Source organism: Bradyrhizobium sp. USDA 4504 (genome assembly GCF_054063995.1).
The window spans coordinates 8,744,563-8,972,543 of the sequence record NZ_JBSSGV010000001.1 but is presented as its reverse complement, the minus strand read 5'-3'; the positions used below and the strand labels follow the sequence as shown (position 1 = coordinate 8,972,543).

The following is a 227,981-nucleotide window of genomic DNA, read 5'->3' as shown; positions in this document are numbered from 1 at the left end:
GGGCCGAACAGTCTCTTCGCCTCGAGCGGGATGATCGGCGTCGTATCCGTCGACAGCGGAAAGGTAGCGGCTTCCGGTGGCGCCCGCACCTCGGGAACTCGAACGCGGCGTAGGCTGTGAATGCTGATCGAAAAATGCCCCCCATCGGCGTCGTCGGGCCCCTTCAGGCCATTGATTTCATTGAATTGAAACGATGGGATCCCCACGCCGATCATGGTTGAGACCCCACGCCGCAACACAGTCCTCGGCCGAAACTGGCCGAGGTTCATAGTAGACCGTGCTGCGGGCGAGGTTCAGGACCTTCTCGGTTTGCCGCGTCCCAAGATCGCCTACAATCTTTCGGACTATACCAAGCAGGGTATCGCGGCTGCGTTCCTGCTGAAGAACGTGATCTTCAGGAAACTGGGTGCTGAGGACTTCACCAAGACTCTTCCCGGTCGTCGGTCGTGTCCCACATAGTGGTGTATGTAGTCGTCCGTGAAGATCGGCTAAGCAATTGAGCTAGAATCGCATTTGTCGTTGCGGACTGTTTTGCGATTGCAGGATTTTGAAGCTTCGGGCATCGGAACCTTGCAATTTCATTTTCAGGATTCCGTCGAATCGCCAGTCATGATTCCGTCGGCGCATCGGAGGTGGCGATGCGACCGAAGAAGCACAGGACGACGGGATCGGGCGATCTGTTCCGGGCCAGGCTGGACCAAATCATCAATATGAAGCACGAGCTGGTTCAACTCGCCGGCAAGGTCGATTGGGACTGGATCGACGGCGAGATCGCGCCGCTCTATAGCGAGAACGGTCGGCCGGGCATCGCGACCCGCTTCATGATCGGGCTGCTGTTGCTCAAGCACATTTACGGCCTGTCCGATGAGGGGCTGTGCGAGCGCTGGGTCCACGACCCGTATTTCCAATACTTCTCCGGCGAAGAGTTCTTTCAGCACGCGTTCCCGCACGAGCGCTCGGACCTGAGCCACTGGCGCAAGCGGCTCGGCGACAAGCTGGAACTGTTGCTGGCCGAGAGTTTGCGGGTGGCGCACGAGACCGGCGCGTTACGCAGCCAAGACCTCAAGCGGGTCACGGTCGATACCACCGTGCAGCCGAAGGCCATCACCTTCCCGACCGATGCCAAGCTGCTGCACGCGGCGATCAAGGGGCTCAACCGCCTGGCGAGGAAGCACGGGGTCAAGCTGCGACAATCCTATCTTCGCATTGCCAAGACCGCGGCAATGATGGCTTCCCGCTACGCCCATGCCAAGCAATTCAAGCGGCATCAGCGGCAGTTGCGCATCCTGCGTAGCCGACTGGGCCGGATCATCCGCGACATCCGCCGCAAGATCGAAGGGCAGGAAGCGCTCGAGAACGCGTTCGCACTGCCGCTCAGCCGGGCCACGCAGATCCGTTCGCAGCAGCAGCGCCAGCGCGGCTGGAAGCTGTATTCCTTCCATGCTCCGGAGGTGGAGTGCATCGGCAAGGGTAAGGCCAGCGCTCCTTACGAGTTCGGGGTGAAGGCCTCCATCGTCACCAACAACCGCCGTGCTCCTGGGGGCCTGTTCGTGCTGCACGCCAAGGCGCTGCCCGATAACCCCTACGACGGTCACACCTTGCGGGACGCCATCGACCGCACCGAGACACTCACCGGCTGTGCGATCGAGCGCGCCTATGTCGACAAGGGATACCGCGGCCACGACGCGCAAGATCCCCGTCGCGTCTTCATCTCCGGCCAGAAGCGCGGCGTCTTCGGTGTCATCAAGCGCGAGCTGCGCCGCCGCTCCGCCATCGAGCCCATCATCGGACACCTGAAGGCCGAAGGTCACCTCGGCCGCTGCTACCTCAAGGGCCGCCAGGAGACGCCGCCAACGTCGTCCTCTCAGCCATGGGCCACAACTTCCGCCGCATCCTCGCCTGGCTCAGGAAGCTCTTGCGCTTCATCCTGATCGCTCTTTGGCCCGCCTTCGCAACCCCAGTCGCCCTCGACCCCGCTTGTTAACGGACGACTATGTAGCTGGTTAGCAAAGCCGCTCGCGACGCGCGCTCCCCAATAGCGCCGTAGCGAGCGAGCGGCTTTGCGGGTGGTCACCGATGATTCGTCGGTAAGGTTTGGGTTGCGACACCAACCTGATTCGAGGAACCACCGATGACCGACGACATGATGAACCTGCGTGCACTCGTGGAGAAGACCCCTGATGCCGATCTTTTGCGCGATATGATCGGCTTTGCCGCCCACCGGCTGATGGAGCTCGAGGTCGAGGGACTGACGGGGGCAGCCTACGGGGAGAAGAGCCAGGAGCGGCTGGCCCAACGCAATGGCTACCGCGACCGGACCTGGGAGACCCGCGCCGGCACGGTCGAGCTGCGCATCCCCAAGCTTCGCAAAGGATCCTACTTCCCGGGCTTCCTCGAACCGCGGCGGATGGCGGAGAAGGCCCTCACGGCAGTGGTGCAGGAGGCCTATGTGCAGGGCGTCTCCACCCGCTCGGTCGACGACCTGGTGCAGGCCATGGGCATGAGCGGCATCTCAAAGAGCCAAGTGTCGCGGCTGTGTACCGAGATCGACGACAAGGTGAAGGCCTTTCTAAACCGGCCGATCGAGGGCGACTGGCCCTACCTGTGGATCGACGCCACCTATGTGAAGGTGCGCCAGAACGGGCGCATCGTATCGGTCGCGGTGATCATCGCGGTCGGGGTCAACAGCGACGGCCAGCGCGAGGTTCTCGGCATGGACATCGGTCCGTCCGAGGCCGAGACGTTCTGGACCGCATTCCTGCGCAAGCTCGCCCGGCGCGGCCTGCGCGGCGTCAAGCTGGTCGTCTCCGACGCCCATGAGGGGATCAAGGCCACTGTCGGAAAGGTTCTCAACGCCAGCTGGCAGCGCTGCCGCGTGCACTTCATGCGCAACGCGCTGGCGCACGCCGGCAAGAGCGGGCGACGCGTCGTCTCCGCCTTCATTGCCACCGCTTTTGCCCAGGACGATGCTGAGGCGGCGCGGGCGCAGTGGCGGCGCATTGCCGACCAACTGCGTCCCAAATTGCCGAAACTCGCGGTCTTCCTGGATGAGGCCGAGACCGACGTGCTGGCCTATATGAGCTTCCCTGCTGCGCATCGGGCCAAGCTGCACTCGACCAATCCGCTCGAGCGCGTCAATGGCGAGATCAAGCAGCGAACCGAAGTGGTCGGCATCTTCCCAAATGAGGACGCCATCACACGCTTGGTCGGCGCAATCCTGCTCGAGCAGAACGACGAGTAGGCCGTCCAGCGCGGTCGCTACATGACGCTGGAAACCATCACGCCTTTGGGCGATGATCCCGCCGTCAGCTTCCCGGCAATCGCCAGCTGACCGATCCGGCCCCTGCCGGCGAACGCGGTCCAACCGCAATCAGCTACACCACGCCCCGGGGCACGATCCGGTGCGCGGCGGCGATCAAGGTGAGACTCCGCTCTCATCCTGATTGGGTTCTTCCGCACATTTGGTGCATCGAGAGCAACGGAAGGTCGGTCGATTTCAGGCGGCCAGAAGCACGCGTCGACGCAGTAACGGGTAACTTGCGCGACCATACATCTGTCGTTTGATGGCTTTGATCCTGCTGATCTGGCCTTCGACAGGACTGGTTGTCCAGGACGTGGTTATTGCTGCGCGGACGGCGTCGACGTCGCGCGCATGCCGTTGGCGAAGCTCTTGAGCTCGCTGTTGGCTGCTTGCGCGATCCACTCATCGAGCTCGGCGATGTCGCCGCCGCCGAGAAGGGACACAAATCGCTTCGCCAGCTCGGCTGCCGTGGCGAGTTCCGGCGCTTGCGCAAACAGGTGTCCGAGAAACAGCTTGGCTTCAGCATCGATCTGATCCAGATTCTGGCTCAAATACCAAGCACAGCGACGACGTGTAGGAGCTTTCCAGGTCGGGGGCGGTTGTGCTGCTCCTTCAAGGGCTTCACGTTCACGCCTGTTCGCGGCCCATCGCGCTATCGTCACCCGACTTCCGATATAACCCTGCTGCTGAAGCTCCCGCCAAAGCTGTGACCCACCCGGCTGCCTGAGGCTCATCGCGCTTCAAGCCATGCCTCGAAGGGCGCGAGAAGATGCGAGGGTCTATGAGGACGCGAATGCTCTGGCTCGCCGCCGGCGGCGAGCCAGCGCTGGACAGTGCGCCTGTCGATACCGAGCAGTTTGCCGATGCCGGATGTCGGACAACCTTGCGCGCGGAGGCGACAAATTTCATCCCAACGTTCGCGTCGCGCAGCTCGTCTATCCGCTCGTAATTGTGCAAGGCCCGGCGCTGGCGCGGACACGCCGGTGATCGGAGTTTTTGCGGCGGCCATGATTTGCACCGCTGCGGCTAGAGCGGTTTCCAGTTGAGGTGAATCGGAACAGTCAAAGGGGATTCCCACGGGCACGCAAATCAGATTCGGTGTTGCCCGCGACAACATGCGGGGCATGCGATGGCGAAGGGATACTCCAAGGACCTCAGGGTGCGTGCGGTTGAGCTTGTTGAGTCCGGCGAAAGCGCACGTGAGGCTGCGCGCATTCTCAATCTCGGCGCTTCGACTACGATCCGATGGATGGATCGTTGGAGGAAGACCGGAAACGTTGAGGCCAAGCCCGGCACCGGGCACAGCCGCTCGCCGTTGGAGCAGCACAAGCAGTGGCTGATCGAGCTGATCGCCGCGGAGCCGGACCTGACGCTCGAGGAGATCCGCGCGCGTCTGCGCTCTCAGAGAAAGCAAAAGGCCGGCATCGGTTCGATCTGGCGTTTCTTCGACCGTCACAGCATCACCTTCAAAAAAAACACTGCACGCCGCCGAGCAGGATCGACCTGACGTCGCTGCCGAGCGTGCCGCGCTGAAAGCCGAGCAGCCCAAGCTGCGTGCACCGCGCCTCATCTTTATCGACGAGACTGCGGTCACGACGAAGATGGTCCGGCACTATGGGCGCTCTCCTCGCGGTGAGCGCCTCGTCTCTGGCGTGCCCCATGGTCACTGGAAGACGCTGACGCTTGTCGCCGCGCTGCGCATCGATGGCCTCACGGCGCCCTATGTCATCGACGGTGCAATGGATGGGCCCTCGTTCCTGGCTTATGTCGAGCAAGTCCTGGCGCCGACCTTGCGCAAGGGCGACATCGTCTTCATGGACAACTTGCGCACTCACAAGATCGCCGGTGTCCGCGAGGCGATCGAGGCTGTCGGCGCCCGCGTGCGTTATCTGCCGGCCTACTCGCCCGACCTCAATCCAATCGAACAGGCCTTCTCCCGGTTGAAAGCTGCGCTGCGCAAAGGCGCCACCCGCACGGTCCAAGCCCTGCTCAAACTCATCGGCAAACTCGTCAAGTCGTTTGCGCCGCAGATGTGTGCCAACTACTTTAGGCATGCTGGATACACCAGATGATCCACATCATGTGGAAAATGCTCTAGATTGTGACGATGGCGACCGACCGCATGACGCAAGGCGTCCCCTAAGCTATTAAGTAAGTGCCATCGGTCCGCGACCTGAACTGCGTTGGGCGCACCACAGCGTGCGCCGTCAGCATAAAGACCCGCACGATCGCGGGCCGAAATCTTGATCCCCGGCCAGCTCTTCAGCCAGCGAGCAACACTGTCGGCGTTGCGATCCGGAAGCAGATCAAGCACGCAATTGCGCTCCAGATCGCAGATAATCGTTCCATATCCTTGGCCACGACGCCAAGCCCAATCGTCGATGCCGACGACAGTCGGAGCAGCAAAATCCGGTAAAGGGGGCCGAGTGAACCATCCGCAGCAAGGTATCGCCGCTAACCGGCATGGCGAGTTTGTGCGACAGGCGCGAGCCGGGCTCTCCGCCCACAGCAAAGCCGATCGCCAATTGGCTCTCGCCGAGACGGATTGTTCGTCTCGCTCTCGGCCGTACTGTCGTCGGTAGTCGCTCGGTAAATATTCGGCGCAGGCATCCGGGGTTCGCGCATCGAAACCGTCGCGCCTGAAGACGGATTTCGACCACCTGACCCTGCCATGGCAGATCGGCTAACAGTCGCGTGTAGTGGCTGTGGACCTGACGAGTTTGGTAGCTGCAACAGGGACAGAGCACGACCGCTGCCTTCGGTCGAGTCACGAGTACCACCCTGTCAGTTTGGGGAAGTATCTGGACAATCAAAAGCTCGGGGGAAATCAGCGAGCGGAAGGCTTGGAGCAAGGCGAATCACGGCGTCGACTGCGATTCCAACCTTATCCCCTTATTCGCACTGTCCGTGAATCCCACACCCTGCACCAAATGTGCGGAAGAACCCCTGATTGTCGCGCTATAATCCGGGTAGATCTGGCGAAGAATGTCTTCCAGCTCCACGGCGCATCAACAACTGGGCATCTCAAGTTTCGAAAGAAGCTGTCTCGGCCACAGTTCAGGAAGTTCATGGCGGAGCACTTAACGGCAATGGTGGTGATGGAAGCTTGCGGCAGCGCTCACTATTGGGCACGAGAGATGGTTAAGCTCGGCCATGAAGTTAGACTGATCGCGCCGCAATACGTGAAGCCTTTCGTGAAGCGCCAAAAAAACGACGCGGCTGATGCCGAAGCAATAGTAATCGCTGCACAGCGCCCAGAGATGCGCTTCGTCGAGCCGAAATCGGAAGAGCAGCAGGCCAGAGCAATGTTGTTTCGGAGTCGGCAGCGGCTTGTTCGTCAGCATACTGATTGAGTCAACGCATTACGTGCTGCTGTTTACGAATTTGGTCATACCGTCCCATAAGGCATCGAACAACTTAAACGCATTGCCGCAATCCTCAAGGAGCCGAACGTCGATCTGCCGGAACTAGTTCGGGAGGAATGCTGGAGTCTCATTGATCAAATTACCCAGAAGACGGAATGCCAAGACAGAGCAACTCAAGAAGTTGGCGGCGCGGACTCGAGCGGCGCGCCGGCTGCAAACAATGCCAGGAGTCGGTCCGCTGACCGCGCTGGCGATCGAGGCTTTCGCGCCCGACATGACAACTTTCAAATGTGGTCGAGACTTCGCAGCTTGGCTCGGCTTAGTCCCGCGGCAACATTCCTCCGGAGGAAAGGAAAGGCTTGGGCGCGTTTCGAGAGAGGGACAGGCGGACATTCGCCAATTACTTATCGTGGGGGCTATGTCGCGAGCGAACTGGCTGGGGCGCAAGTCGATCCCCAAAGGCTCATGGCTTGCGCAGATTCTCGTCAGGAAGCCACGCATGCTGGTGGCGATCGCCCTGGCGAACAAGAGTCGCCAGTTCCACCCCCGGCTCGCCCCGGATGCGCGCCCCGTTCACCTCGATCTCGACCACTCCACAGACCTTGGCCGGCGGCGTGGCAATCTCCACGGGCTTCGTCTGTACCGGCGAAATACACTCGGACTTGCCAACCCTCCCGCCATCGCTCTCGGCGCCAATTTGGATAGGCACGAAATTCTGGGCTTTGCCGGCCAGCGCCGCCGCTACCTGGCGTCGCCACACCGTGAGCAGTCCGCGAGAAACGCCATCGCGCCGCGCCACCTCGGAGATGTTCGCCCCCTCCTCAAAGCTCTCTGCCGCGATCCGGGCCTTCTTCTCGCTCGTCCGTCCGTCGCCGCCGGCGATCCCCAGTGATCACTCAACGCGGCGATAAGAGTCACCTTCCTGCCTGGCATGCGCATTCCAGGGATGGTGATCAGGTGTTCTAGGCGATGGTGATCACGGATTCCAGTGATCGTGATCAGGTTCGGAGACGAACACGGCTGACGGGTTTATGCGTGCTGGAAATGGCCTCCTGGTCAAGGCTGGCGGGCTGGCTTGGAGATCGTTCCGACGGTCCATGGGAGGGGCCGTGCGCGGCGCGGAGTGCCCCCACGAGCGACGGAGCGACGCGCACGGGAGGGGCTTGTGGACCGGCGGAGCGATCGTGCGCGAGGTACTCACGGCTTTTTCTTTTCGCCAGCCTGACGCCGCAGACTGTCGCCTTTGAGCTCGAGGCGGTGCGCATAGTGAATGATGCGGTCCAATATCGCATCGCCCAGGGTGGGATCGGCAATGACGTCGTGCCATTGCGACCCGGGGACCTGACTTGTGATCAACAAGGATCCCTTGTCGTAGCGATCGTCGACGATCTCAAGCAGATCACGGCGCTGGTCGGCGGTGAGCGGTTCGGGTCCCCAGTCGTCATATGTGGACGGCCTCTGATGGCAAGCACAATTTGGCACTTCGAACGACTTGGACGGCTGCGATCGTATGTCCGGCCTTTAGCGTGGATCATATCTCCGCGGGCCCTGATGAAGTCCGACAACCAAGGGGTCACATCAAGGATGCGAGCTTTGGAGCTCACACGACTGGTCGGGGTTTTCCTGGTTTTCGGTGGCGACCGTTGTCTTTCGTCATGCCTTTCTTGCACTTACCAAGCTTAGAACTCTTTGATTTGGACGCGGCTGGCGAAACTGACGCTCAGGATTTCGCGAACATCTCGGTGCGAAAGCATTCTCCGGTTCTCATCATTGCCCAGATGATCCGAGCCAGCTTGTTGGCAAGGGCAACGGTCACAAGCCGCGCCGGCTTTTTCGCCAACAGCCCGACAATCCAGTCGCGCAAGCCGCCGCGGCTTTTTCCACAACGTTTAGAAGCGATGTTGCTCCGAGAACCAGTAGCTTCCTTATATATCGATTACCCGCCTTGGTGATGCTTCCGAGAGTCGGTTTACCCCCACTCGAAATTTGCCGTGGCGTCAGCCCCAGCCAGGCAGCAAAATCCCGCCCCGAATTGAATACGCTTGGGTCCGGTACACTGGCTGCAATTACCGAGACAACAAGCTTGCCAATGCCGGGAATTTCGCCGAGCGAACGGCTCGTCTCGCTTCGCGCGTGGGCCTTGGCGATCTCCCTCTCTAGATCATCGAGCGCGCTTCCGAGCGCATCAATTTGCTGACCGAGAACCTTTGCAGCCATGACAGCGGCGTCCGAAAGAGTCGTGTCGCCTTCTGCAAGGCCTAAAAGCTCGTTGACGCGGCCGGTGCCCTTGGCGACGACAAGTCCGAATTCGGCTAGGTGGCCGCGTAGAGCGTTTACGCTCATCGTTCGCTGTTTGACGAGCAGCTCGCGCGCCTTGTGCAGCATCAGGGTCGCTTGCTGATCAGCGCTCTTGACCGGCACAAAACGCATTGCAGGTCGCGAGACTGCTTCAGAGGTGGCCTCCGCATCCACGGCATCGTTCTTACCTCGCTTGACATAGGGCTTTGTGTAGGCTGGCGGCATCAGTGACACATCATGCCCCATGGCCTTCAATTCGCGCGCCCAATAGTGCGCTGAGCCGCAAGCTTCCATGCCAACGCGGCAGGGCTCGATCTTCGAGAAAAACTCGCGCATTGTCCGGCGCGTCAGCTTGCGCTTTACGGCTGGTGCATCCTCGCTAGATAGCGCGTGAACCTGAAAATAGTTTTTGGCGAGATCAACGCCTATTCTGATAAATTTCATAGCGGACGGTCTCCCTTCTTTGTGGCGCTCTGGCGACCACGCCTTGGCACTATGATGCCGTTGAGGTGAGGCCGTCCACACCATCAAGGATGAGGAGATTGACGCGCTCGAGCGCGGTGATCAGGCGCGCCAGACGGCCTTCGCCGCGCGCCTGGGCGAGATCGGCGAACAGGCGGGATGCCCGCTTGTAGAGCACGGAGAAGCCGTTGCGGCAGGCCTTGTTGCCGAGCGCACACGCAAGCCAGGACTTGCCGGTGCCGGTTGGGCCGACGATGACCAGATGGTTGGCATCACGGATCCATTGGCAGGTGGCGAGGGTTTGGAAGAGCGAACAAGGCCGCGGGCGGTGCGATAGTCGACGTTCTCGATGGCGGCGGCTTGACGGAGTTTAGCACTGGTCAAGCGGCGCGTGAGGCGGCGGTTGTCACGGGCGGTGACCTCGCGATCGACGAGGAGGCCGAGCCAATCGGCGTGCGGCATTCCGGCCGCCTCGGGATTGTTCTGCAGTTCGGCGAGGGTATCGGCCATGGCGGCGAGGCCGAGGGCGCGCAAGCGATCGACGGTGGGGTGAATGAGCATGCTGGTCTCTCCTGATCAATTGTAGTAACTGCGGCCACGAATGTTGGCGTGGAAGAGGATGGGCGCCTCCTCGGCGGGCGGAGCGGTTCTGTCGGTGCCGTTCTTGCGGATGGCAGCGACCGATTTGTACGAACGGGCGTTGAGCAGAAGGGCACGGGCACAGGCGGCGTCGACGCGCTCCTGGCCATAGCGCTTGACCAGTCCGAGAATGCCGATGGCTGAGCGGAAGCCCTGTTCCGGATGCGGCCGCGACCGCAGGATGACATCAATGAGAGTGTCGTCGTCGGGACCGACCTTAGCGGCTTCCGAACGAATGCGCTCATGGGTCCAGTCCCGATAGCGGCGATGCGAGCTCGGCATATGCTCGGAAATCGTGGTCGGGCGATGCGGCAAGGTGCTGCGCAGATGCGAGGCCACGCGCTTGCCACGGAGGAAGACCTCGACGGTTTTTTGGGTGATGCGAACCTCGAGCTCCCGATGCACGAGGTTGTGAGGAACGCTGTAGTAATGCTTGGTGATCTCGACGTGATAATCGAGGTTGACCCGGCAGCGCTTCCACTCGGCATACTGGTACGGTTCATCCGGCAAGGCAGTAAGCGCCGGACGATCAAGCTCCTCGAACAGCTCGCGCCGACTTCGCCCCCAGCTCCGGAGAGGTCGACGGTTCAGTTCGATAAGGAGGCTATGGATTGTCTCGTTAAGGGCGGCGAGCGAGAAGAAGCGGCGGTTGCGCAGACGCGCCAGAATCCATCGCCCGACGATTTGGACCCCGACCTCGACCTTGGCTCTGTCGCGCGGCCGATATGGCCGCGCCGGAACGATGGCGGTGCGGTAATGGCGGGCGAGATCGGCATAGGTCCGGTTGACCATCGGCTCGTGAAAGCAGGCCCTGATGATGCCAGCCTTGAGATTGTCGCTCACCGTCTGTCGCGCCACGCCGCCGAAATAGGCAAAGGCCACGAACGTGGGAGGCGATCCAGTCCGGCAGGCTCTGGCTGAGGCTGGCCTCGGCGTAGGTGTAGTTCGAGGCGCCGAGCACGGCGACGAAGATCTGCGTGCTGCGCACCTCGCCGGTGAGCCCGTCAACCACCTCCATGGTGTGTCCGGAATAGTCGACGAACAGCTTCTCGCCAGCGACATGGACCTGGCGCAGGGTCGGCTTGAGGCGGCCGGCCCATTCCTTGTAACGCTCGCAGAACCACGAATAGCTGAAGCTGTCGGCACTTGCGTCGCAATACTCCTCCCACAACAGCATCAGCGCAACGTTCGGGCGCCGCAGCTCGCGATGCACGAGTGCCCAATCCGGCTGCGGACGCTCGTCGCTGGGCCGATCGGATGGTGGCGGATACAGGCGGTTCTCGAGCCGGACATCGTCATCCAGCTCCGGAGGCAACGGCCAGGCCAGGCCGGCGCGGCGGGTTCGGTTGAGGTACTTGCTGACCGTGCCCGGGGCCAAGCCAAGGCTGCGGGCAATGGCGCGTTGCGACATGCCGACGCTGTAATGCAGGCGTAGAACTTCACGAATGTGGCGCATGGACAGTCTCTCGGTCGGCATCTCGATCCTCTGCGGTTTAGGCAAAAGACCAAGCTACCCGGGTTACAGACTGTCAGCGGTATGCGCCTCCTGGTTGCCCCGATCATGATCGCTGGAAATAGCGATCACGATCGGCTGGAAATGGTGATCACGATGCTCTGGAATCTTTAGGGTTGAGCTGGGTCGCGCTTGAGGATGCGCGACCCAGGCACGAGCGCGACGCAGCTCAAGCCGGGTTGAACGAAGCCGCGGGCCGGGAGGTCAAGCGGTTATGGGGATTGAGGGCGCCGCAGACGTGCGCGATCCGCGATCAGTTGGGGATGGGTAAATGGACAGATTGGTGCGCAGCCGAGTCGGCTCGGCCGGCTCGGTGTGCAATAAGAGCGGAATCGTGCTTGCAACGGCAATTGCAGCATGGCTGGGCGAGCACCGACCCGCTGTCGGCCAGAGCGGTGGTAGCAGTGATATCGGCGAAAACTATCGTGCGCGATTGGGTTCATGAGGTGTCCGGCGTCCGATTACCCCGACGAGGTCCGGGAAGGATCTCGATAACGACCATGCGGCTTCCGCAACAGGGACATGGCGGTCGTTCGGATGTGTCTGCGACTGCGCACGCAGGCTGCTGCTCGGGCGCCTGATCAGCAATCGAAGGTGGCGTTGCCGCAAGCAAGCGACGGATCAGCATGAGCTTGGCACGGCGATGCCCGTTAGCGAGAAATCCATAGTGGCGGATGCGCTGGAAACCATCGGGCAGGACGTGCAACAAGAACCGGCGTATGAACTCGTCGGCCGCGAGCGTCATCGACTTCATCCGTGCTCCGTCGCGATAGTCGCGCCAAGAGAAGGTGGCGCCGTCATTATCGACTGCGAGAAGCCGGTGATTGGAGATGGCAACGCGGTGCGTGTAGCGAGCCAAATAGGCGAGAACCTGCTTGGGGCCGGCGAAAGGTCGCTTGGCGTAGACCAGCCATTTGATGCGGCGCAGCGACGTAAGGACTGTATCGAACGCTGAATGATCGCTGAGGTGCTTCAGATTGCCGAAGAAACGCAGCTTGTCGGCACGATAAGCAGCCCTCAGCTTCTCCAGGAACAGCCGGCGGTAGAGACGCGACAGCACGCGCACCGGCAGAAAGAAGCCCGGTCGGCAGGCGATCCAGCGATCGCCGTGCGCCGACAGCCCGCCGCCCGGCACGATGCAGTGGACGTGCGGGTGATGGGTCAGCGTCTGGCCCCAGGTGTGCAGCACCATGATCGCACCGATCTCAGCGCCGAGGTACCGCTTGTCGGCCGCAATCGTCTTCAAAGTCTCAGCCGCTGCCTCGAACAGCATCGCGTAGACGGTCGCCTTGTTGTGATAGGCGATCGCCGCCACCGGCGCCGGCAGCGTGAACACCACATGGAAGTACTCGACCGGCAACAGGTCGGCAGCGCGGGCGCTGAGCCACTCGCGGGCTGCCGTACTCTGGCACTTCGGGCAATGACGGTCGCGGCAGCTATTGTAGGAGATCCGCTGGTGCCGGCAGTCGACACAGCACTCGACGTGACCACCGAGCGCGGCAGTCCGGCACGCTTCGATGGCGCCCATCACGCGCAGCTGGGATCGGCTGAGGTGCCCGGCGTGGGCGACGCGGAACGCGTGGCCGTGCTGGCGGAAGATGTCCGCCACCTCGAACGCCGGACGTGCGCCGGGCACCTACTCGGGCCGAGATCTCAATCGCGCGTCGAGATCGTCGAGCGGACTTCTGGCCCGTGCGATCAGATTGGTTGCGACTTGCGTGTAGCGCTCCGTCGATGACAGTCGCGCATGGCCAAGAAGGACTTGGATGAGCCGGATATCAGTCCCGCGCTCGTAAAGGTGAGTAGCAAAGCTGTGCCGCAGAACATGTGCCGTCACCCGCTTATCGAGGCCGGCATGTTGCCGAGCTCTGCGGCAAGCCTCTTGCAGCGTGGCGACGCTCACCGGATCGTCCGGATTGCGCCCCGGAAACAGCCAATGGCGCGGTTTGGCCAGACACCAGTAGGATCGCAGGATGCTGAGCAGCCGCGGCGACAGCATCACGTAACGATCCTTGCCGCCCTTGCCGGCGGTGATCAGGATCAGCATGCGCTTGCTGTCGATCGCGCTGGGCTTCAGGCGGCTGACCTCGCCGACCCGTAGCCCGGCAGCGTAGGCCGTCACCAGCGCAACGCGGTCGCGCAGGGCCGGTACAGCCTCCAGGAAACGGGCGACTTCCTCCGCACTCAGCACCAGCGGTGCTTGATCGGCTCGCGGGCCGAAATAATGTTCTCAATCGCCTCCTTGCGCCCGAGCGTCACCGCATAGAAAAAGCGCAACGCGCACGTCACTTGGTTGATGTGAGTCCACGACCGCTTCAACCCGATCAGGTGCAGTTGGTACGCGCGCACCTGCTCAAGGCCGAGCTTGTCAGGTGATCGGCCGAAGTGTCGGCTAAAGTTCGCAACCGCGTACACATAGGATTGCTGCGTCGACGGTGATAAGTTGCGCAGCGTCATATCCTCGATCATGCGGCGGCGCAGCGGGCTCGAACTCATCGTGGCCATGAGGCACTCCTGGATTAAGAGGAACGGACTTGCGGCCCAATCCTCTCAAACAGATGCCTCTCAGATAAATGGCCTCGCCCTCCCGCGCAGCGGGTTCGTTCAATGGGTGATCACGATGGCCTGGAATCGGTGATCACGATCCGCTGGAACACGCACCTGGCATCAAGCATGGCATTTGCCATCGCGCCACCTCCACCGATCAGCTCTTGCCAGCCGGTATCGCAGACAAGCTTCGTCACTGCGAGGTGAGGCCCTCATGCCGGTTACCATTAAAAGGGTTCATTCCGCGCTCCGATTGAGCCATCTGAACGGCTCTCGGGACTTCCCCCCTCTTATGTTAACAGGTCGATTTTGCGACAAGCTGACGAGACCCAGGTAGCCTGTCCCGCGTTCAGCAGGAGCACCTCTGCCGCGGCGAGAATGGCCTGCTTGGCTCGGCGCGAGCGACGACCTTCTTGGCGACCGCGTTGGTGGCCGAACTAGAATCCCTTTTGCCGCTTGATGAATCCGTTTCATCAGGGTCACGAAGCCATGCGGATTTAAAAGGTGCGATCGCTGCGACAATCAACCTGGTGAGCGGCGAGATCACGGTGCCGCGCTCATGATATTGGACGGTATCCGCTCCGCGCTTGCCTCGCCGCAAAGATGGGCATGCAGCGCGACCAAGCATTGATCCGCGCTCCTGTTATTACGCTTTCCCGGGACGATGGTGAGATCGGCAAGTTGATAGAACGGTTCGCGATCGCGGATCAATTGCGTGATCTTGTCCTCCCGGTCCTCGGTCTGCAACAGCGGGCGGGTGATGTCACGAGCAAGGCGCTTCCTGATCTCACCCGCGTCGGTATTGAGCCAGATCGAGACCCCTTTCTTGGCGACGCGGTGCCGCGTCTCCTCACGCATGAACGCGCCGCCACCAGTGGCGAGCACCGTGGGTCCCCGCTCGAGACACTCCGCGATCAAACTCGCCTCGAAGTCTCTGAAGTACTGCTCCCCTTTGGTCGCAAAAATCTCCGTGATCGACATGCGAGTCATCGCCTCAATCTTTTTGTCGGTGTCGATGAAAGGCAGCCCTAGTCTTCGCGCAAGATGTGGGCCGATAGTGGATTTGCCGGAGCTGGGCATGCCGACGAGCACGATCGGCCGGCCGTCGAGGGCAGCGACAACTTCCTTTGCAGTCGGTGATCGCTCGGGCGTCGCGGTCTGTTGGGCAGATCGCAACCCGAGGGTTGCGCCGACGCCAGCTGTCCGCGCCCCTTCGATCGAAAAGTGGGGAATGTTTCTGACACCCTCCGGTATCGCAACTTCTTTGCAGACCTCGCGCACGCGCTGGGTGAGCTGCTCCATCTTACGGGGATCCGGTGCATCGCCTCTGCGCCGTCGCTGGAGTTCCTTGTACGTGTCGTGATTGGCAATTTTGGCCTTGTAGCTGCCCGGCGTATGGAACTCCGCCTCGAATCGGTAGCCATCCGGCGTGGCGAGCACAGTCTTCATGCCGACAAACGTCGGAGCGCTCATCCTGAACCAGTTGGTTGTGCTGATTTCGGCGTAGCCTTGCTCCTCAAACGCCAGAATGCCTTTCGTGAAGGCACGTGCAAAATCCTTGTCGGGCACTTCGAAGACATGGCGCACGGCGCTGCTGATCAGCAGTGAGGCGCCTTCGGGGGCATCATTCACCTCCATGAGTTGGTCTCTGAGGGAGCTTTCCGATCTTAACCGACGGTCGAGATGGGGCATCTTCACATCGATGCCCAACAGCTCAAGGTCCTTGGCAACCTGACGTGCTGCTACAGTGATCTCCTTCTCTTCGGCTGCGGCGCGCGCGACCTCGATTTGGGCGCGCTCTGAAGCCTGCTCGCGAGTTAGCGTCAACGTGATGGCAGAAGCCTCGGCAGGCTGTCGGCCAAAGCCAGGCAGAATCCCTTTCTCCGCAGCAAGATGAATAGAGGCCTCCATGATTGAAGCTGCCAATGTGGGATTGTCCTTCAGATCCTCCAGGGTCGTGTCGACATTGAACCGTCCGTGGTTGAGGGTCGCCGCCATGCTCTTGACATAGGGCACGGACTTCAGGCCTGGCGTCTGCTGCAGGAGCCCCTGGAGCCATTCGCTTTTCTTCATGAAGAGCTGGACACTCGTGTCGGACTTGAAGGCGTCCGTTCCGACCTTGATCCCGAGGCTCAGAAGATTGCTCGCGCTTTGCACGAGGTCATCGGCAATGTAGCCATCCGGCCGCGGAGTGATGCGCGGAGGATAGTGGTCGAGCAAGGACTGGATGCGGTCGCGTGGGTGAGCGGCTGCCGGATAAGTCTCCGCCAGGCTTGGGAAAAGCTCCGCAAGCGCTGGGCTCACAGTCAGTTTAGTGTCGCTCACGCTTTCGGATATTTCGGGCAGCATCTGCTCAGCTGTGCTCGCTGCCCACGCCTCGAGGTCGTTGACGAGCAACTCGGCAATTTCGTGGGCGACTGCATGGTCTGCAAGCTTGATCTCGGGCCTCGCTCTATCGAGCATGTGCTCGACATCCTGGGCGCTCACCTGCTCCTTGGTCAGCAATTGACGGATGTCGCGCTGAAGTTCGTGATGAAACCCCTCGTAAGTTCCAAAAACCGCGCGCTCAGCAAACCAACGCCGTGCTTGATGGGATTGCGCCAGAAAGCTCCGCTGCAGGCCGCTATAAATTTCCAACGCGTTCCGCGTCGCCGCGAGGATCTGGCTGGCACGACTGAATTGGTAATTGTTGCCCTCGATCGCCGGGGTATACGACTTCGGCGGCTTGAGCGAGCGAACTCCGCGAGCTTGTTCCTTCTCATCGAACTGGCGAACATGCTCATACAGCTGCGGCCGATCGCCGATGATAACGACGGTATCCCCGTCGAAGTCGCCGTCGAGCTTTTTCTGCTCGCCGGTCGGGACTGCAACCAACGACCCCGGAGCGAACACTTCGGTCGCCTGCAGGATACCCACACAGTCGACCGGCGTGTCTACGTTTGCACGGTCTTTGCGCTCGGTCCAGCTCGAATGGCACTTGACGTCTTCGGCCGACATCACCAGCCCGCGGTCCGCGTAGTTGGCCGGCCACATCCCATCCGGCACCACGATCAGAATGCCTTTGGCAAAGAAGCTCGGGTCGTGGGCCGCCAGCTCCTCCTGCGACTTCTGGGCGACACTGAAACTGTATTGCATGGCCACGCATCTATCGAGGAATGCCGCAGTCGGATCCCCGTCAGCTGCCGACCTGACTCGCTCGGCGGCGAGTGGGCGCAGGTTAGGCTTGTCATAGGGAGATCGCCCGATCAGCACGCCCCCCGTTCCCGTTAACGTCTCACTCTTGCACTTCGGCACATGGAGGTAATCATCACTGGACGGGACGGCAACGCCACCGGGAGCATCGATGTGGCCTGCCGTCACCATGCGAAACAGCTGCTCGCCTATCAGGCTTTCCCCTCCTCTGCTGTCCAGCCAGCTCTTGGCCTTTTCGCGAGCCTCGTCGGCCACCTGCTCACTGCGCGGATAATGTTGCAACGCCGAGGCAGGAACGGACGATCTCCTTCCCTCACCATAGGCCGGCATTCGATCGGGGCCTTCCTGGGGGCCGGCCCGGCGAATAGCGAGCATACGTTCGGCGAGCGAGGCCTTGATAAAGCCACAGCCATCATGCGGTCGCAAAGCAATCGGGCCTTCCGGTCCAGTCAATTTGAACGGATGCTCCTCGTTGGTAGGGCGGTCTGGCGTCAGCAACAGCTTGAAGGCGCCCTCCAGCGCGTAATCGTGAGGGCCCAGATCCTTGATTGCGGGTGGCGCCGCAAACCCCCTGCGCTGAGTGTACCAATAGGCTTCCTTGAACGGGGCCCAGGCCCGCAACAGCTTCTCGAATGACGTCCCCGGCGCGGTTTCGGCATAGGGAATGGCGAGCAGCTTTCCCCCCGAAGACGGTGCTGCCGGTCCGCCTGGAGCATGGGCGGCGATTTCGAGCACGGTCGGTCTTGGTGCTTTCAACTTGCTGCCGCCGAACAGGTCCATGCGGTACGGCACCCCCTTGTAGGTGAGCGTGCGCGCCAGCATGAGGGCGCTCGGCTTTGCCGGCAGCTGGACGGCGACCACCTCGATCGCGCCTGAGGTCAGCCGATGAAAAACCGAGTATCGTGTCTCGGACTCTGTGGCCAGTGGCCGTCCTTGCATGTCCACCACCGGCAACCGCATCAGACCCGCTTCGCCCTGTGGGGGCCTCGGCTCGTGATCCATGGCTCGCAATACCTCGTGGACATCGAATGTGGACGCAGGATATTTGTCCCGGATCGTTGCCGCGTTTTGCTCGACGAATGTGTCGAGCGCATCGACCGGGCTCTCCGCCTCGATCTGTGCGATCAGGTTCCAGCTCATGTTGGAAAGATCGCCCTGGATGAGGTCGCGCGTGCCGGCCAGGATCTCTTTGGTACCGTGCCGCAGCTCTTGCTGCCTCTTCCGCAAATCGGCCTTCTTGCCCTCGATAACCGGTCGCTTGAACATGTTCGCCAGGACTGCACGAGCCTTGAGCATCTGATAGATCGAGAGGGCAGGATTGCGACTCGCGCGCGGCCCACGGATGCGCTCTGCCGCGCTTGTATTGAAGTGCGCCTCGATCTTTTGCTCCACGACCGGCTGGAGATCGTTCAGCAAGTGGAGAGCCACTCTGCGGTGCCAGCGCAGGTGCGGGCTGCGCGCCAGCGGCACCAGCGCGGCACAGAGATTGCCCATGGTTTCGAGGTTATTCTCAGCGGCAAAACCAGGGGCACGATGCAATTCGTTGAGCCGATCCAACCCGGTCGAGGCGAGCGAGCCAAGATCTTCGAATAGTCGAGCCTTCGCCAAGGCCTTGAAAATGGTGGCGATAGTCAGAACGTCGCCTTGCTCCAGCCGATCATTGTCATAGTGCAGGTGATGGGCCAGCTGATGCAAGCGATCCTTCAGCAGAGCGGTCTCTATGATCTCTCCCGCGTCTTCCCCTCTCGTGATACCTCGCCCCAGGGCATTGGCGATCATGTTGAACTCGGGCGTCGTGAAGGCACCGAAGCGTTGACCGCCCCGGCCTAGTCCGCGCGCGATGTCCACTACCGCCCGGTGACACGCCGGGTCGTCCGGCCACTTGCTGAAGCCATTCATCAGATATGCCATCTGCTGCGGCGTGAAATCGGAGAGCGCGCGGCGACCGACCTCACCCGCGATCACGGCTGCGGAATGGCAAATGTCCTCGTCTTCCGGCCACTTGCTGAAACCGTTCACCAGGTTCGCCAGCTCCTGCTCATTAAAACGAGCGAGCCGGCGGCCGTCGTCACAGACCTCACGGGCGATTGCGAGGACGGCCCGGCCGGCATCGTCCTGGCCCGGCCACTTGCTGAAACCGTTCACCAGGTTCGCCAGCTGCTGCTCATGAAAACGAGCGAGCTGGCGGCCGTCGTCACAGACCTCACGGGCGATTGCGAGGACGGCCCGGCCGGCATCGTCCTGGCCCGGCCACTTGCTGAAACCGTTCACCAGGTTCGCCAGCTGCTGCTCATGAAAACGAGCGAGCTGGCGGCCGTCGTCACAGACCTCACGGGCGATTGCGAGGACGGCCCGGCCGGCATCGTCCTGGCCCGGCCACTTGCTGAAACCGTTCACCAGGTTCGCCAGCTGCTGCTCATGAAAACGAGCGAGCCGGCGACCGTCGTCACAGACCTCACGGGCGATTGCGAGGACGGCCCGGCCGGCATCGTCCTGGCCCGGCCACTTGCTGAAACCGTTCACCAGGTTCGCCAGCTCCTGCTCATTAAAACGAGCGAGCCGGCGGCCGTCGTCACAGACCTCACGGGCGATTGCGAGGACGGCCCGGCCGGCATCGTCCTGGCCCGGCCACTTGCTGAAACCGTTCACCAGGTTCGCCAGGTCCTGCTCATTAAAACGAGCGAGCTGGCGACCGTCGTCACAGACCTCACGGGCGATTGCGAGGACGGCCCGGCCGGCATCGTCCTGGCCCGGCCACTTGCTGAAACCGTTCACCAGGTTCGCCAGCTCCTGCTCATTAAAACGAGCGAGCTGGCGGCCGTCGTCACAGACCTCACGGGCGATTGCGAGGACGGCCCGGCCGGCATCGTCCTGGCCCGGCCACTTGCTGAAACCGTTCACCAGGTACGCCAGCTCCTGCTCATTAAAACGAGCGAGCTGGCGACCGTCGTCACAGACCTCACGGGCGATTGCGAGGACGGCCCGGCCGGCATCGTCCTGGCCCGGCCACTTGCTGAAACCGTTCACCAGGTTCGCCAGCTGCTGCTCATGAAAACGAGCGAGCTGGCGACCGTCGTCACAGACCTCACGGGCGACTGCGAGGACGGCCAGGCCGGCATCGTCCTGGCCCGGCCACTTGCTGAAACCGTTCACCAGGTTCGCCAGCTGCTGCTCATTAAAACGAGCGAGCTGGCGGCCGTCGTCACAGACCTCACCGGGCGATTGCGAGGACGGCCCGGCCGGCATCGTCCTGGCCCGGCCACTTGCTGAAACCGTTCACCAGGTTCGCCAGCTGCTGCTCATGAAAACGAGCGAGCTGGCGGCCGTCGTCACAGACCTCACGGGCGATTGCGAGGACGGCCCGGCCGGCATCGTCCTGGCCCGGCCACTTGCTCAAACCGTTCACCAGGTTCGCCAGCTCCTGCTCATGAAAACGAGCGAGCCGGCGGCCGTCGTCACAGACCTCACGGGCGATTGCGAGGACGGCCCGGCCGGCATCGTCCTGGCCCGGCCACTTGCTGAAACCGTTCACCAGGTTCGCCAGGTCCTGCTCATTAAAACGAGCGAGCTGGCGACCGTCGTCACAGACCTCACGGGCGATTGCGAGGACGGCCCGGCCGGCATCGTCCTGGCCCGGCCACTTGCTGAAACCGTTCACCAGGTTCGCCAGGTCCTGCTCATGAAAACGAGCGAGCTGGCGGACGCCGTCACAGACCTCGCGGGCGATTGCGAGGACGGCTTTGCGGATATCCTCCTGATCCGGCAACTTGCTGATGCCGTTCAGCAGCAGTGACAGATTTTGACTGTTCAGCTTCTGAAGTAGTCGGCCTTCTTGGTCGAGACAAAACTGGGCGATTCTGATCACCCCATTGCGGCATTCCGCCGCCCGGAGGTTCCGACCAAACGATAATGCGAAGAGCGAAAGCGCATTAGGGTCGACTTTCGTTATTAACGCATCTTCCAGCTGCGACAGCCGAGCTGCCAAGGCCCTGCAAGCTTCCACACCTGCACGACCACCGGCTTCTCGGCTCACCACGTTGCATGTTGTGGCGTACCCCCATGATCGCCCGGCGCGGATGTTTTCCTCCAGGCGCGAAACGAATTCAGTCTTGAAATCAACGGCGGCCTTTTCCAGAAACCTTTCATGGTCCTCCCGGTCCGCCTTTCGCAGCCTCTTGTCATGCTGCACCACTGCAGTTGAGAACGCACGGATGTCGCGAACGTGATCAAGGTCCCTCAGAGCTGCATTAAGTTCATCCGCACGTCTATAAGGACGCGCCAAGCTTGCAGCCCGGACGCTCTCGGCGCCTATATCTTCGATACGCTGCATTTTTGGTCCAGCACCCAGGTCAGGCACGGATTGCCTATGTCGAGAGAGCGCATCTGTCTGCGAGCTGGTAGCGGCTTGATCGCCTCGCCAGTGGTCGCCGCTTGAACGCCAGCTTGCTCCCCCAGGTACTCCGTCAAGATAGGATCCATACGGTCGTTCGGAGCTCGCACCTTGGACCCTCTGCGCGGCGACATCGTCAATGCGCTGCCTTCCTGGTCCGCCACTTCGGTCAGAGATGGATTGGCCATGCGGCGCCAGCCCGCCGGCGCGATCGGCGCGCCGACGGTCGCCATCCGAAGACGACGGGGCAACTTCCAGATTGGCTGCGCCACGATAAGTTCGATGGGCTCGCTCCGAGCTTCCAGGCTGAATTGGCTGCGCAGCGACACCGCCGATGCGCGAGCTTCCTGGCCTGTCACCCCGCTCGGAGGCGGATGGTGTATCTGGCGGGAGCCCACCTCTCTGCGAGCGCTCAGCCGTTCGGTCGGCACGCCACTGATTGCCATCAGAGTGCGCCAGGCGTGTTTCCTGATTTGCTGCGCCATTATAGGTACGATCGCTTCGTTCCGCACCTTCACGCTCGATTGGCTGCGCAGGCGCGTCGGCGACGCGCCATCTTCCTGGTCTGCTACCTCGCTCAGACACGGACGGCGTATCCGGCGGGCGTCTACCCACGTGCGAGCTTTGAGCCTCTCTATCGTCGCGCCAGAACTCTTCGCCACGCGGATGCGAGGCGCCCGCGTTTCGACCTGGTCTCCCACTGTAAATTCCATAAGGTCGCTGCGGGCCTGGGCCTAGGACACTCTGCGTGGGCACATCGTGGACGTGTCCCACTTCTGGTCCGTCTCCGCCGTGCGATGGGAGAGAGCGTCCTAGCGAGCCTTCCGCCTCTGGATCGTCGCGACGCACTTCCTTATCAGATCGCGACGAGCCGGATCCCGGCAAGGAGCCGAAACGACGACGGCTCCCACCGATTACGCCATGCAGCGCAGCCCCAAAGAGTCGATGTGCGCTGGCGGGAGGAGCGGCAAATCGGCCTGCACCGCTGGCGCGCTGCGCGCTGCGCGAGTATGAAGCATCTGAATCCTGAGGCTCAGAGCGCGTCTGCTCCACAACGGAACTGAATGATCGGCCCTCTTCGCCGGGGGCACAAGCCGATCTAGCGCTAGAACCGTCAGCGCCTTGACCTTCATCGGCACCAAATTCCGAAATGGGCGATGTGCCGCGCTCGTCAATGCGCCTCATAATCCTTCTCCAATGTAGCAGAAACTGTGCAGGCTGCCCTCACGAGCGCGATAGCCACGTGCCGGCTCGACCACTTGTCCTCGTCTTGGCTGACAGAGCTGGCTGAATGGGCGCCGGATTAGCAACGGCTGAGCGCATGATTTCGTCAATTGGATGACCCTTAGTGTCCGACCGAAAAATAAGTTGAGTGATATCAGCGAGTTCTGATTCCATTGGTGTTGCGAAGCATCAAAGGGATCGAGAATGTGGACTGATATCACCCGGGCACAGTTTGCCCGAGAGGAGCTGCGTTTGCCAAGCGGCTGGACGGATGCGGAATGGGGCGTGCTGGAGAGGTTGCTTCCTGTGCGGGCCAAGCGCGGGCGGCGCCCGAAATGGAGCTATCGTGACATCGTCGAGGCGGTGCTCTATCTGTTGCGCGGCGGGTTGCCGTGGCGCATGCTGCCGCCCACTCTGTTCCCACCAATGACCACGGTGCAGTACTATTTCTACCAATGGCGCGACAGCGGATTGTGGCAATCGATCAACCACGCACTCCTGATGTTGGCGCGCGAGGCGATCGGCCGGGAAAGCAGAACATAGTACAATAGGTACAACTTGACGCGAGGTCCGATTCAAGCCCCTCCGATCTGTATCGCGCGGATGTGTTGAGGCTGTTGAGCGATCGCACTAGGCGGCCGAGCAAGTGAGCCCTCATCGACCAACGTCCGCGTCAGTGATGGCGAAAGGTCGAAAAGATGGATGGATGTCAATCGGCCCTTTAGCTGCGGGCTGTTTTCAAGCTGCCATTCTTTCTCTCCCGTGGCACGCTGGTGGCGATTGCTCCCTCGGAGCCGGGTCGGGGTTGCGGAGACGGAGTGATCGCGGTTCGGCGAGACGATCGCCTAGCGTGACTGGATAATCGATGCGTCCTACTATGGCCCAATACTCGTCAATGCTCCGCTGTACACAAACGTTAGCGGCTGATCAATTGAGGTATTGGTCACAACAGGCCGGAACGTCAAGGCGCGGCCATCGTGTTGGTCTGCAATCTTGCCTCGCCCAACCGTCCGACAAACTCCACTTGCGCTCGGTTACCGAGATCGCGACGTGCACCACGAAGCGCGGACACTTTGAACAGCCATGCGGCTTTATCATCGTCGACGCTCGAGGCATCGACAGCGAACGTCATTTTGACAACACTTTCTTGCCCGCCTTGAACGCTTCCTGATCTTTCGGGTCGGCAAGCTCAAACCAAGAGCCGGGTGCATACGTGGCGATAAGCGTTGCAAAGAACGATTGTGCCTCCCAATCTTGCCCTTCGCGCTTCTCCAAAATGATGACTCCGTCACGGGTAAAAGAACTAGGTCCGGGAACATTGCAGTCGACCGAAAGTTCGACCCGCCACAGCCCGCCCTTCGTGGCTTGCTGCTCATCTATTTATTGTCGGCGAGTAATGCACTCCAATCGGCTCGCCGATAGTGCAGCGGCCACGCCGCAGGAGATCGCCCAATTTGCCCTGCGCGGTGGTTACGAAGTTGAAGTTGGCGGGATTATGCAGAAAGCGACGGTTCACGCCACTTTCGTCGTTTGTGACTTCGTCCGCAATGAGCGAGAGCGCGAACGCCTGCCAGCCTAGTTCCATCGGCTTTGCATAAGGTGCCACAATTTTCGTTGCGCCATCGGGCGCCACCTCCCACGTGACCGTGTACTCTTCCTTTGCTTGATGGGCCCGATGTTTAGCCCACGAAAAGATAACTCGCTCGCCCGAGTGGGTCTTTTGACCAACCTCCCATCCCCGGGGGATGAAGTGTGCTACCTTCGAGACCTTGGAAAAGATTTGCTCCGCTCTCTCACCATCCTGCGCTCGCCAGGTTGATTTGACCTTGTCGATAAGCGGATTGTCGCTCGTACGAACACCATCGCTCTTACCGGCCAGCCCACCCGGCAAAATGAACCATACGCCAAGGCCGACACAGAGGCCAAGACCGCTGGCGCTGCTGCTGCGAACGGATCTGCGTGGCCCGGCTGAGCGGCAGTGCGAACGCGTTCTCGAGCGCTTCCTGCCCTTCGATCTTGCGGCGGATGTCGCGGATGATCCGGCCCAGTCGGCTACGCAGGATGCGCAACTGCCGCTGATGCCGCTTGAATTGCTTGGCATGGGCGTAGCGGGAAGCCATCATTGCCGCGGTCTTGGCAATGCGAAGATAGGATTGTCGCAGCTTGACCCCGTGCTTCCTCGCCAGGCGGTTGAGCCCCTTGATCGCCGCGTGCAGCAGCTTGGCATCGGTCGGGAAGGTGATGGCCTTCGGCTGCACGGTGGTATCGACCGTGACCCGCTTGAGGTCTTGGCTGCGTAACGCGCCGGTCTCGTGCGCCACCCGCAAACTCTCGGCCAGCAACAGTTCCAGCTTGTCGCCGAGCCGCTTGCGCCAGTGGCTCAGGTCCGAGCGCTCGTGCGGGAACGCTGCTGAAAGAACTCTTCGCCGGTGAAGTACTGGAAATACGGGTCGTGGACCCAGCGCTCGCACAGCCCCTCATCGGACAGGCCGTAAATGTGCTTGAGCAACAGCAGCCCGATCATGAAGCGGGTCGCGATGCCCGGCCGACCGTTCTCGCTATAGAGCGGCGCGATCTCGCCGTCGATCCAGTCCCTATCGACCTTGCCGGCGAGTTGAACCAGCTCGTGCTTCATATTGATGATTTGGTCCAGCCTGGCCCGGAACAGATCGCCCGATCCCGTCGTCCTGTGCTTCTTCGGTCGCATCGCCACCTCCGATGCGCCGACGGAATCATGACTGGCGATTCGACGGAATCCTGAAAATGAAATTGCAAGGTTCCGATGCCCGAAGCTTCAAAATCCTGCAATCGCAAAACAGTCCGCAACGACAAATGCGATTCTAGAGCGGTTTCCAGTTGAGGTGAATCGGAACAGTCAAAGGGGATTCCCACGGGCACGCAAATTAGATTCGGTGTTGCCCGCGACAACATGCGGGGCATGCGATGGCGAAGGGATACTCCAAGGACCTCAGGGTGCGTGCGGTTGAGCTTGTTGAGTCCGGCGAAAGCGCACGTGAGGCTGCGCGCATTCTCAATCTCGGCGCTTCGACTACGATCCGATGGATGGATCGTTGGAGGAAGACCGGAAACGTTGAGGCCAAGCCCGGCACCGGGCACAGCCGCTCGCCGTTGGAGCAGCACAAGCAGTGGCTGATCGAGCTGATCGCCGCGGAGCCGGACCTGACGCTCGAGGAGATCCGCGCGCGTCTGCGCTCTCAGAGAAAGCAAAAGGCCGGCATCGGTTCGATCTGGCGTTTCTTCGACCGTCACAGCATCACCTTCAAAAAAACACTGCACGCCGCCGAGCAGGATCGACCTGACGTCGCTGCCGAGCGTGCCGCGCTGAAAGCCGAGCAGCCCAAGCTGCGTGCACCGCGCCTCATCTTTATCGACGAGACTGCGGTCACGACGAAGATGGTCCGGCACTATGGGCGCTCTCCTCGCGGTGAGCGCCTCGTCTCTGGCGTGCCCCATGGTCACTGGAAGACGCTGACGCTTGTCGCCGCGCTGCGCATCGATGGCCTCACGGCGCCCTATGTCATCGACGGTGCAATGGATGGGCCCTCGTTCCTGGCTTATGTCGAGCAAGTCCTGGCGCCGACCTTGCGCAAGGGCGACATCGTCTTCATGGACAACTTGCGCACTCACAAGATCGCCGGTGTCCGCGAGGCGATCGAGGCTGTCGGCGCCCGCGTGCGTTATCTGCCGGCCTACTCGCCCGACCTCAATCCAATCGAACAGGCCTTCTCCCGGTTGAAAGCTGCGCTGCGCAAAGGCGCCACCCGCACGGTCCAAGCCCTGCTCAAACTCATCGGCAAACTCGTCAAGTCGTTTGCGCCGCAGATGTGTGCCAACTACTTTAGGCATGCTGGATACACCAGATGATCCACATCATGTGAAAAATGCTCTAGCTCAATTGCTTAGCCGATCTTCACGGACGACTAACTTACCGCAGGCCGATGGACGTGTTTCAAACGATCCAATATCTTTGAGCCTTCGCTGAACGATTTCGACCAAGATTGCTCCGCAAAATCCAGGTGGCACTTCAGTAGCTCAGACGGGGTTTTCGAGTCGGCAAGAGCTCTCAGAAAAGCAGCCTGGTCGTGCAGTGAGCTGGCTGCGGTTGTCTGAACAGCAATTCCGCGTCGATAAGTGGAGCTTGTGCCAGAGTTAGGCTGCCGCGCGGAACGGCAGCGGGTTGAAGTAAGCTTGATCCGGGGTGCCGCCGTCAAGGCTCGAGTGGGGACGCCGGCCATTGTAAAAGACGAGGTATCGGCCGATCGAGGCGCCGGCGTCGGACACGGTATCGTAGGCGCGCAGATAGACCTCTTCGTATTTGATGCTGCGCCATAGCCGCTCGACGAACACGTTGTCGCGCCATGCGCCCCGGCCGTCCATGGCGATGCGATGACTGGCGAGCACGCCGGTGAACGCGGCGCCCGTGAACTGCGAGCCCTGGTCGGTGTTGAAGATGTCCGGCTTGCCGTGGCGAGCGAGAGCGTCCTCCAGCGTCTCGACGCAGAATGCGGGTTCCATCGTGATCGAGACGCGCCACGACAGCACCCGGCGGCTGAACCAGTCGAGCGCCACCGCGAGATAGAGGAAGCCGCGCGCCATCGGGAGTGAAGTAAGAAGCGCGAGCGCGCTTCTCCTCCCCGGTAGGGTCGAGGACTGGCGCGCCAACAGGTCTCTCGACCGTGCCACGTTTCCAGCCCCCTCCACGTCGCACGCAGCATGCGGATTTCCCGCACTGCGCGCCCCCATTTGCTTCGCTCCAAGGCTTATGGGACCTATCATGCTGGGATTGCTTTCGTTCCGTCGCGCCGCACCCGATAGCTGTTGAACAGCCTCAGAGTGTCGTGCAACCACGGCCTACTCCACTGGTCCCAGCCGAAGCCCTGTAGTTTCCGGGCGTGCGCCAGATGGCGCCTGACCTTCTTCTCTACCCAATCTTTGATGTAGCCGAAGCACTCACTGGAGTGCCCAACTGCGAAGTAGTTCACCCACCCCCGGAGCATTGGATTGATCAGGCTTATCACCCTCCCAATCGGTTGCGACCGGTGTCGGCGGAACACCTCCTTGACCGCCCGCAGCAGCGCCGTCCACTTTTTGAGCTTGGGCGTGTAATGCGGCCGCATTGCTCCGCGTAGACTGCGGAGATAGCGGAAGTCGAACCCCAGAAAGCCGAAGCTCTCACCTCGTTCCAAGTCGACAACGCGGCTCTTTTCATCATTGATCTCAACCCGCAGCTTGGCGAACTCTTCCCGTAACCGCTTAGTTACCGCTCCAATTAGCCAGTCATGTCGCTTGTAGGCATCAATCAAGACCACCAGATCGTCAGCGAATCTCGCATATTCGACGTAGGTGTACTTGCCACTGCGTGTGACTTCCCTTGCTCTTTCCAGCATCTTATCTACCTCATTGAGATAGAGATTACTGAGCAACGGCGAGATCACACCGCCCTGCGGAACGCCCTTCTTGCCAGAGGCCTTCAGCATAATCTTCAGGAGATGCATGATATCCGCGTCATCGATCCGTTGCGCCACCTTCTCTAACAGCCGATCGTGCCGGACATTGTCGAAGTAAGCTTTCAGATCAAAGTCGAGAACTCGCGTCTTCCGTTGGACTACTGCTTCAGCCACTCGCTTGATCGCATCATGTGCTGCCCGCTTGGGACGATATCCAAACGACCCCGGTTGGAAATCCGCCTCGAAGACAGGTTCGAGTATGAGCTTGAGCGCACCTTGCACCACTCTGTCGCGGATTGCAGGAATCGAGAGGATGCGGACTTTACCCCATCTTTCGGTATTTCCTGCCGTCGCGCGGGGAGTGGCTTATAGGTACGCCCGGTCAGTTCGTCCCTTAGCTGCAAGCAGCGACTCCACATCTCGCGCCTCGATGGCTTCGAACGTCACCTCGTCTATTCCCGGTGCGCCGTCGTTTTCTTTCGCCATCTCATACGCCGCGCGCAGAGTCTCCATCTTGCACACGTGGACGTATAGACCCCAGAAACGCCAGGACGGTTCAGCCTTCGCCTTGACGTATAGCCTCCGCCTCAGGTCCTGCAAATCGATGGACGCCTTTGTCATCTCGTCCTTGCCTTCCTTACGTTGGAGACGTCACAAATGGCAGGGCCCCTTTGCTCCACGGACATTACTCCGCTTCCTCGCTACTCCGAACCCAGCCGCCACCCTCTCGCCTTCGGCCGATTTCCCGGTGTCGCCGGTTATACGGCCTACCTTGCTCCGTCGATTTCTCGCCGGGACGAGGAGGGTTTCTCCAGTTGCTCAGCATGTCCTTGTCACCGTGCCGTCGCTTCCACCCCGCCGAGATAAACAGCCGTATCGGTCAGTGTTCGGCTGTTCATGCTGCCTTCGCCCTACGGTTGCGAGCTCGGCCCTCGGATTTACTCACTTTCGAGGCCACAACGCGTTCACTGTTGTTACAGCCCGGTGACTCGTGGATCTCCCTCAAGGAGACCTTGTCGATAGGCTTCAGAAGTTCTGTTTCCATCTCCTCTGCTATCCAAACTACGGGCTCTGACTTCTACCCCGGCAGGACTTCTCCTGCTGAACACGCCAGCTTTACCTGGACACACAACCGTACGTGCACCTTTCAGCGCATACGGCTCTCTGTTCAAAGCTTGGCCGATGGCCATAGCAACATCATGTCGCGAGCTTGTGCTGCATTTCACTGATTATCAAAGGTCTTCACTCAGCAGCGGGCTAGGCTCCAATAACAGCCCGTAGGCGAGCTTGCAGTGCCAGCCTACTGACACTGAGGTTGTTAAGATTCTGCACCCCTCGCTGCCCTGCAACCAACCCACTAACGAGAGCTCGCGTACCGTCCACGACAAAGACGCCGCAATCATAGCCGTTCTGCTGTTGGGCGATGCCAGCTTGCACTACGTTGTCTAGAAGACCCAGTCTACCGGCCAGATGGGTGGCAGACGTCTCGTTGAATCCTCTGCGGGAGTCGTAGTGATAGGCAATAGGCGAGCTCCGGTCACGGCGATCAAGGAACAGCAGCGACCAATGATTCCCTTGGCTATAAGGATCCGAAGGATCGGCATCGCTTACGGGCAGGAACACGAAGTCGGCTGTATCATTACCCTTGTCATCATAGACAATGCGCTGAAATGCCCGTTCAACGACGGTATCGTCGGAAGAGCGCAGCAAATTATGGACCAAAGTGGGAGACACCAACCGCGTCCGAGTGGCGATATCCAGGGCGGGGAAATCCTGAGGGTCCCTGTGCAACTCCTGCTCCTGAAGCTGGTAATCCCTCAGGATATGCTCGTCGCCCAGCCATTGCTCGTCCCCCAGCACCAGCTCGCGAGGCAAGGCTGCCGCATTCAGCGCTACGATCTGATCATCGGCGGATGTGCTCGGAAACGCCGGCACAGAATTAGCATCGTCGCCCAATTCTGACAGCGTGAACGTAGTCAGATCAACCAACGGTTCAAGTCCGCCGTAGAGATCGGACGGAGCCCTGCAGATTGACGGTGAGGCAGATTCTTGCATCTGCCGCCGCGAGAACTCCTCCCTTAACCATACCATAGCTTCATCGTCCGAAAAGGCAGGCACCGGCGGTGAAAGCCCATGCGGCAGACTAGGCTGTCGACTGTCATCGTGATGATCCAGTGCTGATCCGGCAAATAGCGACCGTAAGTAAGACGTCGGGACGAGGCCGCCCGGTAGCTCGAAGGAATTGAGATGAACCGTTCCCTCAATCGGGCCCATGTCCCGAGTCGGCGAGAGATTGCTCCCGGTTGCCGCGGCCTTGCGGTTGGGGTGCCAGTTCAGGGGATGGTCGGACTCTCCGGAATCTCTTGCTTGGGGAGGGCTCATGATTGAGCCGCGAGACGGCGATGGGGCGGTTTCGTCCATCGCTCGCCAAAGCAGATCCTGATCGTAATATTCCGCGGGAAAGACCACCGGCGAACTGAGACCTCCCTGCGGTCCACTGTGCTGCGCGGCCGCGTCCCATTGCCATGCGACCACGCGGCCGAGGGGGGCCTGCATCAGCACGCCCTCCCCCGAATTGCCGTTTTCGATCAGCATTTCCTGAATTGCGACTGCTTGCGCCCTATCCAGATTCCTTGGCCTCTTCGCTGGTCTCAGTTCGGCTGTGCCGTGCTCATCATCGATGAGAACCCCTTCACTTTGCAGGACGTCACTCTGAGGCGCACTCATCAGCTCCTGCGGAGCCCCTAGGGGGTCGCGGTGCCGGCTCGGGTCAGCCAAGAACGCTGCGAGATGATCCAGCGCATTATTGTCGCGCACATTTGACCCGAGAGCCGACGAAGGGCCGGATTGATCATCCCGCAATTCGCGAGTCTCTTCCGGAAGCTGTTGATCCGGTCGCAGAAGCGCAGAATCGTCAGCCATAACCGGCCACTCGTCGCCCTCAACGTCCAACAGCTGCCAAAGCTCTTCGGGATCAACGTCCATTACTGCAAACTCGGCGCCCCTCACCGGCGCTCTGCCGAGAGCCGCCTGCCCCGAAGCACCTTCCCCTGAGGGTTCAGCACCCTTCGTCTGACGATACTCTCCAAGGGCTTTCAGCCCACCGTCCAAGGCCATCTTCCACTTTTCGTCGCGAAACATTCTGTCAGCGCAGATACGTAGGGCCGCGTTACTGAGTGCGGAAAGCGTGTCACCGTAGAGATCTAACTCTCGAGAGAATTTGCGAAGCGCCCAATCATAAAGTCGGGCGGTCGTCGAACTCAACCTGTCGCTCTCAAGAGCGTGGCTTATGGCTCCCTTAATGAGCACTTCGTCACCATCGGCAGGAGGAAGCGATGGGCGCCCGCCAACAGATGAAGCGCCCGGAGCCCTCGGGGCACGATGGTCCCTAAGAGCCCCCACCGCGGCCCGCATAAATTTATTGCTCTTGAAGAGTTTTTTTACATGGGCAAGCAAGTCTGCATCACTACTACTGTCCAGAGATAGGCCGCGCTCCCCGAGATCATTTGCCAACCTGGTAAGATTGCGCGCGTACCCGTTAGCCACCTCGCCTTTCAGCTTCCGACTTGCAATAACGCCCTGAGCCACCTCTCTGATAAGCCCTTGGTCGCGCTCAGACACATGGGGACAGACGGCGGATGCTTTTTGGCGCTTGCGCACGGGAGCTGGATGGGGGACGTGCCCCGTCGACCGCCAGGTCCGGAGATGGTCTAGGGCCAACATCAGATCATTATTATTTCCGCTGTATTGGAAGAGATCGCCATCAGTGGTCAGTGAATTGTTGTCTAGCCGAGCAATAACGCCCGTCTTGTTATTTGCGCACAGCCAGCGGCCAAAGCTAAGAAGAGGACCTACGATTCTCTGGACAAATGATTCAGCGAGCTTGCCCTGGGTGAGCGCCTGGCTAAATTCTACAATAACAACAGCATCCTTGGAATAAAGAGGCTGCTTCCTTTTCTTGCCCGCTATTGAAACCTGAGTTACCTGAGGCGCCCGCGGGGCAGCCTCAGCAGGCATTGCTCCACCAGCTTCAAGTGAGCTTGCGACCTCGCTCGGCTGCTGCTCAAAGGCAACGCCTTGCGAATTGATTGGGGACCTCGGCCTGTTCGTTTGCCTCAACTCAGCTGTGCCATGTCTATTGATGAGACCCTTCTCGCTTGGCGGAAGCTTGCTCCGGGCGAGCGCACCCATCGACGGGTCCGGGGACTGCTGACTGTCGCTAGACACACTGGGAGGGAGAGGCCGGTCGGGTATCGCGGTGTCAGCCTGGCGTGCCTCGTGCAGTTGCTGCTCAAAGGCGCTTTGCCCGGTTTGGCCCGCTTGCTGCTCCTGCAACAAGTCGTGCTGCACCTGCAACGAAGCTGTTGCGCTGCTTTCATAGTTCGGGCGGTCCACGTTACCTTCGCATCCACAGAATCATCTAAGCAGGTTTCTTAGTCAGTTAAGTTTTCAGAAAGCTGACGAGTCAGAGACTCCGCAAAATTGAGCATTGAGCTGCTGCCGGTTTGATGGACACCGACTTAAGCCTAATCCCACCTTGCGCTCGAACTCAACCAGGCTGAGATAGCCGATGGTCGAGTGGGAGCTATGACGGAAACTGGGTGATGACGACCTGAGAAAGGCGGCGTATCGAGGCGGGTGATGAAGCCTGCCAGCAACCTCCAAAGGAGCGATACGCCGTGAACGAGACTACCAATGTATTTCCTCTGCGTCAGCCCGATCAGATCGCTGATCCACTGACGGATATTCTGCGTGCCGGAGCTCGCGAACTGATCGCCCCGGGCTGTCGAGATTGAGTTCACTACATTCCTGGAAACGACGAAGCATCTGGCGCTGCCGGATGGTCGGGCGCGCGTGGTGCGGCATGGATATGGGCCGGCGCGCGAAATTGCCACGGCATCGGCCCTGTCGTGATCGCCCGTCCGAAGGCCCGCGACCGTGCAGCAAGCGGGCCAGGCGACAGGATCCGGTTTCATTCGACGATCCTGCCGCTCTGGGCCCGCCGGGCGAAGAGCTTGGACGCGTTGATCCCCGTGCTCTATTTGCGGGGAATCTCGACCAGCGACTTCCAGGAGGCGCTTTCGGCCTTGCTCGGCAAGGACGCGCCGAACTTGTCGCCGCCGGTCATCGCTGGCCTGAAGAAGGACTGGCAGGCCGAATACGAACGTTGGCAAAAGCGCGACCTGTCGGCGCGGCGGTACGTCTATATCTGGGCGGATGGCGTCTATCTGCAGGCTCGCATGGAGGACCATGCCGAATGCATCCTGGTGTTGATAGGCGCCACGCCTGAAGGAAAGAAGGAACTCATCGGCTTCCAGGTCGGGGTACGCGAGAGCGCACAAAGTTGGCGAGAATTGCTGCCCGATCTGCGCAAGCGCGGCTTGCAGATCGGGCCTCAGCTTGCTGTCGGCGACGGCGCTCTCGGCTTCTGGCGGGCGCTCGATGAAATCTTCCCCGGCACGCAACATCAGCGATGTTGGCTGCACAAGGTGAACAACGTGCTCGACAAGGTCGCCAAGTCCGTGCAGCCGGCAATAAAGAGTGATCTGCGTGACATCTACCTGGCGCCGAACCGGGCGGCCGCTGAAACAGCGATTGATATCTTTGTCGAGAAGTACGGCGTCAAATACAAGCCCGCCGTTGAATGCCTGATCAAGGATCGCTCGGCCATGTTGGCGTTTTATGACTTCCCTGCCGAGCACTGGTCGCATCTGCGCACGTCGAATCCAATCGAGAGCGTCTTTGCGACGGTCAGGCACCGGACTGTGCGAACGAAGGGAGCGTTATCGCCACACACAGCAAAGTTGATGGTCTTCAAGCTCGTCGGCGCCGCATCTAAAACTTGGCGACGGTTGAAGGGCACAAATCAGTTGCCGAAGGTGATATCCGTGGTAAAGTTTGCGGACCGAATCGAATTCATTCCGACCGCTGAAGTCCGCGCCGCCTGATCGGACCGCGTCACCCAAAATCCGTCATAGCTCGATTGGTGGTCTCAAAATAGCTGTAGGCGCGTAAAACAGCCCGCAAATACTTGTGCGCGGCGAACCGCCCGTTGTTCTCTGACGCCTTTTCCGCTGCTTTCCTCACTTTGCGAATCTGGGCAACGACCTTCTGGGCGGACAGTCCCGACGACGCTACTGACGATTTCATGAGCACCTCCTAGATTGGCGATGCTCAAAATTAGTATCGCAAGCGATGCTTCAGGCGATGTTCGAGGCGAAAATATAAAACTTCGAGAGATTTTTCGAGCTCGGGTTTCCGAGATTTGTTGAACGAATTTGTCAGCGAGAGTGCCCGCGGAGGCGGGCATACAGTCTAGTGACTATATGCCCGCTGAGGCGATTGGGCGACGGCAGAAACGACGGCCGTCTCGGGCGCAAAAAGCACGTTACTCAAGAGCAACTGCCGTTCCAGGCCGAGCTGGATCTTACCTACGTCCGCGCGATGAAAAGCTGAACGCGGAATCCAAGCCTGCTGGTTATGGCTAGGATTGCTTATGCTCCTCTGTTCTGCGACCAGCTTCTCGCTGACGAGGGTCAGTGAAAAATTAGTTTGGCGATGGCGGGCTTGTACATGTTCTCCGAGAGAACGCTCATTGGTCAGGCGCTACAAGCAACGGCTGCTTGAGGCTGGTCAGCCGCAACATCGCCAAGGCCAATTCAGGATCGGCACGCAACAAGGATTCGATGCGGGTCGTGTCGAACTCAAGCGCTTCCGTTGGCTCGACGGCCACTGCGGTGGAAAAGCGAGGCAGGCCATCAAAAGCCGACCCTTCTCCACATAGCGCACCTTGCGGTGGCCGCAGTTGCGGCCAGCATACGGCTCGCACGGTGGCGGCTTGATACGAGCCGCTTCCTCCGCTGGGAATGATGCGATCGCTAACATCCCTGTCATCGGCTGCCGGCTTACTGACGGCCTATTTCTGGCATTCGGCGTGGTTTCGTTGGCGCGGGGATTCCGCACATGTATGCTGATGCCGTTCGCGTAGTCTGGGCCGCGGCAGAGAAAAGCACCGCGCGGCTAAAGCCAGACAACCGCCACTCAGGATATCGGCCAGGATCCCATCGCGACATTTGCTGCGTTGTAAAAAGGATGATCGCTCTCGGGGCGAGCCAGACGTCTACGAAGATTTATGAACATGCGTGTTACATCGCGCTCCTCTGTCTGACCCAGCCTCCGCACCCAAGTGAACGTGAGATTGCAGTTGCTGCAAATCAGAGCGCCAACGAGGAAGTTTTCGCAAACTAAGTGTTTGGCAAAGCGGCGGAAATCTTTATCGACGGTCAACCACGCGCTCAATCAGCTTAAGTTTCCTTTAGCTTCTCGCTGTAGCAAAGGCGGCCTCAGAGCTTCACGCCGTGATCATTGAGCACCTTGTCTCTTAGAGCGCCCTTGATCTCGCGGGCGATTTCCTTGCGAATCTCAGCACCCAATTCTCGCTTGGCATCCTCGACGAGATCAGATGCACTCCCGGCCAAGCCTTTGTCGGCGAGTTGTTGCTCCAGCCGGTTGTCGAACTCTTCCCCCATTGCATCAATGAGCTGGCCCTGCATCATGGCATATTCTTCAGGAGCGATTCGCCGCACCAGGCCGTCCCAAGGTTGCCAGTCCGTCGCCAAATAGCCGGCGAATTCCGCCGCCTCCTTGGTCAGGACGGAGGTCTCCGCACTGTCAACGTCGGCATCGGTGACGCTGGAGACTTCAAAATAGCGCATAGCGGGCGCGACGTGTTGCAGTCCTAGCCGGTCGCGCAGCTTGTTCTGATAAGCAAGATAGACCTCAACGGCGTCGATGTCTTCCACGTTGTAGGCGGACTGAAGCGAGTGAGTCTTTTCGCGCGCAATCCGCTCAAGCGCGTCCAGACGGAACATGATGCGCCCAAGATCGACGAGATCGGGAAGTCGGGCCGTATCGTCGTAGGCCCCGTTCTCGACGTCTGCGATGAGCCGCGCGGTTTGCATGCCGTTCCAAGTCAAAGTTCTCCGATCCTCGCAGCTTTGGTTGGCGTCGAGAGCCAGTTGAAAGTACTGCGCGCGCAATTGCGGGTTGGTGGCCGCCAAGCGCAGAGCGTCAGCGACCGACTGCTGGAATTGTTCATTGCCAGAATTGACCGAGTCGAACAGCTTTTCGAGAAAAAACGCGTATTCTTGGGCGCCCGGCTCTTCTGCAAAGCTCTGCCAAGTGGCCAGTACCTCTCGATCGCCCTGCTTCGGATCGCTCCTGAGCCAGGCTGCGACTGTTTCAGCGAGATCATCGGCCTGTCCATCGTCTGTCCCGGACAAATCACTTTCGTCATCGCGCGAAAGGTAGACGGTCGGACCGGTATACCCTTCGGCGCGGAGGGTTGTGTCCAGGTTCGTCAGCACCTGCTCGGGCAGGGGATTTTCACCCAGCTCTATCCTGGCACCTGCGCCCAACTGCGTCAGCAGGTCCTCAGGCAGACTCGCCAACTGGTTTTCGCTGACGTCGAGAAACCGGAGCATGGCAGGGAGAGATTCCGGCAAACCCGTCAAGCGGTTTTGGCAGACGTCGAGAAACTGGAGCGTAGCAGGCAGATCCTCCGGCAGACCCGTCAATCGATTGTGGCTGGCATAGAGAAACTGGAGCGAAGCAGGGAGAGTCTCAGGCAGGCTCGGTAACTGATTGTGGCTGACGTCGAGGAACTGGAGCGCTGTAGGCAGGACCTCGGGCAGGCTCCTCAGTCGATTTGACCTTGCATCAAGCCCTCTGAGCTCGGCCGGAAGAGCCGACAGACTAGTCAGCTGATTGCCCCTGATGTCGAGACGCTGGAGCGAAGCAGGCAGACCATCGGGCAGACTGGTCAGCCGATTGAAGGGGACCTCGAGCACGACGATTTCGGTCGGAAGTCGAGGCAGACTGGTAAGAGACAATGATTCGAGATCCAGTCTCGCGACCTCATCCCGAGCATTCACTCGCCTTAGCGCCTCTTCCCGATCCTCCAGCGGACCCACGTGCTGTTCAGCAGCCCAATTCTCAAGCGTCTGGTCTATTTCTCCGTTCGCATGAGCTGAATCCGCCGGGCTTTCTGCATAGCCTGACACAACTCCGTCCCACTGCGCCGATGCCTCATTTTCCCGGTCGGTTTGGCCGGAAGACGCGGAAAGGCTGGCACTACCCCGCTGTATCTGTCGCTCCTGAAAAGAATCCATCCCCACCCCCTTGCGAGACCGAGCATACTCAGTCCATGACGACAGGTAGGAGGGCTTAAGACATCTAGCTTTCCATAAGCTGACAGGTCCGATCGGCAAAAACTGCAACCACGCGTCGGAAACGACACTGCTGTCGTGACCTGAAACTGGGTGTGGATCCTGGCTGAGGATACGATCCATTCGTACCCGTGCGTTCTTGCAATCAGCAGCAAGCGCTGCGATCTTCCAAAACGTGCGACGTCTCTCCCCAAGTAACAAGCAGTCGGCACCGACTCATCTGAAGAGGTTGATCCGCTCAGCCGTTGGTGTGACCTACTTTGGCAACAAAGGTTGAGCGAACTGGCCAACCTGGAGCAACGCTCGTCAGCTGATCGACAGGTAAGCCTGCTAAGCTCAGAAAGCTTCCACGATGACGGTCTTCAGGACTTATCTGGTCACGAAGTGGCAGCAAGCCTGGCAATAGGATCGATCCAATTGCCTCGGAGGGCCTCGTGTGAGGCTTACCGGCTTGGCCAGGAGTCGGTAGCCCCGGAGCGTCTGCGTTCGCTCGAACGATCGCTGCGCTGCGCAACGGCCTGCTTCGCTGTCTTGAGAAGCGCCGGGCGTACTCTTTGATTTCAACAGCGAAGAAAGTTGATGAACACAGGACAGGCACAGCGAAGTGCAAACTCCTCCCTCGACACTTTTGAAGATGGGGAGCAGGAAAGCTACCTCGGCGGCTTCAACCGAGCCTTGGCAGATTGGGTCGAAGCCTTGACAGGATATCGGACCCCCGCCTCTTCGCGTGCGCGCATCCTGGAAAACTGGGCCGCCGAAGAGGGCCAGGGCGAAGCCGAGAATCGGCGACAGGGGCGCTCACGAATTAGGGCTGCGGAGAACATTGGATCGCATTTGGTAGATCTGTCATCCCTCTCCCTGACCGCTTTGCCCGACGCCCTGCCGCCCCGGCTGAGGGAACTGCGCGCCATGCACAACGAGCTGGGCAGCCTGTCCGCTCGGCTGCCCCCGGGTCTCAACGAACTTCTTGTTAGCCATAACCAGTTGACCAGTTTGCCGGACGTGCTCCCGGCGAGCCTCTATCGCCTGGAAGCGAACGATAACAGGTTGACCAGTCTGCCGGCAGATCTCCCGCCGGGGCTCGGGATCCTAAGCGCAAACAATAACCGACTCGTCAGCCTGCCCGACGCGCTCCCGACCGGCCTGACCTCGCTCGCGGTTAGCGGCAATCAGCTGACCGAGCTTCCCGTCCTCCCATCGGGGCTTATCGAAATCGATGTCAGCAGCAATCAGTTGACCAGCCTCCCTGAACCCCTTCCCGGCTGGCTTCAATCGCTCAATCTGAGCGGCAACCGGCTGACCGGCCTGCCTGAGAATCTCCTATCGAGTTTAAACTACCCGAATTTGGAGCTTGCGTTTGCCGACAACCCGCTCCCGGACGAGGTCCGCGCTCACCTGGCGGCACCGCATCTTGAACAACGGTCTCTGCACGAGGCTGCGGCGCACTGGCTCGGGAACGACCTCGCAGCGCTTGCCGAATGGCAGCACTTTGCGGATGAGCCGGGCGCTCAGAACTACGCCCGCTTCCTGGAGAGGCTAAGAGGGACCGTAAACCAGGGCAGCGACGAGTTTCGGCAGGCAGTGGCTGACGATCTGCGGCAGGCGGCGGCCGATCCGAGACTGCGCGAGCAGTTTTTCACACAGGCTTCCGAGGCCAACGCGAGCTGCGAGGATCGTATTACCCTGCACTGGAACGGCATGCGGACCGCGCGCCTCAATACTGAGGTCGAGAATGGGTCGTATGATGATCGGCTTAGCGAGCTGATCCAGCGCGCCCGCGTTGCTTTTCGCCTCGAGGCGCTGGACGGGATCGCGCGCGACAGGGTTAAATCGCTCCTCAGCGTCGACCCGAACGTAGACGATGTCGAAGTCTACCTTGCCTATCAATACCTCCTGCGCGAGCCGCTGGAGCTCAGTCACGTCGCCCCTGAGATGCGTTTCCTGTCGGTCTCTCACGTGACCCCGGATGATGCGGCGCGGGCGCTGGACCTGGTTCGGGAGCAGGAAGCGAACCAATTCACCGACTACATGGCAACCCGCTGGCAACCCTGGGAGACGGTGCTGAGGCGCATCGCTCCGGACGAATATGAAGCAATGCAAGATCGGCTCGTCGAAGCCATGGGTGAGGAGTTTCAAAGCCGCCTGGATCAGCGCTTGGCCGAGCACGGTCTGCTAGGCGACCCAGATGCCGAGCGGGTGCTCGGAGCTCAAATCCGAAACCAAATCGCTGGCGAGATCAAAGGCGAAGTCATGCACCGGCTGCTCGCAGACCGCGGGATCGAACAATAAGACTTCTCAGAGCCGCCGCGCAGATATCTCTCTGCAGCGCTGATCGGTTGTGTCAACTGACATCATCTTCGAACTGCCGCTGACCATCACCGATCGAGATTGGTCAGCGGATCAAATAACGCACGCCGACGAGCAACGTCGGGCTCGCTCACGAGTGATGAGCAAGGATCGAGCCGGCACAAATGGGGATCGAATATAGCGCGACAACCAGGATGAGAGAAGTCTCACCCTGATCGCCGCCGCGCAATCGAAGGCGCGCAGTGGCAGCATAAGAGACTTGAAGTGCTCGCAAGCGTTGGAAGGTCGAGCTATATGGACTGCCGGACGTGGCGCGATGTGGCCAGACCCGAGGACGCTAGATTGCTCAGGCCTGAGCACGGTAGAACTGAGCTAGGGACCATACGTAGCAGGCGAGCCTGCCCGCCATGACTGGCTAGCCGCACTTGCGTCAACCCAAGGACCTGGATTGCCGATGTTCTCGCAGCGAGGGCTGGGCGAGGCTGTCTCAATAGCGCGATTGGTGAATTGCTTTAGGCGCTAACCTGCCGGCCGATGCGCCGTGGCGGGAAATCCCGCCGGGAGATGTTCGAAGAGATCGAGCGCGCGCCATTGGCGCCACTCACGACGAAATCCTTATTCGAATATGCCGAACACCCGCTTATCGTGTCAAAGTCGACAAGACCTTTTACTTGGCGCCGCGCCGGCTGATCAGTCGTCAGGTGGACATCCGGCCTGCCATCGCGCGGTCGACATCTTGCAGAATCACCACGTCGCCAGCCAGGCGCGGCGAGCGCAGTCGCCATGTTACGTTGAACGAGCACACCCCAATCCCATCGGCCTCACGTCAATATGACGCCGGCCAGCTTGATCAAGATGGCAGCGCGGAATGCGTCTGCCTCGCCATGCGGGTCGAGCGGTTGATGCGCGAGCGCCCGTATTCCGAACAGTATTTTTATTTCGCCACGGGCATTATCGCTCTGGCGCGACGCTACGAGCGCAATCGGCTGGAAGCAGCCTACGAGAGCGCGCTCAATGCGATTCAACTGCGCCTCCGTGAGCGCCGTCGTCAAGGCAGGGCTCGGCCGCGCGAGCCCGCAACGCGCCCGTCGAAGCCATGCCTTTGCCGCGCCAGCATCCGTGGCGGACTAATGTCAATGAAGGAAGTGATGACCGTGATGCTGAGCCACCCGCCCCTCGACCAGATGCGACTCGGCCCTGGCCGGAACGGTGGCGGCCTACTGACCTTCCGCATCGATCAGGGGCTGGCTGCACCCGTCATAGGCGTCTGCCTACAGGATGGCGTTATCGAGCCAGATGTGCCCGAGGATATTCAGCCGAGCGCTCGTGGGAACATTGATGCCGCCGGGCCGGTGCGCCACCAAACGACAGATCGTCCGGACATGGACCCAGCACCGGCGCGGATCGAGATCGGGCGCGCCGCGCTCAAGGAACAACGAAAAGCCCCAGCACCTTCTGGGGGCCGTGGAAGCCGGGATGCTGGGGCCATCGTAGCCTCATCCAAGAGCAGCATGGATAGGCAACCGCACTGTGCATCGCCAATTCGATTCGTCAAACCCGCCCAGGATACTTGTCTTCCTGGGGGCGAATCATGCAAAAGCGCCCTAAAATCCCGCCGAAGTTTGCCCACCAGTTCGCAAGGATATGACAGGTCTTTGCCGCCGTTCGTGATCACATTCGAACGGATCGCCGTCGGCACCGGACACATTTGTCCCTCCAACTAAAGCACACCGTGCCATGGGGCTGCTTGTCACCCGAGCGCTGGTCTTCGCACTCGGTCGAATCGCTTCGTAGTGGGGGCTTGCTCGTGCGGCATCGAAAACGGATTGCCTGCGATTGTGTAGATAGAGCGCGTGTCTCTTCCCGCGCCTCGATTCTCCCAGGAGTTGGTGCCCGCGGGCCCAAGGTGCGGTTCATTCGAACACTAGGATTCGGATGCGAAGAAGACCGATGCCGTCACCACAAGCGGCACTCTGCCGAGACGCCTTGACTGGTCTCGTGTCGAGTCACCTGCGTATCCCGTGCTCCGTCTCGGTAAAAGGATAGCCTGGGTACCCGCTAAAAGCGGCACCTAACAAGGATTTGCAGAACGCAGGTGTGAGCTTGCCGCGGTGAATCACGACGTCATCGTGGCCTGTTGCAGCTCGAGCGTTCTGCCAGAGGCGATTGTAGCCGCGCTGTTCGTTGGATTTCACGTGGCAAGCGGCGAACTCGGCGTGATCCAATGTCGCCAACTGCCATGCATGGACCGGCCGCTTCGTATGGATGTGCACCCACATCGGATGTGGCACCGCACCATTGACCAGTGGCGCAGGCTGCAGCTTGATCTCGAACAACTTTCCTGGCTCGCTCTTCAACGCGCGCGGTGGCTCCAAGGGAGCCACCTCTTCGGCCGCCTGCAACCGTTCGAGGTACTTCTGCGAGGGGAACGCGTAGGTCTTCATGCAATCGATCTCGATCGAGGCCTTTCGTGCCTTCAAAGCATGTATCTGCCCCTGAACCTCCGACAACATCGCCTTGAGGCGGACTATTTTGTCGTGCACTTCCGGCACTTGCACAGGCGTGAGTAGGCCGCGTCGGCGAGGTTCGTCGAGCGCGGCTACACACGCCTCTATCTCCGCAGATTGGCTCTGCAGCCGCTCGACCACGGTGTCCACGACGTGGTCGGCATCTTCCGGCTTCATGTGGCGCGCTTGCGAAATGGCTCTTTGCTGACTGCCCAGATCGAATTGCAAGAGTTCGTCCAACCGCTCGAGCAGGCGTGTCAGTGCCTCCTTCGATGGCGGAGCCTGCCATATCGCCAAGTGTCCACTCGCCGACGATGACGTCCTCGCATGCGCCTCCTCCGCACTCGCGAGTTTCTTCGTGCCCAGATCCGAGAGCACAATAACCTTGGCGGCTCGCGCCGTGTCGGCGTCGGGCATAGCCGGCTGCGGCTCGGGCCGCCGCCCGGCTGCCGAACTCCCCGCACCTCCGGCCTGCCTGCGCTTTCCCTTCCCTTTCCTGCGCGCTGGACTGTCTTCGGCCGCCGGGGCCCTGCCGGCGGCGTCGGCCGGTATCGCAAGGCCAGCCTCCGTTGGCGGTGCAATGATGACTGGTGTCTTCGGCTGCACTGCCAGAAGGCGCATAACCTCATGGGCAGTGACCCACGCTCCTTCCACGATCTGATCCAACAGTTCCAACGGAAGCTCGGGACTTGCTCCCTTATTCCTTAGCTCGGCAACCATGTTCGGCAATGCCGACGCAAATTCCGATAGGCGCTCCATGACGCCTTCCAGAACAGCGCAGTGCGCTGCATCGAGGGCTTGCCCTTTGCTGTTCAGAACAGCGTCGCCCGTTGAGAGGAATGCCGGAATGACATCCTCCATGAAGGTTCCGAGTAGACGTGCCCGACCGTTCTCACCCAAGAGGATTTGCCTGACGGCCGGGTCGAGCGTGCTCGCCTGCGACTCAATCATGACCCGCGCGAGAGCGACCTGCGACTGCAGATGCACGCACTTCGTATACAGTGCCCAGCCGGTGTGCAGCCGTAGTGTCGCCTGCTCGGCCTGTCGTATTTGGGCCGTTGCACTTGGCAAGTTGGCAGTGGCTCCGCAGACGGACTGCATCCGTTCGGAGCGCAATGCCTTTTTTCCCCACCACTCCGTGCAGGCCAAATAGTGTTTCGCCGCACTAGAAGCCGCTCGGATCAGGTGGTCCGGCGGAGCATTGGATTGGCGCATCCGCTCGAGTATCTTTCCTGCATTCTTCCTACTCTGCTCCAAGGCGTAGATAGTCGGCGCGGCCAGCGCGTTGCATTGGTTCCCCGCATCCAGCGTCTGGTCACGAACTCGGCGAGCCTGATCGTCGGAAAGAATGCCGCGCGCCACATCTGGGGGCAGGCTCGCGTAGTAGTCCAGAACTGCTGCGCCCGCTTTGACAACCTGATCGATCAGCTCTTGCGCCTCAGACGAGCTCTGAGCGCCCATGGCAGCACTGTGGCAAGCATCAAGTTCCTCAAGCAGGCCGTCCATATTTCGTTTCGCTGCGTTGATCCCCTCACCGCTTGAGGAAATGGGGACTGCCACACCCGAACCTGAGGGCAGGCTCGCGAGCGTCGCCATTCTATCTTCAGGCGCTAAGCGCATCCGCTCCACGACGGAGTCGAAAACCCGGTTGCCTTCCGCAGGGACAAACGCAGGGACAAAATTGGGCGCCGAAGGCGTACTACTGGATCCCGACGTGCTGTTGGCTCCTGTCGCCCCAACATACGGTTCGCCAGGTCGGCCAATGCCCGTCATGTCCATCTCCCATACGGTCAACAATGCGCAGCCTCCCTGGATAGACCGCCTGGCTGACGGTTGGCTGACGAAGGATGCTCTGCGGATGCACAAAGAACCCCCCGGCCGCCCGAGTTCCAATTTCATGGAAGCTGTTGTGGCGCTGGAGGCAGCAATAGGGATGACCCATGAGGCGCGGGAGGCTCGGTTGTAACGCGTGTCCGCATTCGGCGCTGCCTCGCCGTGACCAATAGAAATGCGCGCTGCCAGGCTGCGCGTGATGGCAGTGACGCCGATCCCTCAAGGACTCGGCGATGGCGGCGGCTTGTCTAGGGCATAGCCCTGCCAGTGCCTTTGCCGAATACCGAAGGCTGTCTAGCATGCCGAACCGTGGAACGGACTGGAGGACTGCGGCAAAGTAAGTACCGGAAGGATGTCGATTTTCAGACTTCTGGCAGCAGCGAACCTCTTGCTAACCGGGAAAGAGATGCCGTTGTTCGACCGAAGAGTTTACGGATCCAACGAGAAGAGTTTACCGACCCAACGATACGTAGATGTGGCTCGATGTGGAACGGTGCGTCATAACAACCTCTTCTTCTCGTGTTCGAATTGACGTTGTGCAAGTCTTTTTCAGGATAGAACCGCCGAGATGCTACCCATCTAGGCGTACTTGGAATATGCTCATAAAAATAACGCGGCGAGCGTGCCAAGCACGCCGAGCGCCAATCCGATCAGCGAACCTACCGTCGGCACGTCTCGAAACAGCAGAAGCGTGAGAATCGGTTCCACCACTAAAATTGCTCCCACCGATGTCGCGATGATGACCCAGATATTCTCAAGATACATGTAACCCAGTGCATATCCGAAGACGAGAAGGATGCCGCCGAACGCTATCAGCAGGAACATCGGCAGGAGAGTTGTCAAATCGCCGCCGTCCTTTCCGAACTGCTTTGAGGCAACCAACTCTGCAATGATCGAAAGCGCTTCTCCAAAGAAAATCGCGCCCACCGCTACAATCTTCAATGTTGAGCTCATCGCTTGACACATCGAAATTGCTGTCAAAGGTTGTTTCCAATCTGGGATCGGTCTCTGGCCTGCCTCAGACAGCAGGAAAACCCGACGCCCTCGAGCACCTCCATTCGTCGCTTGTCGCAGGCGCTCAACGTTTGCCGCAAGCCGCCCGGCTCCCGAGACGCCTCGCGCGGATCACCGCTTTCGGTCCTGCGCGGCGGAGAGTGGTCAAACAGGGAGACGAGACCGCGCAGCTGAGCGGCTGCTAGCCGGAGCATCACGACCTAAGCTGCAATCTGCGCAGGAAGAGCGGAATACCCGTGGACAAAGTTGGACGCAATTCGCTCGGGTTCGCCGACAACCTTGATCTCCAGCCGCGCCTTCAAGATTTCTTCCCAGAGGATTTTCAACTGCAGCTCTGCAAGATGTCGCCCAACGCAGCGATGGATCCCGAATCCGAACGAAAGATGTTGCCGCACGTTCTTGCGGTCGATGACGAAGCTATCGGCATTCTCGATGACCCCTTCGTCCCGGTTACCGGAAATATACCACATGACGACCTTGTCGCCCTTCCTGATATGTTTCCCACCTACGATGATATCGGCCGTGGCGTTGCGGCGCATATGTGCGATGGGCGTTTGATACCGAATAATCTCGGACACGGCGCTTGAGACCAGCTTGGGATTATCGCGTAGCTTTTGTAGCTCGGAGGGATGCTGGTTCATGAACAGAAGACCGCCGGTAATCGAATTGCGCGTTGTATCATTCCCACCCACGATCAGAAGAATTAGATTGCCAAGAAATTCGCTCGGCTCCATGTGTCGAGTTGCAGGCGAGTGCGCCATCATTGAAATCAGGTCGAGACGCGGCTCGGCATTGATGCGCTCGTTCCAAAGCCGCGCGAAACACGCCAAGCACTCAGACAAGATCGCACTTCGCTTGTCCCAGCTATCGATGGGCTGGCCGATTTTCGGAATTGCAACAGCCACATCCGACCAATAGGTCAAGAGCCGCCGATCCTCAAATGGAAAGTCGAATAGCGTAGCAAGCATCTGCGTCGTCAACTCGATGGAGACCCGATCCACCCAATTGAAGTCATCATTACGTGGCAAGCCGTCCAGAATCGTTCTGACGCGACGGCGGATCAAGCTTTCGAGCTTCGTCAGGTTTTCCGGCGCGACGATCGGACTTACAGTATCACGCTGCTCGCGATGCTTAGGAGGACCCATCTTGATGAAACTTTGCGTCCAGTGCTTATCAGGCACGTCGGCGATGGTAACACCCCGCTCCGACGAGAATATCTTGTGATTGGTATCTACCTCTACGATATCGCGGTATTTCGTTAGCGACCAATATGGACCATAGAAGCTTTCTTGGCAGTAGTGGACGGGATCTTCCGTTCGCAGCCGCTCGAAGTAATCCCATATGCTATCGTCTTGAAAGCGCTTGGCTTCGCTCACATCCAGCTTGCTCAGCGGAACATTGGAGGCGTCGTCGTCGGCTCGAAAGTCCGCCAATTGCGTTTTCATGATCGTCTCCGCAGATTTTGCTCTCTCAAGAGATGAGGGATCCACAGATCGCGATCGATAGTTTCGAGCTGCCGTGGCGTGCCGGTTGCGAGCGGGTCGCTGCTCCAGCAGAGTATCGCAAAAACCGGACAGTCACCCCTACCATTTCCGGCAGGTAAGTATCGTATTGACTTCCTAACTCCGTCCGCTCCAGTGGGGCGATGAGAACCATCCGCGCTACGTAAGCGGTGCCTAATGCTCCAGCTAGTGGCTGCTCAAGCTATCAAACAGGACGCAATGCGACCGCAGCTCCCCCCTTCTTTAAGAGGCCAAAATGCGAAGTCTTCAGCTCCTAACGGCCGCACTCAATTACTTGCTTGGCGCTGGATCGTGCGGTGACCACCGCCCGCGCTGATCCTGCCCACGAAAACGGTTACCGCCCGGGAACAGCTAGTTTGTTCATCGGTATGCAACAAGGCTGCTTCATCCATCATCCTGACCAGCAACTTGCATTTGGGCGGGACGGGGAGCTCTCGCGGACGACTGCCGTCGAGGGCTGCGATGATTGATCGTCCGCGCCATCACGTTCACATCGTCGGGGCCATTCGGGAGGGCTATCGCTCCGCCTGACATAAAAAAGAGGCCCGCGCCGCCCGTCAAGAGGAAATACGAAGTCCCGATGGGGCGGGCGGGCCAGATGCTCGTTCCGCTTCGCCAGGATTGCGTAAGCGTCCCCACCGAGGTTACCGAGTCCAGCAACTATGATGCCAATGACGGCCAACGGTACCAAGTGGCGGTCGTGGCGGAGAGGAGGAGTTGACGCGCCAGATCAGCCCCACCTTGGTTGAGCATTATCGAACTCAGCGCGTTGTTAGCGTTGAGGCAGGATCTTGATCTAGGTCGTTTCGCCAAACGACCTATCCTGGATTTGCAATCCGTGAGAAGCAAGGCAAGCCGCTGCGCACCAAATGCTGCGCTCTTTCTCCAATTCTCCGGCACCTGAAAGGACCAGACAGAATGATGGCATATCCCATGGTGTTACAAAGCTTACGCGCCGTCAATCCTGGTCGCAGGGTGTTGGAGATAACCACGACCGCAGGATGCATCGTCAGATGTTCATATTGCTCCCAGGACAAGTTCGCCGATCGTCAAAGACCTGTGTCTCTAGCGAAGCATCTTGGCCTGCACGATTTCGAGCGATGTTTGACACGCGTGCCCACGGCTACCGACATCAGTTTTGCCGGCTACTCGGAGCCTTGGCTGCATCCGTCGTGCACCAGCATGGTTGAGCATGCTTACACACGCGGCCATGACATCCGAATTTTCACGACACTTGTCGGGATGAACGGGAGTGACGTCCGGCGCTTGCAAATGCTCCAATTTAGGGCTTTCGTCGTCCATGTTCCTGATGACGGCAGTTATATGAACAGACGCCTCGTTGGAAAGTCCTATCTCAACGTCATGGGCCAACTTCTCGAGGCGGACATTCCCTCAATTCGATTCGTCGTGCTGGGCACAATCCATCCCGCTCTCGCCGACATCATTCCCGCTAAAAAGCTTGAGCGCTTGCGGCCACTGAGCAGCACGCGAGGACGTCTCGATCCGGATATCATCAAACCACGACGGCCGGTCATCGGAGCCTTGACATGTCTTGGCAAACAACAATATCGCAATATCCTTCTTCCAAACGGCGATGTTACTTTGTGCTGCATGGATTTCGAGCGGCGTCATGTCTTGGGCAATCTTTTGCGCGACGAGTACGAACATCTCTTTGAAGGAACAATCTTTCGCGAAGTCGTCGATCGCATGAACGGAATGGCTGGTTTTCTGCTCTGCAGGAGGTGCGAGTTTGCCAATTCGCAGACGTCAGGACGGCGTATGGACGCCGACCAACAAGCTTGACGGCAGGGCCACGCGGCTGCGGATGTCAAGAATTCACGTAGATCGCTACATGCCGGAAATGGCCATACCGACGAGGAAACTCGCCTTGATCGGATATACAACTGCCACTAGGTGGATCAGAGACGCGCTCCAGCGAGGTGAACCAGTTGGGAGCCTGCTCTGTAGAGGGCCTCACGGGCGGCACGAAACCGCCGATGTTCAACAGGCGCCGCTGGAAGTGGTAGATCCTTTTCTGCAAGGTGGCCGAGGACGTAGGACGCCAACACACGGCCGAAGACGGTGCCGGGTGCAATCCCGCGTCCGTTATAGCCGTCGAAGGAGACGAGGTTACGGTCGAGCTTGTGAAAGCGCGGCAGGTGGTCGAAGTCATGCCGATCATCCCGAACCAACCGGTTTCGAACTCAAGCTCATCGAGCTGCGGAAACAACCTGCGAAGCGATCTGATCGCCCAGGCTCGGTGAACCAAGGCACCGATATCCTGTAAAGCGCCAACGCTGCCGAACACCAGACGGCCCGACCGATCGAAGCGAAACGAGGAAAGGACCGCGCTGGTGTCCCATGCTCCCTGCCGTTCGGGCAGATTGAGGTCCTGAGACGATCTGACAACGGCCGCGTGGCCAAATTGAAGTAAGGAAGACGGACCTGCGACCGAGGTCTGTTTCCGTAAGCGTCGGTGGCGACGACCACCCACTCAGCACGTACGGATCCCATTGCCGTGCCGACCTCCAGCACAAACCCATGTCGCTGACTGTGAGAATCTCAGTCCGAGTGAATATCCTCGCGCCCGCTGCAAGCGCAAGGCGCGCCAAACCCCGCGCATAGGCCAGCGGCTGTATTGTACCGGCGCGCTTGTCTAGCATCGCGCCAGTATAGTTGCCTCCGCCAATCTTTCTGCGGGTCTCCTCCGCGTTAAGCACGACGACCGGAGCACCGCGCTTTTGCCACTGCTCGGCACGTATCTGGATTTCCTGCAAGCCCCTATGGCCGACCGCGCAATGCAGGGTCCCCGCGCGCTCAACTTCGCAGTCGACCACATCTCTCTAGATCAGTTCAAAAACCTCTTGCGGTGCTCCACCTAGCAATTCGATGAGCCGTTCGCCAAACGGAAGGGCCAAGCGTACCCGAGAGTCGTGTCGGGCATGACCCCCATGCCCGCATTGACGAGCCCAACGTTGCGCCCAGAACCACCGAACCCAATTTCGTATGCCTCCAGCACGACGGCGCGCGCGCCAGCCTTCGCGAGGTGAATGGCTGCAGAGAGACCGGTGTATCCACCGCCGATCACGGCGACATCAGCTCTCGCATCGCCTACAAGAGGACCCGTATTCGGCGGCGCGGGTGCCGTCAGTTCCCACAAGCCGTGCGATTTGGGATTGCCGTGCATCCGACGAACTCGTTCTGTCCATCATCATGAATGATCTCGACCTACACATCGTGGCTGGCGGCAATAGAAATCAACTCCAACATTGTGCACTTGCTCTTCTAGGAGGCAAGTGCGTTGGCCAATTGCCGTGCTCCTCCCCTCTTTGTCGCCAACTTTATCTTGAGGGCACGACCACGCAGCAGCACCTCGGAGAAGGCATTTGCAGACTCCCATTGATTCCTACATTTGGCGAGCCCACGTCAGGTTTTGGAAAGCTGAGGGTACTAGCGAGAGAACACGAGGGCGACACCAGCAGACGAGAGCATGGACCGATTCAACAATATCAACCCAGCCGATACCGGACCCGCTGCGTCCGAAGCAACGGTGGAGCAACCGCAACGGCAGCAAGCCGAATTTGAGCAGCACTTGGGAGAAGCGGGTCAGGCTGGCCCTATATATCCACACCGAGAGCTTTATAATGTCTCTGACGAAGACGATCGCCTGATCCAGGCAGCGTCCAGCGCTGCTCTCGAGCGAGGGCCACCGCCGGGTTCTACCACCGTGAGCATTTATGATCGCCGACTTCGCAAATTGGCCGAGTTGCTGAAGCAGTCAGGTAAATCGATTGCTGAGCTCAATGACGATACGTTGCTCGCTTACGCCAAGAAGCTGCTGCCAACGGACAAAATCATCGCTCCAGCATTGTTTATGGTCAGCCGCTACCGCGATCCTGACGCCATCGCTACCGCAACACATTACCGTCCTTCCAAGGAAGATGAACGGCTCATCAGGGAGGCCGCTGAGGCAGGCTTCGGTCGAGCAATCGACGCGAAAACGGCCGGAAATTATGCTAGCAGTCTCCGGAAGCTAGCGGCAGCACTGCGCCCCCTGTCAATGGCTAAGATCAGCGACGAAGCGCTGCTCGGTCATGCCAACGCATTGTTTCGGGGTGACGATATACTTGTCTGCGCCTTGAACGGGCTCCGCAATTATCGCGCGATCATCGGGCCGAACAATTTGGGAGGACAGGCAGCCAGCTCGCGCCTGCCGACACAGCCAGCCGCCCATTCACCGCTGCAGGTTCTCGAGGGTCAACCCTTTGGGAACGCTGCGGATCGGAGCGCATTGGCGGCTGACGGTTTCAATGCTCCGCAGGATTGGCATGAAATGGGTTTAGCCACTTATTCTCCCATCCAAAGTGTAGCCCAGGACATGCTTTTCGATGCCGCGGAGCGGAGCGGGGAGCTTACGCCTTCCAGCTTCGATGCATCGCTGCTTTGGCAGGGAACGCGCGATGCCGCTTCCTCGCCCGTGCAAAGTTTCGCTCAGGAAGAGCTTTTCGATGCCGCAGCTCGCGAGAGCCTGCTGCCAGCCATGCCCTACGATGCATCGGCGTCTTGGCCGACAATGAGCTCCGCCGGCCACTCTAACCCGCAAAGTGTCGACGAGAATGAGCTTTTCCATGCCGTGAATCGAGAGGACGCGCCGGCAGGCACAACTTTCGATGCCCCTGAACTGTGGCCGCCGCCAAGTTCAGTCGTCGCCTCGCCCATGCAAAGCTTCGCCCAGGAAGATCTTTTCGATGCCGCGGATCGGGAGGGCTCCATGACCGCGGACCGTCTTGTTGTACCGGAGTTTTGGCGGGAAGTAGGCTCGCCTGACCACCCACCGATGCAAAGTGTCCGTGGGAAGGAGTTTTCCGATGTCCTCCCCTCACAGCCGAGCTCGCGGCCGCAGAATCCTGCCTCTGAAGAGTACCTTGCAGGGATGATGGACCAAGGCGGCGCTGCCCTCGCCACGAGGTCTCCCCCAGGCAGCGAAAGCTTTGATACTTCCTGGGCCGTTCCAGACAACTTCTCCCACGGCAATCAGTCCGCGCCGGATATGATGCTCACCAAACTTGGCCACTGGGGTCTGTTGCCCGACGCGGCAGAGCGGGTAAAGACCTACGACATTGCCGGTGAGCGCTATACGGCCGTGTTAGGACCGGGAGGGCGCAATGATGTTCAGCTTATCCATCTTCGGTCTCCCGCTGCCGGTGACACCTTCGACGTTTCATTCGCAGTGCCCAAGGACTTTTCCCATGGCACCCAGCTGGCGCCCGACATGATGCTATCTACGCTGGGCAAGTGGGACTTCTTGCCTAATGCGGAACATCCGATCATGAACTATGAGATTAGCGGCGAGCGCTACACGGCTGTGTTGGGACCGAAAGGACCTGACGACGTTCAACTCATTCATCACCCCAAGTTCGCTTTACCGGGTGACACTGCGCTTTTGGCACCGACCGGTGTCGCGCATACGTACGGCGCCCTTTTACCCGGGTTCGATCCGCCCGCGTCGCTCGAATTGCGAAAGGCGGCGGCAAACCCTCCAACGCCGTCTGCGGCGCAGGCGTCGGGCCATCAGCCGCTACGGCAAGTGCCTGAAATCGGAGAGTTGTTCCCCCGCGATTGGAGGCACGGCCCCCAAGAGGCTTCGCCTGCCGTAATCGACACGCTCCAAAATCTGGGTCTTCTGCCGAGCGAGTATGTCCCAATGACACGATTTTTAATCCACGGTCAGCCCTACACGGCCGAAAGCCTACCCAGAGGCCGCGTTCTTCTCTTTCATCGGCCACAATTTGGCTGAACGAGGTGCTCGACGCCTCGGACAGCTGCTCAAGCTGAACGATTTCAATCGCCTTGTGCATCGCATTCGGCAGCTAACTTTCACGGTTCTGACGCTAGGTTGAATGTCTTTGCAGGAACAGCTTGGCGGTTGCTCGCATTAAAGGTCTCGATTGGAGGCCGGGTCCACATCTGTCGAACCTGAAATGCGCCCCCCGGCGCTATAACATTTATGAGGAGCTCGATCTCGAACAACACGTCTCCCTGTCGCAGTACCTCCACGGCAAGGAGAGATCGAGATCTCCTGCTTGCCGGTGACCCCGCAACGCGCAATTTTTCGAGATCGAGCACAGCGAAGAACGGGCGCTGCGCATAGACCTAACATGTCGATTCCCGGGTTTAGGGTAGAGGACCGGCAGATAACGATTGTTAAACGACTCACAGGCAATTGGCCTGCGGCATGCAGGTATAACGGGTCAGATGCGTCCGGGTGTTGAGCCGACGTTGACCCATGTCGACGAAATCAGTTGGTTAGTTAATTGGCCATGGACAGCCAAAGAGATTTTAGCCCCCAGTCGCTAGTGATCCGGGACAGATACCATCGACGATCGCTTTGGCCTATACCGCTGCGGAATTTTAATCGAAAAGCAATGACAGCTTGTCATGTCCGATCACTTGGGCCTCCGAGCGGTCGAATCTTGAACGGGCCGCCGTCGAAGCCAATTTTCGTCCTGCTGCGCCTGTCGTGTTCGTTTGACGACGTTCTATGCCAGAAGTCGGACATCGAGCCGGGAAGCTCAGCGCATATCACGTAGTCTCCGCGTCTTCAGCAAAGGTGCCGGATGATATCTCATTGGCACGCCGATTGCTGAGGAGATGGCAGATGCGTGCCACTCGGCTGGGCCGCCAGCAGGAGTTCGCGGGCTTGATCGGCCGTGAGCCTGGCCACGAAGGTGACGGCTCCTGATTCGAGAGGACCAGACAGATCATGCGCTGCGGTCACCTGCAGAAGTGCAATCTCGCACTGCGATTCTCAATGGTGCAATGATTGCGCCCTCAAGACGAATCCGCCGCATTGCGATGCGCCAGTGTATCCACTCTTCGTCAATGGCGCGCAGTAGCATCCGTATAGGCACCAAGGAGAATTTATGAACGCTTCTCCAGAGATGATCCCGTCAGAAGCCGACGTCGAGCCTGTCAGCAGGGATAACCTCTCCTCGTTGCTCGCCGAGATCCGAAGCCGTCGAAACACGTTCGCGGTCGCGCAACAAATTCCAGGCGACATAATCGATGGCTTTAAACGAGTTGGCGTCTATCGAGCTATGGTCGCCAAGCGTTTCGGCGGCGAGGAGCAAACGCCGGCCGCGTTTTGTCAGCTGATCGAGCGCATTTCCGAGGCAGATGGCTCGGCCGGTTGGGTCGCCAGCTTCGGTGATGGGGCTTGCAATCTCGCTGCTCTTCCGGATGAAACGCTCGCCAAAGTCTACGCGAATGGACCCGATGTGGTGTACGCGGCTGCGCTTTTTCCGCTACAGTCCGCCAGACGCAGTGCCGGCGGATTTGTCGTGAACGGCGTGTGGCCATTTGCCAGCGGCTCGCCCGGGGCGGCTTTGATTGGCGTCGGCATCAGGGTGGAAGACGACCCTATCGGCGATCTTCCGCGTGTAGCCGTAGTGCCGGCCGAAAAGGTAACTATCCGCCCCAATTGGGACGTCATTGGGCTGCAGGGAACCGGCAGCCATGACTTAGTTATCGAAGATGTCGTCGTGCCGGAGGAATGGACCCTGATCCGCGGCGGCTCGCCGACAATCGACCGGCCAATCTACCGTTATCCATCAGTGACGTTCGCCGCCCAGGCGCATGCGATCGTTGGCGTCGGTATTGCGCGCTCCGCACTGAACGAGGTGATCGCTATGAGCAGGAACCGCGCCTCGATCACCGGAGCGCCTGTGATGGGAGAGCGGGGCTACATCCAACTGGAAGCGGCCAGAGCCGAGGCTATGCTGCGTTCCGCGCGGTCCTTCTTCTATGATGCTACCGAGGAGCTGTGGAACGAGGCGCTCAACGGCGCGGTAAATCCGAATACGGCGACGCTGATGCGGCTCGCCGCGACTAACGCCGCGCTCCAAAGCGCCGAGGTCTGTAAGATCGCGAGCCGTCTCGCCGGCACTGACTCGCTGTACACGACGAGCAATCTGGCGCGCGCGATGTGCGACAGCTTCGTGGTTGCTCAGCATGCGGCTTTGAACGAGGGGACATTTCAGCGTGCGGGCCAACTCCTGCTCGGAGGTGCAGTGCAGCCAGGTTTTCCTTGACGTGGTTCATCCGGGAGCATTTTCGCACGAATAGCTGCGAAGAAAAGGCCACGAGCCATCAAACGGCCAACGCCGGAACAGCGTTTCTCCGCTCGCTCCGATCTCGCTATCTTCAGGACCGGGACCCCGCTGTCGTGGCGGGTATTCGCTCGGTATCTTGAGCGACTACAACAAGCTCGAGCAACTCGATGAGCGTTGCGGAAAAGACGGCCAGAAACAATCTGGCCGTCTCTCATGATCGATATTATTCGTGTCGTGGCTTGCGAAGATGCCTGCACGGTTAAAGGATCGAGGTCTCCAAGCGCATCCCCGTCCCTGTGTTCTTTCGTTTACCAGATGAACTTTGCGCCATCCGGCAGTTCACAGATGAATTCGCCCTGGTTCACGAGTTCGGTGGTCCCGACGACAAGCTTTGAGGCCCGCACCGTGAGCTTACCTTCGCGGCTGAGGCTATGACGAATGTATTCGGTCACCGCATGTCCGGAGCTGTCCACCGTTTGGTGCGCATTGGCGAAGCTGATGCCGTTCTGCGGGGTCACCCTGAATGCATTGATGACCAGGCCGGCCTGTGTCGCCGAAGCTGGCTTGCCACCCTCCGCGGCAGCACAGCGGCTCATGTCCAGGATGAGCTTCACGTTCTTGCCGGCCTGCAGGGCATTGAGCACCTCAGTGTATTTCGGCGAGGGCTCATCGGCTCTCGCCATCGTGCTCACACTCATGGCCGAAAGCAAAGACAGCAGGATCGCCAGCCCTTTGCCAATAGACTTCATATGCTTTTCTCCCTCGATAAGTACCACAGATCACACGTGGCAAGATGCCGTGCTCGCAAACTGTTTGGTGGAAACCAGACATCAAGCGCACGCGCGCCTGCGAGAAAAACAACCTGTCGCAACCAGGCGCAAGTGGTTGAGGCGGCTATCCCTACCTCACAACCTCGTAGGTCAGGTTTGTTAAAGTGCGACATCGCTGGAACGATTTGATCAAGTAGCAGCCGCTCGGAAACCACAAACGGCAAGCGGTCACGCTGATCCAATGGAGACGAACGATCGCGACGATGCGGTTCCACGCGCGTAACGGACGATTTCCAACGAGCATTTGGACCAGCCACATCTGCCGGCTTGTCCACGTTGATACCTGGGGCTCCCTGCCACTCAGACGACAGACAACAAGGAAGCGAATCTGGCGTCGCGAATGAAAAAGCTCTTCAAGGCCCAATTTCGACCTCGTCACAAATGGCAAACCGCACAAAGCAGCGCTGATTTGTGATCCGTCGATTAGCGTCGCTTCCACCTGGCTCAGCGCTCGCCTCACTGAACTGAATTTAGCCGGTGACCGTCAAACCGACACTGGCTCACCGCCTGGTCCGTCAGCTTCTCGAAAGCTGCACCTGCAACAGTCTACACTAATAGCCGGCACTCGAGGGGAGAGAGAAATGAATATTGATCCACGGAATGCTGCAGACGCTCCCTTTGAGCTTCAGGACGTGCTGCGGCAGCCACATCGGACGGGCCGGCAGCCAGACGAGCTAAGCGCACAAACCAGCACACCGGCACACAGCTCAGACGATCAGGCAAGCTTTGAGCAGCAGCTAGATGATTTGGATCCAGATGAATTGAACTCGGTCTACCCTGCCTCCTTGGCGGCAAATAATACGACTGCTACGTCCTCGACCGCGCCGAGCGAGAGCCCCCCGGAAACCGGCCCCTATCCAGCCACATCATTTGTCAGCGCGCGCGCTCAACTTGCCGCGACGCTGACAGGCGCCACGCTTGAAGCGCTCAGAAACGAGATCGACCTCGCCACGCATCAATCAGCACGTTGGTCGCCGGCGACCGCAGTTCCCGTCGATCGGAACCTCGTATTCGACGACGTAGCAGGGTCGTCATATGTCACACTGCGGCGCTTTCAGACTCAGGACAACGATTGCAAGCCGCGCACGGAAGAAAACACGAGAGCAATCTCGCATATCCGTAACACGGCTCGGGATCATTCTTCTGTTGGAGATCCTCTGGAGCGATATACTATGGACCGGGCGCGTCAGGCCGGATGGCATATGCGCGGCAAGACAGCAGCATCTCCTTTTGTGTCGCTGGTTGAGGATCCCTCAAAACTGGTTGTTTCGCGCGACCACTGGGCGAGAGCGATCGCCAACAATGCGAACACGCTGCACACCTACACCGTCCCGAAGTCCGCGGTCTGGACGCCCGACGACGTGCTGAGCAGTATCGGGCTTGGAATGAACGTTGAGGACCAGGACAACATCGATGCGGACGTGGATCTGATGTGCTCGCTGGGCAGAACACCAACCCGAGAGACCGAACGATTGTTTCTAGGCGGCAACCTCGACGATTACCGGACGGACAGCGAGGCAAATCCGTACAAGCGCGATGGCGCTGATTAATGCATTTGCTGAGCTCCGCGCTGCAGCGGTGTGCTTATGTTCAATCACAAAGGCACTCCGCTTAAGGACGAGTTGGAGAACGCTGACAGGCTTTACGAACAATAACTTGGGCAGCCCGCGCATCGAGCTATCAAGCGGTTCAATCGGCCCCGTCCTGCTGCGAGCGAACTCGACGCCTGGAGCCCATTCAACTCGCTCTTACAACTAATTCTCTGGCGGTACTCACGGCTGACATCGATCCAACTCGCCGGGATCACATTTCTCACTGAGCTCGCGGCGTGAGCCGGTGAAAGCCGCGCCTCTACCCAGTGGCTGGCTTGGCGTGACGCAGGAGGCGCGTTCAGCCGGAATATCGGTGGACGCGACCGCATGGCCAGCGCGCTAAAAGCTGCATCACCTATGGAAGGCAAGCGGCGGCGAGCGCCGCGCCTATCCGCCGCTTGAATGCGTTCCATCAAAACAATTGATTTTTCCGATCCCGCCCGAAGCCCCCATAGTCGGCCGCAGTTTTGGAGCAGCATTCAGGAACGTGGTGTGACAGTCGACCCTCTCTTCAATCCTTTGCCAGTCAATTCGATTTGGCAACCGCGCGTCTGCACCCGCGACGTTAAGCGCTATGCGTCAGATCAGTCCACCTCGGCCGGCCATAGTCCGCCTGCCAATCGCCACGTTTGAGGCAACCAGGGCAATCTCATGCTCGCGCGCGCTATGGCTTGCCCTAACGCGCAGCGGGAACAACTAGCTCACGCTATCGCAACAGCTGAAGCTGCACCTCGCAGAATTTGGAGAGGCGAAATGCTCACAACCTTCGAGAACACAAGAGCGACAGCGACCCACGAGGCTATGACAGTGTTCAAACTGTGTCGCGACCGAGTCAAGACGCGCACAAGATGGAGGGTACTCGTAATTAAAGACACTTGATCCTCACCTGACGTCAGATTGTAGGATTTCCGACAGCTTCGCGACACCGAACCCGCGCGCGAAAACTTCCTGACAGGTAGCAAGAATTGCGAATGTCTTTCAAACTTTACGACGCTCCGCTCCGCCCCATCACGTGGGTCGATCACTGCTGTGGACGACGTGTTCTCCGTAACGTCTATGTGCAGGACAGAGAAGCCGGCGCCACCCCTGTTGCGGCCCGAGCAGCATTTAGCGGCCGAGTAGAACTCGGATTCCATTTGCCTTGGCCTGACCGCGCACCACGCAGCCTCAAATTTCCGCTTGGATTACTTTGCAGTCGATCATCGCAAGTGAAGCGATGCAACTGGCATAGCAATATCAGCCAGATGGGCCATCGCCCAGAAATGCGGCAGTCCCCTCCGTCTCTCGTTCGCTACTTTCGAGGGGATCGCCCATCGGACCCGACCGAGAGTTGGGAGCGTCGGCGTCCTGCGCGTCTATCACCGGCTTGGGAAAGGCTTTTTCAGTAGCCCGGAGGCGCATCATCGTTCATTCGTCGCGCAACGCAGCTCTGGAGACATCGCCCGGACGCGTAGCGTGAAACTGTCTTCACGCGGAACAGCTTGCCTTGTCGCGACACCATGGTTCGACAGCACAGCAAGTACTGACCGCGGGACTGGGGAAAAGTGGGGAGTTCCCAATGCCGATTTCACTAGACTATTCAACCACGACTCCATCCGCTCGCTCCTGCGCTTGGGTGTCGATGTCGATTGCGAGGTCCAGCGCTATAAAGATCGAAGGCTGCTGTGCAGTAGGTGCAAACACGGACGCGATTGACGCGCAGATGCGTCAAACTGCTGCGACGGCTTTCGCCCTCGTGAATGATTTCGAAAGTCTTCCCGGTCCAAGGGGTCTGCTCGGCATCGACGACGGCGCATGCAGCCCCTGGCGGTCCATCGCGCTTTCCAACCCGGTGACAAGGAATTCACCGGGATTGATAGCCCGTCACCATGCTCTGCTTCCTCGCCGCCGGACATTGCCGCTCATGTCGAAGCGGGCGCCGGTCAGCTTCATCGAACCTCTTGGTCAACCGTGACGCGCCTAAAGTCTTGGCGCGGATGGACGAGAGGCGATGAAATGCGAATTCTCCTGGTTGATCATCATGCGGACTTTGCCCGTGCTGTGAAGGACGCACTTCCCGATTGCGGGTTTGCCGTTGACGTGACACGCACACTGGACGAGGCGTCGGCCGCGCTGGATTGCGCGAACTACCACATTCTTTTGCTCGAATTGGTTTTGCCCGATGGAGACGGCTTGGACTGGCTGAAGCAGCTCCGGCGCGAGGGTTATTCAATGCCGGCCATCATGATGAGCAGCCTCAACGACCTCGGGCGGCGGATTGCGATCTTTAACGCGGGTGCGGACGACTTCCTCCCCAAACCCGTGTCGACCGAAGAACTCATCGCGCGCATGCGAGCCATTCTGCGGCGGTCAACGCAAATGACGGCGCCGGTCGTGACATTCGGCAATCTGCATTTCGATCCGATCGCGAGGCAAGTCGCGGTCGGCGGTCGGATACTGAGGATTGCCCGCCGCGAAGTGTGCATTCTCGAACATTTGCTCAACCGTGCCGGTCGTACCGTGCCACGCGCATCTCTGGAGGATAGCCTTTATGCGTTCGACGACGAGGTCTCGACCAATGCGCTGGAAGTCGGCATCTATCGCTTGCGTACGCATTTGAGCCAGTCGGGTGCGACGCTCAGGATCAAGACGGCGCGCGGCGTCGGTTACACCCTTGAACTCATTGGCGCAGCGTCGGCTGCTTAGCCGATTCAACTTGAAAGCAATAACCCCTTGAATTTCGATAACAATGCTGCGCGCGCTGATGAGCCGTCGATGGTAGCTGGGGCGACGCGCTCTGCCGTTTTGCATCGCCTCTGCTACGTCCTGTGCGGACTTGCTCTGCTATTTCCGCTTGCTGCGGCAGCCCAAGCCAAGCGGGATGGCAAAGCAGAACCGCCGCATAGCGCGCCCGGCAGCACCTCCGGCACGCTGAACCTGATTTCCTCACAGGGCAAGACGATCCATCTGACCGCTGCGGCGGCGAGCATCTTTGTTGCCGACCCGACGATTGCGGATTATCAGGCGCCGTCAAATACGACAATCTTCGTGTTTGGCAAGAAATCAGGACGCACCAGCCTGTTCGCCCTCAATGAGAACGGAGAAGCTCTCGCCGAGCTGCGCGTTGTCGTCACACAGCCGATCGAGGATCTGCGCGCCGCGCTGAAAGCTGAGGTCGGCGACTATCCGATCCAGGTTAGCTATACCCCGCGCGGAGCGATCTTAAGCGGTACCGCGCCCAATGCCGAGGTCGTCGAGATAGCCAAGAAGGTCACCGAGCAGTTTCTCGGGGCGGGTGCGCTCGTCGTCAACAAGATCCAGGTGGCCGGCTCGCTGCAGGTGAATCTCAGCGTACGGGTCGCAGAAGTGTCCCGCAGTGCCGTCAAGGATCTCAATATCCACTTCACGGCCTCCAGCCCAAACGGCGCTTTCCTTATCAGCGGCAAGGATGGCGGATCCGCCGCGGCGAACGGCGGCGGCACGATCGGTATCGGATTCAGCGCGGGCAATACCAATCTGAGCGCTGTTCTCGACGCGCTCGCCAGCGAGCACCTCGCCTCGATCCTGGCTGAGCCGAATCTGACGGCGATGTCCGGCGAGTCTGCGAGTTTCCTGGCCGGCGGCGAATTCCCCATTCCTGTGATGCAGGATAATCGGCAGGTGTCGGTCCAATTCCGCCAGTTCGGCGTGAGCCTCGAATTCGTCCCGACAGTGCTCAACAATAATCAGATCAATGTCCGTGTGAAGCCCGAAGTCAGCGAACTGTCGAGCGAAGGCCAAGTCAAGATCAATGGCATGGAAGTCCCTGCGCTTTCGACGCGACGAGCTAGCACCGTGGTCGAACTCGCCAGCGGTCAGAGCTTTGCCATCGGCGGACTGATCAGGCGCAACTTCAACAACGACATTGGCGAGTTTCCCTGGCTCGGCGACGTGCCGATCCTTGGCGCGCTGTTTCGCTCCTCATCGTTTCAAAAGCGCGAGACCGAGCTGGTTATTATTGTCACGCCTTACATCGTCCGGCCCGGATCGAACCCGACCCGGATGAGTGCACCGACCGACCGCATAGCACCGCCCTCAGACACGGGCCGCATCTTGACGAACACGCTGGCGCGGCCGCCAAAAGACCGCGATGCGCCCCGCACGAGCGCACCAGGATTGACCGGCAGCGCTGGATTTATCATCGAATGAGGATCGTCAAATGACGTTGCGACATTTGTGCCATTTGATCGTTGTTGCGGCAACATTGAGCGGATGCGCAAACAGTGCTTCGATCCGTCCCGGGCCGGCTGAACAGGCGATCCAAGTGGAGCAGAAGAACAGTGTTTTGTTCCTACAGAGCCTTCGTGGCTCCGAAAGGCACCGGCTGCGGAGTTTCATTGCGAGTGCAAGTGGCGGCCGGCGGGACGCACTCCATGTCGATGTCACCGGCACGCCCCGGCTCATTGCACAGGTGGCCCACGAGGCCCGTGCCATGGGCGTTGCCCCCTATAATATTCGCCTGTCCGCCTCACCTCTCGATCTGCCCTCCCGTTTCGGGGTAAGGATCGAGGCGATCACATTTGAAGCCCAGCCTCCTGTCTGTCCGTCGCTTTCCATCGTCGGGCCTGCGGTCAACGATAATTCGTTCGACCCGACGCTTGGCTGCTCGACCAGAAGCAATCTGGCAGTCATGGTCAACGATCCGCTCGACTTACTGGACAATCGCTCGGTCATGACGAGTAATGGCGATCGCGCCGCCATTCCGGTTGCCAGCTATGGCACGTTTGGCCCGGGCAACAAGAGCAACGGAGAAGGTGGACAGAGCAATGGGGCCGCGTCGGAAGCTCCCGCGGCGGCAACGAGGGACGTACAGCCTCCTCGGTGATGGGCGTTGCATCGCCGCCGCCTGATCAAAATGATCTAGCGATTTCCCGTGCCGATTGAATCGCAGGTCGGATTTTTGTTCTGGCGCGCTTTCTTCCGCGAACCGGTACACAACTTCGCTCGAAAGCCGTCTAGTCTAGAGACTTTTCCGTTCCGATTGAATCGGAACGGAGCTGTAGATTCTTGTTTGACGCATTTCCTTCGCGCGAACCGGCGTCCACCTCGCTGGAAACCGCTCTAGACCAGCCCGGCAGCGTAAAGGGCTTTTGCGACCGACTCGAAATATTGCGACGGAACCGGGTTGCCGAGTCTTGCTTTGCCGAGCAGCTGATGTGTCAGGACGTCGTCATCCACTATCTTGAGGCGCAGCGCGCGCGCCTCGCCTAGCAACTTGGAAGCAGCTTCGCCCTCACCCCGACAGACCAGAACCGGCACGCCGGTTTCGCCGCGAACATAGCGCAGCCCAATCAAGGCTGCGGACCCCCTTAGTATCAAGTTGGCGCGATTGACGCCAAGCGGAGCCTCGTTCGCCGACACTTGGCGCAGACGCCTGCGTTCACTCTTCACCTGCGGATTGCCTTGCTGCTCCTTGTTCTCGCGCTTAGCCTCGGTTTCGGTCATGCGCAGCTCCTGCATGAACAACCAGCGCTGGATCAGAAGGTCGGCCAACCCGCCGACGAGGAACGCCCCGGCAGCAATCCCGGCCAGCAGCTTGACCTCTGTGAAGACTATTCCGAGGCAGCCCATGCCACAGACCGGCAAATACACCAGTGCCTTCCAGCTTGCGGTCACGGTAAGGAAAAAGCACGTCCCGAGGAGCACCACCTTAACCAGCGTCTTGCCAAGCTCGACGGCCGAACGTTTGGATGCAAGCCGCGTCAAGCCTTTGATCGGATCCAGTTTCTCAAGCTTCGGTTTGAGCGGCTCCAACGCAAACATGAAACCGCCATTGGCCACGACATTGGCCAGAAGGGCTGCTGCGACGGCAGCCGCGAGCAAAGGCCCGACCGTTGCCATCGAAAGTTCCAGCAACCCGTTGAGCGCCTGCGGAACCGCGCTCGTGAAGGGCTGCTCCTGCAGTTTGTCGATCAGCTGGACCGTTTCATGCCACTTGTCTTCGATCGCACCCGCTCTCCACCACAGACAGGAAAAGCCGGCGCACGCGCTGACCCCGCTCACCAGATCGGAGCTGCGCGCGCTCTGCCCTTTCTTGCGCGCATCGCGCAGCTTCTTGGGGGTCGGGGGAAGCTTCTTCTCCTCGCTCGTGCCGCTCATTTCAAGAGCTTCTTGAAGGACTCGAGCACGTTGTTCGGCGTGAGGATTTCAGCTCCTGCGTATTCGAGGAGGTAGACGGTATAGCTGACCATGATGACACCGAAGGCAACATTCTTGATCGTGGGCGAAAGATCGTTCAGCTTGAGTTGCGATGCAAAGCGGCCGAGCATCATGACCGACACGTCGATCAGCAGCAGCAGGGCCAGCACCGGCCCGGCGACCAATAGCGTCGTCAGCATGATATGATCGAGAAGAGCGAGGCATTCCATTGCTCCCAGTGCCGTCACCGCAGGCAGGAACTGATGCACGGGCCAGATCAGATAGCTGCCATAAAGGCTGCTCACCATGGTCTGCAGGCCGCCGACCAGAACGAAGATCGTGACCGCAGTGACGCCGAGAAAAAGCCCGGTCCCCGACGCTTGGCTGTGCGTCGCAGGATCTTCTGCTGCGACCTGGCTGGAGATTCCTCGTTGCGTATCGATGATGTCGCCGACTGCCTGGATGCTCCATAGGGGAATGCTGAGCAGGATACCGAGCAGAAGGCCGACGAACACCTCCTTCAAACCGAGCATGGTTACGCTGACCATACGCGTGTTCGGATCTAGCGCCTCCAGTCCCAGCTTGATCTGCGCCAGACACGGTAGCCCGATCGCGATCGTCAGACTTCCGCGGATCAGGCCACTGATGCGCGGCCGGGTGAAGACGGGAAGCACAAGCATGATGCCCAAGGCGCGGGCCGCGCTCAGGCCGGTTGCTGCGATAAGTTCGATTCCGCCCTCGACGAGGGCATGCGCATCTGTGGGTGACAGGCCGGCCATCCAAGCCCTGCTAGTATCTTGCGGTGAGTGCAGGAAACTCGCTGAAAATGCGTTCGGCCTGCTCGATGAGCGGAGCGCTGAGGACCGGAGAGAACCCGGCGAGTACGGCGACGACGACGAGAAGCTTCACCGTCAGGGGTAAGGTTTGATCTTGGAGCTGGGTTGCCGCCTGGATGAGGCCGATGATCAATCCCGAGATCAGGGCTGCCAGGAGCGGCGGCAGAACCCAGATCATGAAAAGCACGAGCGATTCGCTCAGGTACTTGAGGATGCTGGCTTCGTTCATTATCAACCTCCCGGCGTCGTGTAGCTCAAAACCAGCCCGTGCATGAGACGTGACCAGCCATCAATGGTAACGAACAAAAAGAGCTTGAAGGGAACAGATATCACTGTCGGCGACACCATCGACATGCCCATGGCCATCAAAATCGTCGTGACGATCAGGTCGATGGTGATAAAGGGAAGATAAAGAAGAAAGCCGATTTCGAAGCCGCGCTTGAGCTCCGAGATCAAGAACGACGGCACAAGAATCACAAAATCATCAGCCGTGGCGCTGCCGCGCATCTCCTCCGACCAGACATGTTCGGTCGATGACAGGAAAAACCGGCGCTGCTCTTCATTGGTGAACTTCTTCAAATGCGCGCGCAGCGGCTCCTGCCCCTCCTTGGCGGCTGTTACCCAGTCATCAAATGTTTGGTAGCGGAGTTGCGGATCCGTCAGGCGGTTGTAGGTCTGCTCAAACACCGGCGCGCTGATGAAGACGGTCAGGATCAGTGCCGCCCCATACAGGACGATATTGGGCGGTATCGATTGAGTCCCGAGCGCGTTGCGCACCAGGAAAAGCACAACGGAGACCTTTATGAAGGCGGTCGTCGTCACGACGGCGAAGGCGAGCAGGCCAAGACCGACCGTGATCGCCAGAAGCGCGAGGATGCTGGGTTGAATCTCAGTCATTGACCGCCAACCTGCCACGTAATCTGACGGCAAGTTCGTCGCCGACCCGCACGATATCGCCACGGCCGATGCGCTGCCCGTTGGCAAGGATATCAACTGGGCCGTCAAGCGACCGGCCGAGTTCGAACACATGGCCTTCGTTGATGCTCCGCAAGGTTCCAATCGGCATCGGCCAGCGGCCGCATTCGAATACGAGTGTGATCTCGAGGCTGTCGATATCGGCCTCGGAGGGAGGCTGCTGGGCTTGGGATTGTGTCGTCATGTGTCCACTTTTCGAGGGGTGAGATTGCGAGCGGAATGGTCCCCGCAGGACCAGTCGGTCGCCGGCAACCTCCGCAGGGGCCCACAAAGTGCCGGCAGTGAGGATGATCTGGCCACGAGCAAGGTAAATTGCGTCCGGCAGCAGCGCATCGCCTTGCTGGGCTTGACGAACAAGGCCGATTGTAATGCGGAGCGAGCCAACCTCGCCTGCAACGATCACAGGGAGTTCAGGGCGAAGCTTAGGCGTCTGTCGCGGCAATCGGCCAAGCAATTCACCTAGGACGCCGAAAGCTGGCGGAACCAGACCGTCAAGAGACGAGAATAGGAGCAGGCGAACCTTGCTCGTGAGCGGCCCATAGGCGACATCGAACTCAAGGAATGGACCTGATTTCGCCGCTTCATCGGTGCGGAGAAGCTGCAAATGCCGCTGCGTCAGCTGCTCCAGAGAAGAGAGCAACGGGTCTAGCGCGAGTTCAAGGACCAGCGAACGCGTTGGCTCGGAAGGTAAGGTCAGGCCATTCTGCACCGTCGCAATCAGCGCTTCGGCAAACGACCTGGGCAAGGACAGGACGAGCGTTTCGCCGCCTGCGTCAAAGACGCAGTCAAGCATCGATGTCTCAGGTGGCTCGACCTGCCAGACAAGCCTGACCATGCGCAGCGATAGCGGCTTATCGCCGAAACGGCTTTGCAGAGGTCCGCGGAAAGCTGCGATCTCATTGAGCCAAGAGACCACAGCACGAGATAGGGTCAGCTGTGGCCTGAATGGTACGGGCCCACCCAGCCTCTGTGTCGCAGGCGGCGCCTGCCCATCGCAGCACACCGGCAAAGGAGAATTGGCCATCAGCTCGGCTCGCCTCCCGCTTGGACGGGGGCGCCTCTGCGGTAGCGAAGCAACACCTCATCATCGGCTTCGATTTCCGCCGCGGCTTCAACATGAGCATTGGTGATGCGCTCAACATTACGCTCGATCTCTTGCCATTTGTGGCACGCAGCGGAACGTTTGGCCCATAGCGTCCGCGCCTCACGGACCGCCGCCTCGGCCTGATCCTGAGCGGTGTGCGCCTTGTCAAGAAGTAGCTGCGCCGCCGCGATATCCTCTGTGAGCCGCCCAATGATAAGATGATGGCGGCGCTCGAGCTCGCTGACGGATATCGCATCGGCCGATAACATCTCCCGATAAAGCTCGGCTTCGACCCTTGCGCGGTGTCTTTCGGTATTGGCAAGCTGCTCGGAAGCCTGTTCGACGGCTTCACCTGCGATGCGGCGCTTGGCTTCCATGTCGGACAGTTCACGAAGGGCGCTTCGCTCCCTCATGTCCTTCACCGCCCGCAATTTCGACGCATGAGCGGTGTTCAGGCGGTCAAACGTGACATCCATGCGATCGTCTCCTCAAATTTGCACGCCTCGTCCTGGCCTTGACGCAGGAACGTCCGCAACTCCTCAATCGAGGCGATCGCCCGGTCGGTCAGCGGATCAGCGCCTTGCTTATATTCGCCGACCTTGATCAAAAACTCGGCCTCGGCGTAGCGCGAGAGCTGATCACGAAAGAAGGATGCCGCCTTGCGATGCGGCACAGACACGACCGCATCCATGACGCGGCTTCGGCTCGACAGCACGTCGATGGCCGGAAAATGCTCCCGCGAAGCCAGCGCACGCGAAAGAATGATGTGTCCGTCGAGAATGCCGCGCGATTCTTCGGCGATTGGATCGCCCGTGCCGTCACCTTCGACTAGCACGGTATAAAAGGCCGTGATGGAGCCCTGCTCGCCCATGCCGGCCCGCTCCAACAGACCCGGCAGCAGAGCAAAGACGGAGGGCGGAAATCCGCGCCGGGTCGGAGGCTCTCCCGCGGCAAGGCCGATCTCGCGCATCGCACGACTAAAGCGCGTCAAGGAATCCATCATCAGAACGACGCGCAGCCCCTGATCACGAAAGTATTCGGCCAGCGCCGTCGCCATATGGGCGCATTGTGCCCGCTCCATCGCCGAACGGTCGGAGGTTTCCACGACGACGACCGAACGGCGGAGTGCCTCGCCAAGATGACGTTCGATGAATTCACGTACCTCTCTGCCACGTTCGCCGATCAGCGCGACAATCGTGACGTCGGCGGCTGCGCCTTTGACGATTTGCGACATCAGCGTCGACTTGCCGCAACCGGCGTCCCCATAGATTCCGATCCGCTGGCCTTCACCACATGTCAGAAGCCCATCCAGGACACGAACGCCGAGTGGGAAAGGCTGCTCGATACCTCGCCGTTTCATGGGGTTGGGCGCCTTGCCGCGCAGCGGGCGCACTTCGCCAGCCTTTATTGGCCCCTTACCATCGAGTGGACGACCGAAACTGTCGATCACGCGGCCGAGCAAATCGGGGCCGACCGGAACTTCCTGCATTCGCCCAGTCGTGACGACCTCGGCACGGTTGGACAAGCCGACCATGTCACCGATCGGTGTGAGCAACACCCCGTCCGGCAACAAGCCGATCACCTCCGCCTCGAGCGACCACCCGCTGCGGGGGTCCTGCAGCAGGCATAGCTCCCCAACCCGGGCTTCCGGCAAGACGGCATGGAGCAGCGTACCGATAGCCTTCGTGATCCGGCCGCGGACGGCACGCGTGTCGATATGCTTGGCGGAAGATCTCAAGGAAGACAGTGCGGCGTGGACAGCCTCTTCTTCAGCCGCAGCACCATGGGTCGATCGTTGCGCGGTCACGGTCCACCTTCCTGCGACGGCAAGCCAAACCCCACACGAAGCGCACGGAGCTGCGCGGCAAGTCCGAGATCGACATTGCCAAACTCGCTCCACAAGACACATTGGTCCGCCGTGAGCGCCGGATCCGGCTCGATCCTGACCTTGGGCCGGCCCTCCTGTCCGTTGTAGGCTGCGAATTCATTGGCAAGCAGATCGGCTTTCAGGGGGGACACGTGAAGGCAGACTTCCGTGTTCTTGTACTTTTGCTCAATCGCGTGACGAACGCTGCGCACCAGCATCTCGCCCGGATCAAAGGCGCCGAGCAAATCTCGCACGATCTCGATGACCAGCTCGGGCAATTCTTGTTCTAGAACGGCCTTTCGCTGCGCGAGTTCGCAAGCAGCCTGCGCAATCAGGCGTGCGATTTCCTCTGCGCCCGTTTTTACCCCCTCCGCATGGCCGCGCGCCCGTTCCCGCTCAAAAGCTTTGCGTCCCCAGCCGCGAACACGCTGCAGATGCCGCTCAGCAGTGGCCCGCGCGTGCACGGCGTCATGCCAGATCTCGAGCTCGGCTGCCGGGATCAGGGGCCCAAGCGGACGGATCTGTGGGGCCACAGGCAATGCTGGGAAGTCGACTGTCATACCGTGGCAGCCTCCGTCCCCAAATGGGCCACAACCAAGGAAAGCAGCGGGCCTGAAGCACGATGGTGCTCAGCCGCCGGATTGTCCGCGGCCGTCCCACGAGGCAAGCGTAGAAGCACGCGGATACGCTCAATCGCTGGAGCCCGGTCGAGCCAGGCGCCCAGACAGGCATGTCCATCGCGTTCAATCTGTCGCGACAGGTGTTCCGGATCGGCAATGAGTGCTGTTGCAACCGCACTGGGTAAATGCCGGATGGCGAAGGCATGCGCTTCGGCACCGATCATCTCGACCAAGATCGAAAGATCGCGCTTTGAAACCAGCTTCAGGACGGAATGAGCATGCCAGATACCGCCGGCGAGCAGCGCAGCCCGACGCGGATCATGCCCGAGCAGAAGGTCGTCGTTCCAGCCAGCTCCGCTCACATCCACGTCGCTGCCGAGCAGCAGCTCGGCCAGCCTTGGCTGCAACCTGGAACTCTGCTGCAGTCGGAGTAATGTGGCGGGCGACAGCAGCGGATCGAGACACGCGGCAAAACGGCTCGGATGGATCGAGGCAATAAGCTCGCGCAGCCGTTCTGAAGCCAGCGTGATCGAACGATTGGGTTCGGTGGGTGATATCGATGACGACATGAGCGTCCTGGTTATGTCGCATCGGAGGTGATCTTTTTGCCAGCAGCCTGGACAGCGGTCACATTCGAACGCCTGCCGAACATGGTAAGTTTGCGCGATGATTGACCGAACTGACGAAGACGCGCGCCAAGCAACAGATAAGATGCAATGACGAATGCGGCGCTTGCGCCCCCGACCCCAAGCGCAAGCCACGGCGTTGAAGCCGGCCTTGTTGATTGAGACGAAGCGGCTGCCGACTGCGCCGGCTGCTCAAGCGGCGCTCGCTCAACCGGCACAAAGACCACAGCCACCTTGTCGTAAGACAGCCCTTCGATGCTGTTGGCGACGAGCATCTTGATCTGAGGCAACAGCGCCGAGAGCTTGGCGTTCGAACCATGTCGGATGAAAACCGACGCCGACGATGGGGTGGCGTCTTGCCGCAGAAGATCGTTCTTCGGCAGAACCACGTGCACCCGCGCCGAAAGGACGCCATCGATGTCGCTAATGGTGCGCGACAATTCTTCGCTGAGGGCATAAACGTAACGGGCGCGCTCCTCGATCGGGGAGGCAACGAGGCCCGATCCCTTGAATACCTCGCCGAGATTCTTGAAAGATTGACGCGGCAGCCCCTCAACATTGAGCAGGTCAATCGAATATGCAAGCTGCCTTTCCTCGACCTGGATCGTGCTGGTTCCATCCTTGGCGACAACGCGAACAGCATCGACACCCTTGCCAAGGAGAAGCGCAAGCATCTCATTGGCCTCACGCTCCTGAATCTTGCTGTAGAGATCAGCCTTGCAGCCGATCAACGGAACAAGAAGCGGCAGAGCAAGGCAAATGCGAAGCCGCCGCCACCATTGACGGCGGCCGCAACCCCCACTGTGCATCACACCAGGCATCAGCTCCACTCAGCCCGCCGATAGCAGCTTGTTCAACGAGGAGCTCACGGCGCTGGTGCTCTTGGAGACGAGGGAAACCTGAACGACGTCCCGGTAGACATCCCGTAGATTTACCATCATCGAATCGAAATCCGCAGCCACCGGTTTAACCGCCGCATGCGCGCTGATGTCGACCGGCGGCAACAGCGGCCGCGCGGCGGGGCCGGCTTGTACGGCACTCGCAGCAGAAGACGCGCCACCGACCGCGGGAGCAACGGCATGGCTGTGGTACATGGTGGAAAGAGTTTGAAGAACGCGATCGCCCGGCGGCACCGCCAGCGTGTTCGTGCGCTGCACCTCCAGTACCGGCGAAACGACTGCAGCTCTGCCCGCGACTGGTGAGGCAGGCCCCTGACTTGAGACCGCTTGCGCAAGAGACTGCTCAAAGTGCGCCTGCTCGACGGGAGCTGCCGGCGAACAGGCATTGGAAAGGCAGTCGGCTGAATTGGGAGAGATCGGCGTTGCGCCTAACATCATATAAGGAGTCATTGTGCTCGCTGGTGAGACCAAGCGTTCTCGACGGATGAACAGATCAAAATCTGTAGATTGGTGAGCTGACGAAAACCTGACGAAGATGGAGGTTATTACGCCATCTAATGATCACGTTTGGCTTCCAAGCTGGAACGAAATTCCAGGTTTAATTCTCAGGTGGAAGGCCTTCGGGAATGCTCGTTCGATCCACGATGGCGCAAAGTTTGAAGAGCAGTCTCTATGCCGGAGCTCTCATTTGTCTTGCAATGGTGAGCGCGTTTGGCGCGCCCCTGTCGCTGCCTTCGACTCCTTATAGCTATACGGTTCTCGATCAGGACCTTGCTGCCGCGCTGCAGGAGTTCGGCAACAATCTCAATATCAGGGTCAATGTCAGCACTGAAGTGAAGGGCCGGATTCGCGGGCGAATGCCGGACCTGCCGCCGCGCGACTTCCTCGAGCGTCTGACCAACCTGTACAATCTTCAATGGTACTACGACGGCCTCGTGCTTTACATATCCGCAGCCCACGAGGCGCAGAGCCGGCTGATTGTGTTGAACCCGATCAGCTTCGATGCGTTCAAGACCGCGCTCGAGGCGCTCAACATCTCCGATGAGCGCTATATCGTGAAGCCGGCGCCGGGGGATGGTCTTGTCCTGGCTTCGGGTCCGCCACGCTTCATCGCGCTGGTGGACCAGACGCTGAAGGGTCTTGTGGCGGAGGAGCAGGCGCGGCGCAATCCCGCCATCGCCGAAAGGCCGCCGCGGGATTCCGTTTTGATGTTGTTTCGTGGTTCCTCCAGCGTGGTTATTCGAGATGGGCGCCCGGAAGGGCATTATGCGTCCGACGCGCCGCGTCAGGACGGCACCGTGCGTGGAGCTGACACAGGCCAGAAATGACCTAATTGATGCGAGGCAGCTTGAGCCGAAGTCGATCCAATCTGCATCGGCTCAAGTCCTTCTGATCGTCAGCTTTTCGAAAGCTAATGCTCCCATGGGCGTGCGGACGCTGGACGGCGGGGCCTCCTACCGACCGCAACGGATGTGGGCAACCAGCCACCCTTGACGCGAGCGGAAGCTGGCAAGCGCCATCTTTGACGGAAGCTCGGGGCCTCAAATATCGATGAGAGCCTTCGAACCGGCTGCGTCAGAGCCGCTGGGCATGTCTCGCTCGATCCGCTCCATCATCGAAAAGGAGTAACAGGATGGATTTCAATGCAATCGGTCCAGCGAATACGAGGCCAGAGCCCGACTTACCAGAACCGTCTATGGACGCGACCGGCTTTGAGCAGCGGCTCAGTGGCGCGCAAGCTGGTGCTCTGCCACAGCACGCAGCCCCGCCGGTCCTGCAGGGAGGCGCCTATTCGCCATATTTGGACGCAGGTCATCCTTATTCACCGTACTTGGATGCTGGTCACCCCTATTCTCCGTACCTGGATTTAGCGCATCCCTGGCCGGACTTGGATCGGGAAAATGATCCGTTTACGCCAAGCGCGGAGCACGTCGCGCCAGAACCGGAAAGCCCGCAATATCTCCCCCAGCAGACGATCGCTCAGGCGATCGAGGCACATCCTGGTGTCGATCAGGATCTGATATGGCAGAATGTGGCCGGCCCTTCACACGCTGGGCCATCGTACGCTGGACCACTGCTGGAGGGACCGTCCCATGCCGGGCCATCGCACGCCGGTCCCACCCACGCTCGGCCATTGCAAGCGGGCCCCTCTCAGGCTGGTCCGTCCGAAACTGCACCACCAGAACTTTCCGAGTTCCGGATGCTGAACGGACGTCTCGCCAAGGATTACTGGGTTTTCACTGGCCAAACGGCCACAGCCGCTCAGATCGATATGCTTGAGCGCAGCGGAGTGAAGCCGAGCAAGGACCACCCCACAAAGGTTTTTACCTTTCTCGGCGTGCCTCACACAGCCGAATGGAGAGAAGAGGGCTTCATTCGTCTTACACCGTCGCTGGACCAAACCCTTTGGCCTGAAGAGCCGGCTGAGAATAGATCTTTGGACTCCGACTCTGAGGAAGATCCGCGTATCCGCCAGGGACGGGCCGTACCTTGGCTGGGCCACGTCCTGGAAGCGGATAGATTAAAAATTGCGACGGCAGCAGCAGTTGGTACGGGCCCGCAGCCGGCAAATATTGCCATTCTCCTGGTTTAAGCCCACTTGATCAGTACAGAATCGGTCAGTCAGAATAGCTGCACGCTCGAGATGAACGATCGCAGCCGTCCTCCTGTCGTTTTAGTCTCTCCGTCCCGCTGTGCCGACGTCACGAAGTCGGCAGCCTTGATCATCAACGCGATCGTCACATGCACAATCGCCCTTGATGATTAGCTCCAGCATGACTACGTCCGGCCGAAAGCTGCCCACACCCCGTCTTCGCCATCCCAGCTGCCGCGGCTCGCCGCCTTGGAGTATTCCGTGGCGCGCTGCTCGAAGAAATTGGCGTGCTCGACACCGTTGAGAATCTCCACGAGCCATGGCAGCGGATGTGCCTTGAGCCGGATGAACCCGCCCTCCTTAGCCTCGAAGAAGCCGAATACCGGGGCAATCCGCAGCTGGGTCAGTCGCCAGTCGGCGACGTAGCGGACGTAGGCATGGATCTGCTCGGGATTCATACCCTCGATCTCGCCGAGGCCAAAGGCGAGGTCGACGAAGTTCTCCTCCAGCTTCACCATGGTCTTGGCGACGTCGATGATATCGTCACGGACGGAGCGCGTCACCGCGCCAGTTTCGCGGTGCCATTCGTGAAACAGCTTTATGATGCCCTCACAATGCAGGCTCTCGTCGCGCACTGACCAGCTTACGATCTGTCCCATACCGTTCATCTTGTTGTGGCGCGGAAAGTTGAGCAGCATCGCGAAGCTCGCGAACAACGCCATGCCTTCGGTGAAGGCGCCGAACATCGCCAACGTCCGGGCGACATCGGCCACGGTGCCGACGCCGAACTCGTGCATGTAGTCGGCCTTCGCGCGCATCTCGGCATAGCCGCGGAATGCCTCGAACTCGGTTTTGGGCATACCGAGCGTTTTGAGCAGTAGCGCATAGGCATCGATGTGGACCGTCTCCATGTTGGTGAAAGCTGCAATCATCATCTGGACGGTGAGCGGCTGGAAAATCGGGATGTAGCGCTTAAGATAGTTGTCGCCGACCTCGATGTCCGATTGAGTGAAGAAACGGAAGATCTGGGTGAGCAGCGCACGTTCGTTGTCGGTGACGCGGTCCGACGCCCAGTCCTTGAGGTCTGCGCCGAGCGGCACCTCCTCCCCCATCCAATGGGTCTGCTGCTGGCGCTTCCAGAACTCGTAAGCCCAGGCGTAGCGATCAACGTCGTAGCTGCCGGTCGAGTCGAGGAGGCCGACGCGCTGCTTGCCGATCAGCGTACGCGGATCGACGGACGAGAGATCGATCACTGACATGCGAGGCACTCCTCATAGTCGGTGCGCTGCTGCGATGGTTGCGGGGGCGCAGCCTTGTCGCCATCGGCGATGGCGCCGGCGAACGCCGCGCGCGAAATAGATTTTGAACGGCAGTAGTAGAGGCTCTTCACCCCCCGCTTCCATGCCGTCCAGTGCAGCATGTGAAGATCCCATTTATCGACGTCAGCCGGCAGATAGAGGTTGACCGACTGGCTCTGGCAGACGAACGCGGCGCGGTCGGCGGCAAGTTCGACGATCCAGCGCTGGTCGATCTCGAAGGCGGTGCGAAAGACCGCTTTCTCGATTTCCGAGAGGATGTCGAGATGGGCGACCGAACCCTCGTGGGCGATGATGGACTGCCAGATCGCCGAAGTATTGGCGCCCTTGGCGGCCAGCAGCTTGGCGAGATGCCGATTACGCACCGAGATGGCGCCGGACAAGGTCTTATGGGTGTAGATGTTGGCCGGGATCGGTTCTACACAAGCGCTGGTGCCGCCGCAGATAATGCTTATCGAGGCGGTCGGCGCGATCGCGATCTTATGGCTGAAGCGGGCCATCACGCCTCGTTCCAGGGCATCCGGGCACGGCCCCCGCTCGCGCGCGAGCGTCACGGATGCCGCATCAGCATCGCGACGGATTTTCCGGAACATGTTCAGATTGAACGACTTGGCCACGACGCTTTCAATCGGAATGCTCTTGGCCTGCAGGAACGAGTGGAAGCCCATGACGCCAAGGCCGACGGAACGCTCACGCAAGGCGGCGTAGCGGGCACGCTTCATGACGCCCGGCGCCACCGTGATGAAGTGGGTCAGCACGTTGTCGAGGAAGCGCATGACGTCCTCGATGAAGCCAGGCTCCTCGTTCCACTGGTCCCAGGTCTCGAGGTTGAGCGACGACAGGCAGCACACGGCGGTACGCTCCTCGTCGCGATGATCGATGCCGGTCGGCAGGGTAATTTCGCTGCACAGGTTGGACGTTGAGACCTTGAGGCCGAGCTCGCGCTGGTGCTTGGGGAGCGCGCGGTTCACTGTATCGATGAACAAGAGATAAGGCTCCCCCGTCTGCAGCCGGTTCTCCAGGATGCGTTGCCACAGCTGGCGGGCGTCGATTTCGCGGATAACCTCCTTGGTCTTCGGACTGCGCAGAGCGAACGCAGTGCCGGCGCCTACGGCACGCATGAACTCATCGGTTACGTTGATGCCGTGATGCAGGTTGAGACTCTTGCGGTTGAAGTCGCCGGACGCCTTGCGGATCTCGAGGAACTCCTCGATCTCGGGATGGTGGATATCGAGATAGACCGCAGCCGAGCCGCGCCGTAACGAGCCCTGGCTGATCGCCAACGTCAGGCCGTCCATGACGTGGATGAACGGGATGATGCCTGAGGTAACGCCGCCCTTCACCTGCTCGCCGATCGAGCGAACATTGCCCCAGTAGGTGCCGATGCCGCCACCGTTAGAGGCAAGCCATACGTTCTCGTTCCAGGTGCCCACGATGCCTTCGAGCGAGTCCGACACCGAGTTAAGGAAGCAGGAAATCGGCAGGCCGCGCGTCGTGCCGCCGTTGGAGAGCACCGGTGTGGCTGGCATGAACCACAGCCGAGACATCGCATCGTAGAGACGTTGGGCATGCGCAACATCATCCGCGAAGGCGCAAGACACCCGCGCGAACATGTCCTGGATCATTTCGCCGGCGAGCAGATAACGGTCGCTCAGCGTCAGCTTGCCGAACGGCGTCAACAGGTCGTCGCGCGTCCGATCGAGCTTGAGATCGGCCGGCTTTGGCGATGGCGCAAGGGGGTACGGCAGCGGGGCCGGCGACGGCGGCGGCACAAGACACAACTCAGGCGCGCTGGGCTCTGCCTGCAATGGCTGCGACCTCACGCGCGCCGGCTCCTCAATGAGATGACCATGCTGATCGAAATCGTAAGACGGCGACATCGGCAACCCCGCGATGTTAGGCGGGGGGACTGCGCGGATGACTTGCGAGGAAACCGGTCAAACGTCTCCGGCTGCAAGCGACCCAACGGGGCACCCCGCCCGAGGACTTTCGTTCAGTCGCGGCAGGTCTCCTGGCTCGCGGGTCGCCGCGGCTGTCGGCCTTCCCGGCGCTGTGCTGCGCCAGTGACCATGATGACAACCGCTCGCCGCTTACAGTTGCGGGGGCAGCCCCGGAGTAGCCGTTCGGCGCACCGGGTTCCCTCTTAGCTTCCGACCTACAAAATGTTGGGGCCAGAAGACCGTGACTGGCTAGACATAGGCACTACTCGCCGGGATTGGTCAACTGGGGAGATCCAGATTGAAACGCAAAAACATACCGAAGCTCGGACGACTTTGTCGCCGCTGTCGGCTTCTGCTGCAGGTGATTGGATATGCCGTTGGGCTGCATTACCGGTTTCCGTCAAGCCTGCGCAAAGGTCGAGGGAATTCCTGGCTCGCACGTCGCATTGATGGAATCTAAGAAACGGCGCGTCAGTAGAGGAGCAATTCGGCCAGACGCTTGATTTGATTCGCAGCGCTCCTGCTCGCCGCGACCAATGGCATCTGGACGAATTCGTTATCCACTCGCGGGCGAACAACATCGGCTCTGGCGCGCCGTCGACCGGAATGGCCTTGCATCCAGCCCCGAACCGAATCGCGCTGCACAGTGGTCCCACGCCTGTCACGGCTCCAGCGCGACCTGCAAGCCCTCCTTACTTTCAACATGAACGTAACGGGGTCCGATCGGCCGTCCCCTGCCGCTGGCGACAGTGACAATGTCTTCCAAAGGCATGGCGCGCGCATCCGCCTCGGGGCGAGACAAGATCAGATCGGCGTGAAACAGCCCTTCCGATTCGAGGCCGGTGGCATCCACGCCAAGGGCCGCCAAGCTGGCCAAACAGCTCTCAAATTCTTCAGCATCGCGAAAGCGACGCTGGATAAACGTTGCGCCGGCAAGACGTTCTGTCACAAGACCACGGTTTGCGAACGTCGCGGCGAGCGATTCAAATGGGAACATTCGTAGCACGAAGGAGATGATCCATGGTTGCTTCTCTGCCGCATCGAGAATCTCGCCGAACGTCTTCTCGGTAACGTAGCCGATGCATCCGGTCGACATGATAACATCCACGGAGCGGAGAATGCGCGCGCTGTCCATCGATAGCGCCTCCTTTTCAAGGTCAGCGACAATGCCCTGCTCTAAAAGGCCAACATTCTTCGCATAGCTGACCGCCGCTGCCGACACATCGAGGCCGATAAAGCGTGCCAACCCGACATCAGGCCAGGCTGCATAGAAACTGCGATCGAGACTCACCAATGTCTCAGAGCTGATCGCTCTCATCTCACGCCGGGCGTAGCGGTGACGCAAGCCCGCGAAGGTCAGCGGAAAGCGATGCACCGCTGCATTGATACCGTACGAACAACCAACATCGAGCACGACGGGCTTGAGGCCGGTGGCCGAAGCTTTCGCTGCCAGTATTTGGCGCACAACCGGCTCAGCCACGTCCGGTATCATATAATCCAGGTCTCCGAGGACCGAGAAATATGCCCTCGGATCATCCGAAGCATAAATATCGTGGAATGCAGCTTTAGACCGATTGATGCGCGAGAAATCTATCCGCAACGCAATGTCTCCTCTCATTTGCAAGCAGCTCGACGGCTGTTGCCTTCGTACCCGCCTGCACTTTGGTTATATAGGGTGTAGGCCCTTACATCCGCCGATGCGGTAGCAGAAGTGGCAAGTGAACAAGCGCATCACCCCCCTCTGCGCGTCGCGGCGCGAGCGATCCTGCTGTTGTGCGAAGAAACCATCAGCCCGCTCAGCCCACCGATAGAAGCTTATTCAGAGATAAGCTGACGGCGCCGGCGCCCTTGGAGATGAGCGAAACCTGAATGACGCGATCGCCAACATCCCACAGGTTCGTCAAGGCCGAATCGAAATGATCCCTACCTTCCGGTTTACCTGCCGGATGCCAGGCGGTAGGCCCACGAAGCTGCACCTTGCTTCGAAGCTGCCTGCGCAAGACTATCATGAAACTGGTCCCGCACCGATAAACAGCCGCTGGAGAACCATTCAGCCGGGTTGAGAGAGGTCGAGGCAACGGCAGGCAACATGAGAAGAACCGTTTTGTCACGTGATGAGATTGGCACCTTCGTGAGCGCGAATGGGCCAGCACCCTAGAAACGCAAGCTGACCGAAAGCTGACGAGCCTTCGTCACCTGATGATCATCGAGCGCGAAACCAGTGCCCCATCTTGTGATGCTCCGGAGATCTTGCGAGATCGTTAGACCAAATCAACGAATGCTGCGGATCGGCAGACGGGAGGCCGTTAACTTGCACCAGGCCAAGTCAACGCAACCATACAAAGCTGACACCGGCATTGAAAATCCGTCCGGCCTTACTGGCAAGGCCATGTCATCAATCGTGTCGAAATCGTCTGAGCGCCGTCAGCTTCTCGAAAGCTTGTCCGTCCTAGCATACGGCGTGAAGACGGCGGTGTCCCCATGGATGGTCGCGGAACTGAGCGCTGGAGGCGCACCGAGCAACAGGATGCAAGTGGTAGGACCTGTTGAACTCTGCCGCTCAACACTCCTTGTTCGTCGCGATCTCGGGCCGCAACTAGGTGACCGTCTTGTGGTGCACCCTTAAATCGGAGAACGTATAATGTCAGTCGACCTATCGCCAACCGCCAATTCAACTGTGGCTTTACCCGGAATGCCCGCCCCGCCCTCTTCGGCGCAGGACTTTTCCAGCTTTCAGGCGATGTTGGTCAGCCTCGCGTCGAAGGACGCGACTAGCGATCATTCCGCACCGCAGGAGCCGGTGCCGACAGACGCAGCCCAGCAACTGACAGAGGAACTCACGCGGGAGACGCGGAGTATTCTTCCACCAGAGATTAGGGCGGCACTGGATGCATATCAGGATGACCCACAGCCGTCCTGTGCTGCGAGCAGCCCAATCATTGCGGAGGCACCCGTACAAAGCTCAAGGATCACCTGGAACGGTGGCACGCTGACTAATGCGGAACTGCAGATTGTCTCTGTCCTGAACCGCCACAAGGACAAATGTCCGCTTGATTGGAAGTCCCTGGGAGATTTGGCCAACGATCCCTCGACACCGCCGGATCTAAAGGCGGCGATCGAAGCGCTGCAACAGGACCCGGAGCTCTTTTATGCGATCGGTTCGCAAGGCGACGGCCGCTGTGGCGGCAAGATCAAGGTGGGCGATCTCTGCGGCTTTTCCGATCACCACCCCCAAGTTGCCGCGTTCCAAGAGCAGCGGGCGCGGACCTACGAGCAGAACTACATACCATCCGACGGGACCGGAAATGGTGAGCCATCGGTCATGACCCTGACCGATGCCATGCGCGAGCTCTACCGCTATTCCGATAACCTGCCCAAGAACTTGAGCCTTGCGGATTTCAGACACATCGTGGACGGCAACGCCGACATTGGCAAATGCCCCCCACAGGTCCTCGCGGCGGCTCAATATTTTCTCGACCACCCGGATCAATGGAAGCAGTTATACGGCGGCTCGATCGATAAGGTCCACAAAGAGGACTTTTTGCAGGTCGCTTCATCATCGATGAGTCTCAGCCGACCCGAGCTGAGCACACTAGACACGATTAACAACAACCAGGACGCTTTCTTTGGAAATGGCGTTCTGACCCGGGAAAAGCTCGCGAGTATGGTGGACGACAAGAATCTTTCTCCCGAGGTACGAAAAGCGGCCTCCCAGCTGCTCTCGGATCCTGTGCTGTTTGGGTTGATGAACAACGCGATTACCGGCTACAAAACCCACCACAAGTTTTTCGACTTCGGCGGCGGCCACACGGTTGATTCCGGAAACATCAGCGGAAATGATTTCAAGCAGTTCTTCAATAACATGTCTGGTGCGAACCGCGCTGCTCCGCAGTTGAAGACGCATGCCGCTCAAACGCCTGCCGAACAGGAGGCTACCGCGGACATGATGGATGGCGTGGCAGACCAGCCCGACATCAAGTCTCCCAAGAAGAACGGTGGCGCCCTCATGCATGCACTTGATGACGTGCTGAAGGTCGGCTCGAAGCTGCTCGACTGGACAGCGACGGCCGTTGGTGTACTCGGCTTTATTCCAGGGCTGGGTGAGCTGGCCGATCTTGCTTCAATGGTGATGGAGGCCGAGGCGCAAGCTGCAAATCTTCTGCACACCGCGATCACCGGTGGCAACATAAAACAGGCGCTGGCGGAAGCCGGGCTCAGTCTCGCGGCGCAGGCCGTGGGCTGCATCGCCGGCCCCGAGGTCAAGATAGCGATACGGGAAGGCTTGGTGAAGCAGGCAATTCAAGAAGCGGCGACGGCCGGCATCAACCTGCCGGTGTCGATGGCTCAGTCCTACGCGGAGAACTATCTGGATAACCTCAAGGCACGGATTGAATCCGAGCGCACGCAAGCTGCAGGTGCCTACGCCTAGTCGTAGCGGCGCTATCGACACAGGGTGAAGCTGGAACGAAAGGCTAGCTTGCGAGGCCACCGCGCGCACAGTCGTCCGCGCGGTGCAGCTTCCGCAAGCTCCGCCGACATTCGATGCTTACACCGACGAGCGTATTTGGCGATAGCTAAACCGGCGCATTTGTCGGCTGTACTCGAGCGCCCGCCCGACATTCTCACATCGCGTATGCCAACGCGAAGATCTCGCCGTACTGATGGATCTCGCCGTACTGATGGCGCCACCCGTCGCGAGCTGTCAACTTTACGCCGCCAACAGCCGGGCGGAGCTGCAAACCTCACCAGTTTACGCCGTCGGATCGAGACCACATGAGTGATTCGTGAGGCTCAAGGTCCTTGTCTCCGACGCCTCCCGATCGTGTCCGATAAAGTGGACCGATTTTTATGGGTTTGCCACGAGCGGAACTGGAGGATCGCGCTTCGTTTCTGACGCGTATAAGCACCTTTAACCTGCCGCCCTGGAGCGGGGATGGAGACAAGTCGCTGAGTCGCTCGAGGCAAATAAATTGCCGAACGAGTTGCGAGTATTCCTCCCCTCAGATTGGGCTACATCAATGATCAAGCCCATTTTATCCGTCCTGGCGCTTACATTCCGCTCACCAAAGCTGCGCTTGAATGATCAGCGGGCTGCCTGATCAAGTGCCACATCAGCGAGGTTCTTGTACCAACTCTCTGATCTGCAGCTTTCGCCGGCCTAGTGCCGACATATGAGGCCACCTGAGCAGAAGCAGCGTCAATGAGCTCACTGTATTTTCTGCGGCTCGTCAGCTTGTCGAAAGCTAACGCTTGCATAGTAAACATGATGGAGACTCCTTCCACCGCACGAACGAAGTTTGAAGTAGGAGACACCCGATGCGTATTTCCAGCACAAGCGGCGCTGGGCACCTTGATACCGACCTCCATGCGGCTGGCGGTGCCAAAAAGGGATCCCGGAGCCCTGGTGAGCACGATGATCATGGTCGATCGACTGGTGCAGGAGCTCCCGTAGATGGCGGCACGTCTAGTCCAGACGCTGGCTCGCAAGCCGCCGCTATGCAGCAAGCGTTCAACGTCGCTCTCGGCTCCGTCGTTTTCCAACTTGCAAGTAGTGCAATGGGCAAGTTCGACGATACCATGGCCGAGACAGAGGAGGATTCCTGACCTCGCATGTTGCGGTGTCAGGAAAATGAGAGCCGCAAGTCGCGGCAATGTTCGAACAAACAGGAGAGACAATATGGCTGATAAGGTTGGTGCGTCCCATTCCTCGACTGCAGGTGGCGCAGCTGGTACTGCTGCTGCAGCCGCGGGTTCCACCGCAGCTGAAGTTGCCGGAGAAGCGGCATTCAACAGGCAACTCGCCGCACTGACTGCCACCAGCACGAAGGCTGCTGAAAGGGATGTGGAACTTCGCGTCGTCACGACAGAGCTCTCGACCGTCAAGAAGGTGGCCGACGAGCGGGTGCAGTAACGGATGAAGCGGGACGCCGTTATGTCCTTCCCGCTTTTGCGGGCCGCATAATCTGTGAAGTCGCAACAGACCGTACGGCTTGCCGTACGGTCTCGTTCTTCATTCAGGAGGCGACCGTGAATGAACCAGCTTCCCCGCTTTTCGAAGTGTTGTCGGGGTCTTATTCCGGGCTGACCGGCAAGGCGGGGGGCGGCTCGTGCTTGATTGGCAGCAGCCTCGATGCTGATTTGGTCTTCGTCGAGCAAGGCCTCGAACCGCACCATCTTCGCGTCAGCTGGCATGTCAGCTCGATCGAGATCGAGGCCCTTGCCGCAGACGTCGCGATCGAGGGCCGCGACTCTATTTCGCCAAATGAGATCGTTGTTCTCCCTCTTCCTGCCGTCATCCGTATGGGCGCGATGTCCATTCGCTTGTCGATCGATGGCTCTCAACAAGCCGGCTCTACCGGTCGCCGGCATGTACCGATTACCGTGCTCGCCTTGGTCCTTATCAGCTCTGCCGCAGTTGGCACTGTCTCAACGGGCCTTCTCCAGTCCGACGGCGCCGCAGTACCGAGCACTTCGTCCTCCGCCGCGGACATTGGCCCCAAAGTCGCGCTCGCCGCCCCTGATGCTCCGGCCGCCGACGCAGCTGCTCGACGGCTGCAAGGGCAAGTTGATGCAGCGGGCCTGCTCGGTATCAAAGTCGGTTCTGGGCCGGGCGTTGTGACGGCCGATGGCACCATTACGCCTGCCTCGCTCGCTAAATGGCGGGAAGTCCAGCAGCGATTCGATGTCGACAGCAATGGTGGTTATACGCTCGTCAGCGCGGTCGCCATCAAGGATGAGAAGACGCCCCCCGCGATTGCCGTCCAGGCGGTTTGGCGCGGAAACGACCCTTACCTGGTCATTTCTGGTCAAAAGTATTTCGTGGGCGCGATCTTGAGCAATGGATGGACCGTAAAGGAGATCGAGGACGGACGTGTGCTGCTGACACGCAATGGCCAGCTTGCTGCTCTATCTTATTAAAGTTTTAGCCCTCGGGCAACGAAGGAACGTTTCATGACTAGGCTGCCGCAGCGGTCCGTAGAGCTTGGCACCGCCTTTCAGGGAATCAACAACGAGCATCATGCACCTGCCGTCGCCCCGGCCACACCTCAGGCCAGTGGCATCGGCATCGACAAGGTCCATGGAAAAGGCGGTAACGCTCACACGTCAGTTGTCCAGGACCGCGCGGCGCAGGAGCGGTTGGCTGCCAATACGATCGATAACGCGCTCGAACTCAAGTCAATCGATCCAATCTCGCGGATCAATCCCACCGATGCCACCGAGCACGCAGATAAGATCGGAAGGAATTCGGAACTTGCATGGCTGAACGGCCCCAATCTCGCGGATAGCCTGCTCTCCTTCGTCACGCCCCGCCTGCGTCATTCGCATGTTGTGCGTCCAGAGCAACACGGCCTTCTCCTCGAGCGCCTGGCCGATGCGCTGTCAGCCGCGCCAGAGGGCTCGGTGGCACGCGAAGGGGCCGCGCTTCTGCGGCTGGAACTACGGCGGTTAATCCTGCTCCGGCAGAATCACAACGGCTTGATCCAAGGTTAGCAATGCCAGATCCGCGCGGAGTGCAACACTTCACACCTACCCAGTCCTCAAATGTTTTCAAAACCGATGGGGTGGTGCCGATCTCTGGGCCCGAGCGCGATTTGCTCTGCGCGCTTTCCTATGTCCACCTTGCGTGCGGGCAGAGCGCACACAGCCTGGCTCTTTTACGGCCCGTGGTTCACGAACATTCTCAAGACGTCGAGCTGCTTCGTATCCTCGCCTATGCTCTCATCTCAGAGCGCCTCGGCGAGGAAGCGCTATCGGTATTGGACAGGCTGGACGTGCTTGATGATCAGCCATCGTCGCGCCCGCCATTGCTCCTGCTACGCAGCCATGCTCTGCGTCAGGCTGGCCGCATAGTCGAGGCGCAGGCCACCTTCAAGCGCTATGTTTCATTGCGGGGCAGCACGGCTCCGGTCAAACGATAAGGCTTTGCATGGCCAGGAACCTACGAAATCTCGTCGCCCGCGCACCGTCTCACCCGGATTTGATGGTCGCGTTGATGCTGCTTCTGGCGATCGGAATGATGATCATGCCGATGCCAATCGTGGTGCTCGATATGCTGATCGGCTTCAATCTCGGCTTTGCCATATTGCTGCTGATGGTCGCCCTCTATCTCAATACGCCGCTCGACTTTTCGTCGCTGCCGGGCGTCATCCTTATCTCCACAGTCTTTCGTCTAGCACTTACCGTTGCAACGACGCGGCTGATACTCGCCGAAGGCGATGCCGGCAGCATCATCCATACGTTTGGCGATTTCGTCATATCGGGCAACATCGCCGTCGGAATTGTCATATTCCTCATCGTGACCATGGTACAGTTCATGGTTCTCGCTAAGGGGGCCGAACGCGTCGCAGAGGTATCGGCGCGCTTCACGCTCGACGCCCTGCCCGGCAAGCAGATGGCTATCGACGCGGAGCTGCGCAACGGCCACATCGATCAGCACGAAGCCCGCAGCCGGCGCAGCGCGCTGGAGCGAGAAAGCCAACTTCACGGCGCCATGGACGGCGCTATGAAATTTGTGAAGGGCGACGCTATCGCCGGCCTCATCGTCATCTGCATCAACATGCTGGGCGGCATCACGATCGGTTCGCTTTCTAAGGGCATGTCCCTTGAGGAGGCGATGCATCAATACACCATCCTGACTATAGGCGATGCACTCATTTCGCAGATTCCGGCCCTGCTACTCTCAATTACAGCGGCGACCATCGTCACTCGCGTCAACGGTCCCTCTAGGCTTAATCTTGGCGCCGATATCGTCAACCAGCTTACTGCCAGCACACAAGCGCTACGGCTGGCCGCCTGCGTCCTCGTTGTGATGGGGCTTGTTCCGGGCTTCCCTTTGCCACCCTTCGTCATTTTGGCCGCACTCTTCTGTGCGGCGAGCTTTCTCAAGGTTGGTATGCAGGATGGCAAAGCGGACATCAAGACAGGCGCCAGTTCGACCGGTGCGGCTCCCACTTCCGCACAGGGTCAGAAGCAACCCGTGCCTGCGGAAGCACTTCCGATCACGCTCTTGCTGGCGCCGAACCTGACACAAGCGATCGACAAAGCAGACCTTGAGCAGGGCATCGCACGGGTTTCGGCACTGGTCTCATCTGATCTTGGCATCACGATTCCGCGCATTCCAACCCAAGTCGACCAGCAGTTGGCGGATTCGCAATTCAGGGTGGATGTCGAGGGAGTGCCCGTCGAAGCGGACAGCCTTAAGCCGACACAACTCTTGCTCAACGACGACGCGGTAAACATTGAATTGAGCGGAATCCCCTTTCGGCAGGACCCAGACACGAACCGGATCTGGATCGAACAAGCTCATGCTCCTGCTCTCAAAGCAGCCGGAATAGGGCATCACCGTGCAAGCGATGTGATCGCCTTGCGGGTCCAGTCGACGTTGAGGCGCTATGCTCAACGCCTGGTGGGCATTCAAGAAACCCGTCAGCTGCTCGGACGGATGGAGCAAGAATATGCTGATCTCGTGAAGGAGGTGCTGCGCACGACGCCGATCCCCCGCATCGCGGACGTTCTGCGCCGCTTGCTGGACGAGGGCATCCCGATCCGCAACACTCGCCTAGTCCTGGAGGCGCTCGCAGAATGGAGCGAACGGGAGCAGAATGCCGTGCTGCTGACCGAATATGTCCGCTCCGGTCTGAAGCGCCAGATTTGTCATCGCTATGCCAACGCCCATCGTGTTGTCGCTGCCTTTATCGTCGAGCGCGAAACCGAGGATATCGTGCGTGGTGCCGTGCGCGAAACCGCTGTCGGCCCCTATCTTGTTTTGGAAGATCGGCAAAGCGAGATGCTGCTTTCACAATTCCATCAGATCCATGCGAGCCTCGCGCGGAGTCAGAGCCAGCCAGTCATTCTTGGCTCGATGGATATCCGGCGCTTCGTCCGCGGCTTCCTCACCCGTAACGGAATCGATCTGCCCGTTCTCTCGTATCAGGATCTTGCCGCGGACTTCACGGTCCAGCCGATTGGCTCCGTCAAACTTTCCGCTGGCAAGGACAGGACCCCCATAGGAGAGCATCGCGATCCTCTCCGTGCGGCCGGCTGACGAGTACAGCTGTGGGCGTGAGATAACTTATGAAGTCGTATGAAATCGACATTCTGCGGTGCCGGCGTAGCTTTCGTCCGCACGCGAGCTCAGCCTTTCTCCCAGTTCTCGCCGTTTCGCTGCTCGCAGGCTGCGCTAACCTGGACCACCCGGGTCTTTCATCGCAGCAGACGCCTACAGCAGAGTTGGTCGGCGTTGCGAAGATCAATCCCGCCATGCGAGAGCGAATCGCTCACGCCCTCGTTCGAGACGCTGGCGAGCGGCATTTGTGCGATGCGCTGAAGCAAAGACCAGACAACGCCGATGCCGCGATTCCTCTGACGCGGGAACTGCTGGCTCGTAAATGCCCGGGCGAGGCGATTGAGGTGCTTGATACCGTCTTGTTGGCGTCACCCGGCGACCTGCGCGCACTGAACGCCAAAGCCGTCGTCCTCGATCACCAAAGCCGCCACCAGGAGGCCCAGGCGCTATACCGCCAAGCTCTCGCGGCCGACCCGGCAAATCCGATGTTGCGCAACAATCTCGCGCTATCGCTCGCACTTGACAGCAAGACAGAGCCAGAGAGCGTCAGCCCCCAATCGCAGACCGACGGCCGACAGGCGTTGGCCCGATCGAGATAGTCCAGCGAGCAAGAGCGGACCATGAATGCTTGATGCCTGCCCCCACCGCCTGCTTACGGTGAACCGACTATTCGCCGCGCCGCGCGAGGACGGCCTTCATGGAAAGTGATGTCTTTGGTGGAATGGCAATCATGCCCCATAATCGCATCAGTGACCCATCATGCAACAGTGCTCAAGTGTTTCCGAGGCCGATGAAAATGAGACAGCGCGCTGAAGGGCGATTCTTGTGCACGAAGACAGCCATGTCATTGTCTCGGATCAAGGGATTGCATCGGCGAGACTTGCCAGCAAGTTGGAACTCGCCGCGCGTCCTCCTCCTTCGCGTGCACGGTCGTGAGACGATCTGCAATCAAGCGTGCGCAACGAATCCATTTGCATCTCTTCGTTCGGTCTTGAAATGGCATAGCCGAATGGTGCGCGGGACTTCGCGCACCCCAGGAACGGCTGTTGCGATGTTGCGAAACAATCTCGTGCTGTCGCTTGCGCTAGAAGGGAAGACGGAGACCGACGCTCGCCCACAACCGCAGAGCGACGGCAGGCACGCCGTGGCCCGATCACGATGGCGCGGCCAGCGCTTGATGCCTGTGCGGCGGCTTGTCGACACTAGGCTGACTGTAAGCCGCCGCTAAGACTCAGGAAGAGACAATATGTGGTCGATAGGTACACGAATCGCCAGGCACACCATAGCGGTTCAGCCGTCACCCTATCTTCCAGGTGTTTACGAGGCCGCTACCTTGCGATGGCCGGGAACCAGTCAAGCCTGCAGTCCGACATTAGTGAGAGCTTTCGCGGTTTCAATTGAATAGATAAAATCCTCCGTGACCCGCTGCTTGGCGCCTTTCACCCAGGCCTGAAGAACGCCGATCTGGTCGGGCGCCGAAGTCGTGGAGGAGACTTCCTTGAAGAACTCCGTCAATTGTGTCGATTCGGTTTGAAGGCGCTCCTGCCAGTGCCAATAGGCCTCTGAGTACTTTTTCAAAAGCTCGTTTTGCGTTCCGATGACTCGCTTGGTGAAGTCCTGAAACGCGCCGGCTGCAATGCCGATGTCATTGTTTATTCCATTCTCTTTCGTCATCATCATCTCCTTTGTCGTTGTATATGGACGACGACGCCTGAGCAGAACCCCCGCCTGTCATTCGTGGTCACCAATTGGCACGTCTGTGCTCTCGCCTACAATTGCGGGGCCAATCTGGTCCCTTTGCTCGACGAGCAAACGACGTGCCATAAAAGATCCCTGAGAGGCTGCCGTCCACGAACAGGAAAGACACGTGCTTGATATAGCGCTCCGGACGCCCTGCTACTGCGGCGTCGCCGTCGAGACATGAAAGTATCAAATCGGACACGGCAGAGCGACAGCAGTGGAGGGCGAATGGCAGCTCTCGTGCCGAACAGCGATGACGATCGACGGGGAGCAATTGCTCATCGTTCCGATGTTCGGATCTATTCAACCGCTGACCAGCATCCTAGCACAATACGCTGCTTGGGCGCGTGCCCCATTGCTCGAAGCTGCGCGACAGAAAACTGGTAGCGATTCAAGATATAGCGCGCCCGAGCAGCCGGCCGATGGTGGCCTAGCGATGCTATGCGTATTGATCAATGCGAACGGTTCAGTGGGCTTCGCGGAGACGGCGTTCGAGCCAATCAGCGGTCATCATGAGCGTATCGGCTTGCTTCGCACTGCGATGAGCTTGTACTGGCTGTTTAAAGGGGACACTGGTACGCCGGGAAGTGTATGCCCGGAATAGCCCCTACCAAAACTAGGAGGCGACGACGTGCCTGTATGTAGCTAATATGGTTCTTGGGTTCGGGAGGTCAAGCAGACGACTTGTCCGCCAGAGCGCTCGCGACGAGGGGACTCGGATGATCACGCCGGTTCGACGGAACTGGAATCCAAAAGAATTGTTCAACGCTCTTACGCCTGCGATGTTCACCGCCGAACCATCGGCCATACGCGCACGCTGGGATAAATTGTGGCCTGATCTGTATACGGAGTATGACGCCCGATATCTGAAACAAGAACTAGCCGACCGAAACCTCATCGCTACCGATGAAGCTGCGGCATTTCTCGACGCCTGGGCGATCGATGAAGAGCGCCACACCGATGGCTTCATCCGCATCATTGAACTTGTCGCTCATGGAGCCGAGAGGGATCTTCGAGAGAGATTGGACGCTCGACCGCATGATTTTGGTCCGATCACTGAGCACCTAACGGACGAATTCTCCCTCATGGTTATGATCGCATTTGACGAGATGTGCACTTGCCGCGCCTACGCAGCAGAAAAGCCGTTTTATGACGGCCTTGGGAACACTAAATTTCATCATTGGCTGCGGGAGATCATTGCCGACGAGGCGGTTCACTCGATGAACGCTGTTAACGTCATCCGCGCGCGCTATCGCGACCGCATTGGGCAAGTCGGCCCAATTCTCGATAACCTAATCCGCGCGAGCGCAAATCTACGCTATTCTGGCACCTTCGTCCTGGACTACTTCGGCACAGTGTACTCCAAGGAGCTCATCGCAAATTCTCGGCTCGCAACCATGAGAAATATTGCCAAGCCATTTGCGGTGTAGAGCGAGATTCTACCAGCGAGCCCTCGCGAACGTTTATTCGGCATCATCGCAGCTCAATCCGTCCTTCCCTGTAAGTTGCTAATTGGCGCCAACCGTTGTGGGCTTTCGTGCGCAACGTCGTGCCCACGACATGCCGGCGCTTGATGTTTGGCCAGAACAACCGGGCCGGGTTTGTTTTGCGTCCGGTTGGCGCGTCGTTCGGCCTTGCGCGGGCCATCGGGCAATTGGCCCGGCCTTTGCTCTATTGCTTGCCAAACAGTGTGCAGCTTCCCGCTTTGTCGGTCTGTCCGCCACAGCACGTGAATCTCTATTGAATGGAAGGCGATGCCATGTAGAACGGGCGTTCGGTCACCACCACGGCGGGAGGTATCACCACTGACGCGATCGGTTCGATGACGCGCACCGCCCTGGCGATCGAACACAGAACAGATGATAGCACGGATGGTAACCTATACTTTCCCGAGGAGGAGAGCGTCTTCGCCCAGAACACGGTCACGTCAGATCGACCGGCTAGCTTTGTGCTTCATAACGGCCTGCAGGTGGTGGTGATTCCGGATCATCGGATACCCGTTGTGACTCAGATGATCTGGTATAAGGTCGAGGCCGCCGATGAGCCGCCGGGCAAATCGGGGCTGGCGCATTTCCTCGAACACCTAATGTTCAAGGGCACCTCCAAACATCCGGCGGATGAGTTTTCCCAGACCGTGTTGCGCGTCGGCGGCAACCAAAAATGCGTTCACCGGAACCGACTATACCAGCTATTTCCAGCATGTGCCGCGCGAGCACCTCGGCAAAGATAATGGAACTTGAAGCTGACCGCATGACTGGTCTCATGCTAAAAGATGAGAACGTGCTGTCCGAGCGCAACGTCGTGCTTGAGGAATTCAATATGCGGGTCGCAAACGATCCGGGTGCGCGGCTCGCCGAGCAGATGATGGCGGCGCTTTACCTCAACCATCCCTACGGCCGTCCTGTGATCGGTTGGCGGCAGGAGATCGAAAAGCTCCAGCGCGAGGATGCGCTCGCGTTCTATAAGCGTTTCTACGCACCGAACAACGCCATCCCGATCATCGCGGGCGACGTCGAAGCCACTGAGATCCACGCGATGGTGGAGAAGAATTTTGGCGACATCCCCCCGTAGCCGTCGATCCCCGCTCAACGCCTGCGACCGCAGGAGCCGACCCCGGCCGCGCTGCGCGCCGTGACGCTGGCCGATCCCCGCGTCGAGCAGCCAGCCTTGCACCGCTGCTATCTCGTACCGTCGGCTCGCACCGCGGCCGCCGGGGAGAGCGCAGCGCTCGAGGTGCTGGTGAAACTGATGGGCAGTGGCGTCAACTCATATCTCTATCGCGCGCTGGTAATCGATAAGCAGCTCGCGGTCAGTACATCGGCGGGCTACCACGCTACCGCATTCGACCCCTCGCAATTCGGGATTTCCGTCACACCAAAACCTGGCGTCGAGTTCGCCCGGATTGAGCGCGCCGCCGACGAGGTGATCGCCGACATTGCGCATCATCCGGCGACTCCCGAAGATCTCGAGCGGGTCAAGACCTGGCTGATTGCGCAAGCAATCTACGCCCAAGACAATCACGAAATGGTCGCGAGCTGGTATGGCCGCGGCCTGACGACGGGACGGAGCATCGACGATATCCGAGGCTGGCCGGACGGCATCCGCGCCGTCGGCGCCCAGCAGGTGCAGGAGGCCGCGCGCAAATGGCTCGACAAGAGACGCTCGGTGACCGGTTATCTCATCAAAGAGTCAGCGCCACAGCACGGGGAGAAGCTGCAGTGACCTATTCTTGCACACGACGTGAGGTTCTCCTCGGCGGCGCGTCGCTCTCAATCGCGATGCTCACCTCGCCACCTTCGCTTGCCGCCATCACGACCACGATCCAGCGTTTGGTCTCGTCTTGCGGTATAGAAGTCTGGTTCGTCCGAGATTCCACCGTCCCGTTGATCGCGATGGAATTCGCTTTCGGGGGCGGCGCGACTCAAGATCCCACCGACAAACCCGGGGTTGGCCACATGGTTGCTGGCCTGCTCAACGAAGGTTCCGGCGATCTCAACTTCAAGGCCTTTCATGAGCGACTCGACCGCCGCGCCATCGAGCTAAGCTTTGGATCGACCCAAGATCACTTCTGCGGTGGCTTGCGCACCCTCGAGGACAACGGGGACGAGGCCTTCGACCTTCTAAGGATGGCGCTAACCTCGCCCCGCTTCGACCCCGCCGATGTCGAACGAATCCGCGCCGGCGTACTTGCGCGCCTTCGGCATTACTCGACCGATCCATCATCACTCGCCGGTCGCAAGCTCCTAGAGGTCGCCTTCAACGATCATCCTTATGCCCGCCCAACCGCAGGCTCGGTCGAAAGCGTGCCGAAGATCGAAGTCGCGGATCTCAAGAGCCATGTCCGACGCGTGATCGCAAGAGACACGCTCAAGATCGCGGTGGTCGGCAACGTCGATCCAGAGGTACTCTGCAAGCTTCTCGACAAGACCTTTGGCGGCTTGCCGGCCAAGGCGGACTCGACGCCGGTACCCGACGTGGTCGTGGCAAAGCCGCCGCAGCGCGCATTCATTCCGTTCGATGTGCCGCAGACAGTCATGGCTTTCGGCGGTCCGGCGTTCGCCGCGGCGAGCCCGATTTCATGGCCGCCTATGTCGTCAACCACATCCTCGGCGGTGCAGGTCTGAGGTCGCGGCTGTTCCGCGAAGTCCGCGAGAAGCGCGAGCTAGCCTATTTCGTACGTGAGCACCTGGTCTGGAGGACTCATTCGGCCATGTTCGTCGGCAAATGCGCGACCCGAGCCGATCGCGCCGGCGAGACGGTCGAACAGATCGAGAAGCAAGCCCGCCACATCGCCGAGGTAGGGCCGACCCAGCAGGAACTCGATGACGCAAAGTGTTACCTGAAGGGCTCGCAAATGCTGGCGCTCAACTCATCATCAAAACTTGCGCGCACGCTGCTGCAGCATCAGCTTGACAAGCTACCGATCAACTATTTCGAAAAGCACAACGCCGTCGTCGACGCAGCGACTGTGGGGCCAGGGCCTGCTCACCATTATCGTCGGCCGCGCCCGCCTTGGCGAAGCCCAGTCGTCCCCTGTCCCATCGGTCGCGACGCCGCCGCCACACACCGAGCAGCTAAGCGCCACGCCATCACCCACCTTACCGAAAAAACCCAATTAGCTTGTAGGTAACCCGGCTCGTAGCCACGAGGCTCACTCTCCATTTATTCTCCTTCCGGTCGAGAACTGGCACTTGGCAACCGCGGGGGATCGGGCTCAACTCTCGGACTCACGGCTGAGCAGCACAAATGAGCGCTCACCGATTGCCTTGTTACCAATCTTTCACTTCTCGCTCAAGCAGCGATCCCCGGCACCCGGAAGTCCTCACAGCGCTAGAAATCGCATCTTTTGGAGGCTCCGGGACGAAGACGCAGGAGCTATGAAGTCGACGCTTCCTGTTTCCCCTCCTTACTCGATCTGCCGCGATAAGTATCCGCCTTTAGGCGTCTTACAGTTGTGCTCAGCTGGTGTTACCGTCGAGGAATAGCGTTATGTACCGTGGCGCCAGCGGATCGACACCTGCCCTACAGCGCAACCTCTAGAGGGTAAACTAAAGGGTCGGTGGCCCCATGGAGGACGTGGAGGCGAGTGTGAAGAAGCTTCATGCCGAAGCCGGATATGCGGTAGCAAAAAGTGCGACTGACGAGAAGAAGCGCGATCTGTACGAGCATCTCGGCGCCCGTTTTGCAGCTTGCCGACCAAATCGAAGAGGCCATGGCCAAACGGTCAGAGTGATCGGTCGATAAACGGTGCTGTCGGTATTAATAAGGGCCGATCCGGTCAGCGCAATTTCGACATCAGATGCACAGATCAGCCGGTGCAGGTCGTAGAGTGTACGCCGTGAAAGCCTCCTCACGTCGGGCGTGCGCGAGGCGGGCGCCCCTTAAGCCACTCAAGCAGCTTCACACTCTTGCGCCAGCGCTCCACGGCGACCGGATCACGATGGACAATCGTCAGATAGGCGCGCGCGGTCTGATCAGGAGCATATCGCCTTTGCTCCCAGATCTCGCAGTCTGGCCAATCTTACAGAGCAGCGCGGGGCAAATTCCTCCTGCGTTAGTCCGACCTTCTTCCGAATTGCCTTCACATCCATCGTTGTGCGGCATGCTCTAGGGCCAACGCAACCCAAGTTCGCGACGCTCTTCACACATACGACGCGTCAGGTCGCCGAGATCAAGCGCGGTGTAGCGAATCCGAGCGCTGAAAGACTGCCAAAAATCGCACGCGCATTCGGCTCCAGCTCGAATTCGTGCCAATTACGCCAACCACGTCCGCATTGCCAAGCTGAGCGCGCGGCCCGGAGCCTCGGCTCTGTTGACCTATTTGACGTCGGGAAGCGATGTCCGACCGACGTTCTCCAGGTGCTTTGGAGGCGAGCCTGATGGCAGTCTTCCATTGGCGATCCTCACTTTACGCGCAGGCGTCACGTGGGCCGCTGTGACCCCAACAAGCATCTCGGACGCGGCCGCACGCAGCGGTCGGCCGCCGCCTTCTTCACGGGAGCAACTTCGGCTCGCTGGGTGCTAAAGTGGCTACGCTTCCACTCCAGCGCTCAAACCTGCCGCGTGTCTTTCAATAGACCGATGGCTCGATACTTTCATTGTCATCCTCGAACTGACTAGCCACGTCACCTGCCGAAGACGACAGTAATGATTGTCAAGTTAAATGTTTGATGATCGACCAGGTCATCACAGCCTGCGACCCGACGGGCCGAACGCGTCTACGCAGCCGCGCCGCACTGCCTCGATCCTGCTTCCACCAAGTCTACAATCTGATGTTACGTGAGCTTCAAGTCATGTCATGCTGGTCAAAGAGCTGGAACTGTGCAGTTGATGGTGATCGCGATGGCCATCACCTGCGCAGAGGCGACTCTTCGACTAATTGCTCTTTCAGCTCCTCACAAACCTCACGTGAAGCACGATCACGGGTGATTAGCTGCTGTTCTCGACTGCATCGCCGCTGCAATCAAAAACGCTCTGATGGCTTGACGTTGGTAAACTTCATCAGTTGCGCCGCTCTCGGATCGAAGAATCTATTGCCCCTTCTTTCTGCCATGTTCACACCCAAAACAGAGACTCGCCGTTTGCGCACTTCGCGCGGCGATAGCGAGTGTCTCAGGAGAATTCCATGGTGAAGCCAGTTGTGATTGTGGTGGGCGCAGACAAAGGAGGAGTTGGCAAGACGACCGTGTCACGGACGCTCCTTGACTACTTCAATGTCAATAACGTGCAAACACGCGCATTCGACACGGAATCGCCGCGGGGAACGCTGAAGCGCTTCTATCCCGCAATCACCGAGATCGTCGATATGACGACGACTGCGGACCAGATGAAGATCTTCGATACCCTAAATTCAGGACTGTCCGTCACTGTCATCGACGCTCGGGCCGGCTTGCTATCCACAGCGTTGGCCTCCTTGCGCGACATCGGCTTTTTGGATTCGGCCCGGTCCGGCCAGATCACCTTCGCCGTATTCCATATCCTGGGATCATCCATCGCTTCGCTGGACGAGATCGCCGAGACCGCAACTTTCATGGGCGGCGCAAAGTACTATCTGGTCAAGAACTTCATCAACGACACTCAGTTCTTCCAGTGGGACCAATCGACCTATAGTTCCTATTTTCATCGTATCAAGCATGCGACCGAATTGACCATACCGAAGCTCAACGAGATGGCCTATGAGCAGGTCGAAGTCGCTTCTGTCCCTTTCGTAGACTTCGTCGCCAATAAGGGGCGGAACGATGAGCCGGCGAACAACTCCTTCGTGCTGCGCGGCTATGTACGGCACTGGTTGGCAAATGTCTGGAGCGAATTTGATCGCATCAACCTGACGGAATTGGCCGGCGCCAAGTCAGCAGTCCGGAGTGCCGAGAAGTAATCGCATTATCGACGAGCGACGGGTTGAGCCCAAGCACGAAGCGAGATTGATCTGCTGGCTATGTTAGCGACACCCATCTACATCATCTGCTCTCCTAGCCCGCAGGTCGGCAAAACCCTCGTCGCTCGCCTTGTGAGCGAGTACTTGCTGCTGAAAAATGGCACGGCGCTCTCCTTCGATGTCAATCTGAAGGAGCCGTCATTGCTCGATTACCTTCCTAACATCACGGAGACCGCAGATGTGATCGATACTTATGGCAAGATGCAGCTGATGGACCCGCTGATCATTCACGATCGGGTAGCCAAGGTGATCGACCTCGGCTTCCACGCCTTCGACGAGTTTTTCAAGATGTGCGAGGAGATCGGCTTTATGAAAGAGACTGCGCGCTGCCATGTCGTGCCTATCATCCTCTTCGTTGCGGGCGCTGACCGCATCTCCTTTCGTGGCTATGAAATGCTGCGGCGGCAGATTCCTCCGGCGTCGCTGGTCACCGTCCACAATGAATTCGTGCTGTGCGGAGGATTACCTGAAGCGATGGACACAGAGCGGGTGCTTCGAATTCCCGCGCTGCCCCTGTTTCTAAAGAGATATATAGACCGACTTAGCTTTTCTTTTACCGGATATCTGCGCAACGAAAAGGACTGGTCCTCCGAGCTGCATCAGTGGATCCGACGAAATTACACCATGTTTCGCGATTTGGAATCGAGCGTGATGCTGCGGGGGCCTTATCGATCTCGGGCGACGAATATCGAGAGCCTGCGGCGCGCCAGGGTAACTTGAAGTTCCCGCTCGCCATCTATGTCGATAGGGTGCGTGATCGAATGCAATTGCGATAAGGATTCCATCTCGATTATGCGGTCGTCCGTGAAGATCCGGTGCAGCGCCCGGCTCAAGCGATGTTGTGACCCGGGACGGTTTCGACGAGGGCGCGGATGACGCGCAAAAGCTCTGCCAGCCATCGGAGGAGCAGTCCGAAGTTGTCGCCGGCGGCGGCAAGGACGACGTTGATGCGGTCGTCGAGGGCGACCTTTGAGATGGTTGCGCTCCGTGCGATGTTCGCCCTTGACGTAGCTGATAACGGGCTCGATAGCCGCGCGACGCTTCATCTCGCAACGAATGGAAGCGGTGACGCGGCGGACCTGGCCCGAGATCCAGACCCTGAGCCGATGCGGGTGCTTGTGACCATGATGCCACTTTGTCGCGTGGATGCGGCGAGTCTCCACGCCGGTGAGCTTCTCCATGTCGGCAATGACAAGGCCGAGCGTGCGCCCGTCGAAGAGATTGCCATGCAATGCCTTGGCAAGGAGGAGGAACTGTCTGCCCTTCGGAGACGTCAAACGGTGGCGATACTAACCCTGCAGCCGACTCGTAAGGAGCGCGGGCTTTGCCCTTGCCGTTGCGCTCTACCTCCGGCGCATGTAACGCATAGATCTTTGGACCGCGCTGATGCTGATCCTGGCTGCGCACCCCGCTGCACTAAGCCGAAGCAGTGGGCCCAAGCGAGCTTACAGCATTGTATCATCACCAATCTTGCAGATGAGCGTGAGTATAGCAGTCGATCATGATGGCTGCGCGCTTAGCGAGGCGTAGATAGCTCTGGCGCAACAGCACACAAATGTGCTTGGCGCCGCCCGCACGCATCGTCGCGCGCTCTTGGCTGCTTGAGAACTCCGGACAACCTGTCTAATCCTGATCGCTCATACGGCACCAATATGCGGAAGACCCTGATTGCCTGGCTCCGCCTACCTAGATTGCCCCGCCGTAGTGACACCCGCCGATAGGAAGAATCGAACTGGCAGGCCCTGGAATTGAATGCGGCTTCACAGTTGGAGGCCGCGCTCAGTAAGCACCTGGCGCATTAGCCCGCCCTTGATCTCGCTGGCGATCTCATTTGAGATGTCGGGTCCGAGCAACCGCTCGGCGTCCTCGTCGCCGATCAGTTGAAGTTCGGCTTGCAGCGATTCGACCTTCTTGCGGGCAATCCCCTCCAGCGCGTCCAGGCGGAACATGACCCGGCCCAGATCGATCAGATCGGCAAGGCGACCGTCATTATCATAGACGCCATTCTTGACGTCCTCGATCATGCGTGCGTTTTGCATCGCGTTCCAGGTCAACGTGACCCGATCTTCGCACGTTTCACTGGCGTCAAGGGCCAGGTCGAAATACTGCTCGCGCAAGTTGCTGTTCTCCGCGGCCTGCCGCAGATCATTAATCACCGTCCTCCGCCGGAACTCCTGATCGCTAGAGCTCACTGTTCTCGACAGCCGGTCGAGGAACCGCGCGTATTCCGGGACTCCCCGTTCTTGTTCGAAGCACTGCCAGGCGGCCATTACCGATGGCTCGGCCTCGAGCCAGTCCGCGACAACCTCTTGCAGAGACCGCGGCTGGACTTCCACAGCTCCTTCGGCGATCGAGAAAAAGACCTGCGGACCCGCATAACCTGCGGCATGTATCGCTGTCGCCAGGCCGGCCTGCACCCAATCGGGGAGCGGGTTATTCTCCAGATCAACACTCGAGTCATGACTTAGCTGTGTCAGGCAGGGTCTCGGGTACGCTGGTTAGCTGGTTGTTGCTGGCGCCGAGCCATAGCAGTTCAGGAGGCACCGTTTCGGGCAGACTGGTCAGCTCGTTATGGCTAGCGCTGACGCTGGAGCCCGGCTGGAAGCTCGGGCAGACTGCTCAGGCGGTTGCCGCTAGCGTCCAGTTCCTCAAGCGTCGCCGGAAGGCGATCAGGCAGACTGGCCAGCTGATTGTTATCGACGTTCAGGCGCCGCAACCCGGGCGGTAACTGTGCCGGCAGGTTGGTCAGCCCGTTGCTGATGACATATAGCCGTCGCAGGCCAGCAGGCAGCTCAGGTAGGTTGGTCAAGCGATTATTGCTGGCATAGAGCCGCCGGAGACCAGCCGGAAGGTCCGCGGGAAGGCTGTTCAGTTGATTGTCATCGACGTTCAGGCGACGCAGCCCGGCCAGGATCGGTCCAGACAAGGAGGTCAGGGACAGCGATGACAGATCCAGGGCCTCATTGAGGTCGCCCGTCTGCCGCCAATCCATCGTTCGACTTACCGCCTGTTGACGATTCTCATGTTGCCCCTGCCCGTCTTCGGCAGCCCAGTCCGCCAAGGTCTCATGCTGCCGGCTGGATGCCTCATTGGCGAATGCCAGCGCATCCGTCAGGGCTTCGCGCCACTGCATCGTGGCCAGAGACCCCGGCTCGGACGTTTCCGAATCGGAAGTTTCGGAAGGAGAGCCTGAGCCAAGTTGTTCTGTATTCATCGACGCCGTTTCTTCCTGTCCAAATGAAGCGAATGCGTGCGGAGCCGCACCTTTAAGCTGTCAGGCCTTACCATGGTTGGCGTGCTCATCGGCTGATGACAAAGCCGGCGATCAAAGCGCGGTCACGACCCGCGATCGGCACAAACGTCCAGCCGGTCTTTTCGGCCGGGCGACTATGTCTTCCTGGATGACGAACTCCCACCTATTCCGACATCGGGCGGCGAGGACCGATCCTCGCCAGATCGACTCACGTTTCCGCAGGCTTCGGCCAACGAAAGCTGACCACTGGCTCTTGCCGGAAGGCCTTTTCGGTTGAACAATTGAACAGCTGCATCTGCAGATGCGATGGAATTCCTTAGACCTCGACCTCAATGTAGTAGATCCGCGCCGCGACCGACAAACTCGAGCACCGAATGCGCCTCGTTGATCTCACGTGAGACGCGCTTCAATATCCGGATTGCCACCTCTTCCGTCGCGATCAGCCCCGCTCTCTCGCAGGCCAAGCCGAAATGATGCATCACCTGTTCATAGGAAGGCGCGACACGATTCTGCAACAAGCTGATCGTCAATGATGAGAGCATCTGCTCGACGATATCCTTCTCAGCCTGGACCAAGAACTACATCCTCCTGATTTTTTTTCGGTTCTGTGAACTGTAGACGCCGCCGACGGCATCACGAGAGCATCTCTGCGTAGATTGTCGTATTGCGACGTCGCCGCATCATGCGCGTTGAACACGGCTAGGAAGAGATTTCTTTGGTCGATTGCCTCTTTTGGTTGGCCCACTTCTCCCCCGTACGAGGCTGGGTCGCTTCACTTTGTATGAGTTGCAGCTCCCCGATGATCTTCGCTATCGCCTCATGGCCCGTAGCGCCTTGCGGCCATCTGCTGAAGTCATCCAACAGACTCTCCGATTCCGGCTTGGTAAAGTCAAAGAACCGAACACCGCGGCCAAGGACCTCATTAACGATCGCAATCGTGGCTTGCCGAGCCGCGCTCTTCTGCGGCCATCTGTTGAAACCGATCACCAGGCCCCTGAGGTCCTGGGTGGTAAAGTCTGAGAGCCCCGTCCTCCGCCCGGCGCGGCGAAGGACTTCGCCCGCGAGTACAACGGTCACTTGACCACAGGGCAGCTCCTCCGGCCAATTGCTGAAGCCGTTCACTAAGTTCGCTAGTCCCTGTTGTGAAAACTCGCAGAGCTGAGTGGCACGGCGCAGAACCTCACGAGCGAGTGCGACTACTGCGCGGCAAAACGCCGGCTCTTCCGGCCACTTGCTAAAACCGTTCACCAGGTTCGCCAGCCCCTGCTGAGTAAGATCGGGGAGTTGGGCTGCACGCCAAAGTACCTCACCAGCGATCGCGACTGTCGCCTTACGACATGTCGCATCGTCAGGCCACTTGCAAAACCCGTTCACCAGGTTCGCCAGTCCCTGTTGACTATAATGAGGAAGCTGGTCAGCACGGCGCAGCAGCTCACTTGCAATCGCGACTGTGGCCTGACGAGAGACTGCCTCATCCGGCCATTTACTGAAGCCATTCACCAAATTTGCTAGATCTTGCTCGCTAAGCTCAGGAAATTGGGTGACCCGTCCAAGGACTTCGCCTGCGATCGCAATCGTGACTTGACCACAGGCCAGCTCTTCCGGCCACTTGCTGAAGCCGTTCACCAGGATGGCTAATCCCTGCTGAGGAAATTCGCAGAGCCTGCCGGAACGACGCAGAATTTCGCGTGCAAGCACGGCTGCCGCCTTGCATGAGGCCGCCTCATCCGGCCATTTGCTGAATCCGTTGACCAGGCTCACCAATCCTTGCTGTGTAAAGTCAGAGAGCTGGTGATGGCGGCCTGAGCGCCGAATGACATCGCCCGCGATTGCAACCGCCGCCTGGCGAAAATCTGCTTCTTCCGGCCATTTACTGAAGCCGTTTATCAGCGCCGCCAGGCTTAGGTTGTTCAACTCTTGAAGCGGCCTGCTTTCGTCGCGACAGAACTTAGCTATTCTGATTGCCCCTTTGCGACATTCCGCTCTGTTGGAGTGCCGACCGAATGATGCTGCAAATATGGAAAGCGCCCTTATTCCGATTTTCCCAATCAGCGCATGTTCAAGCAGCGACAGACGACAAGCTATTCTCTCGCAAGCGTCCCGGCCGGCCTGACCTCCCGCCTTTCGGCTCACCGCATTGCACGTCGTGGCATAGCCCCACGACTTCCCGGCACGGATGCTTTCCTCGAAATTTGGCAGGAACCTAGATTGAAACTCAAGGGCTGCCTGTTGCAAAAAGACTGGATGGTCCGTCTTGCGCAGCTGCTTATCGCGCGCAACCACCACAGTTGAGAATTCAACGATGTCGCGAGCACGATCGATTTCGGTTAGCGCCGCGGTCAGATTGGCTTGAGCAGACATGGGATCTTCCGAGCTTTCGCCGCAGCGCCTTGTGCGGCCACGAGCTCAATGCGACCGGTTTTCGCTTCTGGCTGATAGTAACCGCCTATGCAGTTTAGGCATCTGCTTGCGACAGCGGGGCGGTTCACCGAAGGCGCTCTCACTGCGCAACGAGAAATGCGGTTGCAACCGCTGTCAGCAATTTTACGCACATCATTCCATTACCTCGTGGCATATCGCGACTCCGGTGTTGCAGCGCAACTGATAACGGCGAACACGGCATCATCCCAGCCGATCGATGCACCTACTCGCCCCTGGCCGCGAGTGAGACAATCGGCACAGGAAGCTCGCCTGCCGGATGATATTGACTCACTCGACGGTCACCCCAGCCTGCCTTTGTCTTTACGGCTTTACATCCTACAACCTGACGCAGCGTGGGGTTCAAGCCATTAAATGTTGGCTTGCACTTTGCACGACCCACGATCGCAATGACTATCAGTGGAAGCCTTATTCAGCTCAAACGACTTCAACTGAGATTCTTCATCTGAGATCCCAAGCTCGCTCTTGCATTTCGTCGATCGATTCGCGCGCATGATATCGCGGTAGAACTCGTCTTTTTCTATGGGGGACAATACTTGCGCCACGCCATTTCCATGATGTCGGTGAGCGCGCGTCCCTTCCCATTGAGAAGACGATTACGATCGTCCGCCGACAAGCGCGGGAACGGCAAGCGCAATGAAGCTGCGAGATAGCGTACGCCGCTCGAGGTCAACATCGCTATGCTTGCAGTCGCGAGCTCCCGCTCTGATCCCCTGCGGAGCGCAGGAATTCCGCAACTCGCACGATTGTAACGCAGAAAAACCGCAACGATCCGCGGCAAATTCCGGTCGCGCACTTAGCGCAAAGTGATATCGCTTGATAGGAGCCTTGAATACATCGAATCGTTCGCCACATGCGCCGGGCAATGACGGCAAGTCGCACGTTCAGGCGCAGTCCATCGCATGAACGCGGATGCAGCGACTGCGAAGTGCTGAGGCGTACGCGTTGTAATTCCAATGCCAACTGAACCTGCATTTGTGATGACTTCGATTGATGATAGATTAAGTGAAATCAGATGGGTGCGAAACGAGATCTGGCGCTGTCGTAGGCTGCTTAAAGCGGAGCTGCCTCGCGAGGAGAGTGAGGCCGTTGAGAAGCGTCTGCTCGAACAGCTTTTTGCCTTCGAAAGGCTCATGACGACCGCATTTCCTCTGGTCTTGAGTTCTGGGGTGCACTTAACGAGAACCAGTCCCATCAGTTCTAGCGAATCCATTGAACCGCTCGTTGAGGAGCCCGCAACGGCACCAACCGGTTCCTTCGGAAGCACGATCGGCGCCTAATCCAAGCGGCTTCCCGCGCTCAAGAAGCCCTCCGTTTTCACTCCCGATGCAGGACGATTGGGAGGTTGTTGGCCCCTCGTTTTTTCGATCCGCCCTTTCTCTGCGCCGCGATTGGCATCACCCGGCGACATTCGACACGCAGGAGCTTGAAATTATCCCTCAGGCAAAACATGGCCGCGTCCACATCGCCACGCCCTGTAAAGCGGTCACAGAAGCGCATCACGTCCGGTCTGCAAGACGTCAAGATCTCTTCTGATCTTAGTTCGCGGGCACGAGCGTATCCCGCGCACCACGCAGCTGCGATCGCAATCGAAAAAAGGGCGGTTACATGGCGAGGTACAGGGTAAGTCCAATCCCCTCGTTGTTTCTGTTTCAACAAACCTCTCTTGAGCTGCATACCCTTCACTGTTCCTCCCCGCGAGTATCATCTGTCTGGGAAAAGCAAGTCGCCGCATCAGCGGGAGCGGTCTTCCACTGCGCACTTGGCATCATTGTTGCGGTACTAACGAATCATCGGTGCATCGCACGCACCAAGCTCTCTCGCCAAGCCAACATGGCTGGCAGCATTTGCAGCGCACGCAGCCCACTTTAGGTAATGCGTTAGTTCTTGTGACATTCGCGACGTTAGTTCCCAACATGACATTTCTGCAAAGGCGCCCGATCTTGCTTTGTGCTGCCTACAACCTGACGCTACGGTCGATTCAAGCATTTTAATCGTCGGGCACGTTCCAACACGTTTCAGGATGAGCATATCCATATTCTTATGGAAGACACTAAGGCGAGCCTGCCGACAATTACATACTAGCGCCTGTCGCGCGTAAGCAACGTCATCCGGCGCTGGCCCATAACGGCTGAGCTGGGACAGCAACGCATTGTTGAAGGATTTCGCAGGGGCGCATGATTTAGTCGCGTCGACCGCGCAACGGGTTGCGTCGAGGCAGCTCGCTTTGTTCGGTGTCCGACCTAGGTTGCAAGCCTGCCGCTCAAAGGCGCGGGATCGACAGTATACGACTTGGCCCAAAGGTTTGGATCGCAGGACGGAGAGTGGTGACTATGGACGATCGGCTGATTCCAAAACGTTCGAGCCGACAGATATTTCCGCAATCGTTCAAGACCAAATCAACGGCCCACACCATTAACTCCACTGGCATGACGGTTGCTACGAACAGCGACAGCTGATGAGACCGGGGTGAGCACCCCGAAAGGATGCTATTCGTCTTTGACTGCTGAGACTCATTCCATGACAACTGGCAACCGGGACGCCGTACTCTGTTCGCGACTTCCACAAATGCCGCCAAGAGCGAGGCTTAGATGAGGAAATCAGCCGCACGAGAGCTTTGTATCGTCGGGAGGTTATGCGTTCTAGAGCGGTTTCCAGTTGAGGTGAATTGGAACAGTCAAAGGGGATTCCCACGGGCACGCAAATCAGATTCGGTGTTGCCCGCGACAACATGCGGGGCATGCGATGGCGAAGGGATACTCCAAGGACCTCAGGGTGCGTGCGGTTGAGCTTGTTGAGTCCGGCGAAAGCGCACGTGAGGCTGCGCGCATTCTCAATCTCGGCGCTTCGACTACGATCCGATGGATGGATCGTTGGAGGAAGACCGGAAACGTTGAGGCCAAGCCCGGCACCGGGCACAGCCGCTCGCCGTTGGAGCAGCACAAGCAGTGGCTGATCGAGCTGATCGCCGCGGAGCCGGACCTGACGCTCGAGGAGATCCGCGCGCGTCTGCGCTCTCAGAGAAAGCAAAAGGCCGGCATCGGTTCGATCTGGCGTTTCTTCGACCGTCACAGCATCACCTTCAAAAAAAACACTGCACGCCGCCGAGCAGGATCGACCTGACGTCGCTGCCGAGCGTGCCGCGCTGAAAGCCGAGCAGCCCAAGCTGCGTGCACCGCGCCTCATCTTTATCGACGAGACTGCGGTCACGACGAAGATGGTCCGGCACTATGGGCGCTCTCCTCGCGGTGAGCGCCTCGTCTCTGGCGTGCCCCATGGTCACTGGAAGACGCTGACGCTTGTCGCCGCGCTGCGCATCGATGGCCTCACGGCGCCCTATGTCATCGACGGTGCAATGGATGGGCCCTCGTTCCTGGCTTATGTCGAGCAAGTCCTGGCGCCGACCTTGCGCAAGGGCGACATCGTCTTCATGGACAACTTGCGCACTCACAAGATCGCCGGTGTCCGCGAGGCGATCGAGGCTGTCGGCGCCCGCGTGCGTTATCTGCCGGCCTACTCGCCCGACCTCAATCCGATCGAACAGGCCTTCTCCCGGTTGAAAGCTGCGCTGCGCAAAGGCGCCACCCGCACGGTCCAAGCCCTGCTCAAACTCATCGGCAAACTCGTCAAGTCGTTTGCGCCGCAGATGTGTGCCAACTACTTTAGGCATGCTGGATACACCAGATGATCCACATCATGTGGAAAATGCTCTAGCCGCTGGGATTCTGACGTCGTCAAGGGCAGGAGCCGATGGATTTGATGAGTGCGGCGAGGCAGATTTTCAAGCCGATTCCATCAATCATTCCTGCGGTCAAGGACAACCCTATCACCCACGAAAAAGTCACACTTGGCAAAAGCCTGTTCTTCGATCCGAGGCTATCGGCGAGCGGGGTCATTAGCTGCAATACGTGTCACAACCTTGGAACCGGTGGAGCAGATGCCGGCCCGCGGTCGATTGGTCATCACTGGCAGCTAGGTTCACGTCGCGCGCCAACGGTGTATAACGCAGTCTTCAATGTGGCGCAGTTCTGGGACGGGCGCGCGGCTGACCTCAAGGCGCAGGCCGCAGGTCCCGTCCAGGCCAGTGCTGAAATGAATGCGACGCCCACTCGCGTTCTCAACACATTGAATTCGATGACCGACTATATCGTCATGTTCAGCAAGGCGTTCCCGAGCGATGCGACGCCCATCACCTTCGACAATTTTGCCAAGGCTATCGAGGCTTTCGAGGCAGCCTTGATCACACCCGCCTCCCCGTTCGATCAATACCTCGAGGGCGATGCGTATGCTCTCAGTGATCAGCAGAAAGCAGGATTAAAGCTATTCATGGAAAAAGGATGCTCATCCTGCCACAATGGTATCAACATAGGCGGCCAGAATTACTTCCCGTTCGGTGTGATGGAACGGCCAACCGCAAACCTGCTGCCGAGGGACGACAAGGGTCGTTTCGCCGTCACCAAGGTGCCCAGCGACGAGTATGTCTTCCGTTCTCAACGCCAAAGCCGTCAATCGACAAATAGGGTTGTCACCTACCTGAGCCAGGCGTTCGTCAACTGCCAAAAGAGAATGAGCGCGGGCACTCGTGCTTCGTAAGCGTCGTTTTCAGGCCACGGCTTTGAGGGCTTGAGCGCGGTAGGCCCAGGGCAGTAGCTGGTCGATGTCGCGGTTTGGATGCCCGTTGACGATCCTTGTTAGGACGTCAGTGAGATAGGCGAGCGGATCGACATTGTTGATCTTGCAGGTCTCGACCAAGGTTGCGACGACGGCCCAATGTTCGGCGCCATCATCCGAGCCGGGGCCTAGTGCCGGGTTTCTGACATTCGAAGCCGTGATCGCATATCCGTACCACCCGCTGGTCGGCCGGACGGTCCTGGTGACCGGCGACCATGAGCACGACGGTGTTCATTATTTCCTGATTCGGCAACCGCAGGGCGGCTCCTTCCAGGTGCCGGGCTGGATGTTCGATCCGGCGGCATGTTCAATGGAGATCGTAACGGTTCCGCGCCTTCCCGTCAGCCAACTCCTTCAACTGCGTGGTCTGGTTGATCATCTCGTAGCCTGTCGTCCGGAGGAAAAAGCCCGGAGGATTCGACAATGAGAAAGCAGTGTCGTGCGCAAATGGATATGTTCCTTCCCCTAACCCGGCCCGGCGATATGAGTGGCGCCGAACGCCAGAAGGCGGTGGCGCTTCTGCAAGTATTGCTAACGGAAGCGGCGGCGAAGCCGGCCAACGAGCCTCAGGCCAACGGCAAAAAGGGAGCAGGCGATGAGTAAGATCACGCCCGCGCACCTGGCCCGTGCCGCTTTCGTGTACATCCGACAATCCACGGCGTATCAGGTCGTCAACAATCTCGAGAGCCAACGACGCCAGTATGGCTTGGTCGAACGCGCGCGGCAGCTTGGATGGGAAGACGTCCAGCTTGTCGATGATGATCTCGGCCGATCCGGTGGCGGAACGGTTCGACCGGGCTTCGAGAAGCTGCTGTCTGCGATTTGCGAAGAACGGGTTGGCGCCGTGGTATCGCTCGAGGCATCGCGCCTTGCCCGGAACGGCAGAGATAGGCACACTTTGCTGGAGTTCTGCGGCCTGGTCGGCACGCTGATTGTCGACGAGGAAGCTATCTACGATCCACGCTCACCCAATGATCGGCTGTTGCTTGGCATGAAGGGCACCATGAGTGAGATGGAGTTGTCGATCTTCCGACAGCGGTCCGTCGAGGCCATGCGCCAAAAGGCACGGCGGGGCGAACTTCATTTGACGGTCGCCGTTGGCTACGTGAAGACGGATGACAGCCGTATCGAGAAGGATCCTGATCGGCGCGTCCAGGACGGCATCTTGCTCGTCTTCCGCAAATTCGCCGAGCTCCAATCAATCCGGCAGGTGCTGCTTTGGTTCAGGCAGGAGAACATCCTCGTTCCAGCGATTGTGCAAGGTCGCGGTAAACGCCCAGTCGAATGGAAGGCACCCGTCTATCACACCCTGCACCACATGCTAACGAACCCGGTGTACGCTGGCTCTTACGCCTATGGTCGGCGCGGGACACGGGTGACGATCAAGGACGGGCGCAAGCGGATCATGCGCGACACACTCCGGCGCAATTGGAAGGATTGGGACGTTTTGATCCACGACCATCACGAGGGCTATCTCGCCTGGGCGGAGTTCGAGAGAAATCAGCACCTGATTGCCGACAACGCCAATGGAAAGAGCTATATGGGTCGCGGTTCGATAAGGCGCGGCGAGGCTCTGCTGCCGGGTTTATTCCGTTGCGCGCGCTGTAGCCGACGCCTCCAGTACACTGGAAAGGGCGGGAACACACAGCGATATGCCTGCCGCGGGGCCTTCGGCACCAAAGCGGCCGAAAACTGTATCGGCTTTGGCGGCATGCGGGTCGATCGCGTCGTCGCCCAGGAGGTGCTCGATCGACTGCAGCCTCTTGGGATTGAAGCGGCGCTGGCCGCGATGGAAGCCCAGAGCGTGCATCATTGCGACAAGCGCCAACACATCGAGAACGCAATCCAGCACGCTCAATACGAAGCCGCTCGGGCACGGCGACAGTACGACGCCGTCGATTAACCAGCTGGTTGCCAGTGAGTTGGAGCGGCGCTGGAACGAGAAGCTGTGTCGCGCGGCGATCAGGATGGAAGAGCGCGTCAATCAAGGTGAGAGAGTTTCGCCGGGCTCGTGACGTAGGGAGGGCGTAGCCCGACCGGAGTTACGAGCCCGGCGTCGGCGCGATCCGCGAGGGACCGCGCCGACTGGTGATCGCGGCCGGCAGGTTATGCAAGTGGTTCTTCCGCCAAGAGGAATCACTCGCTTGCCCGGCCGACACATCACAGATCACCAAATGAGGCTCTACATGAAGTACCGTCAGACCGATAGCCCGCCAGTGGCGGCGGCCAAGGCGTCATTCAGTGCGTCGACCGCCTATCGGATCGAGAGAGATCCCCGACTTCCATCGCAAAAGAAGGCTCCCCGCGGCCGGCGACGACCCGACCCGCTGAGCGACGTGTTCGATACCGAGATCGTCCCGATCCTGAAGGCGGCACCTGGCTTACGCCCGGTGGCGGTCTTCGAGGAGATGCTCCGACGTCATCCTGATCTCGGCACCGGTATCCGTCGTACCCTGGAACGTCGTATCCGTGCCTGGCGGGCGATCCACGGCGAGGAGCAGGAGGTGATCTTCCGCCAAACCCACGAGCCCGGCCAGCTCGGCCTCTCCGACTTCACCGACATGGGCGAGTTGGGTGTTACGATCGCGGACACGCCGCTGGATCATCGTCTGTATCACTTCCGTTTGGCCTATTGCGGGTTCGAGCACGCCCACGTCGTGCTTGGCGGCGAGAGCTTCGTTGCCCTGGCCGAAGGCCTGCAGAACGCTCTCTGGTCGCTCGGTGGGGCGCCGCGGGAGCATCGGACCGACAGCCTGTCGGCCGCATTCTGCAATCTCGATCGCGATGCACGGGACGATCTGACGCAGCGATACGAGGCCCTTTGTGCCCACTACGGCATGCGTCCCTCCCGCAACAATCGAGGCGTCGCCCACGAGAATGGCTCGATCGAAGGGCCCCACGGTCATCTCAAGCGAGCAATCGCGGACGCCTTGCTGCTGCGCGGAACTGTCGACTTCGACGATCTTGCTACCTATCGCGGCTTCATCGACGAGATCGTCAGCCGCCGCAACGCCCGCAACGCCAAGCGAATCGATAGCGAGCGCGTGGTGTTGCAGGAGCTGCCCGATCGCCGGACCTCGGACTACGAAGAGGTGATCGTCCGCGTGACGTCATCGGGCGGCTTCACCCTACGCAAGGTGTTCTACACGGTGCCATCGCGCCTGATCGGTCACCGGCTGCGGGCGCGGCTCTATGACGATCACCTCGACGTGTTCGTCGGTGGCACGCACCTCCTGACCTTGCCGCGCGGGCGACCGCATCCCAATGGCAAGTACGATCAGGTCGTCGATTATCGGCACGTGATCCATTCCCTGCGGCGCAAGCCAATGGCGCTTCTCAATCTGGTTTATCGAGACAGGCTGTTCCCGCGCGAGGGCTATCGGAGAACCTTCGACCGATTGCGCGAGCGCTGGCCGGACAAGAAGGCCTGCCGGATCATGGTCGATCTTCTCGCGCTCGCTCATGAGCGCGGCTGCGAGGCCGAACTCGCCGATCAGCTCACGGCCGATCTTGACGCCGGCCGACTGCCCGAACTCAACCGGCTGCGCGCTCACTTCGCTCCCGACCCCGCCCACCTGCCGAACGTCGTGGTGCAGCTCGCGCCGCTTGCCACCTACGAATGCCTCATCGGTACCGCCGAGATCGGAGGTGACGCATGAGCGTGGCCAACACCGTTGATACCGCGCGCCTCAATCTGTTGCTCAACGAGCTCCGGCTGCCAGCCATCAAGGTGCTGTGGGCGCAATTTGCCGAGCAATCCGACAAGGAAGGTTGGCCGGCGGCCCGCTTCCTCGCCACCGTTGCCGAGCACGAGATCGCCGAACGCGGTCGCCGGCGCACCGAGCGCCATCTCGTCGAGGCGCGGCTGCCAGCCGGGAAGACCTTCGACAGCTTCGACTTCGAGGCCGTGCCGATGATCTCGAAGGCGCAGGTGATGGCGCTCGCCGCCGGTGACAGCTGGCTGGGCAAGGGCGCTAATTTGCTCCTGTTCGGGCCGCCCGGCGGCGGCAAGAGCCACTTGGCGGCAGCTATCGGCCTGGCCCTCATCGAGAACGGATGGCGTGTCCTCTTCACCCGCACCACCGATCTCGTCCAGAAGCTTCAGGTGGCGCGGCGTGAGCTCAACCTCGAGGCGGCCGTCAGCCGCCTTGATCGCTTCGATCTCCTGATCCTCGATGATCTTGCCTACGTCACCAAGGACCAGGCCGAGACCAGCGTGCTGTTCGAACTCATCAGCGCACGCTACGAGCGCCGCTCGATGCTGATCACCGCCAATCAGCCCTTCGGCGAATGGAACAAGGTCTTCCCGGACCCCGCCATGACGCTCGCCGCCATCGATCGTCTCGTTCACCACGCCACCATCGTTGAGATGAACGTCGAGAGCTATCGCAGGCGCACCGCGCTCGAACGAAAACGCGGTCCGGGACGCCCGCCCTCGCACGCGACACCCAAAACTGTCGCTGATTGACGCTCCGCGACAATCAGAGCTCAACAAAACTCTTGCGCGCGACAATCTGCGCGGCAATCATCACTCCGCCGCGACACTGACTCGCCATCCAGATTGCCGCGCCTTCCCATCCAGATCGACGCGCTACAAAGCTGGTTCAACTGCGCGACCTGGAGGTCCAGCTCGAGACCCTCAAACAGACGCAATATGCTCTAGCGCTTTCCGCCGCGGATCGCGCGAGGCTGATGACTCTCGGCAAGGATTTGACCAAGGCGTGGAACAGTCCCGGGGCGTCCATCGAGACACGCAAGAAGATCATCAGGCTGTTTGTCAAAGAGATCATCGTCGATGTCGTGGGCAATACATTGGCGCTCATCATTCATTGGCAAGGCGGCGACCATACCCAGTTGACGGTCAAAAAGAACAAGATCGGACAGACCCGCTGGACGGTCGAAGCCGATGTCCTCGATCTCGTTCGCGTATTGGCGAGGCAATTATCGGACACAGCAATCGCTGCGATCCTCAATCGGTCCGGCAAGCTGACTGCACATGGTGCGAGTTGGACACGATCCCACGTCTGCAGTCTCCGGAACACCAACAGCATTCCTGTCTACCGCGAAGGTGAACGAGCCGAGCGCGCCGAAGTGACGTTGGATGAGGCCGCCGACATTCTGAGGGTGAGCCGCACGACGGCCTATCGGATGGTCAGCAGTGGCACCCTTCCGGCCCGGCAGCTGTGCGCCGGGGCGCCCTGGATTATCCGGCTCGCCGACCTGCAGCGAGACGCTGTGTGCCGCGAAGCCGATGCCAGACGATCGCATCGTCCGATATCTCGAGATCCGCAACAGAATCTCCTTCCTTTATAAGGGCATCACCAGATGAGCAGTATGACGCGCCAACGTCGCTGCCGGCGAAGAGGCTATTCTTTCTCGTGATTGTTTGTGGCCGGATGGCGCGCTCGACGATGTTGGAGTCGAGCTCGATACGTCCATCGGTCAGGAAGCGTTCGAAGATGGCACGGCGCGAGACGGCATAGCGGATCGCCTCGGCCAATTTTGATTTGCCGGAGATCCGCCGCAAGGTCTGCTGCCAGAGATCGAAGAGATCTGCGACGATCGCCGCGGAGGCTTGCTGGCGCGCGGCAACGCGAGCGTCGGGGCTTTGACCGCGCACGGTTTTCTCGATCTGCCAGAGCTTCGCCATCCGCTCGACCGTCGCCGTTGCCACTTCTGAGCTCCCCGCAACATGCAGCTCGTAGAACTTGCGTCTGCAGTGTGACCAGCAGCCAGCCAATGTGATGCCATCATTGCCGCGATCGGATCGCGCGAGCTTGTTATAGGCGGCATAGCCATCCAAGGCCTTCGACCGCGCGCGGTTCGGCCGACCATCGGAAAAGCTCGACTCTGCGAATGGCGACGTTGAACAGCAAGCCTTTGCCTTCGAGGAGATCGAGGACCGGCATCGCTGCGATCAAGGCCCGGGTCAGCAAGGGCCGTGCGCAAGCGGATAGCAAGCGTGCACCGCGTCGGCGCAAAGGCTTTGCGCCCCATCTGGAACGGGTCGAGATCGTCATTGAGCCGGAAGAGCTGGCTGAGCATGCCGGCAAGCAGAAAGTGCTGATCGGCGAGGACGTGTCGGAGCGTCTGGATGTGGTGCCGGTCAAGTTCCATGTGATCGTCACGCGCCGTCCCAAGTATGCGTTCAAGAACGCGGACGGCGTGATCCAGGCGCCGGCCCCGGCCCATATCATCGAAGGAGGCATTCCGACCCGCTTGAGGTCTTGGCTGCGTAACGCGCCGGTCTCGTGCGCCACCCGCAAACTCTCGGCCAGCAACAGTTCCAGCTTGTCGCCGAGCCGCTTGCGCCAGTGGCTCAGGTCCGAGCGCTCGTGCGGGAACGCGTGCTGAAAGAACTCTTCGCCGGTGAAGTACTGGAAATACGGGTCGTGGACCCAGCGCTCGCACAGCCCCTCATCGGACAGGCCGTAAATGTGCTTGAGCAACAGCAGCCCGATCATGAAGCGGGTCGCGATGCCCGGCCGACCGTTCTCGCTATAGAGCGGCGCGATCTCGCCGTCGATCCAGTCCCAATCGACCTTGCCGGCGAGTTGAACCAGCTCGTGCTTCATATTGATGATTTGGTCCAGCCTGGCCCGGAACAGATCGCCCGATCCCGTCGTCCTGTGCTTCTTCGGTCGCATCGCCACCTCCGATGCGCCGACGGAATCATGACTGGCGATTCGACGGAATCCTGAAAATGAAATTGCAAGGTTCCGATGCCCGAAGCTTCAAAATCCTGCAATCGCAAAACAGTCCGCAACGACAAATGCGATTCTAGCTCAATTGCTTAGCCGATCTTCACGGACGACTCCTTAACCGAGCCAGATTGCCCAGCGTCTAGCCTGCCACCGGCGCAGAGATAGCCGTGCAGTTCGCTAAGACAAGCATCGGCGCTCTTGAGTTCCCGCCGGGCCTGTGGGGCAATCGTGAGATTGGCGAGCTTATACACAGGATTGCGCTGCTCCATCAGGTCTGTGATCATCTCGTCCCGGTCTGCGGTTTGTATTTTCGGACGGTTGGTGTCGTGTCGCAGGTTGCGCCTGATCACGTCCTCGTTGGTATTAAGCCAGATCGAGACCGCTTTCTCGCCGACACGACGCCGGACTTCTTCGGTCATGAAGGCTCCACCACCGGTTGCGAGCACCAGCGGCCCCCGATCGAGCAGCCGGCTGATCTCGTTCGCCTCGAGATCCCTGAAATGCGCCTCGCCGTCCTCCGCGAAAATCTTGGTTATGGACTTGCCAGCCTTCGCCTCGATCTCTTTATCGGAGTCGACGAACGTCAGCCCCAGCTGCTTTGCGAGTGCACGTCCCACACCGGATTTCCCGGCCCCCATCATACCAACGAGCACGATCGGGCGGTTGTCGAGGGCGCCAACAATCTCTGTTGCGCGAGGCGACCGCGCTGCGCGTGTCGGCCGGGCCACGTTCGACACACGAGCATGGCTAGCGCCAACGCTGTTGCCGGCTTCGGCTTCCCAATGGGGGATCTGTGTGGCCCCCTCGGGGATGACAACCTTGTTGCACGCCCGTCGCACGCGCTCCAGGAGTTGCTCGGCTATAGACTCATCCGGGGGCTCCTCGCTCCCTCGCTGCAGCCGTCTGAGCTTCTGCAGCTCCTTGTACGTGTCATGATTGTCGAGCTTGGCCTTGTAGCTGTCTGCCGTGTGAAACTCGAGCTCAAAACGGTAACCGCCAGGCGTGCCGAACACTGTCTTGATGCCAGCGAAGGTCCGCGATCGCGTCCTGAACCAGTTAGTCGTGCTGACCTCGCTATACCCGCTCTCCTCGAACGCTAGAATGGCTTTCTTGAAGGCACGTGTAAAATCCCTGTCAGAGAATTCGAAGACGTGGCGTACAGCGTTGTTGAAAAGCTGGACGCCGGCCTCAGAGCTGGCCTGGATTCCGGTGAGCTCGTCTGTCATTGAGCTTGGCGATCTAAGACGCTTAGCCAAATGGGGCATCTTCACCTCGATGCCGGCCCCCTTAAGGGCTTCGGCAACCGACATTGCCGTCCGCGTGATGTCCTTCTCTTCGGCTTGAGCGCGGGACGCCTCCATTTGGGCGCGCTGTGCCGCCGCCTCGCGAGTCAACGTGATTGTGGTGGCGACATCTTCGGCAGCAAGCGTTGGAGCCGAGGGTTCGCGCAGAATCCCCCGCTCGGCAGCAAGCTTGATCGAGGCTTGCATGACCGACGCCGCGAGCGTCGGATTGTCATTGAGATCCTCCAAGGCCGCATCGACATCGAAACGACCGTGGTTGAGGATAGCCGCCAAGCTCTTGGTGTATGGAGCCGATTTTAACCCGGGTATCTGTTGCAACAGGCGCTGAAGGTGCCTGCTCTTGATCATAAAGGTGTAAACGCCAGTGTCGGATTTGTAGGCGTCAGTTCCGACCTTGGTGCCGATGCTCAGCAGATTTTTTGCACTTTGCACGAGGTCGTGCGGCATGTAACCATCCGGTCGGGGCTCGATGCGCGTAGGGTAACGATCGACCAGAAGCTGGACGCGGTCCCGTGGGTGAGCCGTTGCCGGATAGGTCTCGGCAAGCGGCGGAAACAGCTCGCAAAGCTCTTGGCTCATTGCGAGCTGTCTCTCACTCGCAGTGGCGGCTGTTTCGGGCAGGAGTTGAGGCGGAACTTGCTCGTCGAGACCAGCCGCCCACGCCTCGAGTTCGGTGAGAAGCAACTCGGCCGCCTCGAGCGCGACGGGATGGTGTGCCAGCTCAATGTCGTGCCGCGCCTTCTCGAGCTTGTCCCGGACGTCGTGAGCACTAACCTGTTCCTGCTCCAGCAGGCCGCGAATGTCTCGCTTGAGCTCTCGGTCAATGCCTTCGTACGTGCCGAATATGGCACGTTCGGCAAACCACTGCCGGGCTTCATCTGATTGAGCCAGAAAGCCTCGCTGCAGGCCGGTATAGGTTTCCAGAACGTTCCGCGTGGCGGCGAGAATCTGGCTGGCGCGACCGAAATTATAGCGACCGTCCTCAATCGCCGGGGTATGGGATTTTGGCGGCTTGAGCGAGCGGAGGCCGCGAGCTTGCTCCTCTTGGTCGAATTGCCTGACATGCTCGTAAAGCTGCGGCCGGTCGGCAATGATAATGGCCGTATCGCCATCGAAGTCGCCGTCGAGTTTTTTCTGTTCATCAGGCGGGATGGCAACCAGGGACCCCGGAGCGAAGATCTCAGTGGCCTGCAGGATCCCGATACAATCGAGCGCGCTGTCCGCCGTTACGCGGTCCTTGCCCTTGATCCAGCTCGAATGGCACTTGACGTCCTCGGCGGACATCACCAAGCCACGGTCGGCGAAGTCGGCCGGCCACATTTCATCCGGCACCACGATCAGAAGCCCCTTGGCGAAGAAAGTCGGATCATCGACTGCCAGCTTCTCCCCCGACTTCTGGGCGACGTTGAAGCTGTATTGTATGGTCACGCACTGATCGAGAAACGCCGCAGTCGGGTCCCCGTCCGCAGCTGACCTGACGCGATCGGGGGCGAACGGGCGGAGGTTGGGCTTGTCGTAGGGCGATCGCCCGATCAGCACGCCACCACCGGTCAATGTTTCGCTCTTGAGCCTCGGCACATGCAGACAGCCATCAGCGGATGGGACGGCGACGGCGCCCGGACCATTGATATTCGCGGCTGTTACGACGCGAAACAGCTCCTCCGACGTCAGCTCTTGCTTTACCCGACTCTCAAGCCAGCTCATCGCCTTCCGCCGGGCCTCATCCGCTACTTGCTCGCTGCGCGGATAATGTTGCAAGGCCGACGCTGGCAGGGATGCTCTCCTTCCCTCGGCAAAGGCCTGCACGCGGTCAGGACCTTCCTGCTCGCCGGCGCGGCAAACAGCTGGCATAAGCTTGGCCAGCGAGGCCCGGATGAAGCCGCAGCCGTCGTGCGGTCGCAATGCAATGGGTCCGGCCGCCCCCCTCAGCTGGAAGGGATGCTCCTCGTTGGCAGGGCGGTCAGGCAGCAGCGCCAGTTTGAAGGCGCCTTCCAGCGCGGAGTCGTGGGGTGATAGACCTTTGATCGCCGGCGGCGCCGCAAAGCCTCTGCGCTGAGTATAATAATAGGCCTCTTTGAAAGGGGCCCACGCGCGCGACAGCTGCTCGAATGCTGTACCCGGCCCGGTTTCGGCATAGGGAATCGCCAGCAGCTTTCCCCCCGAAAGCTTTGCTTGCTCGTCTGGGGCGCGGGTCGCAATTTGAGACACAGTTAATCGTGGCGGCTTTAACTTGCTGCCGCCGAACAAGTCAATCCGGTATGGAATACCGTTTACATTTACCGTACGCGCCAGCATGAAGGCGCTCGGGGGTGCCGGCAATTGTACCGCGACGACGGGCAGGGCCCCCGAAGTCAGGCGATGGAAAATCGAGTACCGCGTCTCCGGCTCCGTGGCCAACGGCCGCCCATGCATGTCCACGACCGGCAACTGCATCAGTCCCGCCTCACCTTGCGGAGACCTCGGGGCGTGGTCCATGGCTCGCAATACCTGGTGCACGTCGAACACCGACGGAGGACGTTGCGCCTGGATCGCCGCCGCATCCTGCTCCATGAATAAGTCCAGCGCATCCACTGGACTGTCAGCCTCGATCTGCGCAATCAGATTCCAGCTCATGCTGGACAGATCGTCTTGAATCAGGTCGCGAGCGCCAGCCAGGATCTCTCTCGTGCCGCACTGCAGCTCTTTCTGCCTGATCCGTAAATCGGGCCTGTCGCCCTCGACATAGGGTGACCTGAACAATCTCTCCAGCACCGCACGAGCCTTGAGCGTCTGATAGATCGATAAAGCGGGGCGGCGGCTCGCAATGGGCCCACGGCTCCGCTCCGCACCGCCCGCGTTCAGATGCGCCTTGATCTTTTGCTCGAGCAAGGGCTGAAGATCGTTAAGCACGTTGAGGGCCTGCCTGCGGTGCCAGCGCAGTGGCTTCTCTGGGCTGCGCGCGAGCGGCAGCAGAGCAGCACTCAGATTACCCATGGTTTCGAGGTTATTCTCGGCGGCAAAACCAGGAGCTGAATGCAATTCAGAGAGCCGACTCAAGCCTGTCGGCGCGAGCAAACCGAGATCATCGAATAGGCCAGCCTTACCCAGAGCCTTGAAAATGTTCGTGATGTTCAGAACCTCAGCCGTCAAGAGGCGATCATCATCATACTGCAGGTAGTGGGCGAGCTTGTGCAACCGATCCTTCGGCAGAGCGGCATCCGTAATCTCCCCACTCTCCTCCGCCCTCCTGATCGTTCGGGACAGAGCGTTGGCGAGCATAGCCAGCTCAGGCGTGGTGAACACACCAAATCGCTGTGCTCCAGCCCCCAATTCGCGCGCGATGTCCATGATGGACTGACAGCACATCGCGTCAGGCCACTTGCTGAAGCCGTTCAGAAGGTGCGCCACGTCCTGCGGAGAGAACTTAGAGCGCTGACGCTGACGGGTTTCCCCGGCGATTACTATCGCGGCTTTGCGACAATCCTCACTCTCTGGCCATTTGCTGAAGCCGTTCAACAGGTTTGCCAATCCCTGGGGGGCCAAATCAGAGAGTTCGGCGCGAAGGACCTCACGCGCGATCGCAAACGTGACCTCGCGACAGTCCCGCGCGTCGGGCCATTTGCTGAAGCCGTTCACCAGGTTCGACAGGCTTTGGTGCGTAAACTCTGAGAGTCTGGCGTGACGAAGGACCTTACGCGCGATCGCAAGCGTCGCGTCGCGGGAGTCCTGCGCGTCCGGCAATTTGCTGAAGCCGTTCACCAGCATCGCAAGGTCCTGACGGTCGAAATCAGAGAGTCCGAACTCACTGCGCGCGTCGCGGCGAACGACCTCACCCGCGATCGCAAGCGTGGCGTCGTCACAGTCCGGCGCGTCAGGCCACTTGCTGAAACCGTTCACCAGGTTCGCCAGCTCCTGCGGAGTAAAATCAGAGAACTGGGTACCCCGGCTAACGACCTCGCGCACGATCGCAAGCGTAGCGTCACGACAATCCCGCGCGTCCGGCCATTTACTGAAGCCGTTCACAAGCATCGCCAGGTGCTGGTTGTCAAAATGCCGGGCGCCGCGGCGAAGGACCTCACCCCCGATCGCAACCGTGGCGCCGCGCGGGTCCTGTCCGTCCGGCCACTTGGCGAAACCGTTGACCAGATTTGCCAGTTCCTGCGGTTTGAAATGGAAGAGCTCGACGCGGCGAATGACCTCACGTGCAATCGCAAGCGTAGCATCGCGACACTTCGGCTCGTCCCGCCACTTGCTGAAGCCGTTCGCCAAGTTAGCCAGATTCTGGCGAGTGAATTTAGAGAGCCAGGCATGGCGGTCCCGGCGAAGGACCTCACTCGCGATCGCCAAAGTCGCCTCGCCCGACTCCGTTCCGTCCGGCCACTTGCTCAAGCCGTTCACAAGATTCGCCAGTATCTCCGTGGCAAAATCGGATAGTCCGAACTCACCGCGGACGGCGCGGTGAACGACCTCAGACGCGATCGCAAAACTGCCCTCGCGACAGAGGCGCGCGTCCGGCCATTTGCTGAACCCGTTCACAAGCATCCCCAAATGTTTCTGATCAAAATCAGAGAGCTCGCAGCTGTGACCGGCACGACGGACCACGCGGGCAATAGCTTCCGTGCCTTCACGAGTTTCCGCCTCGCGCGTCCACTTGCTGAAACCGTTCACCAGCAGCGAGATATTTTGGCTATTCGTCGCGCCAAGTACCTTGGGTTCATCACGACAAAACTCGGCAATTCTGATGACTCCATTGCGGCATGTCTTCGACTGCTGATGCCGACCGAATGCTGCCGCGAACAGCGAAAGAGCAGCGGGCTTAAGTTCGCGCAGTAACGAATTGGAAAGCTGCGACACCCGAGATGCCACCGCTTTGCAAGCTTCGAGGCCTTCCTGACCGCCGGCCTCGCGGCTCACAACGTTGCATGCCGTGGCGTAGCCCCAGGATTCCCCGCGGCGGATATCGTCCTCGAAGTGGGTGACAAATTGGCTCCTGAACTGGGCGGCAGCCTTTTGCACAAAGACCGCACGGATCTTCTCGTCCTCCCGCTGCAGCCGCTTGTCATTTTCCACCACTGCACGTGAAAATTCGACAATGTCGCGAGCGAAATAAATGGCGTCCAGAGCGGCGTTACATTGCTGTTGTGAAATCGCAGCTTGCGCGCCCTGCGGGGCGACAAAATCCAGGCGCCGCCGTTTTGGCCCTGCCTCGAGGTCCGATACAGATTGCCTGTACGAGGAAGAGGCACCTCGTGAACTCCTGGACTGATCGGCACAGCGGCTCTCGGCACCGGAACGCGACGAACTTTCTTCGCAATTTGGCGCGCCGCGATGCGCCAAATACCGCAAAGCTGGCTCGTCGACATGCGTATTCACGGAAGGTTCGGTTGACGTACGGCGTTGGGCATCGCTGGCCGAAGTCGGCCTTCCGGCCGAGCCCGCAGCCAGGTCCTGATTTTCAGAGCGCAAGCCCTGCAAGACAGAACTGAACTTCGAGCGATCGTTTCCGCCGCCAAGATCTGCTTCAGGACCGGACCAGTCCATCTCTGATCCGCGGGCTTCCTTCGCTCTCCAGTCGGCTCTCGTCAAAATCAATCTCCCATGCGAGCTAGAATGCGCCGATTCCGACGGTGGCATAGAGGCCTGCGGCGTCGGCCTCAACGACTTTTGCTTCAGAGCGGAGCCCCTTGGCCGCGTTGACAGGACGTCACTCGCCACTAACCTGACGTGCGAGTCAGTTTTGTACGATTGTGCGCTCTAGCGCCGAAGATATGCCCTGGACCTGACGGAAATCTGATTAGCGTACAGCCGACTCGGGATTCATCGGAGTAGTTTCATTGGATTGGTTAAGCCGGATGAGAGTGGTCATAGGCGGTTTGACTTGCGCATGCGCGACGCCATTAGGCTGGCCATCACCGGCTGGTGGTCTTCGACGAACGGGCATCAACCGTGTCCGCGCCATAGGTTGTTTCAGCAGACGAGCGTGTCAGGGCTTCGACGGCGTCAATCGGTAGATTCGGTCGGTCAGGATCGTCCGGCCTAGGTTCCGGGCGCCACTCACAGCGGACTCGCCGCTGATAGTCGGCTTGGTGACATCCGTTTTGGCGGCCACGATTTTGTGCCTCGGCCTCGAACTGTCACCCTGGCCGGCATCGTCGGTGTCAGGCAGGAGACCCAAGCGGCCCAGTCTCTCGACCATTCGGCCGGGAGCGGATTGAGAGCCGTGGGCAAACTTCTCGGGAACGGCGAATGAAACATCGTACGCCGTCTCCTCGGGCACGGCGGACGAGGATGGCCCGGGCTCATTGATGAGTCGCCTGTGAACAAGCCTGTAAGCGATTGAGCGGGAGTCTGTTTTTGGGATTTGACGGCGTTTGAGATTGCAGGGATTTGAGGCTTGATGGCCGCAAACCTTGCAAATTCGTTTTGTGGATTCCTCTCCGCTGTGAACCGTGCTTCTGTGGTGCACCGGAGGGATGATGCGGCCGAAGAAGCACAAGACGACGGGATCGAACGATCTGTTCCGGGCACGGCTGGACCAGATCATCAACATGAAGCACGAGCTCGTTCTGCTTGCCGGCAAGATCGACTGGGACTGGATCGACGGCGAGATCGCCCCGCTCTACAGCGAGAACGGCAGGCCGGGGATCGAGACCCGCTTCATGATCGGGCTGCTGTTGCTCAAGCACATTTACGGGCTGTCCGATGAGGGGGTGTGCGAGCGCTGGGTGCACGATCCGTACTTCCAGTTCTTCACCGGCGAAGAGTTTTTCCGGCACGTTTTCCCGCACGAGCGCTCGGACCTGAGCCATTGGCGCAAGCGGCTCGGCGACAAGCTGGAGCAGTTGTTGGCCGAGAGCCTTCGGGTGGCGCACGAGACCGGTGCGTTACGCAGCCAGGACCTCAAGCGGGTCACGGTCGACACCACAGTGCAACCAAAGGCCATCAGCTTCCCGACCGACGCCAAACTGCTGCATGCAGCGATCCGGGGGCTGAACCGCCTGGCGAGGAAGCACGGGGTCAAGCTGCGGCAATCCTATTGTCGCGTGGCCAAAAGCGCGGCGATGATGGCGGGCCGTTACGCTCATGCCAAACAGTTCAACCGGCATCAGCGGCAGCTGCGTATCCTGCGCAGCCGGCTGGGGCGGATCATCCGCGACATCCGCCGCAAGATCGAGGGCGAGGCGACGCTGGAGGAGGCGTTCGCCCTCCCGCTTGGCCGGGCCTCGCAGATCCGCTCGCAGCAGCAGCGCCAGCGCGGTTTCAAGCTTTATTCTTTCCATGCCCCGGAGGTGGAGTGCATCGGCAAGGGCAAGGCCGCCGCACCTTATGAGTTCGGCGTAAAGGCCTCCATCGTCACCAACAATCGCCGCGCCCCCGGTGGCCTGTTCGTGCTGCATGCCAGGTCGCTGCCCGACAACCCTTACGACGGTCACACGTTGCGGGATGTTATGGACCGCACCGAGACACTCACCGGCTGTGCGATCGAGCGGGCCTACGTCGACAAGGGCTACCGCGGCCACGACGCGCAAAATCCCCGCCGCGTCTTCATCTCCGGCCAGAAGCGCGGTGTTTTCGGCGCCATCAAGCGTGAGCTGCGCCGCCGCTCCGCCATTGAGCCCATCATCGGACACCTCAAAGCCGAAGGACACCTCGGCCGGTGCTACCTCAAGGGCCGCGCCGGCGATGCCGCCAACGTCGTTCTCTCCGCCGTCGGACACAACCTCCGTCGCATCCTCGCCTGGTTCAGAGAACTTTTGCGCCTGTTGTTGGTCTCGCTCTGGCGCACGCTCAACTGTCCAGCTCAGCTCAATCCGGCTTCTTAACGGTCGACTGATGATCCGACTGAATAGATCCTGATCCTCTTGTGTCCAGTTGAACGCTGCTGGAGACCCTGGGGATCCACCGCCGTCGATCTGGTTAAAATCAATACAGCTCTCCTTCTGTTTTGAGAACATAATCTCTTGCAGATCCGCCCGGCTTTTACTGCCACCAGTTCAGTCATAGGTCGCATCAATCGAGAGACGAGAGCCTATGCTAAGAGGCTTGGCTTTCGAAAAGCTGGCGAGGGGGCAAGCCAAACGCACGCTGCAATTGTGGATCACGGCAAAGGTAATGCCGCAGATGCGCGCTTCCCGAAACGAAGTCCAGGCCGTTTGTGATTTCTCGAAGCCGAACACGCTTTCACGGGGATGTCCCGGGTTCTGTTGAATTTCTGAAGAGGTCGGCGTTGCCCACCTTGAGCCGGTAGGCTCGGGGTGCTGATTCCACAAAGGAGAGCAACGCCATGACGAGAGATATCACACCGGCTAGTTGGCCGGCGATCGCGGCTGTGGACGACGCGTTTGCGGAAGTGCGAGCGAGCTTCGATCGGTTCTGCCTTGCGGCAGGGATCGAGGCGCTCGGCACGATGATGGAGGCGGATGTCACGGCGGCCTGCGGGCCGCGCCACGGTCGCGACGCGGCGCGGCGGGCGCACCGTTGGGGCCGAACGCGGGGACGAATCGGTTTCCACGGCGGCAAGATCGAGGTCGAGCGTCCGCGGGTCCGGGGCGTGGACGGCCGCGAGGTCACGATCCCGAGCTGGGAAACGGCGGCGCAGGAGGATTGGCTCGGTCGCTGGGCGATGAACCTGATGCTGATCAATGTGTCGACGCGCCGGTTCGGCCGCGCTGTCCGGCTGCCCGAGGGTGACGTGCCGGCACCGCCCGGATCGGGGGTTTCGAAGTCGGCGGCCTCGCGGAGGTTCGTAGCGCTGTCGGCGGCGCGGCTGGCCGACTTCATGGCTACCGATCTGTCCGCGCTCGACCTTCTGGTGGTCCAAATCGACGGGCTGCATCTCGGCGACGATCTCGTGCTGGTCGCCGCGATCGGGGTTGACGGCGAAGGCAACAAGCATCCGCTGGCTCTGGTGGAAGGGGCGACCGAGAATGCCGCAACGGTTCAGGCCCTGCTGGACAACCTGGTCTCGCGCGGGCTCGCCCCGACGGTGCCAAGACTGTTCATCGCCGACGGCGCGAAAGCGTTGTCGAAGGCGATCCGCCGCACCTTCGGTTCGGCCGCTGCGATCCAGCGCTGCCAGATCCACAAGGCGCGCAACATCATGGAACGCCTGCCGAAACAGCATCATGCGGCCACCCGTCGGGTGCTGCGCCAGGCCTGGGAGCTCGATGACGCCGACAAGGCTGAAAAATTGATCCGCAATCTCGCGCGTCGACTCGACCAGCAATGGCCCGGCGTCGCGGCCAGCATCCTCGAAGGCCTCGACGAAATCCTGACTGTCGTCCGGTTGAAGCTGCCGAAGGAACTTCGTCGATCGCTCGCCTGTACCAACATCGCCGAGAACATGATGGGCACCATTCGCCGCGTCACGCGCAACGTCAAACGCTGGCGGGATGCCGGTATGGCCTTGCGATGGGTCGCGGCCGGCATGATCGAGGCCAACAAGGGCTTTCGACGATTGAAGGCGCATAAGCAATTGTCGGTTCTGCGTGCGGCCCTTCAAGCTCACTACGATCGCATGACGATCAAGCCCGTTGCCCACGTCACGAGGGCCGCGTAACATTCATTCCGGCAACGTCGGCCCGACGTAGTTCAACACCGATCGGGACATCCCCCGCTTTCACACCAGAGGCCGTGGTGCCTGACAGTTCCTCCCAAACGTGCCGGAGTGTCAGCATAGCAGCCAGGAACATTAGTCGTCCGTTAACAAGCGGGGTCGAGGGCGACTGGGGTTGCGAAGGCGGGCCAAAGAGCGATCAGGATGAAGCGCAAGAGCTTCCTGAGCCAGGCGAGGATGCGGCGGAAGTTGTGGCCCATGGCTGAGAGGACGACGTTGGCGGCGTCTCCTGGCGGCCCTTGAGGTAGCAGCGGCCGAGGTGACCTTCGGCCTTCAGGTGTCCGATGATGGGCTCGATGGCGGAGCGGCGGCGCAGCTCGCGCTTGATGACACCGAAGACGCCGCGCTTCTGGCCGGAGATGAAGACGCGACGGGGATCTTGCGCGTCGTGGCCGCGGTATCCCTTGTCGACATAGGCGCGCTCGATCGCACAGCCGGTGAGTGTCTCGGTGCGGTCGATGGCGTCCCGCAAGGTGTGACCGTCGTAGGGGTTATCGGGCAGCGCCTTGGCGTGCAGCACGAACAGGCCCCCAGGAGCACGGCGGTTGTTGGTGACGATGGAGGCCTTCACCCCGAACTCGTAAGGAGCGCTGGCCTTACCCTTGCCGATGCACTCCACCTCCGGAGCATGGAAGGAATACAGCTTCCAGCCGCGCTGGCGCTGCTGCTGCGAACGGATCTGCGTGGCCCGGCTGAGCGGCAGTGCGAACGCGTTCTCGAGCGCTTCCTGCCCTTCGATCTTGCGGCGGATGTCGCGGATGATCCGGCCCAGTCGGCTACGCAGGATGCGCAACTGCCGCTGATGCCGCTTGAATTGCTTGGCATGGGCGTAGCGGGAAGCCATCATTGCCGCGGTCTTGGCAATGCGAAGATAGGATTGTCGCAGCTTGACCCCGTGCTTCCTCGCCAGGCGGTTGAGCCCCTTGATCGCCGCGTGCAGCAGCTTGGCATCGGTCGGGAAGGTGATGGCCTTCGGCTGCACGGTGGTATCGACCGTGACCCGCTTGAGGTCTTGGCTGCGTAACGCGCCGGTCTCGTGCGCCACCCGCAAACTCTCGGCCAGCAACAGTTCCAGCTTGTCGCCGAGCCGCTTGCGCCAGTGGCTCAGGTCCGAGCGCTCGTGCGGGAACGCGTGCTGAAAGAACTCTTCGCCGGTGAAGTACTGGAAATACGGGTCGTGGACCCAGCGCTCGCACAGCCCCTCATCGGACAGGCCGTAAATGTGCTTGAGCAACAGCAGCCCGATCATGAAGCGGGTCGCGATGCCCGGCCGACCGTTCTCGCTATAGAGCGGCGCGATCTCGCCGTCGATCCAGTCCCAATCGACCTTGCCGGCGAGTTGAACCAGCTCGTGCTTCATATTGATGATTTGGTCCAGCCTGGCCCGGAACAGATCGCCCGATCCCGTCGTCCTGTGCTTCTTCGGTCGCATCGCCACCTCCGATGCGCCGACGGAATCATGACTGGCGATTCGACGGAATCCTGAAAATGAAATTGCAAGGTTCCGATGCCCGAAGCTTCAAAATCCTGCAATCGCAAAACAGTCCGCAACGACAAATGCGATTCTAGCTCAATTGCTTAGCCGATCTTCACGGACGACTAATTATTTACGTGATCGAGTACGGACCTGTGGTCCGCTAGATCGGTCGTTTGGCCGTGAGCGCGAAAATCATTGCCTAGCCGACGAAGTGCCACAGTATAACACAAACCCTTTGTACGTGGCGGGTTTTTCTGAGCCACATATTGAGCAATCACACTATCGATAAGGTTCCGGTCTTCTGGAGAAAGATTGGGATAGTTGGGGTCTAAGCCATGATACGCAAAAAGGACCCTCACCCCTGCGTTCACATGTGCGTCGTCTGGAAAGTAGGTATTTACGTGATCGAGCAGGGGCTTGTGGTCCGCTAGATCGGTCGTTTGGCCGCGACTGCGGAGATCATTCCCCAGCCGACGAAGTGCTCTGGTATAAAGCTGAACCGTTTTAGGTGCCGGGTTTGTCTGAGCCACATATTGAGCAATCGCATTATCGATCAGGTCCCGGTCTTCTCGAAAAAGATTGGGGTAGTAGTCGCGGTTTAAGCCATGCGCAAGAAGGACCCTCACCCCTGCGTTCACATGTCCGTCGTTCGGAAAGTAAGTATTTACGTGATCGAGCAGAAACTCGTGGTCCGTTAGATCTGTCGGTTGGCCGCGACCGCGGAGATCATTAACCAGTCGAAGAAGTGCCCGAGAATAGCATTGAACCGTGCCTGGGCTTAAGTTGTTCTCCGCCGCATATTGAGAGATCAGGCTATCGATAAGCTTCCGGTCTTCCGTCAGAAGTTGCGTACGAAGAACGCTCAGCGCTCTTTTGATATGTTTATCTTTTGGCAAGTAAGTATTTGCGTGGTCGAGCAGGCGCTTGTAATCGGTCAGTTTGGCCTCTTGGCCGCGAGCGCGAAGATCATTCACCAGTCGACGAAGTGCCTGAGTATTAATCTCAACCGTTTCAGGTTTGGGGCTTTTCTGAGCCGCATATTTAGCAATCAGGCTGTCAATAGAGTTCCGGTCCTCCATAGACAGATAGGGATAAGCAGGACCCCTGCTGGCGATAGGAGCGGCTTGGCTTGCCTCGGCCAAGTGCTGCTCAAATTGTCCGGCCTCGTCCGTCTGCGGCGCTTCGGAAACCGCGTGCTGCACCTGCAACGAAGCTGCTACATTAAATGAATCAAAGTCTTGCGGGTCCATGTTAGCCTCAGGTTCAAGCTCGCCTGAGCAAGTCTCTACTCCTGCAAACTTTCGAGAAACTGACGGCCCACCGGCCAACCACTGAAGCGGCGGCGCTGGGACTAGGGTCTCCTCCGCGATCTAGCAGGATGTTGAAGAAGTCTTTGAACGGCGCGCGATGAATGGGATGTTGTTACCGTTGAGGAGGCAGATCTCCCCTTCGAGTGAGCCGTCATCCTTTAGTTCGGCCCAACCATCACCCTCGGCTGGCTCCATTTCGTCGTTTCCTTGGCAGCCGAACTCGACGGTATCGCCGTGGCAGGCTCCAAGAATGGAGCCAGTGAGGCAATCGAAGGCAAATTCGCCGCCGGCCTCATCGAACAGAATGTAGGCGCCCGCCAAGGCCATGTGTAACCGGTATGAGCTCCCACGTCCGCGATGATTAGCGGTCGCGGGCGTAGCGGATGGGCATCCAGTGCTGGCGCAGCGCCTCGACGACGGCTGGGATATCGAGGTAGGCGTTACGGAGGAAATCCTCGGTTTTGCGACCGCTTCGTGGCGGTCCGAGCGGCGGACGGGCCTGATCGTCGCGGCAATGCAGCAGGATGGGCAGCAGCAGGCCGTGATTGACGTTGTTGACGTCGAGCAACGGCGCCCACGCCGACAGTCTGAGCCGCATCGCGGCATAGAAACCCTGGCACCAGGGATGCGCATCGATGTTGCCGCTGGGGTCGCGCCGGTGCATCGGCTCGAACCGATCGGGGGCAGTCGAGAGGGTGTTGCTGATGTCGTTGTGGCGCAGCGCGACGGCGGAGATCGCGGCGAACTCCGGCGTGCCGCCATGGTTGAAAGCGTCGGCATCGATCGCGAGCAGCGGGCAGATCCAATCGAGCGGGCTCATTGACACCGGTCCGGCCACGATCGCGGCGGTATAGCCGTCGAGCATGGGAATGCTGGTGGCGGCAGGATGGCGATCGACGCGATCCTGGAGCCATCGCTCGAGCTCCGCAAGCGACATCGCGGCTGACGCCATCGACGATCCTGCCTTATGGCGACGTGGGCTCATGCCGCTGCCTGCGGTGTGTGCCGGCGCGCCGCCTTCCAGTTCCAGGCGAGCAGCTCGTGCAGCTGATGGCTCTTGGTTCGCCCGGACACGATGCGCTCCAGCACATCGGTCAGGTAGGCCTGCGGGTCGAGCTCATGGAGTTTTGCCGTGTTCACGAGCGACGCCAGGATCGCCCAGCTCTCGGCGCCGCCTTCGCTGCCGCTGAACAATGAGTTGCGTCTTCCCATCGCAATCGGGCGCATGGAACGCTCGACTGTGTTGCTGTCAACTTCGACACGGCCGTCGCGGAGAAACAGCGTCAACCCGTCCCAGTGATTGAGTGCGTAGTTGATGGCCTCCGCCAGCTTCGATTGGGAGAAGAGCTGGCCGACCATTGCGGTCAGGCGCGTCCTGAGCGCCTCCATCAATGGAGCGGACCTGGTGCCGCGGGTGGCCAGCCGCTGCTCGGCACTGCTGCCACGGATCTCTGCTTCGATGGCATAGATCGCCTGCAGGCGCTCGATCACTTCGCGCGCGAACGGCGACTGGGTCGTCTTATACACCTCGACGAATTTGCGGCGGGCGTGGGCGAGACAAAAGGCGAGTTGGATCGCGCCGCCATGATCGCGGGCGAGCGCTTTGTAGGCGGCATAACCGTCGACCTGTAGAATGCCGGAAAAGCCCATCAACTGTCTGGCGATCTCCGCCGTGCCGCGGCCGTCGGCGAACACGTAGGCCACCGGCGGCGAGGGACCGCCCCATGGCCGGTCATCCATGGCATGCGCCCAGAACTGGCAGATGCGCGGGTGATGTCGTCCGGGATCGAGCACCGGCATCGGCGTCTCGTCGCAGAACAGGCGCGGCGCGGTCTGGATCGTGCGCAGCTGAAGCGCATAGAGGCTCCTGAGCCACCAGGCCGCACGCTTCACCCAGCCGGCAAGCGTCGCCCGGTCGAGATGGACACCCTGGCCGGCCAGAATTTGCACCTGTCGGTACAGCGGCAGATACCAGGCGAACTTCGAGACTACCACGTGGCTCGCGAGTGCGGTCGAAGCCATGCCGCTCTCGATCAGGCGCGGCAGCACCTTCGCCTGGATCACACCATCGGTGCAGCGGCGGCAGCCGTACTTGGGACGGACCGTCCGCAGCACCCGCAGGATCGCCGGGATGATGTCCAGCACCTCGCTGACGTCCTCGCCGATCTTGTGAAGCTGGCCCTGGCAACACGGGCATGCGGTCGCCTCCGGCTCCAGCACATGCTCACAGCGCGGCAGGTGCTTTGGAAGCGCGCCGATGTTGCGGCGCGCCTTCTTCCGCAGTGGCTTGCCGGGCGGCTTTGCCGCAGCTGCATCGTCGTTGGCAGCTGCAGGCGGCGTGACGTCGGTCTCAAGATCGCCAAGCTCAAGCGCGAGCTGCTCGGCCACGAGCGCGGCAAGCCGCTCCGAGCGCTTCCCGAAGATCATGTCCTTGAATGTTTGCATTGCTACGCGCAGCGTCTCGTTCTCAGCGTCAAGCGCGAGCACCATCTCGGTCAGAGCTGCCGGATCGGTCGGGAGAGTGTCGGGGCGAATCGCCATCACCAGACGATACATCCGTGCGACCCATGCTCCAGTGAAATCCTCACTTCTCAGCCGACAATGGCCGGCTGCTTCACAGGCTTGGGCGACACACGCGTCCACTCGAGCCCGTCGAGCGAGGGCACATCGAAATATCCCCTCTGGGGAGTCTGACGAATCACCTGCCATCGAGGTTACAGTGTGCGAACCGACGCATCCGTTGTTTGGCCGCACATTCCGCGTCATTCGCCGTTCAGTCCATCGCGGCGGCGGCTTCCCGCTTTCGTACGAGGTCGAATATCGAGACGGTGCCAGCCTTTTGATTCCGGTCGTGGCAACCGAACCACGGATGTCGATGGAGAGTCGGACGAAGCTGAGCGTCGAGGCACTAGACGATCTGGCCACTCTGGTTGAGCAGCTCGAACACGATGCCAATCGATCCGAAAGACCTTTGGGCCACGCTGCCAACGGCACTGCAGCGCCAAATCGTCAACGAGGTCGCCGCAGTGCTGGCGGAGGCAAGTCATGAAATCCGAGCTCGTCAAGCCGATACACCTGGCGCGACGCGCGGTCGTGTACATCCGGCAGTCGACGACCCATCAGGTTGTGACCAACCAAGAAAGCCTGCGATTGCAATACGCGCTTCGCCAACGCGCGATCGAGCTCGGCTGGCACGAAGCTGGCATCGACGTCATCGACGCTGATCTCGGCATCAGTGGGGCGTCGGCGGCTCAGCGCAGCGGCTTCAAGGAACTGGTCGGACGTGTTGGGCTTAATGAGGTTGGTCTGATCCTGTCGATCGACGTCACGCGTCTCGCCCGCAACTGCTCGGATTGGTATCCGCTGCTCGATATCTGCGGGCTGCACGGCTGCCTCATTGCCGACCGTGATGGCGTCTATGATCCGGGCAGCGCGAATGGCCGATTGCTGCTCGGCCTAAAAGGGACGATATCGGAGCTTGAGCTCCATACGATACGTAGTCGATTGGCGGCTGGTCTTCTCGCCAAGGCGGAGCGCGGCGAGCTTGCGCTCACTTTGCCGATCGGCCTTGTCCGTGATCCCTCTGGCGTCGTCGTCAAGGACCCGAACCTGGAGGTGCAGGAACGGCTTGAGTTGCTGTTCGAGACCTTCCTGAAACTGCGTACCGTTGCCAAGGTCATGCGTGAGTTCAACCACCGCGGTCTGGAGCTGCCGCGCCGCAATCGCCACGGGGACCTGCATTGGGCGCGGGCGACGACATCCGCGGTCGCGGCGATTCTGAAGAATCCTGCCTATGCAGGCGCGTTCGTCTACGGACGGACAAGACTGCGCAAACCCTTGGACGGAAGATCGCCGACGAAGGCGCCGAAGCCGATCGGGCAGTGGCGGATCATCGTCAAGGACCGCTATCCGGCCTATATCGCTTGGCAAAGCTACGAGAAGATCAGGGACCTTATCAGCGACAACCGAGCAGAATACATGCGCAACAAGACCAGAGGGGCTCCACGTGAGGGCGAACTACTGCTGCAAGGCATCGCATGGTGCGGAAGATGCGGTCACAAGATGTACGCTCGCTACAAGGGGGGCGCCGAGTACGTCTGCAATCACCTGCGTTCACATCAGGGGCTGCCGGCGTGCCAATACATCCGCGCTCCCCGCGTCGACGCCGCCGTGGCGCAAGCGTTCCTCACGGCGCTGGCGCCGGCCGAGATCGACGCTTCGTGCGCTCGTCGCGCTCAGCAACAGACGTACAAAGCAATACGAAGCAATGCCGAGCAGCAGCTCGAGCGCCGGCGCTACGAAGCAGCACTCGCCGAACGTCAGTTCAACCGCGTCGATCCTGACAACCGGCTCGTCGCCGCCGAGCTCGAGCGCCGTTGGGAGGCGGCTCTGAAGGAGGCCCGAGCGGCAGAGGAGGCCCTGGCCCGTTTGAAGTCTCCCCAGGCTATCGCTCAGATCACCGTCGGCTACAAGACGCTGAACGACAAAGTCGTCCACCTCTCCGGCCGTCTTCCTGCGATCTGGACGGACTCGAGCACGACCGACGCGAAACGCAAGGCGCTGTTGCGCTGTCTCATTGACAAGGTAATCCTCGATCGTGGCGAGCATGACGTCGTCAGGGTGAGGATCGTGTGGCGCGGCGGAGCCGTCACCGAGATCGAGGTAAAGATGCGTGTCAACTCAGTAGAAAATCTCACGCAGGGCGCTGAGATGCGAGAACGCGTGCTCGAGCTCGCCCGCACCAAGATGCACGACGACGAGATCGCCGCCATGTTGACGGGCGAAGGACACCGGTCACCAAAATGCCCCGACAGGGTGCTGCCGATCACTGTCCAGCGCATTCGCTTCCAGGCCGGCCTCAAGGGGCTTACCGAGCAACGCACGCGATGGCGGCATTCACCCGACTTGCTCAGCGCACAGGAACTCGCCGGCGTATTGAACATTCCGGTGAACTGGCTGTACGTTCAGATCAGGCAGGGGCGCCTTTTGATCGATCGTCATCCTTCCGGCGCGCACCTGTTCTCCAACACGTCGCGCGTAGTTGAGGCTGTTCGAAAACTCCGCAATCACGAGCTCGATCATCTAGATCTCCGAATCACTGAGCCTTACGAGGAGGGGCATTCACATGGATAGTCGAGTAGCATTGCAAGCTGCGTCGCACTGAGATGCACAACGCCGTCGCGGATCGGCGGCCAGGTGAAACGCCCCTGGTGCAACCACTTCGTTACCAACACCATGCCGCTGCCGTCCCACGCCAGAAGCTTCACTCTGTCCATCCACTGCGTTTCAAAAAGCATCACTCCGTTAGATGCCGGGAAGACGGACAACTCTATCATATTGATAGTCTTCAAAAATTTTCGGGCGTCGCTCGATCACTTTCTGCACTCCTATTCGAACCGCTTCGGTGTCGAGGACTTCGACTGGTACAAGCCATGGTGCTCCCTTCATGATCTGTGTGCCTGGCAGGACGCCCTTTTCAGCCAAGGTTCGCGCCGACCCAAGGCATATGCCGAGGCGCTCGGCGGCCTTGGCGAGGCTGATGAACTTCCCATCGCTTTTGCTAGGGTCATATTCCGGTAGCCCGAGCCGTTCACGCATGTCGCGCACTCGCACGGTCGTCCAGGTTTCTCCGTCGCTGGTTCTGCACAGCATCCGATTGAGCGAGACGGCGAGTTCTCGATCCGGCCAATGCCCAGCCAGCTTGCGAAGTGCTTCGACCGCGGGAGGGACATTGTCTTTCGGATAGCGACCGGTTTAAACCCGGGCCACCCGTACGCGTTTCAAGTTCCCGCGCGACGTGCCTCTCCGAGCACAATGGCTCTTTGGCTCTAGCTGGTTTTCCTGATCCAGATCTGTTCGATCATTACGCCCATTCGGGTCGTCGACTTCTCACACCCCCTCACCAACCCAGGCTATTCAGTGCTGCATGAAATCATGCCGTCACGGCCTGCGTCGGATGTCGATAGTCCTCCTTCCGGATGAGCATGGCCCAAATCGCCCGAGCCATCTTGTTCGCCAGGGCGATCGCCACCAGCATGCGTGGCTTCCTGACGAGAATCTGCGCAAGCCATGAGCCTTTGGGGATCGACTTGCGCCCCAGCCAGTTCAATCGCGACATAGCCCCCACGATAAGTAATTGGCGAATGTCCGCCTGTCCCTCTCTCGAAACGCGCCCAAGCCTTTCCTTTCCTCCGGAGGAATGTTGCCGCGGGACTAAGCCGAGCCAAGCTGCGAAGTCTCGACCACATTTGAAAGTTGTCATGTCGGGCGCGAAAGCCTCGATCGCCAGCGCGGTCAGCGGACCGACTCCTGGCATTGTTTGCAGCCGGCGCGCCGCTCCAGTCCGCGCCGCCAACTTCTTGAGTTGCTCTGTCTTGGCATTAATCCGCTCCGTCTTCTGGGTAATTTGATCAATGAGACTCCAGCATTCCTCCCGAACTAGTGGCTCTGCACAGTGATTATGACTCTTTGGAAGGCGCGGGATAGGCGCGGCCCATTTTGGTGCGGGCCTTGTCTGTTGTGAACATCCATTTGATGCGAGAGCGGGCGGCATTTCGCTTCCGTTCCCAAGCGGCGATTTCGCGGCGCAACCGCTTGGGGGCGTCGATTCTGCGATTGAGGCACTGGCCCCGCAGGACGCCGATCTCGATCTCGACCATGTTGAGCCAGCTTGCGTGCTTGGGCGTGTAGTGGAACTCGAGCCGTCGCAAAATCCGCCTGGCTTCGGCGGGCGGGAAGGCCTGATACAGGGCGCCGGCGGAGTGGGTCGATAAATTATCCTGGACGACCCGGATGATCTCGGCGTCGGGATAATGGATGTCGACGAGGTCGCGCATGCAGGAGGCATAGTCTTCAGCCGCGCGCCGCTCAGTGACTTTGACCTTGCGCCAGGGACGATGCACGTCGAGGAATACGAAGAGATTGACCGTGCCGTTGCGACGGTACTCGTAATCGTAACGTTCGAGCTGGCCGGGCTCGGCCGGAATCGGTTGACGCGCCTCGCCGATGAGCTGCACCGGGCTTTCGTCGAAGCACACCACCGGCCGCTTGGGATCTGGCGCCTCGGCGTAGAGGTCGAGCACGTCCTCCATACGGGCGACGTATTCGCCGTCGATCTGCGGAATGCACCACATGTCCCTGCGCCAGGGCTTGAGGCCATTTTCGGCCAGGCGCCGCCGAACCGTCTCATGCGACAGGCTCTTGTGTTCGGTGAGCTTGACCATCGCACCTGCCAGCAGCTCAAGCGTCCAGCGGGCCCGGCCTTCTGGCGGACTGGCGCAGGCCGTCGCCACCAACAAGGCTTCTTCCTTGACCGTGAGTTTGCGCTCCGCTCCGGGCCGCGGCTCATCGCTCAGCGCCCGCTCCAGATTGCCTTCCACGAAGCGGCGCTTGGTCCGGTACACGGTCGAGCCGCCCACGCCGACGCTCCGCGCGATCTCCTCATCGCTGCCGCCGGTGTCGGCAGCCAGCAAAATCTGCGCGCGCTTGAGCTTACGGGACGCATGCTTGCCGCCGCTGAGCAGCGCCTTGAGTTCCGTGCGCTCGATTTGGCTGAGGTCGACCCGATAGCGTACATTCATGGCATGCCTCCGTGTTCGAGGCACGCACCAACAACTGAATCGGATGGCCGGCGTGAGTCCTTCGGCAAAACCCTTCACGCCCACACAGGGGCAGTACCTGGCCTTCATCCACCTCTACACGCGCCTGCACCGCAGACCCCCGGCCGAAACCGACATGCGGGAATACTTCCGCGTTAGCCCGCCCTCGGTTCACCAGATGGTGCTGACGCTGGAACGGGAGGGCCTCATCAGACGGCAGCCAAGGACCCCTCGCAGTATCGAGGTCCTCGTTGATCCAAAACACCTGCCGGAGCTACTCTGACCGCCAGACGCAACCCGTCAAAATCACTGTGCAGAGCCACTAGGACCGGCAGATCGACGTTCGGCTCCTTGAGGATTGCGGCAATGCGTTTAAGTTGTTCGATGCCTTGTGGGACGGTATGACCAAATTCGTAAACAGCAGCACGTAATGCGTTGACTAAATCAGTACGCTGACGAACAAGCCGCTGCCGACTCCGAAACAACATTGCTCTGGCCTGCTGCTCTTCCGATTTCGGCTCGACGAAGCGCATCTCTGGGCGCTGTGCAGCGATTACTATTGCTTCGGCATCAGCCGCGTCGTTTTTTTGGCGCTTCACGAAAGGCTTCACGTATTGCGGCGCGATCAGTCTAACTTCATGGCCGAGCTTAACCATCTCTCGTGCTCAATAGTGAGCGCTGCCGCAAGCTTCCATCATCACCATTGCCGTTAAGTGCTCCGCCGTGAACTTCCTGAACTGTGGCCGAGACAGCTTCTTTCGAAACTTGAGATGCCCAGTTGTTGATGCGCCGTGGAGCTGGAAGACATTCTTCGCCAGATCTACCCCAATCACCGTATCCATCAATTTGCCGTCCTATTCGCTGTGATCAAACAACACGTTTTTGGCACATATCGATGCCATCGAGGAGGGCGGCAACCATCCCGTCTCATCGGGTGGTCGGTGATGTGCAGGCCAGGCAAGGCATCGATTCCCTCTTGTGCCCTCCCTTCGGTCCGTCCCCATCGGCGCAGTTTCATCCTGATTGTCGCCGGCTTCCCACCCAGATTGTCGCGCTATACGTGCCGCAGCGCTGCGATGAAAGTCATGGTCTTCCAGTGACCGAAAGGCGCGGATGCTTGGAGCCGCTGTCCACTCGGTCCCCAACCGCGCAGTGGCGCCATATTGGTCTTGATCCAGGTCTCGTCGATAAAGAGTCGTCCGTGAAGAATGCGGATTGACTTGAGAAATAAGCAGAATTGGTCTTGATGTAGTATTCGATTTTGCAGGAAAGCGGGGTATTGGACCTCGCTTTCTTGCGTTTTAGATTTTGCTTTTGGGTGATTCGTGATTCCCTGACAGCGTCGTCGACATTGGGGAATGCGATGAGCAAGCCGCGGGATGATCGCCAGAAAGACCTGTTGCTTCCGGCGCTTGATTAGATCATCGACATGGGTCATCCGCTGGTGCGGTTGGCAGCGCTGATCGACTGGAACATCCTGAATGAGCGCTTCAGTTCGGTGTGCCAAGCAGGGTCGGGACAGCCGGGCTTGCCGACGCGGCTAGTCGCCGGCCTGTTCATTTGAAGCACATGCACAACCTGTCAGATGAGGTGCTGTGCGCTCGCTGGATCGAGAACCCCTATTACCAATACTTCTGCGGCGAGCTGAGCTTCCGCCACCGTCTGCCGTTCGATCGATCGTCGATGACGCGCTGGCGGCAGCGGCTCGGCGAGGAGCAGCTCGTTGCGCTAATCCAGGAAAGTCTGTCGGTGGCGCACAAGACAGGCGCCCTCGGCCCGAAGGACCTGGAGCGCGTGGTGGTCGATACCACGGTGCAGCCCAAGGCGGTTGCGCATCCGACCGACGCGCGGCTCCTGCATCGAGCAATCATCAAGCTGGTCGGGCTCGCCAAGCGCAACCGTGTGCCGCTACGCCAGAGCTATCTGCGCCTGGCCAAGCGCGCCGCCATCATGACCGGCCGCTATACCCACGCCCACCAGTTCAAACGCGCCCGGCGGCAGCTCAAGTTCCTGCGGACACGGCTTGGCCGGATCATCCGCGACATCCGCCGCAAGATTGATGGCGATACGGTGCTGGAAGCTCGCTTCGGCCCGTTGCTCGGTTTAGCGCAGCAGGTGCGCAGCCAGGATCAGCATCAGCGCGGTCCGAAGGTCTATGCGTTACATGCTCCGGAGGTTGAGTGCATCGGCAAGGGTAAAGCCCGCGCGCCCTACGAGTTCGGCTGCAAGGTCAGCATCGCCACCCCTGTGACGTCTCCGAAGGGCGGCCAGTTCGTGCTCCATGCCAAGGCGCTGCATGGCAATCCCTTCGATGGGCACACGCTCGGTCCCGTAATCGCCGACATGGAGAAGCTCACCGGGGTGGAGGCTCGCGGTATCCACGTCGACAAAGGATATCGCGGTCACAACCACCCGCATCGGTTCAGGGTCTGGATCTCGGGTCAGGTCCGCCGCGTCACAGCTTCCATCCGTCGCGAGATGAAGCGTCGCGCGGCTGTCGAGCCCGTCATCGGCCACGTCAAGGCCGAGCACCGCATGGACAGAAATTATCTCAAGGGACGCCTCGGCGACCGCATCAACGCTGTTCTCGCCGCTGCCGGCTATAACTTCGGCCTGCTGCTGCGATGGCTCGCAGAGCTCTTGCGTGTCATCATCCGAGCCTTCTTCGAGACCCTCCCGGCTCGAAACACCGCTTGAGCCGGGCGCCGGCGCCAGTTCTTCACGAACGACTAAAGATCAGGCGTGAAGCGTCAATCTTGCCTTGATGGGCCTTCCAGCGTGTCCGCTTACGGGCGATGTCGGGGCGATCTTGTTCGACTGGCAGGATCGTTTTTTTTGAAGCTCAGCCCTTCGGCATGCACAAACGTCCACACCGCCCGCACATCGGTCTTGATCCCGCGCGCCGCCAGTTCCTGTGTCAGCTTCCGCAAAGTGAATGGTCCCGAGAGAACGCGCTTACGCAGCCAATCAGCATTGGCACCGGACAGAACCGGCTTCTTGTGACCGCCGATCTTGCCGGGCGAAACGCCCCCAGTCTCCCGTTTCAGATTCTTCCACTTCGTTACACAGGACGGGCTGATCTGAAGCGCCTCTGCAATCGAACGAACTGTCTCTCCTGCATCAGCTCGCGCCAGAGCCCGTTCACGAAGGTCTTCTGAATAGGGTCGCGTCATCCATGCTGGCCGCCGTTCTCCAGCACGGAGTTTGAATCAGAAATCGCTCCCGCTGGGAATCCCGATTCTGCGAAAAAACAACATGCTCTAGAGCCGTGGATACGACGCCGATCATCCCGCTCGAGGCGAAGAGACTGTTCGGCTCGATCCCTCGGGGCGATATCGACAATCAACCTTGTGAGCGGCGAGGTCATGGTGCCGCTCCCATGACATTGGCCGGTGTCCGGTCCGCGCCCCCTTCGCCGCAAAGGTGGGCACGCAGCGCGGCCACACATTGATCTGCGTTCTTGTTGTCACGTTTTTGACCGGGGACGATCGTGAGATCGGCAAGTTGATAGAACGGCGAGCGCTCGCTGATCAGCTGCGTGATCTTGTCCTTCCGGTCTTCGGTCTGCAACAGCGGGCGGGCGGTGTCACGACTAAGGCGTTTCCTGATCTCACCTTCGTCGGTATTGAGCCAGATCGAGACACCCTTCTCCGCGACGCGGTGCCGCGTCTCCTCACGCATGAACGCGCCGCCACCGGTGGCCAGCACCACCGGCCCCCGCTCGAGAAACTGTGCGATTGACCTCGCCTCGAGGTCCCTGAAATACTGCTCCCCTTTGGTTGCAAAAATCTCCGCAATCGGCATGCGAGCCGTCGTCTCGATTTTTTTATCGGTGTCGATGAAGGGCAGCCCCAGTCGACGCGCAAGAAATGGGCCGATGGTGGATTTGCCGGAACCGGGCATGCCGACGAGCACGATCGGCCGGCCGTCGAGGGCAGCGACAACTTCCTTTGCAGTCGGTGATCGCTCGGGCGTCGCGGTCTGTTGGGCAGATCGCAACCCGAGGGTTGCGCCGACGCCAGCTGTCCGCGCCCCTTCGATCGAAAAGTGGGGAATGTTTCTGACACCCTCCGGTATCGCAACTTCTTTGCAGACCTCGCGCACGCGCTGGGTGAGCTGCTCCATCTTACGGGGATCCGGTGCATCGCCTCTGCGCCGTCGCTGGAGTTCCTTGTACGTGTCGTGATTGGCAATTTTGGCCTTGTAGCTGCCCGGCGTATGGAACTCCGCCTCGAATCGGTAGCCATCCGGCGTGGCGAGCACAGTCTTCATGCCGACAAACGTCGGAGCGCTCATCCTGAACCAGTTGGTTGTGCTGATTTCGGCGTAGCCTTGCTCCTCAAACGCCAGAATGCCTTTCGTGAAGGCACGTGCAAAATCCTTGTCGGGCACTTCGAAGACATGGCGCACGGCGCTGCTGATCAGCAGTGAGGCGCCTTCGGGGGCATCATTCACCTCCATGAGTTGGTCTCTGAGGGAGCTTTCCGATCTTAACCGACGGTCGAGATGGGGCATCTTCACATCGATGCCCAACAGCTCAAGGTCCTTGGCAACCTGACGTGCTGCTACAGTGATCTCCTTCTCTTCGGCTGCGGCGCGCGCGACCTCGATTTGGGCGCGCTCTGAAGCCTGCTCGCGAGTTAGCGTCAACGTGATGGCAGAAGCCTCGGCAGGCTGTCGGCCAAAGCCAGGCAGAATCCCTTTCTCCGCAGCAAGATGAATAGAGGCCTCCATGATTGAAGCTGCCAATGTGGGATTGTCCTTCAGATCCTCCAGGGTCGTGTCGACATTGAACCGTCCGTGGTTGAGGGTCGCCGCCATGCTCTTGACATAGGGCACGGACTTCAGGCCTGGCGTCTGCTGCAAGAGCCCCTGGAGCCATTCGCTTTTCTTCATGAAGAGCTGGACACTCGTGTCGGACTTGAAGGCGTCCGTTCCGACCTTGATCCCGAGGCTCAGAAGATTGCTCGCGCTTTGCACGAGGTCATCGGCAATGTAGCCATCCGGCCGCGGAGTGATGCGCGGAGGATAGTGGTCGAGCAAGGACTGGATGCGGTCGCGTGGGTGAGCGGCTGCCGGATAAGTCTCCGCCAGGCTTGGGAAAAGCTCCGCAAGCGCTGGGCTCACAGTCAGTTTGGTGTCGCTCACGCTTTCGGATATTTCGGGCAGCATCTGCTCAGCTGTGCTCGCTGCCCACGCCTCGAGGTCGTTGACGAGCAACTCGGCAATTTCGTGGGCGACTGCATGGTCTGCAAGCTTGATCTCGGGCCTCGCTCTATCGAGCATGTGCTCGACATCCTGGGCGCTCACCTGCTCCTTGGTCAGCAATTGACGGATGTCGCGCTGAAGTTCGTGATGAAACCCCTCGTAAGTTCCAAAAACCGCGCGCTCAGCAAACCAACGCCGTGCTTGATGGGATTGCGCCAGAAAGCTCCGCTGCAGGCCGCTATAAATTTCCAACGCGTTCCGCGTCGCCGCGAGGATCTGGCTGGCACGACTGAATTGGTAATTGTTGCCCTCGATCGCCGGGGTATACGACTTCGGCGGCTTGAGCGAGCGAACTCCGCGAGCTTGTTCCTTCTCATCGAACTGGCGAACATGCTCATACAGCTGCGGCCGATCGCCGATGATAACGACGGTATCCCCGTCGAAGTCGCCGTCGAGCTTTTTCTGCTCGCCGGTCGGGACTGCAACCAACGACCCCGGAGCGAACACTTCGGTCGCCTGCAGGATACCCACACAGTCGACCGGCGTGTCTACGTTTGCACGGTCTTTGCGCTCGGTCCAGCTCGAATGGCACTTGACGTCTTCGGCCGACATCACCAGCCCGCGGTCCGCGTAGTTGGCCGGCCACATCCCATCCGGCACCACGATCAGAATGCCTTTGGCAAAGAAGCTCGGGTCGTGGGCCGCCAGCTCCTCCTGCGACTTCTGGGCGACACTGAAACTGTATTGCATGGCCACGCATCTATCGAGGAATGCCGCAGTCGGATCCCCGTCAGCTGCCGACCTGACTCGCTCGGCGGCGAGTGGGCGCAGGTTAGGCTTGTCATAGGGAGATCGCCCGATCAGCACGCCCCCCGTTCCCGTTAACGTCTCACTCTTGCACTTCGGCACATGGAGGTAATCATCACTGGACGGGACGGCAACGCCACCGGGAGCATCGATGTGGCCTGCCGTCACCATGCGAAACAGCTGCTCGCCTATCAGGCTTTCCCCTCCTCTGCTGTCCAGCCAGCTCTTGGCCTTTTCGCGAGCCTCGTCGGCCACCTGCTCACTGCGCGGATAATGTTGCAACGCCGAGGCAGGAACGGACGATCTCCTTCCCTCACCATAGGCCGGCATTCGATCGGGGCCTTCCTGGGGGCCGGCCCGGCGAATAGCGAGCATACGTTCGGCGAGCGAGGCCTTGATAAAGCCACAGCCATCATGCGGTCGCAAAGCAATCGGGCCTTCCGGTCCAGTCAATTTGAACGGATGCTCCTCGTTGGTAGGGCGGTCTGGCGTCAGCAACAGCTTGAAGGCGCCCTCCAGCGCGTAATCGTGAGGGCCCAGATCCTTGATTGCGGGTGGCGCCGCAAACCCCCTGCGCTGAGTGTACCAATAGGCTTCCTTGAACGGGGCCCAGGCCCGCAACAGCTTCTCGAATGACGTCCCCGGCGCGGTTTCGGCATAGGGAATGGCGAGCAGTTTTCCCCCCGAAGACGGTGCTGCCGGTCCGCCTGGAGTATGGGCGGCGATTTCGAGCACGGTCGGTCTTGGTGCTTTCAACTTGCTGCCGCCGAACAGGTCCATGCGGTACGGCCCCCCCTTGTAGGTGAGCGTGCGCGCCAGCATGAGGGCGCTCGGCTTTGCCGGCAGCTGGACGGCGACCACCTCGATCGCGCCTGAGGTCAGCCGATGAAAGATCGAGTATCGTGTCTCGGGCTCTGTGGCCAGTGGCCGTCCTTGCATGTCCACCACCGGCAACCGCATCAGACCCGCTTCGCCCTGTGGGGGCCTCGGCTCGTGATCCATGGCTCGCAATACCTCGTGGACATCGAATGTGGACGCAGGATATTTGTCCCGGATCGTTGCCGCGTTCTGCTCGACGAATGCGTCCAGCGCATCGACCGGGCTCTCCGCCTCGATCTGTGCGATCAGGTTCCAGCTCATGTTGGAAAGATCGCCCTGGATGAGGTCGCGTGTGCCGGCCAGGATCTCTTTGGTACCGTGCCTCAGCTCTTGCTGCCTCTTCCGCAAATCTGCCTTCTTGCCCTCGATAACCGGTCGCTTGAACATGCTCGCCAGGACTGCACGAGCCTTGAGCATCTGATAGATCGAGAGGGCAGGATTGCGACTCGCGCGCGGCCCACGGATGCGCTCTGCCGCGCTCGCATCGAAGTGTGCCTCGATCTTTTGCTCCACGATCGGTTGGACATCGTTCAGCAAGTGGAGAGCCACTCTGCGGTGCCAGCGCAGGTGCGGGCTGCGCGCCAGCGGCACCAGCGCGGCACAGAGATTGCCCATGGTTTCGAGGTTATTCTCAGCGGCAAAACCAGGGGCACGATGCAATTCGTTGAGCCGATCCAACCCGGTCGAGGCGAGCGAGCCAAGATCTTCGAATAGTCGAGCCTTCGCCAAGGCCTTGAAAATGGTGGCGATAGTCAGAACATCGCTCTGCTCCAGCCGATCATTGTCGTAGTGAAGGTGATGGGCCAGCTGATGTAAGCGATCCTTCAGCAGAGCGGTCTCTATGATCTCTCCCGCGTCTTCCCCTCTCGTGATACCTCGCCCCAGGGCATTGGCGATCATGTTGAACTCGGGCGTCGTGAAGGCACCGAAGCGTTGACCGCCCCGGCCTAGTCCGCGCGCGATGTCCACTACCGCCCGGTGACACGCCGGGTCGTCCGGCCACTTGCTGAAGCCATTTATCAGATGTGCCATTTGCTGCGGCGTGAAATCGGAGAGCGCGCGGCGACCGACCTCACCCGCGATCACGGCTGCGGAATGGCAAATGTCCTCGTCTTCCGGCCACTTGCTGAAACCGTTCACCAGGTTCGCCAGCTCCTGCTCATTAAAACGAGCGAGCCGGCGGCCGTCGTCACAGACCTCACGGGCGATTGCGAGGACGGCCCGGCCGGCATCGTCCTGGCCCGGCCACTTGCTGAAACCGTTCACCAGGTTCGCCAGCTCCTGCTCATGAAAACGAGCGAGCCGGCGGCCGTCGTCACAGACCTCACGGGCGATTGCGAGGACGGCCCGGCCGGCATCGTCCTGGCCCGGCCACTTGCTGAAACCGTTCACCAGGTTCGCCAGCTCCTGCTCATGAAAACGAGCGAGCTGGCGGCCGTCGTCACAGACCTCACGGGCGATTGCGAGGACGGCCCGGCCGGCATCGTCCTGGCCCGGCCACTTGCTGAAACCGTTCACCAGGTTCGCCAGCTCCTGCTCATGAAAACGAGCGAGCTGGCGGCCGTCGTCACAGACCTCACGGGCGATTGCGAGGACGGCCCGGCCGGCATCGTCCTGGCCCGGCCACTTGCTGAAACCGTTCACCAGGTTCGCCAGGTCCTGCTCATTAAAACGAGCGAGCTGGCGGCCGTCGTCACAGACCTCACGGGCGATTGCGAGGACGGCCCGGCCGGCATCGTCCTGGCCCGGCCACTTGCTGAAACCGTTCACCAGGTACGCCAGGTCCTGCTCATTAAAATGAGCGAGCTGGCGGCCATCGTCACAGACCTCACGGGCGATTGCGAGGACGGCCCGGCCGGCATCGTCCTGGCCCGGCCACTTGCTGAAACCGTTCACCAGGTTCGCCAGGTCCTGCTCATGAAAACGAGCGAGCTGGCGACCGTCGTCACAGACCTCACGGGCGATTGCGAGGACGGCCCGGCCGGCATCGTCCTGGCCCAGCCACTTGCTGAAACCGTTCACCAGGTTCGCCAGGTCCTGCTCATGAAAACGAGCGAGCCGGCGGCCGTCGTCACAGACCTCACGGGCGATTGCGAGGACGGCCCGGCCGGCATCGTCCTGGCCCGGCCACTTGCTGAAACCGTTCACCAGGTTCGCCAGCTGCTGCTCATTAAAACGAGCGAGCTGGCGGCCGTCGTCACAGACCTCACGGGCGATTGCGAGGACGGCCCGGCCGGCATCGTCCTGGCCCGGCCACTTGCTGAAACCGTTCACCAGGTTCGCCAGGTCCTGCTCATTAAAACGAGCGAGCTGGCGGCCGTCGTCACAGACCTCACGGGCGATTGCGAGGACGGCCCGGCCGGCATCGTCCTGGCCCGGCCACTTGCTGAAACCGTTCACCAAGTTCGCCAGCTCCTGCTCATTAAAACGAGCGAGCCGGCGGCCGTCGTCACAGACCTCACGGGCGATTGCGAGGACGGCCCGGCCGGCATCGTCCTGGCCCGGCCACTTGCTGAAACCGTTCACCAGGTTCGCCAGGTCCTGCTCATGAAAACGAGCGAGCTGGCGGCCGCCGTCACAGACCTCGCGGGCGATTCTGATCGCCCCATTGCGGCATTCCGCCGCCCGGAGGTTCCGACCAAACGATAATGCGAAGAGCGAAAGCGCATTAGGGTCGACTTTCGTTATTAACGCATCTTCCAGCTGCGACAGCCGAGCTGCCAAGGCCCTGCAAGCTTCCACACCTGCACGACCACCGGCCTCTCGGCTCACCACGTTGCATGTTGTGGCGTACCCCCATGATCGCCCGGCGCGGATGTTTTCCTCCAGGCGCGAAACGAATTCAGTCTTGAAATCAACGGCGGCCTTTTCCAGAAACCTTTCATGGTCCTCCCGGTCCGCCTTTCGCAGCCTCTTGTCATGCTGCACCACTGCAGTTGAGAACGCACGGATGTCGCGAACGTGATCAAGGTCCCTCAGAGCTGCATTAAGTTCATCCGCACGTCTATAAGGACGCGCCAAGCTTGCAGCCCGGACGCTCTCGGCGCCTATATCTTCGATACGCTGCATTTTTGGTCCAGCACCCAGGTCAGGCACGGATTGCCTATGTCGAGAGAGCGCATCTGTCTGCGAGCTGGTAGCGGCTTGATCGCCTCGCCAGTGGTCGCCGCTTGAACGCCAGCTTGCTCCCCCAGGTACTCCGTCAAGATAGGATCCATACGGTCGTTCGGAGCTCGCACCTTGGACCCTCTGCGCGGCGACATCGTCAATGCGCTGCCTTCCTGGTCCGCCACTTCGGTCAGAGATGGATTGGCCATGCGGCGCCAGCCCGCCGGCGCGATCGGCGCGCCGACGGTCGCCATCCGAAGACGACGGGGCAACTTCCAGATTGGCTGCGCCACGATAAGTTCGATGGGCTCGCTCCGAGCTTCCAGGCTGAATTGGCTGCGCAGCGACACCGCCGATGCGCGAGCTTCCTGGCCTGTCACCCCGCTCGGAGGCGGATGGTGTATCTGGCGGGAGCCCACCTCTCTGCGAGCGCTCAGCCGTTCGGTCGGCACGCCACTGATTGCCATCAGAGTGCGCCAGGCGTGTTTCCTGATTTGCTGCGCCATTATAGGTACGATCGCTTCGTTCCGCACCTTCACGCTCGATTGGCTGCGCAGGCGCGTCGGCGACGCGCCATCTTCCTGGTCTGCTACCTCGCTCAGACACGGACGGCGTATCCGGCGGGCGTCTACCCACGTGCGAGCTTTGAGCCTCTCTATCGTCGCGCCAGAACTCTTCGCCACGCGGATGCGAGGCGCCCGCGTTTCGACCTGGTCTCCCACTGTAAATTCCATAAGGTCGCTGCGGGCCTGGGCCTAGGACACTCTGCGTGGGCACATCGTGGACGTGTCCCACTTCTGGTCCGTCTCCGCCGTGCGATGGGAGAGAGCGTCCTAGCGAGCCTTCCGCCTCTGGATCGTCGCGACGCACTTCCTTATCAGATCGCGACGAGCCGGATCCCGGCAAGGAGCCGAAACGACGACGGCTCCCACCGATTACGCCATGCAGCGCAGCCCCAAAGAGTCGATGTGCGCTGGCGGGAGGAGCGGCAAATCGGCCTGCACCGCTGGCGCGCTGCGCGCTGCGCGAGTATGAAGCATCTGAATCCTGAGGCTCAGAGCGCGTCTGCTCCACAACGGAACTGAATGATCGGCCCTCTTCGCCGGGGGCACAAGCCGATCTAGCGCTAGAACCGTCAGCGCCTTGACCTTCATCGGCACCAAATTCCGAAATGGGCGATGTGCCGCGCTCGTCAATGCGCCTCATAATCCTTCTCCAATGTAGCAGAAACTGTGCAGGCTGCCCTCACGAGCGCGATAGCCACGTGCCGGCTCGACCACTTGTCCTCGTCTTGGCTGACAGAGCTGGCTGAATGGGCGCCGGATTAGCAACGGCTGAGCGCATGATTTCGTCAATTGGATGACCCTTAGTGTCCGACCGAAAAATAAGTATGATGGTGGATGGCTTTCAACTGGCGGATAGGCTGATCGCGGCGAGAAGTTCGCGATATTCCAGCTATCAGCGGGAGCGTTCCCCGCTTGATCCCCTTCATGCCAAAACGGCTTCGGCAAATCTCGCACCCAGGTTGAGTCCGACGACGCCAGGTCCACAAATTGTGATGAGGGCCCCGGTCGATCCGCCGCAACCGCCCCTTGCCCACTGCTCAGACGTATTTGAAGTTGCTGCCGATCGGCGACGAGGTTGTCAAGGGAAAGCGCGCCTTGCGATTGGCGCTGCGCTAGGCGGTGTAGACTCTAAGGATTCCCTTTTAGGAGGAAATCAGATTCAAGGCTGCTTTTGGGAGGCAGTCTTGGGTGTGATGGATCGTCTGGTGTTGAGCGATGCGGCTTGGGAGCGGATGGCGCCGCTGATCATAGGCCGGCCTGACCAGAAGGGCTCGACCGGGCGCGACAATCGGATGTTCGTGGAAGGTGTGCTGTGGATCGTTCGCACGGGCTCTCCCTGGCGTGATCTTCCGGAAGCGTTCGGGGATTGGAACAGCGCGTTCCGGCGCTTCAGCCGATGGAGTGCCAAAGGCGTCTGGTGGCGGATCTTCGAGGCAATGTCCGACGATCCGGACTTCGAATATCTGATTGTCGATTCCACCATTGTTCGAGCCCATCAGCATGCTGCCGGGGCCAAAAAAGGGGGTCTGAAGATCAAGCGCTTGGCCGTTCGCGCGGCGGCCTGAGCACCAAGATACATATGGCCGTTCGCGGCTTGGGATGTCCGGTACGGTTCACGATCACCGCAGGCCAGAAGGGCGATGCACCGCAAGCCGCCACATTGATCGAGGGATTGCCTGCCGAGGTTTTCATGGCCGATACGGCCTATGACGCCGATCACCTGCGCCAGGACATTGCAGCCAAGGGCGAGCTCGCCGTCATCCCCAACAACCCGTCACGCGCGCTCAAGTATCCGCTCGACAAGCATCTCTATGCCCAGCGCCATCTCGTCGAATGCTGCTTCTCAAAGCTCAAGCAATTCCGCCGCGTCGCAACCCGCTTCGAAAAGACCGCCCGAAATTACCTTGCCGTCATCACCATCGCAGCCATCGTCCTATGGCTGCGATAACTGTCCACACCGCCTAGGTGTCTGGTCCCGGAGTGTGGGGGAATCAGCCAAACTGGTCCTTCATTCCGGGAGGACCTATGGGCCAGATACTCCACGGCAGCGCCACGACCACGCACGCGATCCGAGCGGCAATACAGCGATCGAAGGCTCCGCTCAAAGAGCTAGCCGCCCAGCACGGGCTCAACCAAAAGACGGTCGCCAAGTGGCGTAAGCGCACCTTTGTCCACGATGCGCCGATGGGGCCAAAGACCGTGCGCTCGACCGTGCTTTCTGCCGAGGAAGAGGCGATGGTCGTCGCCTTCCGCAAGCACACGCTCCTGCCTTTGGATGACTGTCTCTATGCGCTGCAGGCGACGATCCCGCATCTCACGCGCTCGTCCTTGCACCGCTGCCTGCAACGTCACGGGATCAGCCGCTTACCCGAGATCGCCGGCGACAAGCCCGCCAGGCACCCCTTCAAGCGCTACGCCATTGGCTACTTCCACATCGATATCGCTGAGGTCCGCACCGAGGAAGGCAAACTCTATCTCTTCGTGGCGGTGGACCGGACCGCCAAATACGCCTTCGCCCGGCTGGTGAAGAAGGCCGCGGGTGCAGCAGCCAGGGCCTTCCTCGAAGAACTGGTGGCGGCCGTCCCTTTCCGGATCCACACTGTACTGACCGACAACGGTATCCAGTTCGCCGACCTGCCTAAGAATCGTGATGGCGCCACTGCAAGCTGGCGCGGCCATCCCTTCGACCGGGCCTGCCTGGGACACGGCATCGAGCATCGCCTGACCAAGCCCAATCATCCTTGGACTAACGGTCAGGTCGAGAGAATGAACCGCACGCTCAAGGAGGCAACCGTCCGGCGATACCACTACGAGACCCACGAACAATTGGAAGATCACCTCGCTGCCTTCCTTGATGCTTACAACTTCGCCAGACGCCCTAAGACCCTGCGTGGTCTCACGCCCTATGAAGCTATCTGCAAAGCATGGGCCGACGAACCAAACCGCTTCAGGATCGATCCCATCCACTTGACCTCGGGACTGAACACCTAGTGGCTCTGCACAGTGATTTTGACGGGTTGCGTCTGGCGGTCAGAGTAGCTCCGGCAGGTGTTTTGGATCAACGAGGACCTCGATACTGCGAGGGGTCCTTGGCTGCCGTCTGATGAGGCCCTCCCGTTCCAGCGTCAGCACCATCTGGTGAACCGAGGGCGGGCTAACGCGGAAGTATTCCCGCATGTCGGTTTCGGCCGGGGGTCTGCGGTGCAGGCGCGTGTAGAGGTGGATGAAGGCCAGGTACTGCCCCTGTGTGGGCGTGAAGGGTTTTGCCGAAGGACTCACGCCGGCCATCCGATTCAGTTGTTGGTGCGTGCCTCGAACACGGAGGCATGCCATGAATGTACGCTATCGGGTCGACCTCAGCCAAATCGAGCGCACGGAACTCAAGGCGCTGCTCAGCGGCGGCAAGCATGCGTCCCGTAAGCTCAAGCGCGCGCAGATTTTGCTGGCTGCCGACACCGGCGGCAGCGATGAGGAGATCGCGCGGAGCGTCGGCGTGGGCGGCTCGACCGTGTACCGGACCAAGCGCCGCTTCGTGGAAGGCAATCTGGAGCGGGCGCTGAGCGATGAGCCGCGGCCCGGAGCGGAGCGCAAACTCACGGTCAAGGAAGAAGCCTTGTTGGTGGCGACGGCCTGCGCCAGTCCGCCAGAAGGCCGGGCCCGCTGGACGCTTGAGCTGCTGGCAGGTGCGATGGTCAAGCTCACCGAACACAAGAGCCTGTCGCATGAGACGGTTCGGCGGCGCCTGGCCGAAAATGGCCTCAAGCCCTGGCGCAGGGACATGTGGTGCATTCCGCAGATCGACGGCGAATACGTCGCCCGTATGGAGGACGTGCTCGACCTCTACGCCGAGGCGCCAGATCCCAAGCGGCCGGTGGTGTGCTTCGACGAAAGCCCGGTGCAGCTCATCGGCGAGGCGCGTCAACCGATTCCGGCCGAGCCCGGCCAGCTCGAACGTTACGATTACGAGTACCGTCGCAACGGCACGGTCAATCTCTTCGTATTCCTCGACGTGCATCGTCCCTGGCGCAAGGTCAAAGTCACTGAGCGGCGCGCGGCTGAAGACTATGCCTCCTGCATGCGCGACCTCGTCGACATCCATTATCCCGACGCCGAGATCATCCGGGTCGTCCAGGATAATTTATCGACCCACTCCGCCGGCGCCCTGTATCAGGCCTTCCCGCCCGCCGAAGCCAGGCGGATTTTGCGACGGCTCGAGTTCCACTACACGCCCAAGCACGCAAGCTGGCTCAACATGGTCGAGATCGAGATCGGCGTCCTGCGGGGCCAGTGCCTCAATCGCAGAATCGACGCCCCCAAGCGGTTGCGCCGCGAAATCGCCGCTTGGGAACGGAAGCGAAATGCCGCCCGCTCTCGCATCAAATGGATGTTCACAACAGACAAGGCCCGCACCAAAATGGGCCGCGCCTATCCCGCGCCTTCCAAAGAGTCATAATCACTGTGCAGAGCCACTAGCCGGCGCCGTCGGGTCCGCTTTGAGGGGCGAATGTCACGGTCATGGTCTCTCCAACCCATTCTCGCCGCAAGGGCCGACAGTATCGTATCATCTTCAGCTTATATCACGTCCCTCCTGCATGGCCGGTTCACGACGCGGACGTCTGAAACTCGACCATACGATGGGGCGATTCCACACGCAGGGTGGGGGCCTGGCGAGCTTTATCATGGACGAAGCCCCCGCGCACCTGCTGTTATCCGGCACGCAGATTGCTGGGTGAGGAGCAAGGAGCCGCCGCGAGAAAAGCGGCCGTGCGGACCATCTTCCGAGTCCCAATGAGGCTTTTCCGATTGATTCTATTCGACCTGGCTTTGATGCTGCTTGCACCTGAAGTCGCAGAAGCCATGAATGCAGGCCTCGGCGCACACCTGACATCGGCCACCAGCGCCATGGCGCCGTTCGAGCGGATCGCCGGCCATGAGGCGGTGTCAAGCTCTGGGGATAGCCGACGCGTCCACAGCCAAACGACGCAAGGCGCGCGAGTCCAGCCGGCGGACGAACTGAGTCCGGCCAAGCTGGCTGAGGATTCCGCGATATTGGACGCCCGCCTTGCATGTGTGATCGGTAAGCGCTTGCGGCAGCGTTCGATTGGGACGATTCTCGATGACAGGGAGATGCTCAGGATGCCAGCCGTCGTAACGCCGTCGATCTGCAATGCTGCCGCGGCACCTTTTGGCCTCCTCGGGGCGGAACCGCCGCGCTGGAGCAAAACAGACTCGATTGTCGGCGGCATGGTGTTCATCGCCTTTGCAATCATTCTCGTCGTGATTTGATGAAAAGATGCAGCATAGGCGCGCGCACGTGAGAGAAGCAAAATCGGGCTATATAGAAGTCGCCTTCAACGGCACCCCCGCAAGCATCCCTTTGGATGCGCAATTCAGCGTGCCGGCCAAGGGCGTCACGGCGATTTTCGGTCCGCCAGGGTGCGGCAAGACCACTCTCGCGCGCTGCATTGCCGGCGTGCAGCGTATGCCGACTGGATTTTGCGGTGTCAATGGTGAAATCTGGCAGGACGAAACGACGTTTCGGCCGCCTCATCTGCGTCCGATCGCATATGTATTCCAGCGACCAATTCTTTTCTCTCATTTGTCCGTCAAGCGCACCCTTCTGTACAATGCGCCAAAATCGAAAGCGTCACTGATTGACCTTGATGGCGTCATCGAGTTGCTCGACCTGGCGCCGCTGCTTGACCGTGCGCCTTCACATCTTTCTGGTGCCGAGCGACAGCGACTTGCGCTGGGCAGCGCGCTGTTGTCCCAACCTCGGCTACTTCTGCTGGACGACCCGCTCATTGTGCTCGACCGACCCGCCAAGCATGAAGTTCTGCCCTTTATCGAGCGCATGCGTGAAGAGCTCACGTTGCCTATGATCTATATCTGCCACGACATGGCTGACGTCGAGCGCTTTGCCGACCATCTCGTCACGATGAAAGATGGCATTGTGACCGCGGCCGGGCCGCTGCATGCCGTCCAGAGCGATCCAGCGCTTGCTGCTCGAGGCGAATCGGCTGTCTGCGTCGATACCGTAATCGGCGGCTATGACGGGCGCTATGGGCTGATCATCCTGCGCCTCAAAGGTGCGCGTCTGTTGATACCTGGGCCACCGCTCAGACCAGGCGCGCAGCTAAGGCTGCGCATCGCGGCCGGTGATGTCAGCATTAGGCGCGAACCACCGCGCGCAAGCTCGATCCTCAATGTTTTTCCGGCACGGATCAAAGCCTCTCTGCCGTTCGACGAAGCTGAGGTCACGTTGGTCCTGGCGCTCGAAACCGGCCGTGCGGGCGTTCCCCTTTTGGCGCGCATCACTCGCCGCTCGTTTGATGAGCTGGGGCTCAGTAACGGAATGAACGTATTCGCCGAGGTCGCGCGAGCCTTGCCGGTCTCACCCCCCGAGCGGCTGCTCATAACGCCTGCGACACCAGTAGGAGATATTCCACAGAAAAGCGCTAACACGCGAAACGAACAGAAATAGGATCACGGCCATGATCGATAACCTTGATGACGTCGATCCGACAGCTGTGGCGGCGGTTCTCTACCAGCCAGAAGATGACGCCGACGAGCTCCTTGCCGATTTCGTCCAGGATCTCGCGCGGCATGACGTACGCGTCGGCGGCATCGTCCATCGACCCTTCAGGAATGCAAACGGCACGGACGTAATGCTCGCAATCGACGTTGCCACAGGGCGAGATATCTCGATTTCCCAGCTACTCGGCAGCGGGGCGGCGTCCTGTAAACTCGATACAAACGGATTGGCCGAGGCCGCAGTTGTCGTTTCCCAGGCGCTTCGCGACAAAGTCGATCTCCTCGTGATCAGCAAATTCGCAAAACAGGAAGCGGTTGGCTGCGGCCTGCGCGCTGAATTTGTTGATGCGATCACTCGGGGTACGCCGCTCCTGACAGCTGTTCCAAGAAAATGTCTTGCCGACTGGAGAGCTTTTACCGGTGATGTTGGCACGCTGCTACTTTGCGATCGTCAAGCCGTAGAGGAATGGTGGCGCGTTGTCTCCACGCGCCCGGGGCGACGCCGCGCCTTCAGCCCTAGCTGGAGCTATTTGGGGACGATGATACCGGACAGCTTGATGACGGCTGCGAGAATATCGCCGGCGTCGATTCCGGAATCGCCGATGAGGCTCCTTCGCCGCCCACGAAAACAGCCTTAGCATCAGCAGCCGTTTCACACTGTAAGCTGCTCTGCGAGGACGCCGTGAGTCCATTTTCGGTCGGCAAGTAGCCGTTTTCGAACAGCGGTTCAATCGCTGGTCGCGAAATTCGGTTGCTAACTTGGACTGCGGCAGCCCAATCGTCACGTACGCACCCGTCCATGACCTTTCAAACGATCGAGCATCGCGTCCAGACAGCATGATTGGAGGTGGGATGTGAGGGCCGTCAGACCCAAGCCGCTGGTGATCTTAGTCGCGACAATCCGATCTTGACAACGGATGGCATATAGCTTGCTTCAGCAATGACGACACCACTTACGCAAAGCACACTTGTGAGGTCAGCATGCTCGGAATTGGAAGTCAGTTGCCGCCGTTCGAAATCACAGGCGTGAAGCCCGGCTTTCAGGCGCAGGAAGAAGAAGGACACAGCGCGTTCGAGACGCTGACCGAAACGAGCTTCCCAGAAAAATGGAAGATCATCTTTTTCTACCCCAAAGATTTTACGTTCGTCTGTCCGACCGAGATTGCTGAGTTCGGCCGGCTATCCAAGGAATTCACCGATCGCGACGCTGTGGTACTGGGCGGCTCGACTGATAATGAGTTCTGCAAGCTCGCCTGGCGGCGCTCGCATGCAGACCTGCACAACTTGCCGATTTGGCAGTTTGCCGACACAAAAGGAACCTTAGTCGACGGCCTCGGCGTACGTTCACCTGAGGGCGTTGCCTATCGCTACACCTTTATCGTCGACCCCGGCAACATAATCCAACACGTCTATGCGACAAATCTGAACGTCGGGCGTAGCCCCAAGGACACGCTCCGCGTTCTGGACGCGCTGCAGACCGACGAACTCTGTCCCTGCAACCGCGAAGTCGGCGGCGAAACGCTGAAGGTTGCGTGAGGCAGCATGTCGTCGATTGAGCAGTTGAATGAGACTATTCCCGATTTCGCCAAGGACGTCAGGCTTAACCTGGCGTCCTTGCTGGCCGATGATACGCTGTCGCCGCAGCGACAATACGGCCTGCTGCTGGCGAGCGCGATTGCCACTCGCAATGCAGACTTGATTGCCGCGATCGAAGCGGCAGCAGCTGCCGTGATGACGCCCGCGGCGATCGCCGCAGCGAAATCCGCAGCCTCTGTGATGGCGATGAACAATGTCTACTACCGATTCGTTCACCTCGCGTCCAACCCGGAATACAAGACCATGCCGCCACGATTGCGCATGAACGTGATCGGCAATCCTGGCGTGGATAAATCCGATTTTGAGCTGTGGTCGCTGGCGGTCTCGGCCATAAATGGCTGCGGTGCCTGCATCGACGCTCATGAGAAGACGCTGCGGACTGAGGGCGTCAGTTCCGGAGTGATCCAGGCTGCCGTGCGCTTTGCTGCGATTGTGCAATCAGTGGCGGTTGCGATCGAGGCCGCCGGGCGCGCCCCGTCCAAGCCGACGGGCTGATTCCTTTGTGCGGTCGGATCGACACCGCTTACGGCGCCACTCCATTGCGGCACGACCAATCCTCGGCATTCAAGCGAGCATGATATCCTCAATCTGAGTCTTGCGGGCATCTCCTCGGTTGCCTCGTTTGAATTTCATCTTAAGTGCAGACGAGCCAGAATGCGCCACAAAGGCGGCGAGATCCTCCTTGTGATGGCGATCTCACCGCCGCCTTTCGCTGCACTCTCAGCCAAACTTGAACAGCACGCCGTACCCGCCGCGCGGATGGCTCCATTTGATGTCGCCGGAGGGTTCAGCGATGACGCGGCAGGTGCCGCACTCGATGCAGCCGTCGACGGCTATCTCGACTTGGCCGTTGTCGTTAAGTTCGTAGCATCGCGCAGGGCAGGCTTTCAAAAGCGCAAGTAGCTGCGGCGACGGCGTGGTGTGCGGGCGCACGGTGACGTGAGGGCGACCGACATCGACAAGATAGCGGTTGTAGTACAGCTTGTCTTCGACGCGCACTGAGGGCTCGACATTCATTCTTTGGCCTTCCATTGTTCGATTTCACACTGTTGCCGGTCAGCGCCAGGCCCTGGCAAAACGGCACGCATCCCCGAACAGACCTGTCCATGACCGCGCCTTGACGAAGGATTTCAGGGTCACCTTCTCCTTCTCAACCTTCGGCGTACCGTCGACGCGTACAAAGTTCTGAAGCGCCTTGGAGATAAGCTGCGGATAGGTAAGAAAGAAGTTTTGCGAATGGGTGTGCATCAGCGTCGGCATGTCTTTGTACTTCTTGAGGTCTTTGATGACGAAGGACTCGTCCAGCATCTTCTTGTAGAGCAACAGATTTTTTGCGGTCATCGGCTCGCGGCGCGATTTGACCTGGGCGATCGCTTCGGCCGCAATGCGGCCTGAGGTCATCGCAAGATTGGAGCCTTCGCGATGAATGGCATTGTTGAGCTGTGCCGCATCCCCCACCACCACCCAACCCTCACCGTAGAGCTGCGGGATTGCTTTGTACCCGCCTTCAGGAATGAGATGTGCCGCATATTCCTTGACTTCGGAACCTGCGATCAGCGGCGCCACGGAGGGATGCTGCTTGAAATGATCGAGCATGCCGTAGGGTGTCTGGCCGGTGCGCTGGAAATCGGCGACGAGGCAGCCGATGCCGAGCGAGATGCACTCCTTGTTGGCATAGATGAAACCCATTCCGGTCATGCCGCGGGAAATGGTACCGGCAGCCTCGATCACGACGCCTTCGTCGCCCTTAAGATTGAAACGCGCCTCGATCGTCTCGCGAGGCAAAAAGTGCATTTCCTTCACAGCGAGCGCGACATTATCGGGTGTCGGCCGCGGGCGCAGGCCCGCCCGCGTGCCGAGGAGACCATTGACCCCCTCGGCCAGCACGACGACGTCGGCGTGTATTTCGCCGTCGCGGCGATCCGTACGAACTCCGACGATCCTCTCATGGTCGTCCCGTACGAGCTCCGTGACTGTCGTCTCGCACAGCACGGTCGCGCCGGCCTCCCGCACCTTCGAGGAGAACCATTTGTCAAACTGCGCGCGTATGATCGTGTATCGGTTCGGCCGCTCCTCGTTGAAGTCATCCGAGCGGTAGTGCACGCCGACATGGGAGCGATCGTCCATCATCCAGAACCGCTGTTCGACCAGATGGCGTTCGAGCGGCGCCTCCTCGCGAAACTCGGGTATCAGCTTTTCCATCATGTCGGCATAGAGGATTGCGCCCTGCACATTCTTCGATCCGGAATATTCGCCGCGCTCGAGCTGCAGCACCTTCATGCCGTGCTTGGCCATGGTCAACGCCGCTGCGTTGCCGGCCATACCGGCTCCGACTACGATCGCATCGAACTTCTCTTCAATCATCACATCATCTCCTCTAGACCGCGAGCCGGGCGCGCGAATTCGGCAAGAGCCTGGCGCGAAATGCGGCCGTCAGCGACGGGAGCAACTGCATGGCATCACTGACGATCGCGACATGAGCGAAATCGAAGATCGGTGCGTCCTTGTCGGTATTGATCGCGACGATCAGGTCCGCCCCCTCCACGCCGACCCTGTGCTGAATTGCGCCGGAAATGCCGGCGGCAATGTAGAGCTTTGGCCGGATGGTCTTGCCGGTCTGGCCGATCTGCCGGTCAGACGTCACCCATCCTTTTTGCACCAGAGGACGCGAGCAACCGTACTCGGCGCCAAGAAGAGTTGCTAGCTCTCGCACCAACCGAAAGTTCTCGGGCGATCCCAGTCCCAAGCCGCCGGCGACGACGACATCGGCATAAGCCAGATTTGATGTTTCGGAATCGCGATCGGGAATGAACGTCAGCACTTTCGTGACAATATCGTCTTCGACAAGACCGAGCGGATGGATGATGATACGAGCGGCGTCGCGGACGACACGCTCGGGCATCGGCATGACGCGCGGCCGGACGGTTGCCATCTGCGGACGGTAGTTCAAGGTATAAATCGTGCACAGCAACGAGCCGCCAAAGGTCGGACGCGTCGCTGCAAGGGACCCATCTGCGTCGACATCGAGCGCGGTGCAGTCGGCGGTGAGCCCCGTCGACAAGGTGGTTGCCACCGAACCTGCAAGATCGCGACCGAGTGTCGTTGCGCCCAACAGCAGGATTTCAGGCTTGTAGGTGTTGACGAGTTCAGTTAGCGCTTTGGTATAGGATTCATTTCGGTAATCCGACAAAACATTATCGCTCACGAGATAGGCCAGATCGGCGCCATAGCAAAAGGATTCAAGTGCGGCGTTGCGCGTCGGCTGCCCCTCCGGACCAATAACGACCGCGGCGAGGTTCACCTTCAGCCTGTCGGCAAGTCTGCGCCCCGCCCCCATGAGTTCCCAGGAGACCGGATGCACCTGGCCACGCTCCTGCTCGACGAAAACCCAGACATGCTTGTAGGCCTTAAAGTGCTCCGGCAGTTCCTTTTTGGCCGCCGCGCGGCCGGCCGCCGCCGGCGCAGCCGTTTTGCTGACATTGCTCATGTTTTAAATTCCCCTCAATAGTGCGCGCGCCCGCGCCACAGGATTGGTTTCCAGTTCGGTTGGCTGAAGATCAGTTTTGCTCAGCAGATGGCCGGCTGCACGGTGGTTCCGCCTGCTCGGTGCGGCCCGACCGCGCAACGAGAGGCGTCGCTCGGGGCGAACGCACGGAGCGGGCCAGCTTCCGAGAGGGCCTGGAGACAGGCTTCCTGTGGGCCCCGTTCGACAAGCGCCAGCGAGGCGGCCAGGCCGCTGCGATCACCCTGGTTGACCCTGTCCATGCTTGAGTACGCGGGTCCGCTTGCTTCGCAAGAGCTGCACCTCGCTTTCGGTCTAGCGCTCCACATCGGCAGTAACGACCCGGGTGATCTTGCCCCCGCGCTATCATGCGATGAGTGCTCGGCCGCCAGCGCTGGTGACTCGCGTGGGCCACCGTCGCCCCCTCTTTCTGGCGCATGTTGCTATCGGCGCTGGGGTAGATGTAGATCTGCGCACAAGCGGGCACCCGCCTGATGCTGACGAAGATGTGCATACGCTTCCCAATTGAAGCGTGGACGGGCGGCTTACCCGTTGGCCGCCCTCGCGGGCTCGATAGTGGCTTTAATCGCATCAAAAGCCAGCTCGCTTGGCACTGCGCGAGCGTGAGCCACGAAATGTTGCCGTACAGCTCGGTAGGCAGTAGGCGTAACGTGAAAGGTTTTCCTTCAGATCTCATTTCGGACGGCTACCATTTATTGCATCGATGACTGGATCGACACGACAACAGCAAGTGTCGTACCAGTTGCAAGAACCAAGTAAATCGGGCGAACTCAATGGCTTATGAGGCACTTGGAACGGCTGCTAATCCCCAGGAGACGATCCGTTCGGACAAGGGTCGGGAATACGACAGCGTCGCGCGAGTCCTGGCGGAGAGAGTTGATGGAAGGAGACGAAGCCTGCACGAGGAGCCGTCAGCGTAAGATCATTTCAGCTCGCTCAATGGGACAAAGGCCGTCGGCTTGCCACAGTCTGCGACGGCATCCTTCAAAACCTTGAACACCCGCTGCTCGATTGGCGACGATGCTACGAAGTCGGCATAGGCCTGCTCCAGCATCGCTTTGCAACGAGCTCTGATGTCCGGCTCTGCGACACCTGCGAATTGCTCATTGGCAAAATATTGTCCCATGCGCTTTAGGATGTGAAGGCGCGCGACATCGACGATCATAGGATCGTAATCGACGCCCAGCACTGAAAAAAACTCTTCCGCCGACGAAGCCTTGCTGAGCCGATCCAGGATACCGGCTGTTGGGTGCGAGTTACTCATCGAAAAATCCCCTTTGAATCAGCGGGTGGACGGTCGGCCAAAAGGCGGCAGAGGCTGGTCATCGTAGTGCATGCCCCCTCGTGCAACCATGCGGAGGCAGGCCAGTGTTCCTCGCGCGCTTGGTCTTGAGTGTATCCCAGACGTTGCTGGGCGGGGCTGGTCACGCCGGGTGGGTCGCCAAGCATCCGCACACATCACGCCAGATCGCCACCAAGGTTTCGCGCTCGACCGGCAGCTTGTGCTCGACGGCATGTTTGCGTGCTTGCGACAGGATCTGTCTCGCCTGATCGGTGCTGGCGACGAGCTGTAATTCTTTGAGCAACGCGGTGATCGCCGACAGCCCGGAATGCTTGCCGATCACAAAACGGTTGCGGCGCCCAAGCAGAACCGGGTCAAGCGACTGGTAGGTGCGCTGATCCTTCAAAAGGCCATCCACATGAATGCCCGATTCATGCGTAAACACATGCTCTCCGACGATGGCCTTGTTCAGAGGAATCGCACGTGCGGCTGCGGCTGCAACCACCGCAGCGACGTTCTCGAGCTCCGACAGTATGATGCCAGTCTCGCGGCTATAGAGCTGCTTGAGTGCGACCGCGACCTCCTCGAGCGGTGCATTTCCGGCCCGCTCGCCGAGGCCGATAACGGTTACCGAGGCGTGGCTCGCGCCGGCCTTGATGGCGGAGAGCGTATTGACGGTTGCGAGACCAAGATCATCGTGACCATGAAACTCGAGTTCGAGATCCGTGGTCGCACGCAAATTTCCAACCAGCGCGAAGGTTGTATCCGGGTCGAGCACACTGAGCGTATCGGCAATACGAAATCTCCGTGCTCCGGCCTCTTTTGCGGCTGCTACCAGTCTGATGAGAAAATCGATGTCGGCGCGGGAGGAGTCCTCGCCGCCGACGGCGACCTCAAGTCCCTGCTCGCGGGCGTAACCTACTACTCGCTTCACTTGCTCCAGCGCCAGGTCGCGACAACCGCCAAGTTTGGCCGCGATCTGCACATCGGAACTCGGGATCGACATATTGACCATGGACACCTTCGCTTCGATCGCGGCATCGATGTCCGCTTGCCGCATCCGGCACCAGCCTATGGTGGTCAGCGGAAGCTCCGCTTCGACGATTGCGCGGATGGCGGCGATCTCCTCGTTGCCCATCGCGGGCGTTCCCGCCTCGATCTCCGTCACGCCGGCCCGCGCCAAAGCCTGCGCGATCGCCAGCTTTTCCTCTGTGGTGAACGCAACACCAGGCGCCTGCTCGCCGTCGCGTAATGTCGTGTCGTTGAGCACGGTCGGCCTGACGCCCGCCTGCTCGGACCAAGGCGGTTTGGCTGTGGTGGTGGCGGCCATCACGAAAGGGCTCCTCATTGTTTTCGACCTAGAGCGCTTCAGCAACCCGCATGCCAGCCCGCCATCCTTGACAACCCGTTGAAAATAATGCGCTCTTCTCCTCGGCTGACCTTCGCAATTGGATTGTCGCAAACGCGACAGGTTCACGAAGCGGACGCCTCACCTTGCCTCTTGCCTCGCTGAGCTCGAATGTTGACGCGATTGCACTATGGGATGCGGACAACGTTGCGAATCCCCTCTGGCTCGGCATCGCCTTGGACCTCATAGTCGCGTCCGCATCGAATGGCGTTAGCCTCGCCCTTCAGCTCCTGCGAAGTTCGCCAAAGCCCGCGATGCGTTATCAGATGACCGGGAGATCGAGGAACCTTGTGGCAACTCAAATAGGCCAGTCGCCACTGACTTCCGGGCGAGCTGCCTGCAACAGAAGGTCGCGCCGGCGCTCGGCCATCCGACTCTCGCCGCTTTCTTCGCCGAAGCAGAGATTGAAGTCGTTACATTGTGTGCACACGGGCGTTGTGCACATGACGAGGCCTTCATCCTCGCATAGCGAGCGGTAGAAGAAGCGCTTCCAGCGCATATTGTTGATATTGCGCGCGGCGAGGGGCGCGAAGTGGCGGCTTAGTAGCCGCGAGAGTTCGCCACGATTGCGCAACCCGAGATCTTCCCACAGATGATCTGGCTCTATGGAGCGGCGGGCGATCATCGCGGCCAGCCAGCCGCCGATATGCCCTTCCGTCGAGCGTTGCTTGAGTAAGAGATCGCGCACCATCGAGATTTCGTCATTTTCATCGCACTTAGACGCCAGCAGCTGCTCCGAGATCTTGACCTCAACCGACGGAAAATAGAGCCCCAGCAGGGCCGCCAGCTCGTGGCCGGACAGGCCGGCCTTCTCGGGAAGCGCACCACCATCCATCGAGGCGGCCGCCAGGATCGACGCCAGGACATGGCAATCGAAATTGCTGTCGGTGACAATGTCGGCATCTTCAGGAGACACGCCAATAAGCGCTCGGTAGGTTTCAATTCCTCGCTGCACATCGCTGCTCGCATCGACGGCGCAAGCAGCCATAAACGTAAGGAGGTGCGTTTCGGGCATGATGTTTTTGGGCTAAGCAGTCACTTTTGCCCCGCCCCGTTCTGGCTGGTCGAGTGCTGTTAGAGTGCCGGTCTCCCCGGATGGGGGGTGAGGGAGACCGGCATCCGTCGCGCGCCTTCAACAGGCCGCGACCCGCGACCCTTATGAGGCCGCGAGTTCGGCGGCGGTCTTGCCGATGATGGATTCGTCGACGGCCTTCATTATGCCATGCTCCATCAGCATGTCCTCGAGCTCGTCCATGGAGATCGGGGTGGGAATGATGCCCTTGCCGCCATTGTTGTGAATTTTGGTTGCAAGATTGCGATAGTGATCGGCCTGCTGCGACTCGGGCGCATACTCGAGCACCGTCATGCGCCGCAGCTCGGCATGCTGCACCACATTGTCGCGCGGCACGAAGTAGATCAGCTGAGTGCCTAACTTCTTCGCCAGCGCCTCCGCCAGCTCAAGCTCCTTATCGGTCTGCCGCTCATTACAGACCAGGCCACCCAGCCGCACGCCACCCGAGTTGGCGTATTTCAGGATGCCCTTGGAGATGTTGTTTGCGGCATACATCGCCATCATTTCACCCGACATGACGATATAGATTTCCTGCGCCTTGTTCTCGCGGATTGGCATCGCGAAGCCCCCGCAAACGACGTCGCCGAGCACATCGTAGGAGACATAGTCAATGTTCTCGTAGGCGCCGTTCTCCTCCAGGAAATTGATCGAGGTGATGACACCGCGGCCGGCGCAGCCGACACCCGGCTCAGGACCACCGGACTCCACGCAGCGGATGTCCTTGTAGCCGACCTTCATCACATCCTCGAGTTCGAGATCCTCCACGCTGCCGGCGCTCGCTGCAAGACTCAAGATCGTGTCCTGCGCCTTGGCATGCAGGATCAGGCGGGTCGAATCCGCCTTAGGATCGCATCCCACAATCAGGATTTTCTGGCCCATCTCGGCCAGTGCCGCCAACGTGTTCTGGGAAGTGGTAGACTTGCCGATGCCGCCCTTTCCGTAGAACGCGATTTGTCTCAGTGAAGACATTTAGTTCTCCATCAACCGATTTGCCAAAAGTTGCGTGCTTCCTACACGCGAGCTTGTTTCTCTTTCAGAAACGGGGCACACGGGTTCAAGGGAAGGAGCGCATCGCTCGTCTTACGCGTCGGCGTGCACCCAGCCCCTCACTCAGTGTTGCTGCCGGTGAATAGCAACTGCCATGCCAACGCTATCCAGGCTCATTAAGCTTCTGATTAGGTTCTAAAAAACCAACTGTCCGTTGAGTAGCCCCAAGACGTTTTGGACGGACAGGATCTTCGCGCCTGTCAGGAAACGAACAACGGCAACACCCATCAACCGAAAAGCCGCAGCTTGGCATGACCTGGTCCAATGCCCTTAAATGGAACGGGACTTGCTCCCTTTCTTGCAAGTCGGTGGTCGGCAATTTGCGAAGAGTGAAATGCAGGTCGAAGTCGGAACCTCCAAGTGGCCTGGCGAGGGTGTTCGTGGGTCGAGGATGACGAAATCAATTGTGCGGCAGAACTCGCGATCCAGCTGATCAGATTGACGCATGACCTTACGGCAGCAAGAAGCACGCGGCCGCCTGCGGATCGAAGCTAACTGGGTCCTGTTTCGAGATTCGCTATGAGACATAAAAGGCCGATGCTCGTTGATAGGTTGGCGGCTCAATTTCTAGCTGGCTCGGATCTTGCTCGTTTGCGAGCCACCCCGGGAGATCACGGCCGTCGATCGCACTAACGCCAGCGCAAGCACGGTACGGTGCTTACGCCACTGACGGGCGATGGTGCGCAACGGTGTCAAAATGCGCTTTCGGACGTAGCGGAACTGCCGCCGACCGTTCAGCTCGGCGCAGCCACATGAGGTACACCATGGCGACCATCCTTTTTTATCGGAAGCCCGGCTGCGTCGCCAATGCGCGTCAGATGCTGGCGCTGAAGGCCGCTGGCCACGACCTGATAGCCAAGGATATATTGAAGGAGCCATGGACTGCGGAGGACTTGCGACGCTTCTTCGGCAGTATGCCGATCGCATCCTGGTTCAACCGAGCCGCGCCTCGTATCAAGTCGGGGCACATTAATCCTGACACAATCGACGCCGCGAGTGCGCTCGCGGCGATGCTGGCAGATCCGCTCCTGATCAGACGACCGCTGATCAACGCCGACGGTGCAAGATGCGCCGGTTTCGATCATGAACTCGTGCTGTCGCTTCTTGGTCGGGATACGCAAGATGATCTTGAGGGGTGCTCCCACGAACAACAGGACACGCACTGTCCATCGTTGTGAGGAAACGATCGATCATACTACTATTGCCGCCAACCAATCCGAACAACGATCCTCCCACTCCCGTCCATTTTTAGAATGGCTGACGGTACTTCGCTGAGAATGCCGGCGTGCGTGGCTCTTCGTAACCAGCAGCGCCCAGGCTGCTCGGCTTGAATACGACCTTTCCATCGCCCGCTTGTGTGAAACCGCCGCAGCTCGATCGCGCTTATCGCACATGATGGCTTCAGTCTGAATTTGCCGGCGCTTTACGCCGAGACGCGGTTTATTGAATAGATTCGGCTCAGACAGAACATTGAAGGGAATAACGATCCAGACAGAGAACGCGACGCTCGCGGCCGTGATCCTTATGCAACGTGGCTGCAGAATTGCGCTACGTCCGCCGCCATTTGATCAGCATCAAATCCTTCGCCGTCTGCCATGTGTGACAGAAGTCTCGCGCGACTCTTCGCGCGAACTTTGGAATGGAGAATTCGATGAGGACAACGACAATTCTGACAACGGCATCGCTGCTTGCGCTCGCGACCCCGCTGGCCAGCATCCCGGTAAGGGCCGCGGACCTGGCGCGGGCCCCGATCTACTACAAAGCGCCTCAGATTGAGCCCTTCAATCCGTGGATGATCCGCCTGCGCGTGCTTGGCGTTTTGCCGGATACCGCCGGAAGCTCCGTCAATGTTGCCGGGGCGCCGGCGCTGTCCTCGCCCGCTTCCGGACTATCGATCAGCGACCAAGTGGTACCGGAGCTCGACATCACCTATTTCTTCACAAACAATGTTGCCGCCGAACTCATTCTCGGCGTGACCCGTCATCACATCAGCGGCACGGGCACGCTAACTGGTCTAGATGTCGGCAAAGCTTGGCTGTTGCCGCCAACCCTGACTCTGCAATATCACTTCACCGATTTCGGCCCGTTCAAGCCCTACATCGGCGCGGGCATCAACTACACCGTATTCTTCAACCAATCCGCAGCCAATACGTCACTCACTGGCCCTGCAGTGACGGATTTGCACATCAGCAATCAGTTTGGCGCCGCGGTCCAATTCGGCTTCGACTATATGCTTGACCGTCATTGGGGCCTCAACTTCGACGTGAAGAAGTTGTGGTTGCGACCGAATTATTCGGCGACTGTAAACAATGCAATTGCTGTCACCGGCCGCGCCAATATTGATACATGGCTCGTCAGCGGCGGCATCACTTACAAGTTCTGACGCTAAGAACTCGCTTCAGTGAGCTCTCGGACGCGCCGCCTCGTCTGGCGCGTCTCCCCGCTGTTAGTGCAGTTACAAAGGCGAGCGGGATGATGTGTAAAACGACACGTCGTCTCGCCGAAGGCCGGGAGCCATTCGCAGCTTACTCTCGCTGTGAGCTTTGGACGTGGCGGTAAATGACGGAGCACAAACAGATCGAGCCAATAGCGGGTCAATAAAATCCTACTCGTGTTTCCTTCTCGGCGGATGTAGAAGCGGTCACCCTGCTTATCGGAGCCGAGAATTCAAGCCCGAACGCCCCCGTGTGAGAACGATCGCGCCTGCAACAGACTTGAGTTCAGGGCTCATCGGCCCCGATCATGAGCAGGACTCCGGTCGAGGCTTCCCTCTCACGGGATGATCCAGATCCAGGGCCATAACGACGGTTCAGTAGTCCGCCGCGGCGCACGTACTGGAAGCGTTAGGGCGCCCGATCATCGTGAGACATGCCGAGATGCCAGCTGGCTGGGCGTATAGGCTGCCCATATAGACGACGCCCGGGCAAGCGGCGCTAAAGCGGAGCCTTTAGCTTCGCCTCAGCACCATCACGAGGCGGTCGACACGTTTGCCCTGCTTGAGATGGGAGTCTACGATTTCATCAACGTCTTCAGGCGTGGTAGCGCGATACCAGACCCCGTCTGGATAGACGACCATCAAAGGACCGGAGTTACAAAAGCCAAGGCAGCCCGCCACGGTGAAACCGACATCGGTGAGGCCTTGGGCTTCGATTGCCTTACCCATCCGATCCCAGAGGGCCTGCGCCCCAGAAGCGCCGCAGCTGCCGTGCGGATGATCGGGCGGACGCTGCGTGTGGCAGGCAAAGACGTGATGCCGATAAAGTTGAGGAAGCTCGAATTCGGTTTCTGCGTTCATGCGTCTATCCTGCAATCAACGGGTTCATCTGAGAAGAGACAAGATCCGGGCGCATCCGCCCAAAACGTCTTCTCTTCATTCGAACGCCGTATCGGCCATAACCAAGTTACACTCGTGCTTGCGAAGGCAGGCGAAATGAGCGGGCGACATATTGATGATCATCGCTGACCGATCAGCGACAGATGCTTGCCATATGAAACAACCCGCCATGATCAATTTCAGCGTCGTGATCTTCTTTTCCCTCATCACTTACGCGACCATCCAACTCCCCCAAAGCAAGTTCCGCACCAGATGCGCAGCGCTTGTTTCTCCAACAATCTCATTCTTCGCTCTGAGACAACCGACAATTGTGCCGAGCTCGCGACAATGTCGCCCGCCTCTGTTTCGTGCATGACAAAGGTTGCATCGCGTTCGACACTCTTCCGCCTCAGCCATTCGCAGTTCGTACGCAGCGCGCCCATGTCCCCGTTAATGCATCGACCTTGGCCGACGCCGTCGGCTGACGAGATGGCGGCGACCGCTAGGCCATCGCATGAACGGAGGCTTGGCATTGCAATTGCTACGCCCGCTTCAGCGGTCGGCCAAAAAACATCGGAACATAGGAAACTCGGGACACAGGATCGTCATTCCTCCAGACCAAACGGTCCTGTCAGTCTGGGCCTCCCCATTTCATACAGCCCAGACGGTGCCCTCGGCGAACTTGTAGCCGCCGAGGGCATTTCCTTCTCGAAAATTCTATCCACCGGCAACAATGGCCTTGCTCGCTCCGTTTGGTGAGCTAGCGCCAGAAACTTCGTTGGTGCCGCCAAGATCGCGGTTGCTGTTCGGACTCCTGCAAGACCCGCCAGCTTTCACTCTCAGTTCACACGTATTGACGCGGGTCCGGGACAGTACTCGTGAGTCCGATGGCTCTATTCGGCGATGCGTGTTAAAGCGACTTGATTAGCGGCCAAGTGATACGCCTGTTAATCAGGATGGATCGTAATATCCATGGTTTCGTCGCTGTCCTCAAACGAGTCGTACAACCGATCGTCCTCCAGTAACCTGACGCCGCACAGGCAGACGTCACCGTCGATGATGGCGAGCGCGACCGGTTCAAGCGCTTGTCCATTGCAGGGACCATCGATGCATAGCCCAGTGTCGATCTCAAATCTGGCACCGTGCCTGCTGCATCTGAAAAAGGAGCGGTCAGAGGAGAAAACCTCGCCGGAGCCGATGTTGAGCCATAAGCTGTCATGCGGACAGCGATTGACGTACCCTAAATAGTCGTCGCCGAACGTGCGAACCACAATAATTGGAAACGGGCGGCTCTCGCCGCTGTCGTCGACTCGCGACAAGCTGAAGCCCCTGGCGCCACTTCGCTCGATGGCATCGGCGGGACAGACGGCGAAAACCGCGATCTGGTCACTCATCGGATTGCCAATCATCCCTTTGCTCATCCGGGCCTCGCAGTTTCCTGCTTGAAGGCTTCGACCGTAGTCCGGGCCAGCCGGAAGGCGCCGCGGCCACGAGCGAGCGGTCGATAATTCGAGCCGACATGGGTGTTGAGCACATCAAACCACTGGTCCGGCGTGAGCTTCGCCGGACGCTCGCTGATTTGGATCACCCTCCCGTTCGGGCCGAAGCGGACGTGAATGATGACTTGTTGCGGGTCCATTGCAATTCCCTATTTAGCCGACTTTAAAGACCCGAGCCGAGACTGAGGATCTCAATTGTGAATAGCTCGGTTTCCAGCAGCTTCGCGCGTGGCCTCGAGCCGTGGATTTCAGACCGCGCCTCGCTACCTTCGAGCAGGTCTTCTTCGTGCTCACGGGCCCGCCCTTGGTCGTTCGCCTTGCTCATCTGGCGCGGTGAAGCACAACTACGATCATCGCTATTCAAATGCTCGTCCTTCCGTGTGGCGGATTATCCGCATCTCAGTAGATCGCTGCACCCGCGCCCACGTTGATCGACGCATCTTTCATGGTCTCGACAATAAACTCGATCTTGTCGTTCGAAAGATGAGTGTGAAACGGCAGTGCCAGGGCGCGATCGGCGATCTTTTCCGTAATCAGCAAATCGCCACGGCGATAGCCGAGGTCGAAATAATGGCGTTGCAAGTGCAGAGGATGGCTATAGGCGACGGATTCAATTTGGGCGGCGCGCAGATCCTCGACGATAGCGTCGCGGCCGGATCGCGTGAAGCGCGTTCCCAGATGGACGAGATAGAGCAACCAGTTAACCTCGGTCACATGAGGGCCTACGTAAGGCGGCTTAATACCTTCAAATGATTGCATATGCGCGCTGTAGAGCTGCTCCACCAGGCGACGACGCTCCAGGATTTCATCGAGACGCTGGAGCTGCGCCAGCCCCAAGGCTGCCGTGAGATCGCTCATGCCGGCCTGGTACGGTGCTGTGGCGCCGACGATCACGGAAGAGCGCTCGTCCAGGCGGTGGGCGCGATAGCGCCGCACGCCAACCGCAAGGTCGATATCGTCCGTTACCACCATTGCGCCTTCGCCGCAGCTTAGGGCCAGGGGTTGGGCAAAGTCGAAAACCGCCAGATCGCCAAACCGGCCGACCAGTTCGCCCTTGTACCGCGATCCAATTGCTTCGGTGGAATCCTCCAAAAGTGCCAGATGATGGCGCCGCGCGATCACACGCAGTTCTGACCACGGCGCGGGATGGCCGTTGGGATTACCGGCGACAATCGCCCGCGTGTTGGCCGTGATGCGCTCTTCGGCTTTCTCTGGGAGCAATGTTCCCGACCAATAGTCGATGTCGGCAAATACCGCCCGCGCACCTGCAAGACCGATCGCATGGACCGTCTCGCGAAAGGAATACGGCGAGGCAATGACCTCCTGTCCTGGCCCGACGCCGAGTGCCTTGAGCGCCAGCAGCAGCCCGATGGTGCCGCTCGATACTGCTACCGCATATTTGCGGCCAAGATAGACGGCAAACGCCTGCTCGAACGCCTCGGTGATCCGCCCATTGGAGATCTGCGGCGAGCACAGAAGCGCTTCCACGGCGGAGAGCTCGGCGAAGCTGATATCGGGATCGGACAGTGGAATGAAGGATGTATTTGCCTCCTTCCCGTCCGGGCCATCAAGCCGATGCTCTGCCAGTTCAATTCCGTTCACCCTACAGTATTCCTCTTCGCTAACACGATAGCGGTCGCCCGCTTCGGATCGGCTGTAATCTGCACGCAGTGATCCGACCCGTCGAGCAAATGCAGATCGAAACTAGGAAATTGCCGAAACGGCTGATCCGTCACATCCGACGCATCGCAGCGAACGCATGCAAGCTGCGGAAAGCGGCGCCGCAGCTCGACGAAGGGACTCGTGTCGGCGTCATCGACCGCAAGCAGTCGCTCGATTTCGATCAGTTCCTCCGCAGTGAGCGCCATCGTGACTTCTCCATGATTCGTCAACGGCAATTCGTCACTGCCAGAACAAGCGCTCGGGATCCGCGTTCAATTCGTCGATTGCTGAACTCAGGCGATGGTAAAGGCTGTAAAACTCCCAGATACCTTGCGCGTGGTTCTTGCAAAACACTTTCCAGATTCCGCTCACGGCATCATAAAGAATCAGCGCGACATCAATGAGGCCGCCATCCTTGTCGATATTGCGCGAGCAGCATGGACTTTCGACCAGATAGCCGCCCTTCACCGGCGTCACGTTCGGCGAGACATAGAGATAGCGATTGCGCGAGCTCAAGCCGCGCTCGATCCGCTTGCGATCCAGCTCGTTCGGGTGAGGGACCAGCCCGGTCTTTACCTTCCTCATCAGCCCGGCATTCATCGCGAAAGCCCCCTCAAAGCGCGGTGATTTCCTCTTCAAGACAGCCAATGAGCCGCCGCTCGCCAAAATCGACAGTATAGATCGGTACGTCCGCCTCCGTATGGATAGCGACCCTTACGATCTCGCCGGTTGCTCCGGCGCCGAGCACAAGACCCTCAGGCTCGGTATCGGGAAAAGAGCCGTCGTTGATGAGGTCAACTGCAGCTTTGACGCGCTGGCCCCGCCGATACTTCGGAAAGCGAACCTCAGTCATACACAGTCTCTTCCGGCAATGGCAGATCATCGATCTCCTCGCATGCGTCCACCGACTCAAGCTCCTTGCGCTTCATGCCAACGCGGCAGCCGCTTTCGAGGAACTCGACGCCGTAGATGTAGAATTGCTGCAAGAACGTGCCGATCGACACGACGTAACCGACATCTCCCTTCTTGACCAAAATCTCGCCGATCTCCTTGCCGCGATATGTGCCATCGTTGCGGATAGTGCGATTGGCGCGGACCTTTTCGCTAAAACTGAAGACCGGCGGCCCACTGAGCTCGACGACGTCGCTGTCCCGAACGATTTTATTCATGCACCACCCCCTCGTGGACACGCAGGGACGCCGCCATACCGGCGCATGCGAGGTCCCGCATCAATTCGTCCTTATCTCCATCTGCCGATTTACCCGCGGCAATGCAGCGCGCCACTGCATGGTAGACGTGTGGGCCAGGGGCACGCTGTGGAGCAGTTAGCGGCTCCGGCAACAGGCGCCGTATGTTCTCGACCCGCACCGGGGCGTCTAGGTCGTTCGCTGTGGCTAGCGGCCGCTCATTGGAGACACCGCGTGCCACGATGTGGCGGAACTCGAGCTCCTCGTCGCTCATCAATTGGCCGAGCTGCTGCGGCGCGACGCGGTGCGCCACGGCGCGACTAAGCTCGTAGGTATGGTCAGCCAGCATCAGCGTCACTCGGTCGCATCAAATGGAGTTCCAGCTCGGCTGGCAAGGCTGCGATGGCCCTCGTTTCGCCGCCGCAGAAACAGGGCATGGCCTTGCGCCGCGTTCCCGGGTACAGTTTCGTCCACATCATCCAGCGGCGGCGGGAATCCGTTCATGGAGCTCACCCTTCAGGCTGGCGCGTGGTAGCGCGGCCAGGACGTGTCGATGACGCAAGTATTCTCGACCGGACAGGCAGCAACACATTGCGGCTCGTCGAAATAGCCAACGCATTCAGTGCATTTTGCCGGCTCAATGACGAAGATCCCAGCCTTCTCCGAGATTGCAACGTTCGGGCACAATGGCTCGCAGGCTGAGCAGCTCGTGCATTGCGAGGCGATGATCTTGAATGGCACACAACCTCCTCACGCCGCAGAGTTCAGAGCTCCCTGTCGAATCGAAGCATCGCCGCGCTTCACGTGCTGGATCTCACCGCTCTTCACCTGGTCGAGATAGGACCGGAACCAGGCAATTGCCGACTTCTCGATGAACTCATGCGCGTATTGATCGACCGGCTCGATTCCAGCCTTGATCAGATTGCCTTTCGGGCCGCCGCCGATCTTAGCCACGAACACCGCGTGGCAGTCATTGATGCCGCGGATGATGGTGGACAGCCTATCCTGCTCCCCATAACCGCCCTGGCAGTAGACGTCTACACGGCGGTGGCCAACGAATTTTGTGCCGGAAGTGGAAAGTTCGTAGATTTGGAATTCCTTTGCATGTCCAAAGTGCTCGTTGATTATCCCCGAACCTTTGGTTGCGACTGCCACCAGAAGCGAGATCTCACTCGTCTCCCCAGCCAATTTCCCGAGTTCCTCGTTGTTGGCCTTGCCTTTGGCGGCACGCTCATCCTCTACCCGGTCGCGATAAGCCTGGCGCACGTCGAGGTCATATTCGACGTCCATCTTCATGACTTTGTCAGTGGTAAACTCCGCGCTGCGATCCTCTCCGAGCAGACCCACAGCATCGGCCCGGCACTGACGGCAGTGGCGCATCATGTTTATCTCCCCTTCACAAGCATCCTGCAGCGCCCTCAATTCCAGCGCTGTCGGCCCGCGCTGACCGTTGAGGCCAAATACTGTTCCGTACTCGGGTGCGGAGATCAGCGGCATGATATTGTGAAGGAAGGCGCCTCGCGACTTCACCGCCTTGTTGACTTCGACCAGGTGATGATCGTTGATATGCGGGATCATCACAGAGTTGACCTTGCACAGGATCCCCCGTTCGCTGAGCATCTCCAGGCCTTGCAGCTGACGATTAGTAAGTATCCTTGCCGCTTCGATGCCGGTGTAGCGCCTGTGGTCGAAGAAGATCCATGGATAGATCTTGGCGCCGATTTCGGGATCGATCGTGTTGATGGTGATCGTGACATGGTCAATCTTGGACTTGGCGATGATGTCAACATAATCGGGCAGGCTCAGCCCATTGGTTGAAAGACACAGCTTAATGTCCGGAGCCGCTTTGGCGACGAGTTCGAACGTCTTGAACGTCTTCTCTGGATTGGCCAATGGGTCGCCCGGACCGGCGATGCCAAGCACGGTCATCTGAGGAATGGTGGCCGCAACCGCAAGCACTTTCTTGACCGCCTGCTCAGGCGTGAGCTTCTCGCTCGCTACGCCCGGGCGCGATTCGTTGGCGCAGTCGTATTTGCGGTTGCAGTAATTGCACTGGATGTTGCAGGCTGGCGCCACAGCGACGTGCATGCGGGCGTAGTGATGATGCGCCTCTTCGCTGTAGCAGGGATGGTTCTTCACTTTTTCCCAGATCTCGGTCGGCAGATCGCCTTGTCCCGCCCGCGAGCCGCAACGCGCTTGGCCAATGTTGGACGAGGTGCGGCAGCCCTTATGCTCGGCGGCCGTCTGCACCATCTTTCCGGCACCTACCGCAGCTTCGGCATATTTCCCGCGTCCGACGACCGCGTTCATTTTCCAGTTCTCCCTGCAGGCAATCATCGGCCTCCCTGGAGTACCCCCGAGAGACCCTCAAGAAGAGCAGTAGCAACTCACATGCCATCGCGGAGACGATGACATTGCAGCTATACCCCAAAGGGTTAGGGGGAGCATCAACGCCCAGGCATGCAGGACCAGCAATGGCGCGAATGTAGGAAGCGCGACAAGTACGTCGTGCTTTTGGCGCAGAGCCCCACGGCTGTTGCGCTCATTCACGCACCAAGGTCACGCTCTCCCCGGCGCCATCTCTGTTGGCCTTAATGCGATGCGGCCACTTCACAACGGGCAATACGAGCTGGGGAATCCGGCTTCGCAACGCCGCTAATGGGTGAGCAGTATCTCGACCGCGCGAGGCAGACCAATCGCAAGCGGCATCAGGCCTTGCTCGCGCAGAAAACGGAGCTCATTGCGTGAGATCGCATCCAGATCGACGATTGCATAATGGGTATTGGCCGATCGCTTGATGACTTGCCGGGCGTAGCTACGCAACAGCTGATCGTTAAAGCGACAACCGATGAAGAGAAAGCTCTGTCCGATCCGCCTTTCCTTGATGATGTCCGGAATCGGTGTCTGGATGTCGATTTCGGTCAGCACCTCGACATAGTCGGCATCGGCAATCAGGAAGTTATTTGCCGGCTGCACGCCGCCGTGCGGCTTGTACAATACCGTCGCCCAGCTGTCCGCCACGACACTGTGGACCTCTCGGCCAACCGAGTCATAAAAGCGATACCAGCGATTCTCACCAATGCCGACGCGGCTAATACCCTGCACTTCGCCCCATCCATCGCGCTTATCCAGCGCCGCGCGCATCGCCCCATCATACCATGTGTCGATTATGATGGGCAGCGACAGAGACGCAAGATGATCGTGCAACCCGGTCGGCTCGACCGGCCGAGCGAAGGCCTGCGCCATCAATGCCGTCACGGTGGAGCGATGTTTGCTGATCTCGATGTGCTGTGCCGCGGCCCATGCATTGCCCTTTGCCCGCCGCGGCAGCGCAACCTTGCTGGCGAAGAACTCAGATAACGCCTCAGGTGTCGTCGGCACATCGGGTCTGGACAATTCGACGAGGCCAGGACCAAGATAAGGAACGACGCGCGCGGCCCTGAGCCCGGCAGCGACGTCCGCGAGAATGGCCTTGGCATCGGTCCCATTGACAAAATCGATCTGTGGAGTCGCCTTCACGGATCGTCACCGTTCTCGCCACGTTTTTTGGCGTTGATTGTCACCGGCAATCGTGTATCGCTTGCCATCTCCGGCAAGTCGAGCACCCAGCCATTCGCTATTTTGATCCAGCCGCCCCACAGCGTTTCGTGCTCGGATTCCACGATCGGTTCTTCGAGATCCTTTTTCGGCACATAGATCGATAGGCCCGCGTCCGGAGAGCGGCGGATCATGATCTTCAAGAGTTCAACTCCCTCGATTGCGGCGCATAGTTGGCCAGACTGGCAGACTCCCGCAAGTTGGCGCGCAATCGAGCCACGATTTCTGACAGCACGCACACGACCTCATCGACCTCGGCGAAGGAGGTTTCACGCGACAGAGAGAAGCGCACCGCGCCGCGCATGCTCCGCTCCGGTACCTGCATGGCGCGCAGAACATGCGAGGGCTCCATTGAGCCGGAGTTGCAAGCTGATCCCAGCGACACGGCAATGCCGGCGCGATTGAGATGATGGACGATTGCCTCGCCATCGAGATCATCGAAAGCGATATTAGCCGTGTTCGTTAGCCGGTTGCTGACATCGCCGAGCACCACGCACTCGCCATTATGCAAAATCCCCTGCTCCAGGCGGTCTCGCAACGCACCAATGCGAACTCGTTCCGGCTCGAGCCGCTCCAGCGCCAGTTCTGCCGCTTTTCCAAGACCGACGATGCCGGGAATGTTCTCAGTTCCGCCGCGGCGCCGACGTTCCTGTGATCCGCCCCAGATCAGCGGCCGGAATTTTGTTCCTTTGCGCAGATAGAGCGCACCGATCCCTTTTGGGCCATGTAGTTTATGTGCTGAAAGCGACAACATGTCGATCGCACTGTCCTTTAGGTTGACACGTACCTTTCCAACGGTCTGGACCGCATCTGTGTGGAACAGGGCGCCTGCCTCACGGGTCAATCCGGCCAGAAACTCCACCGGAAAAATCGTACCGGTCTCGTTGTTGGCCCACATGATCGAGGCCACCGCCGTACGAGGCCCGAGCGCGCAGCGAAACGCCTCGATGTCGAGCCGGCCGCGGGAATCCACCGGTACGATATGCGCCTTGACGCCTCGCGTCGCCAACTGCTCAACCAGGGAAAGGATGGCGGAGTGCTCAACCGATGTGGTGACGATCTCGTCGCGGTCCTCTTGGATCGCAAGCGCCGAGAGGATGGCGGCATTATTCGCCTCGGTCCCACCGGAGGTAAAAACGATCTCATGATCGTGGGCATTGCCCAACAGATCCTGCAAGCTACGGCGCGCCTGCTTCAGCGCGACTGCGACCTCGCCGCCAAACGTATGGCTGGATGACGCATTGCCGAATTGTTCGGTGAAGAATGGCAACATGGCTTGCACAACGGACGGATCGGTCCGCGTCGTCGCGTTGTTGTCGAGATAAATCGGCACTTGATCCCTCGCTTAATCTCACGCCTTGGCTGCGGCAGCTACCGGGAATAAGCGGACGAATTCGCAGAGCCTATTGACAAGCCACCCCTAAATGTCTTCCAGCGCCCCCTTGAAAGCTTGCAGAACGCGCAGGCACCAAGGCTGACCACGACACTGCCGCGATCGATCCGGTTCAGCCGACTGTCGCTGCCTCGTTGCAGAATGGGTCGGACATCTTCGATTACGACACGAATGGATAGTTCTCGGCCGGTCGGTCGTGGCGGCCGGTAATTGCCTCATTTGCTCTGATTCGGTCAGCATGCTTGACGTCTCTTTTTTGTTAGCTGAACGATTTTCCGCACGAGCAGCTCGAAGTGGCGTTCGGGTTATGAAAGGTGAAGCCTGGGCTCTCCAGCGCCATCACGAAATCGATGGTTGTGCCGACCAGATGCTCATGGCTCTTGTTGTCGACAAACACCCTCAGGCCGCCGCACTCGATCACTTTGTCGTCGGGCTTCGGTTGCTCTTCAAGACCCATCATGTATTTGAACCCGTTGCAGCCGCCTGCCTCGACCATAATGCGCAGCCCGCTTGCTGGCTGGGCCGATGATGAAATCGCGCTCTTGACCGCATTCACCGCGCTATCCGTCAGGTTGATCATGGCTTATCCTTCATCTGCTTCGGACCACTTGCTTATGGCAAGTCATGTGCCAGCGTGCAGAGGATTGATGATGTTTGCCTTTTCGGATCGTGCCTGTTGGCTTTGGCACTCGCGTCGAATTTCCGACAAGACTGCTTGAGGCGGCCTGGGCCCATTTACGCCTTTTCCTTCCAAGCTACGTCGAAGACTGCTGGCGTGGACGGCAAGCAATTTGCAGTGCGTCTCGCACCGGCCAAGGCGTCGGTGAAACGCTTAGATCGAGGACGATTTTAATGACTACAATCGAGAACACCGCGCTCGGCAGACTTGAGAGGGAGGGCCGCCTGCTCAATGCCGTATTCAAAGGCGGGACCATCAAGCCTGGCCGGTTCGGCTTTCGCGGCGACATCGCACTGAAATTCCAGACCCAGGTCGCGGACGAGAAACGGCCGCCGGACTATTCGATCGAGCAGGTTTTGACGATTGCGCAGAGCGGGGAACGGGTCATTCCGGTGCTGGCCGGCTATCTGCATTCATTCGCGTATCTGGCCGACGTTGCGGGCGTGCTGGACGGCGCGTTAAGCCCAGACGGCAGCTACTTCATGTTCTGCAACAACATAGACCTGCTCGCGAAATACCGAGTCAAGCTTGGTGACGTTATCTTTCACGTCCTGCCGTGCGATGAATCCACGGTTTGGAAGGAGATGATGGACCTGGTCGGGGTCAACAAGGATGATATCAGGAAACTCGATTCAGGTGGCAAGCTCGATTACCTGCTCGATGCGGCAAAGGATCTCGATCTGTCCGATGACGAGATCTCGTACGAAGATGGACTTAAGAAGATGGCCCCTGTGAAAAACCGCAACGAAAACCGGCCCGTCTGAACAAGCTTCATCCGTTGCGGGAAGCATCGTCTTCGACAAGACTCACGCCGACGGCGCAGATATCTCCATCCAGGACTATCAACGCGATCGGCGTGAGCATTCCACCCTTACAAGGACCTTCGACGCATTGGCCGGTGCCGAGCCCGAAGGTCGATCCGTGCTTGCCGCACATCAGTCGAACGCCGTATGGATCGAGGAATTCGTTCCGCTCCCAGTCCAGATTGACGCCGTTGTGCGGGCATTTATTGACATAGCCAAGCACGCTCCTCCCCATCGGATCACAACGATGGACCACGGCCGTCGATTACCCTCGTCATCTATGACCATAAAATGGAATCCCATGGCTCGGCAGCTTGGAATATCTTTAAAGCCGCAAATCGCGTAGACGGCATCTGGCTGCATTCGCTGCTCGCTTAATGTTAGACGTCTTTTACTGTCGCTGTGCAATCAACCATGCAGTGCAAGATCCTTGTTGACACGGTTCTACGGGTCAAGGCCAATCCACGCGAACATTTGGCTTTGCGCTGCGACATCACTACGCGGCACAGCCTTCGCCACCGTTCTGGAACTACTTGCCGGCCCATCAAACGCACTGTCGCTCGCAGAACATCAATGCCTTCCGACAGCACCGAATAAGCCAGATTGCGCACGTGAATGCCACGACAAGTGATCTTGGCATACTTTTGAATGAGTGAAGCGTCTGGATTTTGGTGTTTATGCCAAGACACGCTGATGCGATTGGGGGCAGGATTGCAACCGCGAAACCACACTTAGCCGTCGCCGGTGGTATTCGAGTTGTTCCGGCTCACACTTCACGGTTGCGACCGCCAAGCATGTTGCAACAACTTACGATCGCAGCTCGCGGGTGCCCGCGCCTTTCGGTCCACCGGCCGGGGTATCTAGGTCCTGCCGATTCGGCGAAGCACAACGCTAGGCTACTTCCGGCAAGGACCGCAAGCCCGAGATCCAGACGAGAGGGAGCGCGAGCGAGCATGCGCTCCCTTCTGGAGGTTAAGACTTTTGCGCTAGCAATGAGGAAGGACCAGTCATCTTCGAGCCAGTCTCGTCATTCCGAATCGTCTTGCGCCAGACCCATTCTTTCCATGGCGCGCTCCAAATAGAACGCAGGATCATCGTCGGAGGATACCGTCTCGAAATTGCCGACATCATTACCATCAGAATTGGAAAGATACTTTGTAGGCTTGTCCGTTCGCTGCCACTGATCGTTCTCGTTCTTCGTCCACACCTCGGGATGCTCGTGAGGATCAAGCACCCAGTAATTGCGGCCGAAGTGGACAAAACCCATTTCCGCCAGACGTGGTTCCATGCCTTCTACGGCAGGACGTGACAAGACCAGCGGATATTTGCCGTCCATTCGCAACTGATGCTCCAGCAAAATATCCCCAGCATTCTCGACCAGCGGATGAGTAACGCGGAGATCTACCACGGACGTGACGTCGCTACGCCCAAACTGCCGCAGAAAACGTTCTCCTTTGATCGTGGCGGGGCCACCTGCCCTTAGAAGCCCGACACTTTCGTCACCCAGTTGATAGCTGTAGAATTTTGCCTGTTTGTTCGGATCATCGTAAGTGCTGGCATAGCTTCCAGCAACCGTTGCCGCGCGCTCCGCTTTCTCGGATACGAAATCCGAGTACTCTTCTGGGTTACTTGCGATTTGCATGATGTCGCTACCCAAATATCTTCTTACTCCATCCATGAAGGAAGATCGGTTAATCTCGATGATCGGAGGACTGGAAGTGAGAGTGTATCGCGTCATTGATGAGGACTCACCCGGATCCATACCCGCCACCGCCTCCGAAAAGCGGGAGCTATCTCCCGCCTCTTCCCATTCGGCCTGGCTACCGCTTGCCGACTGATCGGACGCACCAACGATTCTGCCATACATCAGCTTCGCTCTCCTATCGGCAAAATTGCATGTTGTTGAGCTCGTGCCGCGCAAGCTCTGCGGGTGAGGATATCCAGACCAGCTGACCACAACCTGACGCACAGGCAAGGCGCCAGTCCGAAACTTTCACGCGAACGCTAAGCCATCAGCAGCGCATTGCGATTCGACGATATGTTTTCTCCTGTTGAGGAACTGCACTCCTATTGCGCTAGACTGGTCGCGCCTGAGCTGGCTCTCTGCGTCCTGCAGGTCTGATCCGACCGCTAGCACCGTTCCTAGCAAGGGATATTGTCAGCCACCAACGGCCGAGGCTTTGGCCGTGATCACGTCGGTTCGGAGCTAGGGACTAAAGCTAGAGACCAAATAAAGCGCAAGACTCGGTCGGGGACGATCAGGGAAGGGGATCTGTCCACGGTCATACCATGACCAAACGTACACTCCTCCTGATCCCCAACCGAACAAGCGTGCCGCTGCATCGGAAATAGCATTTCGCAATTCGTTACGACCTAAAACGGTTCGCGTTACAGCCACGTTCCGGTCCGATCTTTGTTGCGGTCACTGCTCAGGAAGTTCAACGATGGCTGTATTTTTGACCGCAACGCCCTGCGGGGGAGGGATACGGCGGCGGGTCAGACAGCTTCAGCTTCGGCCGGAACGTGGGTTTGGCAGTTGGCCGGACAAACCCTACTGCAGGCGCCGCAGCCGATGCAGGTGCCCTGATCACTCAGAACCATGACTTTTTTTTCGATCTCATCGTCATTGTCATCGTCGAGATCGACAAGTTCGCCCTCCTCGTTGATTCCTTTCAACGTCATGACGTCCCGACCGCACACTTTGAAACAGCGGCCACAGCCGATGCACTTTTTGCCATCGATCGAGACCAGATAGTCTGGCGTCCAGTCGCGGCCATCGCGCGTTGCAAATGACATGAGTCGAAGCCCTCTAGGTATTTTCCAGCGCCTTCAAATCCAATCTCTTGCGTTCGAGTTCGGCATAGGCATCGTGCGCCTTCTCTGCCACCGCCTTGATCGACGTCCAGTTGATGGGAAGTTCTTCCGAAAGATCGTGCAGATCCATTTTGGCTTGTAACGCTTTGGCCGACAGTTTCTTTAGTTCTGCCTTCAGTGTTTCACGATCGCTCATGAGTGCCCTCAATAGTTCGCCACGTCCGGAAATTTACGGATCAAGTCGATCCCGCTCCTGCCATATTTGTCTCCCTCCTGTGCGAGCATTGCGAGATTATCGAAACCAAAGCGATGCACATCGCGCAGCTGTTTGTTCACCGCGACCAGCCGACCTCCGATCAGCACCATGCGGCCAAAGCCTTCATGATGCATCTTCAGAATCGGCTGGATCATCACGCCGGTGGCCTTCTCAATCGAGAGTGCAACCGCATTGAAGAACAGCTCCAGCCGCCACAGCGTATCGGGATCAGGATCGCCGACGATCGGCAGCGCACGCCGCTTCTCCTTGTCCAAGATATAGGGTTCGAGCAGGTCGAAATCGCTCTTTGCTTCCCACGCTCCATTGGCATCCTGAGCGCGCCATATCCTGACGAGTTCCTTGAGGAACGGCGCATCAAGGTCGCCACGCGGCTGCTCCATTTCTACGGCCTCGGTCATCTCACCTCATTCGTCGAACTCGAATGTGCGGCGTTGGTCCTTCGCCAAGGCCTTGCGGAGCCAAGGCGGCGGCGTGCCCTTCAGGACGTGCTCGAGCTTTTCGAGCAGCACAAGGATGTTCTCTGGCTTGTTCACTTTGATGGGATGGATATTGTTGGCGACCACCCGCGCGGCGCCGGCACCGCCGATTGCGGCAACGTACAGGATTGCGCAATCCTTGATCGCTTCGATCTTCGGCGCCAACTTATCGTCGTTGCCGTCTTCCTTGAGATCTCCCTCAAACTCAACCGCCTTGAGAAACACGTGTCCGCTTGGCGCGACATCGTAGATAGCGATATTCTTTGCCCAACCAAAATGGGCATCGACCTGTCTTAGGTCTTGTGTGGCGAACGCGACCTTCATGCAATCGACCTCTCAGTCGCTCCCTCGGAGCTGCGGTTGGCGGCCGCCGCTGGCAGTGCGGCCCGACCCCGCCAGCTATCGGGCGTGGGCTGATGATTCTCCTCGCGGTCCGCGATCAGGAGATTGGCGATGTCGAAGATCAGATCGCGCGTACCACGATACCCGATGGATAATTGGTGTCCTGCGCCAAGCCGATCGAACATCGGAAAGCCGGCTCGATAGAACGGAATTTTCAGCCGAGCCGCCGCTTGCCTACCATGCGAATGCGTGATCAACAGGTCGCAACGCCTGGTTTTGGCAAGCTCTTCCAGATCCTCGAGATCGCCAATCAGCACCTCTTCGGTCTTGATCCGCTCGATCACGGCCGACTGCGTAGTCGTCACCGCCACGGCCACCTCCGCACCCATGTCGTGCAGCATACTGGACAGGTCGAACAGCAGGTCGGGCTCCGCCGCGATCGCAAGTTTGCGACCGCCGATATGGAAGTGCGTATCCAGCATTGCATCGGCCAGCTGGCCACGCTGGCGCCGATACTTCGACGGGACGGGGCGACCGCTGATCTCGCTCAAGAAAGTCATCAAGTCGTCGTTCGGATCGAGACCGCACAGCCGTTCGAACAAGCGAATGGGCACGCCAGTTTTGGCCTGCATGACCTCCGCTGCTCGCCGCATTTGCCCGCCGACCGCGATGGTCCATCCGGCACGCCCCATGCTCGCGATTTCGTCGACGCCTATGCCGCCGATGGTCGTTGCCGTAAACTCGTCGGGAATATGCCCATCGAGCGACCCCGCCAGATCAGGCAGGAACGACGGCCGCAACCCAAAATCCTCCAGGATCGTGCGGAGTTCATCAAGGTCACCGGGCGTGAGGTGACATCCTGGAAGAACATTCACCCTCGATGGATCGCGCAGGCCGCTGACGTTTGGCCTTTCCACCAGCAAATCCACAATGCGCGCCACAGCCTTCTCCCAGCCGTCCTGGAACGCACCTTTGAAATCAGGCGTGGAGACATAGACCAGCGGTAATTTCGCGAGCTGCGGATGCTTGTCGCGGATCAGCTTGAGGTAGGCATCCACATCGTCGCCGTTGGTCTCGGTGACGCCCGTCGAGCAGATTCCGATGATTTTTGGCTTGGTCCGGTTATAGATATTGAGTATCGCCTGCTCGAGATTCTCGTAGCCGCCCAGCACGGTCGCGACCTCGCTCATCGCGGTGGTCTGCAGTGGTACAGCTTCCTTGAAATGCCGCACAAAGAGGGTGAGCCCGAAGGAGGTGCAACCTTGTGAGCCGTGCAGAAGCGGCATCGCTCCACTTAGCCCCATGAAGGCAAAAGCGGCGCCGATCGGCTGACTCATCTTCAGCGGGTTAACCGCGCATGCTTTTGTCGGCACCGTGGCAATGGCCATGACACGTCCCTATTCGGCGGCTTGCAGCCCGGCAGGCGGCGAAGACGACAGAACGTCCTCGATGCGTTGCTTGCAGCAACCACCGACTGCATTGGTGTGGCCTCTGACTGCATCGACGCTGCTTAAGCCATGAGCGTAGATCGCATCTTCAATTGTGCCGAGATCGACTGTGTTGCAGAAGCAGATCTTCCTCGCGCGCCGCGCCCCCTCCGTGACTGCCGGATCGCCGGCGACCACGGCCACCGGCGGCTGCATCTGCACCATCGCCTTGGCCAAGGCCTGCCATGGCGCTGGTCGACGTAGCTGCTCCCACATCGGGTTGAAGAGCGACTTATCGATCTCCTCCACCAGCTTGACCATTCCGACATAGCCCATATAGGCGTGGCACCGCTCCTGGTTGATATCGAGCCAAGGCATCGCCGCCTTCAACGCAACGAACTGCGATTTGCCGCCCGAAAGCATGATGTCCGCCTTGGCCTCCTTCAACATCTTGTACATTTCGCGCGGCGTCATATCCTCGATCATGTGGGTATCCTGCCCCATCAGCTGCTTGATGCGTTTCTTGTCCTCCCTCGTCGATTTCTTCACGCTGGTTCCGACCAGTTCGAGACCGGCCTGCTGGAGTGCCGCAACAACCGACCAGGACTTGACGCCGCCGGTGATCAACAAAGCCTTCTTGCCCTTGAATCGTGGCTTGTACGGTCCGATCGCGGCCCATGCTCTCGCTTCCTCGCGGGCGATCACAGCTTCGGTGCGTCCAAGCAAATCCTTCGGCGCGCCGCGCTCAACCAACAAGCGGGCAATCTGGCGCAGCGATTCGCTTGAATCCTGGATGCCGTAGAACGATCCTTCGAAGAACGGAATGCCGTAGCGTTCCTCCATTTTGCGTGCGACGTTGAGCATGGCTTTCGAGCACACCAACATCGCCGCCCGTGCCCGATGGGATGAAGCGACTTCGCGATATTTGGCATCACCCGAGATGCAGGAGAGAATCCGGACTCCAAGCTCATCCAACAGAGGCTTCACTTGCCAGAGCTCTCCGGAGAGATTGTATTCTCCGATGAGGTTGACATCGTACGGTGTGGTGTAGTCCGGCTCTTGCGTTCCGATCACATAGTCGAGTAAGGCCTCGCCGGCGAGTTTGTTACCGAGGTTCTTCGAACCAACGAACCCCGGGGAATTGATCGGGATCACCGGCTTGCCGAACCTTTGAGACGCCGCCTTACAGACCGCGTCGATATCGTCGCCGATCATGGCTGGGATGCAAGTCTGATAGACGAAGACAGCGGGCGGGTCGTGCTTGTCGATGATCTCCTTGATCGCTTTGCAGAGCCGCTTCTCGCCTCCAAATACGATATCGGTTTCGCTCATATCGGTCGTGAATGCGGTGCGCCACAGACTAGAGCCGGAAGACGCCGCGCCGCGATTGTCCCACGAATTGCCTTCGCACGCGATCGGACCATGTACGAGGTGAGCGACGTCGGTAAAGGGCTGCAGCGCAATTTTTGCGCCGTCGAACGCACAGCCGCCCGCAGCGCTGCCAGGCTGCAGCTGTTTGGTGCAGCCCTTTTTGCGCTCAGTCTCCGACTTACTACCATTCTTGGCGCAGCCCGGTTCGTTGAAAATACGCTGGACCCTGGCCGCTAGCGAGCTCATTCTTTTTTCCTTTCGATCGAAATCAAATGCAAGGCCAACCATCATGGCCAACCACATGTCTCTTGCGACATCGCCGAAGTCCTCGGCGATGTCGCAGCGCATTGTCTGCCATCAACGAATGATGTCGAAGCTGTAGTCGGTTTTGCCTAGAACATTTGTTTTCTTGTCGATTTCGTCGAAGATCTTGTCGAGAATCTTCACCAGCACATTCAAGCCGCCCTGATAGCCCCATACAGGGGAGCGGTGATGGTGATGTCGATCGAAAATCGGGAATCCGATGCGAATCAATGGCGTTCCCGTGTCGCGCTCCAGATACTTGCCGTGGGTATTGCCAATCAGAAAGTCAACCGGATCGGTAAACAAGAGCGAACGCATGTGCCAGAGGTCCCGCCCCGGATAGGCTTGGCAAGCCTGCCCAAATGGCGAGCTTGCAAACAGCACTTCCATTTTTTCCTGCCACGCCTTGTTGCCGTTGGTGGACAGCACATGAGTCGGTTCGGCACCGAGTTCGAGCAGAAAGGCAGCCAACCCATAGCAGAGATCCGGGTCGCCGTAGATGGCGAACTTCTTGCCATGGATATGCGCGCTGGAGTCCGCGATGGCATCAACCAAGCGACCACGCTCTCGCGCAAGTTCCTCCGGGACCTCCTTGCCACTGATGCGCGATAACGCCACGAGAAAATCATCGGTTGCGGATACGCCGACCGGGTAATTGAAAGACACAACGTCCTGGCCATGCTGGGATACGAACGGCAGCGTTTTTTCCGTACACCATTGCTGCATGGAGATTGTCGCCTTGGCGTGAACCGCGTTAGCCGCATCTTCCAACGTGGTACCGCCGTCGTACATTCGGAACTCGCCGTCGGTCGGGGTATCGAAAACTTCAGAGTTATCGGCGAGAATCGTGTGCTTAATGTCCATCAATGCCAAGATTCGCTTGATCTCGCGAAGGTTTCCAACGGTATTGCCATCGAAACCGCCGATGATGTTGATTGCCTCGTTTGGCTCGCGCTCCAGCTTCGGCGCTGTTCCTGCCTTTCCGTCCCAAAAATGCTCCAGGATGCCCTTGAGCGCATTGTCATAGCCAGTGACGTGGCTGCCGACGAACGCCGGCGTGTGAGCGAACGGCACGTCGAACTCTGCCGGAACCGAGCCCTTTTCCTTCGATGTCTTGATGAAGGCGTTGAGGTCATCGCCGATCACCTCAGCCATGCATGTCGTCGAGACCGCAATCATCTTGGGCTTGTACATGTTGTAGCTGTTGGCGAGCCCGTCGATCATGTTGTTCAGCCCGCCGAATACAGCGGCGTCTTCCGTCATAGATGAAGACACGCAGGAGCTCGGCTCCTTGAAGTGCCGCGACAGATGGCTGCGGTAGTAGGCTACGCAGCCTTGCGAGCCGTGGACGAAAGGCAGCGTACCCTCAAAACCAACCGAGACGAATACGGCCCCAAGCGGCTGGCAGGCCTTGGCCGGATTTACCGTGAGCGCCTCCCGCGCAAAATTCTTCTCGCGGTATTCAGCCGTCTTGGTCCATTCCTTGATACGTTCGACCTCGGCAGGATCGCGGGGATTTTCGAACATCTTCTTGTCGGCCAGCATTTTTTGGTATTCTGGACCACGGAACAGTTCGACATGATCGAGCACATGTTCTGCACTCTGCGCCATTGTTAAGATCCTTTACTATCGAAATTGATGTCGCCCCAACTCTCCCCAGAGAGCGGGATCGGTTGCTCTACTCTGGAACCAAGTGCTTTTTATTCTGCAGCCAAGAGCTTCGGCTTCGCAGCTCCCTTCCAGGGAGCCTTCATCTTCTTCCAGATCGGCGAGTTGACCGCCATGTCCATGTCCCGCGCGAAGATCGCAAAGCCGTCATAGCCGTGGTATGGGCCAGAATAGTCCCAGGAATGCATCTGCCGGAACGGGACACCCATCTTTTGGAAAACGTATTTCTCCTTGATGCCCGATCCAACCAGATCGGGCTGGAGCTTTTCGACGAAGCGCTCGAACTCATAGCCATTGACGTCGTCGTAGATGAGCGTGCTGTCCTTGACGTAATGTTGGGCGGTGCGCTGATAGTCGTCGTTGTGGCCGAACTCGTATCCGGTGCCCACGACTTCCATGCCGAGATCCTCGTACGCGCCAATCACATGACGCGGACGAAGCCCGCCGACGTACAGCATCACCGTCTTGCCCTCTAGGCGGGGGCGATATTTCGCGATCACAGCGTTCACCAGCGGTAGGTATTTTTCAATCACCCGCTCGGCGCCTTCCTTGATCCTGTCGTCGAAATAGCCCGCAATCTTGCGCAGCGATTCTGCGATCTTTGACGGTCCGAAGAAGTTATACTCGCACCAGGGAATACCGAATTTCTCTTCCATGTGGCGGGAGATGTAGTTCATGGAACGGTAGCAATGCAGAATATTGAGCTTTGCCTTCGGCGTCGCTTCGAGCTCAGCGAGTGAACCATCGCCGGACCACTGCGCAATCACCCTCAGGCCCATTTCCTCCAGCAGAATTCGCGACGACCAGGCGTCGCCGCCGATATTGTAGTCTCCGATGATCGCAACATCGTACGGTGTCGATTCGAACTTTGGTTTGTCGTCGGTCTCGAGCTTGTCGAAAATCCAATCGCGCACCGCGTCGTTGGCAATGTGGTGGCCAAGCGATTGCGACACGCCGCGAAAGCCCTCACAGCGGACGGGCACGATGGTCTTGCCGCCGTATTCCTTGGATTTTGCTCTAGATACGGCCTCGATGTCGTCCCCGATCAGTCCGATTGGGCATTCCGATTGGATTGTGATGCCGTTGTTGAGCGGAAACAGCTCTTGGATTTCGTCAAGGATTTTGATCAGTTTCTTGTCGCCACCAAATACGATGTCCTTTTCCTGGAAGTCGGAGGTGAATTGCAGGGTCACGAAACTATCGACGCCCGTTGTGCCAACGTAATAGTTACGACGCGAGCCCCACGAATACTGGCCGCAGCCAACCGGGCCATGGCTGATATGGACCATATCTTTGATCGGTCCCCAGACCACCCCCTTGGATCCTGCATAGGCACAACCTCTGATCGTCATCACACCGGGTATTGATTTGATGTTGGACTTGACCCCGCAGTCGGACTTGCCGGCCTGGTGAACGTTGAGGTGCTTGGCGCGCCGTTTCGCGGTCTTCTCCGGATAGACTTTCAGCACCTCCTCGATCAGCTCTTTGTTGCGAGCCTTGATTTCTGCAATGCTCTGGGTCGTAGCGAGACTCATGCTTATGTCCTTCAAGGGTTAGCTGTTGGAGAGCGGCTTGCTGTCCAAGACTTTTGCAACGAGCATGCCAGCCCGTCGCGTGCGCAAAAACTGGAGTAAATAAAAGCGGTTAGCGCACTTCGCCCCGTGGGGCTGATTGTTGTTGCGAACGCGACATCGCACTTTGCACGGAGACTTCTTCGTTAGGCCTGTTCGAAATGGAACAAGTGCCGGTTATGCGCGAAATTGCGTCGCACAACTCTGGAAGGCACGAAGTGCTGCCGACTGCAGTACCTAGCGATCACGCTCGCCGGGACAGCCGCTAACACGGAAAACAGGCAGGCTGAGCGGCTCCGGCTTGCCAATACTATCCATGTCTGCAGAGACTACAGAAGCTTTACGCTCAGCAATGACGATGACGTCCTTGTGCATGACGTCATCGCTCCCGATGATCGACGCAAGCTGCCTGGTCGCCTAGACGTGGCACGCTCGCCGGTTCACGATAATAGCTGCCGCGCCTTGATCAGCGCGCCCACGAGCGTATCAATCTCTTCGTATGTGTTATAGAGGCCGAAGGACGCACGGCATGTCGCCAGAACGCCGAAGCGCTTGAGCAGCGGCATCGCGCAATGGGCCCCCGCCCGCACCGCTACACCTGCGCGGTCGACAACGGTGGCAATATCATGCGCATGCGCCCCCTTCATATCAAAGGAGATAATTGGTCCCTTATCGGCCGGTGTCCCGATCATGCGCAGGGAGTTGATGTCCCCCAGCTGCTGCTGTGCGTAGGCAAGCAACGCACTCTCGTGCTCGCGGATCTGCTCCTTGCCTATGGAATTGATGTAATCCACAGCCGCTCCGAAACCGACCGCCTCAACGATCGGTGGCGTACCCGCCTCGAACCGGTGCGGCGGATCACCATAGATGACGCCGGCACGTGACACCTCACGGATCATCTCGCCGCCCCCATTGAAGGGTGGCATCAACGCCAGATGCTCAGATTTGCCGTAAAGCACTCCGATACCCGTCGGACCATAGAGTTTGTGGCCCGTCATCACATAAAAATCGCAATCGATATCGCAGACGTCGGCGTTCAGATGGACGCCCCCTTGCGAACCATCGATCAGCACCGGGATACCACGCGCGTGGGCGATACTCACCACATCCTTCACCGGCACAACGGTCCCGAGAACGTTCGACATCTGCGTGATGGCAACCATCTTGGTGCGTCGCGTCAGGAGCTGCTCGAATGCATCGAGCAGGAAGTTGCCGTCATCATCGACTGGCGCCCATTTGATCACTGCACCGTTCCGTTCCCTGAGAAAGTGCCACGGCACGATGTTGGAATGGTGTTCCATCATCGAGAGAATGATCTCATCCCCTGGAGTGACGCGTTCACGGCCGAAGGTCTGGGCGACCAGATTGATTGCTTCGGTAGCGCTGCGGGTGAAGATGATCTCTTCGTTTAGACGGGCGTTTACAAATCGCGCCAGCTTGGCACGGGCACCTTCATACGCCTCGGTCGCCGCGTTAGCGAGGTAGTGCAAACCGCGATGCACGTTGGCATATTCGCTGGAGTACGCCTGCATCATACGGTCAAGTACCGCCTTAGGCTTCTGCGCCGAGGCGGCATTGTCGAGATAGACCAGCGGTCTTCCATAAACTGTCATGCTCAGCGCAGGAAAGTCCGTACGCAGACGGTCAACCTCGTACCGGCCATTGTTCATCGCGGGATGCACGCTCATCACCGCGCCTGCAACCAGTGTTCAGCTTGCGCGGTCACAAAATCGCGCAGATCCTCGGTACCGATTTCCTCAATCACCTCACCCAGGAATGCTCTGATCAGCAACGCCTGCGCCTCCTTCTCGGATAGACCGCGAGCGCGCAGATAAAATACGAGAGTGTCATCCAGCGCGCCTGATGTCGATCCGTGGCCGCAAGTCACGTCGTCGGCCAAGATTTCAAGTTCGGGCTTGTTGTCGGCGCCGGCCTCGTCAGACAGAAGCAGCGCTCGCATCGTCAGCGTGGCGTCCGTCTTCTGCGCGGCAGGGCGCACGACAATCCGGCCTTGGAACACCGAATGGCCGCAATCATCTATAACCGCACGGAACTTCTCCCGGCTGGCGCAGTGGGGCACAGCGTGCTCGACGACGATTGTTGTGTCGACGTGCTGCTTGTGCCTGATGAGATTGACCCCGTTCGCCGAGAGCTTGGATCCCTCGCCGGCTAGCGTGATGAATCCCTGATAGCGACTGACCGAGCCGCCGCAGATCATGCCGAAGAGATCAAGCCTCGCCCTGGCGCCGACCGCGATGATCCCCGACGAGATATTCACCGCGTCAGCAGCATCGGCTGCCAGTCGGATATGCGAAAAGCGCGCCTCCTCACTAATCAGGGCGATTGTCGCATCGTTAGTCTGATAGCCGCTCGCGCCTTCGTTCGAGACGAAGCTTTCCAGCACGACCGCTTCTGCGCCTTGGCCGAGATGCAGATAGGAACGCGTGAAGTTGGACGCCCACGATCCGGTCGCGACGTGAACGATCTGTATCGGACGCTTTACCGCTTTGCCCTCAGCGATGGTAATCACCAAGCCATCGGTCGCCATTGCCGCGTTGAGCGAGATCATCGCATCAGTCGTCGTCGAGAGTATCAGCCCGGCCATCGCGCTGTCGGCGGAATTCTCCAGGACCTCTCGGAGCGACCGCACATCGACCCCATTTTCCAGCCTACCTACGTCGGATAGTTCGGGGGCGAATATGCCATCTACCAAGACGAGCTTGACCGCCTGCTCGACTGCCGCTCGCTTAACTGACGTCCTTGCGTGCACGAGTGCAGCCGCATTCGGTTGCGGAGCGAGTGGCTGGACCTCGCCAATCAGGCCGCGCAGATCGGTGTATTTCCAAGCCTCAATGCGCCGATGCGGGAGGCCGGCGCGCTGGTAGGTCTCAAATGCCCTTGCACGGATATGAGCGACGGGCCCGGAGCCAGGCAGCCGTCCATGCGCCGCGGCGAAGACATTGTCCATTGTGCGCCCAGCGGCGGCTTTGACTACAACCTGATTCATCTGGAAACCCTTTGAGCCGTCACGCCACGTCCTCGAATTGGGCGTAGCCAGAAGCCTCAAGCTCCAGTGCGAGTTCCTTGCCGCCGCTCTTTCTTACTCGCCCTTTCGACATCACGTGGACAACGTCCGGCACGATGTAGTCGAGAAGCCGCCGATAGTGGGTGATCACGATCATCGCTCGTTGCGGCGAACGCAACGCGTTGATGCCGCCCGCGACAATCCGCAGTGCATCGATGTCGAGACCGGAATCGATCTCGTCCAGGATGCACAGGCTCGGGTCGAACAGCGCCATCTGCAAAATCTCGTTGCGCTTCTTCTCACCGCCGGAAAATCCGGCATTGAGGCCGCGCTTGAGCATGCCTTGCGGGATGTTGAGCGACTTAGCGACCTCGCGGACTCGTTTCGTAAAATCAGGAGTGGAGAATTCCTTTTGTGCGCGCGCCTTGCGCTGGGCGTTTAGCGCCGCGCGCAGGAAGTTCATGGTGGTTACGCCAGGGATTTCCACCGGATACTGGAAGGCAAGAAATACGCCCTTGGCAGCGCGCTCGTCTGCTTCCATCGCGAGCAGGTCGTCATCCTTGAATAGGATTTGGCCAGCGATCACCTGATAGCCGGGTTTGCCGGAGATAACGTGGCTAAGCGTAGACTTTCCGGAGCCGTTCGGCCCCATGATAGCATGCACTTCACCCGCATTGACCGTAAGATCGAGGCCGCGAAGAATTTCGCAGCCCTCGATACCGGCATGCAAATCTCGGACTTCAAGTAGCGCCATTGTGATCTGATCCTGAAATGCGTGATCCGGAACGCGCGCCGCGATCAGGAGGGCTCGCGGAACGATTAATTATCCGACGGATCCCTCGAGCGAGATCGAGATCAACTTCTGCGCCTCCACCGCAAATTCCATCGGCAGTTTTTGCAGCACGTCTTTCGCGAAACCGTTGACCACGAGGCCGACGGCTTCCTCCTGCGAGAGCCCGCGCTGGATGCAGTAGAACAGCACGTCCTCGGAAATCTTCGACGTCGTCGCTTCATGCTCGAACGTCGCCGAGGAATTCTTGGCCTCGACATAGGGCACGGTGTGCGCGCCGCATTTGTCGCCGATCAGAAGCGAGTCGCAGGCGGTGTAGTTGCGCGCGCCGGTGGCCTTGCGGTGCGCACTGACCAGGCCGCGATAGGTGTTCTGCGACTTGCCGGCGGCGATGCCCTTGGAGATGATCCGGCTCGACGTGTTCTTGCCGAGGTGGATCATCTTGGTGCCGCTGTCGACCTGCTGGAAGCCGTTCGAGATCGCGATCGAGTAGAACTCGCCGCTCGAATTGTCGCCGCGCAGGATGCAGCTCGGATATTTCCAGGTTATCGCCGAACCGGTCTCGACCTGGGTCCAGGAGATCTTCGAATTGCGACCACGGCAGTCGCCACGCTTGGTGACGAAATTGTAGATGCCGCCCTTGCCTTCCGAATTGCCCGGGTACCAGTTCTGCACCGTCGAATATTTGATCTCGGCATCGTCGAGCGTGACGAGCTCGACCACGGCGGCGTGCAGCTGGTTCTCGTCGCGCTGCGGCGCGGTGCAGCCCTCGAGATAGGAGACGTAGGAGCCCTTGTCGGCGATGATCAGCGTGCGCTCGAACTGGCCGGTGTTGCGCTCGTTGATGCGGAAATAGGTCGACAGCTCCATCGGGCAGCGCACGCCCGGCGGCACGTAGACGAACGAGCCGTCGGAGAACACAGCCGAATTCAATGTCGCGAAGTAATTGTCCGAGGTCGGCACCACGGCGCCGAGATATTTCTGCACCAGCTCGGGATGTTCGCGGATCGCCTCCGAGATCGGCATGAAGATCACGCCAGCCGCCTTCAGCTCCTTCTGGAAGGTGGTCGCAACAGAAACCGAATCGAACACGGCGTCGACCGCGATCTTGCGGTTCGGCGTCTGCTCGCCACCGGGCGGCGGCTCGACGCCCTCGAGGATCGCGACCTCGCGCAAGGAGATACCGAGCTTCTCGTAGGTCTTGAGGATTTCCGGATCGATCTCGTCGATCGAGGACAGCGTCTTCTTCGGCTTCGGCGCCGCGTAGTAGTAGATGTCCTGGTAGTCGATCTTCGGATAGTCGACGCGCGCCCAGGTCGGCTCGGTCATGGTCAGCCAGCGGCGATACGCCTCCAGGCGCCATTCCAGCATCCAGGCCGGTTCATTCTTCTTTGCGGAGATGAAGCGGACGGTGTCTTCCGACAGCCCCTTCGGGGCCTTGTCGGACTCGATCAGCGTCTCAAACCCATATCGATACTGGTCGACGTCGATGCGCCGGACGCGCTCGACCGTCTCTTGTACAGCTACCATTGCCCCCTCCGCTCGCGCACGAACAACTCCGGCCGACGACGGTCCGCCTGCGTCCCCTCCGAGCCGATCGCGCAAGTCACAGCCAACGGGGGACCAGCGAGTGAGAAAACCAAGTGACCGATCCAAATAGACACCGCCTTCGCTGGTGCCTTCATCATGTGTGCCGGAGCCCCACTCATCGGCTAGTCTCTTATGCCGGCACGCAGGTGTCGGGCACTGGGCAAACGACAGCGCATTGCGGCGCCTCAAAATGCCCCTCACATTGGGTGCACTGGGCCGGATTGATCACGTATATGTCGTTCTTCAGGGTGATCGCGGCGTTGGGACATTCGAACTCACACGCGCCGCAGACAGTGCACTGGGACGCGATTATCTTGTAGGGCATCACTGCGATTCCATAGCAAAAGTGAGGGACCGCTTCTTGCGTTCAAGTCTTATGCCAAAGAGCCTGGGCTTGATTTGTCTCGGTTATTTTCCAAAGCACTTGTCGCCGCCTCAACGGATGTCGCAAATGCGACAATGTGCATGACCTTGAGTCCATGGTCGATCCGGCGGCAGTCGACCAACGAGGTCAACCGCGTCCACCGGCTGATCTTTCAGATGGCCGCGGTAGCGCAGCTACAGATCGGCACCGTCCCCTCCGAGTGCTCCGCTACTGCGTCAGGTTCGCCAGTGCCGATCATTTCGGTTCTGCTGACGGACGGCGGCGGATTTAGCGACAGCGCGCTACGATGAAGAGCCGGTGCAGTCGTCACCAACCGATGCGCATCTCCACAGCACGACCAGAAATGTCGCACTGATCGCGCAGATAGCAGATAAAAGTCGGTTTGATGATCGCGGCCCCACCGGGCGAGCCGTTGCAGGCAATACTCAATCCTATCGGATTACCCGCAGACGTGCATTCATATACCCTCTATTGGACGAACAGTTTATCTCCCATGACGCGTCGGCCTTCGCTCCGCGTTCCAGGGACATGCCAGCGGCGCTCTGCAGGTTGATAGAGCCCCAAAAAAAAGCCACCCCGAAGGGTGGCCCAAGTCAGGGAGGAAACGCCCGTGTGGGGCCTCTGGGATCAGGCCGCAGCCTGTTCGATCGGAGAGAAGGGGAGCCCGAGGCTCTCGGCAACCGCCTTGTAGGTGAGCCGGCCTCGATGGACATTGAGGCCCGCGCGCAGGTGCGGATTCTCGAGCACGGCGGAAAAACCCTTGTTGGCCAAAGCCAAACCAAATGGCAGAGTGGCGTTGTTCAGTGCCTGGCTCGAGGTCAACGGCACAGCGCCGGGCATATTGGCCACGCAATAATGGATGATGCCATCCACCTCGTAAGTTGGATCGGCGTGGGTGGTTGGATGCGATGTCTCAAAGCAGCCGCCCTGATCGATAGCGACATCCACGATGACCGCGCTCTTGCGCATTGAGCTCAGCATGCTCCGGCGGACCAGCTTCGGTGCGCTCGCTCCTGGAACGAGCACCGCACCAATTACCACATCGGCCGCAAATACTTCCTCCTCTACAGATTCGATGGTGGAAAACCTGGTACGAACGCGACCTTCGAATAGCTCGTCCAACTCGCGGAGCCGGGGTATCGAACGGTCGATGATGGTGACCTCCGCGCCCAAACCGACCGCCATGCGTGCCGCGTGCGTGCCAACGACGCCACCCCCGATCACCACGATCCGAGCCGGCTGAACACCGGGCACTCCACCGATTAGCAGCCCTCGTCCGCCTGCACTGCGCTTCAGCGCACTACCCGCCGCTTCGATCGCAAGCCGACCCGCGACCTCGCTCATCGGCGCCAACAGTGGAAGGCCCCCATGAGCATCGGTTACGGTCTCATAGGCGATCGCGGTGCACCCAGATTTGAGGAGTCCCTTGGCCTGCTCCGGGTCTGGCGCCAGATGCAGGTAAGTGAAGAGGATCTGGCCCTCCCGCAGCTGGCTCCATTCGGACGGCTGAGGCTCCTTAACCTTTACGATCATCTCGCTCGATGCGAATACCTCGCCTGCAGAAGCCAGGATCGTTGCGCCGACGGCGCGATAATCGTCATCGGTTGCACCAATGCCGGCACCGGCATTGGTCTCGATCATCACGCGGTGGCCCGCTGCCACGTATTCGCGGACGGCTCCAGGGGTAAGGCCCACGCGATATTCGTGCGCCTTGATTTCCTTGGGGACCCCGACCTTCATTTGAAAACTCCCTGCCTGGAGGGGCTTTTTAATCGGAAGAGCGCAGCGATATTGCGATCCAGGCGCGTATATGGCGCAGAAATTCAGCGATCTTTCGCCAGCTACGCAGGATTTCAAACCCACAGAGACGAAGTGGATTGAATGACCTGCTCTTTGAGCTTAACCGCCATTCCCGCATGCTCGCCGCGAACGGGTGCCGTGTGTTCAACAGATCCGAGGCAATTGTTCGCCCGACAACCAGTCGACAATTCGTCCGCCGCCGAAACTGGTCGCCATTTGCACAAATTTGTGTTCGTCAGCGACCGCCTCGCCAATATCGGCCGCATCGCACCCGAGTGGATGCGCCTTCATGGCTGCAAGCACGGCGTCGGCCACATCAGGCGCGACGATCGCAACGAGCTTGCCCTCATTGGCGACATGGATCGGATCAAGCCCAAGAAGCTCGCAGGCGGCCGCAACGGCGGGCTTTATGGGAATGGCCGCTTCCTGCAGACGAAACCCGAGGCCCGATTGATGCGCAATCTCGTTGAGAGCGGCGGCAAGTCCGCCCCGCGTGGGGTCACGCATCACCCGGATGCCGCGCCCACCGGCCGTCATCATGACCGCCACCAAGTCATGCAGCGATGCGGAATCCGAGATGATCTCAACTTGAAGAGCAGCGTGCTGGCGCGCTGACATGATCGCCACTCCATGGTCGCCGAGGCTGCCGGACATCAGCACGCGGTCCCCGATCCTTGCCTTGTCCGCTGAGAGATCGAGGCCATCGGCCAGGAACCCGATGCCCGTCGTAGAGATGAACAGGCCGTCCGCCTTGCCGCGCTCGACGACCTTGGTGTCTCCAGTGATGATGTAAACGCCGGCAGCGCGCGCCGCCTCGCCCATCGACTGTGCAATCGTCCTGAGATCCGAAAACCGGAACCCCTCCTCAATGATGAAGCTGGCCGATAGATAGAGCGGACGTGCGCCGGCCATCACGACATCATTGATCGTGCCGTGCACAGCCAGTGACCCGATATTGCCTCCGGGAAAGAACAGCGGCGAAACGACATAACCGTCGGTCGTCATTACCATCCTGCCTGCCGCAACATCGAACGCCGCCTGATCATTGCAGCGGGCAAGCCATTCATTACCGAAGGCTTGGTGAAAAACGCAGGAGATCAGTTGCGCCATGGCACGGCCTCCGGATCCGTGGGAAAGATCAACGCGTCCGTTGTCGACGTCGAGCTTGCCTTGATAGGCCTTTACGCTCATGACATCCGCCTCACCTGGTCATCGCGAACTCGGCCATAGGTCCAATACGCGGCACAAGCGCCTTCCGAGGAGACCATGCAGGACCCGACGGGTGTTTCTGGCGTGCAGACGGTTCCAAACAGCTTGCAATCGACCGGCCGCTTGGCGCCGCGCAGGATCGCGCAGCACTCGCATGCCGGATTGTCGGCGACACGCAGCTCGTGCATCGCAAAACGCGCCTCGGCGTCAAATCCCGCGTAAGCCCGCTTCAACTTCAGCCCACTGTTGGGGACGAGCCCAAGCCCACGCCATTCGAACTGCTCACGCAATTCGAATACCTGCGAAACCTCGTCCTTGGCGCGTCGGTTGCCTTGGCGGTTCACCGCACGGCTGTACTGGTTCTCTACCTCGTAACGGCCTTCGTTTACCTGGCGTACCAGCATCAGGATCGCCTGCATCACGTCGAGCGGCTCAAATCCCGCGATCACGATCGGCTTGCCGAATTGCTCCGCCAGGGGCTCGTAAGGCTGCGTACCGATGATCGTGCTGACATGTGCAGGACCAACGAAGCCGTCGATTGCGACCCCGCCGATATTACGCATCTTCGGGTTCTCGAGAATGCTGTGCATCGCAGAGGGCGTAAGCACATGGTTGCAGAACACGCTAAGGCCCCTCAGCCGCTTCTTTTCGGCAATCCGGATCATCACCGCGGTCGGCGGCGTCGTGGTCTCAAATCCGATGGCAAAGAAGACCACCTCCCGGCTTGGCACCTGTTCGGCGAGCCGGATAGCGTCGAGCGTCGAATAGACCATCCGAATGTCTGCTCCGAGGGCTTTGGCTCGCATCAGGGACTGCCCCTGCGACCCCGGCACGCGCATCAGGTCGCCATAGACGCACAGAGTGACCTCCGGCCGCTCGACGAGCCGGATCGCCATGTCAATCCGGCTGGCGGGCAGAACGCAGACGGGACAACCGGGCCCGTGGATCATACGAATGTTCGCGGGCAGCAAATCCTCGAGGCCGTAGCGGGAGATCGCATGAGTGTGTCCGCCGCAGAATTCCATGAACCTGTAAGCCCGTCGCGCACCGGCTTCGGCGCCAATTGCCCGCGCAAGTCCCTGTGCGATGGTCCTGTCACGAAATTCGTCGACATACTTCATGGTCGGGGTTCCCGCCCTGCACTGCCGAGCTCCTGCAAGAGCTCCAACGTGCGCGTGGCTTCTGCCGGGTCGATCTTGGAGAGCGCATAACCGACATGGACCAGAACGCTGTCGCCGACGTCGAGCTCTTCGATGAGAGCAATCGATATTTCCAGGCTGACCCCATCGATGGACACGATCGCCATATCGTCGGGAAGAATTTTTGATACCTTTGCCGGGACCGAAAGACACATATCAGGCTACTCCTTCCAGGGCTGAAGACCCTTCAATAATCTGCAGAGCGGCAATCCACGCCTGGCCGAGGCTCAAACCTCCATCGTTGGGCGGCAGCTGCCGTGGCACCAGCGGGGTGAGGCCTGCGCTGCGGCAACCGCGCTCAATTTCATCCGCCAGCACCGCGTTCAGAAAGCAGCCGCCGCTTAGAACGATGGTATTGACGCCTGTTTTCCGTGCAGAGCGACTGACCCAGTCAATGCAAGCGGCGGCAAAGGTGCCATGAAACAGCCCGGCTCCGTCAGCCGCGTCGATGTCGTCTGCAATCAACCGCGCAAACAGTGGACGAAGCGATAATACGCCGCGGTCGATGGTCCAGCCGGTATCGAAAATCGCAGTCCGCCGCACCAACGCCTCGAGCTTCATCGCGGCTTCGCCCTCATAGCTCTGCACACATGCGATTCCCAGCAGCGCTGCCGCGGCATCGAACAACCGGCCCGCGCTGGTCGTGGTGGCCCCGCCCGGCTGATCGAGCAATACCGACATGCGCTCAGCCTGCCGCTGCGCAGCAAAGCGAGGCCCGATTTCGTTACCCCGGCCGAGCGCCTGCAATATTGCGCTTGCCATACGCCACGGCTCGCGCGCCGCCCGCTCTCCACCAGGCATTTGCAAAGGCGCGAGATGCCCGATGCGTCGACACCTTGTTCCTTCGCACAGCAACAGCTCGCCACCCCAGTTACCGCCGTCGGAACCGAAGCCATGGCCGTCGAGCACCAGGGCAAGCGCCGGTCCGGCATGGCCATGCTCAGCAATGACGGCGGCAGCGTGGGCGTGGTGATGCTGGACGGCGATAAGGGCCCGGCCGCTTGCTTCCGCAAAGCGGGTCGATGCCATATTGGGATGCAGATCATGGGCAATGACGACAGGCTCCACATCAAGGGTCGATGCGAGGTGGCGGATCGTCTCCTCGAACACGCGGATGCCTTCGGCGGTATCGAGATCGCCTATATGCTGGGAGACGAAGGCTTCGTTGTCCCGCGTGATGGTGACAGTCGATTTCAGCGCGCCGCCGACGGCGAGCACGACCGGCACAGACCTCGCAAGCCGGATCGGTTCGGGGACGTAGCCACGTGCGCGGCGTACGAATTGGGTCCGGCCGGCCACCACCGACAGCAAGGAGTCATCGGCACGTGTCAGGATATCGCGATCATGGGTTACGACTAGGTCTGCAATCCCTTCGAGCCGCCACAGCGCCTGCGCATTGTCGATCAGGAGCGGTTCGCCGCAAGAATTGGCGCTGGTTGCGACGATGACCGGGCACGCCCCCTCAAGCCACGCTCCCGTCGAGCGAAGCGCGTGAAAGATGAGGTGATGCAGTGCCACGACCGGCAGCATGACACCAACGCGCGATAAGCCAGGAGCTATGGCGGGCGCCAGATTATTGCGCGAAGGCAGAAGGACAACGGGACGTGCTACGGATTCAAGCAGCGCAAGCTCGGCCCCATTCGCTTCTGCGATTTCGTTGACCAGCTCTGTGGAACCGACCATGACCGCGAACGGCTTCTGCAGGCGGTGCTTTCTGCTGCGCAATCGCTGCACGACGTCCTGGTTGCGTGCATCGCAGAGCAGTTGATATCCGCCGAGCCCCTTTATGGCCACGATTTGGCCGCCGGCGATCGCCGCGACAATGGCATTGATCCCATGGCTGAGCCGAGGACCGCAGATCGGACACGCGATCGCCTCCGCATGAAACCTGCGGCTCGCTGGATCGGCATATTCGGCCGCGCAGGCAGCGCACAGCCTGAAAGCTTTCATGACCGTGTTGTGGCGATCATACGGAAGCTGTTCGGCGATCGTATAGCGCGGGCCGCAATGGGAACAGCTGACGAACGGATAAAGGTAATGGCGATTTTCGGGATCGAACAGCTCACTCAGGCATTGCTGGCACGTCGCGGCATCGGCGACGATCCGCGCTGATAACTTGCCACCCTCGCTCGTGCCGATCGAAAAGCCTTTTGCCGCGAGCGCCCCAGTCTGCTGAACGCAGATGTGGTCGATGTGTGCCAGTGGAGGCAGTTCGAGCGGCAATGCGGCGACAAACTCGGGCGCGCGGCGACCCTCGACTTCGATGGTGACGCCCTCGGAGCTGTTGACGACAAACCCCGCTAATCCGTACCGCGTGGCGAGGCCATAAACGTAGGGGCGAAAGCCGACCCCTTGCACGGCCCCGCTCACGCGCACGCGCAGCCGTGTTCGGTCGCAGGTGGCGGCGCTCATCGCCTCGTGTCCTCCAAGGCGCGCCTGTGATGCGCTGCCTGCTTATCGATCCAGGCGTAGAGCCCGCCAAAACCCTCGCCGGTCCGCGCCGAAACCGTGAGTACTTCGATCTTTGGATTGACGCGTCTTGCATATTCGACGGTCTTGCCCAAATCGAATTCAAGCAGCGGCGCCAGATCAACCTTGTTGATCAGCATGAGTGAAGAAGCGCCAAATATATCCGGATATTTGAGCGGCTTGTCTTCACCTTCAGTGGTCGACAACACCACGATCTTGCAGGCCTCGCCAAGATCGAAAGCCGCGGGACAGACCAAATTACCGACGTTCTCGATGAAGAGGATACCGCCAATGAGCGGCGGCAGGCGGCGATAAGCCTCGCCAATCATAGCTGCATCAAGATGACAACCCTTTCCGGTATTGACTTGAATGGCTGGCACGCCGGTCGCGCGAATGCGTTCGGCATCGTTCGAGGTCTGCTGGTCGCCTTCGATCACCCCGATCGGACGGCCGCGCTTGAGCTCGGACACGGCGCGGACCAACAGCGAAGTTTTGCCTGCACCGGGACTGGACACGAGATTGAACACGAGGAGCTCATCGGCCACGAAGAGCGCGCGGTTATCCGCCGCGATCCTGCTATTCTTGCTAAGGATGTCGCGCTCGATCTGAATGACCCGCTCGCGGCGCATGTCCGCGACCTTCAAGCCAGCCGGGCCGGCGCTGCAGTCCAGAATCGCTTGCCCAGCATCCGCCCTCCGACGGCCAGGATGATGATCGTGATCATGGATGTGGCGAGCATGCTTTGAACGCTGCAGGTCCTGGTCGTTATGCAGATGCGCCTCATGGCGATCGCAATCGTCCTGCACATGAGGATAGTCGCGAGCTCGGCCTTGCACATTATTCGCTTCGGAGGGCTCGGTCGAAGGAGTCCCTTCGCTGCAGCCGCATACGCCACACATCAATCGATCTCCAGCTCTTTCACCCGCATCTCTTCGCCCGCGGTGACCTGCAACTGGTAGCTGCCGCAACAAGGACAGCTTTCACCGCGCCGTGCAATCTCGACGCTCTTCGAACAGGTCATGCACCAGGCCTCGCCGGGGCGTTCGATGATTCTAAGAGCCGCGCCCTCGGCAATGGTCCGCGTTGCGACGACACCAAAGCAGAACCTGATCGCTTGCGGCGTGACATGGCTCAAGGCCCCGATCTCCAGACGGATGCTCCGCACCAGCGAAAACGATCGGCGATGCGCTTCTTCCTCGACGATTTCGATGATGCTCTGACAAAGCGCCATTTCATGCATCGTCAACTTTGCGAAACTTGAGTGTGAATCCGACGCAGGGATCAAGCGATTCGATCACCGCACGAACCGCTTTCTGATGCCGTCTCGCCGTCAGCACCGCGCCCTGCAGGTTACGGACAAGCGGTCCGCGCCTATGGAAATTCCATTCCGTCGGAGCAAGAAATTCGAAGCGGTATATCTGGCCCTGAGGATCAAGCTCAACCGCGTGATAGAGGCGACCCCTGGCGCATTCCACCGCGGCCGCTGCACGTCGAGGACCTAACCTGTAGCTTTCGACGATCCCAGGCTCCGCTGCGTCGATATGAGCACCGGACTTGAGCCAATCGCATAGCCGAACGATCTCTGCAATTCTGGCCTTCAGCCGCTCAACCGGACCGGACCGCCCCAGCCAGAGCCGCTCACGCGTCATTTGGCGCGCCCATGGACCTGTCTCGGGCGCACGGCCCCCAAGGTCGGGACAATGGCAAAATGTCGGGTCATCGCCGAGCAGCCGTTCAACGATGTTGCGGTCGTCGGCGACGGACAGGAACGAGTGCGCGATCCGGATGGACTTCAAGTCGACCTCATCAAGCGCTGCGATGCAAAGCGCGGACGGGCTACCGGGCCTTGGCACGCCATCTTCATTCGGCATGCCAAGTGCAGTGAGCGCAGCAACAATCTGAGCTATCGCTTCGCGTCGAGCAGAGCCGCGAGCTGGCCGGGCGCTGCCGACAAGCATGGACAATGCCCGTATAAGGGACCGGATCGCCGCCGCACTGGCGTTCGGCGTAGGATGCGCGACAAAGAGAGCCCGCAGCAATTCTGAGATGCGTTCGGCAACGATCAGGATCATACGACGCTGTTTTGTCGCGAGGATGATCTCTTCGTCACGCGCCGCTTCGATCGCGGACAGCAATGCGGCCTGCTGCGCAGCGGCACATAAGGTGAAGAGCTGCGGCAGCGCATTGAGCAACGACGATGGCGGTTTGCCGGCGAACAGCCGCGCCAGCGGCGGCCTGGCTCGCGGCAGGATCTCGACCGCGGCGATGACGTCGGCAGCAAGCGATATGGTGACATCGATTTTGGTGCGGGCGATAAGACTCATGCACACCGCTCTGCCACCATCTCGCGCAAGAAATGCCGCCGATTGATCAAATAAAGATGTGATGCTTGGAAATGACGTTGCGTTCGGCGGTAGTCCGGCCACACCATGGCAGGGACCGCTACTTCGGCAATGGCGCCACCCACGTCTTTGCGTGCGGAACTCGCCGAGAGCAGGAAGCAACAGGTGCTCGAGCTCAACGGCGCGATTTCGCTGAAAACAGGTTCAACGTCACCGGATCGAACTGAGCGCAGGTTCGATCTCTGCCCAGCATGCCTTGAGCAGGTGCCGTTACCCAGGCAGACGGCCACCTTCATGGCCCGAGGCGCGCCCATTACGCTATCGCACCTACCTTCTGCGCGTGCGAAACCCGATCGCTTCGACCCTGGATATGGATCGTTCAAGACCGATCGCGTGCGCATGGCTCGACCGGCGGTATCCCAACAGGCTGCTACGAGCATCTCGTCAGACGCCGACACCTCGGCGTGCTTGCGCCTGCGAAAGTCCTGTCCACGTTCAAGCATCACCTTCAGCCGACGCAAAGCCGGCCTTGGACGCACGAAAGCCGAAGCAGCTTTTAGTTTTTCGCGCGCAACGCGCTCGCGCAGCAGTCTGCGTCGCCATCGTTCTCCGGTGGTTGCGCACGATTCAGCCAAGGCCACATTGCGCGCGCGCCGGCTGTGAGAACCGACCGGACGCCAAACAGTCTCCAAGGTCTTCATGAGACGTAAGCCTTCATGATTTCCTGCAGACGTTCGGCAGAATCCTCGAAATCCTCGTCGGCAGCCAACGCAACAATCGGCGCGTCGCCGACCTCCAATGTGTCGAGAATGATGGTGTCCATAGAGTTGAGGAACTGCACCGACCAAACATTTCGGATCCCGGTCGCTTGCACCCGGCATGTGCCATAGCCGCGGAAGATGAGTTGGACCGGACCATTGCCCAGGCTCTGCTGCAGAAACGCCAGATCAACGGTATTCATCGGCAGCAGTGTCAGATTGATGACATGCGCGCGCATGCCATGCCGCCAGGCGCAGGCCCGCTCGCGTATTTCGGCGAGCACCGGCAACACGTTCATTGCGCCGTCCGGCGCCGCACCGATCACCAGATCGGTCGACGTCAGGTCTGTTGCGGCGCGTCGCACAATCTGCGGGATCGCCCCGATCTCAACGTAATCGTGCGCCGGTTCCGTCCCTATGCGCACGCGCCAGATTCCCGCAAGCACGGACTCCTGGATTTCGGCCAGAGAGCCATCTGGTAGCCCAACGAAGCCGGCGACCTCGCCTTCCCCAAGCACTTCGGCAATCAGCTTGCGCTCGGGATCACTGAGATCCGCGAGCCCATACAGTTGCGTGCGTGCGCTGCTCTTCTGGCCGCGAGCGGCAGCAGCTGCGTTCGATAACAGGGCGATGGCATTTGGACAGTTTCTTGCAAGCTCGCCGCCATCGTGCCAAACGCGCTCGGCGAGCGCCCCCACAGCCGCGGGCCCGCTATGGATGACGTCGAGACTATCCGCATCCACAGGAAGCGCGCTCATCGGCGACGCAGGGCTTTCGTCTCCGTTGCGGGCCGCCGTTTTCATGATCCGACGTTCCGGTGAACGTGCCGAATGGCAATGCTATTGGCGATCCAGGCGGTACCCGCTTGTGGTCGTACGATCGATGCCGACATGGGGGCGATCTTGTCCAACCGGACCTGACTCTTGCCGACCAGGCGCAGTGTAGCGCGCTGAGGGCATTCGATCGGCCTCGGCGGGCCACGCAGGCCGAGCCGCCCGCCCGGTTCGTCACCGGCGCCGCGTGCGGTTACGACCCTTTGCACGGGCCGGAGCGCCTTGGTCTGTTCAGAAAGCGCGGTTGCGACGTGGATCGCCCAGCGTGAATATAAGGGGCCCGCTGCCGACGGCAGCTCCACGCCTTTCTTCCCGGGATCCTGCCCGGCCAGATGAGCATCGCCGCCCGCTCTCTCCACCTCGGACAGACCAGGCCGCGCCAGATCATGCTGAGCCGGCTGGAACTTCATCAGACGCCTTTCCGATAGTCTTCGGGTTCTCTCGGCGAGGTCTTAGCAAGGCACATGCCAATGATCGTCTCGCTGTGATCGCATTCCCGGCCGGAGCAGTGGCTGTAAGCGCTTTACATTTTCTCTGTAAAAGTTGCCTACGATTGCAAATCGGTTCGTGAGCAGGGGCCGGCAACACGATGTCCGCGCTCGGCACCCCGCTAGCGTAGATGGTCGGGCAATTGCGGCTCATGACCAATCAAGTCCGCAAAGAAGCGATCGCAGTCCTCGCCGTTGAGACTAGCCTCGAGCCCGTCGAGTGCTTCCGAGATTCGCCTTGCTTCATCCTCCTCCAAGGGCCGCACCGCTGTGTCGATATGGACGAGCACCTTGGCGCCGACCATCGCGCCGGAGAGCAGCATGACCGAGACACGCCGCTTTTCACCGCCATACTCGCATAGCGCCGTGACGCCGTCGGTCTCAACAATCGTCATTGGTAAGCCAAGGCACATGGATAACCGCGGCCGCTAGATCGGCTGCGCCCTTTCATAATTGACATGGTCGATATTGTTCCCCAACAGCCGTTCTGATGCAGGCAGCGGGACGGCCCGCGGTCTTGCCGGTGCGCCCCACTGGGCCAGCAGGTTGCAGGCCAGTTCGATCGCAGGCGTGATCTGAACACGCACCGGTGCAGTCAACGGACCGCCCCAATGCTCCAGGTCCAGCGGCTGACAGCCGATCAGAGCGAGCTCTCGCGGGCAGCGACCAAGCAGGTCGGCCGCACTCAAGACCTCCTGAAAGCCGGTCTGATGCAGGCTCAGCTTCTTGGCAGCGGTAAATTTCGGCACCTCGTCATCTCGCACGAGCTTCAACTGTCCGGGAGAAAGTCCATAATCGACGGCATCGAACGCGATCAGGCAATCGGCCTGCTCAAGAAAACTGACGAGATAGAGCCCCTGCGTGCCACCATCGAGGATGGAGACGTTGTCATCGATGGTGTAGCGACGATAAAACTCCTCTACCACCCGCACGCCGAATCCCTCATCGGCCCATAGGATATTGCCGACGCCGAGCACCAGGATCCTTTTCTTGTTCTCCGGACTCAGCATCCGCCTCCCGGTCAATCGCGAAACTGACGCTGCCCCGAAATCATCGAGGAGATGCTCCGGCCCGACATGATGTCTTCCCGGATCACCGCGTAAATGTGGACCAGCGCAAAGGTCACGATCATCCACAGGCCGAGATGATGCCAGGTACGGACGTCTTGACCGTTCGGGCAGATTGCAAATACCCAGCCGAACGACTTGTACTGCCAGCTGTCACGACCGACGCCCTGCCCGTAAAGTGCAAAGCCCGTGACGATCATGAACGTGGTGGTCTGCGTGAACATGAAGAACATCGCGAGCTGAGCCAACCGATTGTGCCCGACGTGCCTTTCGGGCTCAGCTGCAAGGAAGGCGTACCAGCGCATTTCGTCGTACACTTCGCGCCAAAAGCATCTGCGCCAGAGCGGCACGCAAAAGATCTGCATGGCATGCGGGTTTCCCATCAAGGCCCAGTAGATGCGCAGCATAAATCCGACGCCGAGCACATATCCCGCCAAGAAATGCGCAAAGCGGATATAGCCGAACAGGAAATTGTCGCTAGCCTCCCCCGGCATTGCCGGTGTCCCAGTTCCAATGAGATAACCGGTTATGCCCAGCACCAGAATGGCCGCCGCATTGCCCGCGTGCCACAGTCGCACCGGCGCTTCATAAACGTAGGCGGCCCCGTGAACACTCGGCGCTGCATCGACGATGGCAACGGTTTTCGGAGCCTTGTCCAGTATGGACCTAACGAACATCGACTGAAGCCATTTCTTGGCCGGAAGGACTGATCACGTGGGTCGAGCACGCCAGGCACGGATCAAAGGAATGGATCGTGCGCAAGATCTCCAAGGGCCGCTGCGGATCGGCGACCGGAGTACCGATCAGGGAGGCTTCAAAAGCGCCAATATTTCCCTGGTGGTCGCGAGGAGACCCGTTCCATGTCGTCGGCACGACACATTGGTAATTGTCGATCTTGGTGTTCTTGATCTTGATCCAGTGCCCGAGCGCACCGCGCGGCGCTTCAGTGAAACCGTAGCCCCTGGCCTCATTAGGCCAGCCTTCCGGCTTCCACTTGCTGACGTCGGCAGTTGCGCTATTGCCTTGCTTGATATGGACGACCAGCTTGTCCTGGAAATAGCGCATCTGATGCGCCGCCCACTGGCATTCGAGTGCCCGCGTCACGGTACGGCCAAGCGTCGAAAACAGCGCGCTCAACGGAAGATTGAGCCCCTTGAGCAGCCTCTCGGCCGGCTCCTTGAATTCGGCTTTGCCTTGCGCATAACCGATGATGTATCGCGCCAATGGCCCCACCTCGACCGCGTGGCCGCGCCAGCGCGGCGCTTTGATCCAGGAATACCTGCCGTCTTCGTCGAGTTCCTTGATATCTGTTCTGCTGCCTTTGACCTTTGCCCCTAGCTCAAAATTCGGTTCGGTGACGCCATCCCAGGGATGCAGGCCGCTGAACTCGCTAGGGTATTTATACCATGAATGCGCGACGAATTCCTGGATCTGCTCGGGATCGCCATGGTCGATCGGCAAAATCTCCTCAAGATTGCCGCCAAGAATGACGCCGCGCGGCAGCCTGAGACTTTTCGCGGAACAGTCGTTAGCGTTTTCGGGGATGTCGCCATAGGACATCACGCTTTTGCTAGAAAGCCCGCCGCCATGCAGCCAGTCCTTATAGAACGAGCCGATCGCTGCGATGTCGGGCAGATAGACCTGCTCGACAAACTCGATCGAACGGTCGATGACCGAGGACACCAGGTTAAGCCGCTCCATATTGATCGCGCCAACCGCACCATTTCCGTCGATGTTGATCGCGCAGGCCACGCCGCCGACCAGCCAGTTCGGATGCGGATTCTTGCCCCCATAGATGGCTTGGATCTTGACGATCTCCTTCTGGAAGTCGAGCGCTTCCAGATAATGCGCCACGGCCATCAGGTTCATTTCCGGCGGCAGCTTGTAAGCCGGATGCCCCCAATAGCCGTTCTTGAACGGACCGAGTTGCCCTGACCCGAAGAACTTGGTGAGCCTGATCTGCAAATCCTTGAAATAGCCAGGAGACGACAGCGGCCAGGGCGAGATGGACTGCGCCAGCGCCGAGGCGGACCTGGGATCAGCCTTGAGCGCGGAGACCACGTCGACCCAATCCAGCGCGTGCAGGTGATAGAAATGCACGAGATGATCATGCACAAGCAGGCACAGCTGCATGATGTTGCGGATCGAGTTGGCATTCTCCGGAATGGCGATCCCAAGTGCATTTTCAACGGCGCGCACGGAGGCGAGCGCATGGGTGCCGGTGCAGACACCGCAAATCCGCTCGGTGAACGCCCAGGCGTCGCGCGGATCCCGCCCGCGCAGGATGACTTCGATGCCACGCCACATCGTCCCGCTCGAGACCGCGTTGCGGATCACGTTGTTCGAATCGAGGTTGGCTTCGACGCGCAGGTGGCCCTCGATCCGGGTCAGCGGGTCGATCACAATTCGCTTGCCGGAACGATCGAGCTTGAACCCATTCGGTGTCTGGACGGCCACCGTCGTCCTCCCCTTAAGTTGGCTTATTTTTATGAGCTGCGCGATCCGGCTTGCGGGTCAGTCGCTTCACGGCCGTGACCGCCGCATGTGCGGCTACGGTCAACCCAACCGCGCCGGCAGCGGCCATCCCGATCTGATCGGCGTTCTTCTCGATGCCGAACTGCTGGATGGCCGTGAGCCGGTCGTAGAACGAACCTTTGTCCCAAAAGCCGTCTTCGGAGCAACTGAGGCAGCCGTGGCCGGATTGAATAGGGAATGAAACGCCCCCATTCCAGCGAAGCGTCGAACAGGCATTGTAGGTGGTCGGCCCCTTGCAGCCCATCTTGTAAAGGCAGTAGCCCTTGCGGGCGCACTCATCGTCCCACTCCTCGACAAATTGGCCGGCGTCGAAATGCGAACGCCGATAGCACTTGTCGTGGATGCGCTGGGAATAAAACATCCTTGGGCGCCCTTGGCGATCGAGTTCAGGAAGCCTTCCGAACGTGGTTATGAAGGTCACGAGGCCGGTCATGACCTCTGCGATGGGGGGACACCCGGGAACCTTGACGATCGGCTTGTTGGAGATCACCTTGTCGATAGGCACAGTACCGGTCGGATTGGGCCTGGCCGCTTGAACGCAGCCCCAGGATGCGCAGGTCCCCCAAGCAATGACCGCCATGGACGCTTCCGCCATCCACCTGAGTCTCTCAACGAACGGCTTGCCGCCGTCAATGCAGAACATGCCTCCCTCGTTCAGCGGCGCGTTGCCTTCTACGGCAAGCACATACTTGCCATTGTACCTGGCACGGCTTTCCTGCAGGACGGCTTCGGCCTGGTGCCCAGCCGCGGCCATGACCATATCGTCGTAATCGAGCGAAATCATCGACAACAGCATGTCTTTGATCAACGGATGCGCGGAGCGGATGAAGCTTTCGGAGCAGCAGGTACACTCGAGCCCGTGCAGCCAAATGACGGGTATACGCGGTTTGGTCTCGAGGGCATTGGCGATACTGCTTGCTGCGAGCGGACCGAGTCCGAAGCTCGCGGCCGTCAAACTGCAGAATTTGTGGAAACTGCGACGCGTGATACCCTGACGTCTGATCACGCTGTAGAAGGTTTCCTCTATCCTGCCCATGAGCCCTTCCAAGTGACGCGTCAGCCGTAATGCTGACGTTCAGCAGCAAGAAATAGGCCACTGCACAGCAACTGACGGATACCAAGCCGTCGCTTGTGGATCTGCAGCAGGATTGGCGAGCTACGCGCAAGCTGCGCAATTGACCACTTGTCGTGCTTATGGTGTCCGGTTTGGACCGTCGACGTGAGAACTCCAACAATGCATCACAATGGCTCGCTCCTGGCGGCGACGGCGTCATACTCGCTCTTCAAGTACGGCCGCCACACCGGCCGGCACGATAATTGTCGCAGTTCGCGGCACCGTACTGATCACCGATTTCGATCAGAATGGCTCGTTCCAAGCACTGGGCCCGATCGTCCGACGCGGGTCAGCAAACGACCTTGCTGTCCTTTCAGGTTTGATGCCTGTCCGCAGCAGCAAGCATAATTTGCCAGTCATCCAAGCTGTTCACGAGCATTTCCGACGGCAGCAAACTATCGAACTATTCCGGCATAGACGATATTTTGGACCTGCTCGCGGTAATACTTGCGGATCTCTCCGGGCGCGGCCGTGCCGACCACCACGACCAAGCGCTCCTTCGGATCACAGAAAAATTGTGTTCCGTAAGCGCCGGTCCAGGTGAACTCACCTGGACTGCCTGGAACGGCCGAGAGACCCTCGCTTATGCGCACAGCCACTCCGAGCCCGAACCCAAAGCCGGCGCGGTGCGGCTCCACATGAGCGACCTTATTTTTGATCTCTGGCCCAAGGTGGTTGGAGATCATGTGATGCACAGTCTTCGGACCGAGGATCCGCCGCCCATCGAGCTCCCCGCCGTTTAGCAGCATTTGCCCAAAGCGCACGTAGTCACCAACTGTCGCGAATGCACAGGCTCCCCCGCAGTCAAACCTCGTCTGACTTTCGAGGAGCTCGATGCTTTGTGGCTTTCCGGTCAGCGGGTCGTCTCTAAATGGACGCGCCAACCGCTTGCGTTGCGATGTCGACAAATGAAAAGTGGCATCCAGCATTCCGATCGGCTTCCACACGTTGCTGGAAAGATACTCGCCCAACGGCTGCTCGCTAACCTGCTCCACGACAGCTCCAAGCACGTCAGTCGAGAAGCCGTATTCGAACTCCGTGCCCGGTTGGTGCGCCAGCGGCAGCTTGGTAATGGCTTCGATGAAAGCCCGCTTATCGCCCTTGACCGGCGGAGCTGCGAAATCCGGATAGAGACGCGCCACCTGATCTGCGCTATCCGGTGGCGCACCATAGGTGAGCCCTGATGTGTGGCGATAAAGATCGTGGACGTAAATCGGAGAACTCTGCGCTTCGTATTTCAATGAGCCGTCAGGCTGCGGCACTCCCACCTTCATCTTTGCAAATTCGGGATAGTAATCCGTCAGTTTGGCCCGCAGAGGCAGGCGACCTTGTTCCGTGAGGGTGAGGCCGGCAACCGCCACCATCGGTTTGGTCATAGATGCGAGCGCGAATATCGCATCGAGCCGCATCGACGTTCTTTTTTCAGGATCGAGCTGCCCATACGCCTTGTAGTGAATCAGCTTGCCGTCTCTGGCGATTGCAACCACTGCGCCCGGCACGCGTTTGGTTGCGATTTCCCGAGCGAAGAACTCGTCTAGTCTGGCAAGCCGCTGACTGGAAACTCCGACGTCATCGGCCCTCGCCTCGGGCAAAGGCGCGCAGTGAGCTGAATTGAAGCTGATACCGGCAGCCGCCGCGGCCGCAACGAGTTTGTTCATGGTATCCTCGCCAAGAAAAGGGCCGATCTGACCTGCGATACTGCCGCTCGGTTAGTACCGGACATGCTTGGACAGCACACCGAAGGTACTTCGATTCGGCTTGCTGCCCGTCATGTACCTCTCCTGGCACACCGTTTGTCGATGAGAGTTAGGGTGAACATGACGGCAAGAGCGAACATCACCATACCCCCCGCAACCCAACTTGCCTCGCGCCAGCGCGATGCTTGGACGTAGTCAATGACGTAGGCTGACAGCACCTTGGTGCGCCCAGGAATGTTGCCGCCGATCATCATGACGACACCGAATGTGCCGATCGTGTGGGCAAAGCCAACCACGCCAGCCTTGAGGAACTCCAGCCGTGCCGGCGGCAGGCCGACCGCAATGAAGGCGCACAACGGAAAAGCGCGCTGGCTTGCCGCAACTTGCTGCGCGCGGTCGCCCATTGCAACAAAGGCGCTACGGATCGGCTGCACCACCAAAGGGAGCGCCGAGAGAACCGATCCCACGACGATTCCCGCAAAGGTAAATGCGAGTGTGTGCTGGCCCCAGAAAGAGGCGAGAAGCCCGCCGGGTCCGTTCGGGCCGAGCAGGACGAGGACGCAGAAACCGAGCGCCGTTGGCGGCAGCACGAGCGGAAGCGCGATCATCGTCGCTACGGCCTCGCTCAAAACCGTCTTTGACCGTGCGAGCCACCACGCGAGCGGCGCGCCAATCACCAGCAGGATCATTGTCGTCACGCAGGCGAGCTCGACCGTGAGCGCAACGGATTGCCAGACCTCTGGCGAAAGGACATCCATGTGCGTCAGCCCACCGGTGAGAGCACGTCGCCGTGGCCGCGCAGCGGTCGTCTGCGCGTCCGGCTCGCTGAGGAATTTGGCGCGCATCGCCTTTTGATCGCGTGCAAGCCCCAAGGACGGGACGCCGTGCCTAAGTTCGGCTGCACCGCTTGCAAGATGGCGACCGCATTGGTTGTGTTTGCTTCATCGGTCCCTTTTCGCGCCACGACGCGCCTGCGGATCACGGCGCCTAAAGCCCAATTCGCCGCAGTCGTGAGCTGGATTTCTGGAGCCACAGGAGCATTCTCAAGAAGCCCGATCGGGCGAATGCGGTCGCGCGAACAGAACGCCTGAAATGTTGCAGTTTGCGTGCCTTGGCTATCGAGCTCGATGCTTACGTTGACGCTCAACGCGCTCTCGGGCCGTCTCGCGGGCTTCGGCAAGGTGGTACGCTTGTCGTCCGGCACGCGCAATCTCGTGGGGCCATCACATTTCGCGTCGTTTCTGCGAGCAACAGCGGCATCGCAAACCTCATCGGAAACTCCTGTGACAGGGCCGCTCCGACCGGTCTGACGGCGGCAGCTCCTCGCGCGCCATCCAGCAATCCCCGTGCCGCTTGCGAAATGTGGTGCGCTTTGTGCCTACGCGAGAAAAACCCGCATGGATGCCAGCGTCACTGTGCAGTGGACCTAACCCGCTGTCAGGTTCCGGGCACCTTTGTATTCAAACAGACAGCGGCGGCAGAATGAGCAGGAGAGCTGGTCGCCCGACAGATGTCGCGCTTTGAATAAAATCGATGCAAATCCTCACGTGATCCGCATCGAAGTATTAATTTGTTTCTTAGGTGTCTCAAGAACGAGCGTGTATAAGCGCCGAGGCCCGCCAAAGTCTACTGCGAGAATGGACACGACCGAAAAACAAAGGTTTCGGAGTCCATTTCTTATTCGGCTTGCTTGTTGCCAAGGAGGGACAGCAGCTGCCGACCATCGTCACCCGGTAATCATGCGCACTGTTCTATGATAACAGGGAGCATACCGTGGGACATCCGTTAGTCGCCGAGTTCTCGGCCAGAACCTGCTGCCCCAAAAACGTGTTGCAGCGAATCTATGGCCCGTCCGGGCGGTGCAGTATATCGACTGTAATGGTGCCGCGGGCTCGAGAGACACATGCACAGATCTTTTCGTTCGCGTGCTTTTGCTGCTCGCTGAAGAAAACGTCGCGGTGGTCGAGATCACCGTCGATTTTGACGAGATCGATGGCGCAGACGCCGCACTCGCCGCGCCGGCAATCCGAAATCACCTCGTAACCAGCCTCATTGAGCACGTCCAGCAATGAGCGATCGCGCGGAATCTCGATCTCAAGAGACCGATCTGCAAGGCGCACCCGGAAACCTTCAGTCGGCAGTGAGCCGCTCGAGCCAAAGGTCTCGTAGCGTAAGTCGGATAGTGCGCGACCTGCATCGGTCCAGGCCCGGCGGGCAGCATCGAGCATCCGGATCGGACCGCACAGGAGGGTCAAGGCATCAGGCGGCAGCGAGGCGAACAAGCCATCGAAATCTAGCCTGCGCCCTTCGTTGCCTGCATGGACAATAAGCCGCTCGTTCAGCAATGGGGCGAGAACGTCCAAATAGGCGGCTTGCTCACGGGAAGACACAGCATAATGCAGAGTGAAGTCGGCATTGCGGCGTGCCAGCGCCTGGGCCGCCCCGATCAGCGGCGTAATACCAATGCCGCCCGCAATCAGGCAATAGTGCCGGCGAGCCCAGTCAATCGGCAGCAGCGAGGCGGGCGACGTAATTGTCAACCGCGCGCCCGGCGCGAGCGACCACATGTACTGCGAGCCGCCACGGGAGTCCTCCGCGCGCCGCACGGCGATGCGAAAGCCGGCCGGGTCGGCTTCGCCGACCAAGGAATAGGACCTCGTCTCCGGACGCCCATTGATAGTGACGGCGATATTGATATGGCTGCCGACCGGATAGGCCGCGCCATCAAAGTTTTCCGGTTTGATCAGAAACTCGCGGATCGAAGGAGTTAGATAGCGCGTCGCCACGAGCGTTGCCGATGTCCAGCTTTCAATGAAGCGCATGGAGATTTCCTTTAATCGCCTGCCATCCTGATGAGCGCCAGTCCTGGCAGCAGGTCAGAATGCGTCTTATTCCTGAGCACCAAGCGCAGATTGCGCGCCGCCACTCGGGCGTGCTCGCGCATGATTGCCTCGGCCCGCGCACCTTCGCGGTTTTCGATTGCATCGACCACGACGCGGTGTTGATCTTGCGCAATCAACAGTGTGTGGCGCGCATCCGGTAGTGTCGATTGGGTCATCACAAAGCCGCTGGGCGAGGCGAATGGTAGCGCCGACGCGCGATCGACCTGCCGGATCAAGGGCGGACTGCGCGACAATTCGGTTAAAAGCGCATGAAATCGCGCATTGAGCGCGACGTAGGAGGAGAAGGCCTCGACGGAGATTGGATCCTGCCGCACCAGTCCATCAATCTCGTCAAGACATCCTTTTAGAGGCTCAAGATCGCGCGACGAAACACCGCGCTCGGCAGCAAAACGCGCGGCCAGACCTTCTACGGTGCCACGCAGCTCGATCGAATCCAGGACATCTCGTTCGGAGAATGCCTTCACCATGAAGCCGCCAGAAGGGAACGCTTCCAGAAGTCCTTCCTCCTCCAGCCGAACCAATGCCATTCGCACCGGAGTGCGCGATGCGCCGGTCGTCTCCACAGCCTGCAACTCGGAGATCCGTTCGCCCGGCCGCAAGTCGCCCGACAGGATCAGATCGCGCAAGCTGAGCTGGGCGCGTACCGTCTGTGAGACTGAGCGGTCAGTGTCGCGCTCGGCCATGCCCTACTCCGCGGCCTGACGACCGTGGTGCGGATTCTCGGCCTCGATCATGCGATCTATCAAGCGGCGGGCCCACATCGCGCCGGCATCGATGTTGAGGTTATAGAAGACCCGGTCGGGATTTTCGTCGATCGCGCGCTGCTGCGCCTCGAGAATGACCTCGTCTTCACGGAAGATGCCGGAAACGCCTTGGCGAAGTTCGGTGGTCAGGCGCTGTTCGTTCAGGCGATAATTGCGCACGAAGGCCCAGAAATAATGGCAGCTCGTTTCCGTTTCGGGCGTGATGGTGTTGAGGACAATACCATTGACGCCAGCCGATCGATTGCCTTCGGGCGCGCCGGTTCCTGAGGGCGCCACTCCGACGTCGATATTGATCGTGCACGGCGCCTCGAAACGGATAATTTGCCAGCGGTCTACCGGACCAGGTTAATTGCTTGGCCCAGAACGGGGGCGCGGCAATTCCCTTCATCCAGCGCGTTACGGTAGCGGTCTTCTCACCATGGGTGACGTCAAACGGCGCTTCCGTGATGGCGTCATTGCCAATGCTGGCGCCATGCACAAACGTTTCGTGCGTCAGGTCCATGAGGTTGTCGACAACCAGACGATAGTCGCATTTCAGGTGAATGGTGTCACCGTCGCCGGCCCAAGCGGGATCATCGTTCCAGTGCATGTCCGGCACCATGCCCGGGTCGGCTAGCGCCGGATCACCCATCCACAGCCAGACGAAGCGATCGCGCTCGACCACAGGATAGGCACGTACACACGCAGAGGGGTTGATCGTCTCTTGCGAGGGCATGAAGGTGCAACGGCCCTGCGCGTTGTATTTCAGCCCATGATAGCCGCAGACCACGCTGTCGCCCTCAAGGCGCCCTTTTGAGAGCGGCACCAACCGATGCCAACAAGCGTCCTCCAGTGCTGCCACGTCGCCGTTGGCGCGCCGATACATTACGACGTGCTTGCCGCAGATCGTCCGCGGCAACAGCGCCTGTCTCACCTCAGCGTCCCACGCGGCCGCGTACCAGACATTGGTTGGAAAGCAATGGCTCATGCGCCGATACCTCACTTGGGGACACTACCTGTATACATTAATTGGAAACGGGCCGAAAAAGTGACGAATATGCGAGCTTAAAGCGGAATGCGTGTATACAGAGATGATGATTCAGCGATTCCGCCGGGCCATGACGAGCATCTGGTGCACACACCAAACAGCTGAGTTCGGCTCGCCATCGCACACATCCCACAGGATCTCGCCCCTGAACTGTCGCGGCCTGTCGGACGTCGACGTCTTGGTGCCGAGATCGGGTCATGCTCTCAAGTCATCCAGTGCGCAGATGACGCGACCGCCGATTTTTCGGTACGCCGGCCCCCTGCCATATGTGCGGTGCTTTTCGAGCATGCGGGCGGATCGGGTAAGATACCGCGCAGCCTCGGGCGTACGCAGGAACCTCGTGGATAGACCTGACATCGGATCGGGCATTTGCGAGCTCCAGGTGAGAGGCTGGCCCGCGAACGGCGACACTTTGTCGTGCCATCATCATGGAGAAGCGCGCGCTCTGAGGAACACCGAATATCGAGGAGGCGATTCTCGGCACCCGAGTTGAAGGGCGCTATTCGCCCCTTGCGTCCTGCGGCAAGCTTCTTCTATTTAGCGCCCGCTCCAGCCTACGACTTGGTCAATCACGGCTCGCGGCTGCGAAGACGTCCTGCACGGATGGACATGGACTAGGTAATCGCGGTTTGGCAACGCGGACGCAGAAACGCTCTGCGTCAGAAATTTTGCCGAACCATCCGGTTTCACCGGATCACCACCTCTGTACTTGAGTACACTCACCGTCGTTCCAATTGTCGCAACTCATTCGCACTCGCCAGTACATTCGCAGCCGGAACAAGTCACATTGGACTCGTCCTGCCTGGCAATGAGTTCAGAAAAAAGAACGCTCAAAACGCCAAAGCGGAATGATCGGGGCTCCATCGTAACCGCCGAGGCGCCCAACGGCTCAGCGGCCGCCGATGCGGATACGCCTCGCGTCGACCAACCCGCTAGATGTCGCACGCTTCCATCGCCTGGATGCCTCCGATCCAAACAATCAATTTTATCAATGAGGCGTACTGTTGCATCAACTTCAGAAGTCGAAGCGTACCCATCACTCTAGGACTTCGATGCCGAGACGTGACTCGGGTAATTTGCCAGCAAGATGCGACGATGCAGAGCAACCTTCGCGATCGACCTCACAAATGCCATTCGACGATTCAAACAGACCTCGTCAGAAGAACGGCGGTTTATCTGATAGCGACACGATCGGTTGGGTCTCTGGTGCAGATCTTGCTTGACGAATAAAGATAACGTAACTGAACGCCTGCCTTTGGAATGACGCGCCGGCTCTCGGAACCGTCTTCAATCGGACACGGCTAAATGACAGCCTCGTATGATGCCGTCGTCTTCAACGACGCGGCGGCTCGCATGCGAGTGTATTCGGGAAGGAAGCGTCATGACCACCATGGCAACTGCGGCGCCCGCGCGCGCGTCGCAGACTTGGTATAAGATTCTCTACGTTCAAGTGTTGATCGCGATCGTTATCGGCGCCATCGTCGGCTGGCTGTGGCCGTCGGTCGCGACCAACGACTGGGTCAAGGCGCTCGGTGACGGCTTCATCAAGCTAATCAAGATGGTGATCGCGCCGATCATCTTCTGCACCGTCGCATCCGGCATTGCGCATATCCAGGATGCAAAGAAAGTCGGGCGCGTCGGCGTCAAAGCGCTGGTCTATTTCGAGATCGTATCGAGCTTTGCGCTGGTGTTGGGCCTTGTCATGGGCAATCTGGTCCAAATCGGCCATGGTCTTGCGGTCAAACCGGACGCTGCGGCAGTCGCCAATTACGTCAAGCAGGCGGAAGCCTCGAAGACCGTCGATTTTTTTCTCAATATCATTCCCGATACCGTGGTCGGCGCTCTCGCTCGCGGCGATGTTCTGCAAGTGCTCCTGTTCGCGATCCTGTTTGGCTTTTCGCTTATGGCGCTTGGGGAGCGTGGAGAACGGCTGCGCGGCATGATTGACGACGTCGCGCATGCGGTTTTCGGCGTGATCGCCATCGTCATGAAAGCGGCCCCGATCGGTGCGTTCGGCGCCATGGCTTTCACGATCGGCAAGTTCGGGCCGGCGGCGCTCGGTAATCTGATCGGGCTCATCGTACTATTCTATGCGACTGCGGCGATATTTGTGATCGTCGTGCTCGGCCTGATCGCGCGGATCGTCGGCTTTTCGATCTTCAAATTCATTATCTATATCAAGGACGAGCTTCTGATCGTGCTCGGCACCTCATCCTCGGAAAGCGCGCTGCCGCAATTGATGGAGAAGCTCGAACGGCTGGGCTGCTCAAAACCCGTAGTTGGCCTCGTGGTGCCAACCGGCTACTCCTTCAACCTCGACGGCACCAACATTTATATGACGCTGGCGACATTGTTTATTGCCCAGGCACTCGGGGTCGATCTGACCTTTGGCCAGCAGCTCACGATCTTGCTCGTGGCAATGCTGACCTCGAAGGGGGCAAGCGGCGTAACCGGCGCAGGCTTCATCACACTTGCCGCGACATTGTCGGTGGTCAACCCGGCACTGGTGCCCGGCATGGCAATCGTATTCTCGATCGACAAGTTTATGAGCGAGGTGCGAGCCCTTACCAATATCACCGGCAATGGCATCGCCGCTGTGTTCGTGTCGTGGTGGGAAGGCGAGCTCGACGACGCTACGCTGCACGCTCGGCTCAAGCAGCCCACAGTTTCCAATGGCATCGATACACGAACATCAAGGAGGTAGGCCCCGGTCTTGTTCGTGATTTCAAGGCGCGCTCAACTGAGCGCAGCCAGCTCCGTGGTTCGTTCGCAGTTCAAATCGGCACAGCCGACTTGAACTGCGAGTTGATGCTTTTTTGCAGGAGCAGCCGTTCACACCATTGCTCCGTGTCGCGCTCCAAACCACGTCTGAGAATTCCACGCAAACGCGGAAGATGAAGTCGTTTTTCCACCGATATTTTTGGCGCGCCGTGGAGTTGAAAGCTCCCAGCCATCCAAATGCTGGCGCAAGGTTGGCGTGGGGCAACACAACACGATTCCGACAGAGCCTACCCGGCCTGACTGGCCAAGGGACTGGGTCTAGCCCACAAAATAGCTTGGTGCGTGGCCACTGAACCGGCCTCTTCCGCGCCCGCGGGTGGCGGCAATTTCCAACTCAGCCATCCGTTTATTCCGGCGCGCGTTACGGCATCACGTCGGGGCGGGTATGATCACCGTCGACCGGCTTGGTACGCGGGTCAGCGCGCCATATTGAAAGGTTTAGAACAACTATACCTACGTTGTAATGCGCCTTTCTCCGGCACGTGCTGAGTTCAGCTGCAAGCAATTGACCCAGAACATTGGCGAGCGTCCCTTGGGGCCGAAAGATTGCCCCATTTTTGCCTAAATGTTATAACTCTCCCGCCGGAGAAAGGCCGGACGGTCAAAGAATGTATAACCAAGTCAATAATTTCAAACGTTCAGCCACACAGTTCACATTCGGCAGCATAACGCTGGCGGTAGTGACGTTGGCCTCCTTGTACCTTCAAACACATTTCGCTGCGACGGCGTTCGGCTATCTGCTGGTAATATTGCTATTTTCATTGATCGGCAGCTTCATTGCATCATCTGCCCTTTCCATCTTGGCCATCGCTGCTTTGGCGTACTACTTCGCGCCGCCCGCGTTCAGTCTTGGGATCGACGACCCCCAAGTTCTTCTGGTGGTTGTCGCTTTCTTTACTGTCTCGATTGTCGGAACGCACCTGATTGGAAAGATCCGCCAGGAAAGAGAGGCCGCGCGTGAGACTGCGGCCGAACTCCGGCGCAGCACTGCCGATTTGGAAGACCGTGAAAAGCGGTGGCGCGCAATCTTTGAGCACAATCCCTCCATGTACGTCATGGTCGACGAAGCGGGTACTGTCCTCAACGTCAATACGCTCGGCGCGACACAGCTCGGCTATGCGCGCTCCGAACTGATCGGTCAATCTGTCCTGGGAGTCTTTCTGGACGAGGATCGCGCGTTCGCCCGCAAATGCATTCGGGCCTGCCTTGAAGATATCGGTCAATCGCAAACCTGGGAGGCCCAGAAAGTTCGGAAAGACGGCTCGGTGTTGTGGGTACGTGAAAACGCCAAAGCAATGCTCTGGGCCGATGAGCGGCCCGTTGTCCTCATAGCCTGCGAAGATATCACGGAGCGAAAGCGGACCGAACTTGCCCTGCAGCGAAGCGAAGTACATTTGGCTCAGGCGCAGGAGTTGAGCAATACAGGCAGCTTCAGCTGGAACGTCGCCACCGGCGAGGCCTTTTGGTCAAAGGAGCTGTTTCGTATTCTACAGTTGGATCCGCAGACGGTTCCCGCGCCGGAACTGATCGTCGCGCGCACGCATCCAGACGATAGGGCGTCAGTCCAAGAGACCATCGATCGGGCGATGCGAGATCCAAAGAGCTTCGAGCATGAATACCGGTTACTGCTGCCGGATGGATCAGTGAAGCACATCCATGCGCGGGCACGCACCACGAGAACCGCGACCGGTGACATCGAGTTTGTCGGGGCAGCGACGGATATCACGGCTGCAAGACTAGCAGAACAGCAGTTGCGCCGCAGCGAGGCCTACCTGGCCGAAGCCCAGCATCTCAGTCACACGGGTAGTTGGTCTTGGGACGTCTACCGTCTCGATTTTATCTATCGCTCCGCCGAGGTCGATCGCCTGTTTGGCTTTGATCCGCAAGAGACGGTGTCGATAGAGACCATTCGGTCGCGTATCCATCCAGACGACCTGCCGCGACTTCAGGAAGTGCAGCGACTGGCTAGAGAAGACAAGGAAGGACGCTTCGAGTACGATTTTCGAATCCTTATGCCAGATGGCTCGATGAGGCATATACATTCCGTGGCCCATGTGGTGGTTGGCAGCGACGGCAATGTCAGCGAACTCATCGGAACACATATGGATGTCACTGAGCAATATGCAGCCAGGGAACGTCTGGAAAGCACACTTGCCGCGCTGCGCGAAAGCGAGCAGCGCTTTCGCGACTACGCCGAAACAGCCTCCGATTGGCTCTGGGAGACCGGGCCAGATCATCAGGTCACTCGCTTGTCCGAGCACACCAGCGCTGCGGGAATCCTGGCGACAGGATTGATGGGTATGCTTCGCTGGGACATTGCGTGCGACGTCGAAGAAGAACCTGAGAAGTGGCGGCAGCATCGGGCGAGGCTGGAGGCGCATCTGCCGTTTCGGGATCTGCTCTACCGCACCGTCAACCGGATGGGATCTCCGATTTACGTTCGAACGAGTGGCAAGCCTTTTTTTGATATCGACGGTAATTTTCTCGGGTACCGGGGCGTCAGCACTGACATGACGGCTATCATTCGCGCAAATCAAGCCGAACAAGAGTTGCGAAAGGCACAGGCAGAGCTCGCACACGTGACGCGCGTGACCACCCTGGGAGAGTTGACAACGTCCATCGCCCACGAAATCAACCAGCCACTCGCCGCTATTATCAGCAACGCCGACGCATGCCTCGGTTGGATGAACCGCGAAACCCCTGATCTTTCCGCCGCGCGCTCATCGGTTGAGTGGATAATCGAAGACGCAATCCGAGCAAGCGAGGTGATCCGTCGCATTCGCGCACTTGCGAAGAAAGGCGAGATCGAGATGCTGCCGCTCGACATCAATGACGTCGTTAAAGACGTCATTGCGCTTGTGACACGTGAGCTGATTAGCCACCAGGTGACGTTAAAAACCGATTTGACGGTAGCGCTACCCGCAATCCTCGGAGACCGGATTCAGCTGCAACAGGTGATTATCAATCTGGTGATGAACGGAATCGAAGCGATGGACGCAGTTACGGACCGGCCGCGTGAACTAGTGATTCAGTCATCTAGCGACGATATGGGGCACGTGCGGCTTGCCGTGACTGACAGTGGCATCGGCATCGCCGAGAATGACGTCGACCGAGTGTTAGACCCATTTTTCACGACAAAATCGAGCGGCCTTGGAATGGGGCTTTCGATCTGCCGCTCGATTGTGGAGGCTCACGGAGGGCGTCTTTCGATCGTCTGCAAGCAAGGGCCGGGGGCCACCTTTCGGTTTGACCTGCCGCTGCACAAGGAGATCGTGTCATGAGTGAACGCTCCAACTCCCAGCGCGAAGGCAGCAAGGCCGAGGCGTCGGCGCATGCGATCGTCTTCGTTGTTGAAGATGACGTCTCGATGCGTCGGTCGCTTACGAACCTTTTCCAATCCGTGGGCCTGGACGTCGTTGCATTCGGATCGGCCCGAGAAATGCTGCAGAGCAAACTTCCCGACGTTGTTAGCTGCCTGGTTCTTGATGTCCGGCTGCCAGGCTTAAGCGGCCTTGAGTTTCAGACTGAGCTAGCCAAGGCGAACGTTCATATTCCCATCATCTTCATTACCGGCCATGGCGACATTCCCATGAGCGTCAGGGCTATGAAGGGCGGAGCGGTCGATTTTCTCACCAAACCGTTTCGCGATCAGGAACTGCTGGACGCCGTAGTCGCAGCGACCGAACGCGATCGCAAAAGGCGCGAGGACGAGCAGACTATCGCGAAGCTGAAGTCTCTATTTGAAACCTTGAGCCCGCGCGAGCAGGCGGTGATGAAACTGGTCGCTACCGGATTAATGAACAAGCAGATAGCCGCCGAGCTGGGGCTCGCCGAGATTACGGTCAAGATCTACCGTGGACACGTGATGAAAAAGATGCGCGCCAGGTCGCTGGCGGATTTGATCAGAATGACTGAGACGCTGGGAATCCGCGGTAACCGCCCCGAACAAACCTAAGTATGATTTTACAATTTAACCACTCAAGCCCACTTTTCGCTCAATGGTGGCTAGTGCCTCGGCAGCCGCTAGTCCCGCGCCAGGAGAGCTTGTCTTGTCCATGCCTTTGATTTCTGTCGTTGATGACGACGCATCGGTCCGTGCGGCGACAGAAAATCTTCTGAAATCGCGTGGCTACGTCGTTCAAACGTTTGCGTCGGCCGAGGAGTTCTTGAGGTCGCCGCGGTTGAACGAGACCTCCTGTGTAATTACCGATGTGCAGATGCCGGTTATGAGTGGGTTGGACCTGCTGGCGGAAATGCGGACCCGTGGCTATGGCGTGCCATTCATTTTTATTACAGCCTTCCCCAATGACCGCGTGCGCGCCTCAGCCCTGAGCGCGGGAGCGACCGGATTCTTGGCCAAGCCCTTCGCCGGACATACGCTGATCGAGCACCTCGATGCCGCACTGAGTGAGAATGGCGACGGCGCAGACGCTTGAAACAATCAGCCGACCGCCGACTTTTGTCCGGTCTGGGCGCCTCGCACGAGAGCCGATCTTTGGCCAGCCGAGCCCGCTCCCCTGTCGTTAGATTACCGTTTGGCGCGGGCTGGGGCTCTTATTAGTTTTGTACGAGTCCTGTCGGACTGCCACTCCCGAGCTCGCCTGAGTCAATTTTAAACCCACTGAATGGTGAGATTGTATCGCGACCTCGGACCAACTTTCCAAGGTCAGGCGAAACCGCTGTGAACGGCCACGGCAAAGAGATCCGATCACGTAGGCACACGGTACAACTGCTCGAAAACTTGTAGTCAGCTTCTCGTCAGACAGTCTGACTATCAAGTCCCGCTCGGCCTTGGTGGCCCTGACACTCAAGACAACTTTCTTGGATGGGAGCGCGAACGCCCATGTACAATCGACTAGATGGCTCACCCAGCTTTCCATGGATGGGTAGTTCCGACTTTGATGGAATGACACAAATTGAAGCCGGCGGTACGCAGACAGATCAAGACCGACGCTTCGAGGACGTCTTTTCCAGTTTGCAGATAGCGCCACAAACAGCCTATGCCCGTTCAACTTCGGCAGCAGCGCGGCCGTACTCACTAGCTGCCAAACCACCTGTCGTGGAGATCTCAAGCACCTCATTTCAGGAACTGTTGGAAGATTTCTATGGGGATGAAGTCCAGCATATCGCGGCCAATCCCCAGCAATACTCGCGGTCGGTGGCATTGAAGGCCGAACGAGCTGCGGACGTCGCCTATAATCATGGCAGGAAGGTCGGCTCGGACGACGCACGACATTTCAGCTATCAATTAGGAAACAAAAGCGTTGGACTTCTCCGAACGGAAGGAGGAGCTACCGTCGATGATGTGTTCAAGGAGGAAACCGCACGCGCCCGCTGGCAGGAACAGTTTCCCGGACGATCGGACATAACATCGACAATAGACTTTCGGGTTACGCATCCCCTGGTCGACAATGCAGGCGATATCTTGCTGGAGTATCAACTTCGGCTTGATGGCGATGAGCCCTTGGTCCTTTCTCACCCTGTGAATCCGGAAGCAAAAGCCCGTGCCGCAGCGTTGGGTTTTGTTGAGATAGGTGACTCGCTGATGGTCCTTGATCCTACCCAGCATCCCGACAAGTGGGGTAAGAATAGCCAAGGAGAATGGCAGCGAGAGAACAAACCTCGATTTTACCTTTCCAAAGCGGCGGAGAGCGAAGGCAGAGGCACGGAACGTTCCGAGCGTGCAGGAAATACCTCGCCGGATTGGGAGGATGATGACTTTATGTAGGGGGACGTTTTGGCGCTCCGCGAGGCACGATACGCCCCCGCGAAGCTATCTGCATTCTGTATCACTTTAGTTCGTCAGTTCGGCATGCGCGAGGATTGGAGGTAGGACGAGGCTATTGGTGATCCATCAGGCATATCCGTATTTCGTTCGGGCTGGTTAGGGCTTGTGGAACTGATAGGTGCCCAGCTTGCAGCGTGAGCTGGGCTACCCGAAGCTAACGCACGCGGCATTGACGTTGCGGAGAGGGACGAGGGCGCCCATGCGTCAATCACGAATGGAATCGGCTAAGTTCGCCTACTGAAGCGATCCGATCGCTTCCTTCCGATAGCGGTTAGGGTCAACCAGAGTGGCTTCCAGATCGCAGTCTCGATAAGTTCGGCGGGCGCGGCGAGCAGCGAGCAGTCGTCAATAGGAGTCACGACGACATGTTTATTGCATCCGCGGAACTACCCGCAGGACAGCATATCGACGCTGCCGCGGCCATCTATTCAACTGTGACCGATTTGGCAAGATTGCGCGGCTGATCCACGTCCGTCCCCATAACGACGGCGGTATGATAAGCTAACAATTGTACCGCGACGGCATAAACCATGGGCGTAAAGCTTGCAGCCATATCTGGTAAAACAATGGTCATAAGCGTATCCACCGTCGCCTCCAAGGCGCCCCTTGCATCGGTGATCAAGATGATGTTGCCGCCTCGAGCGGCGACTTCTTGCATGTTCGAGACGGTTTTCTCGAAGACCCCGTCGTAGGGCGCGATCACCACGACGGGCACTGTCTCATCGATCAATGCAATCGGTCCATGCTTGAGTTCGCCGGCGGCGTAGCCTTCTGAGTGGATATAGGAGATTTCTTTCAGCTTGAGCGCGCCCTCCAAGGCCAGGGGCGCCGATGTGCCTCGGCCGAGATAGAGCACGTCGCTCGACTTGGCAACATCACGCGCGAGTTTCTCGATCTGCGGCTCGACCAACAGCGCTGCAGCAATCAGCCGCGGCACTTCGATAAGTTCGCGTACAAGCCTCGATTCATCGATCTCGGATAGCTTACCGCGCTCTTTGGCTGCTGCGACGGCAAGGATCGCCATCACCGCCAGCTGGCAGACGAATGCCTTGGTGGAGGCCACGCCGATTTCTGGACCCGCTAGCGTCGGCAGCACGGATTCACTCTCGCGCGCGATAGTCGACGTCGGGACATTGACCACGGATATCGTGTGTTGGCCCTGGCTCTTGGCATAGCGCAACGCGGCCAGTGTGTCGGCCGTTTCCCCGGACTGCGAGATGACGATCGCGAGATCGCCCCGGCGCAAAGGCGACTCCCTGTAGCGGAACTCGGACGCCACGTCGACTTCGACAGGCAGGCGGGCCAGCCGTTCAAACCAGTATTTGGCAATGTAGCCAGCATAGCTCGCCGTGCCGCACGCTGTAATTGAGATGCGCTGAATAGAATTGAAGTCGAACGGTAGTGTGAGCGGCAGGACTACGCGCTCGGCTGCCATATCGAGATAATGCGCCAGTGTCTGTCCGACCATGGTCGGCTGCTCGTGGATTTCCTTTGCCATGAAGTGACGATAGTTCGCCTTGTCCACCAGGAGTGACGACGCGCCAGGCTTGGATGTTTCCCGATGGACGACAGTCCCGTCTGCGCCATAGATCACGCAGACCGCGCGGGTAAGCACGGCGCAGTCGCCGTCCTCAAGGTAAGTAATGGCATCGGTCAAGGGCGCGAGTGCGATCGCGTCCGATCCTAAATACACTTCGCCAGGACCATGCCCGATCGCAAGGGGCGATCCCTTGCGCGCACCGATCAAAAGATCCTCATGGCCTTTGAACAGAAATGCCAGAGCGAAAGCTCCGCGCAGCCGTGGCAGCGAGGCTTGTACCGCATCCTGCGGCGAGTAGCCATTCTTGAGGTAGGATTCGACGAGATGCGCCACCACCTCGGTATCCGTCTCTGAGCTAAAATGAGCTCCATTCCGCTCCAGTTCGGCTCGCAGCGCGTGGAAATTTTCAATGATACCGTTGTGAACGACCGCGACATTTTCCGTCGCATGCGGATGAGCATTACTCTCGGTCGGTTTTCCATGAGTTGCCCAGCGGGTGTGACCAATGCCGCTATGACCCGACGGCGGACAATGGCGTAGCCGTTCCTCAAGGTTTCTCAACTTACCTTTAGCGCGCCGGCGCTCGATACGGAGACCCTCGAGCGTCGCTAGGCCAGCGGAGTCATAGCCACGATATTCCAGTCGCTTCAGCGAAGCGACCAATTGCCCAGCGACCGGACCACGCGCCAAGATGCCGACTATTCCACACATATTGATCGATACAGCCCATGTTCAAAGAGTCAGGCGTTCCCACAGAGGGACCCATGGAATCTGCCTACCCGACGGTGATAGGTATCAAGCTCTCAATTTATTGCGGCTTCATGTATCGCCGCATTCGCAAGTGCGGGCTCGGTCTATTTCAACCATCATCGCTTTCTCCGGCCACGGTCTGCTTTTGGTTGTCTCCATCGAATACAAACAGCGATGACTGCGAATGGCGTGCCTCCTTAGAGGTGAGCCCGATATGCGGGCACGGTTGGTGGCTGAGTTCGGTATCCAATCCCGACACAAACAGACTCTTCGCTCGAAGGCGACGGCAACTGTCACCATCGCGTGGTATGCCCGCTGCGAGGATAGATCGCGCAAGCGGCTAGGCTTCATGGATTGAGGAACTTTGGCCAGATCGGCAGACTATTCATTCCAGAGTGAAGCGTCATGTCCTATTTGGCTCATCATCCTGATGAGCCACTCACGACTCTTCAGCTCAAATCCCAACAAAGCGAGCGGCGACGCGGCCGATCCGGTTAGCAGCCGACGCGGGAGCAACGGTCCCGACGCCTCACTGAGGATCTCCTCGAGAACCCTGCACCGGCCGTGCTCCTTCGGGCTGCTAGAAGGATGCGGCCTCACCGTGCTTTCCACATGTCTGCTACCGGTGTATCACACAGCGGCTCTCGCGTGGATCGTCTTTGTCGTTACTCGTCGGGATATGAGACTAGACGATTGCATCGAACTCTCTATTGTACGAACGTAAGCTATCGATATCGAAATGTTCGAAGAACTATACCAACGTTTGCCATTCTTTCTTATTCGGTCTTGCGTCGGTTTACACTTATTGAAAGGAGCGCTAGGCCGACGACCCTATTGACCAGATTGCGTGCTCTGTTCGGAAGTCAAAGGTACGGGAGCTTTGTAGAATACGATATCGAGGCCCAAGCTCATTGTGTGCTTGCATGGCGTAATTCCGGTAAGGGCGTCGGCAACTGCACCTCAGCAAACCACTCCGCCGGCTATGGCGAGACTACGCGAATATAACGTGCGCAAGATAGACAAGGAACATGGACCATCGGCGTCATCTCGTTGGAAACATCGCCCGAGCAGTATCCGGCTGCGCGTGATGGCGTTTGTCGTCCGGCTTGTTCGGTCAGGATGTGGACATTCAACTCAGTGGTCCCGCTCTCCAGTCGAGTAAATCAACGTATATAGTGCGCATTTCTATATGATGTGTATGACTAAAGCTAATGATCGTTCTCCTCTAATTGCGGGTGGTGCGCGCTTGCGCATCTAGATATCACGAGAAAGCGCTCCGCAACGCGCGTTTCAAGGAGCGCTTTCTTTCCAGCGCAACTAAGAGAGACCATGGCGGCTCAGGACTCAAAGCGGCGCGTTGCGCTGATCACCGGCGTGACCGGGCAGGACGGCGCGTATCTCGCCGAGTATCTGCTCGGTCTCGGCTACACAGTGCACGGGATCAAGCGCCGGTCGTCCTCGTTCAACACCGCGCGCGTCGACCATCTCTACCAGGATCCGCACGCCGGCAACGTGCCGTTCCTAATGCACTATGGCGACATGACCGATTCGACCAATCTGATCCGCCTGGTGCAGCAGATCCGGCCGACCGAGATCTATAACCTCGCCGCCCAGAGCCACGTCCAGGTCAGTTTCGAGAGCCCGGAATACACCGCCAACGCCGACGCGATCGGCGTGCTGCGCCTCTTGGAGGCAATCCGCATCCTCGGCATGGAAAAGGAAACGCGGTTCTACCAGGCCTCGACCTCGGAGCTTTACGGGCTCGTGCAGGAGGTGCCGCAGAAGGAGACCACGCCATTCTACCCGCGCTCGCCCTATGGCGTCGCCAAGCTCTACGGCTACTGGATCACGGTGAACTACCGTGAGGCCTACGGCATGTTCGCCAGCAACGGCATCCTGTTCAACCATGAGAGCCCGATCCGCGGCGAGACCTTCGTGACGCGCAAGATCACCCGCGCAGTCGCCCGCATCGAGGTCGGCCTCGAGAACAAACTCTATCTCGGCAATCTCGACGCCAAGCGCGACTGGGGCCACGCCCGCGACTATGTCGAGGGCATGCACAGGATCCTGCAGGTCGACGAGCCCGGCGACTTCGTGCTCGCGACCGGCGAGACGCGGTCGGTCCGCAAATTTGTCGAGCTGGCGTTTGCCGAGGTCGGCCGCAGCATCGAATGGCGCGGCAAGGGCGTCGAGGAGGTCGGTGTCGACAAGGCGTCCGGCAATACCCTGGTGCAGATCGATCCGACCTATTTCCGCCCGACCGAGGTCGATCTTCTGATCGGCGACGCCAGCAAGGCGCGCGCCAAGCTCGGCTGGGCGCCGAAGACGCCGTTCGCGCAGCTGGTGAAGGAAATGGTCGCCAGCGATCTCGTCGAGGCCAGGCAGGACGCGGCCAATGGCAAGCACGGCGTTTGAGCTGAAGGGCAAGACCGTCTTCGTTGCCGGCCATCGCGGCATGGTCGGCTCGGCGCTGATGCGCCGGCTGGCGCGCGAGGAGGCCGATCTCCTGACGGTGTCGCGCAGCAAGGTCGACCTGCGCGACCAAACCGCGGTCAACGCCTGGTTTGCCGCGAAGCGGCCGCAGGCCGTGTTCCTCGCCGCAGCCAAGGTCGGCGGCATCGTCGCCAACAACACGCTGCGGGCCGAATTTCTCTACGACAATCTGGCGATCTCGAGCAACGTGGTCCAGGCAGCGCACGCCAATGGCTGCGAGAAGCTGATGTTCTTCGGCTCGTCCTGCATCTATCCGCGCCTGGCACCGCAGCCGCTGCGCGAGGATTCGATGCTGACCGGCCCGCTGGAGCCGACCAACGAGCCCTATGCCATCGCCAAGATCGCCGGCATCAAGATGGCCGAGGCCTATCGCAGCCAGTACGGCGCCGATTTCATCAGCGTGATGCCGACCAATCTCTACGGCCCCGGCGACAATTATCACCCCGAATACAGCCACGTCGTAGCCGCGCTGATCCGCCGCTTCCACGAGGCCAAGGTTTCGGGCGCGGGCAACGTCGCGGTGTGGGGCACCGGCACGCCGCGCCGCGAATTCCTCTATGTCGACGATCTCGCCGACGCCTGCGTCCATCTGATGAAGACCTATTCCTCGCCCGAACTGGTCAATATCGGCACCGGCGAGGACATCACCATTGCCGAATTCGCACTCATGGTCGCGGCCGCCGTCGGTTTTCGTGGTGAGATCAGCTTCGACACGTCGCGCCCGGACGGCACGCCGCGCAAGCTGCTCGACGTCGGCCGACTGGCGCGGCTCGGCTGGCGCGCCACCACCTCGCTGGAGGACGGCATTCAGCTAGCGTACCGGGCGTATCTCGCCGACAGCAAATGGACGGTACCTTAGTGAACTGGTAGTCCCGACAGCGGCTGCAAGCAGACCCATCCGAGCATCAGCGGACATTGGATATTCCAGCCTGGCCCAACGGCATTCATCAACAACAGCGCTCAGTTGGATGTCCGATCACCCGAGTGACTCGCATATCCTAGTTACGGCTCAGCCAACCAACTTGCAGGAAAAGAAGAATGGCCGTGATCGAGGCGTAGCGTTCTACTGCTAAAGTTTTAGACCTGATCGACGCTCAGCCTCTAACGCCGTCCCCCGTCTCTCTCGACTAACGAGCCTTAACGCCCCTCTGTCACACCATCCGTGCCGACAACGTGACGACGCACATGAGCGCACCCAACATCGCGAACGCCAAAGGCAAGCCAGTCATGTGTGCGACGAGCCCGATGCCAGCGGGACCCACCAGTATACCCGCGTAGCCAGCTGTCGTGATGACCGCGATCGCAACGCCTACCGGCATCACCTTCTGTTTGCCGGCGCGTCGACACAGTACGGGTACAACATTTGAAATGCCCA

170 protein-coding genes, 27 pseudogenes and 1 riboswitch (1 of these 198 running past the window's edge) are annotated in these 227,981 nt (G+C 59.6%); of the genes and pseudogenes, 64 read left to right on the top strand and 133 right to left on the bottom strand.

Going from position 1 to position 227,981, the window contains the following annotated elements; translation table 11 throughout:
- Positions 1-215, bottom strand: a 215-nt coding sequence (locus ACVMB1_RS42055; RefSeq protein WP_456849828.1) for a hypothetical protein, incomplete at its 3' end; no start/stop codon positions are given.
- Positions 216-638: 423 nt separating this feature from the next.
- Here ACVMB1_RS42055 and ACVMB1_RS42050 point away from each other — a divergent pair.
- Positions 639-1,984, top strand: a pseudogene (locus ACVMB1_RS42050) (IS5 family transposase).
- Between the two features lie 147 nt (positions 1,985-2,131).
- A pseudogene (locus ACVMB1_RS42045) lies at positions 2,132-3,331 on the top strand (IS256 family transposase).
- A gap of 287 nt (positions 3,332-3,618) precedes the next feature.
- Here ACVMB1_RS42045 and ACVMB1_RS42040 read toward each other — a convergent pair.
- A complete protein-coding gene (locus tag ACVMB1_RS42040) occupies positions 3,619-4,035 on the bottom strand; it encodes a hypothetical protein (RefSeq protein ID WP_253603940.1) in 417 nt (138 codons plus the stop codon).
- 59 nt (positions 4,036-4,094) lie between these two features.
- On the opposite strand from ACVMB1_RS42040, the gene ACVMB1_RS42035 reads away from it, so the two are divergent.
- Both ACVMB1_RS42035 and ACVMB1_RS42030 read left to right on the top strand, forming a co-directional pair.
- Positions 4,095-4,250, top strand: a complete 156-nt coding sequence (locus tag ACVMB1_RS42035) for a hypothetical protein (protein WP_253603942.1) — start codon at positions 4,095-4,097, stop codon at positions 4,248-4,250.
- A 180-nt stretch (positions 4,251-4,430) separates the two neighbouring features.
- A protein-coding gene (locus ACVMB1_RS42030) for an IS630 family transposase (RefSeq protein ID WP_141343507.1) occupies positions 4,431-5,373 on the top strand; the annotation gives its coding sequence in 2 pieces (ribosomal slippage) (positions 4,431-4,769 and positions 4,771-5,373; 942 coding nt in all).
- On the opposite strand, the gene ACVMB1_RS42025 is transcribed toward ACVMB1_RS42030, so the two are convergent.
- On the bottom strand, positions 5,343-5,684 hold the full coding sequence (locus tag ACVMB1_RS42025) for a transposase (RefSeq protein ID WP_253609782.1): 342 nt from the start codon (positions 5,682-5,684) through the stop codon (positions 5,343-5,345). The genes ACVMB1_RS42030 and ACVMB1_RS42025 overlap by 31 nt on opposite strands.
- A complete protein-coding gene (locus ACVMB1_RS42020) occupies positions 5,608-6,048 on the bottom strand; it encodes a transposase family protein (protein WP_253609783.1) in 441 nt (146 codons plus the stop codon). Before ACVMB1_RS42020 ends, ACVMB1_RS42025 begins: the two co-directional genes overlap by 77 nt.
- Before the next feature lie 183 nt (positions 6,049-6,231).
- On the opposite strand from ACVMB1_RS42020, the pseudogene ACVMB1_RS42015 reads away from it, so the two are divergent.
- Positions 6,232-7,195, top strand: a pseudogene (locus tag ACVMB1_RS42015) (IS110 family RNA-guided transposase); the annotation flags it as partial.
- 668 nt (positions 7,196-7,863) lie between these two features.
- Here ACVMB1_RS42015 and ACVMB1_RS42010 read toward each other — a convergent pair.
- The 10 genes and pseudogenes from ACVMB1_RS42010 to ACVMB1_RS41965 form a co-directional block, all read right to left on the bottom strand.
- Positions 7,864-8,109, bottom strand: a pseudogene (locus ACVMB1_RS42010) (ATP-binding protein); the annotation flags it as partial.
- Between the two features lie 277 nt (positions 8,110-8,386).
- A pseudogene (locus ACVMB1_RS42005) lies at positions 8,387-9,408 on the bottom strand (IS110 family RNA-guided transposase).
- 49 nt (positions 9,409-9,457) lie between these two features.
- Entirely contained in the window at positions 9,458-9,682 is a 225-nt protein-coding gene (locus ACVMB1_RS42000) for an ATP-binding protein (RefSeq protein ID WP_253609786.1), read from the bottom strand.
- A 119-nt stretch (positions 9,683-9,801) separates the two neighbouring features.
- Positions 9,802-9,936: pseudogene (locus tag ACVMB1_RS41995) on the bottom strand (AAA family ATPase); the annotation flags it as partial.
- A gap of 66 nt (positions 9,937-10,002) precedes the next feature.
- A pseudogene (gene istA, locus ACVMB1_RS41990) lies at positions 10,003-11,542 on the bottom strand (IS21 family transposase).
- Between the two features lie 475 nt (positions 11,543-12,017).
- Positions 12,018-13,214, bottom strand: a complete 1,197-nt coding sequence (locus tag ACVMB1_RS41985) for an IS91 family transposase (RefSeq protein WP_253603944.1) — start codon at positions 13,212-13,214, stop codon at positions 12,018-12,020.
- Positions 13,215-14,083 (bottom strand): annotated as a pseudogene (locus ACVMB1_RS41980) (site-specific integrase).
- Between the two features lie 585 nt (positions 14,084-14,668).
- Positions 14,669-20,563, bottom strand: coding sequence for a shikimate kinase (locus ACVMB1_RS41975; RefSeq protein ID WP_456849826.1), 5,895 nt, complete (start codon positions 20,561-20,563; stop codon positions 14,669-14,671).
- Positions 20,529-21,647: a hypothetical protein gene (locus tag ACVMB1_RS41970; RefSeq protein ID WP_456849824.1), complete on the bottom strand. Its 1,119-nt coding sequence runs from the start codon at positions 21,645-21,647 to the stop codon at positions 20,529-20,531. The genes ACVMB1_RS41975 and ACVMB1_RS41970 overlap by 35 nt, the downstream gene beginning before the upstream one ends.
- Positions 21,626-22,192: a hypothetical protein gene (locus tag ACVMB1_RS41965; protein WP_141713704.1), complete on the bottom strand. Its 567-nt coding sequence runs from the start codon at positions 22,190-22,192 to the stop codon at positions 21,626-21,628. The genes ACVMB1_RS41970 and ACVMB1_RS41965 overlap by 22 nt, the downstream gene beginning before the upstream one ends.
- A gap of 943 nt (positions 22,193-23,135) precedes the next feature.
- Between ACVMB1_RS41965 and ACVMB1_RS41960 the strand changes: the two are divergent.
- A pseudogene (locus ACVMB1_RS41960) lies at positions 23,136-23,465 on the top strand (transposase); the annotation flags it as partial.
- A 427-nt stretch (positions 23,466-23,892) separates the two neighbouring features.
- On the opposite strand, the gene ACVMB1_RS41955 reads toward ACVMB1_RS41960, so the two are convergent.
- From ACVMB1_RS41955 to ACVMB1_RS41940, 4 genes and pseudogenes are all read right to left on the bottom strand, one after another.
- Positions 23,893-24,063, bottom strand: a complete 171-nt coding sequence (locus ACVMB1_RS41955; protein WP_253588012.1) for a hypothetical protein — start codon at positions 24,061-24,063, stop codon at positions 23,893-23,895.
- Positions 24,060-24,206, bottom strand: coding sequence for a hypothetical protein (locus ACVMB1_RS41950; RefSeq protein WP_253588013.1), 147 nt, complete (start codon positions 24,204-24,206; stop codon positions 24,060-24,062). The genes ACVMB1_RS41955 and ACVMB1_RS41950 overlap by 4 nt, the downstream gene beginning before the upstream one ends.
- 97 nt (positions 24,207-24,303) lie before the next feature.
- Positions 24,304-24,822, bottom strand: a complete 519-nt coding sequence (locus ACVMB1_RS41945; protein ID WP_456849822.1) for a hypothetical protein — start codon at positions 24,820-24,822, stop codon at positions 24,304-24,306.
- A 25-nt stretch (positions 24,823-24,847) separates the two neighbouring features.
- Positions 24,848-25,638, bottom strand: a pseudogene (locus ACVMB1_RS41940) (IS5 family transposase); the annotation flags it as partial.
- A gap of 236 nt (positions 25,639-25,874) precedes the next feature.
- Between ACVMB1_RS41940 and ACVMB1_RS41935 the strand changes: the two are divergent.
- Positions 25,875-26,816, top strand: a complete 942-nt coding sequence (locus ACVMB1_RS41935) for an IS630 family transposase (RefSeq protein ID WP_141343507.1) — start codon at positions 25,875-25,877, stop codon at positions 26,814-26,816.
- A gap of 285 nt (positions 26,817-27,101) precedes the next feature.
- On the opposite strand, the pseudogene ACVMB1_RS41930 reads toward ACVMB1_RS41935, so the two are convergent.
- The 4 genes and pseudogenes from ACVMB1_RS41930 to ACVMB1_RS41915 form a co-directional block, all read right to left on the bottom strand.
- Positions 27,102-27,563 (bottom strand): annotated as a pseudogene (locus ACVMB1_RS41930) (transposase); the annotation flags it as partial.
- Positions 27,564-27,724: 161 nt separating this feature from the next.
- Positions 27,725-28,714: a reverse transcriptase domain-containing protein gene (locus ACVMB1_RS41925; RefSeq protein ID WP_309145042.1), complete on the bottom strand. Its 990-nt coding sequence runs from the start codon at positions 28,712-28,714 to the stop codon at positions 27,725-27,727.
- A gap of 51 nt (positions 28,715-28,765) precedes the next feature.
- Positions 28,766-29,020: a hypothetical protein gene (locus tag ACVMB1_RS41920; RefSeq protein WP_253588016.1), complete on the bottom strand. Its 255-nt coding sequence runs from the start codon at positions 29,018-29,020 to the stop codon at positions 28,766-28,768.
- Between the two features lie 636 nt (positions 29,021-29,656).
- Positions 29,657-32,794, bottom strand: coding sequence for a Ulp1 family isopeptidase (locus tag ACVMB1_RS41915; RefSeq protein WP_253588017.1), 3,138 nt, complete (start codon positions 32,792-32,794; stop codon positions 29,657-29,659).
- A 284-nt stretch (positions 32,795-33,078) separates the two neighbouring features.
- On the opposite strand from ACVMB1_RS41915, the pseudogene ACVMB1_RS41910 reads away from it, so the two are divergent.
- A pseudogene (locus ACVMB1_RS41910) lies at positions 33,079-34,347 on the top strand (IS256 family transposase).
- Positions 34,348-34,357: 10 nt separating this feature from the next.
- Here the strand turns inward: ACVMB1_RS41910 and ACVMB1_RS41905 are convergent.
- Both ACVMB1_RS41905 and ACVMB1_RS41900 read right to left on the bottom strand, forming a co-directional pair.
- A complete protein-coding gene (locus ACVMB1_RS41905) occupies positions 34,358-34,549 on the bottom strand; it encodes a hypothetical protein (RefSeq protein ID WP_069279834.1) in 192 nt (63 codons plus the stop codon).
- Positions 34,550-35,742: 1,193 nt separating this feature from the next.
- Positions 35,743-37,569: an NEL-type E3 ubiquitin ligase domain-containing protein gene (locus ACVMB1_RS41900; RefSeq protein WP_253588018.1), complete on the bottom strand. Its 1,827-nt coding sequence runs from the start codon at positions 37,567-37,569 to the stop codon at positions 35,743-35,745.
- Positions 37,570-38,205: 636 nt separating this feature from the next.
- Between ACVMB1_RS41900 and nopM the strand changes: the two genes are divergently transcribed.
- Positions 38,206-39,915, top strand: coding sequence for a T3SS effector NEL-type E3 ubiquitin ligase NopM (nopM, locus tag ACVMB1_RS41895; protein WP_253588019.1), 1,710 nt, complete (start codon positions 38,206-38,208; stop codon positions 39,913-39,915).
- Positions 39,916-40,724: 809 nt separating this feature from the next.
- The gene (locus ACVMB1_RS41890; RefSeq protein WP_253588020.1) at positions 40,725-41,657 is read left to right on the top strand and encodes a hypothetical protein; all 933 of its coding nucleotides are present in this window, start codon (positions 40,725-40,727) and stop codon (positions 41,655-41,657) included.
- A gap of 282 nt (positions 41,658-41,939) precedes the next feature.
- Here the strand turns inward: ACVMB1_RS41890 and ACVMB1_RS41885 are convergent, their stop codons facing one another.
- From ACVMB1_RS41885 to ACVMB1_RS41875, 3 genes are all read right to left on the bottom strand, one after another.
- Positions 41,940-44,213: a hypothetical protein gene (locus ACVMB1_RS41885; RefSeq protein WP_253588021.1), complete on the bottom strand. Its 2,274-nt coding sequence runs from the start codon at positions 44,211-44,213 to the stop codon at positions 41,940-41,942.
- 660 nt (positions 44,214-44,873) lie between these two features.
- The gene (locus ACVMB1_RS41880; RefSeq protein ID WP_233443032.1) at positions 44,874-45,215 is read right to left on the bottom strand and encodes a hypothetical protein; all 342 of its coding nucleotides are present in this window, start codon (positions 45,213-45,215) and stop codon (positions 44,874-44,876) included.
- A 272-nt stretch (positions 45,216-45,487) separates the two neighbouring features.
- Positions 45,488-46,732, bottom strand: a complete 1,245-nt coding sequence (locus tag ACVMB1_RS41875) for a cytochrome P450 (RefSeq protein ID WP_253588022.1) — start codon at positions 46,730-46,732, stop codon at positions 45,488-45,490.
- A 996-nt stretch (positions 46,733-47,728) separates the two neighbouring features.
- On the opposite strand from ACVMB1_RS41875, the gene ACVMB1_RS41870 reads away from it, so the two are divergent.
- Positions 47,729-48,613: a radical SAM/SPASM domain-containing protein gene (locus ACVMB1_RS41870; protein ID WP_253603952.1), complete on the top strand. Its 885-nt coding sequence runs from the start codon at positions 47,729-47,731 to the stop codon at positions 48,611-48,613.
- 116 nt (positions 48,614-48,729) lie between these two features.
- Here the strand turns inward: ACVMB1_RS41870 and ACVMB1_RS41865 are convergent.
- Positions 48,730-49,997: pseudogene (locus ACVMB1_RS41865) on the bottom strand (NAD(P)/FAD-dependent oxidoreductase).
- Positions 49,998-50,300: 303 nt separating this feature from the next.
- Between ACVMB1_RS41865 and ACVMB1_RS41860 the strand changes: the two are divergent.
- Complete coding sequence (locus ACVMB1_RS41860; RefSeq protein ID WP_253603954.1) at positions 50,301-52,607, top strand: hypothetical protein; 2,307 nt, start codon at positions 50,301-50,303, stop codon at positions 52,605-52,607.
- 1,126 nt (positions 52,608-53,733) lie between these two features.
- Positions 53,734-54,900, top strand: a complete 1,167-nt coding sequence (locus ACVMB1_RS41855; protein ID WP_253588024.1) for an acyl-CoA dehydrogenase family protein — start codon at positions 53,734-53,736, stop codon at positions 54,898-54,900.
- A 329-nt stretch (positions 54,901-55,229) separates the two neighbouring features.
- Here ACVMB1_RS41855 and ACVMB1_RS41850 read toward each other — a convergent pair whose 3' ends face one another.
- A complete protein-coding gene (locus ACVMB1_RS41850) occupies positions 55,230-55,670 on the bottom strand; it encodes a VirK family protein (protein WP_253588025.1) in 441 nt (146 codons plus the stop codon).
- Positions 55,671-56,332: 662 nt separating this feature from the next.
- Here ACVMB1_RS41850 and ACVMB1_RS41845 point away from each other — a divergent pair.
- The 4 genes from ACVMB1_RS41845 (at position 56,333) to ACVMB1_RS41830 (ending at position 62,186) form a co-directional block, all read left to right on the top strand.
- Complete coding sequence (locus tag ACVMB1_RS41845; protein WP_253588026.1) at positions 56,333-57,301, top strand: hypothetical protein; 969 nt, start codon at positions 56,333-56,335, stop codon at positions 57,299-57,301.
- A gap of 2,037 nt (positions 57,302-59,338) precedes the next feature.
- Positions 59,339-60,028: a response regulator gene (locus tag ACVMB1_RS41840; RefSeq protein ID WP_253588027.1), complete on the top strand. Its 690-nt coding sequence runs from the start codon at positions 59,339-59,341 to the stop codon at positions 60,026-60,028.
- Between the two features lie 69 nt (positions 60,029-60,097).
- Positions 60,098-61,510: a type II and III secretion system protein family protein gene (locus ACVMB1_RS41835; RefSeq protein WP_069280072.1), complete on the top strand. Its 1,413-nt coding sequence runs from the start codon at positions 60,098-60,100 to the stop codon at positions 61,508-61,510.
- A 10-nt stretch (positions 61,511-61,520) separates the two neighbouring features.
- Positions 61,521-62,186 (top strand): CpaD family pilus assembly lipoprotein, encoded by a 666-nt coding sequence (locus ACVMB1_RS41830; RefSeq protein WP_069280052.1) that lies wholly within the window; start codon positions 61,521-61,523, stop codon positions 62,184-62,186.
- Between the two features lie 236 nt (positions 62,187-62,422).
- On the opposite strand, the gene ACVMB1_RS41825 is transcribed toward ACVMB1_RS41830, so the two are convergent.
- The 11 genes from ACVMB1_RS41825 to ACVMB1_RS41775 form a co-directional block, all read right to left on the bottom strand.
- Positions 62,423-63,460, bottom strand: a complete 1,038-nt coding sequence (locus tag ACVMB1_RS41825; protein WP_069280053.1) for an EscU/YscU/HrcU family type III secretion system export apparatus switch protein — start codon at positions 63,458-63,460, stop codon at positions 62,423-62,425.
- Positions 63,457-64,278 carry a type III secretion system export apparatus subunit SctT gene (gene sctT, locus ACVMB1_RS41820; protein WP_069280054.1) on the bottom strand — a complete coding sequence of 274 codons (822 nt, stop codon included), beginning with the start codon at positions 64,276-64,278 and terminating at the stop codon, positions 63,457-63,459. Before sctT ends, ACVMB1_RS41825 begins: the two co-directional genes overlap by 4 nt.
- Positions 64,279-64,288: 10 nt before the next feature.
- Positions 64,289-64,564 (bottom strand): EscS/YscS/HrcS family type III secretion system export apparatus protein, encoded by a 276-nt coding sequence (locus tag ACVMB1_RS41815; protein WP_057018251.1) that lies wholly within the window; start codon positions 64,562-64,564, stop codon positions 64,289-64,291.
- A 2-nt stretch (positions 64,565-64,566) separates the two neighbouring features.
- Complete coding sequence (gene sctR, locus ACVMB1_RS41810; protein WP_028343882.1) at positions 64,567-65,232, bottom strand: type III secretion system export apparatus subunit SctR; 666 nt, start codon at positions 65,230-65,232, stop codon at positions 64,567-64,569.
- Positions 65,225-66,226, bottom strand: coding sequence for a type III secretion system cytoplasmic ring protein SctQ (sctQ, locus tag ACVMB1_RS41805; protein ID WP_081334767.1), 1,002 nt, complete (start codon positions 66,224-66,226; stop codon positions 65,225-65,227). Before sctQ ends, sctR begins: the two co-directional genes overlap by 8 nt.
- A 107-nt stretch (positions 66,227-66,333) precedes the next feature.
- Positions 66,334-66,870, bottom strand: coding sequence for a hypothetical protein (locus ACVMB1_RS41800; protein WP_069280055.1), 537 nt, complete (start codon positions 66,868-66,870; stop codon positions 66,334-66,336).
- On the bottom strand, positions 66,846-68,201 hold the full coding sequence (sctN, locus tag ACVMB1_RS41795; RefSeq protein WP_069280056.1) for a type III secretion system ATPase SctN: 1,356 nt from the start codon (positions 68,199-68,201) through the stop codon (positions 66,846-66,848). The genes ACVMB1_RS41800 and sctN overlap by 25 nt, the downstream gene beginning before the upstream one ends.
- Positions 68,198-68,821 carry a type III secretion system stator protein SctL gene (gene sctL / locus ACVMB1_RS41790; protein ID WP_069280057.1) on the bottom strand — a complete coding sequence of 208 codons (624 nt, stop codon included), beginning with the start codon at positions 68,819-68,821 and terminating at the stop codon, positions 68,198-68,200. Before sctL ends, sctN begins: the two co-directional genes overlap by 4 nt.
- A complete protein-coding gene (locus tag ACVMB1_RS41785; RefSeq protein ID WP_081334766.1) occupies positions 68,818-69,450 on the bottom strand; it encodes a nodulation protein NolU in 633 nt (210 codons plus the stop codon). Before ACVMB1_RS41785 ends, sctL begins: the two co-directional genes overlap by 4 nt.
- A gap of 11 nt (positions 69,451-69,461) precedes the next feature.
- On the bottom strand, positions 69,462-70,328 hold the full coding sequence (gene sctJ / locus ACVMB1_RS41780) for a type III secretion system inner membrane ring lipoprotein SctJ (RefSeq protein WP_069280074.1): 867 nt from the start codon (positions 70,326-70,328) through the stop codon (positions 69,462-69,464).
- Between the two features lie 9 nt (positions 70,329-70,337).
- The gene (locus tag ACVMB1_RS41775) at positions 70,338-70,856 is read right to left on the bottom strand and encodes a nodulation protein NolB (protein WP_456849820.1); all 519 of its coding nucleotides are present in this window, start codon (positions 70,854-70,856) and stop codon (positions 70,338-70,340) included.
- 176 nt (positions 70,857-71,032) lie between these two features.
- Here ACVMB1_RS41775 and ACVMB1_RS41770 point away from each other — a divergent pair, with 176 nt between their 5' ends.
- Complete coding sequence (locus ACVMB1_RS41770) at positions 71,033-71,734, top strand: secretin N-terminal domain-containing protein (RefSeq protein WP_375167005.1); 702 nt, start codon at positions 71,033-71,035, stop codon at positions 71,732-71,734.
- Positions 71,735-72,039: 305 nt separating this feature from the next.
- Positions 72,040-72,999 (top strand): hypothetical protein, encoded by a 960-nt coding sequence (locus ACVMB1_RS41765; RefSeq protein ID WP_456849818.1) that lies wholly within the window; start codon positions 72,040-72,042, stop codon positions 72,997-72,999.
- Between the two features lie 185 nt (positions 73,000-73,184).
- Here ACVMB1_RS41765 and ACVMB1_RS41760 read toward each other — a convergent pair whose 3' ends face one another.
- The 4 genes from ACVMB1_RS41760 to ACVMB1_RS41745 all read right to left on the bottom strand — a co-directional run bounded on the left by ACVMB1_RS41760 (position 73,185) and on the right by ACVMB1_RS41745 (position 78,264).
- Positions 73,185-74,258, bottom strand: a complete 1,074-nt coding sequence (locus tag ACVMB1_RS41760) for a ribonucleotide-diphosphate reductase subunit beta (RefSeq protein ID WP_176731415.1) — start codon at positions 74,256-74,258, stop codon at positions 73,185-73,187.
- A complete protein-coding gene (locus ACVMB1_RS41755) occupies positions 74,249-76,138 on the bottom strand; it encodes a ribonucleoside-diphosphate reductase subunit alpha (protein WP_456849816.1) in 1,890 nt (629 codons plus the stop codon). Before ACVMB1_RS41755 ends, ACVMB1_RS41760 begins: the two co-directional genes overlap by 10 nt.
- Positions 76,139-76,299: 161 nt before the next feature.
- Positions 76,300-76,514, bottom strand: a riboswitch (cobalamin riboswitch).
- A gap of 402 nt (positions 76,515-76,916) precedes the next feature.
- The gene (locus tag ACVMB1_RS41750) at positions 76,917-77,873 is read right to left on the bottom strand and encodes a class I SAM-dependent methyltransferase (RefSeq protein WP_176731416.1); all 957 of its coding nucleotides are present in this window, start codon (positions 77,871-77,873) and stop codon (positions 76,917-76,919) included.
- A gap of 178 nt (positions 77,874-78,051) precedes the next feature.
- Entirely contained in the window at positions 78,052-78,264 is a 213-nt protein-coding gene (locus tag ACVMB1_RS41745) for a nodulation protein NolB (protein WP_456849814.1), read from the bottom strand.
- A 731-nt stretch (positions 78,265-78,995) separates the two neighbouring features.
- On the opposite strand from ACVMB1_RS41745, the gene ACVMB1_RS41740 reads away from it, so the two are divergent.
- The gene (locus ACVMB1_RS41740) at positions 78,996-80,684 is read left to right on the top strand and encodes an HrpF/NolX family T3SS translocon protein (RefSeq protein ID WP_081334768.1); all 1,689 of its coding nucleotides are present in this window, start codon (positions 78,996-78,998) and stop codon (positions 80,682-80,684) included.
- Positions 80,685-81,304: 620 nt separating this feature from the next.
- On the opposite strand, the gene ACVMB1_RS41735 is transcribed toward ACVMB1_RS41740, so the two are convergent.
- The gene (locus tag ACVMB1_RS41735) at positions 81,305-81,676 is read right to left on the bottom strand and encodes a hypothetical protein (RefSeq protein WP_456849812.1); all 372 of its coding nucleotides are present in this window, start codon (positions 81,674-81,676) and stop codon (positions 81,305-81,307) included.
- Positions 81,677-81,932: 256 nt separating this feature from the next.
- On the opposite strand from ACVMB1_RS41735, the gene ACVMB1_RS41730 reads away from it, so the two are divergent.
- The 6 genes from ACVMB1_RS41730 to ACVMB1_RS41705 all read left to right on the top strand — a co-directional run bounded on the left by ACVMB1_RS41730 (position 81,933) and on the right by ACVMB1_RS41705 (position 86,920).
- Positions 81,933-82,166 carry a hypothetical protein gene (locus ACVMB1_RS41730; RefSeq protein WP_069280658.1) on the top strand — a complete coding sequence of 78 codons (234 nt, stop codon included), beginning with the start codon at positions 81,933-81,935 and terminating at the stop codon, positions 82,164-82,166.
- 116 nt (positions 82,167-82,282) lie between these two features.
- Entirely contained in the window at positions 82,283-83,173 is an 891-nt protein-coding gene (locus tag ACVMB1_RS41725) for a SctD/MshK family protein (RefSeq protein ID WP_456849810.1), read from the top strand.
- Positions 83,174-83,206: 33 nt separating this feature from the next.
- Entirely contained in the window at positions 83,207-83,746 is a 540-nt protein-coding gene (locus ACVMB1_RS41720; RefSeq protein ID WP_456849808.1) for a hypothetical protein, read from the top strand.
- 2 nt (positions 83,747-83,748) lie between these two features.
- A complete protein-coding gene (sctY, locus tag ACVMB1_RS41715; protein ID WP_456849806.1) occupies positions 83,749-84,174 on the top strand; it encodes a type III secretion apparatus assembly chaperone SctY in 426 nt (141 codons plus the stop codon).
- A gap of 8 nt (positions 84,175-84,182) precedes the next feature.
- Positions 84,183-86,300, top strand: coding sequence for a type III secretion system export apparatus subunit SctV (gene sctV, locus ACVMB1_RS41710; protein WP_456849804.1), 2,118 nt, complete (start codon positions 84,183-84,185; stop codon positions 86,298-86,300).
- Between the two features lie 29 nt (positions 86,301-86,329).
- Positions 86,330-86,920 (top strand): tetratricopeptide repeat protein, encoded by a 591-nt coding sequence (locus ACVMB1_RS41705; protein WP_456835768.1) that lies wholly within the window; start codon positions 86,330-86,332, stop codon positions 86,918-86,920.
- Positions 86,921-87,674: 754 nt separating this feature from the next.
- On the opposite strand, the gene ACVMB1_RS41700 is transcribed toward ACVMB1_RS41705, so the two are convergent.
- Entirely contained in the window at positions 87,675-87,995 is a 321-nt protein-coding gene (locus ACVMB1_RS41700) for a hypothetical protein (protein WP_141713663.1), read from the bottom strand.
- Positions 87,996-88,314: 319 nt separating this feature from the next.
- On the opposite strand from ACVMB1_RS41700, the gene ACVMB1_RS41695 reads away from it, so the two are divergent.
- The 6 genes and pseudogenes from ACVMB1_RS41695 (at position 88,315) to ACVMB1_RS41670 (ending at position 96,216) form a co-directional block, all read left to right on the top strand.
- Complete coding sequence (locus ACVMB1_RS41695; protein WP_069280068.1) at positions 88,315-88,665, top strand: hypothetical protein; 351 nt, start codon at positions 88,315-88,317, stop codon at positions 88,663-88,665.
- A 115-nt stretch (positions 88,666-88,780) separates the two neighbouring features.
- Entirely contained in the window at positions 88,781-89,491 is a 711-nt protein-coding gene (locus ACVMB1_RS41690) for a hypothetical protein (RefSeq protein ID WP_456813733.1), read from the top strand.
- Positions 89,492-90,009: 518 nt separating this feature from the next.
- Positions 90,010-91,283, top strand: a pseudogene (locus ACVMB1_RS41685) (M16 family metallopeptidase).
- Positions 91,284-91,339: 56 nt separating this feature from the next.
- Positions 91,340-92,680 (top strand): annotated as a pseudogene (locus tag ACVMB1_RS41680) (M16 family metallopeptidase).
- Positions 92,681-94,686: 2,006 nt separating this feature from the next.
- Positions 94,687-95,436 (top strand): P-loop NTPase family protein, encoded by a 750-nt coding sequence (locus ACVMB1_RS41675; protein ID WP_057018235.1) that lies wholly within the window; start codon positions 94,687-94,689, stop codon positions 95,434-95,436.
- Positions 95,437-95,496: 60 nt separating this feature from the next.
- Positions 95,497-96,216 carry a hypothetical protein gene (locus tag ACVMB1_RS41670; RefSeq protein ID WP_069280069.1) on the top strand — a complete coding sequence of 240 codons (720 nt, stop codon included), beginning with the start codon at positions 95,497-95,499 and terminating at the stop codon, positions 96,214-96,216.
- Between the two features lie 109 nt (positions 96,217-96,325).
- Here ACVMB1_RS41670 and ACVMB1_RS41665 read toward each other — a convergent pair.
- The 5 genes and pseudogenes from ACVMB1_RS41665 to ACVMB1_RS41645 form a co-directional block, all read right to left on the bottom strand.
- Positions 96,326-97,062, bottom strand: a pseudogene (locus tag ACVMB1_RS41665) (IS5/IS1182 family transposase); the annotation flags it as partial.
- Between the two features lie 194 nt (positions 97,063-97,256).
- Positions 97,257-97,913: an NEL-type E3 ubiquitin ligase domain-containing protein gene (locus ACVMB1_RS41660; RefSeq protein WP_456849802.1), complete on the bottom strand. Its 657-nt coding sequence runs from the start codon at positions 97,911-97,913 to the stop codon at positions 97,257-97,259.
- A gap of 158 nt (positions 97,914-98,071) precedes the next feature.
- Positions 98,072-98,710 (bottom strand): hypothetical protein, encoded by a 639-nt coding sequence (locus ACVMB1_RS41655; protein WP_245314102.1) that lies wholly within the window; start codon positions 98,708-98,710, stop codon positions 98,072-98,074.
- Between the two features lie 368 nt (positions 98,711-99,078).
- A complete protein-coding gene (locus ACVMB1_RS41650) occupies positions 99,079-99,324 on the bottom strand; it encodes a hypothetical protein (protein ID WP_245314104.1) in 246 nt (81 codons plus the stop codon).
- A gap of 124 nt (positions 99,325-99,448) precedes the next feature.
- Complete coding sequence (locus tag ACVMB1_RS41645) at positions 99,449-101,110, bottom strand: hypothetical protein (RefSeq protein ID WP_069280070.1); 1,662 nt, start codon at positions 101,108-101,110, stop codon at positions 99,449-99,451.
- A gap of 2,823 nt (positions 101,111-103,933) precedes the next feature.
- Here ACVMB1_RS41645 and ACVMB1_RS41640 point away from each other — a divergent pair.
- Both ACVMB1_RS41640 and ACVMB1_RS41635 read left to right on the top strand, forming a co-directional pair.
- Positions 103,934-104,876, top strand: a protein-coding gene (locus tag ACVMB1_RS41640) for an IS630 family transposase (RefSeq protein WP_141343507.1) whose coding sequence is annotated in 2 segments (ribosomal slippage) — positions 103,934-104,272 and positions 104,274-104,876 — 942 coding nt in all. Because the reading frame shifts where the segments join, the coding sequence is not laid out codon by codon here.
- A gap of 62 nt (positions 104,877-104,938) precedes the next feature.
- Positions 104,939-105,781, top strand: a complete 843-nt coding sequence (locus ACVMB1_RS41635) for a cytochrome-c peroxidase (RefSeq protein ID WP_420866017.1) — start codon at positions 104,939-104,941, stop codon at positions 105,779-105,781.
- A gap of 9 nt (positions 105,782-105,790) precedes the next feature.
- Here the strand turns inward: ACVMB1_RS41635 and ACVMB1_RS41630 are convergent.
- Positions 105,791-106,066: pseudogene (locus ACVMB1_RS41630) on the bottom strand (transposase domain-containing protein); the annotation flags it as partial.
- 240 nt (positions 106,067-106,306) lie between these two features.
- On the opposite strand from ACVMB1_RS41630, the gene ACVMB1_RS41625 reads away from it, so the two are divergent.
- The 5 genes from ACVMB1_RS41625 to ACVMB1_RS41605 all read left to right on the top strand — a co-directional run bounded on the left by ACVMB1_RS41625 (position 106,307) and on the right by ACVMB1_RS41605 (position 111,172).
- Positions 106,307-106,462, top strand: coding sequence for a hypothetical protein (locus tag ACVMB1_RS41625; RefSeq protein WP_456849800.1), 156 nt, complete (start codon positions 106,307-106,309; stop codon positions 106,460-106,462).
- The gene (locus ACVMB1_RS41620; protein ID WP_069280573.1) at positions 106,455-107,762 is read left to right on the top strand and encodes a recombinase family protein; all 1,308 of its coding nucleotides are present in this window, start codon (positions 106,455-106,457) and stop codon (positions 107,760-107,762) included. The genes ACVMB1_RS41625 and ACVMB1_RS41620 overlap by 8 nt, the downstream gene beginning before the upstream one ends.
- Before the next feature lie 241 nt (positions 107,763-108,003).
- Entirely contained in the window at positions 108,004-109,518 is a 1,515-nt protein-coding gene (istA, locus tag ACVMB1_RS41615; protein WP_456794397.1) for an IS21 family transposase, read from the top strand.
- Complete coding sequence (istB, locus tag ACVMB1_RS41610; protein WP_225649550.1) at positions 109,515-110,327, top strand: IS21-like element helper ATPase IstB; 813 nt, start codon at positions 109,515-109,517, stop codon at positions 110,325-110,327. Before istA (ACVMB1_RS41615) ends, istB begins: the two co-directional genes overlap by 4 nt.
- A gap of 224 nt (positions 110,328-110,551) precedes the next feature.
- The gene (locus ACVMB1_RS41605) at positions 110,552-111,172 is read left to right on the top strand and encodes a helix-turn-helix domain-containing protein (protein WP_456813729.1); all 621 of its coding nucleotides are present in this window, start codon (positions 110,552-110,554) and stop codon (positions 111,170-111,172) included.
- Here the strand turns inward: ACVMB1_RS41605 and ACVMB1_RS41600 are convergent.
- Positions 111,063-111,662 (bottom strand): annotated as a pseudogene (locus tag ACVMB1_RS41600) (IS66 family transposase); the annotation flags it as partial. The gene ACVMB1_RS41605 and the pseudogene ACVMB1_RS41600 overlap by 110 nt on opposite strands.
- Between ACVMB1_RS41600 and ACVMB1_RS41595 the strand changes: the two are divergent.
- A pseudogene (locus tag ACVMB1_RS41595) lies at positions 111,661-112,075 on the top strand (IS66 family transposase); the annotation flags it as partial. The pseudogenes ACVMB1_RS41600 and ACVMB1_RS41595 overlap by 2 nt on opposite strands.
- On the opposite strand, the pseudogene ACVMB1_RS41590 reads toward ACVMB1_RS41595, so the two are convergent.
- Positions 112,072-112,506: pseudogene (locus tag ACVMB1_RS41590) on the bottom strand (transposase); the annotation flags it as partial. The pseudogenes ACVMB1_RS41595 and ACVMB1_RS41590 sit on opposite strands and share 4 nt — an antisense overlap.
- A gap of 146 nt (positions 112,507-112,652) precedes the next feature.
- Positions 112,653-119,387 carry a shikimate kinase gene (locus ACVMB1_RS41585; RefSeq protein ID WP_456835771.1) on the bottom strand — a complete coding sequence of 2,245 codons (6,735 nt, stop codon included), beginning with the start codon at positions 119,385-119,387 and terminating at the stop codon, positions 112,653-112,655.
- A gap of 935 nt (positions 119,388-120,322) precedes the next feature.
- On the opposite strand from ACVMB1_RS41585, the gene ACVMB1_RS41580 reads away from it, so the two are divergent.
- Together ACVMB1_RS41580 and ACVMB1_RS41575 are read left to right on the top strand one after the other, a co-directional pair.
- Positions 120,323-121,669: an IS5 family transposase gene (locus tag ACVMB1_RS41580; RefSeq protein WP_069280586.1), complete on the top strand. Its 1,347-nt coding sequence runs from the start codon at positions 120,323-120,325 to the stop codon at positions 121,667-121,669.
- Between the two features lie 461 nt (positions 121,670-122,130).
- Positions 122,131-123,405 (top strand): IS256 family transposase, encoded by a 1,275-nt coding sequence (locus tag ACVMB1_RS41575; protein WP_456813726.1) that lies wholly within the window; start codon positions 122,131-122,133, stop codon positions 123,403-123,405.
- Between the two features lie 143 nt (positions 123,406-123,548).
- On the opposite strand, the pseudogene ACVMB1_RS41570 reads toward ACVMB1_RS41575, so the two are convergent.
- The 5 genes and pseudogenes from ACVMB1_RS41570 to tnpC all read right to left on the bottom strand — a co-directional run bounded on the left by ACVMB1_RS41570 (position 123,549) and on the right by tnpC (position 128,790).
- Positions 123,549-124,894 (bottom strand): annotated as a pseudogene (locus ACVMB1_RS41570) (IS5 family transposase).
- Between the two features lie 167 nt (positions 124,895-125,061).
- Positions 125,062-126,189: a hypothetical protein gene (locus ACVMB1_RS41565; protein ID WP_456849798.1), complete on the bottom strand. Its 1,128-nt coding sequence runs from the start codon at positions 126,187-126,189 to the stop codon at positions 125,062-125,064.
- Positions 126,190-126,309: 120 nt separating this feature from the next.
- The gene (locus tag ACVMB1_RS41560; protein WP_069280605.1) at positions 126,310-126,576 is read right to left on the bottom strand and encodes a hypothetical protein; all 267 of its coding nucleotides are present in this window, start codon (positions 126,574-126,576) and stop codon (positions 126,310-126,312) included.
- Positions 126,577-126,610: 34 nt separating this feature from the next.
- On the bottom strand, positions 126,611-127,201 hold the full coding sequence (locus ACVMB1_RS41555; protein WP_456813723.1) for a UPF0149 family protein: 591 nt from the start codon (positions 127,199-127,201) through the stop codon (positions 126,611-126,613).
- Between the two features lie 29 nt (positions 127,202-127,230).
- The gene (tnpC, locus tag ACVMB1_RS41550) at positions 127,231-128,790 is read right to left on the bottom strand and encodes an IS66 family transposase (RefSeq protein WP_253609788.1); all 1,560 of its coding nucleotides are present in this window, start codon (positions 128,788-128,790) and stop codon (positions 127,231-127,233) included.
- Positions 128,791-129,294: 504 nt separating this feature from the next.
- Here tnpC and ACVMB1_RS41545 point away from each other — a divergent pair.
- Positions 129,295-131,382, top strand: a complete 2,088-nt coding sequence (locus ACVMB1_RS41545; RefSeq protein WP_456849796.1) for a recombinase family protein — start codon at positions 129,295-129,297, stop codon at positions 131,380-131,382.
- On the opposite strand, the gene tnpB is transcribed toward ACVMB1_RS41545, so the two are convergent.
- The 4 genes and pseudogenes from tnpB to ACVMB1_RS41525 all read right to left on the bottom strand — a co-directional run bounded on the left by tnpB (position 131,355) and on the right by ACVMB1_RS41525 (position 133,829).
- Positions 131,355-131,525 (bottom strand): IS66 family insertion sequence element accessory protein TnpB, encoded by a 171-nt coding sequence (gene tnpB / locus ACVMB1_RS41540; RefSeq protein WP_375167301.1) that lies wholly within the window; start codon positions 131,523-131,525, stop codon positions 131,355-131,357. The two genes, ACVMB1_RS41545 and tnpB, sit on opposite strands and share 28 nt — an antisense overlap.
- Positions 131,526-131,553: 28 nt before the next feature.
- Entirely contained in the window at positions 131,554-131,847 is a 294-nt protein-coding gene (locus ACVMB1_RS41535) for a hypothetical protein (protein WP_245314114.1), read from the bottom strand.
- A gap of 334 nt (positions 131,848-132,181) precedes the next feature.
- Positions 132,182-132,691, bottom strand: a pseudogene (locus ACVMB1_RS41530) (transposase); the annotation flags it as partial.
- A 16-nt stretch (positions 132,692-132,707) separates the two neighbouring features.
- On the bottom strand, positions 132,708-133,829 hold the full coding sequence (locus ACVMB1_RS41525; protein ID WP_069280104.1) for an IS630 family transposase: 1,122 nt from the start codon (positions 133,827-133,829) through the stop codon (positions 132,708-132,710).
- On the opposite strand from ACVMB1_RS41525, the gene ACVMB1_RS41520 reads away from it, so the two are divergent.
- Positions 133,828-134,130, top strand: a complete 303-nt coding sequence (locus ACVMB1_RS41520; protein WP_309144994.1) for a LexA family protein — start codon at positions 133,828-133,830, stop codon at positions 134,128-134,130. The genes ACVMB1_RS41525 and ACVMB1_RS41520 overlap by 2 nt on opposite strands.
- Here ACVMB1_RS41520 and ACVMB1_RS41515 read toward each other — a convergent pair.
- The 3 genes and pseudogenes from ACVMB1_RS41515 to ACVMB1_RS41505 all read right to left on the bottom strand — a co-directional run.
- Positions 134,057-134,503: an IS110 family transposase gene (locus tag ACVMB1_RS41515; RefSeq protein WP_456813722.1), complete on the bottom strand. Its 447-nt coding sequence runs from the start codon at positions 134,501-134,503 to the stop codon at positions 134,057-134,059. The genes ACVMB1_RS41520 and ACVMB1_RS41515 overlap by 74 nt on opposite strands.
- 9 nt (positions 134,504-134,512) lie before the next feature.
- Positions 134,513-134,689: a hypothetical protein gene (locus ACVMB1_RS41510; protein WP_456849794.1), complete on the bottom strand. Its 177-nt coding sequence runs from the start codon at positions 134,687-134,689 to the stop codon at positions 134,513-134,515.
- A gap of 221 nt (positions 134,690-134,910) precedes the next feature.
- Positions 134,911-135,042: pseudogene (locus tag ACVMB1_RS41505) on the bottom strand (IS630 family transposase); the annotation flags it as partial.
- A gap of 225 nt (positions 135,043-135,267) precedes the next feature.
- Here ACVMB1_RS41505 and ACVMB1_RS41500 point away from each other — a divergent pair.
- Positions 135,268-136,544, top strand: a pseudogene (locus ACVMB1_RS41500) (IS5 family transposase).
- 89 nt (positions 136,545-136,633) lie between these two features.
- On the opposite strand, the gene ACVMB1_RS41495 reads toward ACVMB1_RS41500, so the two are convergent.
- The 3 genes from ACVMB1_RS41495 to ACVMB1_RS41485 all read right to left on the bottom strand — a co-directional run bounded on the left by ACVMB1_RS41495 (position 136,634) and on the right by ACVMB1_RS41485 (position 144,355).
- On the bottom strand, positions 136,634-137,020 hold the full coding sequence (locus tag ACVMB1_RS41495; RefSeq protein ID WP_253588048.1) for a transposase: 387 nt from the start codon (positions 137,018-137,020) through the stop codon (positions 136,634-136,636).
- Positions 137,021-137,210: 190 nt separating this feature from the next.
- Entirely contained in the window at positions 137,211-143,810 is a 6,600-nt protein-coding gene (locus ACVMB1_RS41490; RefSeq protein ID WP_456849792.1) for a shikimate kinase, read from the bottom strand.
- Positions 143,789-144,355, bottom strand: a complete 567-nt coding sequence (locus ACVMB1_RS41485; protein WP_141713704.1) for a hypothetical protein — start codon at positions 144,353-144,355, stop codon at positions 143,789-143,791. The genes ACVMB1_RS41490 and ACVMB1_RS41485 overlap by 22 nt, the downstream gene beginning before the upstream one ends.
- 1,244 nt (positions 144,356-145,599) lie before the next feature.
- Between ACVMB1_RS41485 and ACVMB1_RS41480 the strand changes: the two genes are divergently transcribed.
- Together ACVMB1_RS41480 and ACVMB1_RS41475 are read left to right on the top strand one after the other, a co-directional pair.
- A protein-coding gene (locus ACVMB1_RS41480; protein ID WP_141713710.1) for an IS5 family transposase occupies positions 145,600-146,363 on the top strand; the annotation gives its coding sequence in 2 pieces (ribosomal slippage) (positions 145,600-145,935 and positions 145,938-146,363; 762 coding nt in all).
- A 77-nt stretch (positions 146,364-146,440) separates the two neighbouring features.
- Positions 146,441-147,406, top strand: coding sequence for an IS481 family transposase (locus tag ACVMB1_RS41475; RefSeq protein ID WP_456849790.1), 966 nt, complete (start codon positions 146,441-146,443; stop codon positions 147,404-147,406).
- A gap of 39 nt (positions 147,407-147,445) precedes the next feature.
- Here the strand turns inward: ACVMB1_RS41475 and ACVMB1_RS41470 are convergent, their stop codons facing one another.
- Complete coding sequence (locus ACVMB1_RS41470) at positions 147,446-147,703, bottom strand: LexA family protein (RefSeq protein WP_253587780.1); 258 nt, start codon at positions 147,701-147,703, stop codon at positions 147,446-147,448.
- Positions 147,704-147,746: 43 nt separating this feature from the next.
- Here ACVMB1_RS41470 and ACVMB1_RS41465 point away from each other — a divergent pair, with 43 nt between their 5' ends.
- From ACVMB1_RS41465 to ACVMB1_RS41440, 6 genes are all read left to right on the top strand, one after another.
- Positions 147,747-148,868, top strand: a complete 1,122-nt coding sequence (locus ACVMB1_RS41465) for an IS630 family transposase (RefSeq protein ID WP_069280104.1) — start codon at positions 147,747-147,749, stop codon at positions 148,866-148,868.
- Between the two features lie 350 nt (positions 148,869-149,218).
- Positions 149,219-149,701 (top strand): type 2 periplasmic-binding domain-containing protein, encoded by a 483-nt coding sequence (locus tag ACVMB1_RS41460; RefSeq protein WP_141713433.1) that lies wholly within the window; start codon positions 149,219-149,221, stop codon positions 149,699-149,701.
- Positions 149,702-149,729: 28 nt separating this feature from the next.
- Positions 149,730-150,899, top strand: coding sequence for a molybdenum ABC transporter ATP-binding protein (modC, locus tag ACVMB1_RS41455; protein ID WP_245313880.1), 1,170 nt, complete (start codon positions 149,730-149,732; stop codon positions 150,897-150,899).
- Positions 150,900-150,909: 10 nt separating this feature from the next.
- Positions 150,910-151,587, top strand: coding sequence for a DUF2478 domain-containing protein (locus ACVMB1_RS41450; protein WP_069277634.1), 678 nt, complete (start codon positions 150,910-150,912; stop codon positions 151,585-151,587).
- A 343-nt stretch (positions 151,588-151,930) separates the two neighbouring features.
- The gene (locus ACVMB1_RS41445; RefSeq protein WP_069277633.1) at positions 151,931-152,485 is read left to right on the top strand and encodes a peroxiredoxin; all 555 of its coding nucleotides are present in this window, start codon (positions 151,931-151,933) and stop codon (positions 152,483-152,485) included.
- A 6-nt stretch (positions 152,486-152,491) separates the two neighbouring features.
- Positions 152,492-153,040, top strand: a complete 549-nt coding sequence (locus ACVMB1_RS41440) for a carboxymuconolactone decarboxylase family protein (protein WP_069277632.1) — start codon at positions 152,492-152,494, stop codon at positions 153,038-153,040.
- 225 nt (positions 153,041-153,265) lie between these two features.
- Here ACVMB1_RS41440 and ACVMB1_RS41435 read toward each other — a convergent pair whose 3' ends face one another.
- The 7 genes from ACVMB1_RS41435 to nifH form a co-directional block, all read right to left on the bottom strand.
- Positions 153,266-153,562, bottom strand: coding sequence for a ferredoxin family protein (locus tag ACVMB1_RS41435; protein WP_069277631.1), 297 nt, complete (start codon positions 153,560-153,562; stop codon positions 153,266-153,268).
- Positions 153,563-153,601: 39 nt separating this feature from the next.
- On the bottom strand, positions 153,602-154,909 hold the full coding sequence (locus tag ACVMB1_RS41430) for an FAD-dependent oxidoreductase (protein WP_057018221.1): 1,308 nt from the start codon (positions 154,907-154,909) through the stop codon (positions 153,602-153,604).
- Positions 154,910-154,922: 13 nt separating this feature from the next.
- Positions 154,923-156,032, bottom strand: a complete 1,110-nt coding sequence (locus tag ACVMB1_RS41425; protein WP_057018220.1) for an electron transfer flavoprotein subunit alpha/FixB family protein — start codon at positions 156,030-156,032, stop codon at positions 154,923-154,925.
- A gap of 958 nt (positions 156,033-156,990) precedes the next feature.
- The gene (nifW, locus tag ACVMB1_RS41420) at positions 156,991-157,332 is read right to left on the bottom strand and encodes a nitrogenase stabilizing/protective protein NifW (protein ID WP_069277630.1); all 342 of its coding nucleotides are present in this window, start codon (positions 157,330-157,332) and stop codon (positions 156,991-156,993) included.
- Positions 157,333-157,492: 160 nt separating this feature from the next.
- Entirely contained in the window at positions 157,493-158,680 is a 1,188-nt protein-coding gene (gene nifV, locus ACVMB1_RS41415) for a homocitrate synthase (RefSeq protein WP_456849787.1), read from the bottom strand.
- A 376-nt stretch (positions 158,681-159,056) separates the two neighbouring features.
- On the bottom strand, positions 159,057-159,773 hold the full coding sequence (locus ACVMB1_RS41410) for a nitrogen fixation protein NifQ (protein WP_176731333.1): 717 nt from the start codon (positions 159,771-159,773) through the stop codon (positions 159,057-159,059).
- A gap of 141 nt (positions 159,774-159,914) precedes the next feature.
- Positions 159,915-160,799, bottom strand: a complete 885-nt coding sequence (gene nifH, locus ACVMB1_RS41405; RefSeq protein ID WP_057018216.1) for a nitrogenase iron protein — start codon at positions 160,797-160,799, stop codon at positions 159,915-159,917.
- 842 nt (positions 160,800-161,641) lie between these two features.
- Here nifH and ACVMB1_RS41400 point away from each other — a divergent pair.
- On the top strand, positions 161,642-162,055 hold the full coding sequence (locus tag ACVMB1_RS41400; protein WP_069277639.1) for an ArsC/Spx/MgsR family protein: 414 nt from the start codon (positions 161,642-161,644) through the stop codon (positions 162,053-162,055).
- 461 nt (positions 162,056-162,516) lie between these two features.
- On the top strand, positions 162,517-163,260 hold the full coding sequence (locus tag ACVMB1_RS41395) for an OmpW/AlkL family protein (protein ID WP_456849785.1): 744 nt from the start codon (positions 162,517-162,519) through the stop codon (positions 163,258-163,260).
- A 564-nt stretch (positions 163,261-163,824) separates the two neighbouring features.
- Here ACVMB1_RS41395 and ACVMB1_RS41390 read toward each other — a convergent pair.
- The 15 genes from ACVMB1_RS41390 to ACVMB1_RS41320 all read right to left on the bottom strand — a co-directional run bounded on the left by ACVMB1_RS41390 (position 163,825) and on the right by ACVMB1_RS41320 (position 174,108).
- Positions 163,825-164,172 (bottom strand): (2Fe-2S) ferredoxin domain-containing protein, encoded by a 348-nt coding sequence (locus ACVMB1_RS41390; protein WP_057018214.1) that lies wholly within the window; start codon positions 164,170-164,172, stop codon positions 163,825-163,827.
- A 965-nt stretch (positions 164,173-165,137) separates the two neighbouring features.
- On the bottom strand, positions 165,138-165,611 hold the full coding sequence (locus tag ACVMB1_RS41385) for a Rieske (2Fe-2S) protein (RefSeq protein WP_456849783.1): 474 nt from the start codon (positions 165,609-165,611) through the stop codon (positions 165,138-165,140).
- The gene (locus ACVMB1_RS41380; protein WP_456849781.1) at positions 165,608-165,829 is read right to left on the bottom strand and encodes a hypothetical protein; all 222 of its coding nucleotides are present in this window, start codon (positions 165,827-165,829) and stop codon (positions 165,608-165,610) included. The genes ACVMB1_RS41385 and ACVMB1_RS41380 overlap by 4 nt, the downstream gene beginning before the upstream one ends.
- Positions 165,830-166,088: 259 nt before the next feature.
- Positions 166,089-167,282: a DegT/DnrJ/EryC1/StrS family aminotransferase gene (locus tag ACVMB1_RS41375; protein WP_057018302.1), complete on the bottom strand. Its 1,194-nt coding sequence runs from the start codon at positions 167,280-167,282 to the stop codon at positions 166,089-166,091.
- A gap of 5 nt (positions 167,283-167,287) precedes the next feature.
- Positions 167,288-167,557 (bottom strand): hypothetical protein, encoded by a 270-nt coding sequence (locus ACVMB1_RS41370; RefSeq protein ID WP_057018211.1) that lies wholly within the window; start codon positions 167,555-167,557, stop codon positions 167,288-167,290.
- A gap of 34 nt (positions 167,558-167,591) precedes the next feature.
- Entirely contained in the window at positions 167,592-167,951 is a 360-nt protein-coding gene (locus tag ACVMB1_RS41365; protein ID WP_057018210.1) for a DUF3024 domain-containing protein, read from the bottom strand.
- A 13-nt stretch (positions 167,952-167,964) separates the two neighbouring features.
- On the bottom strand, positions 167,965-168,204 hold the full coding sequence (locus ACVMB1_RS41360; protein ID WP_057018209.1) for a nitrogen fixation protein NifZ: 240 nt from the start codon (positions 168,202-168,204) through the stop codon (positions 167,965-167,967).
- Positions 168,197-168,520: a nitrogen fixation protein NifZ gene (locus tag ACVMB1_RS41355; protein ID WP_057018208.1), complete on the bottom strand. Its 324-nt coding sequence runs from the start codon at positions 168,518-168,520 to the stop codon at positions 168,197-168,199. The genes ACVMB1_RS41360 and ACVMB1_RS41355 overlap by 8 nt, the downstream gene beginning before the upstream one ends.
- A complete protein-coding gene (locus tag ACVMB1_RS41350; RefSeq protein WP_141713432.1) occupies positions 168,513-168,896 on the bottom strand; it encodes a hypothetical protein in 384 nt (127 codons plus the stop codon). The genes ACVMB1_RS41355 and ACVMB1_RS41350 overlap by 8 nt, the downstream gene beginning before the upstream one ends.
- 158 nt (positions 168,897-169,054) lie before the next feature.
- Entirely contained in the window at positions 169,055-169,279 is a 225-nt protein-coding gene (locus tag ACVMB1_RS41345; protein ID WP_081334786.1) for a 4Fe-4S binding protein, read from the bottom strand.
- A 9-nt stretch (positions 169,280-169,288) separates the two neighbouring features.
- The gene (nifB, locus tag ACVMB1_RS41340) at positions 169,289-170,848 is read right to left on the bottom strand and encodes a nitrogenase cofactor biosynthesis protein NifB (protein ID WP_069277627.1); all 1,560 of its coding nucleotides are present in this window, start codon (positions 170,846-170,848) and stop codon (positions 169,289-169,291) included.
- A gap of 345 nt (positions 170,849-171,193) precedes the next feature.
- Positions 171,194-172,057 carry an SIR2 family NAD-dependent protein deacylase gene (locus ACVMB1_RS41335; protein ID WP_069277626.1) on the bottom strand — a complete coding sequence of 288 codons (864 nt, stop codon included), beginning with the start codon at positions 172,055-172,057 and terminating at the stop codon, positions 171,194-171,196.
- Positions 172,054-172,278 carry a putative nitrogen fixation protein NifT gene (nifT, locus tag ACVMB1_RS41330; protein WP_069277625.1) on the bottom strand — a complete coding sequence of 75 codons (225 nt, stop codon included), beginning with the start codon at positions 172,276-172,278 and terminating at the stop codon, positions 172,054-172,056. Before nifT ends, ACVMB1_RS41335 begins: the two co-directional genes overlap by 4 nt.
- Positions 172,275-173,468 (bottom strand): cysteine desulfurase NifS, encoded by a 1,194-nt coding sequence (gene nifS / locus ACVMB1_RS41325; RefSeq protein WP_069277624.1) that lies wholly within the window; start codon positions 173,466-173,468, stop codon positions 172,275-172,277. The genes nifT and nifS overlap by 4 nt, the downstream gene beginning before the upstream one ends.
- Before the next feature lie 319 nt (positions 173,469-173,787).
- Positions 173,788-174,108 carry a HesB/IscA family protein gene (locus ACVMB1_RS41320; protein ID WP_069277623.1) on the bottom strand — a complete coding sequence of 107 codons (321 nt, stop codon included), beginning with the start codon at positions 174,106-174,108 and terminating at the stop codon, positions 173,788-173,790.
- Positions 174,109-174,380: 272 nt separating this feature from the next.
- Between ACVMB1_RS41320 and ACVMB1_RS41315 the strand changes: the two genes are divergently transcribed.
- A complete protein-coding gene (locus tag ACVMB1_RS41315; RefSeq protein WP_456813717.1) occupies positions 174,381-174,971 on the top strand; it encodes a hypothetical protein in 591 nt (196 codons plus the stop codon).
- Between the two features lie 7 nt (positions 174,972-174,978).
- Here ACVMB1_RS41315 and ACVMB1_RS41310 read toward each other — a convergent pair.
- From ACVMB1_RS41310 to ACVMB1_RS41235, 16 genes and pseudogenes are all read right to left on the bottom strand, one after another.
- A pseudogene (locus ACVMB1_RS41310) lies at positions 174,979-175,373 on the bottom strand (Rieske (2Fe-2S) protein).
- 664 nt (positions 175,374-176,037) lie between these two features.
- The gene (locus ACVMB1_RS41305) at positions 176,038-176,877 is read right to left on the bottom strand and encodes a host specificity protein (RefSeq protein ID WP_253588063.1); all 840 of its coding nucleotides are present in this window, start codon (positions 176,875-176,877) and stop codon (positions 176,038-176,040) included.
- Positions 176,878-177,506: 629 nt separating this feature from the next.
- Entirely contained in the window at positions 177,507-177,806 is a 300-nt protein-coding gene (fdxB, locus tag ACVMB1_RS41300) for a ferredoxin III, nif-specific (RefSeq protein ID WP_069277621.1), read from the bottom strand.
- Positions 177,807-177,819: 13 nt separating this feature from the next.
- Positions 177,820-178,020, bottom strand: coding sequence for a CCE_0567 family metalloprotein (locus ACVMB1_RS41295; RefSeq protein ID WP_069277620.1), 201 nt, complete (start codon positions 178,018-178,020; stop codon positions 177,820-177,822).
- Positions 178,021-178,028: 8 nt separating this feature from the next.
- Positions 178,029-178,499 carry a NifX-associated nitrogen fixation protein gene (locus ACVMB1_RS41290; RefSeq protein WP_069277619.1) on the bottom strand — a complete coding sequence of 157 codons (471 nt, stop codon included), beginning with the start codon at positions 178,497-178,499 and terminating at the stop codon, positions 178,029-178,031.
- 6 nt (positions 178,500-178,505) lie between these two features.
- Positions 178,506-178,901, bottom strand: coding sequence for a nitrogen fixation protein NifX (gene nifX / locus ACVMB1_RS41285; protein ID WP_057018197.1), 396 nt, complete (start codon positions 178,899-178,901; stop codon positions 178,506-178,508).
- Complete coding sequence (gene nifN, locus ACVMB1_RS41280; RefSeq protein WP_069277618.1) at positions 178,898-180,307, bottom strand: nitrogenase iron-molybdenum cofactor biosynthesis protein NifN; 1,410 nt, start codon at positions 180,305-180,307, stop codon at positions 178,898-178,900. The genes nifX and nifN overlap by 4 nt, the downstream gene beginning before the upstream one ends.
- A gap of 9 nt (positions 180,308-180,316) precedes the next feature.
- Positions 180,317-181,963 (bottom strand): nitrogenase iron-molybdenum cofactor biosynthesis protein NifE, encoded by a 1,647-nt coding sequence (nifE, locus tag ACVMB1_RS41275; protein ID WP_456849950.1) that lies wholly within the window; start codon positions 181,961-181,963, stop codon positions 180,317-180,319.
- Positions 181,964-182,074: 111 nt separating this feature from the next.
- Positions 182,075-183,631, bottom strand: a complete 1,557-nt coding sequence (gene nifK, locus ACVMB1_RS41270; protein ID WP_456849779.1) for a nitrogenase molybdenum-iron protein subunit beta — start codon at positions 183,629-183,631, stop codon at positions 182,075-182,077.
- A gap of 89 nt (positions 183,632-183,720) precedes the next feature.
- Positions 183,721-185,223 carry a nitrogenase molybdenum-iron protein alpha chain gene (gene nifD / locus ACVMB1_RS41265; protein WP_069277616.1) on the bottom strand — a complete coding sequence of 501 codons (1,503 nt, stop codon included), beginning with the start codon at positions 185,221-185,223 and terminating at the stop codon, positions 183,721-183,723.
- A gap of 273 nt (positions 185,224-185,496) precedes the next feature.
- Complete coding sequence (locus ACVMB1_RS41260) at positions 185,497-185,634, bottom strand: hypothetical protein (protein WP_176731332.1); 138 nt, start codon at positions 185,632-185,634, stop codon at positions 185,497-185,499.
- 65 nt (positions 185,635-185,699) lie between these two features.
- Positions 185,700-186,947, bottom strand: coding sequence for a cysteine desulfurase (locus tag ACVMB1_RS41255; protein WP_069277636.1), 1,248 nt, complete (start codon positions 186,945-186,947; stop codon positions 185,700-185,702).
- Positions 186,947-188,266, bottom strand: coding sequence for a Fe-S cluster assembly protein SufD (sufD, locus tag ACVMB1_RS41250; RefSeq protein ID WP_456849777.1), 1,320 nt, complete (start codon positions 188,264-188,266; stop codon positions 186,947-186,949). The genes ACVMB1_RS41255 and sufD overlap by 1 nt, the downstream gene beginning before the upstream one ends.
- Positions 188,267-188,285: 19 nt before the next feature.
- Positions 188,286-189,038, bottom strand: a complete 753-nt coding sequence (sufC, locus tag ACVMB1_RS41245) for a Fe-S cluster assembly ATPase SufC (protein WP_069277614.1) — start codon at positions 189,036-189,038, stop codon at positions 188,286-188,288.
- A gap of 69 nt (positions 189,039-189,107) precedes the next feature.
- Positions 189,108-190,604 carry a Fe-S cluster assembly protein SufB gene (gene sufB, locus ACVMB1_RS41240; RefSeq protein ID WP_069280662.1) on the bottom strand — a complete coding sequence of 499 codons (1,497 nt, stop codon included), beginning with the start codon at positions 190,602-190,604 and terminating at the stop codon, positions 189,108-189,110.
- Between the two features lie 190 nt (positions 190,605-190,794).
- Positions 190,795-190,989 carry a 4Fe-4S binding protein gene (locus ACVMB1_RS41235; protein WP_081334787.1) on the bottom strand — a complete coding sequence of 65 codons (195 nt, stop codon included), beginning with the start codon at positions 190,987-190,989 and terminating at the stop codon, positions 190,795-190,797.
- 140 nt (positions 190,990-191,129) lie between these two features.
- On the opposite strand from ACVMB1_RS41235, the gene ACVMB1_RS41230 reads away from it, so the two are divergent.
- Positions 191,130-191,339 carry a hypothetical protein gene (locus ACVMB1_RS41230; RefSeq protein ID WP_456835776.1) on the top strand — a complete coding sequence of 70 codons (210 nt, stop codon included), beginning with the start codon at positions 191,130-191,132 and terminating at the stop codon, positions 191,337-191,339.
- Between the two features lie 337 nt (positions 191,340-191,676).
- Here the strand turns inward: ACVMB1_RS41230 and ald are convergent, their stop codons facing one another.
- The 22 genes and pseudogenes from ald to ACVMB1_RS41120 form a co-directional block, all read right to left on the bottom strand.
- Entirely contained in the window at positions 191,677-192,789 is a 1,113-nt protein-coding gene (ald, locus tag ACVMB1_RS41225; RefSeq protein ID WP_069279810.1) for an alanine dehydrogenase, read from the bottom strand.
- A 204-nt stretch (positions 192,790-192,993) separates the two neighbouring features.
- Positions 192,994-194,040 (bottom strand): hydrogenase expression/formation protein HypE, encoded by a 1,047-nt coding sequence (gene hypE, locus ACVMB1_RS41220; protein WP_069279811.1) that lies wholly within the window; start codon positions 194,038-194,040, stop codon positions 192,994-192,996.
- Complete coding sequence (gene hypD, locus ACVMB1_RS41215; RefSeq protein ID WP_069279812.1) at positions 194,037-195,179, bottom strand: hydrogenase formation protein HypD; 1,143 nt, start codon at positions 195,177-195,179, stop codon at positions 194,037-194,039. The genes hypE and hypD overlap by 4 nt, the downstream gene beginning before the upstream one ends.
- On the bottom strand, positions 195,176-195,412 hold the full coding sequence (locus ACVMB1_RS41210) for a HypC/HybG/HupF family hydrogenase formation chaperone (RefSeq protein WP_456849775.1): 237 nt from the start codon (positions 195,410-195,412) through the stop codon (positions 195,176-195,178). Before ACVMB1_RS41210 ends, hypD begins: the two co-directional genes overlap by 4 nt.
- Position 195,413: 1 nt before the next feature.
- On the bottom strand, positions 195,414-197,669 hold the full coding sequence (gene hypF / locus ACVMB1_RS41205; RefSeq protein ID WP_069279814.1) for a carbamoyltransferase HypF: 2,256 nt from the start codon (positions 197,667-197,669) through the stop codon (positions 195,414-195,416).
- Complete coding sequence (gene hypB, locus ACVMB1_RS41200) at positions 197,666-198,625, bottom strand: hydrogenase nickel incorporation protein HypB (RefSeq protein WP_456835777.1); 960 nt, start codon at positions 198,623-198,625, stop codon at positions 197,666-197,668. The genes hypF and hypB overlap by 4 nt, the downstream gene beginning before the upstream one ends.
- Positions 198,625-198,966 (bottom strand): hydrogenase maturation nickel metallochaperone HypA, encoded by a 342-nt coding sequence (gene hypA / locus ACVMB1_RS41195; protein ID WP_069279816.1) that lies wholly within the window; start codon positions 198,964-198,966, stop codon positions 198,625-198,627. The genes hypB and hypA overlap by 1 nt, the downstream gene beginning before the upstream one ends.
- On the bottom strand, positions 198,959-200,050 hold the full coding sequence (locus ACVMB1_RS41190) for a hypothetical protein (protein WP_069279817.1): 1,092 nt from the start codon (positions 200,048-200,050) through the stop codon (positions 198,959-198,961). The genes hypA and ACVMB1_RS41190 overlap by 8 nt, the downstream gene beginning before the upstream one ends.
- A gap of 715 nt (positions 200,051-200,765) precedes the next feature.
- Positions 200,766-201,629, bottom strand: coding sequence for a hydrogenase expression/formation protein (locus ACVMB1_RS41185; RefSeq protein WP_069279818.1), 864 nt, complete (start codon positions 201,627-201,629; stop codon positions 200,766-200,768).
- Positions 201,626-202,069, bottom strand: coding sequence for a hypothetical protein (locus ACVMB1_RS41180; RefSeq protein ID WP_456849774.1), 444 nt, complete (start codon positions 202,067-202,069; stop codon positions 201,626-201,628). Before ACVMB1_RS41180 ends, ACVMB1_RS41185 begins: the two co-directional genes overlap by 4 nt.
- A gap of 200 nt (positions 202,070-202,269) precedes the next feature.
- Complete coding sequence (locus ACVMB1_RS41175; RefSeq protein ID WP_069279820.1) at positions 202,270-202,560, bottom strand: HypC/HybG/HupF family hydrogenase formation chaperone; 291 nt, start codon at positions 202,558-202,560, stop codon at positions 202,270-202,272.
- 15 nt (positions 202,561-202,575) lie between these two features.
- Positions 202,576-203,157 carry a HyaD/HybD family hydrogenase maturation endopeptidase gene (locus tag ACVMB1_RS41170; protein ID WP_069279821.1) on the bottom strand — a complete coding sequence of 194 codons (582 nt, stop codon included), beginning with the start codon at positions 203,155-203,157 and terminating at the stop codon, positions 202,576-202,578.
- An 11-nt stretch (positions 203,158-203,168) separates the two neighbouring features.
- Positions 203,169-203,891 carry a Ni/Fe-hydrogenase, b-type cytochrome subunit gene (gene cybH, locus ACVMB1_RS41165; protein ID WP_456849772.1) on the bottom strand — a complete coding sequence of 241 codons (723 nt, stop codon included), beginning with the start codon at positions 203,889-203,891 and terminating at the stop codon, positions 203,169-203,171.
- Complete coding sequence (locus ACVMB1_RS41160; protein ID WP_456849770.1) at positions 203,881-205,671, bottom strand: nickel-dependent hydrogenase large subunit; 1,791 nt, start codon at positions 205,669-205,671, stop codon at positions 203,881-203,883. Before ACVMB1_RS41160 ends, cybH begins: the two co-directional genes overlap by 11 nt.
- A gap of 13 nt (positions 205,672-205,684) precedes the next feature.
- Positions 205,685-206,785, bottom strand: coding sequence for a hydrogenase small subunit (locus tag ACVMB1_RS41155; RefSeq protein ID WP_456849768.1), 1,101 nt, complete (start codon positions 206,783-206,785; stop codon positions 205,685-205,687).
- Positions 206,786-207,258: 473 nt separating this feature from the next.
- Positions 207,259-208,521, bottom strand: a complete 1,263-nt coding sequence (locus ACVMB1_RS41150; protein WP_069279824.1) for a serine hydrolase domain-containing protein — start codon at positions 208,519-208,521, stop codon at positions 207,259-207,261.
- A gap of 110 nt (positions 208,522-208,631) precedes the next feature.
- On the bottom strand, positions 208,632-209,318 hold the full coding sequence (locus tag ACVMB1_RS41145) for a molybdate ABC transporter permease subunit (RefSeq protein ID WP_069279830.1): 687 nt from the start codon (positions 209,316-209,318) through the stop codon (positions 208,632-208,634).
- Between the two features lie 5 nt (positions 209,319-209,323).
- Complete coding sequence (locus ACVMB1_RS41140) at positions 209,324-209,764, bottom strand: hypothetical protein (RefSeq protein ID WP_456849766.1); 441 nt, start codon at positions 209,762-209,764, stop codon at positions 209,324-209,326.
- Positions 209,765-210,401: 637 nt separating this feature from the next.
- Positions 210,402-211,382 carry a PDR/VanB family oxidoreductase gene (locus ACVMB1_RS41135; RefSeq protein ID WP_069279825.1) on the bottom strand — a complete coding sequence of 327 codons (981 nt, stop codon included), beginning with the start codon at positions 211,380-211,382 and terminating at the stop codon, positions 210,402-210,404.
- An 11-nt stretch (positions 211,383-211,393) separates the two neighbouring features.
- Positions 211,394-212,146, bottom strand: a complete 753-nt coding sequence (locus ACVMB1_RS41130) for a GntR family transcriptional regulator (RefSeq protein ID WP_456849764.1) — start codon at positions 212,144-212,146, stop codon at positions 211,394-211,396.
- 3 nt (positions 212,147-212,149) lie between these two features.
- Positions 212,150-213,194, bottom strand: a pseudogene (locus tag ACVMB1_RS41125) (aromatic ring-hydroxylating dioxygenase subunit alpha).
- 258 nt (positions 213,195-213,452) lie between these two features.
- A pseudogene (locus ACVMB1_RS41120) lies at positions 213,453-213,623 on the bottom strand (helix-turn-helix transcriptional regulator); the annotation flags it as partial.
- A gap of 1,012 nt (positions 213,624-214,635) precedes the next feature.
- On the opposite strand from ACVMB1_RS41120, the gene ACVMB1_RS41115 reads away from it, so the two are divergent.
- From ACVMB1_RS41115 to ACVMB1_RS41095, 5 genes are all read left to right on the top strand, one after another.
- Complete coding sequence (locus ACVMB1_RS41115) at positions 214,636-215,958, top strand: dicarboxylate/amino acid:cation symporter (protein WP_456849762.1); 1,323 nt, start codon at positions 214,636-214,638, stop codon at positions 215,956-215,958.
- A gap of 685 nt (positions 215,959-216,643) precedes the next feature.
- The gene (locus tag ACVMB1_RS41110) at positions 216,644-219,316 is read left to right on the top strand and encodes a PAS domain S-box protein (protein ID WP_456849761.1); all 2,673 of its coding nucleotides are present in this window, start codon (positions 216,644-216,646) and stop codon (positions 219,314-219,316) included.
- Entirely contained in the window at positions 219,313-219,990 is a 678-nt protein-coding gene (locus tag ACVMB1_RS41105; protein WP_057018013.1) for a response regulator transcription factor, read from the top strand. The genes ACVMB1_RS41110 and ACVMB1_RS41105 overlap by 4 nt, the downstream gene beginning before the upstream one ends.
- A 100-nt stretch (positions 219,991-220,090) precedes the next feature.
- A complete protein-coding gene (locus ACVMB1_RS41100; RefSeq protein WP_456849948.1) occupies positions 220,091-220,471 on the top strand; it encodes a response regulator transcription factor in 381 nt (126 codons plus the stop codon).
- A gap of 407 nt (positions 220,472-220,878) precedes the next feature.
- Complete coding sequence (locus ACVMB1_RS41095; protein WP_253604038.1) at positions 220,879-221,763, top strand: Effector protein NopP; 885 nt, start codon at positions 220,879-220,881, stop codon at positions 221,761-221,763.
- Between the two features lie 484 nt (positions 221,764-222,247).
- On the opposite strand, the gene glmS is transcribed toward ACVMB1_RS41095, so the two are convergent.
- Entirely contained in the window at positions 222,248-224,074 is a 1,827-nt protein-coding gene (gene glmS / locus ACVMB1_RS41090) for a glutamine--fructose-6-phosphate transaminase (isomerizing) (RefSeq protein ID WP_456849759.1), read from the bottom strand.
- 1,368 nt (positions 224,075-225,442) lie between these two features.
- Between glmS and gmd the strand changes: the two genes are divergently transcribed.
- Together gmd and fcl are read left to right on the top strand one after the other, a co-directional pair.
- Entirely contained in the window at positions 225,443-226,528 is a 1,086-nt protein-coding gene (gene gmd / locus ACVMB1_RS41085; RefSeq protein ID WP_456849757.1) for a GDP-mannose 4,6-dehydratase, read from the top strand.
- Positions 226,509-227,465, top strand: a complete 957-nt coding sequence (gene fcl, locus ACVMB1_RS41080; protein WP_456849755.1) for a GDP-L-fucose synthase — start codon at positions 226,509-226,511, stop codon at positions 227,463-227,465. Before gmd ends, fcl begins: the two co-directional genes overlap by 20 nt.
- 292 nt (positions 227,466-227,757) lie before the next feature.
- Here fcl and ACVMB1_RS41075 read toward each other — a convergent pair whose 3' ends face one another.
- Positions 227,758-227,981: the 3' end of an MFS transporter gene (locus ACVMB1_RS41075; RefSeq protein ID WP_456849946.1), read on the bottom strand. It continues 901 nt past the right edge of the window; the window shows 224 of its 1,125 coding nt (coding positions 902-1,125); its start codon lies beyond the right edge, outside the window; it ends in the stop codon at positions 227,758-227,760.

Coding starts and splice junctions, on each gene's coding strand:
- ACVMB1_RS41255 (WP_069277636.1), bottom strand. CDS start 186,947: ATGAGCGTGCATCCCGCGATGAACAATGGCCGGTACGAGGTTGACCGT.
- tnpB (WP_375167301.1), bottom strand. CDS start 131,525: ATGGACAGAGTGAAGCTTCTGGCGTGGGACGGCAGCGGCATGGTGTTG.
- ACVMB1_RS41575 (WP_456813726.1), top strand. CDS start 122,131: ATGACGAGAGATATCACACCGGCTAGTTGGCCGGCGATCGCGGCTGTG.
- ACVMB1_RS41535 (WP_245314114.1), bottom strand. CDS start 131,847: ATGCGTGAACGGCTCGGGCTACCGGAATATGACCCTAGCAAAAGCGAT.
- nifN (WP_069277618.1), bottom strand. CDS start 180,307: ATGGCCATTGCCACGGTGCCGACAAAAGCATGCGCGGTTAACCCGCTG.
- nopM (WP_253588019.1), top strand. CDS start 38,206: ATGAACACAGGACAGGCACAGCGAAGTGCAAACTCCTCCCTCGACACT.
- ACVMB1_RS41745 (WP_456849814.1), bottom strand. CDS start 78,264: ATGATAGTCTTGCGCAGGCAGCTTCGAAGCAAGGTGCAGCTTCGTGGG.
- ACVMB1_RS41490 (WP_456849792.1), bottom strand. CDS start 143,810: ATGCAGCGTATCGAAGATATAGGCGCCGAGAGCGTCCGGGCTGCAAGC.
- ACVMB1_RS41410 (WP_176731333.1), bottom strand. CDS start 159,773: ATGCCCGAAACGCACCTCCTTACGTTTATGGCTGCTTGCGCCGTCGAT.
- ACVMB1_RS41520 (WP_309144994.1), top strand. CDS start 133,828: ATGGCATGCCTCCGTGTTCGAGGCACGCACCAACAACTGAATCGGATG.
- cybH (WP_456849772.1), bottom strand. CDS start 203,891: ATGTTCGTTAGGTCCATACTGGACAAGGCTCCGAAAACCGTTGCCATC.
- sctR (WP_028343882.1), bottom strand. CDS start 65,232: ATGACTGAGATTCAACCCAGCATCCTCGCGCTTCTGGCGATCACGGTC.
- ACVMB1_RS41145 (WP_069279830.1), bottom strand. CDS start 209,318: ATGGATGTCCTTTCGCCAGAGGTCTGGCAATCCGTTGCGCTCACGGTC.
- ACVMB1_RS41825 (WP_069280053.1), bottom strand. CDS start 63,460: ATGAGCGGCACGAGCGAGGAGAAGAAGCTTCCCCCGACCCCCAAGAAG.
- ACVMB1_RS41290 (WP_069277619.1), bottom strand. CDS start 178,499: ATGACCGAGGCCGTAGAAATGGAGCAGCCGCGTGGCGACCTTGATGCG.
- sctL (WP_069280057.1), bottom strand. CDS start 68,821: ATGACAGTCGACTTCCCAGCATTGCCTGTGGCCCCACAGATCCGTCCG.
- ACVMB1_RS41830 (WP_069280052.1), top strand. CDS start 61,521: ATGACGTTGCGACATTTGTGCCATTTGATCGTTGTTGCGGCAACATTG.
- ACVMB1_RS41785 (WP_081334766.1), bottom strand. CDS start 69,450: ATGTCGTCATCGATATCACCCACCGAACCCAATCGTTCGATCACGCTG.
- ACVMB1_RS41815 (WP_057018251.1), bottom strand. CDS start 64,564: ATGAACGAAGCCAGCATCCTCAAGTACCTGAGCGAATCGCTCGTGCTT.
- ACVMB1_RS41625 (WP_456849800.1), top strand. CDS start 106,307: ATGGATATGTTCCTTCCCCTAACCCGGCCCGGCGATATGAGTGGCGCC.
- ACVMB1_RS42040 (WP_253603940.1), bottom strand. CDS start 4,035: ATGAGCCTCAGGCAGCCGGGTGGGTCACAGCTTTGGCGGGAGCTTCAG.
- ACVMB1_RS41655 (WP_245314102.1), bottom strand. CDS start 98,710: ATGAATACAGAACAACTTGGCTCAGGCTCTCCTTCCGAAACTTCCGAT.
- sufC (WP_069277614.1), bottom strand. CDS start 189,038: ATGGCGCTACTTGAAGTCCGAGATTTGCATGCCGGTATCGAGGGCTGC.
- ACVMB1_RS41845 (WP_253588026.1), top strand. CDS start 56,333: ATGAATATTGATCCACGGAATGCTGCAGACGCTCCCTTTGAGCTTCAG.
- ACVMB1_RS41635 (WP_420866017.1), top strand. CDS start 104,939: ATGGATTTGATGAGTGCGGCGAGGCAGATTTTCAAGCCGATTCCATCA.
- hypE (WP_069279811.1), bottom strand. CDS start 194,040: ATGAGCGTAAAGGCCTATCAAGGCAAGCTCGACGTCGACAACGGACGC.
- ACVMB1_RS41425 (WP_057018220.1), bottom strand. CDS start 156,032: ATGAGCAATGTCAGCAAAACGGCTGCGCCGGCGGCGGCCGGCCGCGCG.
- nifE (WP_456849950.1), bottom strand. CDS start 181,963: ATGAGCTCGCTAGCGGCCAGGGTCCAGCGTATTTTCAACGAACCGGGC.
- ACVMB1_RS41155 (WP_456849768.1), bottom strand. CDS start 206,785: ATGGGCAGGATAGAGGAAACCTTCTACAGCGTGATCAGACGTCAGGGT.
- sufB (WP_069280662.1), bottom strand. CDS start 190,604: ATGGTAGCTGTACAAGAGACGGTCGAGCGCGTCCGGCGCATCGACGTC.
- ACVMB1_RS41380 (WP_456849781.1), bottom strand. CDS start 165,829: ATGGACCCGCAACAAGTCATCATTCACGTCCGCTTCGGCCCGAACGGG.
- ACVMB1_RS41365 (WP_057018210.1), bottom strand. CDS start 167,951: ATGAATGCCGGGCTGATGAGGAAGGTAAAGACCGGGCTGGTCCCTCAC.
- hypB (WP_456835777.1), bottom strand. CDS start 198,625: ATGTGTGGCGTATGCGGCTGCAGCGAAGGGACTCCTTCGACCGAGCCC.
- sctY (WP_456849806.1), top strand. CDS start 83,749: ATGCCAGATCCGCGCGGAGTGCAACACTTCACACCTACCCAGTCCTCA.
- ACVMB1_RS41970 (WP_456849824.1), bottom strand. CDS start 21,647: ATGCAGCGTATCGAAGATATAGGCGCCGAGAGCGTCCGGGCTGCAAGC.
- ACVMB1_RS41495 (WP_253588048.1), bottom strand. CDS start 137,020: ATGACGCGACCCTATTCAGAAGACCTTCGTGAACGGGCTCTGGCGCGA.
- ACVMB1_RS41445 (WP_069277633.1), top strand. CDS start 151,931: ATGCTCGGAATTGGAAGTCAGTTGCCGCCGTTCGAAATCACAGGCGTG.
- nifX (WP_057018197.1), bottom strand. CDS start 178,901: ATGAAGGTCGCGTTCGCCACACAAGACCTAAGACAGGTCGATGCCCAT.
- istB (WP_225649550.1), top strand. CDS start 109,515: ATGAGCGTGGCCAACACCGTTGATACCGCGCGCCTCAATCTGTTGCTC.
- ACVMB1_RS41900 (WP_253588018.1), bottom strand. CDS start 37,569: ATGGATTCTTTTCAGGAGCGACAGATACAGCGGGGTAGTGCCAGCCTT.
- ACVMB1_RS41740 (WP_081334768.1), top strand. CDS start 78,996: ATGTTGGTCAGCCTCGCGTCGAAGGACGCGACTAGCGATCATTCCGCA.
- ACVMB1_RS41860 (WP_253603954.1), top strand. CDS start 50,301: ATGGACCGATTCAACAATATCAACCCAGCCGATACCGGACCCGCTGCG.
- ACVMB1_RS41395 (WP_456849785.1), top strand. CDS start 162,517: ATGGAGAATTCGATGAGGACAACGACAATTCTGACAACGGCATCGCTG.
- ACVMB1_RS41565 (WP_456849798.1), bottom strand. CDS start 126,189: ATGGACCCGCAAGACTTTGATTCATTTAATGTAGCAGCTTCGTTGCAG.
- ACVMB1_RS41525 (WP_069280104.1), bottom strand. CDS start 133,829: ATGAATGTACGCTATCGGGTCGACCTCAGCCAAATCGAGCGCACGGAA.
- ACVMB1_RS41510 (WP_456849794.1), bottom strand. CDS start 134,689: ATGGATACGGTGATTGGGGTAGATCTGGCGAAGAATGTCTTCCAGCTC.
- ACVMB1_RS41470 (WP_253587780.1), bottom strand. CDS start 147,703: ATGGCCGGCGTGAGTCCTTCGGCAAAACCCTTCACGCCCACACAGGGG.
- nifD (WP_069277616.1), bottom strand. CDS start 185,223: ATGAGTCTCGCTACGACCCAGAGCATTGCAGAAATCAAGGCTCGCAAC.
- sctV (WP_456849804.1), top strand. CDS start 84,183: ATGGCCAGGAACCTACGAAATCTCGTCGCCCGCGCACCGTCTCACCCG.
- ACVMB1_RS41875 (WP_253588022.1), bottom strand. CDS start 46,732: ATGAAAACGCAATTGGCGGACTTTCGAGCCGACGACGACGCCTCCAAT.
- ACVMB1_RS41675 (WP_057018235.1), top strand. CDS start 94,687: ATGGTGAAGCCAGTTGTGATTGTGGTGGGCGCAGACAAAGGAGGAGTT.
- glmS (WP_456849759.1), bottom strand. CDS start 224,074: ATGTGTGGAATAGTCGGCATCTTGGCGCGTGGTCCGGTCGCTGGGCAA.
- ACVMB1_RS41190 (WP_069279817.1), bottom strand. CDS start 200,050: ATGAGTCTTATCGCCCGCACCAAAATCGATGTCACCATATCGCTTGCT.
- ACVMB1_RS41105 (WP_057018013.1), top strand. CDS start 219,313: ATGAGTGAACGCTCCAACTCCCAGCGCGAAGGCAGCAAGGCCGAGGCG.
- fdxB (WP_069277621.1), bottom strand. CDS start 177,806: ATGTCATTTGCAACGCGCGATGGCCGCGACTGGACGCCAGACTATCTG.
- gmd (WP_456849757.1), top strand. CDS start 225,443: ATGGCGGCTCAGGACTCAAAGCGGCGCGTTGCGCTGATCACCGGCGTG.
- ACVMB1_RS41130 (WP_456849764.1), bottom strand. CDS start 212,146: ATGGCCGAGCGCGACACTGACCGCTCAGTCTCACAGACGGTACGCGCC.
- ACVMB1_RS41295 (WP_069277620.1), bottom strand. CDS start 178,020: ATGAGCGATCGTGAAACACTGAAGGCAGAACTAAAGAAACTGTCGGCC.
- ACVMB1_RS41670 (WP_069280069.1), top strand. CDS start 95,497: ATGTTAGCGACACCCATCTACATCATCTGCTCTCCTAGCCCGCAGGTC.
- tnpC (WP_253609788.1), bottom strand. CDS start 128,790: ATGGCGATTCGCCCCGACACTCTCCCGACCGATCCGGCAGCTCTGACC.
- ACVMB1_RS41975 (WP_456849826.1), bottom strand. CDS start 20,563: ATGCCGGCCGGGCCGTCCTCGCAATCGCCCGGTGAGGTCTGTGACGAC.
- ACVMB1_RS41175 (WP_069279820.1), bottom strand. CDS start 202,560: ATGTGCCTTGGCTTACCAATGACGATTGTTGAGACCGACGGCGTCACG.
- ACVMB1_RS41440 (WP_069277632.1), top strand. CDS start 152,492: ATGTCGTCGATTGAGCAGTTGAATGAGACTATTCCCGATTTCGCCAAG.
- ACVMB1_RS41185 (WP_069279818.1), bottom strand. CDS start 201,629: ATGAAAACGGCGGCCCGCAACGGAGACGAAAGCCCTGCGTCGCCGATG.
- ACVMB1_RS41305 (WP_253588063.1), bottom strand. CDS start 176,877: ATGTATGGCAGAATCGTTGGTGCGTCCGATCAGTCGGCAAGCGGTAGC.
- ACVMB1_RS41390 (WP_057018214.1), bottom strand. CDS start 164,172: ATGAACGCAGAAACCGAATTCGAGCTTCCTCAACTTTATCGGCATCAC.
- hypF (WP_069279814.1), bottom strand. CDS start 197,669: ATGAGCGCCGCCACCTGCGACCGAACACGGCTGCGCGTGCGCGTGAGC.
- ACVMB1_RS41705 (WP_456835768.1), top strand. CDS start 86,330: ATGAAGTCGTATGAAATCGACATTCTGCGGTGCCGGCGTAGCTTTCGT.
- ACVMB1_RS41260 (WP_176731332.1), bottom strand. CDS start 185,634: ATGCACAAGGACGTCATCGTCATTGCTGAGCGTAAAGCTTCTGTAGTC.
- ACVMB1_RS41700 (WP_141713663.1), bottom strand. CDS start 87,995: ATGACGAAAGAGAATGGAATAAACAATGACATCGGCATTGCAGCCGGC.
- ACVMB1_RS41920 (WP_253588016.1), bottom strand. CDS start 29,020: ATGACAAAGGCGTCCATCGATTTGCAGGACCTGAGGCGGAGGCTATAC.
- ACVMB1_RS41385 (WP_456849783.1), bottom strand. CDS start 165,611: ATGAGCAAAGGGATGATTGGCAATCCGATGAGTGACCAGATCGCGGTT.
- ACVMB1_RS41475 (WP_456849790.1), top strand. CDS start 146,441: ATGGGCCAGATACTCCACGGCAGCGCCACGACCACGCACGCGATCCGA.
- hypA (WP_069279816.1), bottom strand. CDS start 198,966: ATGCATGAAATGGCGCTTTGTCAGAGCATCATCGAAATCGTCGAGGAA.
- ACVMB1_RS41115 (WP_456849762.1), top strand. CDS start 214,636: ATGACCACCATGGCAACTGCGGCGCCCGCGCGCGCGTCGCAGACTTGG.
- ACVMB1_RS41965 (WP_141713704.1), bottom strand. CDS start 22,192: ATGGCGCAGCAAATCAGGAAACACGCCTGGCGCACTCTGATGGCAATC.
- ACVMB1_RS41170 (WP_069279821.1), bottom strand. CDS start 203,157: ATGCTGAGTCCGGAGAACAAGAAAAGGATCCTGGTGCTCGGCGTCGGC.
- ACVMB1_RS41370 (WP_057018211.1), bottom strand. CDS start 167,557: ATGGCGCTCACTGCGGAGGAACTGATCGAAATCGAGCGACTGCTTGCG.
- sctJ (WP_069280074.1), bottom strand. CDS start 70,328: ATGCCTGGTGTGATGCACAGTGGGGGTTGCGGCCGCCGTCAATGGTGG.
- ACVMB1_RS41770 (WP_375167005.1), top strand. CDS start 71,033: ATGCTCGTTCGATCCACGATGGCGCAAAGTTTGAAGAGCAGTCTCTAT.
- ACVMB1_RS41885 (WP_253588021.1), bottom strand. CDS start 44,213: ATGACGGGCATTGGCCGACCTGGCGAACCGTATGTTGGGGCGACAGGA.
- ACVMB1_RS41835 (WP_069280072.1), top strand. CDS start 60,098: ATGGTAGCTGGGGCGACGCGCTCTGCCGTTTTGCATCGCCTCTGCTAC.
- ald (WP_069279810.1), bottom strand. CDS start 192,789: ATGAAGGTCGGGGTCCCCAAGGAAATCAAGGCGCACGAATATCGCGTG.
- ACVMB1_RS41605 (WP_456813729.1), top strand. CDS start 110,552: ATGACTCTCGGCAAGGATTTGACCAAGGCGTGGAACAGTCCCGGGGCG.
- ACVMB1_RS41850 (WP_253588025.1), bottom strand. CDS start 55,670: ATGAAGTCTATTGGCAAAGGGCTGGCGATCCTGCTGTCTTTGCTTTCG.
- ACVMB1_RS41400 (WP_069277639.1), top strand. CDS start 161,642: ATGGCGACCATCCTTTTTTATCGGAAGCCCGGCTGCGTCGCCAATGCG.
- ACVMB1_RS41360 (WP_057018209.1), bottom strand. CDS start 168,204: ATGACTGAGGTTCGCTTTCCGAAGTATCGGCGGGGCCAGCGCGTCAAA.
- ACVMB1_RS41955 (WP_253588012.1), bottom strand. CDS start 24,063: ATGACGTTCGCTGTCGATGCCTCGAGCGTCGACGATGATAAAGCCGCA.
- ACVMB1_RS41750 (WP_176731416.1), bottom strand. CDS start 77,873: ATGAGAGGAGACATTGCGTTGCGGATAGATTTCTCGCGCATCAATCGG.
- ACVMB1_RS41720 (WP_456849808.1), top strand. CDS start 83,207: ATGACTAGGCTGCCGCAGCGGTCCGTAGAGCTTGGCACCGCCTTTCAG.
- ACVMB1_RS41355 (WP_057018208.1), bottom strand. CDS start 168,520: ATGAATAAAATCGTTCGGGACAGCGACGTCGTCGAGCTCAGTGGGCCG.
- ACVMB1_RS41855 (WP_253588024.1), top strand. CDS start 53,734: ATGAACGCTTCTCCAGAGATGATCCCGTCAGAAGCCGACGTCGAGCCT.
- ACVMB1_RS41840 (WP_253588027.1), top strand. CDS start 59,339: ATGCGAATTCTCCTGGTTGATCATCATGCGGACTTTGCCCGTGCTGTG.
- ACVMB1_RS41095 (WP_253604038.1), top strand. CDS start 220,879: ATGTACAATCGACTAGATGGCTCACCCAGCTTTCCATGGATGGGTAGT.
- ACVMB1_RS41620 (WP_069280573.1), top strand. CDS start 106,455: ATGAGTAAGATCACGCCCGCGCACCTGGCCCGTGCCGCTTTCGTGTAC.
- nifB (WP_069277627.1), bottom strand. CDS start 170,848: ATGAACGCGGTCGTCGGACGCGGGAAATATGCCGAAGCTGCGGTAGGT.
- ACVMB1_RS41560 (WP_069280605.1), bottom strand. CDS start 126,576: ATGGCCTTGGCGGGCGCCTACATTCTGTTCGATGAGGCCGGCGGCGAA.
- ACVMB1_RS41135 (WP_069279825.1), bottom strand. CDS start 211,382: ATGCGCTTCATTGAAAGCTGGACATCGGCAACGCTCGTGGCGACGCGC.
- fcl (WP_456849755.1), top strand. CDS start 226,509: ATGGCAAGCACGGCGTTTGAGCTGAAGGGCAAGACCGTCTTCGTTGCC.
- ACVMB1_RS41555 (WP_456813723.1), bottom strand. CDS start 127,201: ATGGCGTCAGCCGCGATGTCGCTTGCGGAGCTCGAGCGATGGCTCCAG.
- ACVMB1_RS41775 (WP_456849820.1), bottom strand. CDS start 70,856: ATGACTCCTTATATGATGTTAGGCGCAACGCCGATCTCTCCCAATTCA.
- ACVMB1_RS41760 (WP_176731415.1), bottom strand. CDS start 74,258: ATGTCAGTGATCGATCTCTCGTCCGTCGATCCGCGTACGCTGATCGGC.
- ACVMB1_RS41735 (WP_456849812.1), bottom strand. CDS start 81,676: ATGATCATCGTGCTCACCAGGGCTCCGGGATCCCTTTTTGGCACCGCC.
- ACVMB1_RS41515 (WP_456813722.1), bottom strand. CDS start 134,503: ATGGTTAAGCTCGGCCATGAAGTTAGACTGATCGCGCCGCAATACGTG.
- ACVMB1_RS41150 (WP_069279824.1), bottom strand. CDS start 208,521: ATGAACAAACTCGTTGCGGCCGCGGCGGCTGCCGGTATCAGCTTCAAT.
- ACVMB1_RS41320 (WP_069277623.1), bottom strand. CDS start 174,108: ATGATCAACCTGACGGATAGCGCGGTGAATGCGGTCAAGAGCGCGATT.
- ACVMB1_RS41450 (WP_069277634.1), top strand. CDS start 150,910: ATGATCGATAACCTTGATGACGTCGATCCGACAGCTGTGGCGGCGGTT.
- ACVMB1_RS41580 (WP_069280586.1), top strand. CDS start 120,323: ATGCGGCCGAAGAAGCACAAGACGACGGGATCGAACGATCTGTTCCGG.
- ACVMB1_RS41230 (WP_456835776.1), top strand. CDS start 191,130: ATGACCTTGAGTCCATGGTCGATCCGGCGGCAGTCGACCAACGAGGTC.
- hypD (WP_069279812.1), bottom strand. CDS start 195,179: ATGAAGTATGTCGACGAATTTCGTGACAGGACCATCGCACAGGGACTT.
- nifH (WP_057018216.1), bottom strand. CDS start 160,799: ATGTCTTCACTGAGACAAATCGCGTTCTACGGAAAGGGCGGCATCGGC.
- ACVMB1_RS41690 (WP_456813733.1), top strand. CDS start 88,781: ATGATCACGCCGGTTCGACGGAACTGGAATCCAAAAGAATTGTTCAAC.
- ACVMB1_RS41870 (WP_253603952.1), top strand. CDS start 47,729: ATGATGGCATATCCCATGGTGTTACAAAGCTTACGCGCCGTCAATCCT.
- nifW (WP_069277630.1), bottom strand. CDS start 157,332: ATGAGTAACTCGCACCCAACAGCCGGTATCCTGGATCGGCTCAGCAAG.
- ACVMB1_RS41730 (WP_069280658.1), top strand. CDS start 81,933: ATGGCTGATAAGGTTGGTGCGTCCCATTCCTCGACTGCAGGTGGCGCA.
- ACVMB1_RS41935 (WP_141343507.1), top strand. CDS start 25,875: ATGGCGAAGGGATACTCCAAGGACCTCAGGGTGCGTGCGGTTGAGCTT.
- ACVMB1_RS41315 (WP_456813717.1), top strand. CDS start 174,381: ATGACTACAATCGAGAACACCGCGCTCGGCAGACTTGAGAGGGAGGGC.
- ACVMB1_RS41210 (WP_456849775.1), bottom strand. CDS start 195,412: ATGTGTCTTTCGGTCCCGGCAAAGGTATCAAAAATTCTTCCCGACGAT.
- ACVMB1_RS41695 (WP_069280068.1), top strand. CDS start 88,315: ATGACGATCGACGGGGAGCAATTGCTCATCGTTCCGATGTTCGGATCT.
- ACVMB1_RS41800 (WP_069280055.1), bottom strand. CDS start 66,870: ATGGATGTCACGTTTGACCGCCTGAACACCGCTCATGCGTCGAAATTG.
- ACVMB1_RS41110 (WP_456849761.1), top strand. CDS start 216,644: ATGTATAACCAAGTCAATAATTTCAAACGTTCAGCCACACAGTTCACA.
- ACVMB1_RS41585 (WP_456835771.1), bottom strand. CDS start 119,387: ATGGACTGGTCCGGTCCTGAAGCAGATCTTGGCGGCGGAAACGATCGC.
- ACVMB1_RS41545 (WP_456849796.1), top strand. CDS start 129,295: ATGAAATCCGAGCTCGTCAAGCCGATACACCTGGCGCGACGCGCGGTC.
- ACVMB1_RS41435 (WP_069277631.1), bottom strand. CDS start 153,562: ATGAATGTCGAGCCCTCAGTGCGCGTCGAAGACAAGCTGTACTACAAC.
- sctT (WP_069280054.1), bottom strand. CDS start 64,278: ATGGCCGGCCTGTCACCCACAGATGCGCATGCCCTCGTCGAGGGCGGA.
- ACVMB1_RS41235 (WP_081334787.1), bottom strand. CDS start 190,989: ATGCCCTACAAGATAATCGCGTCCCAGTGCACTGTCTGCGGCGCGTGT.
- ACVMB1_RS41905 (WP_069279834.1), bottom strand. CDS start 34,549: ATGAAATCGTCAGTAGCGTCGTCGGGACTGTCCGCCCAGAAGGTCGTT.
- ACVMB1_RS41430 (WP_057018221.1), bottom strand. CDS start 154,909: ATGATTGAAGAGAAGTTCGATGCGATCGTAGTCGGAGCCGGTATGGCC.
- ACVMB1_RS41100 (WP_456849948.1), top strand. CDS start 220,091: ATGCCTTTGATTTCTGTCGTTGATGACGACGCATCGGTCCGTGCGGCG.
- ACVMB1_RS41465 (WP_069280104.1), top strand. CDS start 147,747: ATGAATGTACGCTATCGGGTCGACCTCAGCCAAATCGAGCGCACGGAA.
- nifV (WP_456849787.1), bottom strand. CDS start 158,680: ATGGCCGCCACCACCACAGCCAAACCGCCTTGGTCCGAGCAGGCGGGC.
- ACVMB1_RS41485 (WP_141713704.1), bottom strand. CDS start 144,355: ATGGCGCAGCAAATCAGGAAACACGCCTGGCGCACTCTGATGGCAATC.
- sufD (WP_456849777.1), bottom strand. CDS start 188,266: ATGAATCAGGTTGTAGTCAAAGCCGCCGCTGGGCGCACAATGGACAAT.
- ACVMB1_RS41645 (WP_069280070.1), bottom strand. CDS start 101,110: ATGTCTGCTCAAGCCAATCTGACCGCGGCGCTAACCGAAATCGATCGT.
- ACVMB1_RS41765 (WP_456849818.1), top strand. CDS start 72,040: ATGGATTTCAATGCAATCGGTCCAGCGAATACGAGGCCAGAGCCCGAC.
- ACVMB1_RS42035 (WP_253603942.1), top strand. CDS start 4,095: ATGCTCTGGCTCGCCGCCGGCGGCGAGCCAGCGCTGGACAGTGCGCCT.
- ACVMB1_RS41180 (WP_456849774.1), bottom strand. CDS start 202,069: ATGAAGTTCCAGCCGGCTCAGCATGATCTGGCGCGGCCTGGTCTGTCC.
- nifK (WP_456849779.1), bottom strand. CDS start 183,631: ATGGCGCAGAGTGCAGAACATGTGCTCGATCATGTCGAACTGTTCCGT.